The sequence below is a fragment of the Lysobacterales bacterium genome (assembly GCA_014946745.1).
Classification (GTDB): domain Bacteria; phylum Pseudomonadota; class Gammaproteobacteria; order Xanthomonadales; family Xanthomonadaceae; genus Aquimonas.
The window spans coordinates 115,343-343,697 of sequence record JADCRD010000001.1; the positions used below are offsets into that span (position 1 = coordinate 115,343).

At 68.4% G+C, this 228,355-nt stretch carries 195 protein-coding genes, 2 tRNA genes and 1 pseudogene (2 of these 198 cut by a window edge); 123 read left to right on the forward strand and 75 right to left on the reverse strand.

Going from position 1 to position 228,355, the window contains the following annotated elements; all coding sequences use genetic code 11:
* Positions 1 to 528, reverse strand: partial view of a GNAT family N-acetyltransferase gene (locus H4O13_00470; protein MBE5313858.1) — the 5' portion only. 6 nt of this gene lie to the left of the window's left edge; only the first 528 of its 534 coding nucleotides appear in the window; it begins with the start codon at positions 526 to 528; its stop codon lies off the left edge, out of view.
* 230 nt (positions 529 to 758) lie between these two features.
* On the opposite strand from H4O13_00470, the gene H4O13_00475 reads away from it, so the two are divergent.
* Entirely contained in the window at positions 759 to 2,825 is a 2,067-nt protein-coding gene (locus H4O13_00475) for a tetratricopeptide repeat protein (GenBank protein ID MBE5313859.1), read from the forward strand.
* Between the two features lie 126 nt (positions 2,826 to 2,951).
* Here H4O13_00475 and H4O13_00480 read toward each other — a convergent pair whose 3' ends face one another.
* Positions 2,952 to 3,626, reverse strand: a complete 675-nt coding sequence (locus tag H4O13_00480; protein MBE5313860.1) for a hypothetical protein — start codon at positions 3,624 to 3,626, stop codon at positions 2,952 to 2,954.
* 420 nt (positions 3,627 to 4,046) lie between these two features.
* On the opposite strand from H4O13_00480, the gene H4O13_00485 reads away from it, so the two are divergent.
* The gene (locus H4O13_00485; protein ID MBE5313861.1) at positions 4,047 to 5,564 is read left to right on the forward strand and encodes an alkaline phosphatase; all 1,518 of its coding nucleotides are present in this window, start codon (positions 4,047 to 4,049) and stop codon (positions 5,562 to 5,564) included.
* A gap of 210 nt (positions 5,565 to 5,774) precedes the next feature.
* Here H4O13_00485 and H4O13_00490 read toward each other — a convergent pair whose 3' ends face one another.
* The 7 genes from H4O13_00490 to H4O13_00520 form a co-directional block, all read right to left on the reverse strand.
* The gene (locus H4O13_00490) at positions 5,775 to 6,632 is read right to left on the reverse strand and encodes a hypothetical protein (GenBank protein ID MBE5313862.1); all 858 of its coding nucleotides are present in this window, start codon (positions 6,630 to 6,632) and stop codon (positions 5,775 to 5,777) included.
* A gap of 539 nt (positions 6,633 to 7,171) precedes the next feature.
* Complete coding sequence (locus H4O13_00495) at positions 7,172 to 8,110, reverse strand: electron transfer flavoprotein subunit alpha/FixB family protein (GenBank protein ID MBE5313863.1); 939 nt, start codon at positions 8,108 to 8,110, stop codon at positions 7,172 to 7,174.
* Positions 8,111 to 8,134: 24 nt separating this feature from the next.
* On the reverse strand, positions 8,135 to 8,881 hold the full coding sequence (locus H4O13_00500) for an electron transfer flavoprotein subunit beta/FixA family protein (GenBank protein MBE5313864.1): 747 nt from the start codon (positions 8,879 to 8,881) through the stop codon (positions 8,135 to 8,137).
* Positions 8,882 to 9,322: 441 nt separating this feature from the next.
* Entirely contained in the window at positions 9,323 to 10,192 is an 870-nt protein-coding gene (locus tag H4O13_00505) for a hypothetical protein (protein ID MBE5313865.1), read from the reverse strand.
* A 488-nt stretch (positions 10,193 to 10,680) separates the two neighbouring features.
* Positions 10,681 to 11,265 carry a GNAT family N-acetyltransferase gene (locus tag H4O13_00510; GenBank protein MBE5313866.1) on the reverse strand — a complete coding sequence of 195 codons (585 nt, stop codon included), beginning with the start codon at positions 11,263 to 11,265 and terminating at the stop codon, positions 10,681 to 10,683.
* Between the two features lie 213 nt (positions 11,266 to 11,478).
* Positions 11,479 to 12,477, reverse strand: a complete 999-nt coding sequence (locus tag H4O13_00515; protein ID MBE5313867.1) for a LacI family DNA-binding transcriptional regulator — start codon at positions 12,475 to 12,477, stop codon at positions 11,479 to 11,481.
* 280 nt (positions 12,478 to 12,757) lie between these two features.
* Positions 12,758 to 14,668, reverse strand: a complete 1,911-nt coding sequence (locus H4O13_00520; GenBank protein ID MBE5313868.1) for a DEAD/DEAH box helicase — start codon at positions 14,666 to 14,668, stop codon at positions 12,758 to 12,760.
* A gap of 372 nt (positions 14,669 to 15,040) precedes the next feature.
* Here H4O13_00520 and H4O13_00525 point away from each other — a divergent pair, with 372 nt between their 5' ends.
* The 9 genes from H4O13_00525 to H4O13_00565 all read left to right on the forward strand — a co-directional run bounded on the left by H4O13_00525 (position 15,041) and on the right by H4O13_00565 (position 27,002).
* Positions 15,041 to 15,922, forward strand: a complete 882-nt coding sequence (locus H4O13_00525; protein MBE5313869.1) for a neutral zinc metallopeptidase — start codon at positions 15,041 to 15,043, stop codon at positions 15,920 to 15,922.
* A gap of 602 nt (positions 15,923 to 16,524) precedes the next feature.
* Positions 16,525 to 18,435, forward strand: coding sequence for a PAS domain S-box protein (locus tag H4O13_00530; GenBank protein MBE5313870.1), 1,911 nt, complete (start codon positions 16,525 to 16,527; stop codon positions 18,433 to 18,435).
* A gap of 559 nt (positions 18,436 to 18,994) precedes the next feature.
* Positions 18,995 to 20,884, forward strand: a complete 1,890-nt coding sequence (locus H4O13_00535) for a PAS domain S-box protein (protein ID MBE5313871.1) — start codon at positions 18,995 to 18,997, stop codon at positions 20,882 to 20,884.
* A gap of 245 nt (positions 20,885 to 21,129) precedes the next feature.
* Entirely contained in the window at positions 21,130 to 22,311 is a 1,182-nt protein-coding gene (locus H4O13_00540) for a phosphoglycerate kinase (protein ID MBE5313872.1), read from the forward strand.
* 8 nt (positions 22,312 to 22,319) lie between these two features.
* Entirely contained in the window at positions 22,320 to 23,111 is a 792-nt protein-coding gene (locus H4O13_00545; protein MBE5313873.1) for a sulfurtransferase, read from the forward strand.
* Between the two features lie 22 nt (positions 23,112 to 23,133).
* The gene (locus H4O13_00550) at positions 23,134 to 24,255 is read left to right on the forward strand and encodes a prephenate dehydrogenase (GenBank protein ID MBE5313874.1); all 1,122 of its coding nucleotides are present in this window, start codon (positions 23,134 to 23,136) and stop codon (positions 24,253 to 24,255) included.
* Positions 24,256 to 24,563: 308 nt separating this feature from the next.
* Positions 24,564 to 24,929 carry a hypothetical protein gene (locus H4O13_00555; GenBank protein MBE5313875.1) on the forward strand — a complete coding sequence of 122 codons (366 nt, stop codon included), beginning with the start codon at positions 24,564 to 24,566 and terminating at the stop codon, positions 24,927 to 24,929.
* 640 nt (positions 24,930 to 25,569) lie between these two features.
* The gene (locus H4O13_00560; GenBank protein MBE5313876.1) at positions 25,570 to 25,899 is read left to right on the forward strand and encodes a helix-turn-helix domain-containing protein; all 330 of its coding nucleotides are present in this window, start codon (positions 25,570 to 25,572) and stop codon (positions 25,897 to 25,899) included.
* A 485-nt stretch (positions 25,900 to 26,384) separates the two neighbouring features.
* The gene (locus H4O13_00565; protein ID MBE5313877.1) at positions 26,385 to 27,002 is read left to right on the forward strand and encodes an acyl-homoserine-lactone synthase; all 618 of its coding nucleotides are present in this window, start codon (positions 26,385 to 26,387) and stop codon (positions 27,000 to 27,002) included.
* Positions 27,003 to 27,056: 54 nt separating this feature from the next.
* On the opposite strand, the gene H4O13_00570 is transcribed toward H4O13_00565, so the two are convergent.
* The 3 genes from H4O13_00570 to H4O13_00580 form a co-directional block, all read right to left on the reverse strand.
* Positions 27,057 to 27,866 carry a DUF3050 domain-containing protein gene (locus H4O13_00570; protein MBE5313878.1) on the reverse strand — a complete coding sequence of 270 codons (810 nt, stop codon included), beginning with the start codon at positions 27,864 to 27,866 and terminating at the stop codon, positions 27,057 to 27,059.
* 311 nt (positions 27,867 to 28,177) lie between these two features.
* The gene (locus tag H4O13_00575; protein MBE5313879.1) at positions 28,178 to 28,708 is read right to left on the reverse strand and encodes a hemerythrin domain-containing protein; all 531 of its coding nucleotides are present in this window, start codon (positions 28,706 to 28,708) and stop codon (positions 28,178 to 28,180) included.
* A gap of 271 nt (positions 28,709 to 28,979) precedes the next feature.
* Complete coding sequence (locus H4O13_00580; protein MBE5313880.1) at positions 28,980 to 32,288, reverse strand: PD40 domain-containing protein; 3,309 nt, start codon at positions 32,286 to 32,288, stop codon at positions 28,980 to 28,982.
* Between the two features lie 166 nt (positions 32,289 to 32,454).
* Here H4O13_00580 and queF point away from each other — a divergent pair, with 166 nt between their 5' ends.
* Together queF and H4O13_00590 are read left to right on the forward strand one after the other, a co-directional pair.
* Entirely contained in the window at positions 32,455 to 33,309 is an 855-nt protein-coding gene (gene queF, locus H4O13_00585) for an NADPH-dependent 7-cyano-7-deazaguanine reductase QueF (GenBank protein MBE5313881.1), read from the forward strand.
* A gap of 93 nt (positions 33,310 to 33,402) precedes the next feature.
* Entirely contained in the window at positions 33,403 to 34,176 is a 774-nt protein-coding gene (locus H4O13_00590) for an AMP nucleosidase (protein ID MBE5313882.1), read from the forward strand.
* Positions 34,177 to 34,338: 162 nt separating this feature from the next.
* On the opposite strand, the gene H4O13_00595 is transcribed toward H4O13_00590, so the two are convergent.
* From H4O13_00595 to H4O13_00620, 6 genes are all read right to left on the reverse strand, one after another.
* Positions 34,339 to 34,689, reverse strand: coding sequence for a hypothetical protein (locus tag H4O13_00595; protein ID MBE5313883.1), 351 nt, complete (start codon positions 34,687 to 34,689; stop codon positions 34,339 to 34,341).
* Positions 34,690 to 35,137: 448 nt separating this feature from the next.
* Positions 35,138 to 36,067, reverse strand: coding sequence for a Grx4 family monothiol glutaredoxin (grxD, locus tag H4O13_00600; protein MBE5313884.1), 930 nt, complete (start codon positions 36,065 to 36,067; stop codon positions 35,138 to 35,140).
* 117 nt (positions 36,068 to 36,184) lie between these two features.
* The gene (locus tag H4O13_00605) at positions 36,185 to 37,048 is read right to left on the reverse strand and encodes a UDP-2,3-diacylglucosamine diphosphatase (GenBank protein MBE5313885.1); all 864 of its coding nucleotides are present in this window, start codon (positions 37,046 to 37,048) and stop codon (positions 36,185 to 36,187) included.
* Between the two features lie 288 nt (positions 37,049 to 37,336).
* Entirely contained in the window at positions 37,337 to 38,089 is a 753-nt protein-coding gene (locus H4O13_00610; GenBank protein ID MBE5313886.1) for a methyltransferase domain-containing protein, read from the reverse strand.
* Positions 38,090 to 38,562: 473 nt separating this feature from the next.
* Positions 38,563 to 38,814 (reverse strand): type II secretion system protein GspG, encoded by a 252-nt coding sequence (locus tag H4O13_00615; GenBank protein ID MBE5313887.1) that lies wholly within the window; start codon positions 38,812 to 38,814, stop codon positions 38,563 to 38,565.
* A gap of 384 nt (positions 38,815 to 39,198) precedes the next feature.
* Positions 39,199 to 40,140, reverse strand: coding sequence for a hypothetical protein (locus H4O13_00620; GenBank protein MBE5313888.1), 942 nt, complete (start codon positions 40,138 to 40,140; stop codon positions 39,199 to 39,201).
* 236 nt (positions 40,141 to 40,376) lie between these two features.
* Here H4O13_00620 and dusA point away from each other — a divergent pair, with 236 nt between their 5' ends.
* The 5 genes from dusA (at position 40,377) to H4O13_00645 (ending at position 45,064) form a co-directional block, all read left to right on the forward strand.
* Complete coding sequence (gene dusA, locus H4O13_00625) at positions 40,377 to 41,330, forward strand: tRNA dihydrouridine(20/20a) synthase DusA (GenBank protein ID MBE5313889.1); 954 nt, start codon at positions 40,377 to 40,379, stop codon at positions 41,328 to 41,330.
* 134 nt (positions 41,331 to 41,464) lie between these two features.
* The gene (locus tag H4O13_00630) at positions 41,465 to 42,229 is read left to right on the forward strand and encodes an amidinotransferase (GenBank protein ID MBE5313890.1); all 765 of its coding nucleotides are present in this window, start codon (positions 41,465 to 41,467) and stop codon (positions 42,227 to 42,229) included.
* 280 nt (positions 42,230 to 42,509) lie between these two features.
* On the forward strand, positions 42,510 to 42,824 hold the full coding sequence (locus tag H4O13_00635) for a hypothetical protein (GenBank protein MBE5313891.1): 315 nt from the start codon (positions 42,510 to 42,512) through the stop codon (positions 42,822 to 42,824).
* A gap of 89 nt (positions 42,825 to 42,913) precedes the next feature.
* Positions 42,914 to 43,594 carry a response regulator transcription factor gene (locus H4O13_00640; protein ID MBE5313892.1) on the forward strand — a complete coding sequence of 227 codons (681 nt, stop codon included), beginning with the start codon at positions 42,914 to 42,916 and terminating at the stop codon, positions 43,592 to 43,594.
* Positions 43,595 to 43,681: 87 nt separating this feature from the next.
* Entirely contained in the window at positions 43,682 to 45,064 is a 1,383-nt protein-coding gene (locus H4O13_00645; protein ID MBE5313893.1) for a GHKL domain-containing protein, read from the forward strand.
* Positions 45,065 to 45,113: 49 nt separating this feature from the next.
* Here the strand turns inward: H4O13_00645 and H4O13_00650 are convergent, their stop codons facing one another.
* Both H4O13_00650 and H4O13_00655 read right to left on the reverse strand, forming a co-directional pair.
* Positions 45,114 to 45,899 carry a zinc-dependent peptidase gene (locus H4O13_00650; protein ID MBE5313894.1) on the reverse strand — a complete coding sequence of 262 codons (786 nt, stop codon included), beginning with the start codon at positions 45,897 to 45,899 and terminating at the stop codon, positions 45,114 to 45,116.
* 38 nt (positions 45,900 to 45,937) lie between these two features.
* Complete coding sequence (locus tag H4O13_00655; GenBank protein ID MBE5313895.1) at positions 45,938 to 46,264, reverse strand: hypothetical protein; 327 nt, start codon at positions 46,262 to 46,264, stop codon at positions 45,938 to 45,940.
* Positions 46,265 to 46,503: 239 nt separating this feature from the next.
* Here H4O13_00655 and H4O13_00660 point away from each other — a divergent pair, with 239 nt between their 5' ends.
* The 12 genes from H4O13_00660 to H4O13_00715 all read left to right on the forward strand — a co-directional run bounded on the left by H4O13_00660 (position 46,504) and on the right by H4O13_00715 (position 58,767).
* Positions 46,504 to 48,327, forward strand: coding sequence for a DegV family EDD domain-containing protein (locus H4O13_00660; protein MBE5313896.1), 1,824 nt, complete (start codon positions 46,504 to 46,506; stop codon positions 48,325 to 48,327).
* Between the two features lie 73 nt (positions 48,328 to 48,400).
* Complete coding sequence (gene plsY, locus H4O13_00665) at positions 48,401 to 49,024, forward strand: glycerol-3-phosphate 1-O-acyltransferase PlsY (protein ID MBE5313897.1); 624 nt, start codon at positions 48,401 to 48,403, stop codon at positions 49,022 to 49,024.
* A gap of 23 nt (positions 49,025 to 49,047) precedes the next feature.
* Positions 49,048 to 49,821: a biotin--[acetyl-CoA-carboxylase] ligase gene (locus H4O13_00670; GenBank protein ID MBE5313898.1), complete on the forward strand. Its 774-nt coding sequence runs from the start codon at positions 49,048 to 49,050 to the stop codon at positions 49,819 to 49,821.
* Positions 49,818 to 50,615: a type III pantothenate kinase gene (locus tag H4O13_00675; GenBank protein MBE5313899.1), complete on the forward strand. Its 798-nt coding sequence runs from the start codon at positions 49,818 to 49,820 to the stop codon at positions 50,613 to 50,615. Before H4O13_00670 ends, H4O13_00675 begins: the two co-directional genes overlap by 4 nt.
* 79 nt (positions 50,616 to 50,694) lie before the next feature.
* Entirely contained in the window at positions 50,695 to 51,354 is a 660-nt protein-coding gene (locus H4O13_00680) for an SPOR domain-containing protein (GenBank protein ID MBE5313900.1), read from the forward strand.
* Between the two features lie 159 nt (positions 51,355 to 51,513).
* Positions 51,514 to 51,589, forward strand: a tRNA-Thr gene (locus H4O13_00685).
* 48 nt (positions 51,590 to 51,637) lie between these two features.
* Positions 51,638 to 52,018, forward strand: a complete 381-nt coding sequence (locus tag H4O13_00690; protein MBE5313901.1) for an Hpt domain-containing protein — start codon at positions 51,638 to 51,640, stop codon at positions 52,016 to 52,018.
* On the forward strand, positions 52,015 to 52,959 hold the full coding sequence (gene rocF / locus H4O13_00695; protein MBE5313902.1) for an arginase: 945 nt from the start codon (positions 52,015 to 52,017) through the stop codon (positions 52,957 to 52,959). Before H4O13_00690 ends, rocF begins: the two co-directional genes overlap by 4 nt.
* 111 nt (positions 52,960 to 53,070) lie before the next feature.
* The gene (locus H4O13_00700) at positions 53,071 to 53,211 is read left to right on the forward strand and encodes an entericidin A/B family lipoprotein (GenBank protein MBE5313903.1); all 141 of its coding nucleotides are present in this window, start codon (positions 53,071 to 53,073) and stop codon (positions 53,209 to 53,211) included.
* Positions 53,212 to 53,245: 34 nt separating this feature from the next.
* Positions 53,246 to 54,580, forward strand: a complete 1,335-nt coding sequence (locus H4O13_00705; protein MBE5313904.1) for a tryptophan--tRNA ligase — start codon at positions 53,246 to 53,248, stop codon at positions 54,578 to 54,580.
* A gap of 222 nt (positions 54,581 to 54,802) precedes the next feature.
* Complete coding sequence (locus H4O13_00710) at positions 54,803 to 57,040, forward strand: DUF1800 family protein (protein MBE5313905.1); 2,238 nt, start codon at positions 54,803 to 54,805, stop codon at positions 57,038 to 57,040.
* Positions 57,041 to 57,051: 11 nt separating this feature from the next.
* Complete coding sequence (locus tag H4O13_00715) at positions 57,052 to 58,767, forward strand: DUF1501 domain-containing protein (protein MBE5313906.1); 1,716 nt, start codon at positions 57,052 to 57,054, stop codon at positions 58,765 to 58,767.
* Positions 58,768 to 58,908: 141 nt separating this feature from the next.
* On the opposite strand, the gene H4O13_00720 is transcribed toward H4O13_00715, so the two are convergent.
* The 4 genes from H4O13_00720 to H4O13_00735 all read right to left on the reverse strand — a co-directional run bounded on the left by H4O13_00720 (position 58,909) and on the right by H4O13_00735 (position 61,396).
* The gene (locus H4O13_00720; protein ID MBE5313907.1) at positions 58,909 to 59,199 is read right to left on the reverse strand and encodes a hypothetical protein; all 291 of its coding nucleotides are present in this window, start codon (positions 59,197 to 59,199) and stop codon (positions 58,909 to 58,911) included.
* Positions 59,200 to 59,402: 203 nt separating this feature from the next.
* The gene (locus H4O13_00725; GenBank protein ID MBE5313908.1) at positions 59,403 to 59,978 is read right to left on the reverse strand and encodes a hypothetical protein; all 576 of its coding nucleotides are present in this window, start codon (positions 59,976 to 59,978) and stop codon (positions 59,403 to 59,405) included.
* Positions 59,979 to 60,149: 171 nt separating this feature from the next.
* Positions 60,150 to 60,458 carry a transcriptional regulator gene (locus tag H4O13_00730; GenBank protein MBE5313909.1) on the reverse strand — a complete coding sequence of 103 codons (309 nt, stop codon included), beginning with the start codon at positions 60,456 to 60,458 and terminating at the stop codon, positions 60,150 to 60,152.
* Positions 60,455 to 61,396 carry a sodium-dependent bicarbonate transport family permease gene (locus H4O13_00735; protein ID MBE5313910.1) on the reverse strand — a complete coding sequence of 314 codons (942 nt, stop codon included), beginning with the start codon at positions 61,394 to 61,396 and terminating at the stop codon, positions 60,455 to 60,457. The genes H4O13_00730 and H4O13_00735 overlap by 4 nt, the downstream gene beginning before the upstream one ends.
* An 89-nt stretch (positions 61,397 to 61,485) precedes the next feature.
* Here H4O13_00735 and H4O13_00740 point away from each other — a divergent pair, with 89 nt between their 5' ends.
* Genes H4O13_00740 through hemC form a run of 4 tightly spaced genes read left to right on the forward strand, consistent with a single transcriptional unit; the run spans position 61,486 to position 64,893 of the window.
* Entirely contained in the window at positions 61,486 to 62,157 is a 672-nt protein-coding gene (locus H4O13_00740) for a carboxylesterase (protein ID MBE5313911.1), read from the forward strand.
* Positions 62,158 to 62,192: 35 nt separating this feature from the next.
* A complete protein-coding gene (locus H4O13_00745) occupies positions 62,193 to 63,257 on the forward strand; it encodes a sensor histidine kinase (protein MBE5313912.1) in 1,065 nt (354 codons plus the stop codon).
* Positions 63,215 to 63,979: a response regulator transcription factor gene (locus H4O13_00750; GenBank protein ID MBE5313913.1), complete on the forward strand. Its 765-nt coding sequence runs from the start codon at positions 63,215 to 63,217 to the stop codon at positions 63,977 to 63,979. Before H4O13_00745 ends, H4O13_00750 begins: the two co-directional genes overlap by 43 nt.
* Positions 63,976 to 64,893, forward strand: coding sequence for a hydroxymethylbilane synthase (gene hemC / locus H4O13_00755; GenBank protein ID MBE5313914.1), 918 nt, complete (start codon positions 63,976 to 63,978; stop codon positions 64,891 to 64,893). Before H4O13_00750 ends, hemC begins: the two co-directional genes overlap by 4 nt.
* A gap of 257 nt (positions 64,894 to 65,150) precedes the next feature.
* Here hemC and H4O13_00760 read toward each other — a convergent pair whose 3' ends face one another.
* Positions 65,151 to 65,897: a DUF481 domain-containing protein gene (locus tag H4O13_00760; protein MBE5313915.1), complete on the reverse strand. Its 747-nt coding sequence runs from the start codon at positions 65,895 to 65,897 to the stop codon at positions 65,151 to 65,153.
* Between the two features lie 431 nt (positions 65,898 to 66,328).
* Here H4O13_00760 and H4O13_00765 point away from each other — a divergent pair, with 431 nt between their 5' ends.
* The 6 genes from H4O13_00765 to H4O13_00790 all read left to right on the forward strand — a co-directional run bounded on the left by H4O13_00765 (position 66,329) and on the right by H4O13_00790 (position 72,185).
* Positions 66,329 to 67,198: a YbaY family lipoprotein gene (locus tag H4O13_00765; GenBank protein ID MBE5313916.1), complete on the forward strand. Its 870-nt coding sequence runs from the start codon at positions 66,329 to 66,331 to the stop codon at positions 67,196 to 67,198.
* 234 nt (positions 67,199 to 67,432) lie between these two features.
* The gene (locus H4O13_00770) at positions 67,433 to 67,936 is read left to right on the forward strand and encodes a DUF2244 domain-containing protein (GenBank protein ID MBE5313917.1); all 504 of its coding nucleotides are present in this window, start codon (positions 67,433 to 67,435) and stop codon (positions 67,934 to 67,936) included.
* A complete protein-coding gene (gene coxB, locus H4O13_00775; protein ID MBE5313918.1) occupies positions 67,936 to 68,838 on the forward strand; it encodes a cytochrome c oxidase subunit II in 903 nt (300 codons plus the stop codon). The genes H4O13_00770 and coxB overlap by 1 nt, the downstream gene beginning before the upstream one ends.
* Before the next feature lie 19 nt (positions 68,839 to 68,857).
* Complete coding sequence (ctaD, locus tag H4O13_00780; GenBank protein ID MBE5313919.1) at positions 68,858 to 70,474, forward strand: cytochrome c oxidase subunit I; 1,617 nt, start codon at positions 68,858 to 68,860, stop codon at positions 70,472 to 70,474.
* A gap of 192 nt (positions 70,475 to 70,666) precedes the next feature.
* Positions 70,667 to 71,242, forward strand: a complete 576-nt coding sequence (locus H4O13_00785) for a cytochrome c oxidase assembly protein (protein ID MBE5313920.1) — start codon at positions 70,667 to 70,669, stop codon at positions 71,240 to 71,242.
* A gap of 67 nt (positions 71,243 to 71,309) precedes the next feature.
* Positions 71,310 to 72,185 (forward strand): cytochrome c oxidase subunit 3, encoded by an 876-nt coding sequence (locus H4O13_00790; GenBank protein ID MBE5313921.1) that lies wholly within the window; start codon positions 71,310 to 71,312, stop codon positions 72,183 to 72,185.
* A 138-nt stretch (positions 72,186 to 72,323) separates the two neighbouring features.
* Here the strand turns inward: H4O13_00790 and H4O13_00795 are convergent, their stop codons facing one another.
* The gene (locus tag H4O13_00795; protein ID MBE5313922.1) at positions 72,324 to 72,530 is read right to left on the reverse strand and encodes a twin transmembrane helix small protein; all 207 of its coding nucleotides are present in this window, start codon (positions 72,528 to 72,530) and stop codon (positions 72,324 to 72,326) included.
* Between the two features lie 57 nt (positions 72,531 to 72,587).
* On the opposite strand from H4O13_00795, the gene H4O13_00800 reads away from it, so the two are divergent.
* The 8 genes from H4O13_00800 to H4O13_00835 all read left to right on the forward strand — a co-directional run bounded on the left by H4O13_00800 (position 72,588) and on the right by H4O13_00835 (position 78,418).
* Positions 72,588 to 73,313, forward strand: coding sequence for an SURF1 family protein (locus H4O13_00800; GenBank protein ID MBE5313923.1), 726 nt, complete (start codon positions 72,588 to 72,590; stop codon positions 73,311 to 73,313).
* A complete protein-coding gene (locus H4O13_00805) occupies positions 73,310 to 73,858 on the forward strand; it encodes a hypothetical protein (GenBank protein MBE5313924.1) in 549 nt (182 codons plus the stop codon). The genes H4O13_00800 and H4O13_00805 overlap by 4 nt, the downstream gene beginning before the upstream one ends.
* Positions 73,859 to 74,989, forward strand: a complete 1,131-nt coding sequence (locus H4O13_00810; GenBank protein MBE5313925.1) for a COX15/CtaA family protein — start codon at positions 73,859 to 73,861, stop codon at positions 74,987 to 74,989.
* Between the two features lie 135 nt (positions 74,990 to 75,124).
* Positions 75,125 to 76,033: a protoheme IX farnesyltransferase gene (locus tag H4O13_00815; protein ID MBE5313926.1), complete on the forward strand. Its 909-nt coding sequence runs from the start codon at positions 75,125 to 75,127 to the stop codon at positions 76,031 to 76,033.
* A 199-nt stretch (positions 76,034 to 76,232) separates the two neighbouring features.
* Positions 76,233 to 76,697: a peptide-methionine (R)-S-oxide reductase MsrB gene (gene msrB, locus H4O13_00820; GenBank protein MBE5313927.1), complete on the forward strand. Its 465-nt coding sequence runs from the start codon at positions 76,233 to 76,235 to the stop codon at positions 76,695 to 76,697.
* Positions 76,694 to 77,194, forward strand: a complete 501-nt coding sequence (msrA, locus tag H4O13_00825) for a peptide-methionine (S)-S-oxide reductase MsrA (GenBank protein MBE5313928.1) — start codon at positions 76,694 to 76,696, stop codon at positions 77,192 to 77,194. The genes msrB and msrA overlap by 4 nt, the downstream gene beginning before the upstream one ends.
* Positions 77,195 to 77,303: 109 nt before the next feature.
* Complete coding sequence (locus H4O13_00830) at positions 77,304 to 77,738, forward strand: DUF2384 domain-containing protein (GenBank protein MBE5313929.1); 435 nt, start codon at positions 77,304 to 77,306, stop codon at positions 77,736 to 77,738.
* Positions 77,735 to 78,418 (forward strand): RES family NAD+ phosphorylase, encoded by a 684-nt coding sequence (locus H4O13_00835; protein ID MBE5313930.1) that lies wholly within the window; start codon positions 77,735 to 77,737, stop codon positions 78,416 to 78,418. The genes H4O13_00830 and H4O13_00835 overlap by 4 nt, the downstream gene beginning before the upstream one ends.
* A gap of 94 nt (positions 78,419 to 78,512) precedes the next feature.
* Here the strand turns inward: H4O13_00835 and H4O13_00840 are convergent, their stop codons facing one another.
* Positions 78,513 to 79,100, reverse strand: a complete 588-nt coding sequence (locus H4O13_00840) for a TetR family transcriptional regulator (GenBank protein ID MBE5313931.1) — start codon at positions 79,098 to 79,100, stop codon at positions 78,513 to 78,515.
* Between the two features lie 83 nt (positions 79,101 to 79,183).
* Between H4O13_00840 and H4O13_00845 the strand changes: the two genes are divergently transcribed.
* A complete protein-coding gene (locus H4O13_00845) occupies positions 79,184 to 80,326 on the forward strand; it encodes a DUF418 domain-containing protein (GenBank protein MBE5313932.1) in 1,143 nt (380 codons plus the stop codon).
* 65 nt (positions 80,327 to 80,391) lie between these two features.
* Here the strand turns inward: H4O13_00845 and H4O13_00850 are convergent, their stop codons facing one another.
* The 3 genes from H4O13_00850 to H4O13_00860 all read right to left on the reverse strand — a co-directional run bounded on the left by H4O13_00850 (position 80,392) and on the right by H4O13_00860 (position 83,582).
* Positions 80,392 to 81,129 carry an FtsX-like permease family protein gene (locus H4O13_00850; protein MBE5313933.1) on the reverse strand — a complete coding sequence of 246 codons (738 nt, stop codon included), beginning with the start codon at positions 81,127 to 81,129 and terminating at the stop codon, positions 80,392 to 80,394.
* Positions 81,035 to 82,843, reverse strand: coding sequence for an ABC transporter permease (locus H4O13_00855; GenBank protein MBE5313934.1), 1,809 nt, complete (start codon positions 82,841 to 82,843; stop codon positions 81,035 to 81,037). Before H4O13_00855 ends, H4O13_00850 begins: the two co-directional genes overlap by 95 nt.
* Before the next feature lie 346 nt (positions 82,844 to 83,189).
* Positions 83,190 to 83,582 (reverse strand): DUF3224 domain-containing protein, encoded by a 393-nt coding sequence (locus H4O13_00860; GenBank protein ID MBE5313935.1) that lies wholly within the window; start codon positions 83,580 to 83,582, stop codon positions 83,190 to 83,192.
* A gap of 423 nt (positions 83,583 to 84,005) precedes the next feature.
* Here H4O13_00860 and H4O13_00865 point away from each other — a divergent pair, with 423 nt between their 5' ends.
* Positions 84,006 to 84,197, forward strand: coding sequence for an AraC family transcriptional regulator (locus H4O13_00865; GenBank protein MBE5313936.1), 192 nt, complete (start codon positions 84,006 to 84,008; stop codon positions 84,195 to 84,197).
* 113 nt (positions 84,198 to 84,310) lie between these two features.
* On the opposite strand, the gene H4O13_00870 is transcribed toward H4O13_00865, so the two are convergent.
* The gene (locus tag H4O13_00870; GenBank protein ID MBE5313937.1) at positions 84,311 to 85,072 is read right to left on the reverse strand and encodes an SDR family oxidoreductase; all 762 of its coding nucleotides are present in this window, start codon (positions 85,070 to 85,072) and stop codon (positions 84,311 to 84,313) included.
* Between the two features lie 134 nt (positions 85,073 to 85,206).
* Here H4O13_00870 and H4O13_00875 point away from each other — a divergent pair, with 134 nt between their 5' ends.
* Together H4O13_00875 and H4O13_00880 are read left to right on the forward strand one after the other, a co-directional pair.
* A complete protein-coding gene (locus H4O13_00875; GenBank protein ID MBE5313938.1) occupies positions 85,207 to 85,449 on the forward strand; it encodes an SHOCT domain-containing protein in 243 nt (80 codons plus the stop codon).
* Positions 85,450 to 85,857: 408 nt separating this feature from the next.
* Positions 85,858 to 88,164: a protein kinase gene (locus tag H4O13_00880; GenBank protein ID MBE5313939.1), complete on the forward strand. Its 2,307-nt coding sequence runs from the start codon at positions 85,858 to 85,860 to the stop codon at positions 88,162 to 88,164.
* Positions 88,165 to 88,590: 426 nt separating this feature from the next.
* Here the strand turns inward: H4O13_00880 and H4O13_00885 are convergent, their stop codons facing one another.
* Entirely contained in the window at positions 88,591 to 89,283 is a 693-nt protein-coding gene (locus H4O13_00885; protein ID MBE5313940.1) for an aspartate/glutamate racemase family protein, read from the reverse strand.
* Between the two features lie 371 nt (positions 89,284 to 89,654).
* Between H4O13_00885 and H4O13_00890 the strand changes: the two genes are divergently transcribed.
* The 3 genes from H4O13_00890 (at position 89,655) to truD (ending at position 91,947) form a co-directional block, all read left to right on the forward strand.
* Positions 89,655 to 90,332, forward strand: a complete 678-nt coding sequence (locus tag H4O13_00890) for an SOS response-associated peptidase (protein ID MBE5313941.1) — start codon at positions 89,655 to 89,657, stop codon at positions 90,330 to 90,332.
* Between the two features lie 95 nt (positions 90,333 to 90,427).
* Positions 90,428 to 90,910 (forward strand): 2-C-methyl-D-erythritol 2,4-cyclodiphosphate synthase, encoded by a 483-nt coding sequence (gene ispF / locus H4O13_00895; protein ID MBE5313942.1) that lies wholly within the window; start codon positions 90,428 to 90,430, stop codon positions 90,908 to 90,910.
* On the forward strand, positions 90,907 to 91,947 hold the full coding sequence (gene truD, locus H4O13_00900) for a tRNA pseudouridine(13) synthase TruD (protein MBE5313943.1): 1,041 nt from the start codon (positions 90,907 to 90,909) through the stop codon (positions 91,945 to 91,947). Before ispF ends, truD begins: the two co-directional genes overlap by 4 nt.
* Positions 91,948 to 92,404: 457 nt before the next feature.
* Here truD and pgaD read toward each other — a convergent pair whose 3' ends face one another.
* Genes pgaD through H4O13_00920 form a run of 4 tightly spaced genes read right to left on the reverse strand, consistent with a single transcriptional unit; the run spans position 92,405 to position 97,942 of the window.
* Positions 92,405 to 92,950: a poly-beta-1,6-N-acetyl-D-glucosamine biosynthesis protein PgaD gene (pgaD, locus tag H4O13_00905; GenBank protein MBE5313944.1), complete on the reverse strand. Its 546-nt coding sequence runs from the start codon at positions 92,948 to 92,950 to the stop codon at positions 92,405 to 92,407.
* Complete coding sequence (gene pgaC / locus H4O13_00910; GenBank protein ID MBE5313945.1) at positions 92,947 to 94,209, reverse strand: poly-beta-1,6 N-acetyl-D-glucosamine synthase; 1,263 nt, start codon at positions 94,207 to 94,209, stop codon at positions 92,947 to 92,949. Before pgaC ends, pgaD begins: the two co-directional genes overlap by 4 nt.
* Entirely contained in the window at positions 94,206 to 95,999 is a 1,794-nt protein-coding gene (gene pgaB / locus H4O13_00915; GenBank protein ID MBE5313946.1) for a poly-beta-1,6-N-acetyl-D-glucosamine N-deacetylase PgaB, read from the reverse strand. Before pgaB ends, pgaC begins: the two co-directional genes overlap by 4 nt.
* Entirely contained in the window at positions 95,996 to 97,942 is a 1,947-nt protein-coding gene (locus H4O13_00920; protein ID MBE5313947.1) for a hypothetical protein, read from the reverse strand. The genes pgaB and H4O13_00920 overlap by 4 nt, the downstream gene beginning before the upstream one ends.
* Before the next feature lie 547 nt (positions 97,943 to 98,489).
* Between H4O13_00920 and H4O13_00925 the strand changes: the two genes are divergently transcribed.
* Positions 98,490 to 98,963 (forward strand): DUF1456 family protein, encoded by a 474-nt coding sequence (locus H4O13_00925; GenBank protein ID MBE5313948.1) that lies wholly within the window; start codon positions 98,490 to 98,492, stop codon positions 98,961 to 98,963.
* A 135-nt stretch (positions 98,964 to 99,098) separates the two neighbouring features.
* On the opposite strand, the gene H4O13_00930 is transcribed toward H4O13_00925, so the two are convergent.
* The gene (locus H4O13_00930) at positions 99,099 to 99,974 is read right to left on the reverse strand and encodes an ABC transporter substrate-binding protein (GenBank protein MBE5313949.1); all 876 of its coding nucleotides are present in this window, start codon (positions 99,972 to 99,974) and stop codon (positions 99,099 to 99,101) included.
* 323 nt (positions 99,975 to 100,297) lie between these two features.
* Between H4O13_00930 and H4O13_00935 the strand changes: the two genes are divergently transcribed.
* Positions 100,298 to 101,878: a sulfotransferase gene (locus H4O13_00935; GenBank protein MBE5313950.1), complete on the forward strand. Its 1,581-nt coding sequence runs from the start codon at positions 100,298 to 100,300 to the stop codon at positions 101,876 to 101,878.
* Positions 101,879 to 102,186: 308 nt separating this feature from the next.
* Entirely contained in the window at positions 102,187 to 103,500 is a 1,314-nt protein-coding gene (locus H4O13_00940; GenBank protein MBE5313951.1) for a hypothetical protein, read from the forward strand.
* A gap of 315 nt (positions 103,501 to 103,815) precedes the next feature.
* Here H4O13_00940 and H4O13_00945 read toward each other — a convergent pair whose 3' ends face one another.
* The 4 genes from H4O13_00945 to H4O13_00960 all read right to left on the reverse strand — a co-directional run bounded on the left by H4O13_00945 (position 103,816) and on the right by H4O13_00960 (position 109,756).
* Entirely contained in the window at positions 103,816 to 104,226 is a 411-nt protein-coding gene (locus tag H4O13_00945; GenBank protein ID MBE5313952.1) for a VOC family protein, read from the reverse strand.
* Positions 104,227 to 104,420: 194 nt separating this feature from the next.
* On the reverse strand, positions 104,421 to 104,741 hold the full coding sequence (locus H4O13_00950; protein MBE5313953.1) for a hypothetical protein: 321 nt from the start codon (positions 104,739 to 104,741) through the stop codon (positions 104,421 to 104,423).
* Positions 104,742 to 104,786: 45 nt separating this feature from the next.
* Positions 104,787 to 107,369, reverse strand: coding sequence for a DNA mismatch repair protein MutS (gene mutS / locus H4O13_00955; protein ID MBE5313954.1), 2,583 nt, complete (start codon positions 107,367 to 107,369; stop codon positions 104,787 to 104,789).
* 269 nt (positions 107,370 to 107,638) lie between these two features.
* Positions 107,639 to 109,756, reverse strand: coding sequence for a tetratricopeptide repeat protein (locus H4O13_00960; protein ID MBE5313955.1), 2,118 nt, complete (start codon positions 109,754 to 109,756; stop codon positions 107,639 to 107,641).
* 631 nt (positions 109,757 to 110,387) lie between these two features.
* On the opposite strand from H4O13_00960, the gene H4O13_00965 reads away from it, so the two are divergent.
* The 4 genes from H4O13_00965 to H4O13_00980 are packed head-to-tail and all read left to right on the forward strand — an operon-like array spanning position 110,388 to position 113,063.
* Entirely contained in the window at positions 110,388 to 110,675 is a 288-nt protein-coding gene (locus tag H4O13_00965) for a hypothetical protein (GenBank protein MBE5313956.1), read from the forward strand.
* A gap of 2 nt (positions 110,676 to 110,677) precedes the next feature.
* Positions 110,678 to 111,454: a hypothetical protein gene (locus tag H4O13_00970; GenBank protein MBE5313957.1), complete on the forward strand. Its 777-nt coding sequence runs from the start codon at positions 110,678 to 110,680 to the stop codon at positions 111,452 to 111,454.
* Between the two features lie 26 nt (positions 111,455 to 111,480).
* Entirely contained in the window at positions 111,481 to 112,260 is a 780-nt protein-coding gene (locus H4O13_00975) for a hypothetical protein (GenBank protein MBE5313958.1), read from the forward strand.
* Between the two features lie 35 nt (positions 112,261 to 112,295).
* The gene (locus H4O13_00980) at positions 112,296 to 113,063 is read left to right on the forward strand and encodes a hypothetical protein (GenBank protein ID MBE5313959.1); all 768 of its coding nucleotides are present in this window, start codon (positions 112,296 to 112,298) and stop codon (positions 113,061 to 113,063) included.
* Positions 113,064 to 113,356: 293 nt separating this feature from the next.
* Here H4O13_00980 and H4O13_00985 read toward each other — a convergent pair whose 3' ends face one another.
* The gene (locus tag H4O13_00985) at positions 113,357 to 115,468 is read right to left on the reverse strand and encodes a hypothetical protein (GenBank protein MBE5313960.1); all 2,112 of its coding nucleotides are present in this window, start codon (positions 115,466 to 115,468) and stop codon (positions 113,357 to 113,359) included.
* A gap of 299 nt (positions 115,469 to 115,767) precedes the next feature.
* Between H4O13_00985 and H4O13_00990 the strand changes: the two genes are divergently transcribed.
* The 5 genes from H4O13_00990 (at position 115,768) to H4O13_01010 (ending at position 125,751) form a co-directional block, all read left to right on the forward strand.
* Positions 115,768 to 116,385 carry a sigma-70 family RNA polymerase sigma factor gene (locus H4O13_00990; protein ID MBE5313961.1) on the forward strand — a complete coding sequence of 206 codons (618 nt, stop codon included), beginning with the start codon at positions 115,768 to 115,770 and terminating at the stop codon, positions 116,383 to 116,385.
* Positions 116,382 to 118,985 (forward strand): serine/threonine protein kinase, encoded by a 2,604-nt coding sequence (locus H4O13_00995; protein ID MBE5313962.1) that lies wholly within the window; start codon positions 116,382 to 116,384, stop codon positions 118,983 to 118,985. The genes H4O13_00990 and H4O13_00995 overlap by 4 nt, the downstream gene beginning before the upstream one ends.
* Before the next feature lie 313 nt (positions 118,986 to 119,298).
* Complete coding sequence (locus H4O13_01000) at positions 119,299 to 120,882, forward strand: sulfotransferase (protein ID MBE5313963.1); 1,584 nt, start codon at positions 119,299 to 119,301, stop codon at positions 120,880 to 120,882.
* Positions 120,883 to 121,011: 129 nt separating this feature from the next.
* Positions 121,012 to 122,721, forward strand: coding sequence for a choice-of-anchor J domain-containing protein (locus H4O13_01005; protein MBE5313964.1), 1,710 nt, complete (start codon positions 121,012 to 121,014; stop codon positions 122,719 to 122,721).
* A gap of 369 nt (positions 122,722 to 123,090) precedes the next feature.
* Positions 123,091 to 125,751: a HAMP domain-containing protein gene (locus H4O13_01010; GenBank protein MBE5313965.1), complete on the forward strand. Its 2,661-nt coding sequence runs from the start codon at positions 123,091 to 123,093 to the stop codon at positions 125,749 to 125,751.
* Positions 125,752 to 126,064: 313 nt separating this feature from the next.
* Here H4O13_01010 and H4O13_01015 read toward each other — a convergent pair whose 3' ends face one another.
* The 3 genes from H4O13_01015 to H4O13_01025 all read right to left on the reverse strand — a co-directional run bounded on the left by H4O13_01015 (position 126,065) and on the right by H4O13_01025 (position 128,519).
* Complete coding sequence (locus H4O13_01015; GenBank protein ID MBE5313966.1) at positions 126,065 to 126,457, reverse strand: response regulator; 393 nt, start codon at positions 126,455 to 126,457, stop codon at positions 126,065 to 126,067.
* Positions 126,458 to 126,685: 228 nt separating this feature from the next.
* Positions 126,686 to 127,138, reverse strand: coding sequence for a SufE family protein (locus H4O13_01020; protein ID MBE5313967.1), 453 nt, complete (start codon positions 127,136 to 127,138; stop codon positions 126,686 to 126,688).
* Between the two features lie 10 nt (positions 127,139 to 127,148).
* Positions 127,149 to 128,519, reverse strand: coding sequence for a cysteine--tRNA ligase (locus H4O13_01025; protein MBE5313968.1), 1,371 nt, complete (start codon positions 128,517 to 128,519; stop codon positions 127,149 to 127,151).
* Between the two features lie 612 nt (positions 128,520 to 129,131).
* Here H4O13_01025 and H4O13_01030 point away from each other — a divergent pair.
* From H4O13_01030 to H4O13_01070, 9 genes are all read left to right on the forward strand, one after another.
* Positions 129,132 to 129,665, forward strand: coding sequence for a glycine zipper 2TM domain-containing protein (locus tag H4O13_01030; protein MBE5313969.1), 534 nt, complete (start codon positions 129,132 to 129,134; stop codon positions 129,663 to 129,665).
* Between the two features lie 548 nt (positions 129,666 to 130,213).
* Entirely contained in the window at positions 130,214 to 131,215 is a 1,002-nt protein-coding gene (locus tag H4O13_01035; protein ID MBE5313970.1) for an N-acetylornithine carbamoyltransferase, read from the forward strand.
* 129 nt (positions 131,216 to 131,344) lie between these two features.
* Positions 131,345 to 132,580, forward strand: coding sequence for an argininosuccinate synthase (locus H4O13_01040; GenBank protein ID MBE5313971.1), 1,236 nt, complete (start codon positions 131,345 to 131,347; stop codon positions 132,578 to 132,580).
* Positions 132,581 to 132,753: 173 nt separating this feature from the next.
* A complete protein-coding gene (locus H4O13_01045) occupies positions 132,754 to 133,833 on the forward strand; it encodes an acetylornithine deacetylase (GenBank protein MBE5313972.1) in 1,080 nt (359 codons plus the stop codon).
* Between the two features lie 665 nt (positions 133,834 to 134,498).
* Positions 134,499 to 135,809 carry an acetylglutamate kinase gene (locus H4O13_01050; protein MBE5313973.1) on the forward strand — a complete coding sequence of 437 codons (1,311 nt, stop codon included), beginning with the start codon at positions 134,499 to 134,501 and terminating at the stop codon, positions 135,807 to 135,809.
* Between the two features lie 2 nt (positions 135,810 to 135,811).
* Entirely contained in the window at positions 135,812 to 136,411 is a 600-nt protein-coding gene (locus tag H4O13_01055; GenBank protein MBE5313974.1) for a GNAT family N-acetyltransferase, read from the forward strand.
* Between the two features lie 220 nt (positions 136,412 to 136,631).
* Positions 136,632 to 137,597, forward strand: coding sequence for an N-acetyl-gamma-glutamyl-phosphate reductase (locus tag H4O13_01060; protein ID MBE5313975.1), 966 nt, complete (start codon positions 136,632 to 136,634; stop codon positions 137,595 to 137,597).
* Positions 137,594 to 138,883 (forward strand): argininosuccinate lyase, encoded by a 1,290-nt coding sequence (gene argH, locus H4O13_01065; GenBank protein ID MBE5313976.1) that lies wholly within the window; start codon positions 137,594 to 137,596, stop codon positions 138,881 to 138,883. Before H4O13_01060 ends, argH begins: the two co-directional genes overlap by 4 nt.
* Before the next feature lie 143 nt (positions 138,884 to 139,026).
* A complete protein-coding gene (locus tag H4O13_01070; GenBank protein ID MBE5313977.1) occupies positions 139,027 to 139,623 on the forward strand; it encodes a hypothetical protein in 597 nt (198 codons plus the stop codon).
* A gap of 289 nt (positions 139,624 to 139,912) precedes the next feature.
* Here the strand turns inward: H4O13_01070 and H4O13_01075 are convergent, their stop codons facing one another.
* The 3 genes from H4O13_01075 to H4O13_01085 form a co-directional block, all read right to left on the reverse strand.
* Positions 139,913 to 141,673 carry a hypothetical protein gene (locus tag H4O13_01075; protein ID MBE5313978.1) on the reverse strand — a complete coding sequence of 587 codons (1,761 nt, stop codon included), beginning with the start codon at positions 141,671 to 141,673 and terminating at the stop codon, positions 139,913 to 139,915.
* A 94-nt stretch (positions 141,674 to 141,767) separates the two neighbouring features.
* Entirely contained in the window at positions 141,768 to 144,116 is a 2,349-nt protein-coding gene (locus H4O13_01080; protein MBE5313979.1) for a sel1 repeat family protein, read from the reverse strand.
* A 94-nt stretch (positions 144,117 to 144,210) separates the two neighbouring features.
* Positions 144,211 to 146,253: a DUF3857 domain-containing transglutaminase family protein gene (locus tag H4O13_01085; protein ID MBE5313980.1), complete on the reverse strand. Its 2,043-nt coding sequence runs from the start codon at positions 146,251 to 146,253 to the stop codon at positions 144,211 to 144,213.
* A gap of 446 nt (positions 146,254 to 146,699) precedes the next feature.
* Between H4O13_01085 and H4O13_01090 the strand changes: the two are divergent.
* A pseudogene (locus H4O13_01090) lies at positions 146,700 to 147,001 on the forward strand (transposase).
* A gap of 74 nt (positions 147,002 to 147,075) precedes the next feature.
* On the forward strand, positions 147,076 to 147,528 hold the full coding sequence (locus H4O13_01095) for a hypothetical protein (protein MBE5313981.1): 453 nt from the start codon (positions 147,076 to 147,078) through the stop codon (positions 147,526 to 147,528).
* A gap of 163 nt (positions 147,529 to 147,691) precedes the next feature.
* Here H4O13_01095 and H4O13_01100 read toward each other — a convergent pair whose 3' ends face one another.
* From H4O13_01100 to H4O13_01130, 7 genes are all read right to left on the reverse strand, one after another.
* Entirely contained in the window at positions 147,692 to 148,969 is a 1,278-nt protein-coding gene (locus H4O13_01100; protein MBE5313982.1) for an RNA polymerase sigma factor, read from the reverse strand.
* The gene (locus H4O13_01105) at positions 148,962 to 149,330 is read right to left on the reverse strand and encodes a DUF1428 domain-containing protein (protein MBE5313983.1); all 369 of its coding nucleotides are present in this window, start codon (positions 149,328 to 149,330) and stop codon (positions 148,962 to 148,964) included. The genes H4O13_01100 and H4O13_01105 overlap by 8 nt, the downstream gene beginning before the upstream one ends.
* 22 nt (positions 149,331 to 149,352) lie before the next feature.
* Positions 149,353 to 149,805 (reverse strand): SRPBCC family protein, encoded by a 453-nt coding sequence (locus tag H4O13_01110; GenBank protein ID MBE5313984.1) that lies wholly within the window; start codon positions 149,803 to 149,805, stop codon positions 149,353 to 149,355.
* 22 nt (positions 149,806 to 149,827) lie between these two features.
* On the reverse strand, positions 149,828 to 150,160 hold the full coding sequence (locus H4O13_01115) for a YciI family protein (protein ID MBE5313985.1): 333 nt from the start codon (positions 150,158 to 150,160) through the stop codon (positions 149,828 to 149,830).
* 98 nt (positions 150,161 to 150,258) lie between these two features.
* Positions 150,259 to 150,534, reverse strand: a complete 276-nt coding sequence (locus H4O13_01120) for a hypothetical protein (GenBank protein MBE5313986.1) — start codon at positions 150,532 to 150,534, stop codon at positions 150,259 to 150,261.
* Between the two features lie 320 nt (positions 150,535 to 150,854).
* The gene (locus H4O13_01125; GenBank protein ID MBE5313987.1) at positions 150,855 to 151,475 is read right to left on the reverse strand and encodes a YdeI/OmpD-associated family protein; all 621 of its coding nucleotides are present in this window, start codon (positions 151,473 to 151,475) and stop codon (positions 150,855 to 150,857) included.
* The gene (locus H4O13_01130; GenBank protein MBE5313988.1) at positions 151,472 to 151,840 is read right to left on the reverse strand and encodes a DUF1428 domain-containing protein; all 369 of its coding nucleotides are present in this window, start codon (positions 151,838 to 151,840) and stop codon (positions 151,472 to 151,474) included. Before H4O13_01130 ends, H4O13_01125 begins: the two co-directional genes overlap by 4 nt.
* 321 nt (positions 151,841 to 152,161) lie before the next feature.
* Between H4O13_01130 and H4O13_01135 the strand changes: the two genes are divergently transcribed.
* Positions 152,162 to 152,953, forward strand: a complete 792-nt coding sequence (locus H4O13_01135; GenBank protein MBE5313989.1) for a DUF4349 domain-containing protein — start codon at positions 152,162 to 152,164, stop codon at positions 152,951 to 152,953.
* 270 nt (positions 152,954 to 153,223) lie between these two features.
* Here the strand turns inward: H4O13_01135 and H4O13_01140 are convergent, their stop codons facing one another.
* A complete protein-coding gene (locus H4O13_01140) occupies positions 153,224 to 155,437 on the reverse strand; it encodes a TonB-dependent receptor (GenBank protein ID MBE5313990.1) in 2,214 nt (737 codons plus the stop codon).
* A 461-nt stretch (positions 155,438 to 155,898) separates the two neighbouring features.
* Here H4O13_01140 and H4O13_01145 point away from each other — a divergent pair, with 461 nt between their 5' ends.
* Positions 155,899 to 156,819 (forward strand): alpha/beta fold hydrolase, encoded by a 921-nt coding sequence (locus tag H4O13_01145; GenBank protein MBE5313991.1) that lies wholly within the window; start codon positions 155,899 to 155,901, stop codon positions 156,817 to 156,819.
* Between the two features lie 248 nt (positions 156,820 to 157,067).
* Here H4O13_01145 and H4O13_01150 read toward each other — a convergent pair.
* Positions 157,068 to 157,154: transfer RNA gene (locus tag H4O13_01150), tRNA-Leu, on the reverse strand.
* 386 nt (positions 157,155 to 157,540) lie between these two features.
* Here H4O13_01150 and H4O13_01155 point away from each other — a divergent pair.
* The 7 genes from H4O13_01155 (at position 157,541) to mazG (ending at position 163,384) form a co-directional block, all read left to right on the forward strand.
* Entirely contained in the window at positions 157,541 to 158,704 is a 1,164-nt protein-coding gene (locus H4O13_01155) for a hypothetical protein (protein MBE5313992.1), read from the forward strand.
* On the forward strand, positions 158,701 to 159,186 hold the full coding sequence (locus H4O13_01160) for a type II secretion system protein M (protein ID MBE5313993.1): 486 nt from the start codon (positions 158,701 to 158,703) through the stop codon (positions 159,184 to 159,186). Before H4O13_01155 ends, H4O13_01160 begins: the two co-directional genes overlap by 4 nt.
* A gap of 220 nt (positions 159,187 to 159,406) precedes the next feature.
* Positions 159,407 to 160,177, forward strand: coding sequence for a type II secretion system protein N (locus H4O13_01165; GenBank protein ID MBE5313994.1), 771 nt, complete (start codon positions 159,407 to 159,409; stop codon positions 160,175 to 160,177).
* A gap of 8 nt (positions 160,178 to 160,185) precedes the next feature.
* Positions 160,186 to 160,992: an inositol-phosphate phosphatase gene (locus tag H4O13_01170; GenBank protein MBE5313995.1), complete on the forward strand. Its 807-nt coding sequence runs from the start codon at positions 160,186 to 160,188 to the stop codon at positions 160,990 to 160,992.
* Positions 160,993 to 160,997: 5 nt separating this feature from the next.
* Entirely contained in the window at positions 160,998 to 161,561 is a 564-nt protein-coding gene (nudE, locus tag H4O13_01175; GenBank protein MBE5313996.1) for an ADP compounds hydrolase NudE, read from the forward strand.
* Positions 161,558 to 162,379, forward strand: coding sequence for a 3'(2'),5'-bisphosphate nucleotidase CysQ (gene cysQ, locus H4O13_01180; GenBank protein ID MBE5313997.1), 822 nt, complete (start codon positions 161,558 to 161,560; stop codon positions 162,377 to 162,379). The genes nudE and cysQ overlap by 4 nt, the downstream gene beginning before the upstream one ends.
* Positions 162,380 to 162,571: 192 nt before the next feature.
* Positions 162,572 to 163,384 carry a nucleoside triphosphate pyrophosphohydrolase gene (gene mazG, locus H4O13_01185; GenBank protein MBE5313998.1) on the forward strand — a complete coding sequence of 271 codons (813 nt, stop codon included), beginning with the start codon at positions 162,572 to 162,574 and terminating at the stop codon, positions 163,382 to 163,384.
* 288 nt (positions 163,385 to 163,672) lie between these two features.
* Here mazG and H4O13_01190 read toward each other — a convergent pair whose 3' ends face one another.
* Together H4O13_01190 and H4O13_01195 are read right to left on the reverse strand one after the other, a co-directional pair.
* Entirely contained in the window at positions 163,673 to 165,190 is a 1,518-nt protein-coding gene (locus H4O13_01190) for an aminotransferase class III-fold pyridoxal phosphate-dependent enzyme (protein ID MBE5313999.1), read from the reverse strand.
* Positions 165,191 to 165,656: 466 nt separating this feature from the next.
* Positions 165,657 to 168,200 (reverse strand): Ig-like domain repeat protein, encoded by a 2,544-nt coding sequence (locus H4O13_01195; GenBank protein ID MBE5314000.1) that lies wholly within the window; start codon positions 168,198 to 168,200, stop codon positions 165,657 to 165,659.
* A gap of 177 nt (positions 168,201 to 168,377) precedes the next feature.
* Between H4O13_01195 and queA the strand changes: the two genes are divergently transcribed.
* The 5 genes from queA (at position 168,378) to secF (ending at position 174,029) form a co-directional block, all read left to right on the forward strand.
* A complete protein-coding gene (gene queA, locus H4O13_01200) occupies positions 168,378 to 169,457 on the forward strand; it encodes a tRNA preQ1(34) S-adenosylmethionine ribosyltransferase-isomerase QueA (GenBank protein ID MBE5314001.1) in 1,080 nt (359 codons plus the stop codon).
* A 141-nt stretch (positions 169,458 to 169,598) separates the two neighbouring features.
* Positions 169,599 to 170,720 (forward strand): tRNA guanosine(34) transglycosylase Tgt, encoded by a 1,122-nt coding sequence (gene tgt, locus H4O13_01205; GenBank protein ID MBE5314002.1) that lies wholly within the window; start codon positions 169,599 to 169,601, stop codon positions 170,718 to 170,720.
* A 96-nt stretch (positions 170,721 to 170,816) separates the two neighbouring features.
* On the forward strand, positions 170,817 to 171,143 hold the full coding sequence (yajC, locus tag H4O13_01210) for a preprotein translocase subunit YajC (protein ID MBE5314003.1): 327 nt from the start codon (positions 170,817 to 170,819) through the stop codon (positions 171,141 to 171,143).
* Between the two features lie 70 nt (positions 171,144 to 171,213).
* The gene (gene secD, locus H4O13_01215; GenBank protein MBE5314004.1) at positions 171,214 to 173,082 is read left to right on the forward strand and encodes a protein translocase subunit SecD; all 1,869 of its coding nucleotides are present in this window, start codon (positions 171,214 to 171,216) and stop codon (positions 173,080 to 173,082) included.
* 11 nt (positions 173,083 to 173,093) lie between these two features.
* A complete protein-coding gene (secF, locus tag H4O13_01220) occupies positions 173,094 to 174,029 on the forward strand; it encodes a protein translocase subunit SecF (protein ID MBE5314005.1) in 936 nt (311 codons plus the stop codon).
* A 231-nt stretch (positions 174,030 to 174,260) separates the two neighbouring features.
* Here the strand turns inward: secF and H4O13_01225 are convergent, their stop codons facing one another.
* Complete coding sequence (locus tag H4O13_01225; protein ID MBE5314006.1) at positions 174,261 to 175,061, reverse strand: inositol monophosphatase; 801 nt, start codon at positions 175,059 to 175,061, stop codon at positions 174,261 to 174,263.
* 150 nt (positions 175,062 to 175,211) lie between these two features.
* Between H4O13_01225 and H4O13_01230 the strand changes: the two genes are divergently transcribed.
* The 3 genes from H4O13_01230 (at position 175,212) to H4O13_01240 (ending at position 178,183) form a co-directional block, all read left to right on the forward strand.
* Complete coding sequence (locus H4O13_01230) at positions 175,212 to 176,033, forward strand: RNA methyltransferase (protein ID MBE5314007.1); 822 nt, start codon at positions 175,212 to 175,214, stop codon at positions 176,031 to 176,033.
* Between the two features lie 541 nt (positions 176,034 to 176,574).
* On the forward strand, positions 176,575 to 177,522 hold the full coding sequence (locus H4O13_01235) for a histone deacetylase (GenBank protein ID MBE5314008.1): 948 nt from the start codon (positions 176,575 to 176,577) through the stop codon (positions 177,520 to 177,522).
* Positions 177,523 to 177,538: 16 nt separating this feature from the next.
* Positions 177,539 to 178,183: a rhomboid family intramembrane serine protease gene (locus tag H4O13_01240; protein ID MBE5314009.1), complete on the forward strand. Its 645-nt coding sequence runs from the start codon at positions 177,539 to 177,541 to the stop codon at positions 178,181 to 178,183.
* Between the two features lie 200 nt (positions 178,184 to 178,383).
* Here the strand turns inward: H4O13_01240 and H4O13_01245 are convergent, their stop codons facing one another.
* A complete protein-coding gene (locus H4O13_01245; protein MBE5314010.1) occupies positions 178,384 to 181,041 on the reverse strand; it encodes a hypothetical protein in 2,658 nt (885 codons plus the stop codon).
* 394 nt (positions 181,042 to 181,435) lie between these two features.
* Here H4O13_01245 and H4O13_01250 point away from each other — a divergent pair, with 394 nt between their 5' ends.
* Positions 181,436 to 184,117, forward strand: coding sequence for a TonB-dependent receptor (locus tag H4O13_01250; protein ID MBE5314011.1), 2,682 nt, complete (start codon positions 181,436 to 181,438; stop codon positions 184,115 to 184,117).
* Positions 184,118 to 184,799: 682 nt separating this feature from the next.
* Here H4O13_01250 and H4O13_01255 read toward each other — a convergent pair.
* The gene (locus H4O13_01255) at positions 184,800 to 186,317 is read right to left on the reverse strand and encodes a tryptophan 7-halogenase (GenBank protein MBE5314012.1); all 1,518 of its coding nucleotides are present in this window, start codon (positions 186,315 to 186,317) and stop codon (positions 184,800 to 184,802) included.
* 239 nt (positions 186,318 to 186,556) lie between these two features.
* On the opposite strand from H4O13_01255, the gene H4O13_01260 reads away from it, so the two are divergent.
* Positions 186,557 to 187,159 (forward strand): glutathione S-transferase N-terminal domain-containing protein, encoded by a 603-nt coding sequence (locus tag H4O13_01260; GenBank protein MBE5314013.1) that lies wholly within the window; start codon positions 186,557 to 186,559, stop codon positions 187,157 to 187,159.
* A 290-nt stretch (positions 187,160 to 187,449) separates the two neighbouring features.
* On the opposite strand, the gene H4O13_01265 is transcribed toward H4O13_01260, so the two are convergent.
* Positions 187,450 to 189,036 (reverse strand): amidohydrolase family protein, encoded by a 1,587-nt coding sequence (locus H4O13_01265; protein MBE5314014.1) that lies wholly within the window; start codon positions 189,034 to 189,036, stop codon positions 187,450 to 187,452.
* Between the two features lie 374 nt (positions 189,037 to 189,410).
* Between H4O13_01265 and H4O13_01270 the strand changes: the two genes are divergently transcribed.
* The 5 genes from H4O13_01270 to H4O13_01290 all read left to right on the forward strand — a co-directional run bounded on the left by H4O13_01270 (position 189,411) and on the right by H4O13_01290 (position 194,807).
* On the forward strand, positions 189,411 to 191,153 hold the full coding sequence (locus H4O13_01270; GenBank protein ID MBE5314015.1) for a hydrogenase: 1,743 nt from the start codon (positions 189,411 to 189,413) through the stop codon (positions 191,151 to 191,153).
* A 158-nt stretch (positions 191,154 to 191,311) separates the two neighbouring features.
* Positions 191,312 to 192,415, forward strand: coding sequence for a class III poly(R)-hydroxyalkanoic acid synthase subunit PhaE (phaE, locus tag H4O13_01275; GenBank protein MBE5314016.1), 1,104 nt, complete (start codon positions 191,312 to 191,314; stop codon positions 192,413 to 192,415).
* Positions 192,416 to 192,442: 27 nt separating this feature from the next.
* Positions 192,443 to 193,507 carry a class III poly(R)-hydroxyalkanoic acid synthase subunit PhaC gene (locus tag H4O13_01280; protein MBE5314017.1) on the forward strand — a complete coding sequence of 355 codons (1,065 nt, stop codon included), beginning with the start codon at positions 192,443 to 192,445 and terminating at the stop codon, positions 193,505 to 193,507.
* A gap of 18 nt (positions 193,508 to 193,525) precedes the next feature.
* On the forward strand, positions 193,526 to 194,083 hold the full coding sequence (locus H4O13_01285; protein ID MBE5314018.1) for a hypothetical protein: 558 nt from the start codon (positions 193,526 to 193,528) through the stop codon (positions 194,081 to 194,083).
* A gap of 142 nt (positions 194,084 to 194,225) precedes the next feature.
* Positions 194,226 to 194,807 carry a hypothetical protein gene (locus H4O13_01290; GenBank protein MBE5314019.1) on the forward strand — a complete coding sequence of 194 codons (582 nt, stop codon included), beginning with the start codon at positions 194,226 to 194,228 and terminating at the stop codon, positions 194,805 to 194,807.
* 24 nt (positions 194,808 to 194,831) lie between these two features.
* Here the strand turns inward: H4O13_01290 and H4O13_01295 are convergent, their stop codons facing one another.
* From H4O13_01295 to gluQRS, 5 genes are all read right to left on the reverse strand, one after another.
* Positions 194,832 to 195,437, reverse strand: coding sequence for a DUF479 domain-containing protein (locus tag H4O13_01295; protein ID MBE5314020.1), 606 nt, complete (start codon positions 195,435 to 195,437; stop codon positions 194,832 to 194,834).
* A 94-nt stretch (positions 195,438 to 195,531) separates the two neighbouring features.
* Positions 195,532 to 196,272, reverse strand: a complete 741-nt coding sequence (gene phbB / locus H4O13_01300) for an acetoacetyl-CoA reductase (GenBank protein ID MBE5314021.1) — start codon at positions 196,270 to 196,272, stop codon at positions 195,532 to 195,534.
* A gap of 169 nt (positions 196,273 to 196,441) precedes the next feature.
* On the reverse strand, positions 196,442 to 196,963 hold the full coding sequence (gene phaR / locus H4O13_01305; protein MBE5314022.1) for a polyhydroxyalkanoate synthesis repressor PhaR: 522 nt from the start codon (positions 196,961 to 196,963) through the stop codon (positions 196,442 to 196,444).
* A gap of 206 nt (positions 196,964 to 197,169) precedes the next feature.
* On the reverse strand, positions 197,170 to 197,910 hold the full coding sequence (phbB, locus tag H4O13_01310) for an acetoacetyl-CoA reductase (protein MBE5314023.1): 741 nt from the start codon (positions 197,908 to 197,910) through the stop codon (positions 197,170 to 197,172).
* Between the two features lie 74 nt (positions 197,911 to 197,984).
* Entirely contained in the window at positions 197,985 to 198,917 is a 933-nt protein-coding gene (gene gluQRS / locus H4O13_01315) for a tRNA glutamyl-Q(34) synthetase GluQRS (GenBank protein ID MBE5314024.1), read from the reverse strand.
* Positions 198,918 to 198,979: 62 nt separating this feature from the next.
* On the opposite strand from gluQRS, the gene htpX reads away from it, so the two are divergent.
* Positions 198,980 to 199,861, forward strand: a complete 882-nt coding sequence (gene htpX / locus H4O13_01320; protein ID MBE5314025.1) for a protease HtpX — start codon at positions 198,980 to 198,982, stop codon at positions 199,859 to 199,861.
* 80 nt (positions 199,862 to 199,941) lie between these two features.
* On the opposite strand, the gene H4O13_01325 is transcribed toward htpX, so the two are convergent.
* Entirely contained in the window at positions 199,942 to 202,008 is a 2,067-nt protein-coding gene (locus H4O13_01325) for an EAL domain-containing protein (protein ID MBE5314026.1), read from the reverse strand.
* A 250-nt stretch (positions 202,009 to 202,258) separates the two neighbouring features.
* Positions 202,259 to 203,299 carry an EF-P beta-lysylation protein EpmB gene (epmB, locus tag H4O13_01330; GenBank protein MBE5314027.1) on the reverse strand — a complete coding sequence of 347 codons (1,041 nt, stop codon included), beginning with the start codon at positions 203,297 to 203,299 and terminating at the stop codon, positions 202,259 to 202,261.
* Between the two features lie 94 nt (positions 203,300 to 203,393).
* Here epmB and efp point away from each other — a divergent pair, with 94 nt between their 5' ends.
* The 6 genes from efp to H4O13_01360 all read left to right on the forward strand — a co-directional run bounded on the left by efp (position 203,394) and on the right by H4O13_01360 (position 208,845).
* Positions 203,394 to 203,960, forward strand: coding sequence for an elongation factor P (gene efp, locus H4O13_01335; protein ID MBE5314028.1), 567 nt, complete (start codon positions 203,394 to 203,396; stop codon positions 203,958 to 203,960).
* Positions 203,961 to 204,024: 64 nt separating this feature from the next.
* The gene (locus H4O13_01340; protein MBE5314029.1) at positions 204,025 to 205,362 is read left to right on the forward strand and encodes a TRZ/ATZ family hydrolase; all 1,338 of its coding nucleotides are present in this window, start codon (positions 204,025 to 204,027) and stop codon (positions 205,360 to 205,362) included.
* A gap of 70 nt (positions 205,363 to 205,432) precedes the next feature.
* Positions 205,433 to 206,176 (forward strand): bifunctional 2-polyprenyl-6-hydroxyphenol methylase/3-demethylubiquinol 3-O-methyltransferase UbiG, encoded by a 744-nt coding sequence (gene ubiG / locus H4O13_01345; protein ID MBE5314030.1) that lies wholly within the window; start codon positions 205,433 to 205,435, stop codon positions 206,174 to 206,176.
* A gap of 10 nt (positions 206,177 to 206,186) precedes the next feature.
* Complete coding sequence (gene gph, locus H4O13_01350; GenBank protein ID MBE5314031.1) at positions 206,187 to 206,837, forward strand: phosphoglycolate phosphatase; 651 nt, start codon at positions 206,187 to 206,189, stop codon at positions 206,835 to 206,837.
* Complete coding sequence (locus tag H4O13_01355) at positions 206,834 to 207,634, forward strand: hypothetical protein (protein ID MBE5314032.1); 801 nt, start codon at positions 206,834 to 206,836, stop codon at positions 207,632 to 207,634. The genes gph and H4O13_01355 overlap by 4 nt, the downstream gene beginning before the upstream one ends.
* A 260-nt stretch (positions 207,635 to 207,894) precedes the next feature.
* Entirely contained in the window at positions 207,895 to 208,845 is a 951-nt protein-coding gene (locus tag H4O13_01360) for a GTP cyclohydrolase I FolE2 (protein MBE5314033.1), read from the forward strand.
* Positions 208,846 to 208,914: 69 nt separating this feature from the next.
* On the opposite strand, the gene H4O13_01365 is transcribed toward H4O13_01360, so the two are convergent.
* Genes H4O13_01365 through H4O13_01380 form a run of 4 tightly spaced genes read right to left on the reverse strand, consistent with a single transcriptional unit; the run spans position 208,915 to position 213,413 of the window.
* Positions 208,915 to 209,427 (reverse strand): Slp family lipoprotein, encoded by a 513-nt coding sequence (locus H4O13_01365; protein MBE5314034.1) that lies wholly within the window; start codon positions 209,425 to 209,427, stop codon positions 208,915 to 208,917.
* Complete coding sequence (locus tag H4O13_01370; GenBank protein ID MBE5314035.1) at positions 209,424 to 211,478, reverse strand: DUF3488 domain-containing transglutaminase family protein; 2,055 nt, start codon at positions 211,476 to 211,478, stop codon at positions 209,424 to 209,426. The genes H4O13_01365 and H4O13_01370 overlap by 4 nt, the downstream gene beginning before the upstream one ends.
* Complete coding sequence (locus H4O13_01375; GenBank protein ID MBE5314036.1) at positions 211,475 to 212,446, reverse strand: DUF58 domain-containing protein; 972 nt, start codon at positions 212,444 to 212,446, stop codon at positions 211,475 to 211,477. The genes H4O13_01370 and H4O13_01375 overlap by 4 nt, the downstream gene beginning before the upstream one ends.
* Positions 212,447 to 212,456: 10 nt before the next feature.
* Positions 212,457 to 213,413, reverse strand: coding sequence for an AAA family ATPase (locus tag H4O13_01380; GenBank protein ID MBE5314037.1), 957 nt, complete (start codon positions 213,411 to 213,413; stop codon positions 212,457 to 212,459).
* Positions 213,414 to 213,485: 72 nt separating this feature from the next.
* Here H4O13_01380 and H4O13_01385 point away from each other — a divergent pair, with 72 nt between their 5' ends.
* Positions 213,486 to 215,372 carry a glycosyltransferase family 39 protein gene (locus H4O13_01385; GenBank protein ID MBE5314038.1) on the forward strand — a complete coding sequence of 629 codons (1,887 nt, stop codon included), beginning with the start codon at positions 213,486 to 213,488 and terminating at the stop codon, positions 215,370 to 215,372.
* Between the two features lie 13 nt (positions 215,373 to 215,385).
* On the opposite strand, the gene H4O13_01390 is transcribed toward H4O13_01385, so the two are convergent.
* Positions 215,386 to 215,862 (reverse strand): hypothetical protein, encoded by a 477-nt coding sequence (locus tag H4O13_01390; GenBank protein ID MBE5314039.1) that lies wholly within the window; start codon positions 215,860 to 215,862, stop codon positions 215,386 to 215,388.
* A gap of 159 nt (positions 215,863 to 216,021) precedes the next feature.
* Between H4O13_01390 and H4O13_01395 the strand changes: the two genes are divergently transcribed.
* The 13 genes from H4O13_01395 to H4O13_01455 all read left to right on the forward strand — a co-directional run.
* Complete coding sequence (locus H4O13_01395) at positions 216,022 to 216,531, forward strand: DUF177 domain-containing protein (protein MBE5314040.1); 510 nt, start codon at positions 216,022 to 216,024, stop codon at positions 216,529 to 216,531.
* Positions 216,532 to 216,630: 99 nt separating this feature from the next.
* Positions 216,631 to 216,822, forward strand: a complete 192-nt coding sequence (gene rpmF, locus H4O13_01400; protein ID MBE5314041.1) for a 50S ribosomal protein L32 — start codon at positions 216,631 to 216,633, stop codon at positions 216,820 to 216,822.
* Between the two features lie 328 nt (positions 216,823 to 217,150).
* Entirely contained in the window at positions 217,151 to 218,122 is a 972-nt protein-coding gene (locus tag H4O13_01405; protein ID MBE5314042.1) for a ketoacyl-ACP synthase III, read from the forward strand.
* Between the two features lie 109 nt (positions 218,123 to 218,231).
* Complete coding sequence (fabD, locus tag H4O13_01410; protein ID MBE5314043.1) at positions 218,232 to 219,179, forward strand: ACP S-malonyltransferase; 948 nt, start codon at positions 218,232 to 218,234, stop codon at positions 219,177 to 219,179.
* Positions 219,180 to 219,215: 36 nt separating this feature from the next.
* The gene (gene fabG / locus H4O13_01415) at positions 219,216 to 219,959 is read left to right on the forward strand and encodes a 3-oxoacyl-ACP reductase FabG (protein ID MBE5314044.1); all 744 of its coding nucleotides are present in this window, start codon (positions 219,216 to 219,218) and stop codon (positions 219,957 to 219,959) included.
* Positions 219,960 to 220,105: 146 nt separating this feature from the next.
* Positions 220,106 to 220,345: an acyl carrier protein gene (gene acpP / locus H4O13_01420; protein ID MBE5314045.1), complete on the forward strand. Its 240-nt coding sequence runs from the start codon at positions 220,106 to 220,108 to the stop codon at positions 220,343 to 220,345.
* A 175-nt stretch (positions 220,346 to 220,520) separates the two neighbouring features.
* Positions 220,521 to 221,759, forward strand: a complete 1,239-nt coding sequence (fabF, locus tag H4O13_01425) for a beta-ketoacyl-ACP synthase II (GenBank protein MBE5314046.1) — start codon at positions 220,521 to 220,523, stop codon at positions 221,757 to 221,759.
* 32 nt (positions 221,760 to 221,791) lie between these two features.
* Positions 221,792 to 223,396, forward strand: coding sequence for an aminodeoxychorismate synthase component I (locus H4O13_01430; GenBank protein ID MBE5314047.1), 1,605 nt, complete (start codon positions 221,792 to 221,794; stop codon positions 223,394 to 223,396).
* Positions 223,396 to 224,220, forward strand: a complete 825-nt coding sequence (pabC, locus tag H4O13_01435) for an aminodeoxychorismate lyase (GenBank protein ID MBE5314048.1) — start codon at positions 223,396 to 223,398, stop codon at positions 224,218 to 224,220. The genes H4O13_01430 and pabC overlap by 1 nt, the downstream gene beginning before the upstream one ends.
* Positions 224,221 to 224,266: 46 nt before the next feature.
* Positions 224,267 to 225,295: an endolytic transglycosylase MltG gene (mltG, locus tag H4O13_01440; protein MBE5314049.1), complete on the forward strand. Its 1,029-nt coding sequence runs from the start codon at positions 224,267 to 224,269 to the stop codon at positions 225,293 to 225,295.
* Positions 225,296 to 225,303: 8 nt separating this feature from the next.
* Positions 225,304 to 225,933, forward strand: coding sequence for a dTMP kinase (locus tag H4O13_01445; protein MBE5314050.1), 630 nt, complete (start codon positions 225,304 to 225,306; stop codon positions 225,931 to 225,933).
* Entirely contained in the window at positions 225,930 to 226,877 is a 948-nt protein-coding gene (holB, locus tag H4O13_01450; GenBank protein MBE5314051.1) for a DNA polymerase III subunit delta', read from the forward strand. The genes H4O13_01445 and holB overlap by 4 nt, the downstream gene beginning before the upstream one ends.
* Before the next feature lie 269 nt (positions 226,878 to 227,146).
* On the forward strand, positions 227,147 to 228,355 hold the start of the coding sequence (locus H4O13_01455; GenBank protein MBE5314052.1) for a delta-60 repeat domain-containing protein. It continues 3,501 nt past the right edge of the window; only the first 1,209 of its 4,710 coding nucleotides appear in the window; its start codon is at positions 227,147 to 227,149; its stop codon lies beyond the right edge, outside the window.

Sequence of the window (228,355 nt, forward strand, 5' to 3'; positions counted from 1 at the left end):
GCCGCGGAGTTCACGCCAGCGCGCTCGCGTCTGGCCCCAGATCTCGATCGGCAGCGGCTCGAACGGCGGCGGCAGGCGCCCCGGCCCGCGCAGCTCAGAGCCGAGCCGTTCGGCCAGTCGCTGCGAGGGCAGGTTGTTCGGATCAATGGCGTGGATGACCTCGACCCAGCCCAAGGTGTCGAAGGCCCAGTCGATGCTGGCGACTGCGGCTTCCTGCGCGTAGCCCTGCCCCTGCGCTTCGCGCAGCAGGCCCCAGCCGACTTCGGTGCCGGGCCAGCCCTCGGGCTGCCACGGCCCGATCCGTCCAAGCCACTGTCCGGTGCTGCGTTCGATCACCGAGAACATGCCGAAGCCCTGGATCTGCCAGCTGCCCACCATCGTGAGAAAGCCGCGCCATGCGGCAGCGCGAGGCTGCACCCCGCCGATGAAGCGCGCGCTCTCTGGATCCGCCATCAGCTGGGCCCAACCATCGAAGTCCTGGCCGAGCGGTGGGCGCAGCTGCAGGCGCGGGGTCAGCAGTTCGGGCATGGGGCGTGCTCGCAAAAATTGATAATGCGGGTGACCATCGGCAGCCCGCAGGGTGGGAGCGATATGCCAAAGTTCGGCGTCCGATGGGTCGGTGCAATGGGGGAAGGGTAGTGCGATCTGGGTGGCAAGGCGAGGCGACGAAGGGGCGTTGCATCGGCTGGCTGGTGGCGGGCCTGGTCTGCGCATGCGCAGTATCCGCGCAGCCGGCCGATGCGCCGCTCGCTGCGGCATTGCAGCAATGCCGCGAGTCGCGCCAGGAGCGACCGCGCGAGGCGCTGCAGCTGTGCGAGAGCGCTGCGGAGTCATTGCGCGCGCAGAACGACTTTGACAGCGCGTTTGAAGCGCTGATGCACGCCGCTCTGCTGGCCACCCAGGGCGGTGAAGTGGAGCGTGCGCAGGTCGCGCTCGATCGTGCCGCCCTGCTGCTGGGGCAAGTCGAGGATCCGCTGGCCTCGCAGCGCATCGCCCGGCGTCGCGGCCAGCTGGCCTATGCGCGCGGCGAGCCTGCCTCGGCGCTGGGCAGTTTCCTCGAAGCCTTGGCCATCGCCCGTTCGCTGCGCGACACGGGGGCGATCGCGATCAGCGAGAACGATGTCGGCGTTGCCTACTGGCAGATGGGCGACTACGGCGCGGCCCTGGGTCATTTGCAGGCCAGCCTGGCGGCGAAGCAGGAGCAGGGCGACCGTGACATCGCCAGCACTCTTGCAAACATCGGTGGCTTGTACGGCGAACTCGGCGACACCCGACGCGCCATCGACATGCTTGAGCGCGCGCTCTCCCTGCATCGCGCCTCCGGCTCGCCGCAGCTGATCGGCGGTGCGCTTGAAGAGCTGGCGCTGCTGGAGGCGCGCAGCGGCCAGATCGAGCAGGCCCGCGCGAGCTTCGACGAGGCGTGGTCGCTGTACGAAGCGGCCAACGCATCGCGACAGCGCATGCGCTTGGCCTTGCGGCGAGCGCGCATCGAGGCCGAGCATTCGCCAGCTCTGGCGCCCGCTTGGCTGACCCGCGCGCGTGAGGCCGCCGCACAGCTGGGGCGCTCCGAACTGCTCGCGGCCGAGATCATCGAGGCGCGTTTGGCCGCCACGCCTGCGCAGGCGGTCGAAGCCTATGGGGAGCTGAAGCGGGTGCTGCGCGTCGATGCGGATGTCGAGCCGACGCTGGCGCCCGAGGCCGAAGCCCTGCTGGCCGAACTCGCCGAGCGCATGGGTCGACCGGGCGAGGCGCTGCAGCATCTTCGCGAGCATCTGCGACTTCAGCGCGGCCTGGATGAGGCGCGTCACAGCCAGCGTCTCGACGCGCTGCGCGTGCGGCTCGATCTGACCCTGGCAGAGGCCGAGCGCGATCGCCTGCAGCGTGAGAACGCCCTGCAGACGTCGGAGATCGCGCGCCGTCGGGCTCAGACCCTGGTGCTTGGCGCCGGCGCTTTGCTGGTGGTGGCGGGTTTGGTGCTGTTCTTCCAGCGACGGCTCTATCTGCAGCGGCTGCAGGCGCGCGAGGAGCGCCAGCGGCTGGAGCAGCGTATTGCTGAAGCGCGCCGCGCCGCGGATGCGCTGCGCGCGGATCTGCGCTCGATGGAGTGGCTGCTGGATCGTGAGGGCAGCCCAGCCCTGGTGTTCGACGCCAGCGGACAGATCCGCGCGGTGACGCGTGCGGCCGCCGATCTGTTGGGCGCGCGCGTGGACGGCGTACGCGGCAGTGCGCTGGCGAGCGTGATCGGCGAGTCAGCGGCGGCGGCCGCGCAGTCGCGCGTTGAGCAGGCTTCGCTGGTGGATGAATCGCAGATCGAACTGGCCGAGGACAGCGTCGACGACGGCTTGCCCGCTGGCCTCAGCTTCAGCCTTCAGCGGCTGTCGCTCGAAGAGGAGCTCGGAGTGCTGCTGCTGCGCCCGCGCCCGGCGGAAGCGGAGAGCCCGGTGAGCGGGCTCGCCGCGCTGGCGGTGGAAGCGGAAGACGATGCCTCGATGACCGCCAGCGAGCCGCAGCAGCGCTTTCGTGCGCTGCTGGTCACGCTCATGCAGCTCAGCCTGGACCTGTGGGAGCGCTTGACCCGCAAGACCCGGATCGACCTCGCCGAGCGCAGCGGCGTCTGGCGGATCACCATTGATGAGGGGCGGCTGCGCGTGCGTGCGATGGATCGGTACTTGAGCCTCGACACCCTGCCCGAGAAGCCGCGCTGGCGTGAGGTGCTGCGCACGGCCTACTTCGTGCTGGCAGAGCTTGAGCTCTCGCCGGATCAGCGCCAGCAGATGGAAGCGCTGATCGAGTCGGTGCTGAACTGGACGCGCAAGCGCCCTTGAATCCGTGCGCTTGCGTCAGCCTGACCGCGCGCTTTGTCAGACTTCGATGCGAACAGCCCCCGGTCATTCGGGCCGGGGGCTGGGCGGTGAAGCGCCGGTTGGAAGCGGCCAGCGCTGCAGCCGGGTTCACTCGCAGCGCAGGCAGAGGCCGGCCGCGCCCTGCTTCAGGCTGTAGCGGCCCGCGTCCTTGGCGTCGACCAGGGACAGCGGCCACTCGGCGACCGCAATGACCTCGCCGCGGTCACTGTCGGAGCGCTTGGCCAGCGTGAACTGCTCGCAGTGCGCGCTCGCCATCGCTAGCGCCGTCCTTGCTTGCTCGACCTCCTCCTCCTCTTCTTCGCGTGGATCGGTCGGATAGTCGTCGTCGAACTCGCCGACCATCTTCGGCAGGGTGTTCTCGGGCAGGGCAGAGCGAACGCGATTCTCGCCTTCTTCCTCTTCCTCTTCCTCGCGCGGATCGGTCGGGTAGTCATCGTCGAACTCGCCGACCATCTTCGGCAGCGCTTCAGGAGGCAGGATCGAGCGGGTGCGCACCTCGTCTTCCTCCTCTTCTTCCTCTTCGCGCGGATCGGTCGGGTAGTCATCGTCGAACTCGCCCACCATCTTGAACAGCGGACCGCGAGGCGCGGGCGTCGCCTGCTCCAGCCCCTTGAATGCGTCCGGGTAGAAGTGGAACTCCGCCACTGGCACCAGGGTGCCAGTGCTGCACCATTCGGCGGACGGCAGGTCGATGCCGCGCGTGTCGGCGGAGAGCATCATGAAGCTGCCGGCGGTGATCAGGCCGAAGACGAAGACGCGCATGGGACACCTCGAGGGCTTGCGGTGGTTGGGGCCTCCACTAAGCGTCATTGCGCCCCGGTTGTCGACCGTTTCTTGGGATCATTAGGGAACATTTAGCCGCACGCTTGGCGAACATGGCTGCAATCTTGAAGAAGTTTTGCGTGTTTGAATCTGTCCTCGCCCGGCGGACTCGCGCTCCCCGGGACGCAGGCGGTCGGCGCGGGTCGCAGCCTCGCGGTCATCGCGCCGGACTACACTGCGCGGCCTTTCCCGCTCGGCTGTGCTGACATGATCGACCGCGCCCGCTCGCGTCTCACCCCTCTCCGCTGCGCGCTGTTCGGGGCGCTGGTCTGTGCAGGCGCTGCAAGCTGCGCACACAGCCCGGCGCGGCACTCGGCGGCCGTCGGCCCGGTACCCACGTCTGCCGACCCCGAGCTCCGTGTGGCAGCGCACGACGAGTCGCCGCAGGCGTGGTTCGCGTCGGGCGCGGCGGCCGCCGCGGCGCGCGGCGCCGGGCAGGCGTCGGCGCGCAATCTGATTCTGTTTGTCGGCGACGGCATGGGCCCGACGACGGTGGCGGCGGCGCGCATCCTCGACGGCCAACGTCGCGGCGCCACCGGCGAGGAGAACCAGCTGAGCTTCGAGGCGTTTCCGCACACCGGCTACAGCAAGACCTACAACACCGACCTGCAGACGCCGGACTCGGCCGGCACCATGAGCGCGATGATGAGCGGCGTGAAGACCCGTGCCGGCGTCATTGGTCTCGACGGTCGCGCGCGCCTGGGTGACTGCGGCTCGGCGCCGGGCGCGAAGTTGCCCAGCCTGCTGCAGCTGGCGGAAGCCGCGGGCCTGGCCACGGGCGTGGTCACGACCACCCGCATCACCCACGCCACGCCGGCGGCGACCTATGCGCACACGCCGCACCGCGATTGGGAAGCCGATGCCCTGGTGCCGGCCGCAGACCGCGCCGCCTGCGCGGACATCGCGCGCCAGCTGGTCGAGTTCGACCACGGCGACGGCATCGAAGTGGTGATGGGCGGCGGTCGCCAGATGTTCCTGCCGGCGACGGCGAGTGACCCCGAGTACCCCGATAGCCGTGGGCTGCGCGAGGACGGTCGCGACCTGTTGGCCGAATGGCAGGCGCGCCATCCCGAAGGGCGCTACGCGTGGAATCGTGCGGGCTTCGAAGCGATCGATTTCGGCGCGGCCGACAAGGTCTTCGCGCTGTTCCAGCCGGGCCACATGCAGTACGAGCACGATCGCCCCGCCGATGCGGCCGGAGAGCCCAGCCTGGCCGAGATGGTGTCAGCGGCGATCACCCGTCTGCAGCGCAGCGAGCAGGGCTTCCTGCTGGTGGTGGAAGCCGGTCGCATCGATCACGCCCATCACGCCAACAACGCCTACCGCGCGCTGACCGACACCATCGCGCTGTCGGACGCCGTGGCCGCCGCTCGCGCCGCGACCTCGATCGAGGACACGCTGATCCTGGTCACCGCCGACCACAGCCACGTGCTGAGCTTTGCCGGCTACAGCCATCGAGGCAATCCGATCCTCGGCAAAGTCACCGACCGCACCGGTACCGAGGATGTCGAGTTGCAGCGCGACATGACGGGCCGCGTGTTCACGACCCTGGGCTATATCAACGGCCCCGGCTATGCCGCAGCCAGCGACCGGCAGCCGGAAGGCGTCAAGCGCCAGCCGCACGAGCCTGCGCGTTTCGAGGCCCGCGACGCGCGACCCGATCTGGAGAACGTCGACACCACCGATCCCGACTTCCTGCAGCCCAGCCTGTGGGCCCTGAAGAGCGAGACCCACGGTGGCGAAGACGTGGGCGTGTATGCGATCGGCCCCGGTGCCAGCGCAGTGCGCGGCGTGATGGAGCAGAACGTGATCTTCCACCTGCTGCTGCAGGCGCAGCCGCTGCTGCGCGCGAACGCTTCGGCGGCGGGACCGCGCTGAGTCGGACCTGCGGTCGGCCCGAGGGCGCGCCAGCCTGCGTCGAGCCTGGGCCGACGCGTGCTGGCCGCAGCAGAGGTGAGCGCTGTGACGAAGGTCGGGCCCTTGGCTGCCAGCTTCAGTGTGCGGCCGACGATTCGCCTAACGCCTTGCTCAAGTTGTTCTTAAGTCCTGAGTGCGCAGCGCCGGTGCGCTGGCGCGGCTCAGAGAGGCTCACATGGCCTGCGCGTCCGCGCTGACGGAAAGCAGCTTCAGGGGCGAGGGGGCGGGGTCGATCGAAAGCCCTCCTGTCCGTCCCTGGGTTTCGCGCGCCAGCGCCTCAATCGGACGTCCCAGGGGGCTGGACAGCTCGAACAGGACCGGCTCCGCCTTGGCACGGTTGCCTTCGACCGTCTGCACCCCAGGGCCCTGAACCGTATAGACAACCGGGACCAGCAGTTCGTGTTTCCGTCCGTCCTCACGGGGCTCCACGAACTCATATGTCCAGGATTGCACCGCCGTCAGCGAAGACTCGACGAAGGGCGCGATGAGTCGACGGTGACGATCCTCGTCGCGCACCCGCTGGTTGAGTACGCGCGCCATGACCGGTTCCGCCTTGGCAACCGTGCCGGTGTCGTCCAAGGTCAGACGGATCAGCACCTCGGCGGCAACGCCATCACGCAGCGAGTTGCTTGGGTACCGCGGCGGCGTCTGCGCGTTCGCCAGTGGCTGCCCGAACTCCACATCGCCAAACACCAGCTGGAAGCCCTCGCTGGACTTCAGTTGGTCCAAACGCACGTAGACCGATGTGCGGATCCGTCTGGCCTCGCCATCGACCATGAACGGCTCGAATCTCCATGCGCGCATGGCGTCGACGATGCTCTTTTCCGCGCTGGGGGTGAGTCGGCTTTGGCGCAAAGTGATGCCCTCCACCTCTCCCCGCGCGTCCACTTCGATGACTCCGCCGAGGTGGATCGATTCGACGACCTCGGCTGGGGCCTCGCTCTCGCTCAAGGCGGCCGCGTGCGTTGGCGAGGTCGGCGACATGAGCAGGGCGAGGGCGGCAGTCAGCGCGAAGGCAATCGGTTTCATGAAGTGGATCCTTGAATCAATCGAAGGTGCGCCCGTGCCGAGAAGCGGCAAGTGGAAAGCGCGCAGAGCAGTGTGACGCCGAGTACCGACCGAAACACCCTGTCAGATCCTACAGGTTACGCAGAGCTGCAGCCGCTGCAGCTTCGAAGCGACCCGCGCGAGCCAGACGGTGTGGTCCAACGCCAAGCCCGTGAGGCCTCGCAGCACCGCGATTCGGCCGACCAGCTCAAGCGCTGCGCCGAAGCGCCTGCTGGGGAAGGCCGCAGAGCTTCGCGCGTTCGCCCTGGACCCGCCAGTCGGGCGCGAAAGGAGAACTTAGGAGCACGCGCCGATCGAAAGGCTCTGGGCCCACCCGGAAGGCCGAGGCGCGGCGGTCATTCGGAACGCGCGGCAACGCGCGCACAGGGAGCTACCGCCGCGGCATGCCAGGGCGGACACGCTTGCGTGTGGGTGCCCCTCCCACGGGCAGTGCCAACCTACGCAAACGGCGGCCCAGAAGGCCGCCGTTCGCAGGTGACCCAGTCGCGCGACAGCCTGGGCTACAGCGCTTTCTCCAGCTCCGGCACGATCTGGAACAGATCGCCGACCAGGCCGAAATCGGCAACCTCGAAGATCGGGGCCTCCGCGTCCTTGTTGATGGCGACGATGGTGCCGGCGTCCTTGATGCCGGTGAGGTGCTGGATCGCGCCGGAGATGCCGCAGGCGATGTACAGCTCGGGCGCGATGATCTTGCCGGTCTGGCCGACCTGCAGTTCGTTCGGCACGTAGCCGGCGTCGACCGCCGCGCGCGAGGCGCCCACCGCCGCGCCGATCTTGTCGGCCAGGCTGTAGATGATCGCGAAGTTCTCGGCCGAGCCCAGCGCGCGGCCGCCGGAAACCACCTTCGAGGCGGCCTGCAGGTCGGGGCGATCGCTGCTGCCCTGTTTCAGCTCGACGAAGCTCGTGTGGCTCGGCAGCGCGACATCGATGCCGACCGCTTCAACCGCGGCGCTGCCGCCTGCGCCCGTGGCCGGCCACGAGGCCGCGCGCACGGTGGCGACGACAGGCTTATCGGCCGGCGCCTCGACGGTGATGATCGCGTTGCCGGCGTAGATCGGGCGGGTGAAGCGGTGGCTGCCTTCGACCGTCATCAGGTCGGAGACCTGCGGCGCATCCAGCAGCGCGGCAATCGCCGGCATCACGTCCTTGCCGAAGCTGCTGCTGGGGCCGAACACGTGGCTGTAGCCGGCGGCCAGCTTGGCAACCACCGGTGCGGCCTGCTGCGCGATCAGGTGCGCGAAGGCGGGGTTCGCGACGGTGAGCACCTTTGCCACGCCCTCGATGGCGGCGGCCTGCGCGGCCAGTGCCGCAGGCTCGGCGGCCAGCACGGCGATGTGGATCTCGGCGCCGGCAATCGCGCGCGCGGCGGTGACGCAGCGTGCCACCGCACCGTTCAACTGGCCGTTCAGATGATCGGCCACGATCAGGATCTTGCTCATTCGAATCTCTCCCGTGCGGCCGGCTTACGCCAGGCCCTTGGCCTTGAGGGCGGCGACCAGTTCGCCGACATCCTTCACCATCACGCCCTTGCTGCGCTTGGCGGGCGGCGCGTAGCTCAGCGTCTTCAGCCCGCCGCCCAGCGCCACGCCGAGGTCGGCGATCTGCAGGGTCTCCAACGGCTTGCTTTTCGCCTTCATGATGTCGGGCAGCTTGATGAAGCGTGGCTCGTTCAGGCGCAGGTCGACGGTGATCACCGCCGGCAGCTGCACCTTCAGCACCTCAAGGCCGGCGTCGACTTCGCGGGTGACCGTGGCGGCACCGTCGGCGACTTCGACCGCACTGGCGAAGGTCGCCTGCGGACGGCCCCACAGCGTGGCCAGCATCTGCCCTGTCTGGTTGGCGTCATCGTCGATCGCCTGCTTGCCGAGCAGCACGATGTCGGGCTGCTCCTTCTCGATCAGCTTGACGAACACCTTGGCGGCTTCCAGCGGCGACACCGGCTGGTCGCTGACCACGTGCAGGGCTCGGTTGGCGCCCATGGCCAGGCCGTTGCGCAGATGCGCCTGGGCATCGGCCGGGGCGATCGTGGCGACCACCACCTCGGTGGCCACGCCCTTCTCGCGCAGGCGCAGCGCTTCTTCCAGCGCGATCTCGTCGAAGGGGTTGGGCGAAAGCTTGACGCCATCGGTGACCACACCGGTGCCATCGGGCTTCACCTGGATGCGCACGTTGTAATCGACGACGCGCTTGTAGCCGACCAGGATCTTCATCGGGCTGCAGTTCCTATACGGGGGTGGAGGGGGCGGCCGCGCGAGTGCCGGCCGAAACCCCGCGATTCTAACCGCGCGGGTTTCGAATACCTACTCGATACCAATCGCGGAACCGGACTATGGCGGTTGGGGCGTGCGGCGGGCGTGTAGCGAGCGCGTGGTGCTGCCGGAGCCGGAACGCGAGGCAGGGGGTGAGGCCAGGGTGGGTCGAGACCCACCCTATGCATTCCGGTTCGTGGGATGCGTCTTGCCCCTCCCCAACGGCTCCGGACTCCCATAGGGTGGGTCTTAACCCACCGGAGCGCCAACTCGCTGCAGCAGCGTGCCGGCGTGAACGCACTCTTGGGCTTCGCACGTTGCAGGTCGAGAGCAGACCGCTCGTGTGTCTATGGTCGGCGCTGCGATCGACGTCGCGGCGGGCTCGAACCCCATCAGCCGACCTCAGCCGCGCTCGCGCAGTTTCTCCCGCAGCGTGGCGACGAAGCGGTCGGCGGCCTCGGCCGAGGTGTGGAAGAACAGCGAGGGCTCGGTGAGTTCGAGCTCCAGCAGCTGCGGGCCCTTGGCCGAGGGCAGCAGGTCGACTCGGGCGTAGGCGAGGCCCTGCACCGGCAGCGCGGCCAGCACCTGGCGGGCGGTGGCCATCTCCTGCGCCGAGGGTTCGCGGGCGGTGATGTGCTCGGCGGCGAACAGGGCGCGGGTCGGGCCTTCGCCGCGCTTCAGCAGGGGGCCCTTGCGGATCGCATGCGAGAACTTGCCGCCAAAGAACAGCAGGGCCGTTTCACCTGCACTGTCGACCTGGGCCAGATAGGGCTGCACCAGCACATGACGACCGGCATCGAGCAAGCGCTGCGCGTGCTGCACGGCCTGGGCGCGCTCTTCGGCGACATAGCGCTGGGTATCGCGCGAGCCCGCGCCCACGGTCGGCTTGACCACGAACTCCGGCCAGGCCGGGAAGCCGTCCGCGCGTTCGCACGGCGCGACGAAGAAACTCTCGATCACCGGCAGGCCCTTCTTGGCCAGCTGACCGAGATAGCGCTTGTCGGTGTTCCAGCGAACGATCTCCAGCGGATTGATCAGCCGGGTCTGCGCGCTGACCTTGGCGCACCAGGCGAGGAACTCCGGCAGACGCTGGGTGTAGTCCCAGGTCGAGCGGATCAGCACCGCATCGAAGCGTGACCAAGACACGCTGACATCGTCCCAGACCAGGGTCTCGTGGCCGATGCCGGCGCGGTCGAGCGCTTCGCGCAGCGGCGGCAGATCGTCGTCGAGTTCGAGGGCGGGCAGGGTGGAGGCGAGTGCGATGCGGGTCATGGGCTTGGGTGTGTGTGCGAGGAGGGAGGGGAGAAGAGTGAGGAGTGAGACTGGAACTGCAAGCGCCGAAGGGCCGGTGCAAGGCGGGCATGGGCCTGACGCGTCTTGCTACTCTCTCACTTCTCACTCCTGTCTCTCACTTCTCGCCCTTCTTTGCTCGACGTGACACGCCAGCGCCTCATGGGTTTGGGTGTGCGCGCGGGTAGGGAGTGGAGAAGAGTGAGTAGTGAGACTGGAACTGCAAGCGCCGAGGGGGGCGTTGCAAGGCGGGCATGGGCCTGGCGCGTCTCGCTACTCTCTCACTTCTCACTCCTGTCTCTCACTTCTCGCCCTTCTTCGCTCGACGTGACACGCCAGCGCCCCATGGGTTTGGGTGTCTGCGCGAGTAGGGAGTGGAGAAGAGTGAGGGGTGAGATTGGAACTGCATGCGCCGAAGGGGCGGTGCAAGGCGGGCATGGGCCTGACGCGTCTCGCTACTCTCTCACTTCTCACTTCTGTCTCTCACTTCTCGCCCTTCTTTGCTCGACGTGACACGCCAGCTCCCTCGCCAGCAGCCCCAGCAACACGCTGTCCTGTGCGCCTCCGCCGAGCCGGTAGCGCTCGCGCGCGTAGCCTTCGCGCTGGAAGCCCAGCGCTTCCAGCAGGCGCAGGCTGGCGGCGTTGTTCGGGTCCGCATCGGCTTCGACGCGCTCGATGCGGAGACCGTGGATCGCGTGATGCAGCGCCGTGCTCACCGCATCGTGCGCAAGGCCCTGACCCCAGTGCCCGGGATGCAGGGCGAAGCCGATCTCGCAGCGGGCGTGCTCGCGGGCGAAGGCGAACAGGGTGACGGTGCCGATCAAGCGGTCTTCGCCCTTCAGAGTGATGGCCCACTGCAGCAGCTGGCCGCTGGCTGCACCCGCGTGGATGTCGCGCAGATAGCTCTCGGCCTGATGGCGCGCATGCCAGGGCCCGTGGCTCCAGTAGCGGGTGACTTCGGCGCTGGAGAACAGCGCGTACAGGTCGGCGAGGTCGGTGCCGCGCGGGTGCCGTAGCACGATGCGTGTCCCTTCGAGTGTCGGCAGTGTGGCCATGGCGGGCTCCAAGCGTGAGCGCCGCAGGCTGCCGTGGGGCCCTGTCGCGGTCAATCGTCGCTAGCGTGATGGCGCCGGTGCCGCGTCCCTGTCGCCCGACGCGCCCGAGAACGAACCGCGCGTCGGCGACGACGGCTGCGGTATCGCCAGCGGCAGCGTCCATGCGCTGCCGCGGCGATCGAACGGGAGGGCCCGCCTTCGCCCGTTCGCAGCTCAGGTGGCGCCGGCACCGCCGCAGCTGCGCCGTACCACCAGGCGCGTATCGAGCTCGCGGCTGTGGCCGGGGCGGCCCTGGATCAGATCGATCAGGGTGGACACCAGCACTGCGCCAGCGCCGCGCGTGTCCTGCTGCACGGTCGTCAAGGCCGGCTGGGCCAGTCGCGCCATCGGGATGTCGTCGAAGCCGGCGACGGCAACGTCCTCAGGCACGCGCAGGCCGCGCTCGATCAGGGCCTGCATGGCGCCCAATGCGATCAGATCCGAGGCGGCGAAGATCGCGTCGAAGGGCTCGCCGCGCCGCAGCAGTTCGTGGGCGGCAGCGACGCCGTCGGCTTCGCTGGACAGGGCATCCACGCGCAGACGCTTGGGGCAGGGCAGCTTCGCGGCCTTGAGCGCGCGCTGGTAGCCGCGATGGCGGGCCTCGAACTCGGGGTAATGCGGCGAGGCATCACCCAGGAAGGCGATGCGCTGCCGACCCTGGGCGATCAGATGGCGGGTGGCCTGCTCGCCGCCGCTGGCGTTGTCACTGCCGATGGAGACGCCGGGCTGATCGGCCTGCACCGCGCCCCAGCGCACGAAATGGGTGCCCTGGGCGACCAGCTGATCAAGCTTCTGCCGGTAGGCCTCGTAGTCGCCGTAGCCCAGCAGGATCAGGCCGTCGGCCTTCTTGGCATCCTCGTAGTCGGCGTGCCAATCGCGCGACATCTGCTGGAAGCTCACCAGCAGATCGAAGCCGCGCGCGCCGCAGGCGCGAGTAATCGAGGCCAGCATGGCGTGGAAGAAGGGGTTGATCTGCGACTCGTCGCAGTTGGCGTCCTCGAACAGCAGCAGGGCCAGCGTGCCGGCGTGCTGAGTGCGCAGGTTCGAGGCGTTCTTGTCGACCTTGTAGTTCAGCTGCTGCGCGATCGCCTTGATGCGCCTGCGCGTCTCGGTGTTGACCAGCGGGCTGTCGCGCAGCGCGCGCGACACCGTGGGCTGGCTGACGCCCGCCATGTGGGCGATGTCGAACGAGGTGACCTTGCCTTTCACGTCAACCGGGACTGCTGCAGCGCGGGGGCGCTGAGTGTGGCGGCGCGGGCGGGGGATGGCATTGTGCTCTGCAGCATCGCCGGCTTCTGCCGGCGATGCTGCAGAGCAGGGATTGGGGATTGGGGATTGGCCGACGGTTGAATCGCATGGCAAGGCCTTGGACTCAGCTACGAAGCGCCGCATAGGTCTCGCGGGCGCACGTCGGCATGCGAATCCCGAATCCCCAATCCCGAATCCCAGCTTCTCAGCCCTTCGGCTTGAAGCTCTTCTTGAAGCCGCCGTCGCCGCGTGGGCCGCCTGGCTTGCGCTCGAAGCCAGCGCCGGCCGGGCGCGGCTTGCGCGGGCCGTCGAAGCCGCTGCGCTCGCGCGGGCCGCCGCGCTCGAACTTGGGCTTCACGAAGGCCTTGTCCTGCTCGGACGCGCGGCGGATGCGCAGACGCTGGCCCGACACCCAGACCTGCTGCAGGTGCTGCATCAGGTCTTCGGGCATGCCCTCGGGCAGGTCGATCAGGGCGTGGTCGCCGCGGATGTCGATGCGGCCGATGTGCTTGGACTCGATGCCCGCTTCGTTGGCGATGGCGCCGACCAGGTTGCCGGGCTTGACGCCGTGCATGTGGCCGACTTCGACGCGGAAGGTTTCGAAGGCGTAGTCGGCGGCGATCTCGCGCTGCGGGCGCGGCTCGCGCGGCGCGCGGTCATCCCGCTCCGTGCGTTCGCGCGGGGCGCGTTCCTCGCGCTCGAAGCGATCGCGCGGCGTGCGCTCCGGACGGTCGCCGCGTTCGCGGAACTCGCGCGCGGCGGGCATCGGCTTGTCCGGCGGCAGCAGCAGCGGGGTGTCGCCGCGATGCAGGCGGGCCAGCGCCGCGGCGATCTCGATCGCCGGGATGTTCTGCTCGCTCTCGATGCGCTCGATCACGCTGCGGTACTGCTCCAGCTGCGGATCGGCGAGTGCTTCCTGGATCTGCTGGCGGAAGCGGTTCAGGCGCTGCTCGTTGACGGTGTCGACCGAGGGCAGGTTCATCGCTTCGATCGGCTGACGCGTGGCCTTCTCGATGGTGCGCAGCAGATGACGCTCGCGCGGGGCGACGAACAGGATGGCTTCGCCGCTGCGGCCGGCACGACCGGTGCGGCCGATGCGGTGCACATAGCTTTCGGTGTCATAGGGGATGTCGTAGTTCAGCACGTGGCTGATGCGTTCGACGTCCAGCCCACGCGCAGCGACATCGGTGGCGACGATGATGTCGAGCTCGCCGTCCTTGAGTTTCTGCACGGTACGCTCGCGCACCGCTTGCGGCACGTCGCCGTTCAGCGCAGCGGCGGAGAAGCCGCGCGCAGCCAGCTTCTCGGCCAGCTCTTCGGTGGCCTGCTTGGTGCGGGCGAACACGATCATCGCCTCGAAGGTCTCGGCCTCCAGGATGCGGGTAAGCGCATCCAGCTTGTGCATGCCGGAGACCAACCAGAACCGCTGCCTGATGTTTTTTGCGGTAGTGGTCTTGGCCGCGATCGTCACCTCACGCGGATTGCGCAGGTGGGTCTGGGCGATGGCGCGGATGCGCGGCGGCATGGTCGCCGAGAACAGCGCGACCTGACGGCTGGCCGGGGTCTTCTGCAGGATGGCCTCGACGTCGTCGATGAAGCCCATGCGCAGCATTTCGTCGGCCTCGTCCAGCACCACCCACTTCAGCTGCGAGAGGTCCAGCGAGCCGCGCTCGAGATGATCGATGATGCGGCCGGGCGTGCCGACCACGACGTGGGCGCCGCGCTTCAGGCCGGTGAGCTGCGGCGCATAGCCCTGGCCGCCGTAGATCGGAAGCACGTGGAAACCCGGCATGTGCGAGGCGTAGCGCTGGAAGGCCTCGGCCACCTGGATGGCCAGCTCGCGGGTCGGCGCCAGCACGATCGCCTGCGGCGCTTTCTGGCTGATCTGCAGCTTGGACAGGATCGGCAGGGCGAAGGCGGCGGTCTTGCCGGTGCCCGTCTGCGCCTGACCCAGAACGTCCTGGCCGGACAGCAGGGTCGGGATGGTGGCGGCCTGGATCGGCGAGGGCGTCTCGTAGCCGACCGAGGTGATGGCTTCGAGCAGGGCGGGGGATAGGCCGAGATCGGCAAAACGCACAGCGGCCGCCGCAGGGGCGGCAGTGTTTTCAGAGGACATGTTTTCTTTGCTCCACAAGGGGCTTGGAATCACGCACCTTGCAGGCCGGAGAACAGCGCTCGATACGAGCCGCGCAGAGCACTGCGGGGCAGCTCCCATCCACCCGTCGCTTCATGCGATCGAGCCTGCGCGCGGCAGGAAAGGGATGGGGCGAGAGCGGAAACGACGGGGCCGAAAGGCGCACACGGGGTACAGCGGCGCGCAGTCTAGCAGGCGATCCGCGCGATCCGCCGCGCCTGCGGCTGCAAGGCCGGGCCTGCGGTTCAGGCTTGGGCGCCCGCACAGGCTGTTCGAGCCGGGTTCGCGCCCTGTTAGGCTGCCGCCACATCGCGCCGCTGCGATGCCTCGCATCCATCACCTGGGGAGTGCGCCATGCGCTGGGAACGCCTTCGCCGAAGCAGCCACGTCACCGACAGCCGCGGCCAGGGGCGCGGTGGCGGGCGCCTTCCCGGGGGCGGCAAGGGCTTGGGCCTGACCGGTATCGTGATCGTCGTGCTGCTGGCTTGGGCGATGGGCAAGAACCCGCTGGAGCTGCTGTCGCTGCTCGACGGCGGCCTCCCACAGACCTCCTCTGGCGAGAGCGCCGAGCAGCGCCTGCCTGATCCGCAGGACCCGGCCGTCGAATTCGTGCGCGCCGTGCTGGGCGATACCGAAGACGCGTGGGCCGAGCTGTTCGCCGCCGCAGGTTCGCGCTACGAGCCCGCGCGGCTGGAAGTCTTCGAGGGCGGCGTCACCACCGCCTGCGGCTTCGCCTCGTCCGCGGTGGGGCCCTTCTACTGTCCGGGCGACCGCAAGGTCTACATCGACCTGCAGTTCTTCCGCGAGCTGGAAACGCGCTTCCGCGCCGCGGGCGACTTCGCCCAGGCGTACGTGATTGCGCACGAGGTGGGTCATCACATCCAGACCCTGACCGGCGTGTCGGCGCGGGTGAACGCGGCGCGCCAGCGCGGTGAAGAGGTCAAGGGCGACGGCGGCCTGTTGGTGCGCCAGGAGCTGCAGGCCGATTGCTACGCCGGCATCTGGGCGCATTCGGCGCAGCGCCGCTTCGACATTCTGGAGCCCGGCGATCTGGAGGAGGCCCTGAATGCCGCCACGGCGATTGGCGATGACCGCCTGCAGCAGCAGGCGCAAGGGCGCGTGGTGCCCGATGCCTTCAGCCACGGCACCTCCGAGCAGCGCGTGCGCTGGTTCCGTCGCGGCTTCGAGCAGGGCAGCGTTGCCGCTTGCGACACCTTTGCCGTGGCGCGGCTGTAGCCGCGCATCGAACGTCCACCCACGGATCGCCATGACGCTGCGCTGTGGCGCAGGGCCGGTCCCGCGTCCGCTGGATCAAGCACTCACGCGCTCGATCCGCGGGCGCGCCCTCCATCGCGCTTGGCAACGCTGAAGTCTTCAGCCTTGCCTCGGCCCATGCCCCGGATGTCGCGCTTGTGCCCCAGGGTCGGCGGGCTGACTACGGTGGGTTCGGTCAAGTGGGTGGCGGCGGCCCTGCTCGTAGCCCGGTCGCTGCCGCGACCCGCGCCATGGACCCTGCGGGCGCATCAGGCTCCGGCCCTTCCCTGAGTCTGGCCCTGCTCCCGGGCTGTCACCGCGTCGGAATACCGGCGTTGTCATGGCGCTGACACGAACCAACGGCGGCCCGACCGTGTGTATCGCCGAGGCCGAGGGCGCGCCTTGAGCGCCTGAGCCCAAGGCTTCCCGCGGTGCACCGGGCGGCGGCCTCCGGAAAGCGATCTCTGGCACGGCCTATGCATTTCCTTCACGGAATGACACCGGGGGCAGCAGCTTCAGGTGTGCCCCGCAGGGGTTGACTGCAATTGATTTGGTGCGCACCGAATGTGCCCCGGGAGGTCCCCGTGTTGAACCTGAGCCTGTTGAGTCTGATCGGTGGCGGCGCGCGCGAGCGCGAGCGCGCCGAAGCTTTGGAGTCCCGCGTGTCCGCGCTGTCGAAGTCGCAGGCGGTGATCGAGTTCGATCCCGCCGGGCGTGTGCTGGACGCCAACGAGAACTTCCTCGCGGTGGTCGGGTACAGCCGGAACGCGGTCGTCGGCCAGCACCACCGGATGTTCATGGCGCAGGGCGAGGCGGGACGGCCCGAATACGCCGATTTCTGGGCGCGTCTGGGGCGCGGCGAGTTTGTCTCGGGGCGGTTCAGGCGCATCGGCAAGAACGGGCGCGAGGTCTGGCTGCAGGCCAGCTACAACCCGATTCTGGGTCCCGGCGGCAAGGTTGTCGGGGTGATGAAGTTCGCCTCCGATGTGACCGCTGAAGTTTTGGCTGCACGCGAAAGCGCAGAGCAGCTCGGAGCGCTCGATCGCGTGATGGCCGTGATCGAGTTCGACCTGGAGGGACGCATCCTTCGCGCCAACCCGAACTTCTGCAGCACCGTGGGCTACAGCGAGGCCGAGATCCTCGGCAAGCATCATTCGATGTTCGCTGAACCCGACTATGTGCGCAGCGAGGCCTATTGGCAGTTCTGGGCACGCCTGCGGCGCGGAGAGTTCGACCGGGGTCAGTACCGTCGGCTTGGCAAGGGAGCACGCGAGATCTGGATCGACGCGAGCTACAACCCGATCCTCGATACCGAGGGCAAGCCGTGGAAGGTGGTCAAATACGCCATCGACATTACCGCCCAGCGTCAGCGCGATGCCGACATCGACTGCCAGCTCAAGGCCATCAGCCGCGCACAGGCGACTATCGAGTTCGATCTCGAAGGCAACATCCAGAACGCCAACGACAACTTCTGCTCGGCCACCGGCTATCGGATCGACGAGATCCGCGGCTGCCATCACCGCATGTTCCTGCGCCCTGAGGACGCCGCAGCGCCCGAGTACCGGGCGCTGTGGGAAGCCCTGGCCCGAGGCGAAGCCCGCACCGGCCGCTTTCGTCGGATGCGCAAGGACGGCAGCGACCTGTGGATCCAGGCCAGCTACACGCCGATCCTGGACGCCAGCGGCCGCCCCTACAAGGTCATCAAGTTCGCTACCGACATCACGCACACGGTGCAGGCGCAGGGCAAGCTGAAGGTGCTTGCCGGCGAGATCTCCCAGGCGGCGGGCGAAATCTCGGCCGGCAATGCCGAGCTCTCGACCCGCACCGAGCAGCAGGCCGCTTCACTGGAGGAAACTGCGGCCTCCATGGAAGAGCTTTCGGTCACGGTGCGTCAGAACGCCGAGAGTGCCCAGCAGGCCAGCGCGCTGGCAGCAGATGCGGCCCGCGTCGCCGAGGGTGGCGGCACCGTGGTGGATCAGGTGGTCGGCAGCATGGGAGCGATCAACGCGCAGTCGCGCAAGGTCGCCGAGATCATCGGCGTGATCGACGGCATCGCCTTCCAGACCAACATCCTCGCCCTGAATGCCGCGGTGGAGGCGGCGCGCGCAGGCGAGCAGGGGCGTGGCTTCGCGGTGGTGGCGGGCGAGGTGCGTGCATTGGCGCAGCGCTCGGCACAGGCCGCCAAGGAGATCAAGCAGCTTATCTCGGAGACGGTCGGCGAGGTCAGCCGCGGCAGTGACCTGGTGGACAGCGCCGGTCGCACCATGCACGAGATCGTGGCTTCGGTACGTCAGGTGACGGCCCTGATGGCCGAGATCAGCGCCGCGACGCAGGAGCAGACGGCGGGCATCCAGCAGTCTGCGGCCGTGCTCACCCAGCTCGACCACGGCACCCAGCAGAACGCAGCGCTGGTGGAGGAGCTGGCCGCCAGCGCACGTTCGCTGGACGACCAGTCGCGCGAGCTGCTGCAGGTGATGGGCGGCTTGCTCGACTGAAGCCTCTTCAAGAATTGAAGGAGCGCGGGCCCATCCAAGCCCGAGCCCAACCCGGCGCGGTCACGCGCTGCCAGCATGTGGGCGCTGGCGCCTGAGTTCGTGCCGGCCCTTGATCCGCGAACCCTGGCCTGCAGTCCGGCGCCCCTCCCCCGCAAGCCTCGTGGCCGCCGTCTCGTTGCGCGATGGGGCGTGTCGAGGAGCGTCGAGCCCTTGACGAGACAGCGCTCCAAACACGGTGCCCGGCACGCGTGCGGCGACTTTCCAGCGCAGGCTCGACGCGCGGGGATCCTTACGCGTTGCTTTACTCTGCAAGCATCCAGCTGCCGTGAAGCCTGCTCGGCCGGATCCGTGATGCAGCCCTGAGTTCAAGTGCGGATCACACGCGCTGTTGCTATTGCGTGGGGCCGTCAGTCATTGGCACGGTCGATGCAGCAGTACCCGGCAACAGGCGCCCATGCGCAACGACGTCTGCCCGAGGCGGTGGGTCCGCACCGTTCGTCCCCGAAAGCGCGATGTGAGGTGGCTCGTGTTGGGATTGCAGACGTTCTCATTTGGAGCGGTGCAGAGCGTTCGGTCGCGTGCCGCCGAGCTGCAGGCGGAGGTCGAGGCCATACGGCGCTCGCAGGCGGTGATCGAGTTCTCGCCCGACGGGCGCGTGATCGATGCGAACGGGCTGTTCCTCAAGGCCACCGGCTACGCACTGGATGAAATCCGCGGGCAGCACCACCGGCTTTTCGTTTCTCCCGAGGACGCGGCTTCACCTTCCTATGCCGCGTTCTGGGGGCAGCTCGGCCGCGGTGAGTTTTCGGCGGGGCGCTATCGTCGGGTCGGCAAGGGTGGACGGCCCGTCTGGATCCAGGCGAGCTACAACCCGGTGCTCGACGAACGCGGCAAACCCTGCAAGGTCATCAAGTTCGCCGCCGACATCACCGAGCAGGTCCAGCGAGACAACTACCTGCGCGGTCAGAGCGAGGCCTTGAGCCGCGTCATGGCGGTGATCGAGTTCGATCTTGATGGCACGATTCTGTCGGCGAACCCGAACTTTCTCTCGACCATGGGCTACAGCCTGCAGGAGATTCAGGGACGCCACCATTCGATGTTCGCGGAAGCCGGCTATGCGCGCAGCGACGAGTACCGGGAATTCTGGGCCCGGCTGCGGCGCGGCGAGTTCGAGCAGGGCCAGTACCTTCGCCTCGCCAAGGGCGGCCGCGAAGTCTGGATCGAGGCGAGCTACAACCCGATTCTCGATGCCGACGGCAAGGCCTGCCGGGTCGTGAAGTACGCCACCGACATCACCGATCGCAAGCGCATCGACCTTGACTTCGGCAACCAGCTGCGCGCCATCGATCGCGCGCTCGCGGTGATCGAGTTCGATCTCGATGGCACGATCCGCGATGCCAACGCCAACTTTCTCGGTGCCACCGGTTACGCGCTGGACGAGGTCCGCGGAAAACACCATCGGATCTTTGTTCATCCCGACGAACAGCGCAGCCCCGAATACGGCGCGTTCTGGGAGAGGTTGGCCCGCGGCGAGCCGGACCAGGGGCGCTATCGCCGGGTCGACAGGAGCGGTCGGGATCTTTGGCTGCAGGCCAGCTACAGCCCGATCCTTGGCGCCGATGGCAAACCGTACAAGGTGGTGAAGTACGCCATGGACATCACCGCCTTCCTGCAGGCGGTGATGGGCGAGGTCCACGAGCTCGCCGGGCAGATCGCCGAAGCCACGCGTGAGATCGCCACGGGGAACGGAGATCTGGCCGCTCGCACGGAGCAGCAGGCGGCGGCGCTTGAGGAAACCGCCGCGACCATGGAGGAGATGGCCGCCACCGTGAAGCAGAACGCGGAGGCCGCCGCGCAGGCGGCAGACCTGGTGCACGAATCCTCGCGCGTGGCGGTGGCGGGCGGCGTCGCGGTGGATCGCGTGGTCGGCACCATGCACGCGATTCGCAGCCAATCCAAGAAAGTCGAAGACATCATTGGCGTGATCGACGGCATCGCCTTCCAGACCAACATCCTTGCGCTCAATGCGGCCGTCGAAGCGGCCCGCGCGGGCGAGCAGGGCCGTGGCTTCGCAGTGGTGGCGGGCGAGGTGCGCGCCTTGGCGCAGCGCTCCGCCACCGCCGCCAAGGAGATCAAGCAGCTGATCTCCGAAACCGTGTCCGAAGTCGTCAAGGGGGACGGGCTGGTCGAAGAGGCCGGGCGAACGATCCGCGGCACGGTCGACTCGGTGGCGCGCGTCGCGACGCTCATGTCGGAGATCAGCACCGCAACCGCAGAGCAGGCGACCGGTGTCCAGCAGGTGGCGGCCGTGGTGGCGCAGCTGGACCAGGCGACTCAGCACAACGCTGCCCTGGTCGAGGAAGTCGCGACGGAAGCCAAGGCGCTGGATCAGGATTGCGATGCGCTGTATGCGCTGGTCTCACGCTACGTGGCGAAGCGGCGCGCCTAGGAGCCTATCGGGCTTGGGTGGTCGAGGCGAAAGTGCGGCTGCGTGAGGACAGGTGTTCGGCGATTCGCAGGCCCACAGCAGCGCTATGGGTCAAGAATCGGCGGAAAGTGGACCGCGCAGACGGATGTGCAGCCCGGCCATCCAAAGTCCGACAGGCTCCTGGGATCGGGCCGCGCGGGACTGCGGATCGGGGGGCGTGCTCCGGCATAATCCCGAGCTGACCCAATGCAGGCCCGGGAGCCGCCATGTCCATCCTCCGTCTCGCTGACCTCGATCTCGCCGGCAAGCGTGTGCTGATCCGCGAGGACCTGAACGTGCCGATCAAGGACGGCCGCATCACCGCCGAGCAGCGCATCGTCGCCGCGCTGCCGACGCTGAAGCTGGCGCTGCAGAAGGGCGCAGCTGTGATGGTGACCTCGCACCTGGGGCGTCCGGTGGAAGGCGAGTGGAGCGAGGCCGATTCGCTGGCGCCGGTGGCTGCGCGCCTGGCCGAGCACCTGGGCCGCCCGGTTCCGCTCGTACGCGACTGGGTCGACGGCGGCTTCAGCGTGGCGCCGGGCGAGATCGTGCTGCTCGAGAACTGCCGCATGAACCGCGGCGAGGGCAAGGACGACGAGGCCCTGTCGAGAAAGTACGCGGCGCTGTGCGACATCTATTGCATGGATGCCTTCGGCACCGCGCACCGCGCGCAGGCGTCGACGCATGGCGCCATCCGCTTCGCCAAGATCGCCTGCGGCGGCCCGCTGCTGATGGCCGAGCTGGATGCACTGGCCAAGGCCCTGGAACACCCGGCGCGGCCGCTGCTGGCCATCGTTGCCGGCTCCAAGGTCAGCACCAAGCTGGAGCTGCTGGGTAGCTTGGTCGGCAAGGTCGATCAGCTGATTGTCGGCGGTGGCATCGCCAACACCTTTCTGGCGGCCCAGGGCCTGGCCGTGGGCAAGAGCCTGTGCGAGGCCGAACTGCTGGACACGGCGCGCCAGATCATGGCGGATGCCAAGGCCCGCGGTGCGCAGATCCCTCTGCCGGTGGATGTGGTGGTGGCTCCGGCCTTTGCCGCCGATGCGCCGGCCACCATCAAGGACGTCGACCGCGTGGGCCCGGAGGACATGATCCTCGACATCGGCCCCGCCACGGCGAAGCAGTACGCCGAGATCATCGCCAAGGCGGGCAGCGTGATCTGGAACGGCCCGGTCGGCGTGTTCGAGTTCGACGCTTTCGGTGCGGGCACGCGCGCCGTCGCCGAGGCGATCCGCGATTCATCCGCGTTCTCGATCGCCGGCGGTGGCGACACCCTGGCCGCGGTGGAGAAGTACGGCGTTGAATCGGGCATCAGCTACATCTCGACCGGCGGCGGCGCCTTTCTGGAGTTCTGCGAGGGCAAGGAGCTGCCGGCCGTGGCTGCGCTCAAGGCCCGCGCTTCGGCGTGAGCGCGCTGATGTCCCGCGACGTGCTGAACATCGCCGCCTACCACTTCGCCGACATCGCGGAGCCGGCCGGTCTGCGTGACGCTCTACGCGCCTGCTGCGAGGCGGCGCAGGTCAAGGGCAGCGTGCTGGTGGCGCCCGAAGGCTTGAACCTGTTCCTGGCCGGGGCCGAAAACGCTGTCGATACGGTGCTCGCTTTCGTTCGCACCCAGCCCGGCTTCGCTGCGCTCAAGGTCAAGCGCAGCTGGAGTGCGCACGTGCCCTTCGCGCGGCTCAAGGTGAAGCTCAAGAAGGAGATCATCGCCTTCGGCCACGATGCGTGCGTGCCGCGGGCGCGGCGCGCGCCGACGGTGTCGCCGGCGACGCTGTGTGAGTGGATCGCCCGCGGCTCCGACGATCAGGGCCGTCGCCTCGTGCTGGTCGACACCCGCAACCGGGAGGAGCTGGCCTACGGCCACTTCGAGAACGCCGTACAGCTGCCGATCGACAACTTCACCGACCTCACCGCGGCGCTTGGACCCCTGAAGCCCGAGCTGGCCGATGCCACGGTGGTGAGCTACTGCACCGGCGGCATCCGCTGCGAGAAAGCCGCGCTGTGGATGCAGGACGCCGGCTTCGACAACGTCTTTCAGCTTGAGGGCGGCATTCTCGAGTACTTCGAGCGGGTGGGCGGCGAGGGCTGGCGTGGCGAATGCTTCGTCTTCGATGCGCGCGTGGCCCTGAAGCCCGACCTGTCTCCGCGGATCGATGCAGCGGTGCCCGAGCCCGTCGATCCCCTGGCCGCGCGGCAGCGTGCAGCGTGAGCCTGGCTGCGGCCGCAGACGCATGAAGGCGACCGCCACCGTCGGCATCATCGGCAGCGCCGGGGCCTACGGCCGCTGGCTCGCGCAGTTTTTCGAGACCCGCATGGGCTGCCCAGTGCTGGGCTGCGATCCGGCCGATCCCGTGTCCTGCGCCCTGGCCGAGCTGGTGGCGCGCAGCGAAGTCATCGTGTTCTCAGCGCCGATTGCGGAAACGCCGCGTCTGATCGCAGAAGCCGTGAGCTTGGCGGGCGAGCGGGCCGCAGAGCAGCTGTGGATCGACGTCACCTCGATCAAGGCTGTGCCGGTGGCCGCCATGCTGGTCTCATCTGCCGAGGTGCTGGGCCTGCACCCGATGACCGCGCCGCCGAAAGCGCCCAGCTTGCGCGGCCGCGTGCTGGTCAGCTGCGAGGCGCGGATCGAGAGTTGGCGCGGCTTTGTCGATGCGCTGTATGCCGCGCTGGAAGCCGAGCGCGTTGAGTGCGACCCGCAGCGGCACGACCGCGCGATGGCGGTGGTGCAGGCGCTGGTGCATGCCGGGCATCTGGCGCAGGCGGGGGTGTTGGCAAAGCTCGCGGCGGAACTCGGTGGCCCGGCTGCGCTGTTCCCTCTGCGCTCCGCCTCGTTCGAGCTTGATCTTGCGATGGCCGACCGCATCCTCGCCGGCAATCCGGCGATCTATGCGGGTATCCAGTTCGACAACCCTGCCGTGCTGCCGGTGCTCGACAGTCTGGCCGCCCGCGTGATTCGCCTTCGAGACCTTGTCCGCGTCGGCGACCGCGAGGCTTTCGAGCGCGAGTTCATTGAGGCCCCGCGCGCCGCTTTCGGTGCCGATGAGATCGCGCGCGGCAATCATGGCTTCGAGCAGGTCGGCTACCTGCTGGCCGACCTCGCCCACGCCGGCGCGCTCAGCGTGCACCTGCCGGAAGACCGTCCCGGCTCGCTGCGCGCGCTGCTGGAGGTGTTCGAGCGGAGCGCTGTGAACCTTGCCTCGATCCACTCCTCGCGCACGCCGACCGGGCAGGTTCACTTTCGTTTCTCGTTCTCTGAGCCGCCGGCCGGCTCGGCGCTGCGCGGCCTGATCGAGGCCATCGAGGCCGGCGGCATCGGACGCGTGCTGGATCACGCGTCCTTGGATCACCCGTGATTCGGCCGTGCCGGCGGCGCCGATGTGTGCGACCTTCGCGCGCGTCAAGGCCATCGCGACTGCGCTTCGATTCGCCGGGCTTGTGACTCAGCCTGGCCAAGACATGCGTAGGCCGCTGGCTAGGGCTGCGGACCGGTCCGATGCCGCCGCGAGCTCGCTATGGCCGAGACCCGCCGGTAGCCCGTCGTCGTTGTTTGATTCGCCAAGTGCTCCACACCAACGCCCCCTTTCGGAGCTCCGATGCCCCCTACGACCTCGCCCCTACGGCCCCGCGCCTGCTGCCCCTGTCGATTGAGGCTCCGAAGCTGATGGCCGTGCGATTGATGACCCTGCGCGATGTGCCCGATGATGAATTGGACGGCATTCTCGCCCTGCTCGACAAGGCGGAGATCGCCCACTACCAGACGCCCCCGGGTCTGTTCGGTCTGTCGCCCGCGGCCCTGTGGATCCAGGATCCTGCCCAGGCGCCGGAGGCGCGTCGCCTGCTGGCGGAGTTCCAGGAGCGCCGCGCGAGCGAGGCGCGTGCGGCTTGGGAGTCCGCGCGTGCAGCGGGGGAAGTGCCGAGCGCGTGGGCGGCTCTGTGGCAGCGCCCCTGGCACGCCTTGGGTCTCTTCATCCTGGTGCTGGGCGTGCTTTTCGCGCTCAGCTTGCCGATGTGGGGGCTGGGCCGATAGGGCGCGGGAGCGGGATCAAGTGGGAAGCTTTCCGGAGCTTTTGAACGATGTTGGCGGCGGCGGAGGTTTTCCAAGCCCATGATTTACTGAGGCTTTGGCTGTTCCTCTGCCCGCCCGACAGCGGGCGAATCTCGAGACAGAGGCGGTCATCGTCCTTTGCTATGGTCGGTTTGCACTCCGCATCGACGCGCCGCGTTGATCGCTTGGAACGCGAATCTCCGGGTACCAGACTATGGCCATCTCCCTGCGCGCCCTGCGGGCACTGTCGAACGTGAGCAGCCCCGAGCAGCTCAGTCGCGAAGTCACCCGCGTCGTTGAGCGACTCGGGGTTGAGCACTGGGTGTACGCGATCAACCTGCCGCTGGTGAACGACCGCCAGAACCAGTACACGCTGGGCGATTACCCGATGGCCTGGGTCGAGCGCTACCTCGCCTGTGACTACCTCAAGATTGACCCCGTGGTCGCCCACTGCCACGACAACAGCACGCCGTTTCTGTGGAGTGAAGCGCAGCTGCGCGCACGCTGCGCCGTGGATCCGCATCACCAGTTGGTCAAACGCATGTTCGAAGAGGCCGACGGCTTCGGGCTCGGCGCGGGCGTCAGCGTTCCGCTGCATGGCCCGGGCGCCTGCTGGGGCTTGATGTCCTTCGCTGGACCGCGCCATCGGACCGCCGAGATCGAACGCCGACTGCCCGAGCTTCTGACCATCGCGCACTACGCCCATGAGGCCGCCCGGCCGTTTGCCCGCAGCCGGACCTGCACGAGCACGCCGGAACTCACGCGTCGCGAGCGCGAGTGCCTGCATTGGGCTGCCGAAGGTAAGACCAGTTGGGAAGTGGGGCGCCTTATCGGGGTCAGCGAGCGCACGGCGATCTATCACCTGCAGAACGCGGCCAAGAAACTGGAAGTGAGCGGTCGTCAGGCGGCGGTGGCGCGGGCCATCTCCCTGGGGTTGATCAGCCCCGCCTGACGCGACTTCGCTCGTCTTCACGCAAGTCTCCGGACGCCGGGGGAGGGCTGTTCGGAGGGATCCCCGGTCGCTGACCTCGGCGACCGGGGATTTTTTTGCGTCCTTACTGACGTGGATGCGCGCGCTCGACCCGACCGACGGCATCGTCGCGTAGCGCCACATGCGTCGCCGGGCGGAGGCTGCGTTTGCCGGAAGCCGCAGATGCCGCCGCCGCCCAGGCGCGCGAGCCCGAATGGCGGTCCGCCCGATGGCCACACCAGGGCTGCCCGATGGCAGGGGCACGCCCCCTGCGACCTGCGACGCATCCCAGGCGAAAGGCCGCCCTCTTTGCAGCGCGTTCGCTGCGCCTTTTGCGCGCAGCGTGGCTATTCATGCGGCTTCGCGCGCGCGCCGTGACGCTCGCCATCCTGTCAGGTCTTACAGCTGTCGGATCCGACAGGGTGGCGCTCTGCTGGCCCTCCGCACTGTCGCGGAGGAGAGCAACCATGATCGAAATAAGCATCGCGCGCGCCGGTGAAGGCGCGCTGTCGGCCGGCCTGTTGGACAGCATGTTCCGTCTGCGCGCCGAGGTGTTCCACCAGCGCCTGGGCTGGGATGTGCGAGTGGAGCAAGGGCGCGAACACGATTGGTTTGACCTGCTTGGGCCGCGCTATGTGGTGGCGCACGCCGCAACACTGCAGCCGCGCGCCTTGGGCTGCTGCCGTCTGCTGCCGTCGCTGGGGCCGAACATGCTGCGCGATGTGTTTCCCGAACTGCTGGACGGCGCTGCCGCTCCTGCCGCCGAGGATGTACTGGAGGTCAGCCGCTTCGCGGTCTCGGACAGCTGTACCGAAGGCGGCGTGGGCTTCAGCGAGGTGCCGGCAGCCTTGGTGGCGACCGTGCTCCATGCTGCCGCTGCGCGCGGTGCGAGCGCCCTGGTAGGCGTCACCAGCGCGGCCTTCGAGCGCATGCTGTTGGGGCTCGGGCTTGAACTGCGTCGGCTCGGGCGCGCCCGACGCATCGGCCGCGTGCTGAGTCTCGCGTTCGAACTGCCGCTGGATGCAGCCAACCTGCAGAGGGTCTCGTCGTGCCTGCTGCCTGACCCGCTCGGACGCGCTGCCTGAGCCTTCCGCGAGCCCTCACCGGGCAGCGGGCCGCGAGCCCGCTGCCCGGTGATCTCAGAAGGCGGTGGCAAGCGCCGGCCTGCGCACGTGGTCAGCGACGCTCAGCGATTGAAGCGTCTCGTAGGCGCCATCCCAGAGCTGATGGCGCGCGTGCAGGGCTTCGCTCGCGGCCAGTCGGGCCGACTCCAGTCCGTGGGGATTGCGGGCAAGCTCCGCGCCGATCAAGCGCGCCGCGGCCGGGCCGTGGCTGTCGCCATCGAGCTCAATGTGGCGTTCGAGGTAGTAGACGAAGCGCGGCGCCTCCGCCGGCTTCAGCGACCAGCTGTCGAGCAGGCCTTGGAACATCGTCGGGATGACGTTCTCACGGCCGTAGAGGAAGCTCGCCATCACCTGCAGGCGGCTGCCGTTGAGCGCCGTATCGAGGGTGCGGCTGACGAACTCGCGGACGAACCAGGGGATGTCGTCGTCGGCCAGCGCTTGACTGACCATCTCGCCGTCGCGCAGGGCGTCCATGAAGCGTTCGAACACGCGCGTGTCGGCGCCCACTTCACGCATGGCGCCGAGATAGAGGTCGAGATGACTGGCGGGGCGGCCGTCGGCGCCGATGTCGCTTTCCTCGCCCAGGACGATGTCGTTGATGAGCCGCGCGGCTTCCGGGTTGCTGGGCGGCATCCACGGCACCTGGGTGCAGGTCAGCTCGTTCTGCAGGCGCTTCACCAGCGACATGAAGTCCCAGACCGCGAACACGTGGATCTGCATGAAGGCCTGCAGGTGAGCGCGCTCCTTGAGTGCGGCGAACACGGGGTGCGTCTCCAGCCCCGCCCGCAGCTTGCGGAGCTCGGGCGTCAGGACCGGATCAGGCATGGCATTGCTGTGGGCGGCGCTCATCGGGGACTCCTTGCACAGTGCACGGTGGAGAAGACCCTCCGCGGCGCGGAGGGCGCTGGAAACAGCTAACCTATCGGCAACAGCCGCCCCCGCAGGCGAACGCCGGCGGCCCCTGTGGGCGTCTTCAATCAGCAATGGCAACTCTGCGACTCACGGCCCTGTGCAAGCGGCAAACCCGCACCGTCTGCTCCAGCCTGAAGTCGAAGGCAACAAGACACGGTGCGTTTCGGGCGCACTCCTCGCTTCAGCGCTGGTTCGCAGCGCCGACTGACACCTGCAAGGGCGCCTCAAGCGGGCTGGTACAGCGGGTAGAGGCTGGCTTCTTCGCGCTGGATGCGCTGGCTGAGCAAGCCGCCCACGATGGCGTAGTCGCGCAGGAACGCTTCGCGCGTCGCCTCGGTGAAGGGGGCGCGCTGGTACTTCTTGACGAAATCAACGACGCCGCGCGCGATGGCGTTCATCTCGCGGCGGAAGCTGCGGATCAGCGCGAGGTTCTCCTCGTCGCCCGTCAGCGAGTTCTCGACGTAGTTGTAGAAACGCACGTTCTCGGCGATGACGTGGCTTTCGAGTCCGGTCTTGAAGGCCACCAGCAGCGCGGGCAGTTCGTGGAAACGACCCCGCTCCGCCACTTGGCCGATCTGCTGGAACAACTCGACCAGATCATGGTGGTCGTGCTTCAGGCTCTCGATCAGCCGGGAATCGTAGGCAGGCACCCGTGCTGCCAGCGAGCCTGTCGCGGAGGCCGTGCGGGTCGGCGGAGCGGGCGGGGCCACGGTGGCGGTGTCTTGGCCCATCCAGCGCTTCACGAACTCGAACATGGCGACTCTCCCCTGGGCATTCCGCAAACGGATACGGGAGGAAACAGTAGCCCGAGCATTGTGCGCCGGGCACCTGCCAGATCTTGCAGGTTGGTAGGCCTCACACTTTCACCTGCCCGACACGGGAGCGGCCCGCATCGGGCAGGGAAATGACACCGGAATCAATGGACGCGCGGGCCGCCGCCCGCCAAGCCTTGGCGGGGCATGGGCGGCCCATTTCACCCGTCCGAAAATCGAATCCCACTCATCCGGTAGGCGAATGACACCGGAATCAATGCGGGTGTGGCACGCCGGATTTCGGACAGTGGCAGGGCATTGTTGGGCCGTATTCAAGGCCGAAATTGCGACCTTCACGATGCCGCTGCCAGTAGAACTGGGGCGCCGGCGCACCACGGCCACCGACCTCGGCCATGTCGGCGCCGAGATCGAACAGACGGCCGCCGACCATCACCATGGCGGTGTCGGCGCTGCTGCGGATCTCCTCCAGCGGGTTCGAGTTCAGCACCACGAGATCCGCCTTCTTGCCGACTTCGAGCGAGCCGAAGTAGCGGCCCAGGCCGATCGACTCGGCGCCATCGATCGTGGCCGCGCGCAGAGCCTCGAACGGGCTGAAGCCGCCCTGCGTCAGCATCCAGATCTCCCAGTGGTTGGCGAGCCCCTGCAGCTGGCCGTGGCTGCTGGTCTGGATGCGCACGCCGGCATTGCGCAGCTGCTTGAGCGCCTTGGCCACTTCGATGTGGTAGTAGTCCCAATCGGGTGCGGTTTCGCGGCGGATCGAGCGCGCGTCCAGCGTCTCGCGCGGGAAATAGCGGTTGAGCCGCGGCTCTTCCCAGACGTTGTCGCGGGCATACCACCAGTACTCACCCGACAGGCCGCCGTAGCTCACGTTCAGCGTGGGCGTGTTGCGCACCCGGGTGCCGGCCCACAGCTGCACCACATCGCGGTAGAGCGGTGCGATCGGCAGGTTGTGCTCCACGGTGCTGGCGCCGTCGATGATCATGGTCAGGTTGTGGAAGAAGGTCGAACCGCCTTCCTCGACCACGCGCATACCGAGCTCACGCGCGGCCTGGTTGACCTGCTGGCGCTGATCGCGACGCGGCTGGTTGTAGCTCTTCACGCTGAAGGCGCCGTGCGCCTGCATGCGGCGCAGGTGCGAGCGTGCGTCATCCAGGGTGTTGATGACGGCCTTGAAGTCGCCGTCGGCGCCGTACAGGATCGTTCCCGTCGAGAACACGCGCGGGCCGACCATCGCGCCTGCCTGCACCAGCTCCTTCTGGCTGAACACGAACTCTGTGGTGGCGGACGGATCGTGCAGGGCGGTGACGCCGAACGCGAGGTTGGCGTAGTAGGCCCAGTTCTGCTGCGGCACCACGCCCTGACCGAAATGCGCGGCATGCGCATGCGCATCGACGATGCCCGGCAGGATCGTCTTGCCGCGCGCGTCGATCACGTTCGCACCCGCCGGCACCTCGACGCTGGCGCTGGGGCCCACGGCGAGGATCTCGTCACCACGCACCACGAGCGTGCCGTCCTCGATCACTTCCTCGGTGTTTTCCGCATCCCGCATGGTGATGATCCGCGCGCCGGTGAAGGCGATGAGGTGCTCGGGCGCGTAGACCGGCAGCTCCAGGCCGACCTCGACGCCGCGCGCGTCCTCGGGCTTGGGCAGTTCCTTGGGCGCACCGGGCAGGAAGGCGAAGGCGTCCTTCAGCTCGCGGGTGAAGTAGCGCTTGCCGACCATCCAGTGCAGGGCCTGCTCGCTGCCGCTGCCCGACCAGTGGAAGTAGCTGCCGACATCCTGGCTGACCTTGGCCACCGGGATCGCCTTGGTGTCCTTGCTCAGTTCGATGCTGCCGCCGGTCTGCGGCATCGGCGCGATGTAGGCGTTGAACAGTTCAGTGAAGGCAACGAAGCGGCCGTCCGGTGAGAGCGCGATGTCGTTGACGTACTTGAGGTTGAACACCTCGCGCGGCTCTTCGCCGTTCAAGCCCACCGACATCAGCTTCTTCGAGATCCCACCGCCGGTCATGTAGTAGATGCGGCTGCCGTCGGCCGAGAACTGCGGGTTGTAGCCCTCGCGCGCCACGCGCACCGGCTCGCCGCCGGCGGCCGGCACCCAGAAGATTCCGCGCTCCTGCGCCCACAGGCTGCCGGTCAGGCCCGAGCCCGCGCTTCGCGCATAGACGACCTTGCTGGCATCCGGCGAGAAGCGCGGGTGATAGTAGAAGCCCGGCCGCATCGTCAGGCTGCGGCGCTCGCCGCTGTCGAGATCACGCACCAGCAGTTCGCCGAGGTTGGCGTCGGTCCAGGTGGTGTAGAGCAGCTGGCGGCCGTCCGCGCTGTAGCTCGGGTCGTATTCGTAGACTTCGTCTTCGCTGCCCAGGCGCTGCGGCGCGCCGCCCGGCAGCGCTTTGCGATACAGCTTTCCCACCGCGTGGAAGACCATCTCGCCGCGGTCCGGGCGCGTCGCGACATCGCGGATCATGTCCGGCGCGAAGCGGCCTTCCGGCAGAGTGATCTGCGGGTCCAGCGCCTCGATCACGGTCTGCTGCACCTCGGCGCGGAAGGGGATGCGCTCGGCCGAGCCGTCGGCGGCGCTGACCTTCCACAGCCCGCCCTGGGCCCAGATCACAATGGCGTTGCCGTCAGGCGTCCAGTCGAAGCCGGGGTAGGGGCCGAACACCGACCAGGCTTCCTGCTGGTCGCGCGACAGGCCGTCCCACAGCGGGCGCTCCTCGCCGCTCAGCGAGTCGAAGACGTGCAGCACCGACTTGTCGCGGATGCGCTTGACGTAGGCGATGCCGCGGCCGTCGGGTGCAGGTTCCGGCCGCACTGCGCCGCCGGGGCCGCGGATCAGGTCGCGAATCTCGCCCGTCTCGCGATCCAGCCGGCGGATCGCATAGATGCCCTCGTGCGGATTCTTGTTGTATTGGAAGAACGGCCCTTGGGTGACGTCTTCGCTGAAGTAGACGTAGCGGCCGTCCGGGCTGATCGCCGGCTCGCCCTGATCCTGCTGGTCGTTCTTCTGCTTGGTCAGCTGCAGGCCGCTGCCGCCGGTCTTGTGCCACATCCACAGCTCGCCCGCGCCCAGCGAACGCTGGCCGGTGAAGTGCTTGCGCGCGATCAGATAATCGCCGTCCGGCGTCCACACCGCGTTGTTGGTGAGGCGGAAGTCTTCCTTGCTGACTTGGATCGGCTCGCCGCCCGCCAGCGGCAAGCGCCAGATGTTGTTGCCGCCGCCGCGGTCGGAGGTGAAGCTCACCTCGCGGCCGTCGGGCGAGAAGCGCGGCTGCACGTCAAAGGCCGGTCCCGAGGTGAGGCGCTTGGCTTCACCGCCCTCGATCGGCAGCAGGTAGAGATCGCCCAGCAGATCGAACACCAGCTGGCGGCCGTCGGGGCTGACGTCCACGCTCATCCAGGTGCCTTCCTCGGTGGTGAAGCGGATCTCCTGGGTCGGCCCGCGCAGCTGGCTGACGTCCCACTTGGACTCATCCGGCTTCGCTTTCGCGTACAGGCTCGGGCTGGCGGAGGCGGCGGCCAGGCTCAGGGCCAGGCTGCCGAACAGGGTCAGGCTGCGCATCGGGTGTCCTCTGCTGCGTTGAGTGCGGGGGTGCTGCGACCGTCCCCCGGTCGCCGCGGATGCCGCATCGCGTCGACGATGGGCGGGTCGTGAAGGATGCTCTTCACGCGCGGCCCGAGCATGGGCCGGAAGTCGCCGCGCGGGGTGGCCGCTAGAATCCGCCCCCATGACTACCCACAGCCCCGGCGACTTCCACAGCGCCGCCCAGGCCTCGACCCTGGGCAAGACGGTCGACTACGCCGACCACTACGACGCCTCGCGTCTGTTCCCGATTCCCCGCGCCGCCAAGCGCAGCGAACTCGGCATCGCGGCACCGCTGCCGTTCAATGGCGTGGACATCTGGAACGCCTGGGAACTGTCCTGGCTGGACCCGCGCGGCAAACCGAAAGTCGCGATCGCCGAGATCCGCGTGCCGGCGGATTCGCCCTGCATCATCGAGTCGAAGAGCTTCAAGCTGTACTTGAACGGCTTCAACCAGGAGCGCCTGGACAGCCGCGAGGCCCTGCGCGAACGCATCGAGGCCGACCTCTCGCAGGCGGCCGGCGCGCCGGTGTCCGTGCACTTGAAGTCGCTGGGCGAAGCCGCTGCCGAACCCATGGCCGAGCCGCCGGGCTTCTGCATCGACGACATTGCGCTTGATGCGGGCATCGACTGCTACGGCCCACCGCAGCCGCAGTTCCTGATCGCTGGCGACGAGGTGGTCGACGAAGTGCTGGTCTCGCACCTGCTGAAATCCAACTGCCCGGTCACAGGCCAACCCGACTGGGCCAGCGTGCAGATCCGCTACCGCGGCCCGCGCGTTGACCGCGAAGGCCTGTTGCGCTACCTGATCTCGTTCCGCCGCCACGACGACTTCCACGAGCAGTGCGTCGAGCGCATCTTCGTGGACCTGATGCGCCGTTGCGCCCCCGAGCACCTCACCGTCCACGCCCGCTACACCCGCCGCGGCGGTCTGGACATCAACCCCTGGCGCAGCACCTTGCCGGGGGAGCCTGGGAATGTTCGGGGGGCGCGGCAGTAGGGCGTTTGCCCTCGCGTACACTTCCTGCCGTGCCTGTTGCCTGACGTGATCTGCCGGCGTGGCGTCGCCGGAGCCTGCGATACCGGAATCCCCATGAAGAACAAGAGCGAGATCGTTTCGAACTGGCTGCCGCGCTACACCGGCGTGGCGCTTGAGAACTTCGGCCAGCACGTGCTGCTGACCAATTTCGGCGGCTATCTGGACGTGTTTGCCAGGTTGACCGGCGCCGAGATCGTCGGTCGCGACCGTCCGATGCCGAGCGCAACGCACGACGGCATCACCATGATCAATTTCGGCATGGGCAGCGCCAATGCGGCGACGGTGATGGATCTGCTCTCCGCCTACGGGCCCAAGGCGGTGCTGTTCCTTGGCAAGTGCGGTGGGCTCAAGAAGAAGAACCAGCTGGGTGATCTGGTGCTGCCGATCGCGGCGATTCGCGGCGAAGGGACGTCCAACGACTATCTGCCGCCGGAAGTGCCGGCGCTGCCGGCGTTTGCCCTGCAGCGCGCGGTGTCGACCATGATCCGCGACCTTGAGCACGACTACTGGACGGGGACGGTCTACACCACCAACCGCCGCGTCTGGGAGCACGACGAAGACTTCAAGGCCTATCTGCGCAAGCTGCGCTGCATGGCGATCGACATGGAAACCGCAACGGTGTTCGCCGCGGGCTTTGCCAACTCCATTCCGTCAGGTGCGCTGCTGCTGGTGTCGGATCAGCCGATGATTCCGGAAGGGGTCAAGACCGAGGCTTCCGACAAGGTGGTCAGCGCCAACTTCGTCGAGCGCCATATCGAGATCGGTATCGAAGCGCTCAAGCTGGTGCGTCGCCACGGCAAGTCGGTCAAGCATCTGCGCTTCGACTAGCGACGCTTGGGCCTCAGAGAGGCTCGCGGGCTCAGCAGGTCGGTCGTGCTTTCCCCCGCGCGATCCGGCCGCGGCGAGTTCTGGTCGCAAGGCCCTGCCGCCGCGAGCGGAAAGCGTCCTCCGCTTCTCGATGCGTCGAGGCGAGCGGTGCAAGGCGCCCGGTTACTGGCCTTCCAGCAGGAAACTGAAGGCGATCACGTCGGGCAGTTCCTTGCCCTCGGTGAATCGCGTTCGGCAGAGGAAATCCTGATGCGTTGGCGTGCCCTGCTCGCTGTTGATCGTGGCGACGATCCTCAACTCGAACACCCCTGGCTCAACGCTCTTGGTCGAGGCCCGGCTTGCCGTGCTGTCGATCTTGAAGCTGGTCTTCTGTGACTCGCTGTAGGTGCGGCTGCGCTGGGTGGCGTCCTTGGCGGACGCGGCGCAGGCCTCGAAGCTGAGGTCTTCGCGGCTTGCGCTGCAGGCGCCAAGCAGCAGAACGAGCAAGGGGGCGACGAGCGGCAGGGGTCGCATGGGCTCTCCGGAACTGGGTTGTTTGCTCTAGATCGGGTCCGGGAGAACCATAGCGCGCTGAACTGTGAGCTGCTTCAGGTTTGGTCTGCGGCGACAGACGTTTTCAAGCGTGAAGATTGCGCGACTCCGGGCTGCCTTCTGCGTCCTGCGAAGGTGACCCAGGCCAGACGTCGTGGCGAGGGAAGACCGCAGCGCTTGCTGTCGGCCTGGCAGGCTGTAGCAAAGTCAGCCTGTCAGGCCGACGAGGGCCGGGTCGACAACGCAAACGCGCAAGCGGTGGGTCTGTCGGGAGGCGGTACGGACCTGTGCCGGAATGCCGACTCGAAACGCTCCCAGGAAGGGACTTTTCGACAAGCCCCTTTAGTTCCCGCTTGGTGTTTGCGGCGACTCGGCCTGCATCGCGCGAGACGGCTCCGCTGGGGTGAGGCCGCGGAGCCGTCGCTTGGATTCAGTAGCGCGGCACGCTCGGGTCGATCTGCTGCGACCAGGCCTCGATTCCGCCCTCCACGTTGAACAGTTTGCGGAAGCCCTGACCGCGGAAGTGTTCGGCCGCGCGTGCGCTCGAAACGCCGTGATGGCAGAGGAAGGCGAGCTCGGATTCCTTCGGCAGGGCCTCGAGTTTGGCTACGGTGCTCTCGTCGAGCACTTCGTGCGGGTGCGGGAATGGTGCGTAGCTGCGATCCGCCACCGGGCGGACATCAACGACGGTAATACTGCCCGCGGCGATGCGTGCAGCCAGCTCCTGCACGCTCATCGGCTGCACCTGGGCGGGGGCATTGGGATTGCGAATGGCCAGCCCGGCGCCGCGCATGTCTTCGACCCAGTCGATCTCCAGGCCCGTGGCGCGCTGCGCCGAGGCCAGGTCGAAATGCACGCGGATGCCTGCAGACTCGGAAACGATCTCGGTGCCGGCGGCGGGCTTCAGCTGGAACTGGGCGTTGAAGCGCGGGTCGATCGCCATGTGCAGCTCCAGGCCAGCGCCGCTGTCGCTCATCGCCGAGCGGATGGCCTCGGCAGCCTTCAGCGTGATCGTGATCGGCGGCGGCGTGCGGTCCGGCGGGGTCGCGCCGAACAGGCCGTGCAGCTCGCCGGAGTTCAGCATGCCCTCAATGATGTCGCTGCCGCCGACCAGCTCGCCATCCACGTACAGCTGTGGAATCGTCGGCCAGCTTCCGAAAATCTTGATGCCTTCGCGGATCTCGCCGTCTTCGAGCACATCGACCGTGTGGAAGCGCTCAACCACCGACTGCAGGGCCCCTACCGCTTTCGCCGAGAATCCGCAGCGCGGGGCCTGTGGGTTGCCCTTCATGAACAGCACGACACGGTGCTCGGACAGCAGGGCTTCGATGCGGGTGCGCAGGGCGGGGTCGAGCGACATGGCGATGATCCTGGAGAGGCGAGTAGCTGCGCAGTTTAGCCGCTCGCTGGTGCAGGCGGCCCGAAGGCGCGAGCGAAGCGTCTCTTCGGCGGATCGGTACACGCCTTCGCCGGCGCGTCAGGCGGCGCGCTTCAGCGCTCTCAGCACGACGTCCGAGGCCTCGGACGAGAGCGACGCGAAGGCCAATCCGGCGGCCGGCGAGGACAGCACCCGATCGTGTTCAACGCGGCCGATGCGGCTGCGGTGTTCGCTCCAGTGCAGCAGTTCCATATGGCCCTCGAAGTCTTCGGTCAGCGCGGTGCAGTGCTCCACCCAGTCGCCGTCGTTGAGATACACCACGCCGTCGATTTCGCGCACGCCACCGAAGTGGATGTGCCCGCAGATGTGGCCGTCGACACCGTGCTCTCGCGCTGCTGCGGCGACCCGATGCTCGTACTGGCGGATGTAGAGCAGCGCTTGGGCGACGCGCGACTTGGTGATGATCGACAGCGGCAGGTAGGCGAGGCGCAGCTGTCGGCGCAAGCGGTTGAAGTTGCGGTTGGCCCAGAGCATCAGCCGATGGGCGGAGTCGCCGACCCGGGTCAGCCAGCTGCGACCGATGTGCTCGGGATCGAACTCGTCGCCGTGCGCGACCCGGTAGCGACGGCCGTCGGCTGCGACGTGGATTGCGCTCCACTCGACCTCGATGCCACCAATGCGCTGCCCGCACAGGGCGCGCAAGGGGGCGTCGTGATTCCCCGGCAGGTAGACCACCCGGGTGCCGCGACGCGCGATCTCTATCAGCTCGACCAGGATCGCGCTGTGGCTGGCCGGCCAGTACAGGCGCTGTGCGAGCGCCTCAAGATCGATGATGTCGCCGACCAGATAGAGCGTCTCGCAGCGCACGCTGCGCAGGAAATCCAGCAGGTACGCGGCCTGACAATCCGGCGTTCCCAAGTGCACATCGGAAACGAAGATGCTGCGGAAGCGAAGCGTCGACATGCGCGAGCCCGGGCGGCGGCGTTGCAACAGTCTGCGTAGGCGATCGGGTCAGTAGCGTTGCCGGGGTGTGACGCTTGGGTTGCTTGAGAGTCCCGGAGCGGGGGTGGGATTCGGGCAGTGACCTGAAGGCGGGGATTCGGGAGTCGGGATTCGTTAGGAGCGGGATCGACAAGGATCTGGCCTGTCGCGCTGCCGCGCTGCTCGCTGGTTGTCCTTACGTGGCTCGTAGCGCCGACGCGACGCTCGCCGCAGTCCGCTCTTTCGAATCCCGAATCCCCAATCCCAGCTCTAAACCCAGGCCGCAACCATCACCCGCTTGCGGTGCACCAGCTGCTCGTAGCCGTTCACAGGCACCGGCAGCACCTCAACGCGCGAGAAGCCGATGCGCTGCAGGATCCACACCAGCGCCTCGGTGCTGGGCACAAGACAGATGCCGGTGGTGCTGGCCTCGGGGCCGTGGGTCTCTTCGGTCTCGTCGATGATGCCGAAGCTGCCCTTCAGCGGCCGAACGAAGCGGTAGCTGCCGTAGTCGACCCAGCCAGTCAATCCGGGCACGACCTGGGTCTCGATCACGCAGACCTTCTTGGTCAGCGCGCGCGCGACACGCAGAGCGCCGACCGGGTTCTCGAGGTGGTAGATCAGGCCGAAGCAGAGCACCAGGTCGTGCACACCGAGCGCGGCGGTGTCGAGCGCGTGCACGTCGCTCTGGATCACGTTGATCTGCGGCAGGCCCAGCGCATCGCGGATCAGGCGCGAGTCGGCGACGTGCTCATCGCGGGCGTCCACGCTCAACACCTTGCCGAAGCCGGCCTGCGCCAGCTGCACCGAGAACCAGCCCTGGTGGCAAGCAAGATCCACCGAACTCAAGTGCGAGCGGTCGCCAGCGAACTCCCGCGCGATCAGCGCGTCGAGCATGTGCGAGCGGGTGTGGTGGATCGCATCCAGCACGCCGCCGTCATAGGTCGGCGTCATCGCGCCAGAGGGCAGCTTGAAAGGGTAGAACCAGGTCTTGGCCAGCGCGCGCGATTCGAGTTCGGACATGGAAGGGGAATCCAGAGCAGGGCGCGTAGTTTAGTGGACTGAAGCCAGACGCGAGAGGCGCGCATGGGGTGGGTCTCGACCCACCGGAGCTTGACGCCCGCCCCGGTCACACGCGCTTGGATTGCATAGGGTGGGTCTTGACCCACCGGAGCTTGACGCCCGCCCCGGTCACACCTGATTGGATCGGATCCGGGGTCCTGACCCAGCGGAACTCACCGCTTGCCCCGCTCACTTCGAAGCGCCTCACCCAGGGAGGCCAAGGCGATGCACCGCCGACCGCGGAGCCGGTGGGTCAAGACCCACCCTATGGCCGCGTCGTCAGCGGCCCCACCAGGCGCCGGGTAAGGCTTCATGGCAGTCCATACGTAAACGCCGGTGCATGTGGCTGACGGAAGCTCGCGCTCCGTGAATATGTCGCATGCCGACCTGAGACGCCCTGCGAAGTCAGGGGTGCCCTCATGTTTGGGTTGGGCTCATTCAGGGGTCAGCACCAGATGTGCATCCGAATCCGCCTCTTGCCCACCCGGAACTCCGTCGCGGCCGAGCGAAAACAAAAGGACCGTCGAGGTGGACTCTTCCACGCGGTAGTAGAAGGGCACCTTCCAAGGGTCTACCAAGTCTCTCTCGCGCGCATACGTGGGCCGGGTTCCATCCGCCAGCAGGTCGTCCAGCACGGCTGGCCATCGCTGGTGGTCGAGTCGATAACTCTCCAGTTTGCCGCCCACTGCGTGCAGCTGGGCTCTCGTCAGACTGGTGTGGCAAGGGCGACAGTACACGGAGCCCCAGACAATCCAGGCTGCCACTCCACACGCGGAGATCGCGATGATCGCGGGCATATGCCACCAGCGGAGACCCATGGCGGATCCTCAAGGTTCGAACACGCTGCAACAGAGCAGGCTCAGCAACCAGAGTTCCGGCGGAGGCTATCGGCGCTGTCGGGCCTGTGGCCGATTCGCCTCTGCGTTGGCTGACTGTGGGCGGGGGCTTCACTTTTCTGCAGCCAAAGGCGGGCCTCGCCTTCGTGCAACCGGTTGGGCGCAATAGAGCCCAGCGAAAACATCGCCAGCGTTGAGGCCCGGTGGGTCAAGACCCACCCTATGGCCGCGTCGTCAGCGGCCCCACCAGGCGCCGGGGAAGTACACGCCGGGTGCCGGGCGCTCGCGGAACACCTCGTGGCGGAATCGGAACAGCTCGGCCGGACGGCCGCCGGTGCCGTGATCGAGCCGGCCGGTGCCTTCGACGAGCCCTGCGGCTTCGATCAGCCTCCGGAAGTTCTGCTTGTGTACGCGCGCGCCCGCCAGGGCCTCGACGACGCGCTGCAGGTGGCCAAGGGTGAACTCTGGCGGCAGCAGCTCGAACACGACAGGGCGGTACTTCAGCTTGCCGCGCAGGCGACCCAGCGCGGTGGCGAGAATGCGGCGGTGGTCGGCGGCCATGTCGCGGCCGGAGCCCGGTGCGGGCTCGCCTTCGCCGCGATCGCGCAGCGCTTCGCCCACTGCGCCTGCTTCCCACAGCAGCTCGTAGCGCTCGAGCGTGCGCTCCGGGTCCCAGGGCGCATCGTCAAAGCCGAACACCAGATCCGCGCGCTCGCGGCGGCGCTTCTCGCGCCCAGCCCATGCATAGAGATGCGGCTTCAGGTCGCGATCGATCAGCGCCGGGCGGCCATCGCGCCAGTCTTCCCAGGGCAGATAGGCGTACCAGTTCGACCACTGTGCGGTGAGTTCACGCGGCAGCGGCTGCTCGCGCACAAGGGCCAGATAGGCGGTTGAAACGACGCGCGCGCCAAGCTCGCGTTCGCGCGGATCACGCTCGCGGTCGCCGTAGGTGTAGAGCTGCTCGACATAGCCCAGCGGAAAGCCGGTCTGCTGTTCGACCCAGTCGCGCAGGCCGCGCTCGATCGTCAGGTGCCTGGCCACATCAAGCGGACCGGAGGGCAGGGCCTCCTCGCCACCGGCCTCGCGCACGGTCAGCACGCGCGGCGTCTCGTCGGTGACCGCGATGATCACGGCCTCCAGGCTGAGCAGCAGCAGGGTCGGGGCAGAGGCCGGCATGGGCGCGGAGTATAGCGGCGGGCCGCCTGCGTCCAGCGCGAGCCCGTCGATGGGGGTGCTGCGCCGGCCGCGCCCGGGCGCTTGCCCGCGGGCGGTGTCGACGCGGCACCCCGTCGCGAGGTCCGCCCGCGCGGCGAAGCCTTCAGCACCATCGCGTTACCCTATGCGCCCGTCCTTCGAGCGCTGCCCGCGTGCCCGCCGATTTCGCCGCCAGCTTCCGCCTGTCCGTCGCCCCGATGATGGACTGGACCGATCGTCACTGCCGCGTGTTTCACCGCGCGCTGGCCCCGCATGCGCGGCTGTACACCGAGATGGTGCACGCGCAGGCGGTGTTGCACGGCGATCGCGAGCGGCTGCTGGGCTTCGATGCGGTCGAGCATCCGCTGGCCCTGCAGCTGGGCGGCAGCGAGCCCGAACTGCTGGCGCAGGCCGCGCGTATTGGCGCCGACTGGGGCTATGCCGAGATCAACCTCAACGTCGGCTGCCCCTCGGATCGCGTGCAGGCTGGACGCTTCGGCGCCTGCCTGATGCTGGAGCCGCAGCGCGTGGCCGAGTGCTTCGCCGCCATGCAGGCAGCGGTGACCGTGCCGGTCACGATCAAGTGCCGCCTCGGGGTCGACGACCAGGACGAGACCGAGAGCCTGTTCGGCTTTGTCGACTCACTCGCCGCCGCCGGCTGCCGGACCTTCATCGTGCATGCCCGCAAAGCCTGGCTGCAGGGGCTCTCGCCGAAAGAGAATCGCGAGGTGCCGCCGTTGATCTACCCGCTGGTGCATCGGTTGAAGCGCGAGCGACCGGCCCTGCAGATCGCGATCAACGGCGGCATCGCCAGCGAGGCCGCGGTGCAGGAACAGCTCGCCGAAGTCGATGGCGTGATGATCGGCCGCGCGGCCTACCACGACCCCTACCTGCTGCATCGCTTGGATCGCGCGCTGTTCGCGCCCGAGGCGCCGCTGCACACGCGCGAGGATCTGCTGCGCTCACTGCAGCCGCACGTGCGCGAGCTGCAGTCGCGTGGAGTGATGCTCAAGCATTTCAGCCGGCACATCCTTGGCCTGTTCGCCGGCCAGCCCGGAGGTCGTCAGTTCAGGCAGATCCTCAGCACCGAGGCGCATCGGCCCGAGGCGGGTTGGGAACTGATCGAGCGTGCGCTGGCTGCCGTCGAACAGCAGAAGGCGCGCGCGGCGTGAGCACCTGGGCTGGTTTCGATCCACTCGCTGCGCGCGTGCTTCCTGCGGATCGCCCGGCGATCGCGCGCGCAGCATTTCTGGTGTCTCCCGCGGGCGCCGGATTGGCCGTGCAGTCGGCCAGCGACAACGCCTACATGGATCTGCGGCTGGCCTTCAGCAGCGACCGCGCGCGTGCCCAGCACCAGGCCCTGCAGCGCGCGCTGTCGAGCGAGCTGCCGGTGATCTGCTTCGCCGGCGATCCCGAAGCGCCCGACGGCATGTTTCCGAACAACGTGTTCGCCACCGCGCCGGGGCGCTTGATCGTGGGTCGCATGCGTCACCCCGTGCGCCAGCGCGAAGCCGAGCGGCGGGACATCCGCGGCTTCTTCACTGACGTGCTGGGGTATGCCGAGCTGGATCTGCGCGAGGGCGAGGTCGGCGAGCTGACCGGCTCGCTGGTGATCGATCGGGCTCGCGGCGTTGGTTATGCAGGCCTCGGCGAGCGCTGCTCGCGTGCGGCTGCGCAGTCGATGGTGCAGGCCTTCGGGCTGCGCGCTCTGCTGTGCGCGGAGCTGGCTGCGGGCGAGTACCACACCAATGTGGTGGCCTCGGTACTCGCTGGACGCATGGCGGTGGTCTGCGCCGAGGGCTTCGCCGACCCGGCCGCGGCCGAAGCGATTGCCGCGGTCTACGCGCCGCAGGTGCTGTGGTTGGAACCCGCGCAGAAGAACGCGTTCGCGGCGAACTGCATCAGCCTCGCCACCGACTCGGTGTGGATGAGTACGCGCGCCGCCGACAGCCTGCGGCCGGACCAGCGCCTGCAGCTGGAGCGCGCCGGCTTCGCCCTGCGCTGCGTTGATCTCGACGAGATCGAGAAGGCCGGGGGCAGCTTGCGCTGCTGCGTGGCCGAGATTTTCTGAGGGCTTGGGGAGCGATCCGGTCGCCGCAGCTCAATGCGCGTGCTTGCGCAGGCGGCGTCTGGTGCCCGCGTCGCGCGGATGCCCGCGGCCTGGGGTTGGAGGCACCGTGGGCGGCCCCTCCGGGCAGTGCAGGGCGCCCAGGGCGCGTGCCGCAAGCGTGCGGCCGCGGAAGAAGGGAAGCCCAGTGCAGCGGTTGACTTCAGTACGGATTCACCCCCCGCTGGTGAGACTGCCGCCCACGCTCCCGCCCACGGCCTCACTGGTCTAAGATCGCGCCTCCATGATGGTCGTCCGCCTTCCCCTGCTGCTGATCGCTGTGCTGCTGCCCTGCGGCAGCCTGCCTGCGTCGGCAGATGATGGTGAAGTCAGGCGTGAGCTGCCCTCGGCGGAGCTCCGTGAATCCGTGCGGCGCGTCGAGCAGGAGACCGGGGGACGCGTGCTGCGCGTCGAGCCCGTGCGTCGCGCCGGTCGCGACACCTACCGTATGAAGGTGCTGACGCCTGAAGGGCGCGTGCGCGTCATGCAGGACAATCGTCGTGACGACCGTCGAGGCGGCGGTCGAGTCGAACTGCCCAGGGCGTACCGCGACGAGTGACTACCCCGACCGTCCCGCGGTGCATCGCCGGTGGCGCTTGCGGCGTCCGCCTTCCGACATTCCAGATCCCTGCATGAGGAGCCGATCCGATGCGCATCCTGCTGGTTGAAGATGAAGCCCCGCTGCGCGAAACCCTGGGCGCTCGCCTGAAGCGCGAGGGCTACGCGGTGGACCTCGCCCAGGATGGCGAGGAAGGCCTTTACCTGGGCCGCGAAGTGCCGTTCGATGTGGCCGTCATCGATCTCGGGCTGCCCAAGATGTCGGGCATGGACCTGGTCCGCGCGCTGCGCACCGAGGGCAAGAAGTTTCCGATTCTGATCCTGACCGCGCGTTCGTCCTGGCAGGACAAGGTCGAGGGCCTGAAATCCGGCGCGGACGACTACCTGGTCAAACCCTTCCACGTCGAGGAGCTGCTGGCCCGCCTGAATGCCCTGCTGCGCCGCGCTGCCGGCTGGAGCAAACCCTCGCTCGACTGCGGACCGATCAAGCTCGATCTCGCAGCACAGACCGTCAGCGTCAACGGCCAGGGCGTCGACCTCACCAGCTACGAGTACAAGGTGCTCGAGTACCTGATGCTGCATGCGGGTGAACTGGTGTCAAAGGCCGATCTGACCGAGCACATCTACCAGCAGGATTTTGACCGCGATTCCAACGTGCTCGAGGTCTTTATCGGCCGCTTGCGCAAGAAGCTCGATCCTGACGGCGAGCTGAAGCCGATCGAGACCGTCCGCGGGCGCGGTTACCGTTTCGCAATCGCGCGCGACGAGTAAGCCGATGCGTGTGGATCCCTGCAAAGCCCGGCGCCCAGCGCCGGGTTTCGCATTTGCAGCCTCGGGTGTGTGCGGCAGGTCGCAGGCATGAGCGCGCGTCGCATGCTGTCCCTGCAGGGGCGTCAGCTGCTCGCAGCAGCCCTGGGGCTGGTGGCTTTTCTGAGCCTCACTGGCTTCGCGCTCGATCGCGCCTTTACCGAGGCCGCAGTCTCCAACCTGCGCGAGCGCCTTCAGACCTATGCGCATGCCTATCTCGCCGGGGCGGATCTCGCCCGCGGCGGCGAGCTGATCATTCCCGAAGTGCCGCCCGAGCCGCGCTTCCTTACTGGCGGCTCTGGCCTCTACGCCGCGGTGCGCTCGGACAGCTTCAGCTGGGAGTCGCCTTCGATGGTGTCGCGCAGCGTGCCCACGGCGATGGAGCTGGCAATGGGCGAAGTGCGATTCGAGGGGCCGCTCGACAGCGACGAAGGGCCGGTCTATCGGCTTGGCCTGGGCGTGGCCTGGACCAGCGAGGCCGATGAGGATGTCGACTTCTCGATCGTCATCGTCGAGACCGCAGAGGCCGTCGACGCCCAAGTCGCGGTGTTTCGCCGCACTCTCTGGGCCTATCTGGGCGCCGCCGCCGGCCTTCTGCTGGCGGTGCAGATTCTGATTTCGCGCTGGAGCCTGCAGCCGCTGCGCGCGGTCGTGGGTGAACTGGCGGAAGTCGAGCGCGGCGAAGTCGAACGCCTGCGCGGCGGCTATCCGCGCGAGCTGGCGCTGCTGACCAACAACATCAACGAGCTGATCGACAGCGAGCGCGAGCACCTGATGCGCTATCGCAACACGCTCGGCGATCTTGCGCACAGCCTGAAGACGCCGTTGGCGGTGTTGCGCACGCGCATTGAGGACGGGCGCGACGACGAAATCGAGGGCTTGCGAGCCGATGTGCGCGAGCAGGTGGCGCGCATGGATGGCATCGTGGCCTACCAGCTCGCGCGGGCGGCGACCACCGGCCATCAGGTCTTCGCCGCACCCATCGCCATCGAGCCCCAGGTCGAGTCGCTGGTGCAGAGTCTGGAAAAGGTCTATGCCCGCAAGAACGTGCTCTGCGAGTTCGATCTGGACCCCACGGCGCGCTTCTATGGCGAACTGGGCGACCTGCTGGAGCTGCTCGGCAATCTGCTGGAGAACGCCTTCAAGTGGGCCAACCACCGCGTGCTTCTGACCACGCAGACCCTGACCGTGGCGCCGCAGCGTCGCGCGGGGCTGCTGATCTCGGTCGAGGACGACGGCCCGGGCATTCCGCCCGACAAGGTTGAACTGCTGCTGCAGCGCGGCGTGCGCGGCGACGAGCGCGTGCAGGGCCATGGCATCGGCCTCTCGATCGTGCAGGACATCGTGCGCGCTTACCGAGGCGAGCTTTCGGTGGAGCGCTCCGAAGAGCTGGGCGGCGCACGCTTCGTGCTGCGCTTCTCGCCAGCGGGCTGAGCGGGTGAGCTCGCTGCAGAGCGAGCTTGCGGGATGCACGCCCGCCCGATCAGGCTCCGGCCGGCAGCGATTCAGCCGCCGGAAACTCCGCCGGTGAAGGCCCGTAGAACGCAGCCAGGTGTTCGGCCACCGCCGGCAGGGCCTCGCGCAGCACTTCCGGCGCGGAGAAGTGGTACTCGGTAACTACGGCGAAGAACTCTTCGGGCGCTGTCGCCGCGTAGGGATCGATGCGCGTCTCGCGTTCGCCCTCGACCTCAGCGCACAGGGCATCGAACGCAGCCTGGAAATCGCGGGCCCATGCGCGCTGGCGTACGGAGGGCAGGGGGGGCGTTCCGTCCAGCACGCCGTCGCGCAGGTCGAGCTTGTGGGCAATCTCGTGGGCAACGACGTTGCAGCCCTCGGCGGGCTCGTCGAGGTCAAGCAGCAGGTCTTCCCACGACAGGATCAGCGGGCCCTCACTCCAGGCTTCGCCGGCCAGATCTTCATCCCATTCGTGAAGCACGCCGGTGGGTTCGTCGAGTTCGCTGCGACGCACGCGGAAGGCACCCGGGTACACGATCACCTCGTGCCAGCCGCCGAGCCAGTGGCCGCCGAGATGCAGCACCGGCAAGCAGCAGAGGCAGGCGATCAACGCGCGATCACCTTCGCTGAGCTCAAGCCCTTGGACTGGGGTGATCGCCTTGCGCTGCAGGAACACCGCCGCGAGTGCGCGCAGGCGCTGCTGCGAGTCGGACGCGAGGGCGGAAATCAGTGGGCTGCGTTCCGCGACCTGAGCAAATGTCGCCTCGGCAAGCGCCGGCGCCGATAGACGGCGGCTCCACAGTCGGCACACCACAGCGGTGAAGTCGCAAAAACAGCGGTCTGTCGCTGCCCTCAGCGCACCATGCCTGGCAGGAAAGCGTTCCAGCGCGAGCTGGGCTTGGCGGGCGCGGTCGTGGTCGAGTCGCCGCCGCCGTTGGCTGCCGCGCGCGCCGGAACCGCCGCGCCCCCGACCGCCTGCAGGCCGGCCGGCAGTTCCGCGTCTTCGATCAGCGCCGCGGCGGATTCCGGACTTGCGGCTTCGACCTCAGAGGAAGCACCGACCTCGTTGCCGCAGTCTTCGGCTTCGGCGTCCATCGGGAGCACTTCGACGGCCATCGCCGGAAGCGCAAGTGACAGCCACAGCAGCAAAACGCTCAGGATCGTGCGGATCTGGGACATGACCTTTCCTTGGGGCAGAGGCTGCCGAGGCGGCTTCCGTCGGGGGGCTTGGCAGCCATTCCGGGCTTCGGAATCTGGAGGCTCAAGTGCGGAGCACGGGCGAAGCGACGCCGGAGTGTAGCGCGTGGGTGTCCAGACAAAGTGAGGAAATGTCAACGGTTCGGGCCGTAGCGCCAGACTGACGCAGCGCAGCGTGACCTCAACGGACGCTCTGGCATGCTCGGCCGATGGTTGCCGTCTTGAGTCCTCGCGCCCTGGAAGCGCCTGTCACCGCCGCGCAGATGCGGCGTGCCCTGATTGCGGGCATGCGTCGCGTGATCGAACGCCGTGAATTGCTCGATCGCATCAACGTTTTTCCCGTGCCGGATGGCGATACCGGCAGCAACCTCGCCTTTACCCTGAACAGCGTCTTGGCCGGTAGCCTGAGCCGCCGCTGCGCGGCGATGGGGCCTCTTCTACGGCAGGTCGCCGAGGATGCCGTGGATGGCGCACGCGGCAATTCCGGGGCGATCCTCGCGCAGTTCCTGTCTGGCGTTTCGGAGCGCGTGGCCGATGCCAAGGTTTTGCCTCCCGACGAGCTCGCGGCCGCTGCTGCTGCGGGGGCCGACGCTGCGCGCAAGGCGCTGTCCGAGCCGCGCGAGGGCACCATCTTGAGCGTGATTCGCGCGTTCTCGGATGGGTTGTCGCGTGCCGGTACAGAAGGCGCGCGCGACCTTCGGGAGCGCTTCGAGCGTGCGCTCGAGGCGGCGCGCGCGGCGCTCGCCGACACGCCGCGACAGCTGGCGGTGCTCCGTCAGGCTGGGGTGGTCGACGCGGGTGCCCAAGGTTTCGTGGATCTGCTTGAAGGGATCGCCGACTACCTGCGCACGGGTCGCCTAAAGGTGGCCGCCCGGAGCGAACACCTGGAAGACATTCCTTTCGTGGGGGCGGATCTGCACGACGCTGTCGACCCCGCACATCGCTGGTGCACCGAGTGCCTGCTGAGCGCCGAGGCGGTCGATGCCGATGCGCTGCGTACGGCCCTGACCGCTGCGGGCGCGGATTCCGTGGTGATTGCCGGCGGCCGTCAGCGTGTTCGCGTTCATGCCCACGTGGGCGCGCCCGCCCAGCTGTTCGAGTTGGCTGCCCGCTTCGGCAAGGTGAGCGCGCACAAGGCCGAGGACATGCTGGCCCAGCAGCACGAGGCCAGCCTGGTGCAGGCCGTGGCCGTGGTCACCGACTCAGGCGCGGACTATCCGGCCGAGCTGGCGCAGCGCCTTGGGCTGTCCGCCGTGCCGGTGCGGGTGTCGTTTGGCGAGGAGGAGTTCCTCGACAAGGTCTCGATCAGCACCGCCGAGTTCCACCGGCGACTGAAGTCCAGCGCGATTCCTCCGAAGACGTCGCAGCCGCCGCCCGGCGACTTCCGGCGCCAGTTCGAAACGCGCCTGTCCCACCACCGCGAGCTGGTCTATGTCGGCATATCCCGCGCACTTTCGGGCACGCTGCAGGCCGGCGAGTCGGCGGCGACCCGCGTGGGCGCTGAGCGCATCCGCGTGGTTGACTCCGGCCACGCCAGCTGCGGTCAGGCCCTGCTGGCGATCGCGGCTGCCGAAGCCGCGGCGCGCGGCTGCATGGCCGACGAGATCGTCGCCGAGATCGAAGCCCTGCGCCCTCGCGTGCAGACCTGGGCCATCACCCGCGATGTCAGCTTCGCGGTGCGCGGCGGCCGCCTTCCGGCCTGGGCCGGTTGGCTGGTGGCTGCGCTAGGGCTCACGCCGGTGGCGCGGGCCAAGCCGAATGGGCGCTTGGCGGTGGCGGGGGCTCTGGCGGGAGGACCCGACGCAGCGCCAGAGCGCTTCGCCCGACATCTGCTGAAGCGTCTCGATGCGCGTCGGCGCTGGCGGCTGCTGGTCGGTCACGTCGACTGCGAGGGCGATGCGCGTCACCTCGAGCGCCGCCTTCGCGAGGCCCTGCCGATCGACAGTCTGGGTGTGGTCGAAGTCGGGCCGGCAATTGGCGCACATGCGGGCACGGGGGCACTGGTGGTGGGCCTGCTGGACATGGGGCCGTTGGACCCCGCCTGAGTTCGTCTGGTCGCTACCCGCGCACTGCTTCCAGCGCTTTCGCCCCCTCCCGCCCAACCCGCACACTAGCGCCATGCTCCAGACACTGACCGCTCTTCTGATGGCCTATCTGCTCGGCTCGCTGTCCGGCAGCCTGCTGATCGGTCGTGCCATCGGCGTCGATATCCGTCAGAGCGGCAGCGGCAACGCCGGCGGAACCAATGCCTTTCGAACGCGCGGCTGGCGTTTCGCGCTCGGCGTGGTGCTGATCGATATCGGCAAAGGCGCCCTGGCGGCCGCGTTGGCGCTGTGGCTCTGGACCGACGCAGCGCCGCTGTCCGCGACTTCGCTGGCGGGGGCCTGCACTCTGGCGGCGGCGATCGGCCATACCTGGCCGGTGTTCTTCGGCTTTCGCGGCGGCAAGGGCGCGGGCACCCTGGTGGGCGGGCTGTGCGTGGCTTGGCCGCTGAGCGTGGGGCCGGTGTTCCTGGTCTGGGTGATGTGCCTGGTTCTGACCGGCTATGTCGGGCTCTCGACCCTGCTCGCCGCGCTTGCGCTGGTGCCGCTGGCGCTGTGGGCCGCGCCGGATCAACTCGTGTTTGCGCTGGCGGCGGCGGGCTTCATCGTGTTCACCCACCGCAGCAACGTGCTGCGGCTGCTGCGTGGCACCGAGCACCGCTTCGAGCGCGTGCGTGTGTTTCGTCGGCGTGTCGGCTGATGCCGGAGGACTCGACCCCATCGATGCATGCGCTCGCGGAGCGCGCGGGGCAGGCGCTGAAGGCCGCTGATCGCTCGCCGCCGCAGCTGCAGTGGGTAGCTGAAACCGAATCCACCAACTCGGATCTGCTCGCCGCTGGCTGTCCGCCTGACGAGGGTCTCGCGCGGGTCGCCGAGCGGCAGACGGCCGGCCGCGGTCGTCTGGGTCGGGTCTGGCAGTCGCGCGCCGGCGGCAGCCTTTGCCTGTCGATCGCGCTGCCTTGGCCGGGCGGCGTGGCCCGTGCGGCAGGCGCGAGTCTGGTGGCCGGGCTTGCGGTCGCGGAAACGCTGCGCGCGCACGGCGCTGACGAGGTCGGCCTCAAATGGCCCAACGACCTGTGGGCGCGTGGCCGCAAGCTCGGCGGGCTGCTGGTCGAGGTGGGTGGGCGCGGCGATGCCGTGTTCCTGGTGGTCGGCGTGGGCCTCAACCTGGACCTGCCGCGTGACTTCGAGGCCGGGCTCGATTGGATCGATCTTGCCGCGCTGGGTCTCGCGCCCGACCGCGCCGGGCTGGTGGCGGCTCTGCTTCTGCAGCTGCGTGCACGACTCAGGCAGATGCAGGATCAAGGGCTGGCCGAGCTGCTGCCGGCCTGGCAGCACTTCGACGCGCTGCGCGGCTGCGCGGTGCAGATGCTGAGCGGCGATCAGCGCTGGCCGGGCCGTGCGCTGGGTCTTGCCGACGATGGCGGGCTGCGCGTCGAACATGCCGACGGCGAGCGCGTCTGGCACAGCGGCGAAGCCAGCCTGAGGCCGGCATGAAGCCGCGCCTTCTGCTTGACCTCGGCAACACCCGGCTGAAGTGGGCTCTGGCCCTGCCGCCCACGGCTGAGTGTCCGGACTGGCGGCTCGGCGACGTGGCGGCGCTGGCGCATGCGGGCCCCGACTTTCTGCCTGCACTGGAGCAGAAGCTGCGCGTGCTGCCTGAAGTGCAGAGCGTGCATCTGGTGGCTGTCACCGCCGAGTCGAGCGTCGAAGCCATCACGCGCTGCATCGCCGCATCCGTGCGGACCGAGCGCCCCGGCCTGCTGCGCGCGCGTACTCAAGCCGAGGCGGCCGTGTCGCAGGGGCGGAGGCTGCGCTGCGCCTATCCGCAGCCCGAGCACCTTGGGACCGACCGCTGGCTGAGCCTGCGCGGCGCGCTCGCGATCGTCTCTCCACCCGCCCTGGTCGTCGGTGCGGGTACTGCTCTGACGGTCGATGCCATTGACGGCGAGAGCCGGCATCTTGGCGGTCTGATCCTCTGTGGGATTGCCACCATGCACGAGGCCCTGCTGGCGCGCGCGCCGCATTTGCGGATGCCCGGTGGATCGCCCGGGCTCGACGCCTTCTGGGCGGATGACACGGCGCCAGCCGTGGCAATGGCGCCGTGGCAGGCCGCAGCGGGCCTGATCGAGCGCGCGAGGCGACGGCTTGAGCTGCAGTGCGGCAAGCCGCCCGCGGTGCTGCTGGCGGGCGGCGATGCAGCAGACATCGCCCCCCTGCTGGAGTGCCCGGCGCGGGTTGAGCCTTTCCTCGTGCTGCACGGACTGCTGCAGGCGGCCGTCCGCGACTGAGCCCGCGCTGTCGGGGCGGGTTCGAAGCGCCCTGTTATCCTGCACGCCCGCCTCTCCCCTTACCGATTGCTCACTGCCGATGCTGCCCCGCCTGCTCGTCCTGCTGTTGCTGCTCATGAATATCGGCGTCGGCGTCTGGTGGTTTCTGCGTCCTGAGCACGAGCCGCGCCGCTTCGCGCCCACCGAACCCGCCGTGCCGGGGCTGGAATTGCTGACGGAGATCGAGGCGCGCGAGGCGGTGGGCGAGCTGGCGGAGGCGCCGCAGCCCATCGCGCCCAGTGCGGACGCGGTCTGCGAGCGCATCGGACCTTTCCTCACCCAAGCCGACCTGCGCCGTGCCGTGGGTGCGCTCACGCCGGTCGTACAGCGCATCCAGTTCCGCGAAACCCGCGCGCTGGCGCGGCGCGGCTACTGGGTCTACATGCCCGCGCAGCCGACCCGCGACGCCGCGCTCGCCACCGCGCGCGAACTCGCCGCTCAAGGTCTGCGCGACTACTACGTGGTGACCGCCGGCGATCGCCAGAACACCATCTCGTTGGGACTGTTCCGCGAGCTTGCGAACGCCCGCCAGCGACAGGCCGATGTGCGCGCCATGGGCTTTGGCGCCGAGCTGGGCGAGCGCACCGAGGAGATTCCACAGTACTGGGTCGATATCGCCGCGGACCCTCGCTTCAACTGGCGCGCCCAGCTCGGCGGCTACGCCGGGGTCGATTCCAGCCGTATCGACTGCGAGGCTTGAGGGCTGGATTCGTGAGTGCCTGATCGGACCGACGCTTGAGCGCGGCATGAGGGAGCACACCTTCGCTTCGGTGTACCGATCAGGGATGAGGAGAAACGAAGAGCGACACGAGCCCGAACTCCGAATTCCGTCTGCAAGACGCTACAATCCCCCTCCCGTGCCGGCATAGCTCAGTTGGTAGAGCAACCGCCTTGTAAGCGGTAGGTCGTCCGTTCGATTCGGACTGCCGGCACCACTCTCGCAGCACTGCTGCCCGATCGACCCCCACCGTGGCCCAAGACACGTGAGCATCGACGGTTTCGATTCCCTGCTGGCCCTGTACCGCCTGGCGCTCAAGGACAAGCGCCAGAAGCTGCGTCGCTACATGGCCGCGATTCGCGAAGCGCCCAGCAACGATGCGGCTGAGGCGGATGTGACCGAGCTGCGCGGCATGCTGCACAAGATGGCGGGCTCGGCCGGCGCCTACGGCTTTCCCGATGTGAGCGACAAGTCCCGCGCCATCGAGCGCCAGTGGATCGCCTGGATCAAGTCGCCGCCTGAAGCGCGTCGCCCTGTGCAGGCCCTGTGCGCCGAGCTGCTGACGCCAACGCTGGAGCTGCTGGTGCTGATCGACAAGGCCATTGCCGCCGCCGCCCGGGCCGCCGAAGAACAGGAAGAACCATGAGTTCGAACCGCTTTCTCCCGGTCAGCCTGATCGGCGTGCCCACCGATATCGGCGCCGGCCATCGCGGCGCCTCGATGGGGCCGGAAGCTCTGCGTGTGGCCGGGCTGGGCGAGGCGCTCGCCGCACGCGGCCTGCAGGTCCACGATCGCGGCAACCTGCGCGGGCCATTCAACCCCTGGCAGCCGCCGCATGAGGGCTATCGGCATCTGGAGCAGGTGGTCGAATGGAACACCGCGGTGATGCACGCCGTCGAAGCCGAACTCAAGGCCGGGCGCATGCCGATCATGCTGGGTGGCGATCACTGCCTGGCGGTCGGTTCGATCACCGCCGTCGCCAAGCATGTGCGCGCCCAGGGCAAAAAGCTGCGCATCCTCTGGCTGGACGCGCACGCTGATTTCAACACCTCCGAACTCACGCCCAGCGGCAACGTGCACGGTATGCCCGTGGCCTGCCTCTGCGGCATGGGCCCGCGCGCGCTCACCCATCTCGGCGGCAGCATTCCTGCGATCACCCCGGACCAGGTCAAGCAGATCGGCATCCGCTCGGTCGACGAGGGCGAGCGCCGCTTGGTGCATGAGGCGGGGCTCGACATCTACGACATGCGCTATATCGACGAAGTCGGCATGAAGCGGGCGCTGGAGGAAGCGCTGGAGGGCGTCGACGCCGACACCCATCTGCACGTCAGCTTCGACGTCGATTTTCTTGATCCCGGCATCGCGCCTGGCGTCGGCACGACGGTCGAGGGCGGGCCGAACTACCGCGAGGCGCAGCTGGTGATGGAGATGATCGCCGACACCGGCCGCATGGCCTCGCTGGACATCGTCGAGCTGAACCCCGCGTTCGATGAGCGCAACCGCACGGCCCGGCTGGCGGTGGACCTCGTCGAGAGCCTGTTCGGCAAGTCCACACTGATGCGTGACCCGCTGCGCGAGCCGCGTTGAGCGGCGCCTGACTGGGCTGAATCGTCGCGAGGCCTCACGCTGACGGCGGGCGATGGCGCTGCTAGGCTGCGCTCCCCGCCGAACGTCGGTGCTCAAGCCCTCGGAGTTCCCATGCGCATTCCCACGACCGTCTGGCGCCTCGCGGCGCTCGCGCTCGGCCTGCTCGTGCTGGCCGGCTGCAACACCATCCAGGGCGCCGGCAAGGACTTGCAGCGCGCCGGCGAGAAGATCGAAGAGGCCGCGCGCCGTTGACCGCGCGCTGCGCCCCCATACCCCACGAGGCTCCATGTCCCGCACCCGCGTCCTCACCGGCATCACCACCACCGGCACCCCGCACCTTGGCAACTACGTCGGCGCGATCCGCCCGGCGATCGCCGCCAGCGCCGACCCGAACGTCGACGCCTTCTTCTTTCTCGCCGACTACCACGCCCTGATCAAGTGCGACGAGCCGGCGCGCATCCAGAGCTCGCGCATGCAGATCGCCGCGACCTGGCTGGCGGCCGGGCTGGACCCGCAGCGCGTGCACTTTTATCGGCAGTCGGACATCCCCGAGATTCCCGAGCTGACTTGGCTGCTGACCTGCGTCACCGCCAAGGGGATGATGAACCGGGCGCATGCCTACAAGGCCGCGACGGACGCCAATGAGGCGGCTGGCGAGGACGCCGATGCTGGCGTCACCATGGGCCTGTTCAGTTACCCGGTGTTGATGGCGGCGGACATCCTGATGTTCAACGCGCACAGGGTCCCGGTGGGCCGCGATCAGGTGCAGCACATCGAGATGGCGCGCGACATCGGCGCGCGCTTCAACCATCTGTTCGGGCAGGGGCGCAGCTTCTTCACCCTGCCGGAGGCGGTGATCGAGGAATCGGTGGCGACCTTGCCCGGACTCGACGGCCGCAAGATGTCGAAGAGCTACGACAACACCATCCCGCTGTTCGAGGGCGGCGCCAAGGCGCTGAGAGAGGCGGTGGCCCGCGTGGTCACCGACTCGCGCCTGCCCGGCGAGCCCAAAGACCCGGAAGGCAACGCTCTGGCCCTGATCTTCGACGCCTTCGCCAGCGCTGAAGAGGCCTCGACCTTCCGTGCCGATCTGCGCGGCGGCCTGGGCTGGGGCGAAGCCAAGCAGCGTCTGGTCGAGCGCGTCGAGCGCGATATCGCCCCCATGCGCGAGCGCTACCTGGCGTACATGGCCGACCCGCAGCGTCTGGAGGACATCCTGCAGGCCGGCGCGGCCCGGGCCCGGGCCATCGCCGCCCCGCTGCTGGCGGAGCTGCGCGAAGCGGTGGGCCTGCGTCGCTTCGTTACTGCGGTGGGCAAGACGGCCGAGACCAGGGCGGAACGGGAAGCGCTGCCCCAGCTCAAGCAGTACCGCGATGCCGACGGGCAGTTCTACTTCAAGCTGCTGTCGGCCGAGGGTGAGCTGCTGCTGCAGAGCTCGGGATACGCGTCGCCCAAGAAGGCCGGCCAGGCGTTGCAGCAGCTGCGCCAGTGCAATCCCGCCGAGCTGCGTGAGGGTCTGAGCGGACGCGTGAGCGATGAGGCGCTGCAGGAGATCGCGCGCGCCTTCGCGGTGCTGCAGGCCGCCGAAGCGGAGCGCAAGGCGCGCGCGGCGGGCGGCTGAGGAAAGCGCGTCACGTTTCGCCGGTTTCGCGGGCGTCGAAAGCCGACACAGCGTTCACGCTGGATCTCGCGTTTTGCCCTGCTGGCGCAGAATGTGACGTCATGTGTCAGCGGTATTCCGCTACCGTTTATCGGGGCTGCGGCGGGGGCCTAGTTTTCAATTGTTTTTCTCGGGTTAGAGTTAAAAAACGTTTCACCGCCCTTCATGCCCGGGGGAATCCGCATGACTTCCGCACGCTTCACCAGCTTGGTGCTGGCACTCGCCAGTCTCGCCGCCGTTCTGTTCTCCCCGAGCAGTCGGGCCGACGATCCGATCTTCTCGAACTCGTTCGAGGTGCCCTTCAACAGCCCCGCCAACGATGGCGAGGCGGCCCGGTTCCTGAACCAGGCCACTTTCGGCGCCACCGCTGCGGACATCACAGCGGTTCGCAACCAGAGCATCAGCGGCTGGCTGTCGGCGCAGCTGAATCTCGGCACCGTGACGCTGTCGCGGCCCTGGCTTGAGGCTTACACCGCGTCGCTGGCCACGGGCGGCGTTAACCAAGACATGCGCGTCCAGCGCTGGTACGACGTCGCGGTGAACGCGCCGGACCAGGTGCGCCAGCGGGTGGCGTGGGCTTTGTCGCAGTTCGTGGTGGCTTCCGACCGCGATGCGTTCCTGATCGATCAGGAAATCATGATGGCGGAGTGGAACGACATCCTCGTCCGCAACGCTTTGGGCAACTACCGAGATCTGCTGCGTGAGGTGAGCTACAGCCCGATGATGGGCCGCTACCTGACCTCGCTGCGCAACCAGCGATTCCTGCTGCTGAACTCGAACGGCACCTACACCGCGGGCAACAACGGCGTGCAGCCGGACGAGAACTACGCACGCGAGATCATGCAGCTGTTCTCGATCGGGCTGCTGGTGCGCGGCAAGGATTTCTACACCACGTTCCCTGACGAGCAGAACCCCGACCTTCGCAAGACCACCTACAACGAAGACGACATCGCCAACCTCGCGCGCGTCTTCACCGGCCTGTCCCACACCTGCACCCAGGGCGCTTCCACCGCTGGAGGAGTGCCGTTCAACCGCAACTGCGGCGCCAACGACGCGACGGCCTGTACGGGCGTGGGCTGTCGTTTCGGTCAGGGCGGCTCACGGCTGTTCAACACCTCGAACATCATCGCCGACCCGATCGCCGATCGTGGCCTGATCCATCCGGACTTCTACCGGCCGATGGTCTGCTACCCGGCCTTCCACGACACCGGACGCGACAACCAGGGTGGCCAGCTGCCGGATCCCGAGTCGACCTTGGTCAACCTGCCGCCGGGCTCGCCGGGCCCGAACAAGCGCCTGGTGCTGGGCGCCGTCGGTGGTGACCGCACCCTCGAACTCATTCCCAGCTTTGACGGCCTCGCCACGCTGAACTGCGCCGCTGCGAACCTGACGCCCCAGCAGCAGCAGGCCTGCGTCAGCTACTGCGAAGGCGGCATCGATCAGGCCATCGATTTCCTGTTCAACCACCCGAACACGCCGCCGATGGTGGCGCGCCAGCTGATCCAGCGTCTGGTCACTTCGAATCCGACCCCGGGCTACGTGGAGCGCGTGGCCGATGCCTTCATCAACAACGGCTCGGGCGTGCGCGGCGACATGAAGACCGTGGTGTCGGCGATCCTGCTCGACGTCGAAGCCCGTCGCCCTGCCAGCCACCCCGAGCAGCCGGTGAACTTCGGCAAGGTCCGCGAGCCCATGCTGAAGATGGTGGCGCTGTGGCGGCACTTCGGAGCGCGTTCTGGCGACACGGCGAACATTCCGGCGACCAATCCGCGCGGTGGTCAGGCCAACCCGCTGGCGGGTCAGCCGAGCCTGCGCCGCTGGGGCCCGAACAACCCGCAGGACATCTTCCAGCAGCGCCCGCACGGCGCGCCCTCGGTGTTCAACTTCTACGAGCCGGACTACAAGCAGCCGGGAGCCGTGGCAACCTTGGGCCTGTTCTCGCCGGAGCTGCAGATCGTCCACGAAGTGAGCGCGGTGTCGGTCGCCAATGAGCTGTTCACCCGCATCTGCTCGGGCTACGGCGGCAACGATTGCGGCAACACCTTCACCCTGCCGACCGACCGCTCCTACTTCCCGACCGCGCAGATCGATGCGATGCCAGCCGTGGTGCCCGCCAACGCCAACCTGGCCTCTGCGACCCTGGCCCAGGACATGGAGCTGATCAACTTCTTCAACGTCCGCATGATGGGCGGCACCATGAGCGGCGCCGACATCACCAGCAGCTTCAACTGCCTGAACTCCGAGCCGGGCATGAAGTGGCGGCTGATGAACGCGCTGCGCTGCGGCGGCGGCCTCAACGAGAACCTGAACGGCGGTACCAACGGCACCACCAACGGCACGCAGGCAGAGCGCAAGCGGCGCAAGGCGCTCTTCCTGATGCACCTGGTCGCCATTTCCCCCGAGTACAGCACCCAGCGCTGAGGAGCCACGCCATGTCCCGCATCCATTTCGACAAGCGCCGTGACTTCCTGAAGGGCGCCGCCTGCATGGCGGCCTCCGGCGCCGCCGCAACCTTCGTGCCCCAGCTGTCCATGATGGGCACCGCTCTCGCGCAGTCCGCGCCCACCGGCTACAAGGCCCTGGTCTGCATTTATCTGTCCGGCGGCAACGACTCCTGGAACCTGTTGATCCCGTCCGATACGAGCACCCAGATTCCGGTCGCCGGCCGCACGGCGCTTGCGCCCTATGGCCCCACGCCCTACGGCTGGTACGTGACTTCGCGAGGCGGGCTGTTTCAGGGTTCGGGCTCGCAGTTGGGTATTCCGCTGGTCGGCGGAGGCGCGGCGGGTCAGCTGCCCAACGCCCTGGCCCTGCAAGGCGTGCCCTATGCCCTCAACCCGGCGGCGGCGAACAACGCAGGGCTGGGCACGGAGACCGGTCTGCGCCGCATGTTCAATCAGGGGCGGTTGGCTTTCATCGCCAACGTCGGTCCGCTGGTCGAGCCGGTGCGCCGTCAGAACTTCAACACCTGGAAGCGCCCGCCGCAGCTGTATTCGCACAACGACCAGACCAACCTCTGGCAGATCGGCGGCGGCGACAACTCGTCGCAGCCGAGCGGCTGGGGCGGTCGCATGGCCGGCCGGCTTCTCGGGTCTTCACCCGCCAGCGGTCTGTCGCCCTGCATCTCGATCAGCGGCCAGACGCGCTTTCTGGTCGGTGAGTACGGCGGTGGGCAGCCGGTGATCCCCTATCGCTTGTCCACCAGCGGCACCAATCCCGCGACTTCACTGAACAACTACGGCGGTGGCAACCTGGCGGGTACCAAGCGCCGCGAAGTGCTGGAGAGCCTGCTGAACACCACCTACCCGCAGGCTTTCAGCAACGAGTACGGCCAGATCGTCGATCGCTCGATGAACCTGTCGACCGGCATCAATCAGGCGATCGGCCTGCTCGGCACCGACACCCGCTTCACCCAGGCCCAAGGCGGCAACGCGATCTCGTTCAACGCGGCGGTCAACAACATTCCCGGTTCCGGTCTGGGCAATCAGCTGCGTCAGGTGGCGCGCATGATTGCGGTCTCCCGGCCGGGGGTCAGCGGCTTCAGCATCGCCGCCAATCGCCAGGTGTTCTATGTCAGCACCGGCGGCTACGACACCCACGATGCGCAGATCCCGGCGGCCGCTCCTGTCAATGGCACCTGGGGAGGCCACCAGGGTTTGCTGCAGCAGGTCGCGCAGGCGGTGCATTTCTTCTACGAAGCGATCGCTGTGCTCAACAACGTCCCGGGCTACAGCGGCGTCCTGAACGAGGTGATGGGGTTCACCCAGAGCGAGTTCGCGCGCACGATCAACTCCAACGGCAGCGGCACCGATCACGCCTGGGGCGCCGTGCAGATGGTGTTCGGTCGTCCCGCCAGCGAGGGCGGCCCACTCAATGGCGGCCAGATCTACGGACGCTACCCTCTGCAGCTGCTCAACCGGAGCTTCTCCGGAAGCCCCGATCTCCTCGGCGAGAGCTTCAATCGCGGCGAGTTCCTGCCCACCACGTCGGTGGACCAGATGTCAGCCACGTTCGCGCGCTGGATGGGCGTCAGCGCTGTGGATGTTCCGGTGCTGTTCCCGAACATCGGAGCTTTCACCAATGGCTCGCATCCCAACGCGGCGGTGATGGCCTACAACACCCAGACGGTGCCGTTCATCACCGTCTGATCGCACAGGCTGTTGGGATGCAAGAAGGGCTGCCCGGTCGGGCAGCCCTTCTCGTTGGACGAGCTCGCAACTCCGTCGCGTCGACCACTCGACGCAGCCCCAGCGTTCGCAGCGACAACGGGCGGACCGCAGACGCCGCGCTCAGGGACGCTGGATGCTTTCGAAGCGGCCGATAAACAGGCGCTGCCCGCCAACGGAGTCTGGCATGAGCGCGCCGCTCGCGATCCAGTCGTAAATGGCTGCCTGCAGCGCGGAATCGCCGGGCATCTGCGCGCCGAAGGGCGGCACATCACAATTGATTTTGAGGAACAGCGCGCTGGCGAGCGGCTCGAACGGGCGCACCCGCAGAATGCTGGCATCGCCGTTGGCTGCGCGACCGCGCTCATCCGTGCCCAGCAGATTGGTCACTGCATTGTTGAGATTGAGGTTCAAGCCGCCGTTGCTGCCGTTGATGTGGCAGCTGCTGCATTGAGCCTCAAGTAGCGGGCGGATATCGCCCTCGAAGCTGATGTCGTAGCGGATTGGAAAGCTGTTCGGCGGGAGCGGAGCGCACCCGCTCGGGCCGCCAGCAGCTTGGGCTGTACCGCCTGCGAACAGAGCGCAGGCAGCGATGAGGGACAGAAGAATTCGTGGGTTCACGGCGTGATGGTTCCAGGTGGCGTCAGCAGGTTGAACTGGTGTCGGGAGGACTCCATCGAGTCGCGAAACACGACATCGCTGTAGGGCCCGCCGAACGCGTCGAACCCGCGCGCGCCTTGGGCGATCCAGTCATACACGAGGGCGCGCAAACGTGGCGAGAGACGTACCGGCATCTGATCGGTGGCCGGCGGCATGTACGGATAGTCGCCCGGCGGGGTGCAGTTGATCATCGCGTAGAGCAGGCTCGACTCAGGCTTGCCCGGCACCACCCGGAAAATGTCGCCGTTGCGGAAGCTGTTGGCCAGCACCAGCTCGTAGCCAGCGAAGTCCGGTGTGTCCAACCTCAGGCCGCCCATCGCCGTCTGGTTGTGACAGCCCACGCAGCCGCCGGCCAGCCACACGTCGTGGATGTCGCGAATCTCGTCGGGTAGGCCGCTGCCCGCGAGGTCGTACTGCATTCCGTAGGTGATCGGCTCGGCGTCGAGGCTTTCGCACTGGCTGGCCAGGGGCGGAAAGCCGATCAAAGCCGCACGGTTCTCCGGCCAAGCCTCGGCGGTGGAAGCGGCAAGCACGTGCAGGCCAGCAAGGACAAGAGCGACGCTGCACGTGCGAGCGAGCGCGGATGAGCGGCGGGGCTGAAGGCGCGAGTTCATGTGACGGAGTGTGACATGGCCGCGGCATGCTGACGTAGTCCGCGAAACCGCACTGTGAAGCGGACCACCTTCAACGGAAATCGCGTTGACTCAGTACTTGCCGGGCCGCAGCACTTCGACGTCGGCAAAGAACAGGGTCAAGCCGAAATTGGCGCCGTACTCGGCCAGCACGTGGGCGGCGATGCGATCGGCGACTTCGGCCTCGCAGATCACCTTCATCTCGATGCTGCGGTCGGCCTCCCAGCTGCCTTCGCGGATGCCGCTGTGGCCCGCACCGCGCACGTCGTACACGGTGTAGCCCTGCGCGCCCAGCCGGCGCACATCGCGCGCCAGCGACTTCTCAAGCGCGGCCTCGGCAATGATCACGAGCAGGGTGCGAGGATGTTTGGGCAAGGTCATGCGGGCGTGCCTCCCAGCCAGTGGGCGAGCTTGAGGTAGAGCGGAATGCCGATGATGACGTTGAAAGGGAAGCTGATGCCCAGCGCCGCCGTGATCGACAGTGCCGCGTTGGCCTCAGGCACGGCCATGCGCATCGCGGTGGGCGCTGCGATGTAGCTGGCGCTTGCCGCCAGCGTGGCGAGAATGGCGATGCCGCCCACCGACAGCTCCAGCGCCACGCCCGTCAGCGCGCCCAGTACGGCCAGCAGCGGCGGAAAGCCGATGCCGATCAACAGCAGGCGCGGGCCGAAGGGGCCGATCTCGCGCAGTCGCCCGCCCGCGACCAGGCCGAGCTCAAGCAGAAACAGCGCAAGAATGCCGCGGAAGGGATCGATGAAGACCGGCGCGATGGCCTTGCTGCCTTCGACGCCGGCTATTGCCCCGATCGCGAGGCCGCCCGCCAGCAGCAGCACGGACTTGCCGAATAGCACTTCATGACCCAGCGCGCCCCAGCGCACGTCCTTGAGGCGCGACATCCGCGCGAGCAGGATGCCGGCGACCAGCGCGGGAGCCTCCATCACCGCGACCCACAGCGCGGCGTGCGATTCGTAGGCCACGCCGGCGCGGTCAAGGGCGGCCGTGGCCACCGCGAAGGTGACCACGCTGACCGAGCCGTAGTGCGCCGCCAGCGAGGCGCTGTCCGCGCTCGCGAAGCGCAGCAGACGCAGCGCGGGAAACAGCAGCAGCGGAATCGCGAAGCCGAGCGCCATCGTGGCGAAGACTTGCGGCAGCAGGTCGCTGAGCGAATGCTTCGACAGCTCGATGCCGCCCTTTAGACCGATCGCCAAGAGCAGATAGATCGACAGCACCTCGTACACCGCTTCCGGCAGGCGCAGATCGGATTTAGCCAGGCGCGCGACCAGGCCCAGCAGGAAGAAAAGCACGACGACATCGAACATGGGCGCGGATGCTGTCACGCACGCCCCTCCAGACGCCAGCGTTTGTGCGCCAGCGCCTACACTGCGCGCCACCTAAAGCGGAGAAACCCATGCTGGAATGCATCGAGATCGAAACCGGACCGCAGCCGCGCCACAGCGTGATCTGGCTGCATGGCCTGGGTGCCGATGGCCACGACTTCGAACCCATCGTGCCTGAGCTGGTAAAGCCCGGCTGGCCGTCGCTGCGCTTCGTGTTCCCCCATGCGCCGGTGCGCCCGATCACCATGAACGGCGGCATGCGCATGCGCGGCTGGTACGACATCTACGGCCTGGAACTCATGGCGATCGAGGATGAGGCCGGCATTCTCGCCTCGGTGGCTGAGGTCGAGCGTCTGCTGGCGCGTGAGCGCCAGCGCGGCGTCGACAGTCACCGCATCTTGCTTGCCGGCTTTTCGCAGGGCGGTGCCGTGGCACTGGCGGCGGGTCTCACCCAGCCCGAGCGACTCGCCGGCATCGTCGCGCTCTCGACCTATCTGCCGATTGCAGCGCAGGTCGCAGCGCGGCGCGCGCCGATCCAGGCCGGCCTGCCGCTGTTTGTCGGACACGGTGCAGTGGACCCGATCGTGCCGCAGGCGCTGGGCCTTGCAGCGCGCCAGCGGCTGCAGGACTGGGGGCATACGGTCGACTGGCACAGCTACGGCATGCCGCACAGCGTCTGCGCCGAGGAGATCCGCGACCTGTCCGGATGGATGGAGCGGCATCTGCTGGGCGAGCAGCGGTAAGGGCTCGGGCGCGGGCGGCAGGCATACTTCCGGAGATGCACAGCGCCCCGCTCGATGACTGGCTGCCCGACTTCTGCCGCGTGCCCACCCTGTTCGTGGTGATGGTCGCCGCGCAGATCATCGTGCTGGCCGCCGTGCTCATGCCCGGTGCGGCCGGCGACCCCGCTGAAGCCGGTTCGCGCCTGTTCGTCGCCAGTGTGTTCGCGCAGTGGCTGGCGCTGTTGGCCAGCGTGCTGCTGTGCAAGCTGCGGCCGCTGGTGCTGCGGCTCAAGCCGCGTGCGCTGTCGATCGCGGCGGGCTGGTTGGTGCCGACCTTGGCGACCCTGGTGGGCGCCGGGGTCGTGCATCAGCTCGACGTGACCCTGAAAGTCGGGCTCACCGTGCCGACAGGCCACGGACTGCAGTTCGCGCTGTCCTGCGCGGCCGTAGCGGGTCTGCTGTCGGCGGCGCTGCTGCGCTACTTCTACGTGCAGCAGCTGTGGCAGGCGCAGGTACAGGCCAGCGCCCAGGCCGAAGTGCGCGCCCTGCAGGCGCGCATCCGCCCGCACTTCCTGTTCAACAGCTTGAACAGCATCATCAGCCTCGTGCGCCGCGACCCGGCGACCGCCGAACGCGCCATCGAGGATCTCTCGGAAGTCTTTCGTGCCGCCTTGGGCGCAGGCCAGGGTGACTGGTCGCTGGGCGAGGAGTTCGAGCTGATCGATCGCTATCTCGGCATCGAGCGCCTGCGTCTTGGCGAACGCCTGCGCCTGCGCATCGACCTCGAACCCGGCTGGCCGCAGACACTGCGCCTGCCGCGGCTGTTGCTGCAGCCGCTGGTCGAGAACGCCATCCTGCACGGCGTGGCCCGTCTGCCGCAGGGAGGCGAGGTTCACATCGAGCTGCGCGCCATCGATGGCGGCGTGCGCATCGAGATCGGCAACCCCTGCCCGCCGCAGGCGGGCAACGGCGGCAATCGCCATGCCTTGACCAGTATCGAGCAGCGCCTGCAGCACTTTTTTGGCCCGAGCGCGTGGATGACCGTGGTCCCGGCTCCCGACTACTATGCGGTGACTTTATGGATGCCCCGGAACCCCGCGCTGCCGTCCTCGACGTCCTGATCGTCGACGACGAGCCCCTTGCCCGCCAGCGTCTGCAGGATCTGCTCGCGGACCTTCCCAACGTGCGCGTAGTCGGCGAAGTCGGCGACGGTCGTCAGGCAGTCGATGCCTGCGCCCAGCTGTGTCCCGACGTGGTGCTGCTGGATATCGCGATGCCAGTGATGGACGGCCTGGAGGCGGCCCGTCACCTGGCGTCGGATCCCACCGCACCCGCGGTGGTGTTCTGCACCGCCTACGACGAGCACGCGCTGGCTGCCTTCGAAGCCCGCGCCATCGACTACCTGCTGAAGCCAGTGCGCGCCGAGCGCCTCGCGGCGGCGCTGGAGCGGGCTCGCTCCCTGGGCCGCGCCCGTGCAAACGAGCGACTGCAGGCGCTGCCCAAGACCCAGGCACGTACGCATCTTTGCGCGCGGCTGCGCGGCAGCCTGCGGCTGATTCCTGTCGCCGATGTCGTCTATCTGCAAGCCGAAGAGAAGTACGTGGTGGTCCATCACCTCGGCGGTCAGGACCTGATCGAGGATTCGCTGAAGGCGCTGGAGCAGGAGTTCCCCGAGCGCTTCCTGCGCATCCATCGCAACTGCCTTGTCGCCCGCAGCGAGCTGCGCGAGCTGCGTCGCGGCAACGATGGGCAGGTGCACGCGCTGCTGAAGCGCAGCGCCGATGCGCTCGAGATCAGCCGCCGCTGCCTTCCCCAGATTCGTCAACTGCTGAAGCATCTATGACCCGAACTCTGCGGATCGCCACCCGCAAGAGCGCGCTCGCGCTGTGGCAAACGGAACACGTCGCGGCCCGCCTGCGTGACTTGCATCCTGGCATCGCCATCGAACTGGTGCCGCTGTCCACACGCGGCGACGAGGTGCTCGATCGTTCGCTGTCGGCGATCGGCGGCAAGGGCCTGTTCCTCAAGGAGCTCGAAGAAGCCATGCTGCGCGATGAGGCCGACCTCGCCGTGCATTCGCTGAAGGACGTGCCGATGGCGCTTGAGGGGCCCTTCGTGCTGCCGGCTGTGCTGGAGCGTGCGAATCCTTTCGATGCGTTCGTCAGCAATGCCTACGCCGATATCGCGGCGCTGCCCGAGGGCGCGCGCGTGGGCACGTCCTCGCTGCGTCGACGCGCGCAGATCAAGGCGCAGCGCCCTGACCTTGACATCGTCGACCTGCGCGGCAACGTCAACACGCGCCTGGCCAAGCTCGATGCGGGCGAATACGCGGCCATCGTGCTGGCCTGCGCGGGTCTCGAGCGATTGGGCTTCGATGCGCGCATCCGCGCGACGCTGAGTCCGCCTCGGGTGCTTCCGGCGGCCTCGCAAGGCGCCATCGCGATCGAGTGTCGCGAAGATGCAGCGGATGTTCGCACCCTGCTGGCCACCCTCGACCACGCCCCCACGCGCCGCTGCGTGGACGCAGAGCGGGCCATGAACCTCGCTTTGGGCGGCAGCTGTCACGCTGCGATTGCGGCGTACTGCATCGAGCAGGGCGAGCGTCTGCGTCTGCGCGGCTGGGTGGGCGATGCGGGCAGCGGCGCAGGCATTGGTGTCGATCTGGAAGGTAAGTCGTCCGCGCCAGAAGCCCTTGGGCTGCGTGCAGCCGAAGCCTTGCGCGCCCAGGGCGCCGAGCGATTGCTCGCCAGTGCTTGAATACGGCGCACGCGCAGGCCATCGCACTGAGCTGAGCCAGTGGGCTGCTGTGTTGCTGCGGGGCTTGCCCAATGCCCAGCGCCGAAACGCGCCCGGCCCGCACAGCCATGGCCTACGGTAACGCCGAAGAATTCAGCGTTGCCGTAGGCCATGTCGAGGGCGCTCGCGGCCACAGATCAAGTGCAGGATCGACTTGATCCGGGTTGCCTCAGCGCTCCGCAGACGGGCCCGCCCAGGGCGGCAAGACTCGGTGCTGATCAGCGGAACGCGTAGACCAGGTTGATCGTGGTCAGCAGATCGGTGCTCTTGCTGCCGGCGGGCGTTTCGCTGTTGTAGCGCGCCTGCAGACCGGCCTTCAGCGCCAGCTTCTCGGTCATCGACACCGCGACACCAAAGTCGTTCTGCGCAAAGGTGTTGTCCTCGCCGCTTTCGACCAGCAGCACATTGGTCAGCTCGGTGGTTTCCGTCAGCACGCGGCGGAAGTCGAGCGCTCCGCGCAGGATGGCGTTGTTCTCGGTCTCGCCAGTCTCAGCCACTTTGGCACGGCGATAGCCGGGACCGACCTCGGCGCTCAGGTGGCCGCTGTCGTTGCTGTAGAGCGTGTAGCCGAAGCCAATCGAGAACGTGCTCTGGCTCTCGTAGGCGCTGAAGTCATCGCGTTCATGGCGCAGCGCGCTGATCCACGATGCGCGCTCGTTCATCTTGAAGGCGCTGGAGGCGTGCGCCGCCCAGCGGTTTGCAGTGGTTTCGAACAGGGTCTCGGCTTGGCCGTCGCCGTCGAAGTCGCCGGTGATCTCGCCTTTGGCGCGCAGCACGCTGACCCCGAACATGTGCTTCCAGCGGTCATCCTCATTGATGAAATCGAGCTTGGCGTTGAGGTTCTCCGAGCGCGCGTTGCCGCGGGCCGCCGCCAGGCCGAACTCGCCGGTGCCCGTCCAGCTCTGAGCGTGAGAGGCAGCGGGCAGGGCGGCAAGCAGGGAGAACAGGAGCAGAGTCGAGCGCATGGGAACCTCGTGGCTGTGGGTGTGAAGGCCTCATCGGCGGCGCGCAGACTGGTGGCCGGCGCTTGAATTGCCGGTGAATCCAACGGTCTGCCTCAAGATCGGAGCGCCCGGCACATCCGCGCGAGGAGGCTGCGGGTCAGGCGTGTCCAGTCAGCGGCGCACAGGTCAGGCGATACCTTAAGCGCTCGGTGCTCCTCGCGTGTGCTCGCGCGAAAGGCCTCGCAGTGTGGGTGTGATGGGTTGTGCAGTCTCTCAACCATCCGCCGGCGTATCCCATCCTTTGACCCCTTTGACCCCGGTTTCAAACGGTTTACCCTGCGGGGCTGTCCCGCGGTGGCATTGAAGCCGTTGAAGCGTCTCCGCGGTCGCTTCCTCCCCAGATTTCATCTTGACTCCGGTGACGACGGAGCTTGATTCCCCAGGAGCCGTACATGCATCGCAAGCTGATCCCCGTGGCCATCGCCGCCGTTCTGCTGTCTGGCTGTGGCGCACCCGAAACGCCGTCTGCCCAGCAGGGAGCGCAGGCCTCCGCTGCTCCCGCAGCCACCGCCACCGCCGCGCCCGTCGCTACGCCGCAGTTCAGCACGGCAATCAGCGGCGAGCTGATGGTCGAGGGGCTCACCGAACTGCCCGCTGGTTTCGAGCTGTCGCTGCGCCTGCTGGATCTCAGCGACCCCTCGCAGGTGCCGCCCGTGGTCGCCGAGCTGAGCGGCCCGGCCCCGTCGATCCTGCCGCACCGGTTCTCGCTGCCCTATGACGCATCCAAGATCGTCGAAACGGGTCGCTACGGGGTGCTTGCGGCCCTTGTCGTGCAGGGCGTGCCGCTGTACTCCAGTCCCGCGCCTGCGCCCGTACTGACCGAAGGCAACGGCACCAGCGTGTCACTGTCGCTCGTCCGCGGCGGCGCGCAGGCGGATACCCAGATCGCTCCCACGGAGAAGATGAAGCAGGATTTCGGCGCGCTGGAGCGTTCGATCGGCGCCTTGAGGCGCGTCACCGGTGAGCGCATCACCGATGACGTCACGGTGGGTTGGGACGCCTTCCTGTCCGACGCGGGCGTGCGCTTCGCGCGTGAGCAGGTGGACTTCGGCGACGCTGGCACCGCTTCCCTCAAGTACGCGTTCAAGGACGGGCGGCCGTGGGTCGTCGTGCGCGAGCAGCGCGATCGCACCACCTGGCTGGGTTGGAACGAAGCGGGTGAGCTGATGCTCAACGAAGGCCCGGACGGTCCGATCGACGCTGCCGAGGCCGAACGCCTGCGTGCCGGTGCCGCCGAGGTCGCGGCACTCGCGAAGCCCTGAGCACGACGGCTTCTCTGCTCTCACGGTTCGACGAAACCCCGTGCCCGGCGCGGGGTTTCGCGTTTGTCTGCAGGCGCTTTCACGTCCGGTTTGCGCTGCGTCCACGCGCATCCATCCAAGCTTCCGGTCGGGGGCAATGGCCTGCATCGTATTGCCGGTTCTAGGCGCGGGGCCTATCATCTGCGACGTTTTGTCGCACCCTGTGCTCCGTTCGCACGAGGGTCAAGACCTTCAATGATCGAGTTCAGCTCTTGCAGCAGCGATGACGAGGGTCTTTGGGAGCGGTGGGTGCTCAAGCCCAATCGCTCGCTTGGCCGCAGGCAGGCGAGGCTGTTCTTCGCCGCTGTGGTGAGTATGTCAACGCTGGTGAGCGGCTACAGCTGGTTTCAGGGGAACGTCTTTGCTCCCATCTTTGCCGTCGCGGAGGTTTCGCTTCTGGCGCTGGTGTTCTGGGTCGTTTGGCGGCGCGCAGAGCGTGCCGAGGTGATTTCGATCAACTCAGATCGCGTACGCGTCAATCGTGTGCCGGAGCTCGTGGAGGCGCTCAGCGAACCGCCTCAGTGGGTGCGACTTGAAGCCGAGGATGGTCAGCTGTTTCTTGCGAGCCGAGGACGGCGCGTGGATGTGGGGCGCTTCCTCGGCGAAATCGAGCGGGAGCAACTCGCGAAGGATCTGGAGCACGGCCTCAACAAGGCGCGTGCAGAAGCGGTTTACAGGTTTACTGAAGACTCAAGGTGATGCTGATGAAGCGTGTCCACTGGAGCCAACTGGGAACGGGTTTGATGGCCCTGCTGTTCTCGGCCATGGCCTTCGCCAATCCCGAGCGCTGGCAGCTCAACATGACGACTGGCGTCACCGATACCGCCGGTGAGGTCTACAAGCTGCACATGATCACGCTGTGGATCTGCGTGGCGATCGGCATCGTGGTGTTCGGTGCCATGGCGATCGCCATGTTCAAGTTCCGCAAGTCCAAGGGCGCCAAGGCCGCAGGCTGGAGCCACAACACCACCGCCGAAATCATCTGGACGGTCGTGCCCGTGCTGATTCTTGTGGCCGTGGCGTGGCCCGCCACCAAGACCATGTTCCGTATGGAAGACACCACCGGCTCCGAGATGACGGTGAAGATCACGGGCTACCAGTGGATGTGGCGCTACGAGATCGTCAACTACAAGGGCCAGCCCGGCAACGTCAACTTCGTGAGCCGTATCGACCGCGGCAGCGACAGTGTGCGTCAGCTCGGCTCTGGCAAGACCCCGCAGACGGTCACCGACGCTGAGGGCAACAACATCTATCTGCTGGATGTCGACAAGCCGCTGGTGCTGCCGACCGACACCAAGATCCGCTTCGTCATCACCGCGGATGACGTCATCCACAGCTGGTGGGTGCCGGTGTTTGGCTGGAAGCAGGACGCCATCCCCGGCGTCATCAACGAGAACTGGACCCGCATCAACGAACCGGGCATCTATCGGGGCCAATGCGCCGAACTCTGCGGCAAAGACCATGGCTTCATGCCGATCGTGGTCAAGGCGGTGACGCCGGCCGAGTTCGAGAGCTGGCTGGCGGCCGAACAGGCCAACGGCGACGCGGCCCGCGTGGCCCAGGCCAATGCTTCGACGGCGGGCGCCGTCGCGCAGAACTGAGTGGGAGGCAGGACACATCATGGCGACTTCAAGCGCAGCACATCACGACGAGCACCACGACCATAAGCCGACGGGCTTCATGGATCGCTGGGTCCTGACGACCAACCACAAGGACATCGGTACCCTGTACCTGGTGTTCTCACTGGTGATGTTCCTGATCGGTGGTGCGATGGCCCTGGTCATCCGCGCCGAGCTGTTCCAGCCGGGTCTGCAGCTGGTGCATCCGGAATTCTTCAACCAGATGACCACCATGCATGCGCTGGTGATGATTTTCGGCGCGGTCATGCCGGCTTTCGTCGGCCTGGCGAACTGGATGGTGCCGCTGATGATCGGCGCGCCCGACATGGCGCTGCCGCGCATGAACAACCTGTCCTTCTGGATCATGCCGTTCGCGTTCACGCTGCTGCTGATCCCGCTGTTCCTGCCCGGCGGTGGCCCGGCCGGTGGCTGGACGCTGTACCCGCCGCTCTCGCTGCAGGGCGGCACCAACGTCGCATTCACCATTTTCGCCATCCACCTGATGGGCATCAGTTCGATCATGGGTGCGATCAACATCATCGCGACCATCCTCAACATGCGCGCCCCCGGCATGGACCTGCTGAAGATGCCGGTGTTCGTGTGGACCTGGCTGATCACTGCATTCCTGCTGATCGCTGTGATGCCGGTGCTGGCCGGTGCGGTCACGATGCTGCTGACCGACAAGTTCTTCGGCACCGCCTTCTTCAATGCCGCGGGCGGCGGCGATCCGGTGATGTACCAGCACATCTTCTGGTTCTTCGGTCACCCGGAGGTCTACATCATGATCCTCCCGGCCTTCGGCATCGTTTCCGAGATCATCCCGACCTTTGCCCGCAAGCCGCTGTTCGGCTACCAGGCGATGGTCTACGCGACGGCCTCGATCGCCTTCCTGAGCTTCATCGTGTGGGCCCACCACATGTTCACAGTCGGCATGCCCCTCGGCGGCCAGCTGTTCTTCATGTACGCCACGATGCTGATCGCCGTGCCGACCGGCGTTAAGGTCTTCAACTGGGTCTCGACGATGTGGAAGGGCTCAATGACCTTCGAGACGCCGATGCTGTTCGCGATCGGCTTCGTCATCATGTTCACCATCGGCGGCTTCTCTGGCCTGATGCTGGCGATCGTCCCTGCCGACTTCCAGTACCACGACACCTACTTCGTGGTCGCGCACTTCCACTATGTGCTGGTCACCGGGGCGGTCTATTCGATCATGGCTGCGGCGTACTACTGGCTGCCGAAGTGGACCGGCCACATGTACAACGAGACGCTGGGCAAGTGGCATTTCTGGCTGTCGACCATTTTCGTCAATGTGCTGTTCTTCCCGCAGCACTTCCTGGGACTCGCCGGTATGCCGCGTCGAATCCCGGATTACAACGTCGCCTTCGCCGATTTCAACATGATCAGCTCGATTGGCGGCTTCGGCTTCGGCCTGTCGCAGCTGCTGTTCGTCTATATCGTGTGGAGCTGCGCGCGCGGCGGTGCCAAGGCCACCGCCGAAGTGTGGGAAGGCGCGAGGGGTTTGGAGTGGACGGTGCCCAGCCCGGCCCCGCACCACACCTTCACCACCCCGCCGGTCATCGACGACAGCAAGCTGGCGCACGGTAACGTCGCCCACTAAGCGGTCCCCGCGCAGCGCGGCGGCTCGGCCGCCGCGCTGCGCGCATCGCATCAGGTTCTGAATGAAGCGTCCCGTCGCCCCTGCCGAAGCCTCACCCCATCAGCGCCGCGCCGCGCGCCGAACGGCGTTCTTCGTGGCGGTGGTGGCAGCGCTGATCTACATCGCCTTTGTCCTCTCGGGAGTGATTGGCCGATGAGCACCGAAGCCCCAGCCCGCTCGGAAACCCGCAAGGTCCTTGGTCGCGCCGTCCTGGCCTGTGCCTGCACCTTCCTGTTTGCGTTCTCGCTGGTGCCGCTGTATCGCATCGCCTGCGAGAAGATCTTCGGTATCACCCTGGAGCGCACGCCGACCGGCGAGACGGTCGTCGCCAGCTACGAGGTGGACACCAGTCGGACCATCACGGTCGAGTTCGATGCTGGCGTCAATTCGCGCCTCAACTGGGCCTTCCGCTCGGACCAGTTCCAGATGCAGGTGCATCCCGGGCAGATGTACGAGGCGATGTTCCACGCCCGCAACATCGACAGCAGGCCCATCGTTGGCCAGGCGGTGCCCAGCGTGGCGCCCTCGCGGGCGTCGATCTTCTTCAACAAGACCGAGTGTTTCTGCTTCACCGAGCAGCTGCTGCACCCCGGCGAGGAGCGTCCGATGCCGGTGCGTTTCGTGATCGACCCCGCGCTGCCGCGCGAAATCACCACGCTCACGCTGTCCTATACCTTCTTCAACAACGAGCACGCCACCGCGCGCGTCGCCGCAGCCGGCATGCACTGAGCCTGGCGCGCGAACGCGTTGCGCCCGTCTTGTTAGACTTTCAACTTTCGTTCACCGGGGAAGCTCCATGGCACACACCCACGACGACGCCAACGTCTATTACGTCCCACACAGCAGCCCCTGGCCCATCGTTGGTGCAGTCGGTCTCTTCATCACCATGCTTGGCGTCGCCAGCTGGATCGACGGCGCCGCCTGGGGAATGTGGGTCTTCTACGCCGGTCTCGCCATCACGCTGTTCATGCTGAGCGGCTGGTTTGCCGACCAGATCAACGAGTCGGTGGGCGGCAAGTACAACTCGCAGGTCGATCGCAGCTTCCGCATGGGCATGCTGTGGTTCATCTTTTCCGAAGTGATGTTCTTTGCGGCCTTCTTCGGCGCTCTGTTCTATGCCCGCATCTTCTCGGTGCCGTGGCTGGGCGGCGAGGGTGCGGGCGTGGCGACGCATGAGTTCCTGTGGAGCGGTTTCGACGCCGCCTGGCCTACCAATGGCCCGGCCGATCTCAATGGCAGCTTCCAGACCATTCCGGCCTGGGGCATCCCGCTGTTGAACACCCTGTTGCTGCTGGCGTCCGGCGTGACGCTGACCATCGCCCACCACGCGCTCAAGGCTGGCGAGCGCGGCAAGATCCTGTTCTGGCTGGGTGCCACCGTGGTTCTCGGTGCGATCTTCATGTACTTCCAGGTCTACGAGTACATGCACGCCTATGGCGATCTGAACCTCAAGCTGAGCTCGGGCATCTACGGTTCGACCTTCTTCATGCTCACCGGCTTCCACGGCATGCACGTCACCCTGGGCGCGATCATGCTGGCGGTCATGTGGTTCCGCGTCGCCAAGGGCCATTTCACCAAGGACAACCACTTCGCTTTCGAAGCGGTTGCGTGGTACTGGCACTTCGTCGACGTGGTTTGGCTGATCCTCTTCATGTTCGTCTACGTGCTCTGAGCGCGCCGACGTCCGAATACACGCGAGGCCGGCATGCGCCGGCCTCGCTGTTTTCTGGCCTGATGGAAGAGGCTGACCAAGCCGGGTCAAAGGTTCGGATCCGGTCCTCGCATGCTGCGTCCGAAGCCCCGGATTCGATCAGCCGCCGATGCCGTGCGGCTGGATCACGCCGGTGGCGATACCGATTAGCACCAGCACAATCAGTCCAACCGAAAGACCGATGCGTCGCGTCAGCGCATTCACCGTGCGGTGCGTGGCGCCCTTGTCCGCGATCATGTAGTAGAGGCCCGCGCCGAGGTTGTAGAGGATGAGCGCGAGGAAGGCGACGATCAGCAGCTTCTCCATGTCTGGCACCTGTGCAATGACTGCTTCAAGTATCGCACTGCCCCGCGGGTGCCCGACGTGAGCGCCCCTGCACGCCCGCTGCGTCACTACCTGCTGGCCGCTTTCGGTCTCGGCATGGTCCTGGTGTTCGCTGGCCTCGCGAACTGGCAATGGTCGCGTTCGATCGAGAAGCAGGCACTTTTGGACCGCGTCGAGGCGGCCAGGTCAGCGCCCGCTCGCGCGCTTGCAGATGCGCTGTCCGATCCCGCAGCGCGCGATCTGCCCGTGCGCGTCGAAGCGAAGCTTGCGCTGCGCACCGAACCGCGTCTGTTGCTGGACAACCAGCAGCGCGAGGGCCGGGTGGGCCTGCGCGAGTACGCGCTGGCGCGCGTGCCGGGTGAGGGCGAGCGCTGGCTGCTGGTCGATCTCGGCTGGCTTGTGATGGCCGCGGACCGCCGCCTACCTCAGCTCGAAGCGCTGCCGGACAGCATCGAGGCACGCGGCTTGCTCACCGGTCTGCCCGGGCAGGGTATTCGACTGGCTCAGAATCCGCCTCCAGCCGAGTCTCCGAGCCTGATCAACTACCTCGACGCGCAAGAGCTGTCCAGCCAGTTGAACATCGCCATCGTCCCGCGCCTTCTGCGCCTCGATCCTGATCTGCCGATCGGGCATGCGCGCGATCTGGACGTCCTGCCGAATACACTGCCGCCCGCCAAGCATCAGGGCTACGCCCTGCAGTGGGCAGGCCTCTCGCTCGCCGCGCTGGTCATCACCTTCCTGCTTTTCTTCCGGAGTCGCGCATGACACCGCAGCAACGCTCGCGGCTGGTCCTCGTTCTGATCGTGGTGCTGTTCGGAGCGCCCTTCACCACCGCCGTGGTGCTGCGTTTCGGCGGTTGGCAGCCGGGGCAGACCCGCAACTACGGCACCCTCGTGCAGCCCCCGCAGGACTGGTCGGCGATGCCGCTGAAGACCGTCGACGGCGCCGCCTACCCCTGGGACCCGGAAGCACGGCGCTGGCACCTGCTGCTGCTGCCGCCCGCGCCCTGCGACAGCCAGTGCCTTGAGCAGGCGGAAGTCATCCACAAGGTGTGGATCTCGGAAGGCCGGCGTGCGGACAAGCTCGATGTGCTGTGGCCCGGTCGCTGGCCCGAGGGGCTGGAGCGCTTCGGAGGCCTGCGCGAAATCGAGCTGCCGCCCGCCCTGCGCGGCCAGATCCCGGTCGACGCGGTGTCCGGAACCGGCATGGCCGCGGCGCTGATCGACCACAACGGTTTCCTTGTCGTGACCTACGCCGCGGGCTTCGAGGCCAACCGCATGCGTCGCGACCTTGATCGACTGGTGAAGTAAATGATCGACCCCCGCTTCAACAAGCTCGCCTGGATCACGCTAGCCCTGGCCATCTGCGTCATCGGCTTCGGTGCCTATGTGCGTCTCTCGCACGCGGGCCTTGGCTGCCCCGATTGGCCGGTGTGCTACGGCAAGCTCACCTGGCCCAAGCACGAGGTGCATATCGCGGCTGCGAACGAGGCCTTCCCTGAGCGCCCGGTCGAAGTGCCGAAGGCCTGGAAGGAGCAGGTGCACCGTCACCTCGCGGCGATTCTCGGCCTGCTCGTGCTGGGCTTGGCCATGATCGCCACGCGCACGCGCCCGCACGCCTGGAAGATCCTGCTGTCCTCGTGCGCGCTGATCCTGGGCGCGATCTTTCTCTACGTACGCGAGTACTACGTCGCATCCTCCGTCGTCGTCGTGATCGCCGAAGCGGCGCTGATGGCCAGCGCATGGCGGTGGTCGAACAGCGACATGGCGCGGGTTGCCACCTTCACCCTGGGCTTCATCATCTTCCAGGCCATGCTCGGCCTGTGGACGGTGACCTGGCTGCTCAAGCCCATCGTGGTGATGGCACATCTGCTGGGCGGCATGACGATGTTCTGTCTGCTGACCTGGATGGCGCTGCGCTCCTCGACCAACGCCGCGATTCCGCAGCCACCGACCCTGCGCATACGCCCGCTGCTGTGGCTGGGCGTAGGCGTGGTGGCCGTGCAGATCGCGCTCGGCGGTTGGGTCTCGGCCAACTACGCCGCGCTGGCCTGCGGCACCGACTTCCCGACCTGCATGGGCCAGTGGTGGCCGCCGATGGACTTCGCCGAGGCCGCCGTGCTCTGGCGCGGCATCGGAGTCGACTACGAAGGCGGCGTGCTTGACCCGGAGGCGCGCACCGCCATCCAGATGGTGCATCGCATGTTCGCCATCGTGGTCGTCGGCTATCTCGTCTGGCTGGCTCGACGTCTCAACGCGGAAGGCTTGCCGAACTACGGCTGGGGCCTGCTCGCCGTGCTGGGGCTGCAGGTGCTGCTGGGCATCACCAATGTCGTGGCCGGCCTGCCGCTGCCGGTGGCCACGGCTCATAACGTGGTGGCCGCCTTCCTGCTGTTCATTCTTGTGGGCCTGCTGGCGCGGCTGCGACCGCAGGCGGCCTGAGACCACAGGCTGCCAGGCCCGCGCGCCGTGAAGCGGCCCCGGGCTACAGCGTCCACTCCACGCTCCGCTCTCCCACCCGGCCCGGACTCGCCTTGGCTTGCAGCCAGGGCGCCCGGGCCTCAGGCTTTGCACCGAATGACTTCCGCTTTCCGCCAGTACTGGCCGCTGACCAAGCCCAAGGTCGTGGCCCTGATCGTGTTCACCGCCTTCGTTGGCATGCTGTTGGCCGTGCCCGGCCTGCCGCCGTGGAATGCGCTGATCTTCGGCAACCTCGGCATCTGGCTGGCGGCGGCCTCGGCCGCTGCGATCAATCATCTGATCGACCAGCGCATCGACGCGGTCATGGCGCGCACCCAGCATCGTCCACTGCCCGCGGGTGAACTGGTCGGCTGGCAGGTGCTCGTCTTCGCGCTGGCCCTGGGCGCGGCCTCAATGCTGGTGCTGGTGCTGTTCGTCAACGTCCTGACCGCTCTCCTGACCTTCGCCTCGCTGATCGGCTATGCGGTGGTCTATACGGCCTACCTCAAGCGTGCAACTCCGCAGAACATCGTGATCGGCGGTGCTGCGGGCGCGGCACCGCCCGTGCTCGGCTGGGCCGCGGCGACGGGCGAAGTCCATCCCTACGCGCTGCTGCTGTTCCTCATCATCTTCATCTGGACGCCGCCGCACTTCTGGGCGCTCGCGATCTTCCGCCGCGACGACTATGCGCGCGCCGGCGTGCCGATGCTGCCGGTCACCCATGGTGTCGAGTACACGCGCGTGCAGGTGCTGCTGTACACCCTGCTGCTGATCGCCGCGACCCTGCTGCCCTGGGTCACCGGCATGAGCGGCAGCTTCTACCTGGGCGGCGCGATGGTGCTCAACGGGGTGTTCCTCTACTACGCCCTGCGCCTGTTGAACCCCCCGTCGGAGCGCTTCGCGATGGAGGTGTTCAACTACTCGGTCATCTACCTGATGGCCTTGTTCGCCTTCCTGCTGGTGGACCACTACCTCGATGCCGGCCCCACCATCGCCAACGCGCTCTACTTCGAGCCAGTGGCTTAGAGGCCGGGATTGGTGATTCGGGATTCGGGATTCGGGAGCAAAGAGGCGCGCTTGCGGAGCACCGGTCCATGCGCTGATGAGCGCCCGAGCGCTGCGCGGGAGGGCCGGGATTCGCGGGACAGCCTGAGGGGTAATCACGTCGTCTCGCGGCGCACTCCTTAGTCTTGCCCGTCAATGCAGGGAGATCAGGAGTCGATCCATGTCCGATGCCGGTACAAAACCCACCTGGAACCAGGTGCTGACCTGGGCCCGCCGCGGCAACCCGCCGCCGCCGCGACGGCTTGATCTTGGCGAAGATGATTGGCGCCTGCGGCTGACATCCGAGCAGTTCCGCGTGCTGCGTCAGCACGGCACCGAGCGCGCCTTTTCCTCGGGCTTGTGCAGCCTGTTCGAGCCCGGCCGCTACGCGTGTGCGGGCTGCGGCACCCTGCTGTTCGACGCCAGCACCAAGTTCGAAAGCCACTCGGGCTGGCCCAGCTTCACGGCGCCCGTGATCGAGGGCGTGGTCGCCTACGTCGAAGACCTGAGCCACGGCATGCATCGGATCGAAACCCTGTGCGCGGTCTGCGATGGTCACCTTGGGCATGTCTTTCCTGACGGCCCACCACCCACCGGCCTGCGCTACTGCATCAACGCGGTAGCCCTGCAGAAGGAGCACGCATGAGCACCACCACGACCGAGACCGCGATTCTTGCCGGCGGCTGCTTCTGGGGCATGCAGGAGCTGATCCGCGCCCTGCCGGGGGTGATCCGCACCCGTGTCGGCTACACCGGCGGCGATGTGCCGAACGCCACCTACCGCAACCACGGCACGCACGCCGAGGGCATCGAGATCGTGTTCGACCCGTCGGTCTTCAGCTACCGCCAGCTGCTGGAGTTCTTCTTCCAGATCCACGACCCGACCACGCTCAACCGCCAGGGCAACGACCGCGGCCTGTCCTACCGCTCCGGCATCTACCCGCTGGACCAGCGCCAGCACGGCATCGCGCTTGAGACGATCGCTGCGGTCGATGCTTCCGGCCGCTGGCCGGGCAAGGTGGTCACCGAAGTCAAACCCGCCGGCCCCTTCTGGGAGGCCGAGCCCGAGCACCAGGACTACCTGCAGAGATACCCCAGCGGCTACACCTGCCACTGGGTGCGACCGGAGTGGGTGCTGCCCTGATCCCGCGGCCCCGAGCGGGCGAGATCGCGAGGGTGTTCGCGGCTCGGGGCTTGTGGTGGGTGTGGATCAGGATCAGACTGGCGATCAAGTCCAAATCGAGACTCACGCCATGGCGCCTGCCGATGCAACACGCCCAAGCCGAATCGCCGAAGCGCGACCTGCGCCTGCACCGGCGCACTCGACGGACGATCTCGCCGGCCCCGGCCTGCGCACCTTCTTCAACATCGCCCAGCGCTGGGGCCTGGACACGCGGCAGGAACAGGTGCTGCTCGGCTCGCCGGCGCGCTCGACCTTCTTCCGCTGGAAACGCGGCGACATCGGCATCGTCCCGCACGACCTGATCGAACGCCTGAGCTATCTGCTCGGCATCTACAAGGCCCTGCAGGTGCTGCTGCCGGTGCCGGAGCGCGCCGACGCTTGGATCAAGCGAGCGAACACCGCCTCGCCCTTCGGCGGGCAGACGCCGCTGGAGCACATGCTGGGCGGCCAAGTGGTCGACCTGTATCGGGTGCGCCAGTACCTAGACGCCGAGCGCGGCGGATGAAGCGACGCGACCCCAGCACGCCGCCCTTGATCGCCGTGGTCTGGCGGCCGAGCTACCGGATCGTGCCCTCGATCTTTCCCCCGCGCGGGCTGTTCGATTCAGTCGCCGATCCGGCCGACCTCGACGCCGTGTTCGCGCTCGAAGCCCTGACCAATGACCGCCTGCGCGAGCAGCTCGGCCATCTGCGCCGCATTCCGCCCGAGCGTCGGGTCAGCGGGCCGGGCACCACGCCGGTCATGAGTGCGTTCACCCATGTCCATCCCGACGGTGGACGCTTCTCGACGGCCAAGTTCGGCGCCTACTACGCGGCGCGCGAGCTGCCCACCGCCATCGCTGAAACGGTCTATCACCGCGAGCGCTTCCTGCGCGCATCGAACGAGCCGCCGATCGACCTGCAGATGCGCAGCTACCTCGGCAACGTCCGCGCCGACCTGCACGATGTGCGCGGAGGTGAATGGCCGCGCCTGCACGACCCCGACAGCTACGCCATCAGCCAGGCCTTCGCCACCCGGCTTCACGGCAAAGGCAGCGAGGGCATTGTGTTCGACAGCGTGCGCAAGCCCGGCGGCCAGTGCGTGGCGCTGTTCTACCCGGACCTGATCGGTCCGGTGAAGCAGGGACCGCATCTGCTGTATCGCTGGGACGGCAGGCGGATCGAGGCGTTCGTGCAGGCGGCTTGAATTCGCACCTGCGTCTCCGCGGCGGGACTGCAGGGCGGGCGGGTCCAGTGCTTGGTCGAGGATCCCTCAGCGCCTGCTAAGGGTTGAGAGGCCCTCAAGCCACCACGTTTCGCCCGCACTCCTGATTGACCTGCGCCTTCAGGTGCGCGGTGGCCTCGGCGCGGCTGATCGGCGGGATGCCGGTCAGCACGAAGCCCGCCAGGCCGTCATGCAGCGCGAGGATGCGCATCGCCGAGGCGCGCGGGTTCGGGCAGCTCCAGAGCTCCAGCCGTGAGCCGGCGTCCAGCGTGGAGGCCACGCGCTCCAGCAGGCCGACCGCACAGCTGGCCAGCGCCTTCGACATCTCCTCGTCGGTCAGCGCCGCATCGGTGGTTTCGATCCACAGACGCCACAGTGGCGCGGAGCGCTCGGTAAAGGCCTGCTTGACGAAACCGGTCAGCACGGCGCCCGGAGCGGCCGCTATCGGGAATACCCGCTGGATCTCCTCCTCAAGTGCCGCGACGGCGGCTTCGGCGCGCAGCGCCTGCCAGCGGAAGTAGTGATTCAGCAGGCCGATACCCACACCCGCGCGCTCGGTGACGTCGCGGGTGCGGACTTCGGACAGCCCGCGCTCGCGGATCAGTGCCTTGGCCGCGGCGAAGATGGCCGCGCGGCGGCCGGTGTCGGAGGAGGGGATGCCCATGGCTGAAGCATACGCCGAGGCCTATTGAGCAGTCGCTCAATCCGGGCTAGATTGAGCGATCGCTCAACGCCTGGGGTAGAGTCATGCAGCGCCGAACCGATGTGGATGTCCTTCGCGGCTTCGCCCTGCTGGGCATCGGAGTCGTCAACCTTCCCTACCTTGCGCTGCCGATCGCCGCGCAGCTCGGCCCGCCGCCGGGCGCGCTCGACGCCGCCGCCTACTTCCTCGGCAGGCTGCTGTTCGAGGGCAAGTTCTTCGTGCTGTTCTCGTTCCTGTTCGGCTGGGGCTTCGGCGCGCAGCTGGCCTCGGCCGAGCGCTCGGGCGAGAGCCCGCGGCGGCGCTATCTCGCGCGCCTGATCGCGCTGGCACTGTTCGGCGTGCTGCCTGCAGTGTTGGTGTTCCAGGGCGACATCCTGCTGGCCTACGCCTGCCTCGGGCTGCTGCTGTGGCCGCTGCGGGCGGCTTCACCGCTGCGGCTGCTGCGAATCGCCGCGGCGATGCTGCCGGTCTCGGCGCTGGCGTTTGCGCTGCTGTATACGGAATCCGCCGGCGTCGAAGACCTCGTGGCAATCGGGCTCGATCCGGACAGTCGCGGCTATCTCGGCAGCTACGGACAGGCGGTGGCGCAGCGGCTGGCCGATTGGCCCTTCGCCCTGTCGGTCGTGGTGCTGTTCAACGGCCCGCTCGCGTTCGCCGCGTTCTGCCTTGGGCTGGCCGCCTTCAAGACCGGATTTCTGGACGCGGACAGTGCGGCGTTCCAGCAGCTGACGCGGCGCGTGCCCCTGCTGCTGTGGGTGGCGATTCCCGCGAACCTGCTGTTCGCGCTGGCCCAGAGCGGCTGGCTGCCGGAGTCGCTGCCGCTCCGCGCTCTCGCTTCCAGCGCGCTGGCGCTCGGCGCTCCCAGCCTCGGCGCGCTGTATCTGTGGTGCGTGATCCGCCATGCGCCGCGTCTGCGTGCCCTTGGCGCGGCCGGCTCGATGCCCTTGACCTGCTACGTGCTGCAGGGGCTGCTCGCAGGCGCGCTGTTCCACGGCTGGGGGTTGGGTCTGTTCGGCGCGCTCGGTCAGGCCGGGCTGCTGGCGGCGGCAGTCCTGATCTGGGCGACCGTGGCGATGCTCGCGGCCGCGTGGCGTCGATACCGCGACCAGGGGCCTTTGGACGCCGCCCTGCGCGCTCTGGTGCGGCTGCTCAGCGGCACCGCATCGCGCGCATCGTCTGGCCGCTGACGGCGACTGGATCAGGCGCAGGAGCCGTCCCTTGAGTTCAGGTGGAACCTCGCGTTGGAGCCTGATCAATCCGCGCTCAGCGCACTCAAGGGCGAAGTCCGCGCGGCGCGCCAGGCGGGCAGGGCGCAGGCCAGCAGGGTGACCGCGCCGAGCACGCTCGCGCTCAGCAGCAGGGCCGAAACGCCGACAGCGGGCAGGTCGGCCAGCAAGTGTTCCACCGCACTGGCGAACAGCCAGCTGGCCAGCCCGCCGAGCGCTGCGCCTGCGATCAGAAGCACCATCCCGAGCGCGAGGAAGCTGCGCAGGATCTGCAGCGGCTGAGCACCCAGCGCCATCCGCATGCCGATCTCGCGGCGGCGCAGAGCGACGCTGAAGCTGAGTACGCCGAAGGTGCCGATGCCGGCCAGCAGCAGTGCGGCACCGGCGAACCCTGCGGCCAGCACCGCTGGCGTGCGGCGCGCGACCAGGGTGTCATCGATCCGCGCCTGCATCGGACGGATCTGGTCAAGCGCCAGCTGTGGATCGAGTTCGGCCAGCGCCGCACGCACGCTGGGCAGGGCCGCGGCGGTGTCCTGAGCGGTGGCCACGGTCAGGAACACCTCGGCGTGCGGCAGGTGCGAATACGGCAGGTAGATCGCGCCGTTGCCGCTGCGCTGACCGAGCTCGGTCTGCTTGACCGGCGCCACCACGCCGACCACGGTGAAGGCTTCATCCGCAGCGCGTGGATCCGGGCCATCGAACACGCGCTGGCCCAGCGCATTGCCCTCCGGCCAGTAGAAGCGCGCGAAGTCGGCATCGACCACCGACCACCGTCACCCGCGCGCCGTCGCGTACTTCGGAACGGCTGAGCGTGCGTCCTTGCTGCAGCGGAATCTGCAGGCTCTCGAAGTAGTCGCCCGCGATGCCGTAGCGGTAGTGCAGCAGGGGCGAGACGCCCGGCTGCGGGGTGTAGCCGGGAACGTGCATGGCCTGAACATCGTTGTCGCTGCCGCGTCCGCGCACCGGCACATTGGTGCTGAAGCCGGCCGCCGTCACGCCGGGCACCGCGGCCAGCCGCTCAAGCGCGCGCTCGGCGAAATTCAGTCGCGCCTGGGCATCCGCATAGCGCGCCGCCGGCAGGTCGAGTTGGGCTGCCAACGCAGAGTCGGCGCGAAAGCCCGGGTCCGCTTTCAGCGCCGCCTGCAGGCCCAGGCCGAGCGCAGAGGCGCCCGCCAGCAGCACGAAGGCGAGCGCGATCTGCGCGACGGTGAAGCCTTGCCGCAGGCGTTGCGTCAGCCGATCCGCGCTAGCGCCGCGGCTCTGGGACTGCAGCGCGCCGCCGACACTGCGACGCTGATTCAACCAGGCCACCGGCAGCGCCAGCGCAAGGCTGAGCACGATGGCCAGGCCGAGACTGCCGAGTACGATCTCCGGGCCCAGGCCCAGCGGTGCCGACAGCGGCAGCGCGGCCGCTTCCATTGAGCCCAGCCACTGCAAGCCAAGGCCGGCGAGCAGCAGCCCGAGCGCCGTGCCGCCGAAGCACAGCAGAGTGGTTTCCAGCATCACCAGACGCAGCAGGTCGCCACCGCGTGCGCCCAGCGCACGCCGCACGCCCAGCGCCTTGCTGTCGGCGCTGGCGCGTACCAGCAGCAGGTTGAGCAGGTTCACGCCGCCGATCAGCAGCAGGCCCAGCGCACCGGCCTGCAGCAGGAACAGCACCGGCCGCAGGCTGGCGACGTGGTCGGCCTGCAGCGGCGCGACGGTCATGAAGAACCCGGCTTCGCTGACCTCGCGTGCCCACGGATAGCCGACGGCGTCGGCGGCCTGATGCGCCTCCAGCTGGGCCAGCGCCTGCTCAAGGCTGACGCCGGGCTGCAGCCGCGCCAGCATGTCGGCGTGAATGCCATGCAGCGCATTCAGCGCGCGGTGCTCGGCGGTCGATACCAGCGGCAGGTACAGGTCGGCGGTCGACGACAGAAAGCGGGACGTCGGCGGTAGCACGCCCACGACCGTGGCGCGCTCGCCGCTGATCTCGATGCTGCGGCCCAGTGCGCTGGAGTCGCCGCCCAGGTGTTCACGCCAATAGCGGTCGGAGACGATCACCGTGGGTTCGGCGCCGGGATTCATCTCCGTCTCGCTGAAGCCCCGGCCCAGCGCCAGCCCGATGCCGAGCACGTCGAAGAACTCGGGCGTGATGCGCAGAGTTGGGCGCCGCGCCATGCGGCCGGGTTCGCCAAGGGCCTCGGAGCTGTAGCAGAACGCCGCCACCGACTCGAACGCCGCCAGCCCGCCCTTGCGTCGGCTGAAATAGTCGCGCACCGAGGCCGCGTTGCGCTCCAGCCCGGCCTTGGGATAGCTGTTGAACACGGTGACCAGACGCTCCGCGTCGGGGAACGGCAGCGGCCGCAGCAGCACCGCGTGCAGCACCGCAAAGATCAGCAGATTGGCGCCGACGCACACCGCCAGGATCAGCAGTGCGGTAGCCACGAAACCGGGCTGGCGGGCGAGTCGGCGCAGGGTCTGGGGCAGAGCATGCATGGGGCGTTGGGCCTGTGGTGGCTGCGGCCACGCGCGCTCCGCGGCTGTCCATGCTGAAGGCGATAGCAAGCAGCGTGCCGATCATGGGCGGGCCTCTCAGCCCATTGATGCATCGACAGTTTCCATGGGCTTTGCGGTGAGCAGACCGGGCCCGATGCGGCTCCAGTGTCCACGGCCGGACATCCTGCACGCGGGCCCGGACACACAGAGGTGCGACTTCGCCGCCGATGGATTCCGCGACGGCGCCACCTCGCGCCACGCGCGATCGCAACAGGCTCGCGCAGCCTGCCTACGCCCGGTTCTGGAGACACCTGGAGGCCACTTCGCGGCGAGCCTGTCGGCGCGCTCAAACTCCGGGCAGGCTGTACTCGAAATCGTAGTAGTGCACGCCGTCCTCGATGCGGATGCCCATGCGTCCGCGCAGGCCGGCGAGTTCGCCGTCCGCCGAATCCGGAATCACCTCGATCGAAAGCTGGCGCGTCTCTCCGCTCATCAGCCCGTTGTGCTGCAGCACGAAGCTGCCGCTGCGGCCTGCCAGCGTGCCGCGCACGCGCTCGATCGCGACATAGCCGGCCGAGCCGGCGACGGTGGTGCGGTGCGCGGTCATCATGCCCTTCGCTTCGGCGGCGAGCGCGCCCTCGTAGCGTTTGTCCAGCCGGAAGCGGCCAATGCCCTCGGCATCGAGCTCCGCGGGTTCAGGTGTCATCTTGACTTCGAAACGGCCGCTGATCGTATGCATCTCGGAGTCCTTCAGGGAGTGGGCGGCAGCGCGGACCGGCGCCGCTGCGGCGCAGAGCATCAGGGCCAAGGCTGAGGCACACGCAGCGAAGCGGAACCCATCGTCACCGGCGCTGGTGCGGGAGCCATCGGGCTGTCGCATGATGATCCTCGGGTGCAGGGCGCGCAGCGCGCGGGGGCAGGGCAGGGGTGCAGCGAGGCCATCCAAACAGAGCCGAGCGTGACGCGCTTGAACAAACGCGACAGCTCGTGGAGGGCTCGCGCCTGCGACCCGTGCGCGGCGTCGCCACGCCGCTTCCGCCGGGCGCGTTCGCCCATGTGCAGCGCGCCCCTTCGCCGGCCCTGCAGCCGTTTGTCGAGCATCTGTGGTGCGTGCAGTGGCGACTGCCTGCGGGCGCCGCCCGGCGCGTTGCCACGATTCGGCGTGAGCCCCAAGTGGATTCTCGCCCGCTACCGCCTGCACGAGGCCCTGCACCGACTCCACCAGCAGCCCGCACCGCGTCTAACCGACCTGGCCGCGGACACCGGATTCGCCGACGCCGCGCACTTCAGCCGCAGCTTCCGCAGTGTGCTGGGCGTGAGTCCACAGCAGTACGCGCATCTTTGGCAGAGCTGAGCCTTGCGCAGATCTCGCGCCGAGCGCGCTTCCCCCAAACGCTTCGGATGCAGCCCTGCTTGAAGCCCCTCTCCCCTCGCGGGAGAGGGGTTGGGGAGAGGGGCGCCGATGACTCACTTCGGCGCCAGACGAATCGCACCATCGACCCGGATCACCGAGCCATTCATGTAGCTGTTCTGCAGAACAAAGGCGACCGCATCCGCGAACTCGTCCGGCCGTCCCAGGCGCGAGGGGAAGGGCACCTGCGCGCACAGCGAGGCATAGACCTGCTCCGGCATGCCGTCGACCATCGGCGTGTGGAACACACCCGGCGCCACCGTCATCACGCGGATGCCGACGCGCGCGAACTCGCGCGCCATCGGCAGGGTCATGCCGACCACGCCGCCCTTGCTGGCCGAGTACGCGGCCTGGCCGATCTGGCCCTCGTAGGCGGCGATCGACGCGGTGTTGATGATCACCCCTCGCTCGCCCTCAGCGTTCGGCTCATTGCCCTGCATCAGCGCGGCGGCGGCCTTGGCCACGTTGAAGCTGCCGATCAGGTTGACCCGCACCGTGGTCTCGAACTGCGACAGCGGCATCGGGCCGTCCTTGCCCAGCACGCGGCCGGCGCCCAGGATGCCGGCGCAGTTGATCGCCGCATTCAGGCCGCCCAGCGCCTCGCGCGCCGCCGCCACCTGCGCGCTGATCTCGGCTTCATTGCTGACATCCGCACGGAAGAAGTGGGCGCCGAGTTCGGCGGCCGCGACCTGGCCGCGCTCCTCGCTGAGATCGAACAGCGCCAGCTTGGCGCCCTTGGCAGCGAGATGCCGCGCGGCGGCCAGGCCGAGACCACTGGCGCCACCGGTAACGATGGCGCGGACTTCGTTGAGCTGCATGGGGAATCCTCAGGGGGTCGAAAGGGCGGCAGATTGTAGGCGGGCAGGCCCGCAGGTGTTCGCTGCGCTGTAACCTGTGGCGGCCCGGCAGCAGCCGGCCTTGGTGTCTTGAGCGCATTTTTTGGAGGTGTTCTATGAGCGGATTCGGCGTGTGGACCTGGGTTGTCGTTTTCGTCGCGGTTCTGGTGCCTGCCGCCATCGTGGCGGCCATCGTGTGGGCTAGCGTGCGGCTGTCGCGCAACGCGAAGGCTGCGCCAGCGCTGCCTGGCGGCAGCGTTGAAGGTCGGCTTTCGGCGCTGGACGATTTGCGCACGAGGGGGCAGATCAGCGAGGACGAGTACCGCACCCAGCGCGCGGCGATCATCGCCAGCATCTAGACGCCTGCGCGTCCGGCCGGGCCGACGCGCGCGCATTGCCCCGGCGCGGCTCTACTGGGCCTCGGCCCCGCGCCGCCGGCGTCCCGCCAAGCCCCAGCGGTCTGCCAACGCCGGCCATCCTGCCGGCGTAGGGCGGTTCCGCGAGATCATGCTGTGGGCGTTAGGGCAGCGCTGAAGAATTCAGCGTTGTCGCGCGCCAGGGAGGGCGCGACCGCGGATCGAGCACGCAAGTGCTTGATCCGTGTTGCCTTGGAGCCGGCCTCAGTCAGCCCTGGGAGGGCTGTCTGCTGCGGTCTCGGGCATGGCGAACCTGGCGTTTGGATTGCAAATCGGCCCGACAGCGCTGTCGGGTAAACATTTGCAACGCCGCCCGGCGTATCCTGCGCGTCGGTCCTCCGCACGCCCTCTATGGCCACGCCTACGCCCACGCCTGAACTGTCTCCTGATGAATTGTCGGAGCTGCTGTCGGCCTACATGCCCGACATTCCGGGGTATCGCGTGCTGCGACGCCTGGGCCAGGGCGGCATGTCCTATGTCTATCTCGGCGTGCAGGAATCGCTGGACCGGCAGGTGGCAGTTAAGGTGATCGCGCCCACTGCGCTCAAGGACGAGATCAGCAAGCTGCGCTTCGAGCGCGAGGCCCGCACCATCGCCAAGCTGCAGCATCCGGCGATTGTCAGCATCCACGATGTGGGCCGCACTGAGTTCGGCCTGCTGTACTACGTCATGCCATTTCTGCCGCGCGGGCATCTGGGCCAGCGCGATCTGGCGAACGATGAGCCGCGCCTGATCGCGATCCTGCGCGCCCTGCTGTGGGGCCTCGACTACGCGCACGAGCGCGGCGTGGTGCATCGGGATATCAAGTCCGAGAACGTGCTGTTCGACAACGTGGATCGGCCGCTGCTGACCGACTTCGGCATCGCCATGCACCGCTCGGATCGCCATCGCGTCACCGACGGCGGCTTCGCGCTGGGTAGCGCCACCCACATGGCGCCGGAGCAGGCACGCGGCGAGAAGGTGGACGGTCGCGCCGACCTCTACAGCATCGGCGTGCTGGCCTACGACAAGCTGATGGGCGAGCTGCCCTTCCAGGCCGATGGCCCGCTGCAGATGGCAGTGCGCCACTCGGTGGATCCGATCCCGCGTCTTCCCGCCCCCAAAGCGCACTGGCAGGCCTTCATCGACCGCGCGCTGGCGAAGACGCCGGATGCCCGCTTCGCCAGTGCGCAGGAAATGATGGCCGCGCTCGATCGCATCGAGCAGGCCCGCGCCGGCGCCGCCGATGCGGCGCTGGCGGTGCCCGCAGACGAGGCCATCACCGCCCCGCGGGCAGCGCTGCGGACGGCGCCGAAGCGTTCGATCAACCCGCTGTTTCTTGCCAGCGCGGCCTCGGTGGTGTTGGTGCTTGCCGTGGTCGTGGCCTGGCAGGCCTGGAACCAGCGCGGCAGCGCAGCCGCGGTCGCCGACGCCATTGGCGCGATCGCTGAGCCCGCCCCGCCACCCGCAGCGCAGCCGCCGCCAGACTTGACGCCGGTGGCCGGCTCGGCGGTAGTCGCGAGCCTGACCCCGTCGGCAGCGCCCGCGTTCGACGCCGCTGCCGAGCTGCCGCCCCCGTCGTCCGACGCGCAGGGCGCGGCTGACGAGCAGGCGCCTGTCGATGCGATCGACCCCGAGATCGCAGCGCTGCCACCGCTGCAGCAGGCCCTGCACTTCGCTGAGCTGCAGATCCGCCAGCGTCGCCTGACCCAGCCGCCCGGCGCCAACGCCCAGGAGTCGCTGCGGCGTGCGCAGGCACTGGGCGCCGATACAGCTGAGCTTTCGCGCTTGGGTGAGGCCTGGCTGGCCGCAGCGCAGCCCTACGTGGAAAGCAGTTTCAGCGCCGAAGCGACTCCGCCGGATCTTCGGCTGTACGACACGGCCCTCGCCCTGACGCAGGCGCTGTCACTGCGCGGCAGCGAGGCCTGGCAGAGCTTGCAGCAGGCGCCCCGCGCCTGGCTGCGCAGGCGTCTGCGCGCAGCGCTGGCTGCCGGCGACATCGAAGCGCTGCGCGCGGCGCGCAGTGAGGCACAGGCGCTCTCGATCGCGCCGGCGTCACTCGAACCCGAGTGGTCGCAGGGCATCGTGCAGGCGCGCGTCGGGCAGCGCTTGGCGGGCACGCCCGCGCAGCAGCTGCTGCGCTTGCCGCAGGACGAGCGACCCGGCTTGGCCGCGCTGATCGCGCCGATCAGCCGCGCCGATTTCGCGCGCTTCGTGGCCGCCACGGGGCGCAGTGCCGGCAGCTGCAAGGTTCGCAGTGCCGCCTTCAACCTGCGTAAACGGCGCTGGGATGCGCCGGGTTTCGAGCAGTCGGCGACCGAGCCGGTGGTCTGCGTCAGCTTGGCGGATGCCGCGGCCTATGCGCAGTGGCTGAGCGAGCAGCAAGGGCGTCGCTATCGCTTGCCGGAGGCAGCCGAGTGGCGCGATCTGTCGACGGCCGCCGCCGCCGAAGCCTGTCGCGCCCAGCCCGCGACCTGCGCCCGGGCGGATCAGGTGCGTGAGTGGAGTGCGCCTTGCGCAGGGGGCTGCGCGCGTCAGCCGGTGCTCGGTTTCGGGCGTCGCGAGGCCGAGCAGCCCGGGCGCGAGCGCGAAGCGTCCGTCGACCCTGCGCATGGCTACGACGATGTCGGTTTCCGGCTGGTCCGCGAGGTCGCGCGGGCGGAGCTGGAGCAGCGCTGAGGACGGGCGCAGCTGTGCAGGTTGGCGCAGAACCGAGCCGAGGCCAGCATCGAGCCCGCGCCGCCTACCCACTACGGGTTTTGGTGGCGGATTTCCATCGGGTGGGCCCTGGCCAACCATGAGCCCCACACCGTCCATGGTCATCGTTTCGGCGGTTCCTCGGCGCGCTTGCGTCGATCGAGACGCTGCGAACCAAGGCGAACTTCCAGAAGAATCGAAAAGCCGCGGACCGGGGCGAGCCTCCACGCCACGGCGGGCCAGGGCCCACCCTATGGATCTCGGCGGATTCCGATCGGGTGGGCCCCCGCCTACCTGAGCCCCGCGCCGGCCTCAGTTGCTGTCTTCGGTGGTCCATCGCGGAAGTCCGCGTCGATCTGGAGGCGAAGCGCTATCGCGCGGGGCCCGCGGGTCATGGATCCGGGGCAGCTACACCAGGGCCCAATCGAGCGCTGCCTCAACGTGCAGCGCTGCCGTGTCGAACAGCGGTGCGGTCGCGTCTTCGGGCTTGAGCAGCAGGCCGATCTCGGTGCAGCCGAGGATCACGCCTTCGCAGCCACGATCCAGCAGGTGGGCGCAGACGGCGCGGTAGTGGGCGCGCGATGCGTCCTTGATCTGGCCCAGGCAGAGTTCTTCGAAGATCACCCGGTCGATCTCGGCCTGCGCCTCGTCGTCCGGCACCTCGACCGCGAGCCCGAAGCGCTCCTGCAGGCGCTTGCGGTAGAAGGCTTCGCGCATGGTGAAGCGGGTGCCGAGCAGGGCCACGCGCTTGAGGCCCGCAGCAAGAATCGCGGCGCCGGTGGCGTCGGCGATGTGCAGCAGCGGAATCGTGCAGCGCGCTTCGATGGCTGGCGCGATCTTGTGCATGGTGTTGGTACAGAGCAGCAAGCCTTCGGCGCCCGCGCGTTCGAGACCGTACGCGGCCTCGGCAAGCCGTTGTCCCGCTTGCGCCCAGTCGCCCGCGCGCTGCAGGGCTTCGATGTCGGCGAAGTCGACGCTGTGCAGCAGCAGCTCCGCTGAATGCAGGCCGCCCAGACGCGCGCGCACGCCTTCGTTGAACGCTCGGTAGTAGAGCGCGGTGGACTCCCAGCTCATGCCGCCGATCAGGCCGAGTCTGCGCATGCGGTGTTCTCTTCGTGGTGCGGGTGAGGCAGTGTGCCGCAGGCCCGGGTCGCCGGAGCGCTGCGCACCGCACGGCCCCTCATCCCGGCGCTGCGCGCCACCTTCTCCCGTGGGGAGAAGGGCAGCGTGTCTGCGCGCTGCGGCTGGCTCGAAAGCATCGTTCACCACCCTCCACTCACCACCCTCCACGCTCTACGCACCTCACACTTCTTTCTTCTCACTTCTCACTTCTCACTTCTCAACACTCACTACTCACTTCCAGCTGCCCACTCCCACTCCCAAGGAAGCAGGAAGCCCAAGCGCCATGATCTGCGCTCGGCTCCTTAAGCGCTGCGCGTTAGCCTAGAGACCCGCCTCACGCCGAGCTTTCCATGTGCGGTCGCTACACCAATGCCACCACCTGGGCCGAGGTCCATGCGGCTTCGACGCCGCTGCCGGTGCTCGCGCCCGCGGAGCCGCCGGGCATCGAGCTCAACATCGCGCCGACCGCGCTGGCCTGGGTGCTGCGGCCCGACGCCGAGGGCGTGCTGCGTGCGGCACGCCTGCGCTGGGGCTTGGTGCCGGCCTGGTCGGAAGCTCCCTCGACGAAGTTCTCGGCCTTCAATGCGCGCGTCGAAAGCGTCGCCGAGAAGCCGGTGTTCCGCGGCGCCTTCCGCGCGCGCCGCTGCCTGGTGCCGGCCTCGGGCTGGTACGAGTGGCGCGAGGAGGCCGGACGCAAGATCCCGCATCTGTTCGAGCCCGCCGCCGGCGGGGCCCTGCTGTTCGCCGGCCTGTGGGAGCGCTGGCAGCGCGGCGACGAGGCGGTCGAGAGCTTCACGATTCTGACCACCGAAGCGCGTGGCCAGGTCGCCGAGGTGCATGACCGCATGCCGGTGCTGGTCGCGCGCGAAGACGCGCGGCAGTGGCTGGATCTGTCCTTGCTCGAAGCCGAAGCCTTCGCGCTGTCGTTGCAGACGCCTGCCCTCAAGGTCGAGCGTGGGCGCGCGCCGCCGGCTTCGCCGCGCAGGCCGCGTCTGGCGCCCGCGCCCGAGCAGCCCGGTCTGTTCTGAGTTCAGCCGCGTCGACCCAGCGCTTGCAGCCGGCCACCGCCTGCACCACCATCCGCGCCCCGCTTCACAGCGCCCCGCGTCCCAAGGAAACCGCCATGTTCCGCATCGGCACCGGCTACGACGTCCACGCCTTCGGCCCCGGCGATTTCGTCACTCTCGGCGGCGTGCGTATCCCGCATGGCCGCGGCATCGTCGCCCACTCCGATGGCGACGTGCTGATCCATGCCCTGTGCGACGCATTGCTGGGCGCGCTGGCGCTGGGCGATATCGGCAAGCATTTCCCGCCCTCGGACGACCGCTGGAAAGGCGCGGACAGCCGCGACCTGCTGCGCGCCGTGCTGGCGATGCTGAAAGCGCGCGGCTGGGCGGTGGTGAACGTCGACAGCGTCGTGGTCTGCGAGCGGCCCAGGCTGCTGCCGCACATCGAGGCCATGCGCGTGAATCTTGCGGTGGATCTCGAGATCGACGGCGACGCCGTCAGCGTCAAGGCCACCACCAGCGAGAAGCTGGGCTTCACCGGCCGCGAGGAAGGCATCGCCGCCCAGGCCGTGGCCCTGCTTCAGAAGGTGGGCGCATGAGCGCGGTGCCGGAGCGGCCGCGCGCGCTGGGTGAGGCGGTGCTGAGGGCACGCATCCGCGAGCAGCCCGAGGATTTCCGCGTCGATGAGGTGCTGGGCTTCGCCCCGGGCGGCGGCGGTGAGCACCTGTTCGTTTGCATCGAGAAGCGTCAGGCCAACACCGGCTGGATCGCCAAGCAGCTGGCCAAGTGGGCGGGCATTGCGCCGATGGGCGTGGGCTATGCGGGGCTGAAGGATCGCCACGCGGTGACCCGCCAGTGGTTCAGCCTGCACCTGCCCAAGCGCATCGCCCCGGCCACCGCGTTTGAAGACGCCGAGGCCGTGCTGATCGAACAGGCCTGGCACAACCGCAAGCTGCCGCGCGGGGCGCTGAAGGGCAACCGCTTCCACCTGCGCCTGCGCGGGGTCGACGGCGCCCGCGAGGCCATCGAACAGCGCCTCGCCGACATCGCCGCGCGCGGCGTGCCCAACTACTTCGGCGCCCAGCGCTTCGGTCGCGACGGCCGCAACCTCCAGGCTGCCGAGGCGATGTTCGCGGGGCGTCGCGTCGATCGCGAGGAGCGCTCGATCCTGCTGTCGTCCGCGCGCTCGGCGATCTTCAACACCGTGCTGGGCGCGCGCGTGCAGCGCGGCGACTGGGACGCGCTGGCCGAGGGCGAGGTCTGCATGCTCGACGGCAGCCACAGCGTGTTCGGGCCCGAGCCGATCACGCCGGAGCTCGCCGAGCGTGCGCAGCGCATGGACATCCACCCGACCGGGCCGCTCTGGGGCACTGGCGCCTTGCGCTGCGCGGGTGCGCTTGCCGAACTGGAGACGCAGTGCGCGGCGCAGTTCGAGGCGCTGCGAGCCGGATTGGAGTCGATCGACCTCAAGCAGGAGCGTCGCGCGCTGCGGCTGCCAGTGCGCGAGCTGGTGTGGCGCTTCGAAGATGACGTGACCCTGCAGATCGAGTTCTTCCTGCCGGCGGGCGCGTTCGCGACCAGCGTGCTGGAAGCGCTTGGCGAGATCACCGATGCCGCAGGGCGAGGCGGGGAGTAGTCGCGAGCGCCGGATTCCGTCGCGACGCGCGAACACGGATCGCGCAAGGCTGGGCGCGCCGTTGGTCGCGGATTGTCGCCGTTTCCGAGACAGAGGCGAGCGTTTGGCTCCGGTGGGTCAAGACCCACCCTATGGCTCGGGGGCAAGACCCTTGTCGAGGCGAGCGTTGGGCTGGGCCCTTCGTCGCGAATTGTCGCCCTCTTCGAGACAGAGGCGAGCGTTGGGCTTCGGTGGGTCAAGACCCACCCTATGTTCCTGGTGGGTCAAGACCTACCCTATGGCTGTCCGGCTGTTCGAAACCCCGGTACCCCGCGCGACGCATAGGGTGGGTCTTGACCCACCGGTGCTCGACGCTTGCGGCAGCGCAGGTTCGACCGCGGGCGGTGCCTCGACGACGTCGGCCTGCGACGCGCCTCGCGCTTGGCCGCGCGGCGGGGCGCGGCCTCGGGGCCGAGGTCTACTTCATGATCCTGCGCAGCGGCTTCGGCGGCTCCAGCGTGGCGATGAAGCCCTCGGGCTCGGCCTGCTCGTTCATCTGCAGCACCACCACCGGCAGCTTCTCGAAGCTCGCGCGCAGCTCGTGGGGCAGGGACAGCGGGGCGCCGAGGGCGGTGGCGACCACGTCGTCGCTGACCGGTGGGGTGGTTCTGCGGCGCTCCACGCCGGTGAAGCGCCAGCGGTTGAACTCGGCCCAGAGCAGCAGCACCACCACGCCGCTGCCGGCGAGGATCGGCAGCAGCAGGCCCGGCATGCCCTCGCCGGTGAGCAGCGGCGCGGTCAGTTCGACCCAGGCGTAGCGCAGGCCGAGCACCCAGGCCAGGGTCGTCAGGGCCGGCGCAATCAGCCAGAAGTAGGCCGCCCAGGCGGCGCCGGTGAGCAGGTGCGAGAGCGTGCGGTCGCGCCAATGGACTTTCTCGGGCGCCACGATCAGCGGGCCCTGCGGCTTCAGCTGATGCGCCGTGGCGGCGACCTGGTCGGCCGGGTTCAGAGTCTTCTGGCTCACTGCACGCCCCGATCCGGGCTGACCCAGGTGGCGCGCTTGGGCTTGCCGCGGAAGAGCGTCTTCGGCACAGCGACGACGGTGGTGAACAGGCTGAGCAGCCAGTAGGCGATCGGGTACCAGACCATCCAGAAGTAGTTGCGGCCCACGCCCGCTTCGTAGCGGCGGTCGATGATCATCGACACCCCGAACTGGGTCATGCAGATCAGCGCCAGCACCATGCCGTGCCAGCGCGGCAGGATGGTGTCGACGTACAGCGCTGGCGGCATGTCGAAGACCAGGCCGATCGCCCACAGCACCAGGATGCCCAGCATCACGTAGGCCCAGATCACGCTGAAGAAGTACTCTGCCAGCACGCCCCACATCCGCCGCTTCTTCCAGTTGAGCAGGTTGCCGGCGTGCTTCATCAGCACCTCGACGCCGCCCTGGGCCCAGCGCAGGCGCTGCTTCCACAGGCCCTTGTAGGTTTCCGGCATCAGGATCCAGCACAGCGCATTGGGCTCGTAGCGGATGTCCCAGTGGTCGAGCTGCAGGCGCCAGCTGATGTCGATGTCCTCGGTGATCATGGTTTCGTTCCAGAAACCGATGCGCTCCAAGGCGGTCTTGCGGAAGCCGGCGATCACCCCGGACAGGGTGAAGATGCGGCCGTACACGCGCTGGGCGCGCTTGATCATGCCGATGATCGAACTGAACTCGCCGACCTGCAGGCGCCCCAGCAGGGTGCTGCGGTTGCGGATGCGCGGGTTGCCGGTGACCGCGCCCACGCGCGGGCCGGAGGCCAGGTGCCAGACCATCCAGCGCGTCGCCCACGGGTCGAGCATGGCGTCGCCGTCGATGCAGATCAGGTACTCGCCGCGCGCGGCGAGCGTCCCCATGCGCAGGGCGTTGGCCTTGCCGAGGTTGCGGCTCAGATGGATCACGCGCAGCCGCGGAAAACGCTCGGTCAGGCGGTTCAGATGCTCGGCGGTGTCGTCGGTCGAGCCATCGTTGATGGCGATGATCTCGAAGTCGGGATAGATCTGCGCGGCCAGCGCGGAGATCGTGTCCTCGCAGTTCGGGCCCTCGTTGTGGCAGGGCACCAGCAGGCTGGCGAAGGGGTACTCCTTCATCTCCGGCGGCTGGTGCCGCGGCGGCTCGTGACGCTCGCGGCGCAGGAAGTAGTAGAGGCCGCCGCTCATCCACACGATCGACATGGTCGCCGGGTAGTAGAACGCGAAGCCGAAGAAGACACTCAGGAACTCGGGATTCTGCAGCCAGCTCATTGGCGCGTCCCGTCGTCCTGCCGCAGGTAAGGGAAGCGACGCGCGCTGGCCGCCGCGCGCGCAGCCTGCAGCCCGGGCTGAGCGCGGAGGAAATCGTCCGGGTAGTAGGCGAGATGGCGCACGCCGCGCGCGCGCAGCTGGCGCGCCCAGTCGATGAGTTCCGCATCTTCGATGGCGCGGCCACCGGCCCAGTCGCGGGTCTGCAGCACGAAGACGGTGCGCTCGAAGCCGGGGTCCAGGGCTTCGACCCGCCCGGCCAGCGTCAGCAGCCACTCGCGTTCCTTGCGGGCGCCCTCCATGCGCGGCATCGCCATCAGGGCAACGCGGTCGTAGGCGGCCAGCATCGAAGCATGGTCCTGGGCGAACCAGGCGACGCTCACGGGCTCCAGCAGGGGGCGCGCATACAGGTTGCGGGCGGTGCGCAGGCGCGGGCGCTCGTTCTCGGCGGCCGCTTCGAGCGTCCGGGTCAGCTCCACCAGCGCCTGCACGCGCTCGGCGTCATCCGGCAGGGCCTCACGCAGTTCGTCTTCGCGCAGGAAGGCATCGTCGTGGAACAGCAGGCCCTGGATCGGCGCGCGCGCGGCGAGATCGGCATAGATCTCGGCGACGCGCTCGACCGTGCGCGGGTCGGTGGGGTCGAGCCGCGGGATCTCGCCAGCGTTCGAGGTCGCCAGCGCGCGCGGCGCGTCTTCCGACGCCGGCCAGTGCCAGCCCAGCACCGGCAGCCAGGCATGGACTTCGACTCCGGTCTTGCGGCGCAGAAGTTCGGCCACGCGCCCGAACAGCTCGGCCTGCACCGGCAGGTGGCGGTTGCCGAAGTACAGGGCGTCGGCCGCGCCGTCGCCGTCGGGGTCGGCGAAGGCCTGCAGCCAGACGTGGCTCGGTGCGATTGCATCGATGCGCTCGATCAGCGCATCGAGATTGCGCTCAAGCTGGACCGGGTCGGGATCGAAGACGTAGTCGAGGTCGACCTGCACCGCGCGGAAGGCCGGCGCGCGGCGCGGCGCCAGCTCTGCGGCGAAGTCGGCGAGGCTGGCCTCGCTGGCTACATCGAGGCGCGCGAGCACGGGCCAGGCGTCATCGTGCTGGGCGCGACCGGAGAGATCGAAACCGAGCGCCATGCCGCGCATGTCGGCTTCGCGCATGCCTAGCGGCGTCCATGCGCCCAGCGGCCAGGCGATCGCGCGCGGCGTGCGGCCGACGCCGTCCTCGACCGCTTCGCGGCTGAGCTGCAGATCGGCCGCCACGCGCGCGGCGAAGTCACGGGACGTTTCCAGCGCTGAACCTTCGAAGCGGCGCAGGCTTGGCGAGGGCAGGGGGGCGGCGTCCTCGGCGCGCGGCCAGGGCTGGTCCAGCGCATGGCCTGCGCTGACCAGTTCGATCGAGCCCTCGTCGGCGATGCGCTTCAGCGCGGGCCAGTCGAGGCGCCCGGCGTCGCTGCCGATGCGGGCCGTGGGCAGGGCGGCCACCGCCGGCCATTCGAAGGCCCGCAGCAGGGGCAGCACTTCGGATTCCAGTGAATCGAAGCCGCCGTCGAAGCTGAGCAGCACCGCGCGAGCGGGCAGCTCGACACGACCGGCGCGGGCGTCCAGCACCTGCTGCAGGCTGACCGGTCGATAGCCCTGCGCGGCCAGCCAGTCGAAGCGGGCGGTGAGCTGGTCGCGACTCAAGCGCTCGAAGCCCGCCTCGCGCGCTTGCCCCACCACGTCGGCGAAGCGCAGCACCAGCAGTTCGGCGCGGCTGTCGAATGCCAGCAGCGCGAGCAGCAGGCCCAGCAGCATGCGGCTCATTCGCCACCTCCAATGCGCAGCACCAAAGCCCAGCGCTCTTCGCGCCGGCCGTCGTACACGGGTCGGCTCCAGCGCAGGCCGAGGCTCACTTCATGGCCGGCGCACCACTGCCAGCGCGGCATGATCTCGATGGCCGGCGTCCAGTGGCTGCCGTAGCCGTCCTGCCAGCCGCGGCTGATGTCGAAGTCGAGGCGCAGCCGCCAGGCGGCGTCGTATTCGCGGTGCAGCAGGCGGTCCAGGGTCAGGCCGGCGTCGGCGCTGGCGTCACGACTCGGGTTGAAGTAGGGCGCGTCCTCGCGGGTCGCACGGCCGCCGCCCACACCCAGGCGGGTGTACCACTCGCCGTGCGGCTGCGCGTGGATCTGCTGCCGATGCGCGAGATAGGCGCTGGTGCGGACGTTGCCGTCCTCGTAGCGCAGCTGTTCCAGGCTGAGGCTGCTGCGGCTGCGCTCATCCGGGCTGCGGCTCAGCCCGAACTGCGCGCCGTCGGCGCGGATGCCGGCGGCGCGCGCCTGCAGCGAGGCGAAGGGCGCGTGCTGCCACAGCGCGTAGGAGCTGCGCCAGACGTCGGTATGGCGGTAGCTCAGCCATCCGCCCACCGCGGTTTCGGTGATGAAGTCATCGAGCGTTCGGCCGGCTTCGGCGCCCCAGGCGAGTTGATCCTGGCGCCAGCTCACGGTGAGCGCGGCGCGGCTGCGCTCCACCCGCTCGCCCTGGAAGTCGGCCCAGTGCACGCCTGCCAGCGCGCCTAGGCGCCAGGCGTCGTCCAGCAGCGGGCCGTCCCAGCGTGCGATCGCGCGGAACTCGCCGTTGCCGCTGGGGCCCAAGGGGCCGCCGCTTTCTTCTTCGACCAGGCTGGACTGCGCGCGCAGGGCTTCGGCCGCCCAGCGGGCGCCTTGGCGCCGCTCCCAGCGCTGCTGCACGCTCTGCGCCTGACGGTGCTCGCCGTGGCGCTGGATGAAGGTGTCGAGCTTCTGGCGCGCCTCGCGCACGCGATCGAGATCCAGCAGCGCTTCGATCTCGGCGGCGCGCGGCAGCACCCAGTCGGGGGCTTCGGTGGCGGCGATGCGGGCGCTGACCAGGGCGCGCTCGGGCCAGCCGCGGCGGCGTTCGATGCCGGCGCGGGCTTCCTGCAGGCCGGCATCGAGCGGCGCCAGATCGCTGAGTTCGACGATGCGGGCGTAGGCGCTGTCGATCTGCTCGCTGAAGTTCTCGATCAGGATGTCGTTGAGTTCCACGCCCGGGCGCGCCCAGTTGGCGCTGCCACTGGCGTCGAACGGCGGGTTGGCATCGAGCCAGTCCTTCAGCAGCGCATGGGCCTTGGCGGGCTGCTCCTGCTCCAGAAGGGCATAGCTCTGCAGCACGCTGGCCCTGGCATTGCCGGGTTCAGCGTCAAGAATCGATTGCAACTCGGACTGCGCGCGCTCAGGCTCGCGCAGCGCCATCAGCGAGTCTGCCGCCGGCACCTTGAGCCATTCCGGCAGCGTTTCGCCGCGCCCCAAGCGCGCTGTGACTTCGGCTTCCACCTCGACGTGCCGGCCCAGCAGCTGCAGGGTCAGCAGGCGATCGTTCTCCAGCCTGGCCAGGGCACCGGCATCCTCGCTCGCCGCACCCAGGCGCATGGCTTCGTATTCATCGAGCAGGACCCGCAGCGCGGCCTCCTGCGCCTTCGGGTCTGCTTCGAGCTGCGCCCAGTTCAGCCGCCGCGCCAGCGCGTCCAGCTCGAAGCCCAGCGCTTCGCTGGCGCGGAACAGGGTGGGCCGCTCGCGGTACTGGCGCCAGGCCTCGATGACCGCGCCCTGCTGCTGAAGGGTCAGCGCGCGCTCGCGGAGGGCCGTGGCATAGCCGGGGCGCAGATCCAGCGCCTGCGCGTAAAGATCGAGGGCCAACGGCCAGTCCGACTCGCGTCGCGCGTCCGCCGCCGCGGCCATCAGCGTGCCCACGTCCTGCCCCGCTGCGTCACTTGTGGACTGGGCTGCGGCTGCCAGGGGAAACCAGAGAGAGAGTCCTGCCAGGCTCAGTGCGAGAACGCGCGGGGCGGGTTTCGGCAGGGTGTAGGGCGCGGCTTTCAGAGGGGGGCTCCGGTCATCGGCATGCAGCTGGACTCCGCCGGGGACGGCGAGTGCGGATTACACAGCAAAATGTGTGCCACGCAACACATTTTTGCGTCGATGATCAGAGGTTTTGCGGAAACACAAGCTGTCAGATCCGGCAGGTGAGTGCCGGCACAGGCGGCCGCCTGCACGCTGCTTGCGGGACTCATCGACCGCCCGGGCTCACCTGCCGCCACGCTGGAGCCCGTCGGTTTTCCACAGCGCCTGTGGAAAAGCCTGTGCGAAGGCCTGTGAGGCGAGCGCGCAGCGCCTTTGCCGACAGTGACTTGCTGCATGCTGGTGAGCGTTTGACCAGTACGCGTACAAACACCCGCTGCCCGTGACCACTCCGAGCCGCGTAGCATCGCGCCCCCGAAGGCCTGAACCGAGCCACGCCGTGATCAATAACGACATCCTGCGCGCCGTGCGCTACATGCTGGACCTGAGCGACCCCAAGGTGGTCGAGATCATCCAGCTCGCCCGCGTCGACTTTCCGATCGACAAGGCCGAAGTGCAGGCGCTCACCAAGAAGGAGGCCGAGGCGGGCTTCCGCGAATGCGGCGACAGCACGCTGGCGCATTTTCTGGACGGCCTGATCGTGCATCTGCGCGGCCGCGACGACAGCAAGCCGCCGCGCCCGGTCGAGAAGCACATGAACAACAATGTGGTGCTGAAGAAGCTGCGCGTGGCCTTCGAGCTGAAGGACGTGGACATGCACGCGATTTTCGGCGCGGTCGGCATCGAGCTGGGCAAGCCCGAGCTCAATGCCCTGTTCCGCGAGCGCAGCCACAAGAACTTCCGCGCCTGCGGCGACCAGCTGCTGCGCAATTTCCTGCGTGGGCTGACCCTGCGGCTGCGGCCGGAGGCCTAGCCAGCTGCGCGGCAGGTTTGTCCACAGCGCCTGTGGAAAACCCTGTGCGCAGCCCTGTGAGGCCCCTGCGCAGCGCCTTTGCGGACAGTGACTTGCTGCGCGCTGGCGAGAATTTGGCCAGCGCGTGCAGCCTGATCAGGAATACAGCGCCGCATAGCCTTCAGCATCCACCGCCGACAGACCGCGCGACTCGAACGCCGACCACATCCGCCGCCAGCGCGCGCTGTCGCGCACCAGCGGAGCGACGAGGCGCGGGCAGGTGTCGAGGAGGATCGCGTCCATCAGCGGCTCTGGCGTGCTGCCGCTGTAGGCGTACCAGCTGCGCGCAGCGAATGCCGGGGCGTCGATGCAGGCCTGGGCGCCGCGGCTGATGATGCTGCGCAAGCGCTGCACCACGTCGGCATGCTCGCGCAGGAAGCCGGCGTGGGTGAACAGCTCGAGCGCGCTGAAGTTGGGGAAGTCACCCATCGCCGCGGTCACGAACACATGGTCGAGCGCGGCGGCGCGCGCCTCCACGCCCTCGAAGTTGGCGAAGCACAGCCAGGCGCCGTCGAAGCCGGCCTGCATGTTTTCGAGGTGCATGAAGCCTGCGCTTTCGATGGCGATGTTCGCGGGTTCAAGGCGCACGCCCTGTTTTGCGGCCCAGCCCTTGAGGATCTCGCGGGCGAGCGTGTCGGTGACGCCGCCCGCCACCGGCGAGGCGAGGCGGATCGGCTCGCCGGCCAGCAGTTTCCGCGCGCTCGCTGCATGCAGCAGGATGCCGCCTTCGGTCTCGAAGAAGCAGCCCAGCGCGCGCAGGCCGGGCCGATGTGCATCGACCATGTGCAGGGGCTCGTTGCAGGCGAAGGCGATCTCGCCGTTGGCGACCGCGGCGAGGCCGTCATAGTGATCGTCCGGCGGCACCAGCTCGACCTCCAGCCCAGCCTCGCGATACCAGCCCTCGGTAATGCCGACGATCAGCGGAAGGTGGTCGGGATTCAAGAACCATTCGAGGGCGATCTGCAGCTTCATGCGGGGGTCCGGTGGAGAGCGGGGGCGTCATCATCGCCCATTGCGCCGGCTACCAGAGATTCGGCGCAGTCGGCGCCTGGCATCGGTTCGCGAATCGGCGATCGATCCTGTGCCTTCGACTTCTGGCGGGGTTGGGAACCCGCTGGCTCCGCCGCCGGCGCAACTTTCCGCAGGCCGTGTAGCTCCCATCCCCGCAAGCGTGCACGACAGAAGCTGCGGGGCGAACGCCCTCCGCGGCCACTGCGGGAGAGGACGCCGCTGCCGGCGAACGCCATACTTGGACGATGCCTCGACCCACAGCCAAACCCCAGCCCGGCCCCGCGATGAATATCGAGACGCGACAGCGCCTGCGCGGCCTTGCGCCTGCCCACGCCGTGAGCTTGCGTGAAGTGATGCGCCTGCACGCGGCCGGGGACCGGCGCGGATTCGAGATCGAGCTGCTGCAGCTGGCCCCGCTCGCCGCCGAGCATCCCGAGGTGCAGTACTGGCTGGGTCAGATGCATGCGGACAGTGGCGACTGGAGTGCGGCCGCCGAGCTTCTGAGCCGGTCGGCAGCCGCTCGCGAGGACGACTTCCGGGTGTGGCGCTTGCTGGGCACCGCGCGCGGCATGCTCGGCGATCCCGAGGGGGCTCGCCAGAGTTTCCAGCGCGCCGTGTCCTGCACCCGCGTGGCCAGCGATCTGCTCAGCCTCAGCATCGAGTGCGATCGACAGGGTCTGTACGAGGAGGCCTTGGCCGCCGTCGACCAGGCGCTGCGGCTGGATCGTCAGTCGCCAGTGGCTCTGCTGCAGCGCGTGCGCTGCCACAAGGCTCTGGGCAACGCGGGGGAGGCCGCGGCCGATTGCCGCAGCCTGATCGCCACGGGCCGCGAAACCGCGCGTGCGTGGTTCTCCCTGGTTGACCTGAAGACCGTCGCGCTGACGGAGTCCGAGCGGCAGACACTGACCGCTGCGGCCAGTCGCCCGGGCTGGAGCGCTGATGACCGGCAGCTGCTCGACTTCGCGCTTGGCAATGCGCTGGAGGCGGCCGGCGAGTACGCACAGGCGCTGGCGGCCTTTCAGCGTGCGAATGCAGCGGTGCGTGCGCAAGCGCCGTGGAATGCGAGCGCGTTCCTGCGGCACACGCAGCAGATCCGTTCGGCCTTCATCGAACCGCCGGCGTCACGGGCCGAGCCGCAGGGCGGCGAAGTGATCTTCCTCGTCGGCCTGCCGCGCTCGGGCAGCACCTTGATCGAGCAGGTGCTGGCGGCGCATCCGCAGGTCGAGGGTGCCAGTGAGCTGCCCTATCTGGGCCAAGTGCTGGAGGCGGAATCCCGGCGTCGCGGTCGGCCGTTTCCCGCGTGGGTGGGCGAGGCCAGTACTCAGGACTGGACGCGGCTCGGACAGCAGTATCTGCGCTTGAGCGCGCGTTGGCGGACGCAGACGCCGATCGCGACCGACAAGCTGCCGGACAACTGGCTGTACGTCGGCGCGATCCGCGCGATGCTGCCCGGCGCGCGGGTCATCGACTGTCGCCGCGAGGCGCTGGAAACCTGCTGGTCCTGCTTCAAGCAGCGGTTCGGCCCGGGCCTTGCCGGTTTCAGCTACGACTTCGACAGCCTGGCGACCTACCTGCACGCCTGCGAAGCACTCGGCGACGCCTGGGCGCAGCTGCACCCGGCCCATGTTCGGGTGCAGCGCTACGAGGCGCTGGTTGCCGATCCCGAGCCGCAGATTCGTGCACTGCTGGGGTTCTGTGGCTTGCCCTTCGACGCGGCCTGTCTGGACTTCCAAAGCGCTCGTCGCGCCATTCGTACGCCCAGCGCGCTGCAGGTGCGGCAGCCGCTCAGCCAGACATCGGCGCCGGCGGCGCGCTACGGCGCTCTGCTTGATCCGCTGCGGCGGGCGCTGGCGTCCGTGAGCTGATCGGTCTGCAGGGCTTCTTCCGCCCGGTGGATCGCGCCGCGCGCCGCCTGCTGCAGCGCAGGGCTGGTGCGCAGCGCCAGCAGAGCATCGCGGGATCCCAAAGTGCGGTCGGGTGCCCTGGTATTTCGACGTTCCTCCCGGTTCGCCGTCGGCGGTGGTAGGCTGGCTTTCACGTCGGGGGGAATTCGACGTGACTGCAGGTCCGCGCAGGGCGAGGAACGCCAACGCCGGGCCTGACCATCTCTTGTGCTTTGGGGGCTCAACCAATGTTTTCGACACCTCTCGCAGGGCGGCGGGTCAGCCGCCGTGTGCTTCTTGTTCATGCTGCGGCCCTGTGCCTTGGCGCCGCGCCGGCGATGTCGGCGGTGGTGGACGGTCCAGTCACCAATATCTCGGTGCCGGCCAACATCGACGGCGTCTACATCAATCTGGTCACCGGGGCGACCGGTACCGCGGGCAGTGCCGTGGCCGGTTGGGACATCGACCCCTTCCAGGGCGGCGGCGTTCTTCGTTTCTTCTGGCCCGATACGCCGGCAAACGCCTCGGGCGCTGCCTCCAGCACCGCCAGCGGGCCCTATCTGGTCCTCGCGCCGGGGGCGACCGTATCGTCCACATCGATCTTCAGCGCGGTGACCACAGCGGGAACTGCCGGCACGGCCTTTGTCGCTGCGGGCGACAACTACATCGGCTTCCGCTTCTTCAACGAAACCACCAGCGCCATCAACTACGGCTACGCGCGCGTTCAAACCGGGGCCACGGGTGGCTTTCCGGCGACGATCGTCTGCTGGCGCTACGAGAACACCGGGGCGCCGATCACGGTGGCGGCCTGCGGTCCGCCTGTGGCGACCGCGCCCACCCTGACCTATAGCCCCACCACTGCGGCCGGCGTGACTTTCCCGAGCGGTGCGGCGGGCGCGGCCAGCGCGACGATCGACATCACCGCAGCCGGTGCCGCCGCCACCGGCCAGTCAGCTGTAACCGGATGCGCCATCTCCGGGCCAGGTGCGGCCTCGTTCGGCGCGGTGACCACGACACCCGCCAATGGCATCTTCAACACGGCCACCACGTCGGGCTCGATCAATCTGTCGTGCACGCGCGGTGCCGCCGCCGCCACGGCAACGCTGAGCTGCACCGAGACGGCGACGCCGACCGTCGCGGGTTCGCCCTTCACCCGCAGCTGGGCGCTGACCTGCCCCGCAGCGGTCGCCACGGTGTCCAGCGGCACGGTGTCCGGAACCGCTGTGACCTTGCCGCAGATCAACCTGCCCGCCAGTACCAGCTCGACTTCGCTGAGCTTCACTGCGACCGGGGGCCCGGCGGCCGTGACCTGCACCGCCACGGGAGCCGGTTTCAGCGCCTCGCCCAGCCCGCTGAACCTCACCGCTGGCGTGCCTGGCACCGTCACCGTCTCGTACAGCGGTTCGACGGCCGGCACGTTCACCGGCAGCTTGAGCTGCACGACCACGGGCGCCGGTGGCCCGTTCACCTATCCGCTCAGCGTCACCCTGGGCCAGCCGTCGGCTGCCATCGTGGTGCCGACCCTGAGCACCTTGGGCACCCTGCTTCTGGTGCTCAGCGTGCTCGGTTTCGGCATGTTCTTCGGCGCTCGCGTCCGCGACTGATTCACTGAGCGCTCGCGGGAAACCCCGGGGCCGGCTGGCATTCCAGCCGGCCCTTTTCCGTTGCGCCGGCGGCATTCGGGGAACGCGCAGGAATCCTGTGTTGCTCGGGGCAAAAGCCCATCCGCGCCCGGGCCGCGCCCCTCGCCGGCTCGACGTGCGCTGGCGACGATGACTCGCTCGACACTTCGGCATCTGCGGCGAAACGCTGTCGGCGCGGCGCAGCCTGCTCGATCCGAGCGGGGTCCGCTGGAGATGAAGCGCGCCCCGTGGCGGGAGACGCTGACGGCCGCCGCAGACGGAGGTTCTCACAGGGTTTCAGGGCTGCCGCCGCGCGTAGGCCGCCAGCCGCTCCTGCAGGCTGCTGCTGTGCAGCTCAAGCAGGTTGTCGTCGTAGTCGTGGAAGTACAGCGATACGCCCTCGCCCTCGATGCGTGGTCGCGGCGTCTGCACTTCGGCGCCCAGCGCGCGCAGCCGCAGCTCGAAGGCCGGCAGTTCATCGGCGGCGACCTCGAAGGCGGCGTGGCGGTAGCTGCGCGAGCCGGGCTCGCCCTGCATCAGCGCGATCCAAACGCCGCCCAGCAGAAAGAACCTCTCCGGCGAGCGCGAGTGGAACTGATCGCCGCTGTCGTAGACCTGCTCGGCGCCCAGGCCCTCGACCCACAGCCGCGCGCTGCGTTCGAGGTCGCGGACAACAAAGGTGAGGTGGCTCAAGCCGGTGACTGACATGGCAATCCTTGCGTCTGCGTTGGGCCGCGCTCCGCTCGGCCCAACCTACGGTTTGCGCTCGATGTGGGCGTCTACGGCTCCGGTAGGTTGGGCCAAGCGAAGCGCCGCCCAACATCGCACGCCCGAGCCTCAACGCCCGCTGCAACTCCGCGACCTTGGGCCGCGCCTTCGGCTTGGCCCGACCTGCAAGCTCGTTACGCTTGCCGGCTGGGGTGTTTTGACCAAGGCTTGAGTCGAACTTCGCTCGATCGCATCTGCTCCAGATTTCCATGTCCTTCGATCAGGTCGCGCTTCTGCAGCTCCAGTAGGCGACGTGCGAAGAACCAATCGGGGATCTCATCGAACTCTTCGGGGGCACGAATCAATGCGCGGCCGACCACCATGGCGCATTTCTGCCAGTAGTCCCTCAACTCGCTGAGCAGGAGCTGGTCGACGCGTGCGATGTCTTCATTCTCCAAGCGGCTGATCGCAGCAGCGCCGTCCTCATCGTCATCGGCTGGGTTGTACGGAGTCATGAGGTTCACCGGTTTGGTCAGGAACGGTGGGCGAAGTTCGTGCGATCACTTCATCAGCTCGCGCAGCCGATACAGCGCCGCATGCGCCTCGCGCGGGCTCAGGCTGTCGGGATCGATCTCGCCCAGCGCCGACTTGAGCGCTTCCGCGGCCTCGTCGACGGCAGGCCCGGCGGACGACACCGGCGGCGCATCGAACAGCGAGAGCTGCGGCTGCGGGCTGGTGCTGCCGCTGCGTTCGAGTTCAGCCAGGAACTTGCGCGCCTGCGCCACGACTGCCTTCGGCAGGCCTGCGAGCGCGGCCACCTGCAGGCCGAAGCTGCGGTTGGCCGGGCCGTCCTTGACCGTGTGCATGAAGTACAGGCGCTCGCCGTGCTCGACGGCATCCAGGTGCACGTTGGCAATACCGGGCACTTCGCTGGGCAGGCTGGTCAGCTCGAAGTAGTGGGTCGCGAACAGGGTGTAGGCGCGGTTGTTCTTCGCCAGCGCGATGGCGCAGGCGCGGGCGAGTGCCAGGCCGTCGAAGGTCGAGGTGCCGCGGCCGATCTCGTCCATCAGCACCAGGCTCTGTGATGTCGCGCTGTGCAGGATGCTGGCGGTCTCGGTCATCTCGACCATGAAGGTCGACTGGCCCTTGGCCAGGTCGTCGCCCGCGCCGATGCGGGTGAGGATGCGGTCGATCGGCCCCAGCCGCGCGGCCTCCGCCGGCACGAAGCTGCCGATGTGGGCGAGCAGCACGATCAGCGCGGCCTGGCGCATGTAGGTCGACTTGCCGCCCATGTTGGGGCCGGTGATCACCAGCATGCGGCGATCCGGGTGCAGGGCCAGGTCGTTGGGCTCGAAAGGTGATTCCAGCACCGATTCAACCACCGGATGGCGGCCGCGGCGGATGTCGATGCCGGGCTCGTCGACCAACGCAGGCCGGTTCCAGTCCAGCGCGCGGGCGCGCTCGGCAAACCCGCAGAGCACATCGATTTCGCAGACCGCTTCGGCGAAGCGCTTCAGCGGCGGCCGTTCGGTGTTGAGCCTGTCGAGAAGCTCCTCCCACAGCGCGCGCTCGCGCTGCAGGGCGCGTTCGCGCGCGCTCAGCACCTGGTCTTCGAAGGTCTTGAGCTCTTCGGTGATGTAGCGCTCGGCGTTGGAGAGGGTCTGCCGGCGCGTGTAGTGCGTCGGCGCGCGCTCGGCCTGGGCCTTGCTGATCTCGATGTAGTAGCCGTGCACGCGGTTGTAGCCGACCTTCAGCGTGGCGATGCCGCTGGCCTCGCGCTCGCGGGCTTCGAGATCGAGCAGGAACTGGTCGGCGTTGGTGCTGAGCTGGCGCAGGCGATCCAGTTCAGCGTCGAAACCATCGCAGAGCACGCCGCCGTCGCGCATCAGCACCGGCGGCTGCGGCAGGATCGCGCGCACCAGCAGGTCAGTGACCGCACCGTGCTCGCCCAGCTCGGCGGCCAAGGCATTGAGCCGCGGCGCATCCAGCGGCGCCAAGAGCGCGCGCAGGGCAGGGGCCGCATGCAGGGCGTCGCGCAGGGTCGAGAGATCGCGCGGCCGCGCCGACCTGAGCGCGATGCGGGTGAGGATGCGCTCGACGTCGCCGAAGCCGCGCAGGGCCTCGCGCAGGGGCTCGTAGGCACCGGTGTCGATCAAGAGACCGACGGCGTCGTGCCGCGCGCGCAATAGGCGCTGATCGCGCAGCGGTCGATGCAGCCAGCGCCGCAAGAGGCGCCCACCCATCGGTGTGCAGGTCGAATCGAGCACGCCCAGCAGGGTGTGCTGCAGGCGGCCTTCGGCATGCTGGTCCAGCTCCAGATGGCGGCGCGTGGCCGCGTTCATGGCGATGGTCTCGTCCGAGGATTCCGCCGACAGGCTCTGCAGATGCGGCAGGCTCTGCTTCTGGGTTTCCTCGACATAGCCGAGCAGGGCGCCCGCGGCGGCGACGGCCGCGTGCATCGTCTGCACGCCGAAGCCTTCGAGATCCTGGGTGCCGAAGAATCTGCACAGCGAGCGCTGTGCGGACTCGCCGTCGAACAGCCAAGGCGCGCGGCGGCGTGCGCCGCTGCGCGCATTCAAGGACTCTGGCCAGCCGTCCTCGTCGGGGATCAACAGTTCGGCCGGTTCCAGCCGAGCGATCTCGCTGAGCAGGGCGTCCTCATCGACAACTTCAGTCACCTTGAATCGGCCGCCGGCGAGATCGGCCCAGGCCAAGCCAATCGCCTTCTTGCCGCGCGCCACCGCCATCAGCAGGGTGTCGCGGCGCTCCTGCAGCAGTGCCTCGTCGGTGACGGTGCCGGGCGTGACGATGCGCACCACCTTGCGCTCGACCAGGCCCTTCGCGAGTGCGGGATCGCCGATCTGCTCGCAGATCGCCACCGATTCGCCCAGCGCCACCAGCCGCGCCAGATAGCCCTCGTAGGCGTGCACCGGCACGCCCGCCATCGGGATCGGTGCGCCGCCCGAGCTGCCGCGCTGGGTCAGCGTGATGTCGAGCAGGCGCGCCGCCTTGCGGGCGTCGTCGTAGAACAGCTCGTAGAAATCGCCCATACGGAAGAACAGCAGCACGTCCGGGTGCTCCGCCTTGGCGGCGAAGAACTGGCGCATCAGCGGCGTGTGCTGGGAGAGATCGACGTTCGACATCCGTGGCGTGCTTCGCGGGGCAGCAGGGGCCGCGAAGTCTAGCAAGGCACGAAGACCCGCCCTGCCGCTTTCGGGATGGACGGCTCATGGCCTCAGTCTCTGGCGCAGCGCCCCGCGCCGACGCGAAGTGGGGGGCAGTGACCGCTGTTCCAGCGGGTGCGCTGTGCGCTCGCAGTGGGGGTGTGCTTCGACGCCAGGGCAGCGCGTACTGGGCGGTGCTGGATGCGCGTCTCATGTCGACCGACACGCGCCTTCTCCCGCGCCGGCGCCTACTGCAGCGCGTACAGCCGTTCCAGCGTCTCGACCAGGGCCGTCAGGGGTTGCGGGTCATCGAACAGCGGTGCCGCGGGATCGAGCAGTCGCTGTCGCAGTTCGGCCGCGTAGGCGTCCTCGTTCGCCACGCGCAGCGCACGCTCGACATAGTCCTCCGCCGACTCCGCGATCAGCTCGGCGCACCCGCAGGCGCGCAGCATCGCCGCCGACTGGCGACTGCGCATCGTCGCGCCGGGCAGAGTGACCAAGGGCAATCCCTGGGCGATCGCGTCCAGGCTGGTGTTGCCGCCAGAGAACCCGGGGCTGTCGAGCAGCACGTCGCAGGCCCGGGCCACCGCGCGGAAATGTTCGGAGGTCGCCCGCGGCAACCAGCGCACATGGCGCTCGGGATCGACGCCGGCCTGTGCCATGCGCTGACGCAGGCGTTGGGTCAGCGCGGGCACGTTGTCCTCGAACATCACCACCATCGCGCGAGGATCGGCGGCGATGATGCGCGTTATCAGATCATCGAACGCCGGGTGCAGCTTCACCGGCGAATGCGGTGCCAGGTAGAGCGGCCCGGACTCGGGCAATCCGAGCTCGACGCGCGGGCGGGTCGCCGCCGCGGGTGGACGTGCGTAGGCGGTGCCAAGGCCCGGCAGCAGATGCAGCGGCTCGCGATAGTGGTCCGCGCCGTCGACGGGCTCCATCTCGGCGCAGCTCAACCAGGCGTCGATGGTCGCGAGTCCGCTGCTGACCGGGTGGCCCCAGGCGGCCAGCTGCGTGGGTGCCAGTCGCAGCGCCGCCAGCGGATAGATGTTCGGGCTGAGCCCGATCTCGGGATACAGGAGCATCGCCGGTGCGCTTTCGCGCAGGTGGTTCACGACCCTGTCCAGGGGTCCGGGCAGGTGCAGGAAACGGCTGGCGCTGGCGGCGATGCTCTGGGTGACGGCATCGATCATGGTGCCGGTGTGGTAGACATCGACGTGCCAGCCAGCGGCCCGCAGCGCACCGATCCAGGACGCGAAGTACGCGCTGATGGTGCCCAGATTCCAGCGCGCCGATACCAGCGCGATATGCCGCGAGCGCGGCTTCGGCGCTGTTGGCGCTGTCGCATCGGCGCCCTGGGCGATGGCCGCCGCCGCCGCGCCGTACCAATCGCCGAAAGCCCGCCCCAAGCCGCTGTCGTCCATTCCGTAGTAGGCCAGCGCGAAGTGACTGTGGGCGAGGTCATCCAGGGTCGCGTTGCTGCCGCGCAGTCTTTCGGCGGGCCATTCGGCGGCGAGTTGCTGGATGCCCGAGGCAAAGCGCTGTCGCGCCTCATCGATCTCGGCGACATTGGCCACCACGGTCGGCAGGCCGAGTGCAGCTACCAGCCCGGCGCGCAGACGCGTGCCGTCGTTACTCGCAGTCGCCGCGGCGCGGCGCGCGTTGGCGCGACCCGCCGCGTCATCGCCACTACCAACCTGTGCCTGGGCGACGCGCAGCACCAGGCTGGCATCGCCGTGGGCAAGTGCATGTGCGTAAGCGCGCACGGCCGCTTGCGGTTCGCCGAGCAGATCCCATTCGGCGCCCGCCCGAGCGGCGATGTCGGGCGTCAACGCAGTGGGGTTGAGGGGCGCAAGCGCCGCGCGTGCGGCTTCCGTCCTGCCGCGCAAGCGCTCGCACTGCGTCCACTGCAGACGCGCGTCGACGCGCGCGGGATCGAGACCGGCCGCACGCGCGTAGGCGCTTGCGGCAGCTCCAAAGTCATTGCGGGCCTGGGCGCAGGCACCCAGGTTGTACCAGGCCAGCGCATTGCGTTCTTCGGCAGCCAAAGCCTCGCCGTAAAGAGCTTCCGCCGACGCCGCATCGCCGCGCTGCAGCGCGCTCGATCCCAGGTTGTTCAGCGCCATGGACAGCGCAGCGCGAATGCCGGCATGGCCGGGCAGCGCGTCGCGCAGCTTGCGAAACTGCGCGGCGGCTTCGCTGTAGTCGCCGGACTGCATTGCGGCGTTGGCGATCACGGCGCGCGCACGTACGGCGACCTCGGCGCGCTCGATCAATGGCCGCGCTGCCTCGCTCGCCGCGGCCCACTCGCGGGCCTGCAGAAGGCGTTCGGCGATCGCAATCGCCGCAGTGTCCGATGGGTTCACGCAAGCAGGTCCGGCAGCCGGCGGCACAGGATAGCGCGCTGTCCGATTCCTGCGGATCGTGCGCCCTGTCCACCCGGATCGAGTCCGCCAGGCCTTGCCGCGCTTGATCGCGCACGGCCGGAGCTGCGCAGGGGGCAGCCTTGGCGCGCGTCGCCGAGGGCGCGCCCGCGAATCGAGCACGCGCGTGATCGATCCAACGTGACCGAGCGAAGCGAAGGCGTCGCCGCGTAGCGGCCGAACGGGTCCGGACCCGCGCCGGACTCGCCACCACGGATCAAGGCCTGGAGGGACTTGATCCGTGGTGCCTGAACAGGCTGTTGAAAAACAGCCTGCTCGCCCGGCCAGGGATGGCCGGGACGACGAAGAAAGTGCGTAAGCGCTGGATGTGTCGTGAGGCGGTGCGGACCTGCGCCGGACTCACGACGTCTGAAGAACTGCAGGATGGAGTTCTTCAGACCTTCCTTAAGGGATCGGCCTTCGTTTTCCGCTTCCCCGTGCATCGACGTCCGCACCGTGCGGACTTGGCTGTTTCCACTGAGGAGCGTGTGTCGTGAAGCCCGATGCCCCCGCGGCAGGCGCATGCGCGCCGTCGCCCACGTGCGTGTCCGCCCACGCCGCCAGGCGCGCTGGGGTGCGCCGATTCCGCGCGGTCGTGATCAGCGCCGCATGGCTTGCCACGATCACGCCTGCGACCGCGTCTGCGCCCGAGACCGGCGGCTACGTGATCGAGCGCCATGCCATCCACGCTGGCGGCACCTCGCGCGCCAGCGGCGGCGAGTACGAGCTTTCCGGCACTGCCGGGCAGCCGGCCCCGGGGCCGTCCAGCGGGCGCGGCTACACGCTGGAAGCCGGCTTCATCTGGCCGCTGCAGGCCACGCCCGGCGACGAGGTGTTTCGCGACGGATTCGAGGGCTCCTGAACATGCGCACCCTGCTCTGCTTGCTTGTGCTGGCGCTGGCTTCAGTCAATGCGCGCGCGCAGACCCCAGCGTCGCCGCGCTTTACCTATCAGGGCCAACTCAGCCAGAACGGTCTGCCTGTCAACGGCAGCCGCGATCTCGCCTTCGTGCTTTTCAGCGAGCCGAGCGGCGGCGTTCAGCTCGGGACGGGCATCAATGCCCCGGCCTGGCCGATCGTGGAGGGCCTGTTCACCATCCAGCTCCAGTTTCCTGACATCGGCGCTGTCGCCCAGCCATGGCTGGAAGTGCGCGTCGAGGGCAGGCCGATCCTGCCGCGGCAGCGGATCCCGGTCGCGCCCATCGCCCAGTTCGCGCTCTCTGGCATCACCGGCTCGCAGGGACCGGAAGGGCCGCAGGGGCCTGGGGGTCTGCCGGGCGAGCCGCGTCTGCTGCCCAACCGGAACTGTCTGGAGGATCAGTTCATCGGTGTGATCTCGTCCTTTGGGACCGTCTGCCGCCCCCGGGGCATCAGCGGTTGGCGACGCATCAGCGCGGATTTCACGGTTTCGAACCTGGCCGTGGAGCAGCGCCGGGTGTCCTGCGGTCCGGGCGAAGTGGTGCTGAGCGGTGGCGTCGAGCACCTGCAGCGCGACGCCTCCGGCAACGCCGCCGGCACCGGGGTGCGCGCCATCGAGTCATTCCCGACCTTCGTGGACGGGCTATGGGCTTGGCAGGTGGCGGTCTACAACACTGGCCTCGCTGTGCCGCTGCGCGCCTTCGTCACCTGCGCCAAGTCATGAAACCCTTACGTCGAGGATGTTTGCGCATGCGAACGCTGTGGATCTGCTTGGCGGCTTACGGTGTGCTGGGCACGGCGACGGCCCAGGTCGCAGACGCGCCTTCCTTCCGGTACCAGGGGCAGCTTCGCCAGCACGGTGTGCCAGTGGATGGAACCCGCGATCTGAGCTTTGCGTTATTTGATCGCGCCAGCGGCGGGGCGCAGACCAGCACCACGATCGAGGCGCCGGCCTGGCCGATCCGTGAGGGGCTGTTGGCAATTGATCTCAGCTTTGCGGGTGACCTGCGGGGCGAGCAGCGCTGGTTGGAAGTCCGCGTCGACGGCGTGGCCTTGCAGCCGCGGCAGGCGCTCATGGCCGTCCCCGTGGCGCGCTTCGCGCTGGCAGGAAACCGAGGGCCCGCCGGGCCACAGGGACCTCAAGGACCCCAGGGTCCGCAAGGGCCGACCGCAGCCGTGCGGACCACCGACTGCCAGTCCGGCAATGCGGTGCAGGCCGTGCTGAACTCCGGTGAAGTCCGCTGCATCACCGATCTGCTGCATGGCTGGAGTCGGGTCAACTCGGACGTTTCGTTGCCCAACTTCTTCAACTCGACGCTAAGACCCGCCTGCCGACCCGACGAAGTGGTGCTGGGCGGTGGCGTGGAGCAATTGCAGCGCGACCCGCAAGGGCGACCCGCCAATCGCGAACTGCAGATCCTGGAATCGATGCCGACCTTCGTCGATGGGCGCTGGGCCTGGCAGGTTTCGGTCTTCAATCTCGGTCCCGAGATCCAGCTCCGGGCCTTCGCGACCTGCGCGCGAATCTGACAATCCAAGCTTCGAGGACGTTCGTCGTGCGCCCAGTGTCCATCGCCCTTGTCCTGCTCTTCGTGTGCGTCCCCGCGTCGGCGCAGGTGGCCCAGTCAACGGCCTTCACCTACCAGGGCCAGCTGCGGCAGGCCGGCGTTGCGGTCAACGGCGCGCGCGATCTCGCCTTCGCGCTGTTCGACGCTGCCAGCGGCGGCAGTCAGGTGGGCACGACCGTCGAGGCCGCGGCCTGGCCGATCGTCGACGGCCTGTTCACCGTGGACCTGAGCTTTCCCGGCGAGCTCACCGGCCAACAGCGCTGGCTGGAGGTGCGAGTGGAGGGGCAGCCCATGCTGCCGCGTCAGCCGATCACTCCCGCGCCCGTCGCGCAGTTCGCGCTGGTCGGGGCGGCAGGCCCGCCGGGGCCCCAAGGTCCGGAAGGCATCGCAGGATTTCCCGGATCCGTGCCGTCCGTGGAGTGCGGCCCGGGCGAAGCCCTTCGCGAGATCAACAGCGGTGGCTTCGGCTTCGCATGCGACACCGCGGGCCTGCACGGTTGGACGCGTCCCAGCGCCGACCTGTCGATGCCGGGAGGAACGCGTTGGACCCAGATCGTTCGCTGCCCCGCGGACGCCGTGGTGATGGGCGGCGGCGTCGAGGCCCTGGATCGACGCGAAAGCGGCTTTCCCCGATACACCACGCTACGCATCCTCGAGTCGTTTCCCACCTTCGATGGCGGGCGCTGGGCCTGGCAGGTCGGGCTCTACAACACCGACGGCGTGTCCATCCGGCTGCGCGCCTTCGCCGTCTGCGCGCGGACCTGAGGGCGAGGGCCGAGGCGCGTGCAGTCGCGCGCGGAGATCTGCCTCAGCCCTCGGCCAAGGCCTGCGTCGGTCGCTGCCGGATCACGCCGGGGAGCGCCGCCGGCCCATGGCTGCGGGTTGGCGAGAGGTGGTTGGCCAAGCCGATCTCGGCGACAAAGGCGCGGCTGGAGGTGCCCGTGGAGCGTCGTCGGCGGAGGTGTGGAACGCGCGCGGATTGGCAGCCCAGCCCGCCAGAGTCCGACAGGCTGCCGGCAAGGCGGAGCGCCAGCCCCGCCTTGCCGGGCACGGATCGCTTACCAGACAGCGGCCTCGAAGCCGTTGCGGAAGATCCGCTCCTCGCGCGGTGTCCGACACCGCTCCGCCTGGGCGCCGTCAACGATCAGGTTGAAGGCGACATTGGGCGGAAACACGGGTGAACCGCTGCCCTCGGCGACGATGAACCAGCGGCCCGGCGCCCCGGCACCGCTGGCCGCGCGGTACTCCAGGCTGTAGCGCTGCGGGTTGTTGACGGTGAGGCCGTCGAGTGGATCGTCGACACGCCCCACGACCGGTGCCGCGCAGGGGTTGTCGTCCAGCAGCGGATGCTCGATGCGCAGCTCGCGCACGCTTTGGCCGCCGGGGCTCAGCTGCACCGCGTTCGGCGACAGCAACGGCGCCACCAGCAGATTGAAGGTGAGGTTGGCCGGCATGGCGCTGCCGTCCTCGTTGCGCACCTGCCAGCGGCCGCCGGCGGCGCCGGTCCAGGCCAGCCCGATCGGCACGTCGTGGTAAGCGCCCTCCCAGCGCTGCAGGGCGATCGCAATGGCGAAGCTGAGGCTGTTGAGCGAAGCGTGGTCGATCCGCGAGAGCGCGCCGCTGCTGTTGGCAGCGCTTGTGAGGTGGGCGAAGCCGGTCTTGCTGGCGACCGGGGCAATCACGTGGAAGCGCTGGCCCACGCCCATGGTGACGCTGCTGTCCTGGTGGAAGATCGACCAGCCGGTGCCGCTTTGTGGGTTGCGATAGACGCCGAGGTGCTGGCCGCTGGCGGGCGTGGCCGGAAGCACGCGCTGCGCGCTGACGGCCAAACGGTCCGCTTCGAGGAGCTGGGTGGGAAAGGGCTGCACGTAGGCCTCGTTGAAGAAACTGGTCTCCGCCGTCGTCGTGATCACGGCGGCGCCCTCGCCATTGGCCTCGAAGGCGCCGATGTCGATGGCGCCGAGCGCCACGCGACGCTCGCCGTCGGCATCGAAGCTGAGTCCAGAGGCATCCGCAGCGCTGCCGGCATTGATCGCTGGCGAGCTTGAGCGCAGGCGCGGATACTCCATCGACTCGACCTGCGGGTCGACGTTGAGCGTGCCCGGGCCGGGCGTCCAGCTGTCGCCGGTCGTGGCAAACACAAGATTGTTGGCGTTGCTGGTGTTGCTGGCTTCCAGCCGCACGCCGCTCGCGCTCTGCCAGGCGATCAGGTTGTTGGCCACGCGCAGGCTGGTCGGTGGTGTGCCGCCCAGCCCGGCGGCGGCGAGGCCAAGCTGTCCCTGCAGCAGGCTGTTGTTGACGATCACGCCCGTGCCGCCGGGAACGTTCATGACCAGCGCGTACTGCTCCCCACTGGTGCCGACGATCAGGTTGCTTTCCGCGCGCAGGGTGCTGCCCGCGCCGCGGGTGTGCAGGTACAGCGCGGTGTCCTCGCGCGGGCCGAAGACGCGGTTGGCGCTGGCGCGTGCGCTGCTGCCTCCGACCAGGTTGTAGGCCGTGATGCCGAAGCCGCTGCGCCCCGGGCCAGGCAGCACGCGGTTGCGGAACAGATTCACGTTCAGCGCGCCGCTACCGCCCTGGTTCACGCAGATGCCGTTGAAGGCCTCGCTGGCGCGCGCCTGACCGCGTGCGACCACGCTGTCGCCGATCGTGATCTGACGGGCGGAGGAGCCGCCGACGCTGATCTGCAGGCCACAGAAGTCGCTCTGCTGATCGGCAGCCCCCAGTTCCAGCACGCGCAGGCGCTGCAGGTCGATCAGGCCGCCGTCCACGGTGCTCAGGTCGTTCACCTCCACGCCACCACGGCGGAAGCTGAGATCGGAAATCCGCACCGTGTGGCTGCCAGCGCCCAGGTTCACGCGCAGGCTGCGCTCGGGCGCGAACACCGCGTCGATGCCGGGAGCGGCGCGCAGGTTGATCGAACGCGTGATCTCGATGCTCTCGTCGATCGGCGTGTAGCGGTCGGGGTTGTTCAGCTCGTCACCGACAATGCGGATGGTGTCGCCCGCGGCGGCGTTGTTGATGCAGGCCTGCAGGCTGCCGGCGCAGGGGCCGCCGAACACGGTGTCGGGCCAGAGCCAGTCGGCGGCCCGACTGGCGGTGGGCAGGGCGCAGAACAGGGCGAGCAGCGGGGCGATCGCGCAGGGCGGGGCGGGGCGGTTGGGCAGCATGACGGGCTCCGGGGTGTCCTGAGTCCCTATGCGTAGCGCGGGCGCGAATCCGTGCACGCCCCCTGCCGGGCGCCGGCTGCTGGCCCTATAGTTTCGCCCCGGACACAGCCGAAGCCGGATTCCATGCCCTTTCTGCCTGCATTCCTGCTGATCGACGGGCTGACCTCCGCGCGCCGCTCCGGATTGCCCTCAGAGCGTCCGAAAGCTCCAGACGCCGCAGCGGGCGGATGCTTGTCTCACCTGCTCTCAGCCCAGTCGCGCCTGGGGCTTACCTTCGCAAGCCCGTCGAGTGCGTGCGCGTGAGCGAGGGCCTGGACGCAGCCGAGGCGCTCTCGCGCGAGCTGGGCGAAAGCCTGAGCGCGGGCCTGACCGGCCTGCTGGCGCGACTCGATCCGGCCCGGCCGGGCGCGCTGGATCAGCTGATTGCCGCTGCCCAGCACGACCTGCGCCGAATCGCGCGGCGCGAACGGCTGTCGATGGGCGCGGGCGAAACCCTGTCCACCACCGCACTGGTCAACGAGGCCTACCTCAAGCTGGCTGGCGCGCGCCTGCCCGAGCAGGTGGATCGCAGGCTGTTCTTCGGCATTGCCGCGCGCTGCATGCGCCAGGTGCTGGTCGATCACTTCCGCGCGGCGCGCGCGGACAAGCGAGGCGGCGGCGCCCTGGCCCTGTCGCTGTCGGCGGCCGAGGATCTGCCGGCTGAGGCCGGCGTCGATCTGGTCGAACTCGATGCCGCGCTGGTCGCGCTGGAGAAAGTCAGCGCGCGTGCGGCCGAGGTGGTTCAGCTGCGCTACTTCGCCGGGCTCACCGATCGCGAGATCGCCGAGCTGCTGCAGGTCAACGAGGTCACCGTGCGCCGCGACTGGCTGAAGGCCCGCGGCTGGCTGTTCGGCTTCCTCGGCGGCGCGCCGGCGTGAACCCGGCCAGCGGCGGCCAGGGCGGCATGGACGCTGAGCGCTGGGCGGCGCTGTCCGAGCGGCTTGACGCGTTGCTCGATCTTCCGGTCGACGCCCGCGAGTCGCTGCTGGTCGATCTCGCCACCGACGAGGCCGAGGCACTGCGCGGCTGGCTGCGCGCGATTGAGCAGTCGGCGGGCCTGCTGGAGCGCGAGCCCGAAGCCGTCGCACCGGATCGCATCGGCCCGTGGCGCCTGATCGCCGTGGTCGGGCGCGGCGGCATGGGCGAGGTCTGGCGCGGCGAGCGCGCCGATGGTGCGTTCGAGCGCGCGGTCGCGATCAAATTCCTGCGTCTGGATCGTCCGCAGGCGGCGCGCAGCATCGCGCGCGAGCGCGCCCTGCTGGCGCGCCTGCGGCATCCCGGCATCGCCCAGCTGCTGGACGGCGGCGTCAGCGCCGACGGTCGGCCCTGGCTGGTTACCGAATGGGTCGAGGGCCGCGGCTTCGACGCCTGGCTGCGCGAGGCAATCCCGAGCCTGCGCGAGCGCGTGGCGCTGGTGCTGGCGCTGGCGCGGGCGGTGGCCTACGCGCACGGCCAGCGCGTGCTGCATCGGGATCTGAAGCCCGCCAACGTGCGCGTCGAGCCCGACGGCAGCCCGCGCCTGCTCGACTTCGGCATCGGCGAGCTGCTCGAAGCCGAGCCCGGCATCACCCGCGAGGCCGCGCTGACGCCTGAGTTCGCCGCGCCGGAGCAGCTGCGCGGCGAGCCCGCGGACGTGCGCAGCGATGTGCATGCGCTGGGCGCGCTGCTGTGGTTCGCGCTGTGCGAGCGGCCGCCGCACGGCAGCGATGCACGCGCCTTGGCCGAGCTGGTCGAGCGTGTCTGCCAGCGCGATGCGGAGCCGCCGAGCCGGCACGCCCGCGTCGATGGCGTCGATGCCGATCTCGATGCGATCACGCTGAAAGCGCTGGCCCGCGCGCCGCAGCAGCGCTACGCCAGCGCCGATGCGCTGGCGCTGGATATCGAGCGCTGGCTGGCCGGCGACAGCGTCGCCGCGCGCCTGCCCGGCCGCGCCGAGCGCCTGTATCGGGCCCTGCGGCGACATCCGCTGGAATCCGCTCTGGGCCTGGCCCTGCTGCTGGCTCTGGCGGGCGGCGTTCTGGTCGCACGCCAGGAAACGCGCCGTGCCGATGCCGCGCGCCTGCAGGCCGAGCAGGCGCGCGACGCCGCGCTGGCCGAAGCCGACCGCGGCGAGCGCCTGGTCGACACCTTTGCCGGCCTGTTCGCCCAGGCCGGCGCCGAGCAGGCGCTGACCGCCAACGCCTGGCTGGACCGCGCTCGCGATGCCGCGCTGCGGCTGGTCGAGAGCGATGCCGCTGCGGGCCAGGCGCTGCTCGTGCGCCTCGCTGCCGTCGAGCAGGACCGCGGCGAGCATGCGCGCGCGCTGGCCCTGCTGGAGCGGGTTGCCGGTCAGTCCGAGGATCTCGACCCCGAACTGCGCACGCGCGCCGCCTGTCGCCGCGGCAGCGCGCTGGCCATGCTGGGCCGCGAGGCCGAGGCCATCGCGGTCTACGCCGCCGCGATCGTCGACGCCGATGCCCTGCAGGGCAGCGCGCGGCTGGCGCGCATCGACTGCCTGCAGGGGCGCGCCAACCTCGCCCTGTACCGCGGCGAGGCGCAGGTGGACGAGCTGGACTTGGCCGCGCAGGCGCTCGCCGAACTCGATGCCTTGAGCGCCAGCGGCGATCTGCGCTGGCGCCGCGCCAGCCTGCTGTACACGCTGGCGGCCCTGCTGGATCTGTCGGGCCGCGACGCCGAGGCCGCGCAGCGTTACGGCGAAGTCATGACGCTCGACGAAGCGCTGGGCACTACCGACAGCACCGACCACGCCACCCTGATCGCCTCGCGCGCCGGCGCCCTGCAGCGTGCCGGCGACTGGGCCGCGGCCGACGCCGACTACACCCGCGCCGTCGCCCTGCACGCGCGATTGGCGCCCGAGCACCCCAACCTCGGCTCGCACCGCGCCAACCTCGCCGGGCTCAAGGCGCTGCGTGGCGACGCCGAAGGCGCGGTCGCGCAGGCCGAAGCGGCCCTGGCGATGCCGAACCTGCACGCGGTGGCGCGCGCCAATGCGCTGTACGCGCTGGGTCAGGCGCAGGCGACCCTGGGTGAGCACGCCCAGGCCCTCGCAAGCCTGGACGCCGCTGCTCAGGCCTACATCGAGTCGGGCCAGCCGGCGCGGGCGCTGCGTCCACGCATCAAGCAGGTCCACGTGCATGTGCTGGCAAAGCAGTGGGACGCCGCGCAGGCGCTGTACGCCACCCTGGACGCCGAAGCGCACAACGCCCAGCCCGCCCAGCGCGCCGAGCTGCTGCGCGAGGGCGTCGCGCTGCAGCATGCGCGCGGCGATCTCGACGCCGCCCGCGCGCTGGCCGAGGTCCTGAACGTTCTCGCGCTGAGCACGCCGGCCGAGCACCCGCTGCGCCAGCTCGTCGCACTGGAGCAGCTGCAGCTGCGCGCCGACGCCGGCGAGCCGGTGGCGGCGGAGATCGAACGCCTGCAGGCCGCGCTGGCGAAGCAGCTCGCGTCGACGCATCCGGCGCTGAAGCCTCGGCGCTGATCCGCGGCCTGGTTTTCCGATGGCGGCGTCGGCGAAAGCACTGCGCCCGCCGGCTATGCACTGTCGCTGAGCGTGGCCGATGCCGGGGCGGTGGATTACGCCATCGCCGCGCGCGCCGGGAGCCGCGAGGTCGTCCAGCCTGCCGCCGCGACTTTGCGGGTCGTCGCGTTTCGGCACGCTGCGCGAGCGCTTGGGCGTCCCGTGGAGGGTTGGCGTCGACGGCTGGGCAACCGCGCCCGCGGCGGCCCGCGTCGCCCGCGCGCGGCGACGCTGTGTATCGTAGCCAGACCCTCGACTTGGCCATGGCGAGACCATGCACCCACGCGCCGACCGCCTGCAGCGCAGAGCGCGAAGCTATCTCGCCAACGGCCAGTGGGCGGCCGCGCGTGAGAGTCTCAGCGCAGCGCTGGAAATCGCGCCGGATGACGACGAGTGTCGGCTGGAGCTGGCGCTCGTGGAGTCCCGTCTCGGTCACTACGCCTCGGCGCGCGCCCACACGTTCGCCGCCTGCGCTTCGACGCCTGCTTCTGCCGCGCTCGCGCTGCCGCGACTGCAGGCGCTGCGCGCCTTCCACGCGCACGGTGAGATGCGGCGGCTGGCGATGTCCATCGACCTCCGCACGGTCGAATCCGCGCAGCAGTCCGCGGACATCGCCCTGTGCCTGCAGTCTGCGGGACACGTTCTGCTGGCTCAGCAGTTCATGCGCCGCGCGCTCAATGCGGCACCCGCCGGCCCGGTCCTGCAGACCCAGGCGGCCTTGATCGATCTCGCAGCGGGTGATGTCGCCGCCGCGCACCACGCCGCAGCCGCCGTGTGTGCGGGGGATACCGTGGTGCCGATGGCGCACTGGCTGCTGGCGCGCCTGCATGCGGATGACGCGGATCGCCGCGCGCATGCGCGGCAGCTGGATCGCCTGCTCAAGCGCTGCGGCCAGGATGCGGAGGCCGAAGCCTTCCTCGCTTACGCCCTGCACAACCTGCTGGATCGGCTGGGCGATGTGGAGCCGGCCTGGACCGCACTGGAGCGTGGCTGTGTCGCCAAGCGCAGCCTTCTCCACTACGACGAGGCCGCCGAAATCGCGCTGAACCAGGCGCTGATGTCCGAGCCGCATTCGGTCTCGGCAAGCATCGATGGCACCGCAGAAGCGCCGACGCCGATCTTCATCGTCGGCATGCATCGTTCCGGAACCTCACTTCTCGAACGCGTGCTGGAGGGCCATCCATCGGTCGCGGCTGGCGGCGAGTCCTACCGCTTGAGTGCCGCGCTGTTCGCCGCCACCGATCACGCCTGCCGCGGCGTGGCGGATCTCGAACTGCTGCGGCGCGCCCGGACGATCGATGCGGAGAGGGTCGGCCGCGCCTATCTCGACGCGCATGCCTGGCTGCTCGACGGGCGCAGCCACTTCACCGAAAAGCTGCCCGGCAACTACCGACTGGTCGGACTGATCCGCCGGCTGCTGCCGCAGGCGCGTGTGCTGCATCTGGTCCGCGACCCCCTCGACACCTGCTGGTCCAACCTGCGCGAGCTGTTCGCTCTCGACAATGCGGCCTACAGCTATCGCCAGGATGAGCTCGGTCGCGCCTACCGTCGCTGCCAGCAGCTGATGTCGCATTGGCAGGCGCAAGCGCCCGAGCGGCTGCTGGAGGTCCACTATGCCGATCTGGTCCAGCGCGCCGAAGCGACGGCGCGCATGGTGCTGGATTTCTGCGGGCTCAGCTGGCATGCGGAGTGCATGCGGGTGGAGTCGCGCGAGGAACCGGTGCGCAGTGCCAGTGCGCTGCAGGTACGCGAGCCGATCCATGCGCGCAGCCTCGGTCGGGCTGCGCCCTACAGGCACCGTCTCGGGGGCTTGCGCGCGGCGCTGGCGGGCGATCCGTCCCTGCTCGCAGCGGATTGATCTCGTTCGCCTTGGCAGGCGCGCGTTCCCTCGCGCCGCCCTGGCGGAACCGGCAGCTCGCGGCCACTTCGGACGGGTTTTTCAACGCTGCGCTACATCAATCACGATGCCGCACCCAGGGGAGCGAACATGCAAGTCAAGATCGAACAGGTGATGTTGTCGGGCGCTTTGCTCGGTCTGTTCTGCCCGCAGCTGGCGAACGCGCAGGTGCTGTTCCGCGAGAACTTCAACGTTCTCGCCGATGGCACCACGATTCGCTGCGCAGGGCCGGGCGGCGCAGGCACCTACGCCTTTCCGGCGAATTTCCTGCTGCGCAACGTCGACAACGGCACCCCGGCAACCAACGTGTCCTACGTCAACGATGCATGGGAGGTGCGCGAGGACTTCAGACTCAGCGCCGGTAACCCGGGCGCCTGTGCGGCCTTCAGCACCTCCTGGTACCAGCCGGCGGGTGTGGCGAACGACTGGATGTGGACGCCACCGGTGGCGCTGCCAGCCGGCGGCAGCGCCTCGCTGCGCTGGCGCGCCGTGGCCTATGACCCCGCCTACCCCGACGGCTACGAGGTGCGGGTCATGGCCGCCCCGACCGAGCCCACCGGCGGAGCAGGAGACATCGGCAACCAGATCACCAACAGCAGCACCGTGTTCGCGATTGCCGCGGAGAACACCGCCTGGATTGCCCGCAGCGCGTCCTTGTCCGCCTTTGCGGGTCAGACGGTGCGCGTGGGCTTTCGCAACAACTCGAACAACAAGTTCCTGCTGCTGATCGATGACATCGAGGTGATCAACCGCGTCACCGATCTGGAGGCCGTCGCGGTCAACCGCTTCGCCTCGCCGTACAGCCTGACGCCGTCGGGCCTGGTCTATCCGGCCCTGCTTGGGGTGACTGCGAACAACCCAGGTACAGAGGTGCTTACCCAGGTCTCGGCCAGCGCGCAGCTGCTGGTGGGCGCGACTCCCGCGGGTGCCCCGCTTGTCTCCAACACGCTCGCGAGCCTGGCGCCGATCGCCAGCGTGCCGTTGCAGTTCCCCGGCAGTGCGGTCTACGAGGGCCTTGGCGCCTGGAGCATCGAGTACCGGTTGAGCGCTGCTGAAGCGGCGAACGAACTGAACACCCAGAACAACATCGTGCGTGCCATTGGCCCGGTGACCGGCGGCTTGGAGCTGGCGCGCTACGAGGCCGAAAGCGCATTGACGAGTCTCGGGATTGGCGCCGGCAACGGCGGCGAGCTTGGCGTCCGCATCGATCTGCCTCAGGCCTACACCTTCAGGGCGCTGCGCTTTCTGATGAGCCCTCCTCCCGCCGGGAGCAACTGGCTGCAGCTCACTCTGACGGCCCATCTGCGCAGCTTCGACACCGCCACCGGCAGGCCCGGCGCGATCATCGCGAGTGCGACGCAGATTCCGACGCCGGCTGCGCCGAGCGTCATCGACGCCGCCTTCGACCAAGGTCAGGTTGCTCTGCCCGCGGGCAGCTATTTCATCAGCGTGACGGAGCCGGCCGGGCTGGTTGCCGACGACGGAATGGGTTCGGCGATGCAGCTCGGCATGCGCGTCGACCGTTTCCAGAGCAGCAATGTCTTCGTCAACTGGCCGACCAGTCCGACTGGAGACTGGGCGCCCGTCGAAACCTTCGGCGGAAGCTTCACACGGATGCCGCAGATCGGCCTGCTCAGCGCAGTGGGCTTGTTCGCCCATGGCTTCGAGGGGGCCGCGGCTGCGCCGACGGGCCGGCACGTGCTGCGTCCGTATGCATCGGGCGGCCAGGCAACACAGGCGGGCGTACTGAGCGCGATCTCCGAGCTGGAGCGCCCGGCCGCACGTCGACGCGGAGATTGAAGCCAGGCGCTCAAGCTTCAAGCCGCGCGTTGAAAAACTGCCATCCCGGGAGTTGTTCGAGTGGGCGGTACGGCGCAGGTCCGTACCGCCTGCCGACGAAGCAATCGCCTACGCGCTGACGGTTTCGGCAGAAAAGTTCGTCGCCCTACACACAAGGAAGGTCAGGAACACGACATTTCAGGAGCCAGGACAACGCGGAAGCCTTCGGCGTTTCCGCGCGCCATGGGCGGCTTTCACGGATCGATAACCTAGGCGCTTGATCCTGCGCACGCCCCAGCCGTGTGGGGACTCCGATGCCAGCCCGTCAATGCAAGACCCGGCGCGGCCCAGGTCTTGCAGCCTCGCGCGGGATTGCAGAGGAGGCGTGTCTTGGCTCGATTCAAACTCAATACCGTTCCGACGATCCGCTTGATCCTGGTCGGATTTTTCCTTGCCCTCAGCGGGTTCGCGCTGCTGGAGCTGCTCGATAACTACCGCGCGATGAAGAGCGCAGAGCGTCTGGGTACCGTCGGCCGCGTGCTCGTCGCCTTGGACAAGGGCACCATCGAAATGTCCTTCGAGCGCAGCCTGACCCAGGTCGGGTTGAGCCTGCCCGACCCGTTCGGCCCGCCGTTCTCGGACCTGCTGCTGCAGCAGCGGCAACGCTCGGACGCTCAGCTCGATGGCATTGCGCCCCTGTTGGCCACCCTGCCGCCCGCGAAGGTCGCGGCCGCGCAGACGGCGCTGGTCGCCCACCGCACCAAGATCGCCGACTTGCGCCGCGCTGCCGATGCCGCGCTGGCCCTGCCGGTCGACCAGCGCGTGCCGAACGTCGCCAGCACGGTGCCCGAGGGGCTGAAAGCCGAGATCCTGCTGCTGCGCGAAGTAGGGCAGAAGCTCGCCTCCCCGGATGGCTCGATGCCAGTCATGGCCCTGTCGCTCGCGTCGATCGCCGACGCGGGCTGGCGGATCCGCGAATTCGGCGGGCGCGAGCGCACCTATCTCGCCATCGCGGCCTTGACCGGCGCGCCGATCCCCGCGGCCTCCTTGATCGAGGCGCGGCGTGACGACGCCCAAGCCGAGCAGGCCCGGCGGCAGCTTGAACGCGTTCTCGACATCGACGGCAAAGCCTTGCCCGAGGGGGTGCGCGAGGCGGCCGACACCATGATCGCCACGTATTTCGGTTCCTACGCCGCGCTCAAGGCTGCCTTTCTGGGCCAAGCCGAGCAGCCCACCCCAGCCTACCCCTTGGGCTTCGAGGACTACTTCGCGCAGAGCAGCGCTGCCCTGGATACGGCCGTGAGCCTCACCTACGCGGCTGGCGATGCGTCCAGCGCGTTCTGGGACGCCGAGCAGCGCTCGGCCCGCTTTGGCTTCGGGGCCAGTATCGGCGGCATCGTGCTGCTGTTCGCGGTGGTGGGGTTCGCCTGGCGGCTCGTCGAGCGCCGTCTGGTGAAGCCTGTCATCCACGCGCAGCATTCGGCCGAGCGGATCGCACAGCTGGATCTCGACTCGCCCATCCAAGCGAGCGGCACCGACGAACTGGGGCGCCTGTTGGCCTCTCTCGACAAGATGCGTCGCGAGCTCAAGTCCCGGATCGAGCGCGAGCGTGAGGTCGCCACCGAGAACGCCCGCGTGCGCAACGCGCTCGATGCAGCGGCGTCCGGCATGCTGATCGCCGACGCCGATCGCCGCGTGGTGTACATGAACCCGGCCGTGGAGCGCATGCTGCGCGGAGCGGAGTCCGAGCTTCGCGCCAAGCTGCCGGGTTTCGACGTGGCGCGAGTGTTGGGCGGCAGCATCGATCTGTTCGGGCATGTGCAGTCCGCCGGCACTTCGAGCGCGGCAGCGCAAGGCCCTGTTCCAAGCCGTCTGCGTGTGGGTGACTTCGACTTCGAGCTAATCGAAAGCCCCATCATCGAGGACGGACGGCGCGTGGGCGTGGCGCTCGAATGGCTTGACCGCAGCTCCGAGACCAACTTCCGGCATGGGTTGCGCAATGTCGCCCAAAAGGCGGCCGCTGGAATCCTGACCGCACGCATGAGCGTCGAAAGCAGGAACGAGCGCTTCGTCGAAACCGCTCAGATCTTCAATTCCCTCATGGAGATCACCACCCAGGCCATCGATGAGGTGCGGCGCACCCTGAGCGCCCTGGCCGAACGCGATCTGACGGTGCGTTCGCAAGCCCGCATGATGGGCAGCTTCGGAGAGTTGAATGCCAACGCCAACGCCGCGGCCGACGCCTTGGCGCTGGCCCTGGGCGAGGTGCAGCAGGCCGTTGGCGCGATCCATGAGGCTGCCACCGAGATCGCCTCCGGCAACATCGACCTCTCGAAGCGCACCGAGCAGGCCGCGGCGAGTATCCAGCAGACCGCGGCAGCCATGGAGCAGATGACGAAGACGATGGCGCGCAGCGTTGAGCATGCGCAGCAGGCCAAGCAGATCGCCACCTACGCGGCGGGTGTGGCCAGCGAAGGCGGACAGACCGTCGATGCAGTCGTTCGCATGATGCGCGACATCGAGGAGCGCTCGCGCCGTATGGCCGACATCACCACGACCATCGACGGCATCGCCTTCCAGACCAACATCCTCGCCTTGAATGCCGCGGTCGAGGCCGCGCGCGCGGGCGAGCAGGGTCGGGGCTTCGCGGTGGTGGCCGCCGAGGTTCGGGCGCTGGCCCAGCGCTCGGCGACCGCAGCGAAGGAGATCGCGCAGCTGATCGGCGAGTCGGTGACGAAGATCGCCGATGGGGCGTCGGTCGCCGAACGTGCGGGGCGGACGATGCAGGACATCCTGGGTTCGTCGCGTCGAGTCTCGGACATCATTGGCGAAATCTCGGCAGCCAGCGCCGAGCAGGCCAAGGGCATCGGCGAGGTCAACCAAGCGGTGACGCAGATGGACCAGTCGACGCAGGCGAACTCGGCCTTGGTCGAGCAGATGGCCGCTTCGGCGCAGTCGATGAGTGACCAGGCCAGCCAGTTGGCGGAGATTGCGTCGCGCTTCGTACTTGTACCCAGTGAGCCCCTCGCACTCACGACGACCCGGACATGAGCCCGATCCCAGGGTTCGCGACGCTTCCGGCGCGCTGGCCGGTTCTGCGCGCGCGTGGGCTGGCGACGCTGCTTGCCTGAGCCCGCAGTGCGCGCGGACTCGCCGGCGCGGCCGGCTTTCCTGCCGATACCTGGACTGTAGAGCCCCTGCAGGCCGGCGCATCGTCGAGACCGCTCTTGCGCAGGCAGGCTTTCCCTCCGATGCCTTCTGTCGGGCAGGCTGTCGGCAGCGACTGCGTCAAAAACTCGCCACCCGGGCGAGAGAGCACGGAGCCTGCAGTTCCGAGGCGATCTGCGCGCGATCCCGGCCTTGACTAGCGCGACAGGCTTGCCCAGGCCGCGCGCACCCGCTCGGCCAGGCTGATCGGATCGAAAGGCTTGGCGATGACATCGATCGCGCCGAGCGCGCGGAAGGCCGCAACTTGATGCGGCGAAGCGTGGCCGGTCACGAACACCACCGGCACATCGGCCAGCGCCGGGTCGGCTCGCAGGCGTGCGAGAGCGCCGGGCCCATCGACGCCGGCCATCGAGGCGTCGAGCAGGATCAGGTCGGGGCGATCGGCACGCGCCACGGCCAGGGCCTGTTCGCCGTCGGCGGCGAGGCTGACCCGCCATCCGCCGATCGTTTCCAAGGCGACCCCAAGGATCATCCGCATGTCGGCGTCGTCGTCAGCGCAGAGAATGTGGGCGAGCGGCGGGCGGGTCATCGGCGATCCCACAGCTGCGGGGGTAGGGCTGGCCGCAGGTGCAGGCCCGCCCGCAGCGGCGTCGCGTGTGCGTTGCCGATGGGCGACACACGCGGCGGCGGCGCGGCGGCCAAAGCCGTCTCCAGCGTGATCGGGGTGGTTTCGCTTCGATGATCTTGGCTGAACACGTCGTCGCCCTCGTCCGCGCCGCTCGGGTTGGGGTGGCTTCTCACCTCATCTCACCGCCGTTCAGCGCTGGGCCTCGGCCGCCCGCTGACGGATCACCCCCAGCAGTGCCGCCAGGCCGTTGCTGCGCGTCGGGGAGAGGTGTTTGGCAAGCCCGATGTCGGCGACGTAGCTCGGCTCGGTGGCGGTGATCTCTGCGGCGCTGCGGCCGGAGTAGACGCGCAGGGCCAGATAGATCAGGCCGGAAACAATCGTCGAGTCGCTGGTCGCGTGGAAGACCAGCTTCTGCGCATTGCCCTCGGGTACCACCCAGACCATCGACTGGCAGGCGGTCAGCCGGTTGGCCTCGGTTTTCCATTCCTCGGGAAAGGTCGGCAGCTTCTTGCCGAGGTCGATCAGGTACTGGTAGCGCTCGGACCAGTCGCCGAAGAAGCCGAACTCCTCGGCGATGGTGGCCTGGGCCTCTGCGGCGCTGGGTTCGAGCGGGAACGGGCTGTCGCGGGTGATGGCTGTCATCGGATCGCCCTCATCCGGCCCGCTTCCAGCGGCAGCCCTGCGGCGTGTCCTCCAGCGCGATGCCCTCGTCCGCGAGCTGCTTGCGGATGGCGTCGGCGCGGGCGAAGTCGCGGGCGGCCTTGGCGGCCACGCGCTCTTCGACCAGCGCCTGGATGCGCGCATCGTCATCGGCGCTGACGCCGCGCGCGAACCAAGCCTCGGGCGCCTGCTGCAGCAGGCCCAGTGCGCGGCCGGCGGCCAGCAGCTGGGATTTCAGTTCGGCACGTGCTGCACCTTCGGCCTTGCGCGCTTCGCCCGCGATCTGCTGCAGGGCAGCGAGTGCCAGCGGCGTGTTCAGATCATCGGCCAGCGCCTGCTCGACGGCGTCGGGGATGGCGACATCGCTGGCGTCCACCTCGCCAAGGTCACGCAGGGTGCCGTAGAGGCGATCCAGCGTGCGCACGCTCTGCTCGATCAGGCTCTCCGACCAGTCCAGCGGCTGCCGGTAGTGGGCCGACATCAGTGCGAGGCGCAGAGCTTCGGGCGGGTGTTCGTTGATCAGGTCCCGCACGCGGCGGATGTTGCCCACCGACTTCGACATCTTGCTGCCGTCGAATGTCAGCATGCCGTTGTGCAGCCAATAGCGGGCGAAGGTCTTGCCACCGTGCGCGCAGGCGCTCTGAGCGATTTCGTTCTCGTGGTGCGGGAACTGCAGATCGACGCCGCCGGCGTGGATATCGATGGTCTCGCCCAGATGCGCTTCGCACATGGCCGAGCACTCGATGTGCCAGCCCGGACGACCGCGACCCCAGGGGCTGTCCCAGCCGGGCAGCTCGGGCGTCGACGGCTTCCACAGCACGAAGTCACCCGGCGCGCGCTTGTAGGGCGCGACCTCGACGCGGGCGCCGGCCAGCATCTCGTCGGTGCTGCGCCGCGACAGCTCGCCATACTTCGCGTAGCTGTCGACCGCGAACAGCGCATGGCCCTCGGCCGCGTAGGCGTGGCCCTGGGCGATCAGCGCCTCGATCATGCGGATCATCTGCGGGATGTGTGCGGTGGCGGCCGGCTCGATGTCCGGCGGAGCCACGCCGAGTGCAGCCATGTCCTCGCGGTAGGCCGCAGCGAAGCGGTCGGTGATCGCGGTGATCGGCACGCCCTGTTCAGCAGCGGCGGCGTTGATCTTGTCGTCGACGTCGGTGATGTTGCGGGCGTAGACGACCTGACCGTAGTGCCGGCGCAGCAGGTCGGCCAGGAGCCCGAACACCACGGGCCCGCGCGCGTTGCCGATGTGCACGAAGTTGTAGACGGTCGGCCCGCAGACGTAGAAGGTCACCCGATTCGGGTCCTGCGGGCGGAAAGGCTCGAGCGCGCGGCTCAGGCTGTTGTAAAGGCGGATATCCATAGGGAGCGCAGTTTAGCCGCTTGGGCGGCGGGCTCCGCGTGGGCTGCGAAGCTTCTTCCAGGCGTCCTAAGGCAAGGCTGAGGAATCCAGCGTGGTCGCGCGCCATGGAGGGCGCGACCGCGGAATCAAGGCAAGGATGGACTTGATCAGATCGCCCTGAGCCCCTTTCGCGCCGTGTGGGATGCGGCGCGCACCGGCGGCAGCGCGCCGGGGGAGAGGCCTCAAGACAGCGCGGATCCAGCCCAGCCTGAACGCGATCGGTGATCCGTGATCGGTGGTCACGAGCCCGATGCCGATCCGGACTCGCGACCGCGGATCAAGGACTTGCGTGCTCGATCCGCAGACCCGCGCTCGATGGCGCGCGGCCAGGCTGAGGTCTTCAGCCTGGCCTTAACGGATTTCTACAGCCCGGATTCAGCGCCGGACTGCTTGAATCCGGGTCATGCTGCGCGATGGACCGCGCGGATCTGGCGCCGACCCGGCAGTGAAGACCGAAGGCGACGCCGACCGATACCGAATTCGTCCAGGCCTGCGCCTTGCGCAGGCCGCGCTGTCAATGGTCCCAGCCTCGCCGCTGGCGATCCGCCAGGCAGCACCGTCCAGGAGTCCGCAATGACGCAGCCCCGTCGCCTTGCTCTCGTTCCGTTCGCCCTGCTGGCCAGCGGCCTCGCCGCAGCCCAGCCCGGCCCGAATGCTGAGAACGTGCGCTACACCTATGCCACCGTGCTGAGCGCGGCGCCGGTCTACGAAACCATCCGCTTCTCCGAGCCGCGCGAGGAGTGCGAGGACGAGCGTGTGGTCTACCGCGAGCGCGATCCCGGCACCGCCGGCACCGTCATCGGCGCCATTGTCGGTGCGGCGGTCGGCAACCAGGTCGGCGATGGCGACGGCCGTCGTGCCGCTACCGTGGCTGGCGCCATCGCCGGTGGTGCGATCGGCCGTAACGTCGATCGCAACAACAGCCCAGAGCGCCAGTACGAGGGCACCGAAACCCGCTGCCGCGTGGTCGAGGTGAGCCGCGAGGAGCGTCGCCTGTCCGGCTACGACGTCGAGTACCGCCTGAAGGACGAAGTCTTCTTCGCGCGTCTGCCCTACGACCCCGGCAACAACCTGCGCGTGCGCGTCAGCGTGACGCCCGTCGAATAAGCGTCGTTTCAGTCGAAAGTCTCATGGGGGCCGGCTTGCTGGCCCCCGCACCCTGTGCCATCCTCCGCCCCCATGTTCACCAAGCCCGCCGACGCCGATGTTCTGACCAGCGCCTATATGGCGGCTGGCATGACCTCGCGCGCGCGCCGACTGGAAGCCCACATCGCGGGGTGATCCGGGCGTTTGCGACGCAGCTGTGACGGAAAGCCCGGCCTGTGTGCCGGGCTTTTGCGTTTCTGGCCCGGCGCGCGGCTGAGGTTCTGCTGTTCTTCCCTCTCCCCGTGTGGGAGAGGGGGTGGGGCAGAGGGGAGGCTTACCCAGATGGGAGCGCCCCCCTCTCTCCAACGCCTCTCTCACAGGGCGAGAGAGGGTTGAGCGGTCCGCCCTGTTGACGCGCTTGAGCCGCGCTGCGGCCCAGGTCTTGTTGCACAGGTTCAACGGCTTCATTCCACCAGGTTTCCCCTGCGCCAACGATTCCGCCCCACTCCGATTACCCAGCTCCATCGAATCCACACCACGACGAGACCCGACGGATGAATGCACCGCTGATGAGTCACTTCCTGAACACCCAGGACTGGACCCGCGAGGGCCTGGACGCGCTGCTGCAGCAGGCGGCCGCGTTCAAGCGCAGCAAGCTCGGCGAGCAGATGCGCGGGCGCTCGATCGCGCTGGTGTTCTTCAACCCGTCGATGCGCACCCGCACCAGCTTCGAGCTGGGTGCTTTCCACATGGGCGGTCATGCGGTGGTGCTGCAGCCCGGCAAGGATGCGTGGCCGATCGAGTTCGAACTCGGCACCGTGATGGACGGCGACACCGAGGAGCACATCGCCGAAGTGGCCCGCGTGCTGGCCCGCTACGTCGACCTGATCGGCGTGCGCGCGTTCCCGAAGTTCCAGGACTGGTCGGTGGACCGCGAGGACAAAGTGCTGCGCGCCTTCGCCAAGTACTCGACGGTGCCGGTGATCAACATGGAGACGATCACCCATCCCTGCCAGGAGCTGGCGCACGCGCTGGCCCTGCGCGAGCACTTCGGCACCGACGACCTGCGCGGCAAGAAGTACGTGCTGACCTGGACCTATCACCCCAAGCCGCTGAACACCGCGGTTGCCAACTCGGCGCTGACCATCGCCACGCGCCTCGGCATGGACGTGACTCTGCTGTGCCCGACGCCGGAATACGTGCTCGACGAGCGCTACATGCGCTGGGCGGCCGACAACGTCGAAGAGGCCAAGGGCAGCTTCCGCGTCAGCCATGACCCCGATGAGGCCTATGCCGGTGCGCACGTGGTCTACGCCAAGAGCTGGGGCGCGATTCCCTACTTCGGCCGCTGGCACGAAGAAAAGCCCATCCGCGACGCGCACAAGCACTTCATCGTCGACGAACGCAAGATGGCGCTGACCGACAACGGCGTGTTCAGCCACTGCCTGCCGCTGCGCCGCAACGTCAAGGCCACCGACGCCGTGATGGACAGCCCCGCCTGCATCGCCATCCACGAAGCCGAGAACCGGCTGCATGTGCAGAAGGCGGTCATGGCGGCTCTGCTGCGCTGAGCCGCCGGGATTGGGGATTGGGGATTGGGGATTGAAGAGCGCTCTGCGCTTCGATCCCGGGCCTCGCTTCCGAGTCCACGCGCTGCGCATCGATTCCTGTTTCAGACCTCCCCTAGTCCGGTAACCGCCATGTCATCGAACGCCGCATCGCCCAATCCCCAATCCCCAATCCCCAATCCCGGCCCCATCGTGCTTGCCTTCTCCGGCGGCCTCGACACCAGCTTCTGCATTCCCTGGCTCAAGGAGCGCGGCTACGAGGTGCATACCGTGTTCGCCGATACCGGCGGCGTGGATGCCGAAGAGCGCGCCTACATCGAGGCCCGCGCGGTCGAGCTGGGCGCCGCCAGCCATGTCACCGTCGACGGTGGTCCGGCGATCTGGGAGGGCTTCGTCAAGCCTTTCGTCTGGGCGGGCGAGGCCTACCAGGGTCAGTACCCGCTGCTGGTGTCGGATCGCTACCTGATCGTCGATGCCGCGCTGAAGCGCTGTGCGGAGCTGGGTACCAAGCACATCGCGCACGGCTGCACCGGCATGGGCAACGACCAGGTGCGCTTCGATCTCGCGGTGAAGGCGCAGGGCGACTACGTCATCGTCGCGCCGATCCGCGAGATCCAGAAGGAGCACACCCAGACCCGCGCCTACGAGCAGGCCTATCTGGAAGCACGCGGTTTCGAAGTCCGCGCCAAGCAGAAGAGCTACACCATCAACGAGAACCTGCTGGGCGTAACCATGTCCGGCGGCGAGATCGACAAGTGGGAGGCCCCGGGCGAGGGCGCGCGCGGGCTGTGCGCCAAGCGCGCCGACTGGCCCGCCGCGCCGCTGCAGCTGCGGATCGGCTTCGAGCACGGCGAGGCGGTCTCGATCAACGGCGAGCGCATGGCTGGTGCGGCGCTGCTCGCGCGGCTCAACGCCGAGTTCGCGAAGTACGGCGTCGGCCGCGGCCTGTATACCGGCGATACCACGATCGGTCTGAAGGGCCGGATCATCTTCGAAGCCCCGGGCCTGATCGCCCTGCTCGCGGCGCACCGCGCGCTGGAAGAAACCGTGCTGACCAAGCAGCAGAACCGCTTCAAGCCCGAGGTGGCGCGCAAGTGGGTGGAGCTGGTCTACGAGGGCTTCTACCACGACCCGCTGAAGTACGACCTCGAGGCCTTCCTCGCCAGCTCGCAGGCCAAGGTCAATGGCGAGGTCACGCTCGAAACCCACGGCGCCCGCGTCGATGCGGTGGCAGTGACTTCGCCGCACATCCTCAACGCCAAGGGCGCGGTCTACGCGCAGTCGGCCGATTGGGGCGTGGAAGAGGCCGAGGGCTTCATCAAGCTGTTCGGCATGAGCAGCACGCTGTGGGCGGAAGTGAACAAGTAGTTGCTTGTTGAGCCCCTCTCCCGGTGGAGCGAGCCGAGTCGCTCATGGACCTCCGGTGGGGGTCCATGACTCGGTGAGCCCGAGCGCAGCGAAGGCGCAGGGAGTTGGGGAGAGGGTCCGGCAGAGCCGAGCCTTCAGACCATGACTCCGTATGCCCAAGGCAGACCCAACCCATGCTCGACCGCATCCTTCACCACCTCGAAAAACTGGTCGCCTTCGACACCCGCAATCCACCGCGTGAGATCGGGCGCTCGATGTTCGACTACCTGCAGCGGGCCCTGCCGGGCTTCCGTTTCCAGCTGACCGACTTCGGCGCCGGCGCGATTGCCCTGCTGGCCGTGCGTGGCGCTCCGAAGCGCGTGTTCAACGTGCACATGGACACCGTGCCGGACTCGCCGCACTGGAGCGCCGACCCGCACGCGCTGCGAGTGACATCCGACCGTGCGATCGGCTTGGGCGCCTGCGACATCAAGGGCGCCGCGGCCTGCCTGATCACGGCCGCCGAGCAGACGCAGGGCGATGCAGCCTTCCTGTTCACCACCGACGAAGAAGCCAACGACGCGCGCTGCATCGCCGGCTTCCTCGCCCAGGGTCATGACTTCGTTGAAGCCATCGTCGCAGAGCCCACCCAGGCCCGCGCGGTGCTGGCCCATCGCGGCATCAGCTCGGTGCTGATGAAGTTCAAGGGCACCGCCGGCCACGCCTCGGGCGCGCAGGCGATGGAGCAGAGCGCCCTGCACCAGGCGATCCGCTTCGGCGGGCGCGCGCTGGATTTCGTGCAGACACAGGCCGGAGAGAGCTTCGGCGGCTTGCAGGGATTGCGCTACAACATCGGCCGCGTCGAGGGCGGCATCAAGGCCAACATGATCGCGCCCGCGGCCGAGCTGCGCTTCGGCTTCCGCCCGCTGCCCTCGCACTCGATCGACGGCCTGCACGACACCTTCCGCGGCTTCGCCTCGGTGGACGCATTGGCCCACTACGAGGAAACCTTCCGCGGCCCTTCGCTGCCCTCGGGCGGCGACACGGCCGAGAAGTTCGCCCGCGCCGAGGCGCTTGTCGCCGAGCTCGGCCTGCCGGTCGGCCCGGACGTGGATTTCTGGACCGAAGCCTCGCTGTTCTCCGCCGCCGGGCTGACCGCGATCGTGTACGGCCCAGGCGACATCGCCCAGGCGCATACGGCCGATGAGTGGGTGGCGCTGGAGCAGCTGGAGGCGGTGGCGAAGACCTATTTGCGGCTGTTTGGTGGCGCATGAAGATTGCCGACGGCCAGGGGGCCCCCGAGGCCTTGGCGGCATTTTGCTATGAGGCAGCTCAACTGCTTTGCTCGGGCGATTTCTCTGCCTTGGCCCAGCGGTTCGGCTACGCGCTGGCCTTCGAGCGGGACCCTGCTACAGCCATCCGCGATGACCTATCAGCCATCCTCTCAGAGCTGGGAGCATCTTCCCTCGGGCCACCACTCTCCCTTCCTTGTGTAAGCCGCTTGAAGCCGAATGACACCGCTTTGGTCGCGTCAGTCGAACAGCGCATTCCTACGAACAATGGGCGCCACGTTCTGCTTGAACTCGTTGTCTCCGCACACGCGGCCGATAGGCACCTTGTACTGGAGCAGATCAGCGCGGCGGACTAAGTGCTCCTGCGAATGCTGCCGGGCGGCGACGCTCGGCTGAGTTGTTCGCGGCTTTTTCTGAATCCGAAAGCAATCCTCCTTGCGATGGCCTCAATCGAAGCGAACAAGCCCCTCTCCCCCTGAGGGAGAGGGGTTGGGGAGAGGGGGCGAATCTCGCGGCAAGCGTCATCCCCCTCTCCCCCGACCCCTCTCCCTCCAGGGGAGAGGGGAGACAAGCAGCTCCGTGCGAGCGCATCCGCGCTCTGTTCGGCCCCGCACCCATCTCCACTCTGCAGAACCCATCCCAGCCCCATGGCCAAAGAACTCCGCCCCACCATCGTCCGTCTGCTCTCCAACATGGCCTCGGCCAAGGAGATCCAGCAGTACCTGAAACGTTTCTCGCAGGTCGATGCCGAGCGCTTCGCCCTGGTCAAGGTTGGCGGCGCGATCCTGCGCGACGAGATGGACGCGTTGGTCAGCTCGCTCGCCTTTCTGCAGCAGGTGGGCCTGACGCCGATCGTGCTACACGGCGCCGGCCCCCAGCTCGACGATGAGATGAAGGCCGCCGGCATCTCCAAGCAGACGCTCGACGGCCTGCGCGTGACCACGCCCGAGGTGCTGCGCATCGTCCGCCGCGTGTTCATGAGCGAGAACCTGCGCCTGGTCGAGGCTCTGCAGGTGGCCGGCGTGCGCGCGACCTCGATCCCCGGCGGCGTGTTCGAAGCCGACTTCCTCAACAAGCGCAAGTACGGCCTGGTCGGCAAGGTCACCACGGTGCACACGGAAGGCATCGAGGCGGCGATCAAGGCCGGTTCGATTCCGGTCATCACCAGCCTGGGCGAAACCGCCGGCGGGCAGATGGTGAACTTGAATGCGGACTGGGCGGCCAACGATCTGGTCAAGCAGCTGCAGCCTTACAAGATCGTGTTCCTGACCGGCACCGGCGGCTTGCTCGACGGCGAGGGCAGGGTGATCGATTCGATCAACTTGTCGACTGAGTACGCCCACCTGATGCAGCAGGACTGGCTGCACTCGGGCATGAAGGTCAAAATCGAGCAGATCCACGACCTGCTGATGCAGCTGCCGCCATCTTCGTCGGTGTCCATCACCAAGCCGGACGAACTCGCGAAAGAGCTGTTCACCCACCGCGGCTCGGGCACCCTGGTGCGCCGCGGCGAGAAGATCCATTCGAAGAAGAGCTTCAAGGGCCTGGATCTCAAGCGCCTGCAGGCGCTGATCGAGTCGAGTTTCGGCCGCAAGCTGGTCAAGAGCTACTTCGACACGGTCAAGCCCTACCGCATCTACGTCAGCGAGCACTATCGCGCGGCGCTGATCCTCACGCTTGAGAACGGCATCCCGCACCTCGACAAGTTCGCAGTCAGCGACGACGCCCAGGGCGAAGGCCTGGGCCGCGCCGCCTGGCAGGTGATGCGCGCCGAGAACCCCAAGCTGTTCTGGCGCTCGCGGCGCGAGAACGCCATCAACGATTTCTATTTCGGCGAGAGCGACGGCTGCATGAAAGGCGAGCGCTGGAACGTGTTCTGGTACGGGCTGGAGGCTTTCGAGGACATCCGCTTCGCGGTCGAGCACTGCCGCGCGCGGCCGGTCACGCTGAAGGGCTGAGCATGGAGCCGATCACCACCCCGCCGACGCTGATCGGCGAGCACGTGCAGCTGCTGCCGCTGACGCGCGCGCATGCGCCGGCGCTTGTGCGCGCGGCCAGCGACGGTGAGCTGTGGAATCTGCGCGTGACCTCGGTGCCGAATGCCGACACGGTCGAGGCCTACATCGCGCGCGCGCTTGATGAGCAGGCGCAGGGCCGGGCGCTGGCGTACGCCGTGCTCGATGCGCGGGGCGATGTCGCCGGCAGCACGCGCTGCTGCCATATCGACTGGAGCCTGCCGCGGCTGGAGATCGGCTACACCTGGTACGCCCAGCGCGTGCAGCGCACGGCGCTCAACACCGAGGCCAAGCTGATGCTGCTGCGGCAGGCCTTCGAGCGCTTCGGTTGCGTCGCCGTCGAGCTGCGCACGCATGCGCAGAACCTGCGCTCGCGGGCGGCCATCGAGCGTCTGGGCGCGAAGCAGGACGGCCTCCTGCGCCGACACATGCGGATGCCCGACGGGCATCTGCGCGACACCGTGGTGTATTCGATCCTCGATGCCGAGTGGCCGGAGGTGCGGGCGAATCTGCTGCGGCGGCTGGGGCGGGAGGTGCAGTCATGATCGACCGCTCCCTCCGGGCAGAAGCCCGCGGTGCCCAAGCTTTGCGAGTAGGTTGGGGTAAGCCGAAGGCGCATCCCAAGGTCGCAGCAGCGGATCTTGCGACGCGCGATGTTGGGCCGCGCTGCGCTTGGCCCAACCTACGTGAGGCGGCGCTTGGCATGCGGCTCGCCGTGAACAATCCTTGTCCTGCAGGTGCCGCAAGGCCCGGAGTTTCCGCCCCATGAGTTCCAAGATCCGCATCGGCCTGATCGGCGCCCGCGGCTACGTCGGCAGCGAGCTGATCCGCTTGCTGAAGAACCATCCCGCGTTCCAGCTCGCCTTCGTCAGCTCGCGCGAGCGTGAGGGTCAGCGTGTGGCGGACTTCGAGGACGGCGTCGATCCCCTGCTGCTCTACGTCAACCACGGCCCGGAAGCCGCCGCCAAGGCCAAGGCCGATGCGCTGGTGTTGGCCCTGCCGAACGGCAAGGCGGCGGAGTTCGTGGCTGCCGTCGATGCGGCGGGCGTCGATCCGGTCATCCTCGATCTCTCGGCCGACTACCGCTTCGATGCACGCTGGTACTACGGCTTGCCCGAGCTGACCCGCGTGCGCGCGCCGGGCGAGCGCCGCATCAGCAACCCGGGCTGCTATGCCACGGCCATGCAGCTGGCGATCGCGCCGCTCGCCGGGCGCATCCACGGCCCGGCGCAGTGCTTCGGCGTCAGCGGCTACAGCGGTGCCGGCACCAGCCCCTCGGACAAGAACAACGTCGAGCTGCTGCGCGACAACCTGATGCCCTACAGCCTCGCCGGCCACATCCACGAGCGCGAGGTCAGCGTGCAGCTGGCCGAGGACATCGAGTTCATGCCGCACGTGGCGCCGCACTTCCGCGGCATCACGATGACGGTGAACCTGCATCTGGAAGCGCCTACCACGGTTGCTGAGCTGCTCGATCTCTATCGCGCGCGCTACGCGAACGAGCCGCTGGTTCGTGTCACGGAAGCTGCGCCCTGGGTCAGCCGCATCGCCGGCAAGTCGGGCGTCGAGATCGGAGGATTCACCGTGTCGGCGGATGGACGCCGCGTGGTGATTGTTTCCACCTTGGACAATCTGCTGAAGGGTGCCGCCAGCCAGGCGCTGCAGAACCTCAATCTCGCCTTCGGCCTCGATGAGTTCGCCGGCCTCACCGCACAGGAGCGTCTGCCGTGAGTGGACTGCTGTGGCAGAAGCCGGGCGTCAAGGTCGACGCCCGCATCCAGGAGTTCCTGGCCGGCGAAGACGTGATCCTCGACCGCGAGTTCATTCGCTTCGACATCATCGCCAGCCGCGCGCACGCGCAGGGCCTGCAGCGCATCGGCATTCTGAGTGCCGATGAACTCGCCGGCATCGAGCGCGAACTGAGCGCGCTGGACGCGGCGATCGTATCGGGCGCTTTCGTGCTCGATGCACGCTTCGAGGACATGCACAGCGCCATCGAGGCCTGGCTGACCGAGAAGCTGGGCGACGCCGGCAAGCGCATCCACACCGGTCGCAGCCGCAACGATCAGGTGCTGGTCGCCACCCGCCTGTGGCTGAAGGATCGGCTGGGCCGCCTGCAGGCGCTCTGCGTCGAGACCGCGCAGGTGGCACTTGAGCGCGCCGAGGCCGAATCGATGCTGCCGCTGCCCGGCTATACCCATCTGCAGCGCGCGATGGTGTCGAGCTGTGGGATGTGGTGGGCGGCCTGGGCCGAAGGCTTCATCGACAATGCCCAGCGCGCCCGCGATACCCTGGCCTTGATCGACGCCAACCCGCTGGGCAGCGCCGCCGGCTACGGCATCAATCTGCCGCTGGACCGCGACCACACCACGGCCGCACTGGGCTTCGGCCGCATGCAGCTGGCGGCCACCTATGCCCAGCTCTCGCGCGGCAAGTTCGAGCTGGCCGCGGTCGAGGCGCTGGGCTCGGCCACGCTGGACTTGCGTCGTCTGGCCTGGGATCTGTCGCTGTTCACCGCCGCCGAGTTCGGCTTCGTCAAGCTGCCCGCCGAATACACCACCGGCAGCTCGATCATGCCCAACAAGCGCAACCCCGACGTGGTCGAACTGATGCGCGCCGTGCACGCCTCGATCTCGGCGGCGCGCACCGAATTGGACCAGCTGCTCAGCCTGCCGTCCGGCTACCACCGCGATCTGCAGTTCAGCAAGGGCGCGATCGTGCACGCCTTCGGCCGCGGTCTGTCCGCCTTGGCCCTGCTGCCCGACCTGCTGCGCAACCTCGAATGGGTGCCCGAACGCATGCGGGCCGCGCTGGAGCCTTCGATGTACGCCACCGACCTCGCCGTCGAACTCGCCCGCGACGGCCTGCCCTTCCGCGAGGCCTACGTGCAGGCCGCCGACCCCGCGCGCTGGGCGCAGCGCGATCCGCTGGCGAGCATTGAAGCGCGCGTCTCGCCGGGGGCGTCGGGGCAGCTGCGCTTGGAGGTGTTGCAAGCGAGGCTGGCAGGTTTCGAATAAAGCGCGGCGAGTGAAGATCAGCCTGCTTCCGGGGGGATGCGCCGAGCCTGGCATGCCGTTCGGGGCCCGGTCGAATCTGTCGCGCGAACTTCGAGCCTGATCCACGCTCTCAGCAGCACTCTGATTCCAATCCGGTGGATGACATGAGACCTCTGCTTGGCTTGTTTCTGTCGGCAGGCCTGCTTGCCTCGCTCGGGGGATACACGAGGGTAGATACCTTTCATGTCCGCCGCGCTGCGCTTGACGATCCACGCTACCTGCAGGAATTCGAGGCGCGGCGACAGGTGCTGGGTCGCGACGCTCTGGGCCTGTATGCGCACCGCATCGCTCCCGGGGATGGCTGGGTCATGGCCTATCGCCGCTTCAGTCCTGGCGGCGTATTCACGATAGATGACGAGAGTTTCGAGAAGCTGACTCTGTGGCTGGCTGAGCCACGGATGTATGGGGAGCGTACGGTCGAGCTGCCGAGCTCCGAAGCGCTGGTCGTCTATTCGCGCGGTGGTTCCGCGTGGCCGGTCGCCGCCTGCTCCGGCTGGCTCTCCACCGGCCAGGTGAGCATCCAGCCGAAAGGTCAGCGCATTCTTGTCGAAGTGTCAGGAACGCTCGCCGAGACGACAGGGAGCTGCCCTCCAAGCATCGCTCTGTCGTTCGAGGCGAATCACCTGAAGGACGTGAGCCTGCTGACGCCGTGGCTGGGTGCAAAAGGAGATTCGCCGTACAGCGAGAGCTACCGGAGATGAGCGGATCGAGCGGACTCCCGCGCAATCAAGACGCGCCAGCCGCCGCCCCAGGCAGCGCCGCACCGGCTCCCGCTTGGACAGATCGAAGGCACGCCGGACATGGCCACTGCTTTCGCGCTGCGCCCCAATCTCCGGAGTAGCTCGGTCGGCGCCGCATGCGCGAGGAAGCCGTACCCCGGTGCGTTCGACTGAACCGTGTGCTCAACGACCGACGGGAGTTGCTCGATGCCGATGATCTGCCGACCTTGCGTGTGGTCGGCAGATCCTTCATGAGCTTGTTCGGCGGCGATCATGCGCTGCGCAGGGTCTGCGCCGATGCCTCGGCCTCGCCGTCCCGATTTGCGCGCAGCACGCCGATCGGGCGCCGTGCATAGGCGTGCAGGTCGATACCGCTCATCAGCAGCAGGTTGGCCAGCATGCTCCGCGCGCTGACATGTTCCTGGCGGATCAGCGTCGCCTCCAGCAGCTGTTTGATCGTGTTCGGCTTGAAGCCGAGCGTGTGCTTCGAGTGCATCGTCAGCTCTCCTCCCCAGCCGCCGGAAGCAGCTTCGCGCTGAACGAGGGCGCTGGAGAACCATTCCTGTGCGGAGAGGAATCTGCCCTGTTGCAGCAGATGCCAACCCATCGCGGAGCTTGAGGCTGCCGAGCCATGCAGTCCGGCGAGTCTGTGCCATGCGACCCGCGCCTTCGCTTTCCGGCCTGCTGCGCCGGCCCCGTGGATGCGAAGCAGATGAGCGGCTGCTTCCGGCTCGCCTGCCGCAGCCAGCGCCCGCAGGCGCCGCTCTCCTTCCGGTTCGCCTATTTGGTGCAGCAGAGCCGCATGACGTGCGCGGATGCGCGGGTCGCGGGCGTTGGCTGCAGCTGCTACCCGCTGACGTTGGTCCGCGGATAGGCCTTCCCGGGCAGACCTGTCCAAGTCGTGCAGTAGCGCCAGTTCGGCGGACTCGAGATCACCGCGCCCAGCCTGCGCGCGCAGGCGCTCGATCAACGCATCGGGCAATCGTGGGTGGTGGTACCGCAGCAGCCATTCACGAGCCGCTGCCTGGGTTGCGCTGGCGCCACCGAGTCGGCGGTCTGCGCGGTCCAGCAACCGATTGGCGGCTTCGGCGTCCTGCGGGATGCCCCGGCCGACCGCGTGGGCGAGAGCCAGCAACCACAGGGCTTCCGAAGAACCGGCCTCAGCGTAGTCCAACAGGCTGTCGATCGCACGCTCGCTGCAGTCGGCGGCGGCACTGGCGATGCATAGTCCGAACAGGGCTCTCGCAGCGCCGAAGTCCTCCGCTGCCAGCGCTGAGAGGCGCTCGGCAAGGCCGACCCGGTCGCCATGCTCGAAGGCGCGCACCACGCGCGCGAGGTGCGCGCTAGCGCCGCCGTCCCAGTATTCATCGCCGCTATCGATCACTGCCTGGCGCAGTTCGGCGGTGAAGGCAGGGCTGACCTCCGCGGGATCGCGCACGACCAGCTGACGCCAGCTTTCCGCAAGATCGAAGATCCAGATCTGCTCACGCTCGGTGACTGGATCGTAGACCGACATCTGCAGCAGGAAATGCGGCCCCTGCAGAGGCATTGGATAGTAGGCATGCAGGACCTGCAATTCCAGCGCTGCCGCCATCAGCCAGGCATCCGACTCGTTCAGCGCCGGCATCGGCGGAGCGGAGCTTGCCGGCGCGGGATTTCCCGACAGTGCGTGGCGGGAAAGTGCTGCAAACGCTGACAGGGCGGCCTCGCTACGCGTCTCGTCGGCAACCGCGTCGGCGCAATCCATTTCCGTGTACCAGAGCGCCAGACTCACCGGTGCCTGTCGGAGCGCGTTCGCGAACGCCTCAGCGTGTACCGCACAGGCACCGGCATCAGTATTGCCCTCCGCGTCGTACATGCTGTCGGCCAACCTGATTGCGCCAGCCACCTGAGCGGAGTCGGCGTGCGCGAGAAACTGCGTCCAAGCCTGTTCGGCCGGCACGTCGCCGGGTCGCGGCAGTGCGGGGGGCTCGGCGCGCGCGCTTGTGAACGCGCTGAACAGCATCAGCAGGCACGCAAGCACACGGGTCATGAGCGGCGCCGACTGTGGGCCGTAACGAAACGGCAGTGGACTGCCGATGGGAGGCCGCCGCGAGGGGGCTGTGCCGTGGGCGGACGCACTGCGGTCAATCTCTGTGCTCCTCCGGGACCTCGACAGCGTCGGCGGGCTTGATCTCGGCGGGCTGAGCGGCTTCCGGGCGGATTCTCGGCTTGACCAGCGGGCCCTCAGTGCGCGCGTCTTCGACAAACGCCTCGCGTCGCTCGAAGCGCGCGAGCTTGTCCTCGAAGTACGCGACGGCGTTGCGGTGGATGCCCTCTCTGCGAAGCGTTCCGACCATCGTCCGCAGCCGTTCGGAGGCGCCCTCGAAGTCTCCCGCGGCGGCCTCGCAGCTGGCCACCGTGTCCTGGGCGAAGTAGTCGTCGTCCTGAATGCGCTTGAGCAGCTCCTTTGCTTCGGTCAGGCCGGCCTCGACGTCGCGGTACTGATCGTCAGCGGCAGTGCACAGGCTCCAGGCCAGATTGTTCAGCGCGACCAGGTCGCCCTGCTGCGCGGCTGCGCGCCAAAGCGACAGGGCGTCCTGGGCGCTGCCCTCGATCAGCCCGGCCGCCAGGTGCAGCGCCAAGCTGTCCATGGCCACGGTGCGGCCGGCCTCGGCCTGGGATCGCAGCAGGGTTTCGCCATCCTCGCCGGGCCGCGCAGCGATCAAGCCTTGCAGCAGGGCGCTGGCCAGCACCAGCTGTGCGTCGGGATCCGAGCTTGCCAGGCGCGAGCGCAGCAATCGCCCCGCCTTCTCCGAATCCGGTGGCCGGTCCGTGGCCTTCTGCAGCAACACCGTTGCAAGCAGACGGCGTGCGAGCGCGCTGTCTTCAAATTCGATGACGACATCGAGAATGCGCGCCCACGACTCTGGCGACCCCCCGTAGAGACCGCCGGCCTGCAATGCGAGATCAACCGCGCGCGCGCCAGAGGCGAGGTGCCCTTGGATGAACGCGGAATAGAACCAGGCCTGGGCAGTCCGGCGCTGCCCTCGATCCAGCATGTGGCGAGCCATGCGGGCGCTGGACGCCGCCCGGCCGTGCATGCCGGCAAGCCTGTGCAACTGCGCGCTCAGCTCGGGGTTCGCGGTGAGCATCGCTCTGCCCCGTCGCGAATCGAGAAAGGCCGCTGCTGCGCTCGGCTCACCCTGTCTCGCGAGCGTGAGAAGCGAATGCAGGCTCTCGTCTTGGCCGCCGCGCTGCAGAAGGGCGGCGTAGAGGGCGCGGATCCGCAGGTCATGCGCCTCGGCAGCGGCGGCGTAGCGTCGCAACTGAAGGGGCGAGACGCGCTTGTGCACCAGTCCGTTGAGTTCGTTCGCAAGCAGCAGTTCGGAAGCCTCGGTGAGCCCATCGTCGGCGAGGCGCTCGATGCGCTTTTCGAGGATCGGCGGCAAGGACGGCAGCCGATACAGCAGCAGCCACTCGCGTGCTGCCGCCAGCGTCGCTCTCGACTGTCCGAGGCGAGCGTCGGCGCGGTCGAGCAGGATGCCGGCGGCCTCGGAATCGCGCGGCACTCCGCGTCCTTCAGCATAGGCGGTGCCGACCAGCCACAGGGCTTCGGCCGAGCCCTCTTCGGCGAAGCGCAGCAGGCTGTCGATCGCGGCGTGCGAGCACACGCCCGGATTGCGCACCACGCACAGTTCGAAGAACGCGCGCGCTGCGCCGAAGTCGGTCTGCGCCATGACCTGCAGCTGTCGCGGAACATCACTGGTGTCGCGCACCGCCAAGGCATCGACCACGCGCTGCAGCCGCAGACCTGCGCTGCTTTCCGCTTCGCCCTCCGACGGTGTCATGTAGGCGTTGCGGAAGCGCCAGGCGAAGGCAGGACTCAGAGCATCGGGATCGCGTACGAAAAGTGGACGCCAACTCTCGACGGCATCGAAGATCCAGATGCGCTGGGTCTGCTCGGCAGGATCCGCCACGGTCATCTGCAGACGCACGTGGGGGCCGCTCAGTGGCATCCGGTAATAGGCATGCACGACCTCGAGCTCAAGTGCCTCGGCGAGCAACCAGGCGTCCGCCTCGCTGACGATGGGCATCGGTGGCTCCTCGCTGGCGATCAGCGGAGCACGGGCCAGTGCGTAGCGGGAAAGGCTGGCGAAGTGTGCCTCGGCGCGCGCGAGTCGCTGTCCGTCCTGCAGAGCTTCCGCGCAGTCCATCTCCGCCTTCCAGAGCGCAAGGCTTACTGGGACCCGCTGAAGGGCATCGACAAGCCTGCTCTCTTGCTCGGAACAGGCGCTTTCTTCGATGCCGCCTCCGTAGTCGAACAGATCGTCAAGGACTGACATGGAATCCGCAGCGCCGACCGGATCCGTGACGGCGTGGAACCTTGACCACAGGGCCTCTGCCGACGGCAAGTCGGCCGTGGCGGGGTCGAGGGCGTTGGCGGGCAGCGCAAGCGCAAGCCCCATCAAGCCCGAGGCAAGCAGGGATTTCATGGAGTGCTCCGTACACACTTGAATCGATGTCGGACGGGATGACTTGAACGTGGCTGCCGGACTCAGATTCCGGGAGACCGCAGTCGGGCCTCGCCTACTGGGTCGGCTGCTCGATCAGAGCGCGCAGGCGTCTACTGCGCTCGCGCGCGCTTGATTCCCGCGGAGGGTTGAGATTCATGCGAACACTCAGCGCGTCGACAGCGGTGCGGCGCTGGTCGAAGTGCTTCGCCTGTGCCTCGACCGGAACGTGGTCGCCCTCCGATCGATAGGTCTGGACGATCCTCAGCCCGCCGTCGATGCGGGAGATCTCGCGACGGTACGCGAAGGCATGATCCGAGATCTCCACGTCACCCGGAGCTTCGCCGCTGCTCCAGTCTTTGGGCAGCACCAGTTCGACCGTCTGCTCCAGTGTGAGCGGATGCGGGCGCCACAGCGGATGCGCGCGCTCGAGGGCCCCCTCCAGCCGAAGCAGGGGAGCGATCATGTCCGCGTAGAAGTCGATGGTCCGGTGGGATGGCGACTCGTGGTTCCAAGGCTTCTGAAGCGTGTAGGTTTCGTGCATGCGCAGCACTCCCGCCGCTTCATCGTCTTCAATGCGCAGCGGCTCGGCGACCTGGAGTTCACCGTGCAGGCGACGGTAGTAGTCAGCGAAGTCACGCGAAAGGCGGTCCGCTGAACTGGCGGCGATCTCGCGTCGGCGCTGGTTTGCGGCACCGCCGCGCAACTCGGTGGTGATTTCGAAGCGCACGCTGCGGCCGTCTTCCTGAACCACGTATCGCTCATGCACGCTGCGCTCCGAGCGGAGCTCGCGCAGCTCGCTCATGTCCCGAAGTGCGGCAGTGGACGCGGAAATCGGCAGGGCGAGGCCGAAGTCGCTGGCCTGTCGCATGGCCAGAGGGCCGCGCTGGTGGGTGAGCGTGGGGTCTAGCCAATAGCGTCGCCCATTGACCTCGGCCTCGACGATGACGTGATCGAACTGGGAGGCTGCGGGCAGACCCTCTCCGATTGCCCGTTCCCGTTGCGACGATACCAGTGCCGGATTCGCCTGCACGCCCATGCGCTCCAGCAGGTGCACCAGCAGCAGGGCCTTGTCCTTGCAGTCACCGAAGCGTCGATCCCAGCTGGTCATCGGTTCCGCCGGCCGATGCGTGCTGTCGCCGAGCAGCACGCTGAAGTAGCGGACCTCGTCCTGCACCGCTTGCAGTGCCGCGGCGACGCGCTCTTCGGGCGAGGACAGTGTCTGCCACTGCGCCAACCGCGCCTCCAGTTCGGCAGGCAGGGGCTGCTGACGCGGGTACAGGTCGGTGGCCCAGGCAACCACGTCCCTCCAGGCCTTCCGCGGCGCCACCTCGATCATCGGTACCGTCGAGTACCACGGCGGCGTGTTGTCCTCTTGCGCCACGGCCGCAAGATTCTCGCCAACCCATTGCAGACGCTGACCGTCCTCCAGTTCGAGCAGCGCAGGCGCCTGGTCGCTGTTGATCAATCGGTAGCTGGGCTCGATGCCAGGGGCGAAATCAACGCGAACCCGACGCAGCAGGATGGGGTCGGTCCAAGCCAGACTGAAGGCGTCATGGGTGTGACCGCCCATGACTGGATTCTCGCCCTCCACGCTGTAGGCATAGCGCACCACGTCGCCGGGGCGCACATCGGCGATCACCATCAGGGCGCTGACCGTACCGGTCGACATGTCGGATTCGAAGTCCCCCTCGCGCTGGGCGAGGGTGATCCGCGCGTCCGCCATGCGATCCTGCCATTGGCCGTCGCGGCGCAGCTCGATTCGGTGCAGATGCAGTGTCTGATAGTCGGGGCTGAAGTCGATGGTGAAGCGTCCCGCATACGCCAACATCGCCTCGGTGGTGGCTTCGAAGGCAGTATCGAAGTAGCGTCGGCGTCGCTCGGTTCTCCGATCGACCTGTGCGTCGATCAGCCAGTTTCGCCAGCTGGTGTCGCTGGCGCCGGGAGCGTCTGCAGGCCAGCTGGAGGCAACGGTGGCCACTTCGACCCAGTCAGGCACGGGGCTTCGGTAGTAGTAAAATCCACCGCTTTCGTGGCGCGTATCGGCGGCACCTGCCAGCCCTGCGAGAGCGCTCAGCGAAAGTGCCAGGCAAACGCCGGCAAGGGCACGTAACGACATCGATCAACCTCATCAAATTGCGCGAACGGCGCTCGGGCGAGTCTAGCAGCGGCCATGCCGTGCGGCACGGCTCGTGGCGCGGGGGGGCGTGATCTGGCAACCGAGCGATAGCGGAGCCGGATGAGCCGCTCGCCTTGTGCTTGATGCGCCTGCGCGAGCTCGTCGCTCCCGGGGATCGCTACTCCTCCAGGACAGCTCGGCACTACGCCCCGCACCGGGGCTATGGGAGTCGATGAGCTTTGCGCTCAGACAGCATCAACAGCATCGGCAGCTCCGAATCCCACTCGATATTCCGTCGCTCCGGTCCCTGCTCCTTCAGCTCGATCGCTTCGGACCGGGTCCACCAGCGCCAGATCCCCAGATGGTGCAACCGAGTTTTCCGACCTGCCCCCACCCAGCCGTACCCACCGACGCTAGCAATAGTCGGTCATCCTGAGAGGACGGACCTGCGCAAAAGTCGATTCACCCCCGAGTAGATCATCGGATTCATCAAGCAGGCGGAGGCGGGGTTGGCCGTAGCTGAGTTGGGTCGCCAGCATGGCTTCGGTCCTGCCAGCTTTTATGCTTGGCGGACGAAGTGCGGCGGGTTCGAAGCGAGGGACGCCAAGCGGCGCAATGAGCTTGAGTCGGAGAACAGCCGACTGGAGTGCTTGCTCGCCGAAGCTCATCCGGACATCGCGGCACTAACGATCTGCTTCGGTGTGTGGCGCTAGCCCCACTGGGCAAGCGCGAGGCGGTCCGTCGCATGCTGCTGCCGGTTTGGTGAGCGAGCGATGACCCGCCGGGAATTGCTCGGACGCGTCCACAGGAAACCCTCGACTCATGAACACGCAGGCCTGCCGTTTGCTACTCGTGTTGGTCGCCTCGGCTACGGCGTCGCCCTGCCACGCCGAGGGCAGCGCATTGCTGACGGAGCGCAGCACTTGGGGCGAGCTCGCGCGGCTTTCGGAGCCCACGAAGGACTGCCCGGGAGGACGCTTGGAACAACTTCGCCAGCGTGTCGGTGTGGCAGGCCCTTCCTCGATCGAGGAGCTCGATCGGCAACAGTCGGAGGCTGAGGTGGCAGACCGGAAGGCCGATGCAGCGACCTCGATCGTCTGGCTCTACCCGGTGTCGGACTTCATCCGGCAGAACCTGCGGGCACCCTCCGAGCTGTATACCTTCGAGTACTCCACCGATCCCGACCGATCTCCCTGGTGGGGCTTTCGGGGCCTGCTGGTAGCGCGAGAGGGGTGCGTGATCCACGCCGAGATCACCGGATTCGATCACGGTTGATCTGACAGATCGGGCGCAGTGCGTCGGCTCGCGCGATACCGGATCAGGGCGAGGTCGAGCTTGCTGCAACCGACGATGGCGAGCATCGCGATCCTGCGAGAGCGTTCGCGCACCACGCGGGGCCTACGGTTGGCAGAAGCATTCCGCTGCTACCGAGCCTGGTCTATTGGTGCTCGCGGCTGCTGTGCTCGCGCGTCTGCAGCAGCTCCAACTGCCGCTCGAAGTGCCGCCGCTCCGGCCCCTGCTTCGACAGCTCGAAAGCCCGACGGAAATGCGCTGCAGCATCCTCGCTGCGACCCAGCCTCCGCAGCAGTTCCGCCCGCGCCGCATGCGCCGGGCAGTAGTCCTTCAGTGCGCCGGAGTCGATCAGCTGTTCGATGAGCGGCAGGCCGTGTTCCGGGCCGGCCGCCATGGCGATGGCGACGGCGCGGTTCAGTGCCACGACCGGCGTGTGTTCGATGCGCAGCAGGACTTCGTAGAGGCCGACGATCTGGCGCCAATCGGTATCGGCGGCGGATGGCGCTTCGGCGTGGACGGCGGCGATCGCGGCCTGCAGCTGGTAGGGGCCGATGCGGCGGGCACGCAGCGCCTGCTGCACGCGGGCGCAGCCCTCTTCGATGAATGTGCGGTTCCAACGCGTGCGGTCCTGGTGCTCCAGCAGCACCAGCTCGCCGGCCTCGTCGCTGCGTGCGGGGCGGCGCGCTTCGGTCAGCAGCATCAGCGCCAGCAGGCCCTGCACCTCGGCTTCGGGCAGCAGCTCGACCAGAAGGCGGCCCAGGCGAATGGCCTCGCCGGAGAGATCGCCGCGGGTGAGCTGTTCGCCGAGCGTGGGCGCATAGCCCTCGGTGAAGACCAGATAGACCACCTTGAGCACGGCGTCCAGGCGCTGCGCCAGTTCGTTCGGCGCCGGCACGATGTAGGGGATCTTGGCGTCGCGGATCTTGGCCTTGGCGCGGACGATGCGCTGGGCCAGCGTGGCCGGCGAGGTCAGAAAGCTGCGCGCGATTTCTTCGGTTGTGAGCCCGCAGACTTCGCGCAGGGTCAGCGCGACCTGCGCCTCGAAGGCGAGTGCGGGGTGGCAGCAGGTAAAGACCAGGCGCAGGCGGTCGTCTTCGACCGGTTCGAACTCATCGAGCTGGGCTTCGTCGCGCAGCAGCTCATCCTCGATGGCGATGCCGCGCGCGATCTCGTCGAAGCGCGCGCGCCGGCGTACGCGGTCGATGGCCTTGAAGCGGCCGGCCGAGACCAGCCAGGCGAGCGGATTGGCCGGCACGCCCTCTTTTGGCCACTGCTCGACGGCGGCCGCGAAGGCGTCGGAGACCGCATCCTCGGCGAGCTCGAAGTCGCCGAGCAGGCGGATCAGGGTGGCGAGCACGCGCCGCGAGTCGCTGCGGTACAGCGCATCGATCTGCGCGGCGAGTGTGGGCGCAGCCTCAGCCATCGGCGCGTGCGCCGACCAGTACCTCGAAGCCGCCATAGCCCATGCGCTTGCAGTCGAAAGGCATGGACTCGGGCGAAATGCCGGCGATGCGCGGGTCTGCCATGACCTTGGCGCCGACCTCGTCGCGGTGCGCACGCGAGCGGTAGCGGATCCAGGCGAAGACCACGGTCTCGCCTTCGCCCGCACCGATCACCTCGGGGAAAGGGCGCGAGAAGTCGTTGTTCATGTCTTCGGCCACGCACTCCCAGTATTCGAGCGCGCCGTGCTCCAGCCAGACCTCGCAGGCGGTCGCGGCGATCTTGCGGTACTCCTCGATGCGGTCGGCGGGGCAGGGCAGCAGGAAGCCGTCGATGTAGGACATGGGTGTCTCCTTGCGTGGGCGTTCAGGGGCCGTGATCGGGAAGGGTGGGCTCGACCAGCTGGGCCAGCAGCTGCATCGACTCCTGCCAGCCGAGGTAGCAGGCCTCGACGGGTATCGCATCGGGAATGCCGCTCTGCTCGATGCGCAGCTCGGTGCCCATCGGCAGCTCGCGAAGTTCGACCGTGGTGAGCATCGTGCCGGGCAGCGCCTCCGAGTCGAAGCGGTCGCTGTAGCGCAGGCGCTGGTTCGGCACCAGCTCCAGGTACTCGCCGCCGAAGCTGTGGGTGGTGCCGGTGGTGAAGTTGGTGAACGACATCCTGTAGAAGCCGCCGACGCGCGGGTCGGAGTGGGTGACCTTACCAGTGAAGCCGTGCGGTGGGCTCCACTTGCACATGGCGTCGGGGTCGAGAAAGGCGCGATAGATGCGCTCGGCGGGTGCGCGGATCACGCGGTGCAGGGTGACGGTGCCGGGCATGTCGGGTCTCCTTGGCAGTGGCTCAGGGCTTGAGTTCGCGAATCGGACGGATCTCGATGCTGCCGACCCGCGCGGGCGGGATGCCGGCCGCGATGTCGATGGCCTCGTCCAGATCCTTTGCATCGATCAGGTAGAAGCCTGCGAGCTGCTCGCGGGTTTCGGCGAAAGGCCCATCGGTGACCTGCACCTGGCCGTCGCGCACGCGCACCGTGGTGGCGGTGGCAACGGGCTGCAGAGCGTTGCCCGCAAGCATGACCCCGCGCTCGACCAGGCCGCTGGCGTAGTGCATGCAGTGGGCGTCCGGCAGCTCGGCCTGATGGGTTTCGTTGTAGTAGACGAGGCAGAGGTATTTCATTTGAGGGCCGGGATTGGGGATTCGTTGGGCTGCTGTGGGGGTGGGCTTGACGGGGGCTTGATTGCCCCGGGTCGACCGTCAGTGCGCTTCCCAGTCTGCTACGGGGCCGAGCGTTCGAGCGAGTGCAGTTCGAGCAGGTAGCCGGGCGGCAGCGGTTCGCGGGTGGCCAGACGCAGGGCTTCGTTGAGATCGCGCGCCTCGATCCACTGCACGGCAGCCACAGCGGCGGCGCGACATTCGGCGAGCGCACAGGGGCGGGCCGGCGTCGGTCCGGGGCCCAGGCGCAGGGCCTCGCCGGCCAGTCGCCAGCGTACGCCGCGCGCTTCGAAAACAGGCGTGTCAGCGGGTTCGTAAAGCAGGGCGAGATAGGGCATGACGCGGGTCTCCAGCCGGTTTCGTCGCGGAATTCGATAACTGGTCGAAGCAGCGGGCGCGCTTTCGACAGCGTCGACTCGCCTTGGGACGCGCTGACGATCCCACCGCCTGCCCTTGAGTCGGCGCGATCGCCGCTGGTGCAGTGGCTCGCAGCGAAGGCGTGGGCGCCACGCGTTCTGCGGGCGGCTGAGGTCGCCGTATCGCATCGCCCGAAGCGCCCGGGTTTCGCGACGCAACGGGCAGTCTGAGGCTGCGAGTCGCGCGGTTGCGGACTGGCTGTGGCCAAGCTCGGCGTGGGCGAAGCGGAACTCTCCCTTGCTCAGCGCTCAGTCGCGCCCTTGCCGGACAGGATCCGGTCGCGAAATTTCGCGATTCGAGCCATTCGGGTGGATGCGGCTTTGGCGCCCCTCAAGTGGATGACGTAGCTGTTGCGCCGCCCTGGCGTCAGTCGGTGAAAGGCCTCCGCAAGTTCTGGATCGACGGCCATCGCGGCGACGAGTTCTTCCGGAAGTTCGAGTTCATGCGTCGCCGTCGGCGGGCGCAGGCCGGCGGCCGCATAGCCCATCGCTTCGGCCAGGTAGGCGCGGATGACCGGCTCCAGCCGAACCACGTCCGCGGGGTCCCTGAAGCGGATCATGTCGGGATGACGCGTGTTCGGCCCCTGCGCTTCGAGGATGCGTTCCGGGTCCGTCATCAGGGCGGCATCGAAAAACGACAGGCGGAAGTCCGCCCGCAGGGCGCCGATGATCGCGACGTTGCGGCCGCCATGCATGTAGCACGGGTGGCCCCATTTCACGGTTTCCTGCAGCCCGGCCTCCCTGCAGATCTGGCGCAGGGTAGCGAGTCCCTCCCGCCAGATGCGGGTCGAGCAGTCCGGGGTCGCGAAGCGCTCACAGCGCCCGCAGCCCAGCGAGAAGTAGTCCTCGATCGCAGTGATCACCCGGGGCCCTCCGCCTCGAAGATGACATCGAAGCTCCCGTAGAGCATGCGCTTGCCGTCGAAGGGCATGTTCTCGTTGAACAACTCCGACCAGCGCGGGTCGGTGTCCATGGAGGCGGCCCATGCGTCGCGGGTCGCCCTGTCGGGCCATTCGATCCAGGAAAAGACGACCGTCTCCTCGTCCCGCTTCTGCACGGCCATCGGAAATGAGGTGAGCTCGCCGTCCGGAACCTGATCGCCCCAGCACTCGCGAAAACTGATCGCCCCGTAGTCACGGAACAGTGGCCATGTCGCGCGGGCGAAGGCGATGTACTCGTCCTTGCGGGCGCTTGGCACGGGGGTCACGAAACCATCGATGTAGCGCATGCGCGTCGTCCTCTTTTGGTGTCGAACGCTGCTGGTACGGCCGCGCCGTCGATTGCAGCTCTGCCGGCAGGGTGAGGTCGCTGGCGCTTCCGACGAGGTGCGTCCGACGTGGTGTGCCAACGCGTGCGTCTTCAGCCCTGCCTCAAGATTGGGTCGAAGCAGCGGGTAGGGTTTCGACAGCGTGCTCGCATCTGGTGGCGGACAGGGCATTCAGTGCCAGGTGTTCCGTCTGCCCAACGCAGGCACCTGCGCAGACAAAGGCCGTTCATCGCCCAGTCGATAGGCTGCGCCGACCGGACACCGGCCATCGAAGGATCGACCATGCTGCGAACGCTCTTGAGCTGTCTGCTGCTGATCGCCCTCGCAGGGTGCGCGAAGAAGGAGGCCGTCGAGCCAGGTCCGGCGGCGGTGCAGGGCACGGTCAATGCCGAGGGGCTGCTGGCCTACGAACACAGCGTGTCGATCGAGCTGCCAGCGGACGCGCTGTCGGCGCGCATGGCGGCGCTGCGCACCGCCTGTACGCAGGGCGTGCACGGCCGCTGCAGCCTGTTGGAGTACACCGAGAATGCCGGTGCGTACGCCAGCGGGCGGATGCAGATGAGACTGGTGCCGGAAGCGGTCGAGCCGATGCTGGCCGGTGCCGCGGATGGCGGTCAGTCCACGCGGCGCAGCACGCGCGCAGAGGATCTATCGGTGGCGGTGGCCGACAACGCCCGCGAGCGCGATCGCTTGAGCCTGCAGCAGCAGCGGCTGGACGCGCTGGCGTCGCGCACGGATCTGTCGGTGGCCGAACATCTGCAGCTGGCGCGCGAGCTGTCGGCGCTGGAGGCCGAACGGCTGTCGGCTGAGCGCATCGCCGCGCAGCAGACGCTGCGTCTGGAAACCAATCTGCTCACGCTGGAGTTTCAGGCCGCCACGCCAAGCGCTTCGCGTTGGTCAGCGCTGGGCGAAGCGCTGTCGGAATCGCTGGACAACTTCGTCGATGGCCTGATCGAAGCGATCGAGGTGATCGCATACGCCCTGCCCTTTGTGCTGCTGGCTTTCCCGCTGGCCCTGCTGTGGTGGGCGCTGTGGCGGCTGGCGACGCGGGGGCTGCGGCGTGACAGGGGGTGAGCGCGCAGGCAGGCCGAAGGCAGAGAAAGGCGCCTGCCGTCGCTTCGAGGCCATGGTGGGCCAGGGCCCACCCTACAGCCGCAGACCTTGTGGTGTGGCCGCAGGTGTCGCTGCATAGGGTGGGCCCTGGCCCCCATGAGCGCGATGCTGGCCTCGTCCCTCCTGCGCCGGAGGGCTCGGCCCCGAAAATGAGGCTCCGGGAACACGTCCCGGAAGCGAGACGCGCGGCGCGTCGCGCAGGCCAGCGCCCGCGCGACGCGCTGCTGCCGATCAGAACGTGGTGGTGAACTCGATGCCCCACACCCGCGGCTCGTTGACGAAGCCGGTCAGGTTGTTGAAGTCGATGCCGCCCACAGCGACCAGCTTGTCGGTGATGTTGCGGCCGAACAGAGCGAGCTCGTGCTTGCCGAAATCCCAGCTGTAGCCCGCGCGCAGGCCGCCTTCCAGCAGGGCCTTGCCGCGGAACTCGGCGGCCTCGTAGAGAAAGAAGTTGATCTCGCTGCGGTAGGCCCAGTCGGTGTAGACGAAGATCTCGTCGTCGCCCACCGGGATGCTGTAGCGCGCGGTCACGTTGGCCACGTTCTTCGGCGCCTGCGGCAGCGGGTTGCCGTAGATCGAGACCGTGCCTGTGGCGGCACCCGCCGGGTCGAGCACGGTGCAGCCGCCGCCGCAGGGCGCGATGGCCAGCCCGCGGTCGCGGATCTCGGTCTTGTTGTGGCTGTAGCCGAAGGTCAGCAGCAGGTCGTCGGTGACGTAGGCATCGAGATCGACTTCGATGCCGCGGCCGATCGACTTGTCGGCGTTGATCAGGGTGTTGAAGTTGGTGGTGCCACCGACAGCGGTGAGCTGCTGGTCCTTCACTTCGTACGCGAAGGCGGCGATGTTGAAGCGGGCGCGGCCGTCCCACAGGCTCGACTTGAAGCCCAGCTCGACCGAGTCGACGGTCTCCGAATCGGCCACCGAGACCGAGTCGCCGAACAGCAGGCGACCCTGGATGCTGGGCGCGCGGAAGCCGCGGGCGTAGCGGGCATAGACCGTGCGGTCGGCATCGACGAACCAGCTTGCCGACAGATCGCCGGAGACATTGCTGTCGCTCGGATTGGCGGTCAGCACGCCGGTGGCGCCGCCGCCGATCGGGCTGACCCGGCGCTGCGCGCTGAAGTCCTTCTCGTCGCGGGTGAAGCGCAGGCCGCCGGCCAGGCGGAAGCTCTCGTTCAAGTCGTACTCGCCCGAGGTGAACAGGGCATAGGCCTTGTTGCGCTGCTCCTGCACGGCGTAGCCGTTCTGCTGGCCGCTGAAGGTGTTGAAGTTGAAGCTCTCGATGGTGATGTCTTCATCGAACAGGAACAGACCCGCCTGCCAGTCGAAGGCGCCCCATTCGTTCGAGGCCAGTCGGAATTCCTGGGTGATCTGGCGGTGCTCGGGCAGGCCGTCGGCGCTCTGCGCGTCAAAGGGAATGAAGCCGGGGCCGAAGGGCGGTGCGAAGCTGGCGCCGAAACCGCCGTCGATGTCGCCGCGCGAGTAGCTGTCGACGGTCTCGTAGCCGGTCACCGAGAACAACGTCACGCGCCCAAGGTCGAAGGACAGGCGCGCACTGCCGCCCAGGTTGCGCAGGGTGCTGCGGTTGTCGCCGTCGATGGCGATGAAGCCGCGGCGGAAGTTGTCGACCAGATCGTTGGTGCCGGGCTTGAAGATGTTGGCGCGGAACAGGCGCGCGGTGCCGTCCAGATCGCGCAGGTGCACGTTGAACAGGGCGCGGCTGCTGTCGCTGGGCTCGTACAGGAACTGGGCGCGGCCGGCGAACTCGCGGTAGCCCTCGTACTGGTCGCTGCGCCCCGTGGCCAGGTTGTCGACCCAGTCGCCGCGGCGCTGGTACAGGCCGGAGACGCGCGTCGACCAGTCCTCGCCAAGGCCACCGCCGATCGCCCCTTCCGCATTCAGCGTGTCGAAGCGGCCGTAGGCGAACTGGCCGTAGCCGCTGCGCTCTTGCGAGGGCTGCACGGATTCGAACTTGAGCACGCCGGCCGGCGTGTTGCGGCCAAACAGGCTGCCCTGCGGGCCGCGCAGCAGCTCGACGCGATCGAGGTCGAACACCGGGAAGCCTTTCAGCAGCGGGTTCTCGAGCACGACTTCGTCATAGATCAGCGACACCGGCTGCGAGGCATTGAGATCGAAGTCGCCGTTGCCCAGTCCGCGGATGTAGAAGCGCGGAAAGGCGCGGCCGAAGCTCGATTCGATGTTGAGGCTGGGCAGGCGCCCGGCGAGGAAGCGGATGTCTTCGCCGCCCGAGCCCAGGATGTCGAGCTTCTCGGCGCTGACCGTGGTGATCGCCAGCGGGATCTTCTGCGGGTCTTCGGCGCGACGCTGGGCGGTGACGGTAATCGCATCGAGCTGCGAAGGCGTGGCGGTTTCGTCCTGCGCGAGAGCGGGCAGGGCGGCGACCAGCGCCAGGGCCAGGGTGGCCGGACGGTAGCAACGCGGCATGTCGGTGTCCTCGGGGAAGCGAGTCGGGGTCGGGGGCCCTCTGCGGGGCCCGCGCATGCTGCAGCCGCACATGGGCGGCGCGCAAGCGACGCGAGGGCGCCAGACGCGGCTGCACGGTCGCAAGCGGCGCGCGCGCAGGCCTTAAGGCAACGCCGAAGAATTCAACGTTGCCGCGCGCCATGGAGGGCGCGCCCGCGGATCCAGCACGCCCGTGCTTGATCCAGCGCAAGCCAGTCCGGACATGTGCCGGACTCGCGACCACGGATCAAGGCCAGGAGGGACTTGATCCGTGTTGCCTCAACTCGTGCGCGCGCTCTCGCTCGCGATAGCGAGGGCCTCCTGGGACAGCGTCGCGGAGATGTCTGGGGTTTCTCGCGCGCTCGGGGCACAGACCGCGCGACGGCCATGCGGCATCATGCGGGTTCTGCCGCACGCCTGTGCGGCCTCTCGGTCGAACTCTCATGACTGTGTCGACCTCGATGACGGCACGCCTCGCGCCGCCTCCTTTGCACTGTCGGAGCTTCGGTGATCCCGCCGCTGAGCCGGTGCTGCTGGTGCACGGCATGGGCTCGACGGGCGCGGACTGGGCGTTCCAGATCGAGCCCTTAGCCGCCCGGTTTCGCGTGCTGGTGCCGGATCTACCGGGGGCCGGCGCGAGCCCGATGCCCGCGCGCCACGCGATCGCGGACTACGCCGCGCAGCTGATCGCCCTGCTGGATGCCCTCGCGATTGAACGCACCCACTGCGTGGGCTTTTCGATGGGCGGTGCGGTGGGGCTGGAGCTGGCTCTGCAGGCGCCGGCGCGTGTCCTCCGTCTGGCGACGATCAACAGCCTGCCGAGCTATCGTCCAGACACACTGCGCAAACGCCTTGAGCTGCACGGACAGCTCAATCTCGTGCGCCTGCTGGGTCTGCGTCGAAGCGCCGTGCTGGTGGCGCGTCGGCTGTTTCCGCACCCGCACCAGCAGGCGATGCGCGAGCGCGTGCAGGTGGTGCTGGCGGCGTATCCCAAGCCGGTGTACCTCGGCCAGGCGCATGCGCTCGCGGGCTGGTGCGCGCGCGCGCGACTGTCGGGTTTCGCGACGCCGATGCTGATGCTGGCCGCCGAGCATGACTACACGCCGCTGGCCGAGAAACAGGCTTGGGCCCAGCGGCTCGGTGCCGAGCTGCGGGTGGTGCGCGGCTCACGCCACGGCACGCCCTTCGATGCGATCACCGCCACCAACAGCGCATTGCTGCACTTTCTGTTGGGCGATGCAGTACCCGAACAGTTGGCGCTGGATGCCCCCGAGCATGCGCCGACCGCGCCGCCCGAGGTGCTGGCCGCGCTCGAGAGCGTCTCAGCTCCGCGCTGCGGGCCGGGTGTTCTGCAAGACACCTGAGGTCGGGCGCCTGCGTGCTCTGCAGGCAGGCGACCGCGAGCAGCGCGTCGAGTCAAGGCCCGTGTGGCGCACACGCTCGCGCCTGCATACAGCCGGACATCGCGCGGCTGGAGTCGAGGGCATCGGCGATGGGCGCCGCTTGCGAGGCAGGCTTTGGCTGCGCTCTGGTCCGCAGGGAATACCGCGAACCCCATGCGGGCGGGGCTTGAGTTCACGCCACCGCGTCACCGCGCGTCGAGGTACTGCCGTGGTGCCGAAGGGGGGACTCGAACCCCCACTCTGTCGCCAGAAACGGATTTTGAGTCCGCCGCGTCTACCGATTCCGCCACTTCGGCCCGAAGTGCACTGGGCAGGCGACCAAATGTTCAGCGCCTGCCAAGCGGCCGCGAAGTATAGCAGCGCCGCCGGCGAGCTTGGCGAGGTTCGTCTGCCTGTCTTGGCCGCGAGGCAGCCGACGCGCACCCGGGGACCCAGGTCGCTGGAGGTGTCGGCCCGCCCGTGCCGTCAGGCTGCTGGCCCAGCCGTTTTCGTTCGCGCTCTCGGTGATGTGGCCGGCGGCTGAGCCTGCAGGGCTTGCCGCGCCGCGGGGTTCGCAGCGCGGCCAGTGTCAAGCCCACTCCCGCAACGCCGGGCGCCGGCTTCGCGGGTTGCTAGAATTCGCGGGGCTCCGGCGGCCGCCGGCTGCTACAGTCCGCGGCTGCCTTCTTTGACGTCCTGGTCCATGCCCGAGCGCGTGCTGCTTCAACTTGATTCGCAGGGCGAGCCGCGCTGGCTGGATCTGGCGCGGCCCGACGCTGTTGAGCGCTCGGGATGGCCGCCGGCGGGCCGCGAAGTCGTGCTGCTGCTGCCCGTGGACTCGGTGCTGCTGACCCGCGCGCCGCGGGTGGCTCGCAGCGAGGGCCTGCTGCGTCAGGCGCTTCCCTTCGCGGTGGAGGATCGACTGGCCGCGCCGGTCGAGCAGCTGCATATCGCGTTCAGCGGCGCGGGCGATCCCATCGATCTCGCGGTGATCGATGCCGAGCGTCTGCGCGCCGCCGTGGCCGCGCTCGAATCCCAAGGCTTGAGCGCGGTGGCTGCCTACAGCGAGGGCAGTCTGCTGCCCGCGGTCGAGCCCGGCCAGGGTCTGGTGGTGCTGGCCGGCGAGCGCGCCCTGCTGCGCGACGCCGAAGCAGGCGTGCTCAGCGAACGCTTGGCGCTGCTGCCGCAGCTGCTGCCGCTCTTCGATCAAGCCAACCGGCCGGCTTCATGGGCCGTGCTCCGCTGCGGCGAAGCGCCGCTGGACGGATTGCCCCCTGCGCTGGCGCTGCGGGCGCAGTCGGTGCCTTCCCTGCTGGCGCTGCTGGCGGCGCAGCTGGCGAGCTGCACGGGTCCGAATCTGCTGCAGGGCGCGTTCGCGCCGCGCCTGCGCGGCGACGCGCTGCCCTGGCTGAAGCGCGCCGCGGCGGTGGCGGGGCTGGCCGTGCTGCTGGCCTTCGCGCAGGCCGCGCTTGAGCGTCAGCAGCTCAGCGCCCGCCTTGAATCGCAGCGCGTCGAGATGGCGGATCTTCTGCGGCAGGCGCTGCCCGGCACCACCACGGTGGTCGATCCGCGCGCCCAGCTGGAGATCGAGTACACCCGGTTGACGCGCGGCGCCGGCGGCGACGATGGGCTGGCGCTGCTGGCGCGGGTCGCACCCAGCATTGCGGGCAGCAGCCGCTACACGCTGGAGTCGATCGACTACCGCAACGGCGCACTGGACCTCACCCTGCGTGCGCCCGATGTGGCCACGCTCGACGGGCTGCGCGAGTCGCTCGGCGCCCTCGGCCTGTCTGCCGAGCTGACCTCGGCAACGCCCGGTCAGGGCGGTGTCGAAGGCCGTATCAGCCTGCGCGGAGGCCGCGCATGAAGGCCTGGTGGCTGGGCCTTTCGGATCGCGACCGTCGCGTGCTCAGCATCGGCGGCGTGCTGGCCGCGCTGCTGCTGCTCTACGCGCTGGTCTGGCTGCCCCTGCAGCGTTCGCGCGAGGCTTTGCGCGTGCAGGCCGCGGCGCAGGACGCCAGCTACCGCTGGATGCAGGCGGCGGCGCCCGAGGTGCAGCGTCTGCGCGCGGCTGGCGTCGGCGCAACGGCGCAGGATGGGCGTTCGCTGCTGGCGCGAGCCGACGCCGGCGCGCGCGAGTCCGGCCTCGGCACCAGCCTGCTGCGCGTGGAACCGGTGGCCGAAGGACAGATCCGCATGGTGTTCCAGCAGGTCGGCTTCGATGCGCTGATGGCTTGGCTGGAGCCCTTCGCCCGCAGCCAGGGCCTGCGGGTGTCCGAGTTCAACGTGCAGACCACCGGTGCCTCCGGCCAGGTCGACGCGCGGATCGGGCTGGAGGAGCGGCGGTGAGACCGGACTCGCCCGGGCATCGAGTACGGATCGCAAACTTCAAGTTCGCGACGTTCAAGCCTGCGGGCCGGAGCCTTCGGCGAGCGCCGAGCGGTGGCGGGCCAGCGCCCACCCTAGGCAGGACCGCGGATTCGCATTGCGAGCGCGTCGGGCGAATCATCATGAGCGGTGGCGGCGTCACTGGGCTCCCGCAATCCACATGCATCTCTGAGGGCTGTCGATGAAGCTGCTGTTCCGTCTGTTTGTGTTCGGCCTGGTGCTGGTTCTGATCCTCGGCCTGGTCGCCGCCTTCCTGCCGGCGTCGACCGCGCTGGGCCTGGTGCAGGACCGCATGCGCGACGTGCGCATGGAGGGCGTCTCGGGCAGCGTCTGGAACGGCCGCGCCGACGCGCTGACGGTGCGTGAGCGTGCGCTCGGCGCCTTCAGCTGGAAGCTTTCGCCTTGGGCGCTGTTTTCCAGGCGCATCGATGCCGACATCACGCTCGACGGCCCCGAGCTGAAGGCCGCGGGCTTCGTCAGCCTGAGCGGGCCGGGCAGCCTGCAGCTGCGCGGCATGCGCGCCAGCGTCGATGCCCAGCGCCTGCAGGGCGTGCTCGATGTGCCGGCGCTGGTGTTCAAGGGCCGGGTCGAGTTCGATCTGCGCGAGCTGGTGGTCGATCAGTACTTCCCCGCCAAGGTCGAAGGCAGCGCGCTGTGGCGCGAGGCCGCGGTGGCCGGCAGCGCCGACGCGGTGCTTGGCGACATCCGCGCCGACTTCGCCACCGAAGGCGTAGGCACGATTGCCGGTACCGTCAGCGATTCCGGCGGCCCGTTGAGCATCGAGGGCGGCACGTTCTCGGCCGGCCTGCAGGGCTTGAGCGCCGAAGCCACGCTGCGCGCCCGCGACGGCGATGCCGCCGTGCAGCGCGCCCTGCAGTACATCGGCCAGCCGCAGGCAGACGGCAGCTCGCGGCTGGAGATCCGCGGGCAGATGAATCGCGTGGGCGGGTGAGCGCAGGCATGACATCGAGCCAGCCCACCCCCGAGTTCCTCGACCACGCTCTTGCGGTCGCCAAGCGCGCGGCGGCCGATGCCGCCGAGGTGATCCGTCACTACTACCGCGGCCAGTTCGAGGTCATCACCAAAGCGGACGAGTCGCCGGTGACCCGCGCCGACGTCGAGAGCGAGCAGGCGATCCGCCGCGTGCTGACCGCGGCGTTTCCCGACCACGCCATTTACGGCGAGGAGGAAGGCACCACCGGCAGCGGCGACTGGCTCTGGCTGGTCGATCCCATCGACGGCACTAAGAGCTTCGTGCGCGGCTATCCGATGTTCAGCACCCAGATCGCCCTAATGTTCCGCGGCGAACTGGTGCTGGGTGTGTCTTCGGCGCCGGCCTTCAACGAGCTGGCCTGGGCGCGCCGCGGTGGCGGTGCCTTTCTGGACGGTGCGCCCATGCGCATCGCCCCCGCGCAGCCGCTGGAGCGCAGCGCGCTGTCGACCGGCAACTTGAAGACGTTGGCTGCCGCACCGGGCTGGAACGCCTTGGCCGGGCTGGTGCGCCGCGCCGGCCGCACGCGCGGCTACGGCGATTTCTACCACTACCACCTGCTGGCCCGCGGCGGCATCGATCTCGTGATCGAGTCCGACGTGAACATTCTCGACATCGCCGCGCTCGCGGTGATCGTGCGTGAGGCCGGCGGCGTATTCAGCGACCTCGACGGCCGCGAGCTGTCCTTGGGCACAACGACCGTGCTCGCTGGCAACGCGGATCTGCACGCCGAGGCGCTGGCCGCGTTCCGAGGCTGGCGAGGGCTGGGCGCGTGAGCACGATCAAGCCGCCGTCGCAGCTGCCGACGATCCACTCCGTGCACGAGCTCGACTACGGCGGTCGTTTCCAGGTCGAACAGCTCGAACTCGAATTCAGCAACGGCGCGCGGCGGCGCTTCGAGCGCACCAAGCCGCGCGGCCGCGGCGCTGTCATTGTCGCTGCGATGCAGGACGCCGAGACCCTGCTGCTGGTGCGCGAGTACGCCGCCGGCCCGCACCGCTACGAGCTGGGCCTGGTCAAGGGCCGCATCGACCCGGGCGAGGATGCGGAGACCGCCGCCAACCGCGAGCTCAAGGAGGAAGCCGGCTTCGGCGCGCGCAAACTGACCGTGCTGCGCGAGCTGACCTTGGCGCCGACCTACTTCACCCACGCCACCACCCTGGTGCTGGCCGAGGATCTCTACCCCGAGCAGCTGGAAGGCGATGAGCCCGAGCCGCTGGAGGTGATTCCCTGGCCGCTGGCGCGCCTGCATGAGCTGATGCTGCGTGAGGACTGCTCGGAAGGGCGCTCGCTGGCCTCCATGTTCATCGTCCGCGAGTATCTGCAGCGGCGGGGTGCGCCATGAGTGCAGCCGAGTTCGCGCTCGATGCCGAGGCACGCGCGGCGGTGCTGGACATCGCCCGTCGTGCCGGCGCGGCCATCCTTGAGGTCTATGCCCGCGACTTCGAAGTCGAGGCCAAGGCCGACCGCAGCCCGCTGACCGAAGCGGATCTGGCGGCACACGCGCTGATCCGCGATGGCCTCAAGGCGCTCGCGCCCGCGGTGCCGCTGCTCAGCGAGGAGTCGGCGCCGGAGGAACTGTCCGAGCGTCGCAGCTGGCAGCGCTACTGGCTGGTCGATCCGCTCGACGGCACGCGCGAGTTTGTGAAGCGCAACGGCGAGTTCACCGTCAACATCGCCCTCATCGAGCAGGGCCGAACCGTGTTCGGCGTGGTCTACGCGCCGGTGCTGGATGCGCTGTACTGGGCGCAGGCGGGGCAGGGCAGCTGGCTGTGCGCGGCGGATGCTGAGCCGGTGCAGCTCGGCGTGCAGCAGCCCGCGCCGCGACCGCTGCGCGTGGCGGTGTCGCGCTCGCACCTCGATCCGAAGAGTGCGGCCATGATCCAGCACCTGCAGCAGCCCCTGCAGGTGCCGCTGGGCAGCTCGCTGAAGTTCTGCCGGCTGGCCGAGGGACAGGTCGACCTCTATCCGCGCTTCGGGCCCACCGGCGAATGGGACACCGCGGCGGGCCAGTGTGTGCTGGAAGAAGCGGGCGGCGCGGTGCTCGATCTGGATGGGCGGGCGCTGCGCTACAACCAGCGCGAAGGTCTGATCAATCCGGACTTCCTCGCGCTCGGCGACGTCGCGCTGCCGTGGCGGGAATGGCTGCAGCCGGCGGTCTGACGTGCGGCTGCCCGGCGTCAAGCGTCGTCTTCGGGCCGGCGCTTGATGCTCGGACTGCGCACGTCGCTAGACCCGGGCCGGCAGCCGTCCCGACACACCCGCTCGCGGGCAGTGCGTTTCCCGTTGGCGCCGCAGGGCCGCGTGGCGGCGACGCCCGTTCGCGATTCCATCCATCCATCGAGGCTTGAACGCATGCCCGCGCCCATCCCTAACCATACCGATCCGGTCGAGCGCCTGCGCGCGATCATGGCCCAGCTGCGCAACCCCGACGACGGCTGCCCCTGGGACTTGAAACAGAGCTTCCGCACGATCGCACCCTGCACGATCGAAGAGGCCTACGAAGTCGCCGACGCCATCGATCGCGGCGACTTCGACGAACTGCGCGATGAGCTGGGCGACCTGCTGCTGCAGGTGGTGTTCCACGCGCGCATGGCGGAAGAAGAGGGGCGCTTCGCCTTCGCCGATGTCGCCGAGGCCATCTGCGACAAGCTGATCCGCCGCCATCCGCACGTCTTCGGCGAGGCCAGCGCCGACGAGGCCGACGCCGCGCTCGCGCAGTGGGAAGCGCAGAAGCGCGCCGAGCGCGCGGCCCGCGGCGAGACCGACACCAGCGCCCTGGCCGGCGTGACCCGCGGACTGCCGGAATGGGCGCGCGCGCTCAAACTGCAGAAGAAGGGTGCGTCAGTCGGCTTCGACTGGCCCGATGCCGAGCCGGTGATCGCCAAGCTGCACGAAGAGCTGGAAGAGGTGCGCGCCGAACTCGCCCAGGGGCGCGGTCACGAGGCGCTGGAAGACGAGATTGGCGACGTGCTGTTCGTCGCCCTGAATCTTGCGCGCAAGGCCAAGGTCGATGCCGGCAGCGCGCTCCGCCGCGCCAACATCAAGTACGAGCGTCGCTTCCGGCGGATGGAGACACTGGCGGCCGAGCGTGGCACCACGTTGGAGGCGCTGGGCTTGGCCGAGCAGGAAGCGCTGTGGGATGCCGCGAAGGCGGAGGGCTTGTAGCTGGAGGCCGGGATTGGGGATTGGGGATTCGGGATTGGAGAAAGCGTCGCGCGACCGCGCTGGCCCCATGTCGCATCGATAGGGTGGGCCCTGGCCCACCATGAGCTCCGCCCTGCATGTCACCCGGAGCCTCCTCCTCCTGGCTGGCAATTGAAGCTCACGATGCGGTAGCTCCTCGCAAGCATGCGTCGTGAGCCGGCGGCGCTTCCTCCGCCAGAAAAGCAGAAGCCCACTTTGCGGTGGGCTTCTGCATTTTCCGCGTGTCGACTAGCAAGCGTCGCGGACGTCTCAGGCCGCGGCCGCGGAGGCCTTGCGCGGGCCTTCCAGCAGGGCGCGACGCACGCCGGCGACGACCAGGTCAACTTCGGCACTGGTGATGCTGAAGTGCGGGGTGAAGCGCAGCGAGTTGACGCCGCCGTGGATCACGCCGAGGCCCTGTTCGCGCATGTACTCCTCGGTGCTGCCCGCGCCGTAGCACTTGAAGTCGCTGGACAGTTCGCAGGAGAACAGTAGACCCGTGCCCTGCACCTTGGTGATCAGTCCGCCCAGCTCGGAACGCAGCTTCTCCAGCTTCTCCACGAACTCGCGGCCCTTGGCGACGATGTTGGCCCGCACTTCGGGCGTGAGCATTTCAAGCGTCGCGCAGGCCACATCCATCGCCCGCGGGTTGGTGGTCATGGTGTTGCCGTACACGCCCTTGCGGTACAAACCGGCGGCGCGCGCGTTCACTGCCAGCACGCTCAAGGGATACTGACCCGCGTTGAGCGCCTTGGAATACGTCTCCATGTCCGGCGCTTCGAAGCCCTCGAAGCCCGGGTAGTCGACGATTGAGAGCACGCCGTGCGCGCGCAGGCCCGCCTGGATCGAGTCGACCAGCAGCAGGGTGCCGTGCGCCTTGGTGAGTTCACGCGCGGCGGCGTAGAACTCCGGCGTGACCTGACGCCCCGGATCACCTTCGCCCATCACGGGCTCAAGGAACATCGCCTCGATGTACCAGCCGTTGGCGTCCGCATCCGCGAAGGCCTGGCGCAGCTCATCGACCGAGTAGGGGGTGATGGTGATCAGCTGCGGCTCGTGGTGCTTCCAGCTCGCCAGGTGCTTGGCATAGGTCGGTCGACTGCTGTCCGAGTAGAGCATCGGCAGCTCGGTGCGACCGTGGAAAGCGCCTTTCACCGCAATGCGCTTGACCCGCTTGCCGGCGTGGCGGCCGCCCGGATCGGTGTGCAGCTTGGTGTTGACGTCGGCGATGCGGCCGGCCAGCGAGACCGACTCCGAGCCGGAGTTCAGGCACAGGAACTTGTCGTAGGGACAGCCGCCGCGGCGATGCCCGACCTCGCGCTTCAGCGCCTGCGCAAGCTTCAGCTGCGACAGGCTGGCGGTCATGATGTTGGCCATCACCTGCGGTTGCGCCATCGCATCAATCACAGGCGTGGGCGTGTGGCCGAAGCCGAGCATGCCGTAGCCGCCGGAGTCGTGCAGAACGGCGCCCTTCAGCGTGATGACCCAAGGCCCGCGGGCTGTCAGAGCGACGTAGGGATTCACTGCGTCGTCGGTGTAGAAGTTGACGTAGTCCGCGTGGATCGCTGCCAGCTGCTCGGCCTCGTCAGCGCGCAGCAGGGCGTCGAACTCGCCGCCGCGCAGGCCTTCGAAGGCGATCACGGCGGCATCGACGGCTTCGACCAGTTCGGGGAACTGTGCGCCCAAGCGTTCGATCGTGGCCTCGTCGAGCCCGCGGCAGCGCGGCGCGCCGCCGTAGCTGCGCAGGGGTTTCAGGCGCTCGATCAGGCTCGGCGTGGCGGTGTTCATCTGTCTGGCTCTCCCCGTTGGCTGGGCGGATGCGCTCGATCGGTGCAATCAAGGCCCAATAAAAACATAAACTTAGGCTGATAGTATCACCCGGCATAAGGGCGGCGTAAGCCGCTGAGGTGCACACGCTTGGGTTGGCCTCTGTGTCGCTGAGCAGAATCCTGAGCCGAATCAGGGGCTTCCGCAGCGACGCAGAGAGAACCCGGTCGCCGGACTTGCGGATCCTTGCGTCCGTCGCAGGCGTTGGCTGCGCGGGCCCCCGCCGATTGGCGGCCGCGGCCCGCCATCGAAGAGCGCAGCGCTGCATCGCTCCAATTGCAAACCCAGGTGGGTGGGCGGACCAGGCAACGCGTGTCCGTATTGCAGAGCGGGCGCTCGCCGAAGAGGGCGCTCACCGCGTAGCGGCGGACTGGATTCCCTCGCGTAAGGTCTTGAAGACTCCGACCCGCAGTTGTTCAGGCCGTTCTCAATCCTCCGGGGTTTCGAAACCGTTCGCGAACACGCGCAGCGGCAGGCTGCGGGCGCTGGCGCTGTTGTTGCCGGCGCCCAGATCGCGACTGAAGCCGGCGGGGTCCAGCGACAGGCTGGCGCTGGCGTCGACCTGCGCCGGAGCCAGTGCCCCCACGTTCCCGCTGAGTTCGATCTGCAGGCTGCCACCCGCCGCAAGCGCTGCGATCTGCAGATCCGGCGCCCCGCTGCCGCTGGCTGCGGGGCAGCCTGTGCCGGTGCATGTCCAGGCGATGTTCTGCAGGCCCGCCGGAGCCGGTGCTTGCACTCTCAGCGCGTAGGCGACATCCGGCCCTGCGTTCTGCACCGAGACGCGGAAGCGCAGGCTGTCCCCTGGCACATACAGAGGATCGAGCGCGCTCACGCTGATCGAAGGATCGGAGGGCGACAGCAGGCGCAGGGCCTCGCTGTCGCTGCTGTTGCCGAAGTCGGCGTTGGTCGAGGTAAAGCTGGCGGTAATGAGGTAATCGCCCACGGCCGCGGCGCCGCCGAACTGGATGCTGCAGGACTGCGTGCCCTCGGCGCTGACCGGCGCCGAGCAGGTCAGGCTGCTGGTGCCGTTCACTGCGCTCACGGCATAGGTGCCGGCCGGCGCGCCTGCGCCCGCTTCGACCACGTCGAGCGCGGCACCGAAACTGACGCTGGTGCCGCGGTCGCGCGGGCTGGCCACAGGGGTCAGGCTGAGCGTGGTGCGGAAGGGCGGCTGGATGCGCAGGCTATAGGCGCGGGTGTCGCTGAAGGGTCCGCCCAGGCCGGCACTGCTGCTGTCGCTCACGCGCACCGTGAAGTTGAAGCTGCCGAAACTGCTGGGCGTGCCCGAAAGCAGGCCGTTGCCGCCGAGGTTCAGCCCTGGCGGTAGGCTGCCGCTTGCAAGGCTGTAGACAAGGGGCAGGGTGGCACCGGTCGCAGGCGTGTCGAAGAGCTGGCTGTAGGCGGCGCCGATCTGGCCGTCAGGCAGGCTGGCCGGCTGCAGCCGCAGATCGGGCCGCACCAGCACGATGGCGCTGCCGAAACTCTCGGCGAAGCCCGGCGCTCCGTTGTAGCGCGCACGCAGGGTGCGGGCGCCGACGGCGGTGGCAGTGAGACTGCAGCTGCCGGCGCCTGCGTTGAGCACGGCCGTGCAGCTGTTGCCCCGGTCGTCGCGGATCAGCACGTCGCCGCCCGCCGATCCCGCGCTGGCGACCACGTTGGCCGAGACGCTGTAGCTGTCGCCGATACGCACCGGTTGCGGCAGCAGATTCACTAGCGTGAGCGAGGTTTGTCTGTTCTGGAAGGCATAGACGGTGCCGGCAAAGGTCGCGGATCCGCTGCTGGCGCCTGGAGCGCCCGCGATGGCGAAGTCTGGCCCCTGGGTCACCGCATAGCCCAACTGTGCTTCCTGCTCGCCGTCAGCAGCCAACAGCCGCTGATTGAGGCTCCAAACGCCGTCCTCAAGCAGGTAGCTTTCAAGGCTGCCCTGCAGAATGTTCCCGCTGATTTCGTCGCCCGCCAAACCCGCCAGCAAGCGCGATCCGCGAAGCGACAGGCTGAATCCGAACTGGGCTGATGCGGAGCCACTCGCGCTGCGCAGGCTGCCAGCCGATGACCACGCGCTGCCCGCGCGCGCATAGGTTTCGACCACGCCGCCGCCGCTTCCCGAGATCGCGCTCGCATAGGGCGCAGAGGCGGCAGCCAGATTGCCGCTGACGGCCACCGCCGTCCCAAAGCTTTCTCCCGCCTGAGCGCCCGCGCGCGTCCAGCGTGCCTGTTGCGACCAGGTTCCGTTGCTGCGCGCGAACACGTAGACCGCGCCCTGCGCGTTGGCCGTGAGCGCTTTGCCCGGAGCCCCGATGACGAGGGTGTCCGCGTCGATGCCAATGCTCAGTCCGAAGCGATCGTTGGCCGCCGCGTCTGACGCCTGCAGGCGGGCGCTCTGGGTCCAGCTGCCGCCGGCCGAGGTGAAAAGATAGACCGCACCACGACCGCCGCTATTGCCCGGCGCGGCAGCCGCGAGGGTGCTGCCATCGAAGCTGAGCGCTGCGCCGAAGCGCGCGCTCTGTTGTGGGTCCGAGGCGACGAGCTTGGCGAGTGGCGCCCAAGCGCTGCCGTTCCGTTGGAAGAGGTAGACCGCTCCGCGCGCGGACTGGTGATCCGGCGCGCCGATCGCCGCGATATCGCCGGAAAGTGCGACGGCCTCGCCAAAGTAGTCGAAGTTGACCCCATCGGCGGGGGTGAGCTTGGACTCCTGCTGCCATTGCGAACCATCAAAGCGCTGGATGTAGGCTGCGCCAGTCGTCAGAGTCACCCCGTTGAACTCATAGGGCATGCCGACCAGCACGCGTTCGCCAGACGCAGACACACTCCACCCGTAGTAGCTTTCACGCTTGGGATCCGTGGGCGGCACCCGAATGCTCGCAAGATAGCTTTTCGCCGCCGTCTGCGGATCCGCATTCGCAGGCTCTCCCGGTAGACCGGAGCCAAACACGATCAAGGCCGCACTCCAGCACAGGCTGAGGGCTCGCATGGACGTCTCCGGGCGGTGAGGGCGCATCCGTGCTGCAACGCGCATGCCGTGTGTTTCCGCGCACAGGTTCTGTTGGCGAACGTGAACCACAGCGCAGACTCGGCTGCGACCGTCCGGTTTCTGGCGCTAGTGGCACTGGCCGCCGCCGATTTGTCGCCCCCGCTGCACACCCCGATAATGCGCGGCTGCGCTGTGCCCAACGAGACGCCTGTGAAAAAGACCGACTTCGACTTTGACCTGCCGCCCGAGCTGATCGCCCAGGCACCGCTGCCCGAGCGTTCGGCCAGTCGCCTGCTGCATCTGCAGGCCGATGGTGGATACACGGATCGGCACGTCCGCGATCTGCAGGAGCTGCTGCAGCCGGGCGATCTGCTGGTGTTCAACGACACCCGCGTGATCCCGGCCCGGCTGTTCGGCCACAAGGACAGCGGTGGCCGGGTCGAGATCCTGATCGAGCGCATCACCGGCACCCACGAGGCGCGCGCGCAGCTGGGCGTCAGCAAGTCGCCGAAGGCGGGCGTGCGCATCACCCTGGATGCCGGCGGCGAGTTCGAGGTGCTGGGCCGCGAGGGCGAGTTCTATCTGCTGCGCCTGCTCGGCGACGAGGCGCTGGAGAAGCTGCTGCTGCGCGCCGGGCGCCTGCCGCTGCCGCCCTACATCCAGCGCGAGCCCGGGCAGGACGACGCCGAGCGCTACCAGACCGTGTTCGCCAGGCACGTCGGTGCGGTGGCAGCACCCACCGCGGGATTGCACTTCGACGAGCCCCTGCTGGCGCAGCTTCGCGCACGCGGCATCGAGATGGGGCATATCACCCTGCACGTGGGCGCGGGCACCTTTCAGCCGATGCGCGCCGACAGCGTGCACGAGCACACCATGCACAGCGAGTGGCTCAACGTCGGCGCCGAGCTGGTCGAGCAGATCCGCCGCACCCGCGCCGCCGGCAGGCGGGTGATCGCAGTCGGCACCACCGTCGTGCGTGCGCTGGAGACCGCGATGCGCGAGGGCGAAGTGCAGCCCTTCGCCGGCGATACCCAGATCTTCATCTTCCCCGGCTACCGCATCCGCTCGGTCGATGCGCTGATCACCAACTTCCACCTGCCGCAGTCGACCCTGATGATGCTGGTCTCGGCCTTCTGCGGCCGCGAGCGCATCCTCGACGCCTATCGCCATGCGGTGGAGCAGCGCTATCGCTTCTTTTCGTATGGCGATGCGATGCTGCTTGAGCCGGAGGCTCAAGCAGCGGGGATTGGGGATTAGGGATTCGGGATTGGCCGACGGTCGAAACTCACCGGCAGGTCCGTACTCGTCAAACCCTTACCGCGAAGCGCGAAATCCCAGGCTTGCCGCAAGAGCCGGTCACTCAATCCCCAATCCCCAATCCCCAATCCCGGCTTTCCAATGTCCCGTCTCCAGTTCGACCTTCTCACCACCGACGGCGCCGCGCGCCGGGGGCGGCTTGCGTTTCCGCGCGGCACGGTGGAGACGCCCGCCTTCATGCCGGTCGGCACCTACGGGACGGTCAAGGCCATGTTCCCCGAGGATCTGCGCGCGCTCGGCGCCGAGATCATTCTGGGCAACACCTTCCACCTCTACCTACGGCCCGGCCTTGAGGTCATCCGTGCGCATGAAGGCCTGCATGGCTTCGCCCGCTGGGATGGGCCGATCCTGACCGACTCCGGCGGTTTCCAGGTGTTCTCGCTGGCGCACCGCCGCAAGATCACCGAAGAGGGCGTGACCTTTGCCTCGCCGGTCGACGGCAGCAAGGTGTTCTTGAGCCCTGAAGTGTCGATGGAGATCCAGCGCGTGCTGGACTCGGACGTCGTGATGATCTTCGACGAGTGCACGCCCTATCCCGCCACGGAGAAGCAGGCTGCGACCTCGATGCAGCTCTCGCTGCGCTGGGCCGAGCGTTCGAAGCGCGCGCACGAAGGCAATGACGCCGCGCTGTTCGGCATCGTCCAGGGCGGCGTCTACCACGATCTGCGCACCCAGTCCGCGCGCGGGCTGATCGACATCGGCTTCGACGGCTACGCGGTGGGAGGCTTGGCCGTTGGCGAGCCCGAGGCCGAGCGCAACGCGATGCTGGAGCACACCTGTCCGCAGCTGCCGGTGGATCGGCCGCGCTACCTGATGGGCGTGGGTCGGCCGGAGGACATCGTCGAGGCGGTGGCCCGCGGCATCGACATGTTCGACTGCGTCATGCCGACCCGCAATGCACGCAATGGCCATTACTTCACCAAGCACGGCGCGATCCGCATCCGCAATGCGAAGTACGAAAAGGACACCCGCCCCATCGAGGAGGGCTGCGGCTGCTACGCCTGCTCGCGCGGCTTCTCGCGGGCCTACCTGCGGCACCTGGAGCGCTGCAACGAGATCCTCGGCGCCATGCTGGCCACCCAGCACAACCTTTTCCACTACCAGGCCTTGATGCGCGACATCCGCGCCGCCATAGACGCGGGGCGGTTCGAGGACTTCCGGGCCGAGTTCTATCGCCTGCGCCAGACCCCAGCCGCCGAGTGAATCCGGGGTCACGGGGTGCGCATGGCATAATCCGCGGCTTTGCGGCGGCCAGGACGGCCGCTGAAGCCCTCAACTGTCACCGGAGCGCCTTGCCCCATGGACTTCCTGATCTCCCCTGCTTTCGCCCAGGCCGCAGCCCCGCAGCCCTCGCCGTGGTCGCCGCTGATCATGCTCGGCATTTTCTTCGTGGTGTTCTTCTTCCTGGTGATCCGCCCGCAGATGAAGCGCGCCAAGGAGCACCGCAACATGGTGTCCGCCTTGGGCAAGGGCGACGAGGTGATCACCTCCGGCGGCCTCGCCGGCCGGATCGATGACGTCAGCGACAGCTTCATCACCGTCGAAGTCGCCGACGGCGTCCGCGTCAAGGTGCAGAAGCAGGCCGTCACCGCGGTGCTGCCCAAGGGCACGCTGAAATCCGCATGAGCCGGCGGGGCCTGCGCCCCACCACTCCTCCACAGCGATCGCAGTCGCGATCCCGCAGGGTCCCACACCCATGCTTGAGTATTCCCGTTGGAAGTACGCCGTTCTGGCGTTGATCATGTTGTTCGCCGCCGTGTATTCCAGCGGCAATCTGTTTCCGCAGGACCCCTCCGTGCAGATCAGCGCGGGCCGCGGCGCCACCGTCGATGCGGCGCTGCAGAGCCGGGTCGAGGCCGCACTCAGTGGCGGCCCGATCACGCCGAAATCGATCGAGATCGTGGACGGCTCGCTGCTGGTCCGACTCGATGATGTGGTCGAACAGCAGAAGGCGGCCGAGGCGCTGCGCCCGGTGCTGGGCCAGGACTACATAGCCGCGCTCAGCCTGGCCTCGACCGTGCCGGATTGGCTGGCTGATCTCGGCGCAAAGCCGATGTCGCTGGGCCTGGACCTGCAGGGCGGCGTGCACTTCCTGATGGAGGTGGACGTAGCGGCCGCGACCAACAAGCGCTTCGAGGGCATCCTCAACGAGATCCGCACGCGCATGCGCGACCAGCGCCTGGTGTTCTCGGCGGTGCGTCGCACCGCGACCGGCGTCGAGGTGGTGCTGCGCGATCCCGCCGACCGCGCGGCGGCCATGACCTTGGTCCGCGAGGCCGTGCCTGGCCTGCAGCTCACCGAGGGCGCCGAGCCCAATCTGTTCAGTGGCGCGCTGACCGAAGAAGAGATGGCGCGCGTGCTCGACGAGACCATGGAGCAGAACACCGTCACCCTGCGCAATCGCATCAACGAGCTGGGCGTGTCCGAGTCGATCGTGCAGCGTCAGGGCGCCAGCCGCGTGGTGGTGCAGCTGCCGGGCGTGCAGGACACCGCGCGCGCCAAGGCCGTGATCGGCGCCACCGCAACGCTTGAGTACCGCGCAGCCGTGGAAGGCGATGCGATCGCCGCGCGCGATACCGGACGGGTGCCGCCGGGCGCCAAGCTCTACGAGAGCCGCACGCTGGGGCCGGATGGGCGTCCGCAGCCGGTGCTGCTCTCGCGCGAGGTGATCGCGTCGGGCGACCAGCTCACCGGCGCCAGCTCGGGCATGGACCCGCAGTCGGGCACGCCGAAGGTCGATGTGCAGCTGAACGCGTCCGGTGGCCAGCGCATGCTGGAGTTCACCCGCAACAACGTCGGCAAGCCGATGGCAGTGGTGTTCATCGAGCGCATCCCCGAGACCCGCATCGTCGACGGCAAAGAGGTGCAGGCCTCGCGCGTCAGAGAGCAGGTGATCTCGCTGGCGACCATCCAGGGCGTGTTCGGTCCCACCTTTCAGACCACCGGCCTCGACAGCCCCGAAGAGGCCAATCAGCTCGCCCTGCTGCTGCGCGCCGGCTCGCTGGCCGCACCGATGGACATCATCGAGGAGCGCGTGATCGGCCCGAGCCTGGGTGCCGAGAACATCAAGGCCGGCGTCTCCGCCGTGACCTTCTCCTTCCTGCTGGTGATGGTCTTCTTCATCGTCTACTACAAGACCTTCGGCCTCATCACCAACGTGGCGCTGCTGATCAACCTGCTGATGGTGGTGGCGCTGATGTCGCTGATCGGCGCCACCCTCACCCTGCCGGGCCTCGCCGGCATCGCGCTCACGGTGGGCATGTCGGTCGACGCCAACGTGCTGATCAACGAGCGTATCCGCGAAGAGCTGCGCGAGGGCAATACGCCGCTGGCCAGCATCGCCAACGGCTATGACAAGGCTGCAGGCACGATCGCCGACGCCAACATCACCGCCATGCTGGCGGGTATCGCCCTGTTCGCGTTCGGCACCGGCCCGGTGAAGGGCTTCGCCATCACCCTGATCCTCGGCATCCTGACCTCGATGTACAGCGCGGTGTCGGCGTCCCGTGGCATCGCCACCTTCATCTACGGCCGCCGTCGCAAGCTGGCCGGTCTGTCGATCTAAAGGCCACGCCCATGAACCTGTTTCCGTACAACAGCCAGTTCAATTTCATGCGGCTGCGCAAGGTCTCGCTGCTGCTTGCGCTGGCGCTGATGGTGGTGGCCGTGGCCGCGATTCCGATCCGCGGCTTCAACTTCGCCCTCGACTTCACCGGCGGCACCGTGGCCGAGCTGCACTTCGAGAAATCGGTGGATCTGGAAGCCGCGCGCGAAACCCTGGACCAGGCCGGTTTCGAGGGGGTGCAGGTGCAGACCTTCGGCGCCACCAACGAGATCCTGATCCGCCTGCAGCCGGACGAGGCCGATACCACCGCGGCCCGCACCGGCGACGCGCTGCTCAAGGCGCTCAACACCGCAGACAACCCGGGCACCCTGGTGCGCAGCGATTTCGTCGGCCCGCAGATCGGCAAGGAGCTGGCCCAGAACGGCGTGTACGCGCTGCTGATGGTGGTCGCCGGATTCCTGATCTACATCTCGCTGCGCTTCGAGTGGAAGTTCGCGGTGGCGGCCATCATCACCACCCTGCACGACGTGGTCATCGCGATCGGCTGGTTCGCCCTCAGCGGGCACGAGTTCGATCTCAACGTGCTGGCCGGCATCCTCTCGGTGATGGGCTACTCGATCAACGACACCATCGTCGTCTTCGACCGCGTCCGCGAGAACTTCCGCACGCTGCGGCTGACGCCGGTGGAGATCATGAACCGCTCGGTCAACCAGACCATGTCGCGCACGATCATCACCTCGTTCGTGGCCCTGCTCACCGTGCTCGCCCTGTACTTCTACGGCGGCCCCTCGCTGAAGGGCATGGCCGAGTCGCAGATCATCGGCATCGTGATCGGCACCCTGTCCTCGATCTTCATCGCCTGCCCGCTGCTGCTGTGGCTTGGCGCCAACAAGGAAGACCTGATGCCGAAGGCCCGCGACGAGGCCGAGCTGGCGCGTCGTCCCTGAGTTCTCGCCTTGCGGCGGGGCAAACAACAAGGGCGCCCTGCGGGGCGCCCTTGTTGTTTGTGGGATTGGGGATTAGGGATTAGGGATTGGGGATTGAACTCGACAGGTCGATGAAGCGTTCCAGCCCGCTCGACAAAGCGGTCGCATCGCACCGCGTCGGTAGCTCGACCGGCGGCAAATCCCGAATCCCGAATCCCCAATCCCGCCGCGGCAAAGCCGCGACCGCCGCGATCAATCAAACGCCGCCGCATACCCCGAGTTGACCAGCGACTTCTGCACCAGCTCGCTGACCTTCAGGTTGCCGGCCACGATCTGGCCGTACTTGAAGTAATCCCCGCCGCCGCGGAAGTCGCAGACGCGGCCGCCGGCTTCGCGCACCAGCAGCACGCCGGCGGCAATGTCCCAGGGCATCACGCCGGCTTCGAAGTAGGCATCGGCGCGGCCTGCGGCGACGTAGGCCAGGTCAAGCGCGGCCGAGCCGGTGCGGCGCACGTCCTCGGCGTCGCGCATCAGCTCGCGCACGGCTTCAAGCTGGGCGCCGATCTTCGAACGCTGGCGCGGGGCGAAGCCGGTGATCAGCATCGCGCCCGAGAGGTCATTGCGCTGCGCGACGCGGATGCGCTTGTCGTTGAGCACCGCGCCCGAGCCTTTCACCGCGCTGTAGATCTCGTTGCGCAGCGGGTCGTAGATCACGCCGAGCACCGGTTCCTGGTTGTCCAGCAGCGCGATCGACACGCAGAAGTGGGGAATGCCGTGCAGAAAGTTGCTGGTGCCGTCCAGCGGATCGATCACCCAGGTGTAGCGGGACTTGCCGGTCTGGCCCGATTCCTCGGCCAGAAAGGCGTGGTCGGGAAAAGCGCGCTTGAGTTCGCGGATGATCTCGGCTTCGGCCTGGGCATCGACCTCGCTGGCATAATCCTGCTTCGATTTCTCGAAGACGCTCAGGGTCTCGACGCGGCCGACATGGCGAAGGATCAGGTCGCCGGCACGACGTGCCGCCTTGACCACGACGTTGATCGCGGACTTCTGCATACGCACTCTCGCTGGGAAAAGAACGGGCCCGGCCACGCTGGCCGTCCCTGAAGGGCGGGGGAGTGTACTGCAAAGCCCCTGCGCCGTCCCGCCCGCCGGCTGAATCGCCCTCGTCGCCGCTCCACGCACGCCCCCGAACAGGATTTCCCCATGCTCGACGCCATCGCCATCGTGCTGGTTCGCCCCCAGCACCCCGGCAACATCGGCTCCGCGGCCCGCGCGATGAAAACCATGGGCCTGTCCGATCTGCGTCTGGTGCAGCCGGACCGCTACCCGGACATCCAGGCCAATGCCTTGGCCGCTGGCGCCGACGATGTGCTTGAACGTGCGCAGGTGTTCGAGCGCCTGGAAGACGCCATCGCCGACTGCCGGATGGTGATGGGCTCGACCGCGCGCCGCCGCGGCGTGCCCCTGCCCGAGCACGCCCCGCGCGAGGCGGCCCAGGTGGTGCTGGAGAGCGCCCGCAGCGGCCGCGTGGCCCTGCTGTTCGGCTGCGAGCGCGCGTGTCTCACCAACGAGGAGCTGCAGCACTGCCATGCCGCGGTGCGCATTCCGGCCAACCCCGAGTACAGCTCGCTCAATCTGGCGCAGGCGGTGCAGGTGCTCTGCTACGAGCTGCGCATGAGCCATCTGTTTCCGGCACTGGCGAGCGCGGCCACGCTGGCCCAGGCCGCGGCGCCTTCGGCTCTGGCGGCCACGCTTGAGCGCGGCGACGCGCTGGCGACGCAGGCCCAGGTTGAGCGCTTCTTCGTCCACCTCGACCAGACCCTGCACGACATCGACTTCCACAAGGGTCGCTCGCCCGATGTGGTGATGCAGCGCCTGCGCCGCGTGTTCCTGCGCGCCGCGCTGGACGAGCGCGAACTGCGCATCCTCCACGGCATCCTCGCCGATGCCCAGCGCATGGCCGAGCTGGCGCTGAAGTCGGGGCTGCATGTGCCGACCGAGGCGCGGCGAGAGCCGGGTCCATAGGGTGGGTCTTGACCCACCGAAGCTCGAATCTCGCCGCAATGCTGCGTGTCGAGCAGGCATAGGGTGGGTCTTGACCCACCGAAGCGTGAATTTCGTACGAACACTCCCGGTGAAGCGATCGCCACATCCCAGGGATTCCCAATAACGGCGTGCACCGACCTCATCAGCTCACGCGTCGCGCACGCTTGGCGCATTTCAATGCGGGGGGCGTTTGGTCAGGCTGGACCGGGGCGTGTTTTGGGCTCCGGTGGGTCAAGATCCACCCTATGTTGGACCGTGGCGGATGTTGGGCTCCGGTGGGTCAAGATCTACCCTATGTTGGACCGTGGCGGATGTTGGGCTTTGGTGGGTCAAGACCCACCCTATGGTGGACCGGGGCGGGTGTTGAGCTTCGGTGGGTCGAGACCCACCCTGTGTTGAACCGGGGCTGGCGTTTAGCTCCGGTGGGTCAAGACCCACCCTATGACTCGTTGGGCCCCAACGCTTTCCTCGTTCCTCTCCACTCGTTCCTCGCTCCTCTCCCCCGCCTGATCCATCGCACGTGCGCGCCTACTACTGCCACCACTTCGTGCTGCCGCTGCCGCCCGAGCACCGCTTTCCGATGGACAAGTACCGGCGGCTGTACGAGCGCGTGCGCGGCGTCGAGGGCATCGAGCTGGTGGAACCCGAACCGGCCTCGATCGAAGACCTGCAGCGCGTGCACTGCCACGACTACATCGCCCGCATGCACGAAGGCCGTGCCAGCGACGCCGAGCTGCGGCGCATCGGCTTTCCGTGGTCGCCGGCGATGGTCGAGCGCTCGCGGCGCTCCTCGGGCGGCACCATCGGCGCACTCACTTCGGCCCTGCGCGGCGACGGTGTCGCGGTGAACCTCGCGGGCGGCACCCACCATGCGGCCTTCGATCGCGGCGGCGGCTACTGCGTGTTCAACGACTCGGTGGTCGCTGCACGTCATGTGCAGGCCGCAGGGCTGGCGGACCGGCTGCTGGTCGTCGACCTCGATGTGCATCAGGGCGACGGCACCGCCGCCCTGTGCGCCAACGACCCGACGATCTATACCTTCTCGATGCACGCCGCGCGCAACTACCCGGCGGTCAAACCGCCCTCGGACCTCGATGTGGCCCTGCCGGATGGCACCGACGACGCGGCCTACCTCGATCTGCTCGACCACCACCTGCCGCGCGCCATCGCCGCCGCGCGTCCGGATGCGGTGATCTACCTCGCCGGTGCCGACCCCTTCGAGGGCGATCGCCTCGGCTACCTCAAGCTCAGCAAGCCCGGCCTGCGCGAACGCGACCAGCGCGTGCTCGACACCTGCCGCCGGCTCGGCCTGCCGCTGTCGATCAGCATGGCCGGTGGCTATGCGAACGATGTCGAGGACATCGTCGACATCCACTACGCGACGGTGCTGGCGGCACTCGCGCAGTCGCGCTGCCTTGCCGGCGAGGTCGAGCCCCGCGCAGCGACCGCTACACTGCCGGCCTGTTGATCCGCCCGCCGGAGTGGTGATGCCGCCTGTTCCTCCCGTCACCAAGGCGCTGCTGCTGGCCTGCGGCCTGGTCTATGTGCTGCAGCTGCTGCTGGGCGAAGTCGCGATGCTGCCCTTCATGCTCTGGCCTGCAGGTGACTACGCGCTCGGCATGCATCAGGGGCAGATGATTACGGTCGGTTTCTTTCCCTGGCAGCTGTTCACCTATGGATTCATGCATGGCGGCGAGGCCCACCTGCTGTTCAACCTGCTGGCGCTGTGGATGTTCGGCGGCGACGTCGAGCGGGTGCTGGGGCCGCGGCGCTATCTGCTGTACGTGCTGACCTGCATCGTCGGCGCAGGCCTGATCCAACTCGTGGTGGCGACCCTGTCCGCGCAGGGCGGTGAGCCCTATCCCACGGTGGGGGCCTCCGGCGGCGTGTTCGGCATACTGCTGGCCTTCGGTATGGCCTTTCCGAACCGGCAGGTGATGCTGCTGATCCCGCCGATACCGATGAAGGCGCGCACCCTGGTGGTCGTGTACGGCGCGGTCGAGCTGGTGCTTGGTGTTTCAGGCACCCGCACCGGCATCGCCCACTTCGCGCATCTGGGCGGCATGCTGTTCGGCTTCCTGCTGCTGCAGTATTGGCGCGGCCGCTGGCCTTTCGGGCGGCGGCCATAGGGTGGGTCTCGACCCACCGGCGCTCAGCACTGGACTCGGTCCGCATCGAATTGCCCGCGGTGCGTTTCGCATTCGGTGGGTCAAGACCCACCCGATGGGCGAGGCGGGGCGGTTCGCATAGGGTGGGTCTCGACCCACCGGCGCTGAACCTTTGCCCCGCTTGCACATACCCACCGCGGCCTTCACTTCGATCGAAGCCTCTACTCCAGCCGCAGCAGCATCGCATCCATCCACAGCGGCTCGCCGGTGCCATCACCGCCGCCGAAGCGCATGCTGCCGCCCTCAGGCGTGAGCGCGCGATAGGCGCCGTCGTAGTCCCAGGTGCTCAGGTGCAGCACCGCGCCGTGCAGGGAATCCGGCTCGCCCAGCAGGCGGGCGGGCAGGGTGAGGCTCAGCGTGGCGTTGGCGTGGTCGACCGCCAGTGCTGCCGCGCCGATCGCGGTGCCTTCCCGCGTGCCATCGGCGCTCTCGTGCGAGAACAGCGCATTCGACCAGCCGTGCAGCCGCAGACGCCGCTGCCAGCGCAGGCCCTCGGGCATCTCGGCATTGAGCAGGGGCAGGGCGCGCGCGCCGTCGCTCGCCTCGGGCAGGGCGATGTGCAGCGTCAGCGCCATTCGGTCGAAGCCATTGGCCGGGTTCCAGTCGCGGCTCAGCGCGCGCAGGCGCACCTGCAGACGCAGGCTGCCGCCGCTGGCCTCGGCGCGCACATGGGTGAGATCGAGCAGGCCGCGCTCGCCCCAGCCGGGGTCGGTGGGGTAGCGATAGCGTCCTTCGGGGCCATGGTCATCGCCGATCGGGTCAGCGCGCTCGGCCAGCACGCTCCAGCGCGGCTGTACGCGGAAGTGCGCGCTGTCCGAGGCGAGCCCGCTCGACGTCTCCACCAGCTGCACGCGATGCCTCAGCGAAGGATCCGCGAGGCCGCGCACATCGAGGTCGACCGCGAAGCGCCCGTCGGCGTCCGACTGCACGCGCGTGGCACGCGCGACCTCACCATCCAGCACGAGTTGCACTTTGCTGCCGGCGCGAGCGCGACCGGCGATCGACAGCGGGCCGGACACCGGCGCATCGGTCAGCGCATCGAACTGCGGCCGCAGCCGGTCGCGACGCTCGGTGGATTCCGCAGCGGGCGCAGGCAACGCGCGCCACACCTGACCTGCGCGTGCGGGCAGGGCGAGATCGATGCGGCCCTGCGCATCCACCTCCAGCAGCTTCGCCTCGCCCTCGATCGCGAACAGCGGCTGCAGGCGGGTGCCGCGGGGCAGCCCGGTATCGACTGCGCCAAACAGGCTTGCTGCTTCCGCCGTGTTCAGCGCGACCAGCGCAGCGCCCTGATCGGACTCCATCACCCAGGCGATGAGGCCCGGCCCGGCGGCTTCGGCGGCCAGCACGCGGGGCCGTCCGCGGCGCAGGGCGTACTCGCCGTGGCGCAGGGCGGTGGCGCGCTGCAGGTAGCGGTAGAGCGGGTGCGCGGTGTCGAAATGATCGCGCCCCTCGCTGCCCCAGCCCTGCGCGAACATCGCGCTGCGCATGCGGGTGAAGCCCTGCTCGGTGCCGTAGTAGATGACCGGAATGCCGGGCAATGTCATCAGCGCGAGCAGGGCCTGCTTGAGTCCGGCCTCGCTGCCGCCGGCGAGGAAGCGGTCGACATCGTGGTTGTCGACGAAGCTCGGCATGCGGTGCGGATCGGCATGCACGGCCAGCACGCTTTCGATGCGGTGCTTGAGCTCGGCCGGCGGACGCCCGCGCGCGAACACGTCGAGGCTGGTGCCGTAGAGCGGGAAGTTGATCATCGCCGGCAGTAGCGGGCCGGCCGCGTCGCGCACGTAGCTTTCGATGCGCCGCGCCTGGGTGTCTTCAAAGGCGCGGTCGATGCCGAAGCCCTCGCCGAACAGCAGAAACTCGGGCTTGCCAGCGCGCCGCGCAACCTCGATCACGCCGGGGGCGGCGGGGTCTTCGGCGAACAGGAAATCGCGGAAGTAGGCCGGCGGCACGTAGAAGGCGGTGTCAACGCGGAAGCCGTCGACGCCGACCTCGCGGATCCAGTGGCCGTAGGACTGGCGAAGCGCACGCCGCACCAGCGGGTTTTCGGTGTTGAGGTCATCGAGGTCCGCCATTTGCCCACTGAGCAGCTGCACCGGGTCGCTGTAGTCCTGAATCGGCGGCGTCCAGTGGTAGATGTCGAGGCCGCGCTGCTGCACGTCGCGCGCATCGTTCTGGTCGAAGGGCCACTGTGTCGGCCGCGCGGTCGGCGCAGCCCCTGCGTTCGCGCTCCAGTCGGCGGCAAGGTCGGGCTTGGCCTCACCCGGCGGGTAGCGGAAGTAGTTGCCGACGTGGTTGACCACGATGTCCTGCACCAGGCGCATGTCGCGCCCATGCAGGCCTTTGGCGAGCGCGCGATAGTCGTCGAGCGTGCCGAAGTGCGGGTCGACCTCCATGAAGTGCTGCGCCCAGTAGCCGTGATAGCCGCCATAGCCGACCGCCGCGTCCCACCACTGATGCCGCACCGGCGGGGTGATCCACAGCGCGGTGGCGCCGAGGCCGCGGATGTAGTCGAGACGACGCGTGAGGCCGGCCAGATCGCCGCCGCTGTAGCGGCGCGAATCGGTCGGAGCGTACTCGCCCGCGCCCTGGTCGTTGTTGGTGGGGTCGCCGTCGTCGAAGCGATCGATCAGGGCGAAGTAGAGGATCTCGTCGCGCCAGTCGCGCGACGACGCGGCCTGCGCAATCGAGCTCGAATCGAGGCCACACAGGAGAGCGAACGCGACCGCGCACCGCCCTGCGAGCAGTGATGTGCGCGCGTGCATCGTCCCTGCAGGGCAGCGGCTGACGAAGGCGTTGCGGCGGCGAGAAGCGTGCATCGATGGACTCCCAGATCGAATGTGCGAGCGCAGCGAGAAGCCGCAGCTTGCGGCTGCAAACCCTGCGAGATCTGACAGGGTGGAGTGTTGCGTTGCAGCACATCCGGCGACTCCAGGGCGGCGCGCGCGAATCCGCTGCGGGCCTCATGTTCAGGCCCTTGGCGAGGCGCGAAACGCACTCAGAACGCAGCGGCTGCATGAATACGTATGCAGCTTGGGGCCTGTGCCAAAGGGCCGGGGCTACCATCGCCCCGCGCTGAAAGGGACGGGGGAACGTTCCTCGGCGAAGGCGATGCAGAGCATCGCCAGCAGGCAGAAAACAGACCCGGCGCGCGGCCGCACAGACCGCGTAGCCAGGCTCTCAATCGAAGACCCAGATCGAGTGGAGGGGACAATGTTGAACTTGAAGCGCAACGTGCTAAGCATGGCGCTGGCGTCGGCTGTCGCGATGATGGCGCAGGCCGCCTGGGCCGATGCCGGCATGGCCGCCCAGCAGCAGGCAGAAGACGAGGACGCTGCCGAGAAGGAAGACGCCGAGGAGCTCGATGCCATCGAGGTGGTGGGTATCCGCGCGGGTATCGAGAGCGCGATCGAAACCAAGCAGATCGCTGATTCCATCGTTGAAGCCATCTCTGCCGAAGACATCGGCAAGCTGCCCGACGTCTCGATCGCCGACGCCCTCGCGCGCCTGCCCGGCGTCACCTCGCAGCGCGAGCGCGGACGCTCAACCGAGATCAACGTGCGCGGTCTGTCCGGCGACTTCGCCACGGCCACCTTGAACGGCCGCGAGCAGGCCAGCATGGGCACCAACCGCGGCGTCGAGTTCGACCAGTACGCCTCCGAAAGCATGCGCCAGGTCGTCGTCTACAAGACGCCGACGGCGAGCCTGATCGGTCAGGGTCTGTCCGCCACCATCGACCTGCAGACCGTGCGTCCGCTCGACTTCGATGAGCGCGTGATCGCCGGCAACTACCGCCGCGACCAGTACAAGTTGGAGGACTCCAAGCTCTACGGTGAGCGCGCGAGCTTCGCTTACATCGACCAGAACCAGGCCAAGACGCTGGGCTTCGCGCTGGGCTACGCATATCTCAACTCGCCGCAGCAGTCGAACAGCTGGCGCGCCTGGGGCTATGAGCCGAACGGCCAGCTGGGCGGCGTGACCATCCAGGGTCGCACGAGCGATCTCGTCCGCAAGGGCATCACCGCGGCGATGGAGTACCAGCCGAACGACAGCCACCGCGGTGCGCTCGATGTGTACTACTCGACCTTCGATTCCGACACCATCCAGCGTGGTCTTGAGATCGGACTCGGAAACTGCACAAGCAACTGCTATCTCGCCGAGCTGGTGAGCCGCAACGGCACCACCTCGACCTATCGCAACGCGCGGCCGGTGCTTCGCACCGACCAGTACGCCAGCGAAGACAAGCTGCTGTCGGTGGGCTGGAATCACGAGTATCGCGTCAACGACGACTGGCGTCTGACTACCGACCTCAGCACCTCGCGCGCCGATCGTGACGGCCGCAACTTTGAGAGCAACGCCGGTTTTGCGCCCGGACTCAACGGCACCACGCTGGGCGTCGCCCTGAATCCAGGCGGCTGGTACGACATGGACTTCGGCTACGACTTCGCCGACACCTCGCAGCTGCGCCTCTGGGACCCGGGCGGCTGGGGTGGTGACGGCTTCGACAAGCCCTACGCCGTCGAGGACACGATCAACCAGGCGCGCGTCGAGCTGGAGCAGCTGTTCGGCGAGGGCGCGATCAGCAGCATCAAGTACGGCCTGAACTTCACCAGCCGCGACAAGGACCGTTTCGCTTCGGAAGACGCGCTCTGCATCCAGGCCTGCGGTGATCGAGCGGCCCTGCCGTACCCCACCGGTGCTTCGGCGGGTTTCGGGTTCTTCGGCCTGCCGAACTTGCCGACCTTCGATCCGAATGGAGTCCCGTACAACCGCCGAGATCGCTTTGCGCAGGGTTTCGCGCGCAAGAACTTTGGCGTCGAGGAAGACATCACGACGCTGTATGCGCAGGCCAACCTCGACAGCGCCTGGGGCAGCGTGCCGGTGCGAGGCAACTTCGGTCTGCAGGTTCAGCGTGTGGACCAGGAAGGTTTCGGGCTGCGCACCTTCGGTGGGACGGGCAATGGCGAGGCGGTAACGCGTGGGGCGACCTATACCGAGGTGCTCCCGAGCAGCAACTTGATCTTCGATATCACCGAGAGCCAGAAACTCCGCCTGGGTCTGGCGCGGCAACTCGCGCGTCCGCGCATCGACGACATGTCGGCAGGCTTCTCCTTCGGCATCAACCGAGAGGGCGGCGAGAACAACCCCAATCCGAACGCTCCCTTCATCTGGTCGGGTGGCGGCGGTAATCCCGAACTGCGGCCGTGGATCGCCAATGCGATCGATCTTTCCTACGAGAAGTACTTCGCCAGCAAGGGCTACGTGTCGGCGGCCTGGTTCTTCAAGGATCTGAAGTCCTACATCTACAACCAGTCGATCGAGTTCGATTTCTCTGGAATCCCGATCCCAGCCGGTCAACAGCGGCCAGCCTCCAATATCGGCACCCTGACCGCGCCGGCGAACGGCGAAGGTGGCTTGATCGCAGGTATCGAGTTGGCCGTGTCGGTGCCCTTCGACCTGTTCTGGGAGCCGTTGGAGGGCTTCGGTCTGCAGGGGCATTACACCGATACGCGCACCAGCATCTCTCCCAACGGACCTGGCACCAACGAGCCGCTGCCGGGCTTCTCCAAGTACACCTCGAACGTGACCCTGTACTGGGAGCGCTTCGGCTGGGGTATCCGTGCATCGAGACGTCATCGCTCCGAGTTCGTTGGCGAAATCCAGAACGTGTTCCTCGACCGCGAGAAAGTGCTGATCAATCGCGAGGCGATCGTCGACCTGCAGGTCAACTACACGTTCATGGAGGGCCCGCTCAAGGATCTCGCTTTCTTCTTCCAGATCAACAATCTGCGAGACGAGCCCTTCAGCACCACCTTCGACAGCGATCCCCTGCGCCCGCGCGAGTACGTCGAGTACGGCCGCAATGCACTGCTGGGTGTGAGCTACCGCTTCTGATGGCCTGAGTCATCGCAATAGCCCCCGTGGCACCCGAAGCCCACGTCGACTCCCCGCGACGTGGGCTTCGGCTTTGTGGGGGGACGATCCGCGCGTGCCACCCTGCGGCATCCGCCTCAATCGCACCCATCGCCGCAGGTCGGCGCCAAGCGCAGCGCGGCCCAACGTCGCGCGCTTAACAGTTTGGCAAGCCTCACAGTCCGCGACCTTGGGCATCGCCTTCGGCTCCGCCCATGCTACGACCCCGCGTACTGCCCCGCGCCCCGCGAGATTCCATAGGGTGGGTCTTGACCCACCGGATCCCTCGCATGGGGTACGTCTTGACCCACCTCCTATCTGCACAGGGTGGGTCTTGACCCACCGCCCCGCGGCATCCGCCTCACTCGCACCCATCGCCGCAGGTCGGCGCCAAGCGCAGCGCGGCCCAACGTCGCGCGCTTAACATTTTGGCAAGCCTCACAGTCCGCGACCTTGGGCATCGCCTTCGGCTCCGCCAAACACACGCAGCTCGCATTCAGCAACGCGCCGCGCGGGAACCGCCTGGCGCGTATGGTGGGTCAAGACCCACCCTATGCATGTAGCAGGTGGGGCAGGGCCCACCCGATGCAGGTAGGTGGTGGGGCAGGGCCCACCCCATGCAGGTAGGCGGTGGGGCAGCGCCCGCAGTGGGTCAAGACCCAGCCTAGGCGGCCTTCGGCGTCGCCGCGCAGTGCCGCTCGATGAACTGCTCATGCAACGGCATGGCGTCGACGCAGTGGGCGATCACCCCGCGCACGGTTTCGACGTGCTTCTGCACGGCAGCCTCATCCTGCGCATCGACCAGGGCGTGGTAGCCGCGCGGCTGCATGCGCTGGCCGTGCATCACCTGCACCCAGCTGGGTTCGGCGAACAGCTCGTGGCCCTCGCGGAAGACGCGGCCATTGCTGCGGAACAGCTCCATCTTGCTGCGCAGTTCGGACGGGATGTCCATGGTCCGCACGTAGTTCCAGAACGGCGTGTCGCTGCGCTCGGTGGCGTGGTAGTGCAGGATCAGGAAGTCGCGGATCTTGTCGAACTCCCAGTGCGAGTGGGTGTTGAACTCGTCGATGTCGATCTGATCGAAGCCGGCGTGCGGGAAGAACGCGGTCAGCCGCGCGATCGCCGACTGGATCAGGTGGATGCTGGTCGACTCCAGCGGCTCCATGAAGCCGCTGGCCAGGCCCACCGCGACCACGTTCTTGTTCCAGAACTTGCGGCGCTTGCCGGTGACGAACTTCAACACGCGCGGCTCCGCCAGCGGCTTGCCTTCGAGGTTCGCCATCAGCATCGAAGTGGCTTCGTCCTCGCTGATGAAATCCGCTGAGAACACGTGGCCGTTGCCGACGCGGTGCTGCAGCGGGATGCGCCACTGCCAGCCGGCGGTGCGCGCGGTCGAACGCGTGTACGGCGTGATCGCGTGGCGCGTCTCGCAGGGCACGGCGACCGCGCGGTTGCAGGGCAGCCAGTGGCTCCAGTCGATGTAGCCGGTCTTCAGCGCCTGCTGGATGAGGATGCCGCGGAAACCCGAGCAGTCGACAAACAGCTGGCCGGGGATGAGCTCGCCGCTGTCCATCGTGATCGATTCGATGAAGCCGCTTTCCGGATGCTGCTGCACCGAAGCCACCTTGCCTTCGGTGCGGCGCACGCCGCGGGCTTCCGCGTACTCGCGCAGGTAGCGCGCATACAGGCCGGCGTCGAAGTGGTAGGCGTAGGCGATGTCGGCCAGCGGCGAGTTCGGGCGATCGCTGCGCGCCGGCATGAACTTGTTGGCGCGTGCGGCCGCGGTGTTGATCGAGTACTCATCGAGATGCCCGGCGCGGCCCTGCTGATGCAGCTTCAGCCAGTAATGGTAGAAGGGCACCGTGCCCAAGTCCTGGCCGATCTTGCCGAAGCCGTGGATGTAGCTGTCGCCGAGCTGGCCCCAGTTGACGAACTCGATGCCGAGCTTGAACGAGCCCTGCGTGCGGCGGATGAAGTCGGCTTCGTCGAGTTCGAGCGCGGCGTTGAACAGCTTGATCATCGGGATCGTGGCTTCACCGACGCCGACCGTGCCGATGTCGTCGGATTCGACCAGGCGGATGCTGTAGCTGCGGCCCAGCACCTTGGCCAATGCCGCCGCCGCCATCCAGCCGGCCGTGCCGCCGCCGACGATCACCACTTCACGGATTCGCTGGTCCTGCATGTCCCGCCCCTTTGCTGCTCGTTGATGCGTCTGGCGCGCACGTTCGGGCGAGTGTGCCCTCGGCGGGACTGGCGGGGAAGTCAAGGTGGCGCCGCATACGTATGCATGCCGCGCTGCAGCAGGCTTTGGCGATTTGCTAGCGTGCACGGCGCGAGGCCTCGGCGGCAGTCGACATGCCTCCAGATGTCGCAGACGCCGTTCCATCGAACCCGCCTTCATGCCATCGACACGGAGCTCCCATGCAGCTGATCTACTCCGCCACCTCGCCCTACGCCCGAAAGGTGCGCATGCTGGTCATCGAGAAAGGCCTCACCGATCGCGTCGAGGTGGTCGTCGCCAACCCGCTGCAGGATCCGCCCGAGCTGCTGGCGGCCAACCCGCTGGCCAAGGTGCCGGCGCTCATCGTCGAGCCGGGCTTTACCCTGTTCGACAGCCCGCTGCTGTGTGCTTACGTCGACAGCCTCGCTGAGCCGCGCTTGATCCCCGCGGCCTGCCCCGAGCGCTGGTGGGTGCTGCGTCGTGAAGCGCTGGCGGATGGAATCACCGATGCGGCGGTCTCCAGCGTGATGGAAGGCCGCCGCATCGAGTCGCAGCGCTCGCCCGAGTGGTTGGCGCGCTGGCGCAGCGCGATCCTGCGCGGGGTGCTGGAGCTGGAAAAGGAATCCGACGCGCTCGGCGAGCGCTTCGATCTCGGCGCGATCGCGTCCGCTGCGGCCTTGGCCTACCTCGATTTTCGTCTTCCGCAGATCGACTGGCGTGCACAGGCGCCGGGGCTGTCGACCTGGCTTGAGGGTGTGCGCGGCCGCGAGAGCTTCGCAACGACCGTCCCACCCGCGAACTGAATAGGGTGGGTCTTGACCCACCGCATCACACCTTCGAAATCCCCTCGCAAGGCGGTGTGTGCTGAGCCGGCCCAGGGGCCGCACCAGCCGGATTGAAAGCTCGGCGGGCCTCGGCTCTGCGTCGGTGGGTCAAGACCCACCCTATGGACTGAATGGGGTGGGTCAAGACCCACCCCATGGACTGAATTGGGTGGGTCAAGACCCACCCTATGCACCGAACGGGGTGGGTCAAGACCCACCCTATGCACCGAACGGGGCGGGTCAAGACCCACCCGATGGACATCGCTGACCTACAGCCCCGGCTGCTTGAGACGCTCGATGCCCTTGGCCTGTTTGTCTGCGGCCACCAGCGCGCGCACTTCGCCCAGCATTTCGACGGCATCGAACACGATGCCGTCCTTGATGGTGTAGCGCACGCCGCCGACGCGCTCGGGTTCGCCCTCGGCGTCGATGCGGATGTGGCCGGTGCCGTAGAGCACCTTGAGGTTGGCCAGCGGGTTCTCGCGCAGCACCACGAGGTCGGCGAGCTTGCCGGGCTCGATGCTGCCGATGCGGTCGTCGGCCTTCAGCGCCTCGGCGCCGTTGAGCGTGGCCGCGGTGAGCACTTCCAGCGGATGGAAGCCGGCTTCGCGCAGCAGCTCCAGCTCCTCGATGGTGCCGAAGCCGTAGAGCTTGTAGATGTAGCCCGAGTCGCTGCCGACGGTGACGCGGCCGCCGCGGTTCTTGAAGTCGTTGATGAAGGCCATCCAGCGCACGTAGTTGTCGCGCCAGGCGATCTCCTGCTCGCTGCCCCAGTCGAAGAAGAAGCTGCCGTGGCTGGTGCGACTCGGGCGGAAGAAGTCCCACAGCGCGGGCAGGGTGTAGTCCTCGTGCCACTCGGCCATGCGCGCGCGCATCAGGTCGCGGGTGGCCTGGTAGATGGTGAAGGTCGGGTCGATGGTGAAGTCGAGTTCGAGCAGCTCCGTCATCACCGCTTCGTACTTCTCGCTGCCCTTTTCGGCCGCCTGCGCCCACAGCCGGCCGGCCTGCTCGAACCGGTGCTGCTCGTTCATGTAGTTGTAGCCAGGCGGGTAGTCCTGCACGGTCTGGCCGTCGAACAGGGCCTCGGGCAGGCCGTACCAGTGCTCCATCGTGGTCAGCCCCCAGCGCGCGGTGGTCAGCACGTTGACCCGCTTCACGTCGAGCTGGGCGTGATGGCAGGCCGAGCCCATGCCCTGCTTCTTCAGCTCATCGAAGGCGGCTTCGAGAATGTCCGGGCGGTAGCCGAAGCACTTCATGCCCAGCGCACCGCGGCGCTTCATGTCGCGCACCCATTCGCGGGCATGCTCGGGCGTCAGCATCGGGCCGATGCGGCCCTGGCCGAAGAACACATAGGGGAAGATCCGCGGCGCGGTGATGGTGTTGGACTCGGAGCGCTTCTGTTCCGACACGCACCAGTCGATACCGTTGCCGCAGCCAGGGTCGCGCACGCTGGTGATGCCGTGCGCCAGCCACAGCTTGTAGACGTACTCGGCGGTCACGCCCTGCTCGTCGCCGCCGATGTGGCCGTGCATGTCGACGATGCCGGGCATGACGTAGTGGCCGGCAAGATCCATCTCGCGGCCGCCGGGTTTCAGAGCAGGGCGGCGCTCGGCGTTGATCGGCGCATCGGCGCTGCCGACGATGCGCACCTCGGTGATGCGGTTGTTCTCGATCACCACATCGGCCGGGCCGAAGGCCGGGCTGCCGGTGCCGTTGATGACCGTGACTCCGCGCAGGATCAGCTGGTCGTACGGGCCTTCGCCTTCATCGCGCTCGGGCGCCGGAGGGATCGCAGCCTGCGCGCAGGTGGCGGTGAACAGCAGGGCGAGGGCGGCGCGGAGCAGGCGAGGGCGCATGGCGTGGCCTTGAGTGTGTGCAGCACCAAAGTGTGGCCCCTGCTGCGCGCGGGCGGGGAGGGGCGCAAGTCATGACTTCGTGGGAATCGGGGGGCGGGAGTTGAGAGTTGAGAGTCGGGATTGGGGATTGGGGATTGGGATGCGCAGCGGCGGCCGGGTGTGTGCGCTTTGGATGAGCCCACGCTGGCCGCTCGGCCCGCGTCGAACCGCAGCGGGCGGTCCGGGAGCTGCTTGGGCTGTACCAAAGTACGATGGTTCGCTGCGCGGGTCGCGCCGAGCATCCGGACATGCCATCAATCCGCCTACCTGCACTCTTGAGCTGCCTCGCGCTCGCGGCCTGCGCTACCGTTCCCGCACCGAACGAGGCCGTGCCCATGCGACTGTCCGACGTCCGCGAGACCGCGCACCGCGCGCCCGATGATCTGCTCAGCGCTGGGCTGGGGCTGACTGGCCTGCAGCAGGCCACACCGCCTGTCGTGGCGGATGCGGATTCGCCCACTGCGCCGGAGCTGCGTCGCCGCGCGGTCTGGGCCAACTGGCGTGGCATTGCCGATCTGACCCCGGGCGGCGGATTCGCTGAGGTGTACGGCGCGCTGCCGGCCGTGCCCGGGCGCGAGTTCCATGCGCTCGCCTGGTTGCCCGACGCGCGCCAGCCGCATCGGGTGATGCTGCAGCTGCCCGATGCCTTCGATGCGCGCGCGCGCTGTCTGATCGTGACTGCGTCTTCCGGTTCGCGCGGCATCTACGGGGCGATCTCGCTGGCCGGCGGCTGGGGCCTGCCACGCGGCTGCGCAGTCGCCTACACCGACAAGGGCGCGGGCACGGGCTTTGTCGACATGGCCAGCGGAGAGGGTGCGGGGCTCTCGGGCCTCGTCGACGGCGGTCCTGAATTCTTGATCGAAGCGAGCGGCGCGCCGCTGCTTGCATTGAAACACGCGCACAGCGGCGACCATCCGGAGGCCGACTGGGGCCGCCATCTGCGTCAGGCCGCGGAGTTCGGCCTGCAGCAGCTCGGCCGCGCGCTGCCGGCGCAGGCGCCGTTTACCTTCGAGAACACCCGAATCATCGCGGTAGGTGTGTCCAACGGCGGCGCAGCGGTGCTGCGGGCTGCAGAGCAGGCGGAGGACTGGCTGGATGCGGCGGTGGCGATCGCGCCCAATGTGCATGTCGCGAACCGCGGTCGCCCCGCCTTCGATTACGGCACCGAAGCCGGTGTGCTCATGCCCTGCGCGCTGCTGGATGCGCGCTTCGACGCCACGCCTTTCGCACGGGCTGCGCAAGCGGCACCCGCGCACTGGCAGCAGGCCTGTGCGCTGGCGCATGCGGCCGGCCTGCTGGCTGCGGATTCCATCGACGCGCAGATCCGCGAAGCCGGTCAGCGTCTGTACGAGGGCGGCTGGACGGACGAGGCCATCGCTGCCGGCGCGCTGAGCGTCAGCTTCGAGATGTGGCGTGCGGTCGGTGCGACCTATGCTTCGGCCTATCTGCGCCGCGGGCCAGCCGACATGCCCTGCGGATACCGCGTCGCCGCGGTGGATGCGCAGGGTCAGCCACGCGCCACCACGGTCGCCGAGCGCGCGCTGATCTGGAGCGATGGCTCGGGCATTCCGCCGACCGCCGGCGCGCAGCTGCTGTCGCCGAGCGAAGGCGAGCTGCCGCCCCCGCTGGCCGGCCTGCGCTGTCTCGCCGAGCTGTGGGATGGCGGCAGCGAGGATGCGCGCAGTCTCCGCGCCGCGGTCGCGAAGACCCAGGCGGGGCCACCGCGCGCCGGCCTGCCGCTGACCGTTTTGCACGGGCTCGACGACGGTCTGATTCCCGAGGCCTTCAGCAGCGCGGCCTACGTCGCCCAGGCCGAGCAGGCGGGGCGTGCGCTGCGCTACTGGCAGCTGCCGCATGTGCAGCACTTCGACGGTTTTCTCGGCGCGCCGCCGCTGGCCGCGCGCTACCTGCCGCTGATGCCGTATGCGTATCGCGCGCTGGATCAGGTCTGGGCCGATCTCGAAGCCGGTCGCGGGCCGCGTAGCGAGCGTCTGCGCGTGGCGGCCGAGCCGCGCGGCATCGCAGGCGCGGGCGTGGCGCCGCTGCGGGCGGAGCACCTCGCGTTGCCGGCTGACTGAGCCCGCCTCGGGTCGGCATCGAAGGCTGGCGGATGCGCCGATGCCCAGCCTGAACCGCAATACCCCTGTGCTAGCATCCGGTCGCATTGACGTAGGGCTCACCGCGTTTTTCGCGAGGCCGCTGCGAACCGCAATTTCCCTTGCGCCACGAGGCTCCGATGAGCGCCGCCACGCCTGATTTTTCCGCCTTCGATCCTGCGCGCATGGCCGAGCAGGTGATGGGGTTCTGGAGTTCCTTCGCGCGGCCGCAGCCGGCGCCGCCACCGTCGCCGTTCGCGGCCGTCCAGCAAATGTTCGGCGCGCCGGCTCCGCCGATGCCGGGGGGCGACCTCTTCGGTCAGGCCCAGCACATGTACGCCCAGCTGCAGCAGGCCCTGCTGCCGGCGCTGCAGGCGCAGAGTTTCGATGTCGACAGCGTGGTTCAGCTGTGGCGCAAGACCTTCGGCGATGCGCCAGCCATCCCGCCTGCGCTGATGGTGCCGAGCTTTCTCGCGCCGATGGCCGCCGGCGGCTCGCCGGGCTTTGCCGCCGAGCTGCGCGGTGCGCTGGGTGCCGCACCGCTGGGCCTGATGCGCGAGCACCAGCAGCGCTGGCAGGCCTTCGCCCAGGCGCAGATCGATCTGCAGGCGGTGATGGAGCGCTACAGCACGCTGATGCAGAAGGTGCAGCGCGAGGGTATGGGCCGCTTCGAGACCAAACTGCGCGCCCACAGCGAGCCCGGCAAGCAGCTGGCGTCGGCGCGAGCGCTGTTCGACCTGTGGGTCGATGCCAGCGAGGAAGCCTTCGCCCAGATCGCACTCGGCCCCGAGTACCGCCACGTCTATGGTGAGCTGGTCAATGCGCAGATGCGACTGCGCCAGTGCGGCATGGCCATCGTCGAGGAGCAGCTGAAGGCCGTGGGCCTGCCCTCGCGCACCGAGCTCGACTCCAACCACAAGCGCACGCACGAGCTGAGCCGCGAAGTCCGCGCCTTGAAGCAGCGTCTGGCCGAGCTGGAGCTGGCCGCGCAGGGCAGCGCGAGCGCGTCGCGCCCCGCGCCCGCGCCGTCGCCGGCATCGCGCACGGTCGAGCCGCAGGCCCAGGCCGAACCCGCACGCGCCAGCCAAGCGCCGTTACCCAAGCCCCGCGCCAAGGCCACCAAGCCGGCCGCGAAGGCCGCGGCGAAGCGGGCGGTCAAGGCCAGCGCCAGCCGCAAGAAAGCACTGCCGCCGCTGGCGGCGGTCACGCCCAAGGCGCCCGCCCGCGCACGCAAGGGACGCTGATCCATGCAGCCGATGAACCTTCCCTCGATGATCGGCCCGCTGGGCTTCACTCCCGCCAAGCTGATGCAGGACCTGCTCGACGCCCAGCGCAAGCTGCGCGAGGGCATTGACAGCCTGCAGCGCGCTGGCGATGTCGATTACGGCGCCACCCGCAAGGAGCTGATCTGGCAGGACGGCCGCGTCTGCCTGTACCGCTACCGCGGCGAGCGCGAACCCACGGCTGCGGTGCCGATCCTGATCTGCTACGCCCTGGTCAACCGGCCCTACATGGTCGACCTGCAGCACGACCGCTCGCTGGTGCGGCAGCTGCTGGCCCGCGGCGAGGACGTCTACATCATCGACTGGGGCTACCCGGACCGCAGCCACCGCTACGAGACGCTCGACGACTACATCAACGGTTACCTGCACGCCTGCGTGCTCGAGGTCTGCCGTCGCCATAAGCTGGCCGCGATCAACCTGCTCGGCGTCTGCCAGGGCGGCGCGTTCTCGCTGTGCTACACCAGCCTGCACCCCGAGCGCGTGCGCAACCTGATCACCATGGTCACACCGGTGGACTTCCATACCCCGGACAACATGCTGAGCAGCTGGACGCGCGGGTTGGACGTCGACCTCTTCGTCGACACGCTGGGTAATGTGCCCGCCGACCTGATGAACCTCTGCTACCTCACGCTCAAGCCCTACCGCCTGTTCCTTCAGAAGTACATCGGCTTCGTCGAGCAGATGGACGACCCGGTGGAAGTGGAAAACTTCGTGCGCATGGAGCGCTGGATCTTCGACTCGCCGGATCAGGTGGGCGAGGCCTTCCGGCAGTTCATCAAGGACTTCTACCAGGGCAACAAGCTGCTGCGCGGCGACGTCTTCATCGGCGAGCAGCGCGTCGACCTCGGCAATGTGCGCTGCCCGGTGCTCAACATCTACGCCGAGCAGGACCATCTGGTGCCGCCGGACGCCTCGCGCGCGCTCAAGGCCGCCGCCGGCACCCGCGACTACACCGAGATCAGCTTCCGCGGCGGCCACATCGGCATCTACGTCTCCGGCCGCGCCCAGCGCGAGGTGCCGGGGGCGATCGAGGAGTGGTTGCGCAAGCGCTGAGCGCATGGGGAGTGCCGCATGACAGAGCACGACAAGGTCGTCGCGCGCGATGACCTCAAGGGTTGGGTGTGGCTGCTGCTGGGACTGCTCGCCGGGGCTGTGGGGAGTGCGATCGTGATGCAGGTCGTCGTGTTCCCCCTGCGGCTCGCGGCGCAACGAGAAGCACCGATATGGACCGAGCCCGCCCCGTTCATGGAGCGCGGGCTGCAGACGCGCGCCTACCGGGATCAAAGCCCCTGCGTGAAATCGACACTGCAGATGCACATCGGGACCTGGGAGGGTTCAAGCCGGTTGGCCAATGGCGAGACCTCCCGCTGGCGCAATGTGCGTCGCGCCGATGGTCGCTTCGAGATCCGTTTTCTTCTTGAGGATGGCACGGTGCAATCCCGGGAACGCGGTTACTGGGCCATCACCGGCTGCATCTACGCGAGCCTGATCACCGAGGTCGATAGCGAGCCGGCACTGTTCCAGGAGGTCTATCGCGTGCACGAGATCAGCGGCGAACACCTCGTGTATTCCAACTACCGCACCGGCAACGTATTCGAACAGAGGCGCGTGTCCTCGATCGACGAGTGAGCGTGCTGCCGCGGCTGGCGGACACGCGGGATGCGGAACACGCGACTTGACGCATCCGGTATTGGCAGCCTCGCTCCCTGCCTCAACACTGCGCGGCACGCCCGACGTTCGCGGGCTTCCCTGGGGTCTTCGCATGCGCTGCGTGTCGCGCTTGTCCGCTTTGCTGCTGCTCTTTCTGATCGCCGGCTGTGCCACCCGCGCCCCGCTGGAAATTGACGGCCGGCACTGGGCCTTCGGCTATCACGGGCCCTCGGCCGAAGTGCTGCGCGAGGCCGTGCCGGTGGTGTTCCAAACAGCCAAGGACGACAACATTGGGTTGATCCAGGACCTTGAGCGCGCCCACGGCATAGATCGTGAGCGGATCCTTCGTGCGGCCTTCGACGCCAGCTTCGGTGCGGCCAGGATTCGCGCGCCGCGCGGCAGCCGCTGGCTGCTGCAGCCGGGGCGTGTCGGGCTCGCCGAGCGCAACTTTTCCAGTCTGATGAAGCCGCAGCTCGGCGCCAGCCTGAGCCTGGTCTCAGGCACCGGCGAGTACCTGTGGCACGGCCGCGAGTTCGTCGACATCGACAGCCCCGATCTGCCCTTCTTCAGCCTGGAACAGCTGCGGGATTCGCCGGTGCTGCTGGACGAGGCCTGGCGGGCCGCCGCCCATGTACTGATGCGCCGCCTGCTCGCCAAGCATCGCGCCGGCTTGCGCGATCGCCGCGAGGGCTATGCCGATTGATCGCGACGCGAGTGCGGCGGCGCTTCATGGCCAGCCGCGGCCCTGCAAGCGTCGCCTTGCATGCGTGGCTTCGCGTTGCAGATCGGGAAAGAAGGCCCTGAACCCGACCTCGATACGTGTCGCATGCGCGGTCAGGCCCGGCAGGAGTGCGACAAGACCCGCGCCGCCGCCGGACAGGCGTGCAGCCATGCGGCTCAACGCCCGATCCACGCTCGCGCGCTGCCGATAGCTGCTCAACCAGTCGCCCGAGGCCATGAGGGGGGCGATGCGCTGCAGGCGCGGCGGCAGCTCAGGCAGCCGTCGCAGCAGCAGGGCGTAGACGCGCTGGCTGAATGCCTCCAGCGGCTGGCTCGAATAGTCAGCCCAGTCGCGCGCCAGCAGATGGTCGAAGTAGACATCCATAGCGATGCCTGCGAATCGCCGCTGGCCCTGCGGAAACAGCGCTTTCAGTGCGAGCACCTGCGGATGCGCGTCGGTGTAGCTGTCGATGTGGCGATGCAGGCGAATCTCGCGCTGCACCTCGGGAGCCCAGGACGAGAGATCGGCGCCAACCACGAAGTCGCCCAGCAGCGCGCCGAGCAGGGCATCCTCGCTGTGATCCGCGAGGTGGAGATGGGCGAGGTAGTTCATGGCCGCAGTGTGCCTCGGCGCCTTCGCCTCGGGACGGCCCGAGATCGCAGGGGCTGCGCGCAGGAACGCGCGAGCTGGCGTGGCAGGGCCAGCCTCAGAAGCTGATGAACAGCCCGCCGTTGACCGGCAGCAGGGCGCCGGTGATATAGCCCGAACCTTCGGCGGCCAGGAAGTCGACCACGCGGGCGATCTCGGCTGGCTGGGCGATGCGGCCGACCGGGATCTGCTGCAGGATCTTCTCGCGGACCGGCTGCGGGATCGTCTGCACCATCGGCGTGTCGCAGTAGCCCGGGGCCACCGAGTTGACCGTGATGCCCTTGGCCGCCACTTCGCGCGCCAGCGCCATGGTGAAGCCGTGCACGCCGGCTTTCGCGGCCGCGTAGTTGGTCTGGCCGAACTGCCCGGTCTGACCGTTGATCGAACTGATGTTGATGATGCGGCCATAGCCTTGGGCGATCATCGGCTCGATCGCCGGTCGACACAGGTGGTAGAGCGCGTTGAGGTTGACCCCAAGCACGGCGTCCCAGTGGTGCTTCTCCAGCTTGCGCAGGGTCGCGTCGCGAGTGATGCCCGCGCTGTTGACCAGCACATCGAGTCGGCCGTGGCGGGCGATGATCTCGGCGATCGCGCGGGCGCAGGCCTCGTGGTCGCTGACGTCGAGCGCGAGGGTCTCGAGATCGGCCAGGCCGGGCAGGGCGCGCAGCTCGGCGAGTCGCGCTTCCGGCAGGCTGATATCCGCGGCGATCACACGGTGACCGCTGGCGACCAGGGCCTGGCAGGTGGCGGCGCCGATTCCGCCGGTGCCGCCGGTGACGAGGGCGATACGTGGGGTCATTGAGCGTATCCCGAATGCAATGTGCAGCTAGCGCTGGATGATGCTGCGCAGGCCCGCGCCGAAGCTACCGCTGCGCGCACAGCGATGGCTCCCAGAGCGATCGTCTGCGCCGCCTCAGCGGCTTCAAGTGCGGGTGCTGTCCGCAGCACTCAGCTGGAATCGACAACGCTCAGCGAGGACGCGGTTTGCTGCCGCTGGTCGGAGGCTCAGGCTTGTCTTTCGCCTCGCTGGCGGGCGCTTCCGGGCGCGTAGCGCCGGGGCGCAGCATGCCCTCCTGGAAGCTTTTCCACAGATCGAGATTGCGCTCGGTCAGCTGATTGAGCATCGAGAAGGGCGTCTTGCCCAGCAGGCTGTTGAGCTGATTGCGGAACTGATGCTGCTGGTCGAGGAACAGCTGCATGCTTCGCTCGAGGTAGCTGCCCATGAAGCCCTGCAGGCTGTCGCCGTAAAAGCGGATCACCTGGCTCAGCAGCTGGGTGCTGAACATGGGCGAGCCCTTTTCCTCGTGCTCGGAGATGATCTGCAGCAGCACCGAGCGGGACAGGTCTTCGCCGGTCTTGGCGTCGCGCACCTCGACCTCTTCGCCGTCGACGATCAGCTGACGCACGTCTTCCAGCGTGATGTAGCTGGAGATCTCGGTGTCATACAGACGGCGATTCGGATACTTCTTGATGACCCGGGGCTTGGGCATGGGCGTCGAGGCTCTCTGGGCTGGCAGGGGCCGCGCGCTCGGCTCTTCGACGGGCGCCGCGGCTTCGCTTGAGGAAGATGGCACGGCCCATCCTGGGCAGCCCGGGGCGATGGTCACGGTATGCAGCAACGCCGCAAGGGCCAGCGTCTTCGGGGGGTTGGCTCCACTGGCGCGGCGGCGCTGCGCCGCGCCAATGGTTTCACATGTTACCAGCCCATGTGGTGGCCGCCGTTGATGTCCAGATTGGAGCCGGTGATCCAGGCGGCTTCCTCGGAGACAAGAAACGCCACGGCATACGCGATTTCCTCGGGCTTGCCCAAGCGGCCGGTGGGGATGTCGGCGACGATCTTCGCGCGCACTTCTTCCGGAACGGCCATGACCATGTCGGTGGCCACGTAGCCGGGCGAGACCGTGTTGACGGTGATGCCGAGCTTGGCGTTTTCGCGTGCGAGCGAAATGGTGAAGCCGTGCATGCCGGCCTTGGCCGCGGCGTAGTTGGCCTGGCCGTACTGGCCCTTCAGGCCGTTGATCGAGCTGATCTGCACGATGCGGCCCCACTTGCGATCGCGCATGCCGTCGATCACCGGGCGGGTCATGTTGAAGCACGAGTTCAGGTTGGTGTTGATCACCTCGTGCCACTGCTCGGCGCTCATGCGGTGGAAGGTGCCGTCGCGCGTGATGCCTGCATTGTTGATCAGCACTTCGACCGGGCCGAGCGTGTCAGCCACGGCCTTGGCGATCGCCGCGCCGCCCTCCGGGCTGCTGATGTCGCCGGGCACGATCGCGATGTCGAAACCCTCAGCCTTGAGCGCCGCCTGCCACTCGCGCGCCTTGGCCTCGTTGCGGTAATTGGTCGCCACCTTGTGGCCCATCTGCGCGAGCCGCTTGCAGATCGACGTGCCGATTCCGCCCGTACCGCCCGTCACCAGCGCAACGCGTGCTGTCATGCTCCCTCTCCCATTGTCGACCGGCTCGTTGGTGGCGTGTCGCGCGGGCCGGATCCGCGCGGCAGCCCCCGAGTTTATACAGGGCTTGCGACCGTGTTTTGACCGGGGGCAAGGCTGCGTCCGAGTGGAATACGGCTGAATTCGAATTCAGACGCGGCACGGCGCAGCAGCGCCTGCGGCGAGCCTGCATCGCGCACGATCGCGGTGGGCTGGCCCAGTGACGCCCAGCACCAGCGCAGCGCTGGCAGCGGGTCGCTGGGGTCAAGGGGCAGCGCCGACAGCGACTTCGAGAGCTTGCGTCCTTCGCTATCCACGACCAGCGGCAAGTGGGCGTACGCGGGCGTTGGCAGGTTCAAGGCGCGCTGTAGCAGGATCTGCCGTGGCGTGGAGTCCAGCAGATCGGCGCCGCGCACAACCTCGGTGACGCCCTGCGCGGCGTCGTCGACGACTACGGCGAGCTGGTAGGCCCAGCAGCGGTCGGCACGCAGAAGAACGAAATCGCCCACAGCCTCGTCAACCGCTTGCTCGATCCGACCGTGCAGGCGATCCACGAAAGCGATCCGGCTGGCCGGGCCGGCCGGTACGCGCAGGCGAATCGCCTCGGCATGCCCCGATGGCTCGGCCACGCAGCGATGATGAAGCCCGCCCGCCGCTGTCAGGTCACTTCTGCTGCATCGGCAGGAAAACGCGAGTCGGTTGCGCAAAAGGCGATCGAGCGCGCTGCGATAGAGTTCGCCTCGCGTGCTCTGCACTACCACCTCGCCGTCGGGCTCCAGGCCGAAGGCGCGCAGGGTGGCGAGCTGGTCGGCGGCTGCGCCCGGCACTTCGCGCGTGCGGTCGACATCTTCGATGCGCACGCGCCAGAGGCCGCCGACGCTGCGCGCGGCGAGCCAGCTGCCCAGGCCGGCGAGCAGGGAGCCCAGATGCAGCGGCCCGGTGGGCGAGGGCGCGAAACGGCCGATGTAGGCTGAATCTGACGCGGCCGATGGTCTTGAATTAGGCTCCACGCTCCCTAATCCATTCTGGCGTCCGTCCGCGGACCTGGTCCACGCATCCGAGGTTTTGAACCATGAAGCGCATTCTCCTGTTCGTCGCCACCAACATCGCCGTGCTGCTGGTGGCGAGCATCGTACTCAAGCTGCTGGGGCTCGATATGGCAATGGCCGCGCGCGGCCAGAGCTTCATCGGCCTGCTGGTCTTCGGCCTGGTGCTGGGATTCACCGGCTCCTTCATCTCGCTGGCGATGTCGAAGTGGGTGGCTAAGCGCAGCACCGGCGCCCAGGTGATCGAGCAGCCGCGCAACGAAATGGAAGCCTGGCTGCTGCAGACCGTGCAGCGGCAGGCGCAGACCGCCGGCATCAAGTGCCCGGAGGTGGCGATCTACGACGCCCCCGAGATCAATGCCTTCGCCACCGGCCCCAGCCGCAACAACTCGCTGGTGGCCGTGTCCACCGGCCTGCTGCGCGGCATGAGCCGGGACGAGGCCGAGGCCGTGCTGGCCCACGAAGTGGCCCACGTCGCCAATGGCGACATGGTCACCATGGCCCTGCTGCAGGGTGTGCTGAACACCTTCGTGATCGTGCTCTCTCGCCTGATCGGCAATTTTGTCGATCGCGTGATCTTCCGCAATGAGGGCGAGGGCGGCGGCATCGGCTTCTTCATCGTCACCCTCGTCGCGCAGGTGGTGTTGGGCATCCTGGCGTCGATGATCACCATGGCGTTCTCCCGTCAACGCGAGTTCCGCGCGGACGAGGGCGGCGCCAAGCTGGCCGGAAAGCAGAAGATGATCGCCGCGCTCGAGCGCCTGCAGGCCCAGCACGGCGAGAACAGCCTGCCCAAGGAAGTGGCCGCCTTCGGCATCAGCGGCCACATGGCGTCCGGCCTGCAGCGCCTGTTCATGAGCCACCCGCCGCTGCCGGAGCGTATTGAGGCCCTGCGCCGCGCCGCCTGAGCCCGCGCAGTTCCAGCCGCAGAACGCAGAAGGCCCGGAGTGATCCGGGCCTTCTGCGTTCTGCGCTTTCGGTGCTCGCCTCAGATGTTGAAGTCGTAGTTCATCTCGGGCGAAGCCGCAGCCAGGAAGTTGCCCTGCACGAAGTGCACCGAGCTGGTGAACAGCACGGTCATGCTGGCGGCGTCCTGCACGAACTCGGCAATCGTCGACTTGCCGAGGTCGCCGGCACGCGCGGCCAGCTCGCGCACCTTGGCCTGGTGCTCGCTGTTGCGGCCCAGATCCTCGGTGAAGCTGCGATCCAGCTTGAGCATGGTGGGCTCAAGATGCTTCAGCACGTCCAGCGAGTGGGTGCTGGCGCCGTACTGCTCCAGGCACATACCGCAGCCGAGCTTGGCCACGGCGCGCTGGAAGTCCTTGGCGCCCTTGAGATAGGTCATCACGCGCGTCTCGGGCACGCCGAACACCAGCTGGTCACCGCGGACGCCGGTCTGCTTGAGCAGGTTGGCGATCCAGCCGGGCAGGCTGGGGTCCTGCATGCTCTGCGGGGTCAGCTTCACCAGCAGGCGGCGCGCGTGTTCGGTCTTGACCTTGGCCAGCACGGCGATCGCGTGCGAGAGCACCCAGCGATCGACCTTTTCGATCAGGCCGTGCTCCTCCGCGATCGGCAGGAAGGCGAGCGGCGGCGCGATCTCGCCGTCGCCCACCCGCATACGCAGCAGCGTTTCGTAGAACTCGACCGGCTCACCCTGCAGGCTGATGATCGGCTGGTAGTGCAGGACGAAGTCGCCCGACTTCAACGCCTGCTGGATACGCGCCACCCAGGTGCGAACACGCTCTTCCTCGGCGCGGTCGCGGGCGGCCGGGTCGAACAGCGACAGGCGATTGCCGCCCTCTGAAATCGCCGCCTGCAGGCACTGGCCGGCCTTGCCCAGCACCTGCTGCGCGGGGCCGGACTTGTCGCTCATCTGCACGCCACCGATGCTGACCGTGAGGGTCGCCGAGCGGCTGCCGATCTCAAGAATGTGGCCCTCGAAAGCCGTGCGCACGCGCTCGGCCAGCTCACGCGTCTGTGCGTGGTTGCTGCCGCGGCACACCAGTCCGAAGGTGTGGTCGGCAAAGCGCGCCAGCAGGACGTCGTCGCCCAAGGTGTGCCGCAGCAGGGTGGCCGCATCGGCCAGCAGGGTGTCGGCGTGGCCCAGGCCGATGTCGTTCAGCAGATTGCCGAAGTTGTCGACCTCGATCAGCAGCGCAGCCTGATCCTTGGCGCCGCTCTCGGCGCGGGCCGCGGCCGCTTCCAGCTCGGCCAGGAAGACCTGGCGATTCAGCAGGCCCGTCACCTGGTCACGTTCGCGCAGGGTCTGCAGCTCTTCGCTGTCGACAAACTGCTTGCGGAACACGATCTGCAGGCACGGCTCACCTTCGTAGCTGGCGCGGGCGAACTCCATGACCGCGTCGAAATCGATGCCGTCGGCGCGCATGGCCTTCAGTTCCAGCTTGTCTGGCGGCGGCTCGCCCTTGCTCAGGCGCTTCAGCAGGGCCTTGAACTCGCCGGCGTGGCTGGGCGCGATCAGGTCGAGCAAGGGCATGCCTTCGACCTCCTCGAAGTCGGTATAGCCGAACATTTCGAGGTAGGCGTGGTTGGCGCGGATGTGCATGCCTTCGTGAGCGTAGGCGATGGGGTCGCGCGATGAGTCGATCAGCGCGTCGCAGCGGCGCGCGGTTTCGCGCAGGGCTTCCTCCAGCCGCTGCTGGCTGCGCCGCGCCTCGGTGGCAAGCCAGGCGTGCTTGAGCGTTGGCAGGATCTGCTCCGGTCGCTGGCGCAGCACGATGTGGAAGGCACCCTGTGCACACGCTTCAAGCACGGTCGCTTCATCAATGCCTGAGTGGCTGGCAACCAGGGCCGCATGGCGGCCGGCCTTGCGCACCGCTTGCGCAACTTCGGCGAAAGGCAGGCGCTTGCCGCCCCAGGCCGCGATCACGAGGTCGGGCTGCTGTTTGCCGAGCTGATCGACAAGCTCATCAATGGTTTCGGGGCGAGCGCTGCGAACGGCGATGCCGCCATTGCGCAATGCGCTGACGATCGACTCTGCGTCTTCGAGGTTGTCCTCGATCTGCAGCAGTCGGATCACGGTTTCCTGTTTGGCCATCGAACTCCCTTGAAACTGCGATTGCGACGGGCACGCAGCCGAAGCTGCCTGCCTGCCGGACCCGCCCCCCAACGGACCTTTGGCTGGTGATGCTGCCGGCGCCGGGCGATGCCATCCATCGCGCCCTGCGCGCCGCAGGTCGGCCCAACGCTAACGCTGGCCGCCTGTTCTGCAAGACATCGGAGTGTGTCCAAATCGCGAGGAGTGCGCAAACGCCCATCGCGCTCCGTCGTTCACCTTGTTAGGAGCTTCACGTTTCGGCCGTGAGCACCAGCGGCAGTTTGCTGTTGGCTCCCGCACGCTCGCGTACCAGCTTGGGCACGAGGTAGCCGGGCAGCCGCCCGCGCAGCGCGGCCTCCAGCGCCAGCGCTTCGGTGTCGGGCACCTCGAAGTGCGCGGCACCGGCAACGCGGTCTAGCTGGTGCAGGTAGTAGGGCAGAGCGCCGGCAGCAAAGCTCGCCTCAGCGAGGTCGACCTGAGCCTCGACCGTGTCATTGATGCCGCGCAGCAGCACCGCCTGGTTCAGCACGGTCAGGCCCGCCGCTCGCAGCGCGGACAGCGCGCGGGCGACCGAGGCATCGAACTCGCGGCCGTGGTTGGCGTGAATCACCATCACCTTCTGCAGGGGCAGGGCGGCCAGCCAGTCGATGAGATCGGTATCGACGCGCTCGGGCAGCACCACCGGCAGCCGGCTGTGAAGACGCAGGCGGCGCACCTGCGGCAGGGCGAGCAGCTGCGCGCTGAGTTCGCGCAGCTTGGCGGTCGACAGCGACAGCGGATCGCCGCCGCTCAGGATCACCTCGTCAACGCTCGGATCGGCCTCCAGCGTGTCGAGCGCAGCCTGCCAGGCGTTCGCGGCCGCACTGTCTTCCGCGTAGGGGTAGTGGCGGCGGAAGCAGTACCGACAGTGCACGGCGCAGCTGCCCGTGGCCACCAGCAGGGCGCGGCCCTGGTACTTCTGCAGCACGCCGCGACCGCTGCGGGCCGCCGTGTCGCCCACGGCATCAAGCCCGAAACCTTCGACCTCAAGGGTCTCCAGATCGAGCGGCAGCACCTGGCGCAGCAGCGGGTCGTGGGGGTCGCCGTGGCGCATGCGCGCGACAAAGCCGCGCGGCACCCGCAGCGGAAAGCCGGCCGCATCCGCGGGCAGGCGTTCGGCCAGCGCTTCCAGCCCCAGTACATGCAGCAGCTCCAGGGGATCCGTGATGGCGTCCCGCCACAGTCGACGCCAGTCGCCGGACGAGCCCTCGGTCGCGGCGGGCTGCGCGCTCCGCGGGTTTGCGCTTATCATTTCGCCTCTTTGGCCGGCGATTCGCCGGCGATCACCGAAAACCCGATAGTTTAGCCGCAGCCTGCGGCTCGAACTTCATTACTCCGGAGCACGCATGGCCACCTACGGTCTGAACGACGTCAAGAACGGACTCAAGATCATCCTGGACAGCGACCCCTACGTCATTGTCGAGGCCGAGTTCATCAAGCCGGGCAAGGGCCAGGCCTTCACCCGCATCCGCGTGCGCAACCTGAAGAACGGCCGCACCACGGAGAAGACGCTGAAGGCCAACGAAACGGTAGAAGGCGCCGACGTCGTCGATACCGACATGCAATACCTGTACAGCGACGGCGAGTTCTGGAACTTCATGCAGCCCGACAGCTTCGAGCAGTTCAGCGCCGACGCCACCGCCATGGGCGATGCGGCCAAGTGGCTGAAGGGCGAGGAGATGTGCGTGATGACGCTTTGGAACGGCGCACCACTGTCGGTGGCCCCGCCGAACTTCGTCGAGCTGCAGATCGTCGAGACCGACCCCGGCGTGCGTGGCGACACGGCCTCGGGCGGCGGCAAACCGGCCAAGCTCGAAACCGGTGCCGTGGTGCGCGTACCGCTGTTCATCGAGAACGGCGAATTCATCCGCTGCGACACCCGAAGCGGCGAATACGTGAGCCGAGTCAAGTAAGCCCCTCCGACCCGGCCCTGCGCCGGGTCGGTGCTATAGGGCGACTGGAAACCGTACAGGAGGCATGGAGCGCATGCGTGAGATCGACCTGCTGATCGAGGCCGGCTGGGTGGTGCCCGTCGAGCCGCATGCCGTGGTGCTGGAGCAGCACGCCGTGGCGGTGGACGCCGGCCGCATCGTCGAGCTGCTGCCGATCCCGGCGGCGCGCGCGCGCTACGCCGCCCGCGAGACCGTGAGCCGTCCCAGGTCCGTGTTGATTCCGGGCCTCGTCAACGTCCACGTGCACAACCCCATGACCCTGATGCGCGGCTTGGCCGATGACCTGCCGCTGATGACCTGGCTGAACGATCACATCTGGCCGGTCGAGGGCGCGGTGATCGGCCGCGAGTTCGTCGGCTGCGGCGTCGAACTGGCGGTGGTTGAGATGCTGCGCGGCGGCACCACCACCTGCAACGAGAACTACTTCTTCCCTGATGCCGCCGCCGCCACCTACCGGCGGATGGGCTTCCGCGCCTGCGTCGGCCTGCCGGTGATCGATTTCCCCACCGCCTGGGCCGCCTCGGACGACGAGTACTTCGACAAGGCCCTGGAGCTGCACGACGCCCTGCGCGGCGACGCCCTGGTCAACACCGCCTTCGTGCCGCATGCGCCCTACACGGTGAAGGACGCGAGCTTCGAACGCATCCGCCTGCTCGCCGACCAGATGGGCCTCGTCGTGCACTGCCACGTGCATGAAACTGCGCAGGAGATCGAGGACTCGCTCAAGCAGTACGGGCAGCGCCCGCTGGCACGCCTGCAGCGGCTGGGCCTGGTGAACTCGCAGCTGCTGGCCATCCACATGACCCAGCTCACGCCCGCCGAAATCGAGCTGTGCGCGGCCCAGGGCGTGTCGATCGGCCATTGTCCGGAATCCAACCTCAAGCTGGCTTCGGGCTTCTGCCCGATCGAGGCCCTGCGCCGCGCCGGCGCCAACATCGCACTCGGCACCGACGGCTGCGCCAGCAACAACGATCTCGACATGTTCGGCGAGATGCGCACCGCCGCGTTGCTGGCCAAGGGCGTGGCGATGGATGCCGCGGCACTTGATGCCCCCAGCGCGCTGCGCATGGCCACCCTCGGCAGCGCCCGGGCGATGGGGATGGAAGACACCATCGGCTCGATCGAGCCCGGAAAAGCGGCTGACCTCGTGCTTGTCGATCTCGATCAGCCCGAATCGCAGCCGTTCTACAACGTGATCTCGCAGCTGGTGTACGCCGGCGCGCGCCAGCAGGTCAGCGATGTCTGGATCAACGGTCGCGCGCGCCTGCGCGATCGCCAGCTGGTCGATGTCGATCTCGAAGCCTTGATGGCGCGCGTGGCTGAATGGCGCACGCGGATCGCCGGCATTCCGCGCCGCCACTGAGCGCGCGCGGCCGCAGCCGAATCTTCAATGCCTATTGCGCAGTGGCGTCCCCTGCGCACTGGAGTCACCGATGAACCCCCCCGCTGTGAACCAAAGCTCGCGCCGCGAGAACGTCGACCCCGCCGAGCTTGCGCGCTTCGGCCAGCTGGCCGCGCGCTGGTGGGACCCGAACGGGGAAGCCCGGCCCCTGCACGACCTGAATCCCGCGCGTCTCGGCTACGTCGCCGAGCGCGTGGGACTGGATGGTGCCGAGGTGCTCGACGTCGGCTGCGGAGGCGGTCTGCTGTCCGAGGCGCTGGCCTCGCGTGGCGCCAGCGTCACCGCCCTGGATCTGTCTCCCGAAGTGCTGGAGGCGGCGCGACTGCACCTGTACGAATCCGGGCTGAAGGTCGACTACCGCGAGCAGTCGGTCGAGTCGCTGGCCGAGCATTGCCCTGCGCGCTTCGACGCCATCACCTGCATGGAGATGCTCGAACACGTCCCCGACCCGGCTTCGATCGTCGAGGCCTGTGCCCGATTGCTCAAGCCCGGCGGTCGTCTGTTCCTGTCGACCTTGAACCGCACGCCTGCAGCCTTTGGGCTCGCTATTGTCGGCGCCGAGTACGTGATGCGCCTGCTGCCGCGCGGCACCCACCGCTACGCCCAGTTCATCCGTCCGTCCGAGCTCGCCGGCGCACTCCGTCGCGCGAGCCTGGAGCTGGAGGACGTCAGCGGCCTGCACTACAACCCGCTGACGCGTTCGGCGACGGTGGGGGGGCACACCCAGGTCAACTACCTCGCCTGTGCAGTCAAGCCGGAGGCGGGCCGTGGCTGAGCGTGGGGCGGTGCTGTTCGATCTCGACGGCACCCTGGTCGACAGCGCCGCCGATTTGCTGCATGCAGCGAACGTGCTGCGCGCGCGGCGCGGGCTTGAGGCCCTCGCGATGGGGCGCTTTCGGCCCTTCGTTTCGCGTGGCGCGCGCGCCATGCTGGGCGCCTCGTTGCCGGGATTCGCGCCCGAGGACGAATCGACCTTGGCCGAGTTCCTGAACGTCTATGCCGCGGCGGTGGCCGCGCATTCGTGTCTCTTCCCCGGCGTCGCCGCGCTGCTTGATGCGATCGAAACCCGGGGCCTGCGCTGGGGCATCGTCACCAACAAGGCCGAAGGCCTGGCCCGCCCGCTCTGCGAGGCGCTGGGCCTGTTGCCGCGCTGCGCGGTGCTGATTGGCGGCGACAGCCTGCCGCAGCGCAAGCCGCACCCCATGCCCCTGCTGGAAGCCTGCCGGCGCATCGACGCCGCGCCGGCCGCCAGCCTGTACCTGGGCGACGACCCGCGCGACATCGAGGCCGCGCACGCGGCCGGCCTGCGTGGCATCGCCGTGGACTGGGGCTACTTCGACCCGGCGCATCCGCCGGCGGCCTGGGGCGCACAGCGGGTGATCAGCGCCCCGCTGCATGTGCTGGACGAGCCCCTGCTGCGCGAGCGTGCGGTATGAGCGAGGCCAGCCTGCAGGCGCAGATCCAGAAGCTGGAGGCGCGTCGTCCCGAACTGGCCCAGCAGACGATCTTCCTGCCGGCCGCGCAGCGCGATCGCATCGCGCTCTGGTATGCCTTGCAGGACGAGATCGAGGAGGCCTGCTTCGAGCTTTCCGAACCCTTCATTGCCCACACCAAGCTGGGCTGGTGGGCGGAGGAGCTGGAGCGCGGAGCGCGCGGCGAGGGGCGTCATCCGCTGGTGCAGGCCTTTTTTGATTTGCCAGCCGCACGCGCGGCGGACGCCGCACTGTGGCGCGGTTTGCCGCATGCGGCCCTCGGTCTGATCGAGCGTGAGTTGGCGCCGGGCTCGGTCGAACAGTCGCTGTCGGCGCTGCGCCCCTTGGCGTTCGCTTTGGATCAGCTGGAGCGCGCGCTGTTCGGCGGTGACAGCGCGGAATCGGACATTGCCATCGAGCTGCTGCTGCGTCGCCAGCAGCGCGCCGCGCTGGGGCACCACGCGCAGGCCCGGCTGCCGCGCAACCTGCTGGCCCGGCATGGGCTGGCGCCCTCGCACCTGGCCGAGCCCGACAAGCGCACCGAACGCGCTGCGTTTGCGCGGGATTTCGCGGCGGCACTGCGTGAGCAGCGCGCCTCCACAGGCAGCCGCAGCGCGCGGCCACGAGCGCTGCAGACGGCTGTGTTGACGTGGCAGTTGAGTCGGCTGTCGCGCCACGGCGAGCTTGCGCCGCCGCGCGGCTTCGGCCTGATGCTTGCGCTGTGGCGGGCCGCCCGCGGCAGCGCGCCGCTGCCCGGCTGAGGTGCTTCGCGGGACACAGTGTTGTCGCCTGTGTGCGAGAGCGCTCAGCTCGCAGCCGGTATAGTCGCGCGCAGCCCCTGGAACGCCGACTCTGCCCGGCGCCGTGGTGCCTTCGGGTCCGCAGCAAATGTGCATGCACGATCGTGAAGGCTTGACGTGAAGGCGACAGCCCCCCACCTAAGGTGCAGCCGGCCAATCCCATGACCGATTACGAGGAGACACCTGTGTCCCCACCCATTGCCGACAACGCCGTGCGCGCAATGCCCGACATCGCCTCCGAAGCCAAGCCCGCCGTTGCTGGCGTGCTCGATTGGGTGGGCATGGGGCAGATCGAAGTGCCGGTGAGCGTGGCCAACGCCGAAGGGCAGACGGTCACTTCGGGAGCGCGCGTTACCGCCTTCGTCAACCTGAAGCGTCCAGACGTGCGCGGCATCCATATGTCGCGGCTGTACCTGCACGTCGACAAGACCCTCTCGAACGAGGCGCTGTCGCCGACCAGCCTGCGCCGTCTGCTGAAGGACTTCCTCGAGTCGCATGCGGAGCTGTCTGACCGTGCCTTCGTGCGCGTCGAGTTCGAGCATCTGGTGCGCCGCCGCGCGCTGAAGAGCGACAACTCCGGCTGGAAGAGCTACCCCTGCGTGATCACGGGCCTGATGGAGCACGGCCAGTTCCAGGTCGAGCTGTCGGTGCAGATTCCGTACTCCAGCACCTGCCCCTGTTCGGCGGCGCTGGCGCGGCAGCTCATCCAGGAGCAGTTCCAGACGGACTTCCCTTCGGGCGCGGGCATCGACCGGGACTCCGTCCTGGCGTGGCTGGGCACCGAGCGAGGTATTCGCGCCACGCCGCACAGCCAGCGGTCCACGGCCGAGGTTCGCGTGCGCCTGCTGCCCTCGTTTGCCAACTTCCCGATCATCGACGTGATCGACCGCGTCGAGGGCGCGCTGAAGACACCAGTGCAGTCTGCGGTGAAGCGCGAGGACGAGCAGGCCTTCGCGTTGCTGAACGGCGAGAACCTGATGTTCTGCGAGGACGCCGCGCGTCGCATGCAGGCCGCTTTGAACGCTGACGAGCGCATCGCCGACTTCTGGGTGCGCGCCTCGCACTACGAAAGCCTGCATCCGCACAACGCGGTGGCGGTGGCGGTGAAGGGCGTGCCCGGTGGCTATGCAAGCGGCCTGGACTGGATCGCCCGGCTCTCCGAGCACCATTGAGCCGAAAGCACCCCGCAACGAGAACCCCGGCCTTGTGCCGGGGTTTTCGTTTTCAGCGCGGGCCCGCGCTTACCAGAACGGCCGCCACCACGGACCCCAGTAGGGCGAGCGGAAGGGATAGGCATAGCGGTGGTCGATGCGTTCCTCGCGCTCTTCCCACAGGTAGACGACTTCGGCATCGAGTCGCGGATAGTTGAAGCTGTAGCCGCCAATGGCGCGCGGCTCGAAGCCGCTGATCCGGCCGGTGAAGGTGACATCGCGGCCTTCCGCGAACAGTGCCGGGTCGTAGAAGCCACTGCGGCAGGCGATGAAGCGGCCGTCGGTGACCTCGCGCTTCAACTGCGGCTTGCCGTCCGACCGCAGCGGGCGCGACAGCACGGTGAAGCAGGTGCGGCTTGCCTCAGGCTCGACCGAGATGAGGCTGCCGCCCCAGCGCACGCTGGCCCCCGGCGTGCCCTGTTGGCTGGCCTGCTCCGGGCTGAGGGTGCTGAATTCGCCGCGGATGGGTTTGGGCCCCGAGGCGCAGGCGCTGAGCGCGAGCACCGCGCATGCGATGGGCAGCGAGCGAAGACGTGGACTCATGGCTTGACTCCTGTCGGTGCAGAGGAAGGAACAGTCGCTCGATGCCGTCGCGGGCGGAAGGCTCGCAGCGCGCGGATCAGGCGGGCGCGCTCGGCGTCATCGGCATCGGCAGCGTAACGTTGGGCACTGTAAGCCCGAGTGAGTTCAAGCAGATCCGCGGCCAGCCGGGGCAGCGCCGCCGCCGCCCGGCGACCAAAGCTGAGTGGCGCTTCATCGGCGCGGCGCTCGATGCCGAGTTTGCCAAGCCTTCGACAGAACAGCAGCCAGGCCGCGACCAGCGGGTCGGCGCTGCGCGGGCCGCCGCGCAGCACCAGCCAAAGCGTGAGCGCGAGCGCGAGGCCGAACGCCCCGGCCAGCGCCAGCCCGAGCTCGCGCCAGTCGCTGGCATCGATGCCGAAGCTGAGCAGCAGGCTGCGCTGGCGCGCCGCATTGAAGCCGAGCACCAGCGTATTCCAGCCGTGGCGCAGCCAGTCGGCGGCGTCGAGCAGGGGGCCAAGACCCGACTTCCACCCCGACTGGGATTCCGCGTCGATCGAGTTCCCGCCTTCAATCCGCTGCGGGGACACCGCGGCGGTTGGATCGATACGGACCCAGCCGCGCTCGTCCATCCAGATTTCGCTCCAGGCATGCGCATCGGACTGACGCACGAGCACATAGTCGCCGATGGGGTTGTAGAAGCCACCCTGATAGCCGGTGACGACGCGAGCCGGAATGCCCGCCATCCGCATCATCACCGTGAAAGCTGAGGCGAAGTGTTCGCAGAACCCCTCGCGGGTCTGGAACATGAATTCGTCAACGCTGTGCCGACCCAGTGGAGCGGGGCTGAGCGAGTAGCTGAACTCCCGGTTGAACAGCTCCAGCGCTTTTGACACCAGCGCATCGTCGTCGAGCCCCTCAGCTTGCCAGCCTTGAACCAGGGCGAGCGTTTGCGGATTGAACTCCTCCGGCAGCCTCAGCATTTGCCTGCGCATGTGCGCAGACAGCGACGTCGCGACGACGCCTTCGATCGTGGACTCGAGTTCGAAGCGCATGACATCGGTGAGCCGCCTCGCCGAAACCACGCTGTCGTCCTGCAGAAGCTGGAGGCCTTCAGTCGCCGCCAGCGTCCGAGGATCCACCGCGTCAAGACCGACAACCCAGTGACGCTCATTGGGTTCCTGGGTCATCCGATATCGGAATCGCTCGCCTTCGCGAAGGGCTGAAGGCAAGGGCTGCGGCTGCGACAACCATGGCGAGAATGCCCAGGTTCGACCATCGAACTGGGTCAGGACCGGACCTCGCCAATAGAGCCGCTGCTCCTCTGGCCGAGCTCCGATGAACTCGACGCGCAGAACCGGAGTGTCGTCGCCGATCAGATTCAATATGTCGCCGGGACTCATTCGATCGCTCAGGCCGGTCTTCGCCTGATCCGAGTTCTCCGGCAGCCCCCACAGCGGCTGCGGCAGCCGCGGGAAGAGCAGAAAGCCCACCGCCGCCAGCGGCAGCGACAGCAGCATGAGCAGGCCCGTGGCGCGCAGCCGGCGTGCGAGCCCGGGAGCTTCCGTGGGGCTGCCGCTTTCGATTTCGCTGACCCTTGCCAGCGCGGTGAGGATCAGCACCGCCGACAGCAGCGCCAGCAGCAGGGTCAGCGGGCCCTGGTCCTGCAGGAACGCGGCCATGATCGCGAACAGGCTGAAGCTCAGCAGGGCGCGTGCGTCGCGCAGCGTGTTCGTCTCCAGCAGCTTCAGCGCCAGCATGGTGGCCAGCAGGCCGGCGCCCGTGTCGCGGCCGAACTTGAAGCCGTAGATGTAGAGCACCACGCCAGCCACGCCCAGCGTCAACAGCAAACGCAGCCAGGCCGGGATGTGGGCGCCCCGCAGGCCTGCACCGGCGCCGGCCAGGCCCAGCAGCAACAGCAGCGGACCCAGCCAGCCGCTGAGCTGCAAGCCCAGCGGCAGCAGGGCTGCGAGGCCGGCGGCGACGCACCAGCCGAACACCGGCAGCGACAGGCGCGGCAGGGGCGCGGGTTCACGGCCAAGCAGAGCGCCGAAGCGGGCGATCAGCGCGCTCATGGCAGCAGCGCCAGGGCACGCAGGCCCGCGTGCAGGTGCCCGTCGCCGCGCCCGGGGCCGAGGTGCTCGCCGGGCAGGATCAGCTCGGAGACCAGGCCCCGGCGCTCAGCCTCGACCAGCCAGCGGGCCAGGCGCTCGATGCGCTGTTCAGGCGGCAGGTGCAGCAGCTGGGCGTAGTCGAGCCGGACTTCCAGACCGGCCGGGCTTTCGAACTCGCGGACGATGGGCTTGCCGAGCTGGGCGCTGCGCTTCCAGGCCATCAGGCGCAGCGGATCGCCCTGCCGATGCTCGCGCAGGCCGTGGACCTCCTCGCTGGGGCTGCGCTGCCGGCGTACGCCGCTGCTGGCGCCGTCGCCGGGCAAGGGCGGGGCCTGGTCTTCCAGTCGGGGGTACACCAGCACCTGCGCCTGCGGGTTCAGCCAGCTCCAGACCACAAAGAGGCCGAGCGGCCACCGCGTCGAAAGCTTGATGCGACCGATCGGGTGCAGCCCGCGGCGCGCGGTGGCATAGGGCAGATTCACGCTCACATGGCGCTCCGGCAGCGCTTCGAACACCCGCGCGCGGCCTTCGCGCTCGACGCACAGGCCGCGACGCGCGCGTCGCCCTTCGCCCTCGAAGCGAAGCCGCAGCTCGGCGGTCTCGCCGGCGTGCACGGGCGCGGCAGCGATCTCCACAAGACGCAGGCCCGACAGCCCAAGCCAGCCGCGCAGCAGAGCGGTGTGCACGCTGGAGGCCATCAGGAACACCAGCATCAGCGCCGGGTTGTTGTTGTAGTTGAGGGCGCCGGCGGCCATCACTGCCAGCAGGAGGCAGAAGAACAGGCCGAAGCGGCTGGGCAGCACATAGATGCGCCGGCGGTGGATCTCGATCGGCAGCGCTTCGGTCTCGCGCAGACGGGTCAGCGCCGGCAGCCGGCGCTCGGCCTGGGCCAGCGCGAAACGCCAGGTGCGGGCGGCCAGCGCGCGCATGCTCAGCGACTCAGGCTTCGACCGGCACCGAGGCCAGCAAACGCCGGGCGATCTCCTCGGCGCTCCCGCGGCCGGACTCGACCACCAGGCGATGTGCAGTGGCTTCGACGAAAAGCGCCTGCACGTCCTCGGGCAGCACGTGCGCGCGCCCGCCGAGCAGCGCATGGGCGCGAGCCGCACGCAGCAGGGCGAGGCCTGCGCGCGGCGACAGGCCCACGCGAAGGCCAACGAAGCTGCGGCTGGCCGCCAGCAGGCGCTGCACGTAATCGACCAGGGCCTCGGAGGCATGCACGGCGGCGACCGCGTCACGCAGAGCGAGCACGTCCTGCGCCGAGAGCTGGGGTGTGCAGCGCTGGATCAGCTCGCGGCGGTCGGCCCCGGCCAGCATGGCGCGCTCGTGTGCGGCTTCGGGGTAGCCCATCGACAGGCGCAGCAGGAAGCGGTCCAGCTGGGAGTCGGGCAGCGGAAAGGTGCCCGAGAGATCCACCGGGTTCTGCGTGGCGATCACGAAGAAGGGATGCGGCAGCGCATGGCAGGTGCCGTCGATGGTGACCTGCTGCTCGGCCATGGCCTCCAGCAGGGCGCTCTGCGTGCGCGGCGGCGCGCGGTTGATCTCGTCGGCCAGCAGAAGCTGGGTGAACACCGGCCCCGGATGGAAGCGGAAGCCGCGCTGCTCGGCCTCGTAGACCGAGACGCCGAGGATGTCCGAGGGCAGCAGGTCGGCGGTGAACTGCAGGCGCTGGAATTCGAGGCCCAGGGTGGCTGCCAGCGAGCGCGCGAGCGTGGTCTTGCCCAGCCCGGGCAGATCCTCCACGAGCAGATGGCCGCCAGCGAGCAGGCAGGCGAAGGCGAGTTCGATCTCACGCGGCTTGCCCAGCACCAGCCCGTTGACCTGGGCGAGCGCTGCGCCGAGGGCGCTGCGGCTTGCCTCGGGTAGGATCGCGGCCGTTCGGGCAGTGGCGGGCATGGGCAGGTCCTTGGAGCAGACGATCGAAATCGCGGAAGCGCGGGAGTGTAGACCCGCAGCAGTGAGCGCGGCATGCCTGTGAACGGCGTCACGTCGGCGTCCTCCGCGTGGCTGCCTCGCCTGTTCTGGGGCGCTTGGGTATTCCTTCTGGTCGGGCGGGCGCTGCTCGCGGCGCAGCTGCCGCTGTTCGGCGACGAGGCCTTCTATGCGTGGGAATCGCGGCACCCCGCCTGGGCCTACTCCGACCTGCCGGGCTTCACCGCCTGGGGCATCCTGGTGGGACGCGCCGCGCTTGAGTCCGAGCTCGGCATCCGCCTCACGAGCCTGCTGCTGGGCGCGCTGCTGCCGCTGCAGTTGATGCGTATCGCCGACGCTTCGGGGCTTGGCGCCTGGCGCTGGCAGGCGGGGCTGCTGGCTCTTCTGCTGCCCCTGCTGTCGATCAACGGACTCATGGCCCTGCCCGAGCCATCCCTGCTGATGGCGGCGATGCTGTGCCTGCATGCGCTGCTCCGGCTGCTGGACTTGGGCCCTGCAGCAAGCTGGTCGCGCGCGGTGCTGCCGCTCTGCGAGCTGCTGATCGGGCTGAGCCTGGGGGCCTTCACCCACTACCGCTTTCTGGCCGTCCTGGCGGCGGGTGGGCTGGCCTTGCTTTGCGTTCCGGCGGCGCGCCAGCTGCTGCGCCATCCGCGGCTGTGGGCGGTCGGCCTGCTCGGGCTGTGCGCCTGGCTGCCGCTGCTGCTGTTCGACGCCAGCGGCCAGCAGGCGGGATGGCGCTTCCAGTTTGTCGAGCGCCACCCCTGGAGCTTCCAGCCGATCGCGCTGGCGGTGCCGCTGGAGCAGGCCCTGCTCGCCACGCCGCTCGCCTGGGCGCTCATGCTGCTGGCCCTGCCGCGGGCCTGGCGCGAGCGCGTGCACTCGCCCGGGCCGGCCCTGCTGGCGCTTGCAGGTGGCGGATTGCTGATGGCCTTGTTTCTGATCGGCCTGTTCGCCGATCGCGAGCGGGTGTCCTTCCACTGGCCCTTGGTCGGCCAACTGGCGCTGCTGCCGCTGCTGGCCCGTCGACTCGGTGAGGCCGGTTCTGCGCTGCGGCGCTGGACCTGGGTGCTGCTCAGCCTGGGTGCTGCGGCCACCTGGGCGCTCTGCCTGCTGCTCGCCCTGCCTTCGGGGCGCGCCGTCTTGGCGAAGCAGATCGATCTGGCCGACAACTTTACTGACATCAGCGCAGTCATGGCCGCCGTTGATGCCCGGCTGGCCGGCCTGCCGCCGGACACGCGGGTGGTCGCCGACAACTTCCTGCTGGCGGCGCGACTGGTGCAGGCGCGCGATGGTGATGCCGGCTTCGGCGTGCTGGACCACGCGCGCAACGCCAAGCATGGACGCGCGCGGCAGCTTGCGCTGTGGGCGCAGGACGAATCCGCGTGGCTGCCCGCCGCGGATCCTGCGCGTCTGGTGATTGTCGAGGAGACCGCACTCGGCCTGCGTGCGCGTCAGCCCTGGCAGCAGCAGCTCTGCGCGCGCCTGCCCGGCCTTCGCTGGGTCGATGAGATCCAACTGCACGGCGGCGCTCAGCGCTACCTCGTGTTCGAGCAGCGCGCCGACGCGGGACCGCGCTGCCGCTTCGCGCCGCTGGCCTATCTCGATACCCCGCTCGACGGCCAGCGTGTGGACGCGCGTTTCCGCGTGTCGGGTTGGGCGATTCGCGATGCCGACGGGCTCGCGCGGGTCGACGTGCTGCTCGACCAGGTGGTGGTGGCGCAAGCGCTCAGCGATCTGGACTTCCCTGGCGTGCTTGAGCAGTGGCCGGGTTCCACGGATCCGCGGCATCCGCGGGTCGGTATCGAGGCGAGCGTAGAGGCGCCATACGAACTGCGCGGCGAGCGCGTGCTCTCTCTGCGCCTCGTCGGGCCCGATGGCGTGGCGCGCGTGCTGCCGATGGCGAGGCTGAAGATCGGCGACTGAGCGGCGCGCCGCCTCAGTCCGCCGAGCGGCGCAGCGCTGCCGGCTCGCGCGCGGCCTGTTCGATCACCGCCTGGGTGGCGTCGTCGAGTTCGGCGCCGGCGCTTTCCAAGCGTTCAAGCTGTCCGGCGATGGTGGCGCGGGCCCGCTGCAGGGCGGCTTCGGCCTGCTTCAGCGCCTGCAGGCTGGCGGTGGCGCCATGGCGCGAGATCCACAGGCGATGCTCCAGCAGATCGCGCAAGGCCTGCTGCACGCGCTGGTCTGCGTCCAGCGAAGCGCGCGCCACCGCACCGATGTCCGCAGGTACGCGTCCGACCACGTCCTGCATGGCGCTCATTCGATCGCGCGTGCGATGCAGAAGCCGCTCCATCTCGTCGGCACCTTCCAACAGGCGGATGAGGGCACGCTGGCGGCTGGCCGCGCGCTGGAAGGGAATCCAGGCAATCAGTCCGATCAGGGCGAAGACTGCGAGAAGGACAAGGATCAGTTCCACGCCGTAGGCATCCAGGGCGGCAGGGCAGGCGGCCGAGTCTGAACCAAGCGCTTCCCTCGCGGCAACGCAACTGGGCTCAGTGCAGCGCGCCATCTCCGTGAACTGTGCGCGCTGCCCGGGTTTGACGCGTTCCCACGCGCCGCCTATCATGCCGCGCTTATGTCCACGAACCTGCCCGAGACGGTCGATGCCGCGCGCATGCTGTCGGGTCGGCGCTGCTTCGAGGGCAGCCTGCCGATATCGCTGCTGCCGCGCTTCGCCGAAGCGCTGGAGCGCGCCGATGGCGAGGTCGCGTATGCGCTTGAGTTCGGGCGTGACGCGGTCGGCGTCGAGTTTCTTGAGATCCGCGTCCGCTGCGCGCCCTGGCTGACCTGCCAGCGCACGCTGGAGCCCTACCAGCATCCGCTGGACGTGCTGCAGCGATTGGGCCTGATCCGCAAGGAAGCTGACGAAGCCGGTCTGCCCGAGGGTTACGAGCCGCTGCTGCTGCCGGAAGATCGGCAGCTGCATCCTCGCGACCTGATCGAGGACGAGTTGATCCTTGCGCTGCCGCTGGTGCCCGCGCGGTCCGACGCCGAGCTTCCCCTTCCGCACGTGGGGGTCGCGGAGCCCGAGCCCGAAGCGAAGCCCAACCCTTTCGCCGCGCTGGCGGCGCTCAAGAAGAACTGACGGAGCCGCGTGCTCCACAGCCCACGCGGGGCTTGGTCTGAGAAGGCCGAACCCCAGACACGCAAACGCAACACCGAAGATTGAAGCCGGAGAACCCCCATGGCAGTGCAGAAGAGCCGCGTCACCCCCTCCAAGCGCGGCATGCGCCGTTCGCATGACGCCCTGACCGCGAAGCAGCTGGCGACCGACCCGACCACGGGTGAGATCCATCTGCGCCATCACATCACCAAGGATGGTTTCTACCGCGGCAAGAAGGTCATCAACGTCAAGTCGGCGGTCGACGCCGAGTAAGGCGTTCGGCGTCCGCATCAGCGGACGCGGCCCTGAGTGTGACCCGAGGCGGCAGGTCGCAAGACCTGCCGCCTTTGTCGTGGCCAGCGTTTGCGGAAGACTTCGCCCGGACGCCGCGGAGGCTCGCCACGCGCACCCGCATCCAGCGCACCGAGCTGGGCGGATTGAGGACCGCAGGCGTGGCTGCGCTGGCCGTGCTGACACATTGGCGTCATCATTCGCAGCCCGCCGATGGCCTCTGTGTCGCCGCCCTGCGCCCGGTGCGCGGAAGCGCGCGCGGCGGCGCCGTCCTCACCCACGCTCACCTCGCCATCCCCAGGAGATCCCGATGCCCTTCGCTCGCATTCTCGGAACGGGCAGCTATCTGCCCGAGCGCATCGTCACCAACGACGAGCTGGCCCAGCGCATCGAGACCTCGGACGAGTGGATACGCGAGCGCACCGGCATCGGCCAACGCCACGTCGCGGCCGACGGCCAGACCACGGTGGACCTTGCCGAGCAGGCGGCGCTGCGTGCGCTGGAAGCGGCCGGTGTGAAGGCCAGCGAGATTGATCTGATCGTCCTCGGCACCACCACGCCGGATCTGGTGTTTCCGTCCTCGGCCTGCCTGCTCCAGCACCGCCTGGGCGCCAACGGCTGCGCCGCCTTCGACGTCAACGCCGCCTGCTCGGGCTTCATGTACGCGCTGGGCACGGCCAACGCCATGATCCGCAGCGGCATGTCGAAGAAGGCGCTCGTGATCGGCGCCGAGACGCTGACCCGCATGCTCGATTGGGACGATCGCACCACCGCCGTGCTGTTCGGAGATGGCGCTGGCGCGGTGGTGCTCGAAGCCAGCGAAGAAGCCGGCATCCTGTCCACGCATCTGCACGCCGACGGCGGCTATGGCCATCTGCTGGCGACCCGGGTCGGCGTGTCCAAGGGCTTCAAGCCCGGCGAACCGAACGCCGGTCTGCGCATCCACATGACCGGCAACGAGGTCTTCAAGGTCGCGGTCAAGACACTCGATGCGGTGGTCGAAGAGACCCTGCAGGCGAACGGCCTCGACAAGAGTGACCTCGACTGGTTGATTCCGCACCAGGCCAATCTGCGGATCATCAGCGCGACCGCCAAGCGCCTCAACATGTCGATGGATCGGGTCATCGTCACCGTCGATCGCCATGGCAACACCTCGGCCGCATCGGTGCCGCTCGCGCTCGATGAGGCCATCCGCTCGGGCAAGGTGCAGCGCGGCGAGCTGCTGCTGCTGGAAGCCTTCGGCGGGGGCTTTACCTGGGGCTCGGCCTTGATCCGCTACTGATCGCCGAGCGGCTTCGGCGGGGTCGAGACCCTACGCCCCGGTACAGACGGCTCGCGACACCCTTCCCGTATGATGCGCGGCTTCCCACGGCCAGCCGAGCCAAACGCACGTGAGTTCCAGCGCCATCGCCTTTGTGTTTCCGGGCCAGGGTTCGCAAGCGCCCGGCATGCTCGTCGATCTCGCCGAGCGCTACCCGTTCGTCATCGAAAGCTTTGCCGAGGCCTCGGCCGGCGCTGGCGTTGACCTGTGGGCCATCGCCGCATCGGCCGATGACGCGCGACTCAATCAGACTGAATACACCCAGCCGGTGCTGCTGGCTGCCAGCGTCGCTCTGTTCCGGCTGTGGCGAGCGCAGGGCGGTTGCCTGCCGGCGCGTCTCGCCGGCCATAGCCTTGGCGAGTACAGCGCCCTGGTCGCCGCGGATGCGCTTGAGCTGTCCGACGCCGCGGCGCTGGTACGCGAGCGCGGCCGCCTGATGCAGGCCTCGGTGCCGGCCGGCACGGGCGCGATGGCGGCCTTCCTCGGTGCTGACGATGCCGTCGTCGAAGAGGTCTGCGCCGCGGTTTCGGCCGAGCGCGTGGTGGTTCCGGCCAATTACAACTCGCCTGGCCAGATCGTGATCGGCGGCCACGCGCAAGCGGTGGACGCAGCGATCGCGGCACTGGCCGAGCGCGGCGTACGCAAGGCGGTGAAGCTCGCGGTGAGCGTGCCCTCGCACACGCCGCTGATGCGCGATGCGGCCGATGCCCTTGCTGCACGCATTGCCGCCACCCCGCTGCGCCTGCCCAGCCTGCCGCTGGTGCATAACGTCGACGCCGGCATCGCTACGGATCTTGAAGCGCTGAAGTCGGCGCTGGTGCGCCAGCTCTATCTGCCGGTGCGTTGGACCGACTGCGTGCAGCAGATGATCGCCGCCGGCGCCAACCGTTTCGTCGAATGCGGCCCGGGCAAGGTGCTCGCTGGCCTGATCAAGCGCATCGATCGCGGCGTCGAATCGAAAACCCTCGGCAGCCTCGTCGACTTCGAGGACGCACTGAGCTTCTGGGGCGAGCGTTAAGCCGCACAGCCCGGCCCCTATCGAATGGAGAACTGCATGAACCCGCTCCTCGCAGGCGAAATCGCGCTTGTCACCGGCGCCAGTCGCGGCATCGGTGCCGCCATCGCCGACACCCTGGCCGCCCAGGGCGCCAAGGTGATCGGCACGGCGACCTCGGAATCGGGCGCAGCCGCCATCGGCGAGCGCCTTGCCCCGCACGGCGGCACGGGCCGCGTGCTCGACGTGGCCGATGGCGCGCAGGTCGAGGCGTTGATCGAGTCGATCGGCAAGGAGTTCGGCGCCATCGGCATCCTGGTGAACAATGCCGGCATCACCCGCGACAACCTGCTGATGCGCATGAAGGACGAGGACTGGCAGGCCATCCTCGACACCAACCTGAGCTCGGTCTTCCGCACCAGCAAGGCCGTGCTGCGCGGCATGATGAAGGCACGCAAGGGCCGCATCATCAGCATCGCCTCGGTCGTCGGTGTCACCGGCAACGCGGGTCAGGCGAACTACGCCGCCGCCAAGGCCGGCATCATCGGCTTTTCGAAATCGCTGGCGAAAGAGATCGGCAGCCGCGGCGTCACCGTCAACGTGGTGGCGCCGGGCTTCATCGACACCGACATGACCCGTGCGCTGCCTGAAGACGCCCGCAGCGCGCTGCTGGGTCAGATCGCGCTGGGACGCTTGGGCGAAGCGCAGGACATCGCCAATGCGGTGGCCTTCCTTGCCGGCCCGCATGCCGGCTACATCTCCGGCGAGACCCTGCATGTGAACGGTGGTATGTATATGCCCTGACGCGCCGAGCGCGTCCGGGCTGGAGCGGCAACACCCTGAATCGAAAGCCCGTCGGGCGCAGACGGGTTGGCTGGAATCGTGCCTTGGTGCGGTCTGGCGGTTCCCACTACAATGCGCCGAGTTTTCCCGGAGAGGAATTGAACCCCATGAGCAGCATCGAAGAACGCGTCAAGAAGATCGTCGTGGAACAGCTGGGCGTCAAGGAAGATGAAGTCACCCCCAACGCCTCCTTCGTGGACGATCTGGGCGCGGACTCGCTCGACACGGTTGAGCTGGTGATGGCGCTTGAGGAAGAGTTCGAGTGCGAGATCCCGGACGAAGACGCCGAGAAGATCACCAGCGTGCAGCAGGCGATCGACTACGTGAAGGCTCACGTCAAGTCGTAATCCCGCTGCGGCGCGAGGCCCGCAGGGCGGGCCTCGCCAGCGTTTGAAGAGGCCGCCCCCGTCGTCCGACGGGGCGGCTTTCTTTTGCGGCACACCCGCATCCGTTTCCCGTCGACGCTAACGCGTCGGCCACTGAACATCAGCCGGGCGCGACGAGCGCCGGCACGGAGCCAGCATGAGCAAGCGTCGCGTCGTCATCACCGGCATGGGCATCGTCTCGCCGGTCGGCAATGATCTCGCCACTGCCTGGGACAACATTTCCCACGGCCGCTCGGGCATCGGCCCGATCACCAGCTTCGACCCTGGCGCGTACGCCACGCGCATCGCCGGCGAAGTGAGGGATTTCGATCCTGCCGCCTACATTCCGGCCAAAGAGGCCAAGCGGATGGACCCGTTCATCCACTACGGCGTCGCTGCCGGGCTGATGGCGCTGAAGGACTCCGGCCTCGAAATCAGCGAAGCCAACGCCGAGCGCATGGGCACCATCATCGGCTCGGGCATCGGCGGCATCCTCGGCATCGAGGACACCACCGCGCGCCTGCTCGAAGGCGGCCCGCGCAAGGTCTCGCCCTTCTACGTGCCGAGCACGATCATCAACATGGTCTCGGGTCATCTGTCGATCCTCACCGGCATCAAGGGCCCGAACTTCTCGGCCGTCTCGGCCTGCGCCACCGCCAACCATTCGGTCGGCATGGCGATGCGCCTGATCCAGTACGGCGATGCCGACGTGATGGTCGCCGGTGGCGCCGAGCGCGGCAGCAGCCCGACCTCGGTCGCCGGCTTCTGCTCGATGAAGGCGATGTCCACCCGCAATGACGACCCGACCCGCGCCTCGCGCCCCTGGGACAAGGACCGCGATGGCTTCGTCATGGGCGACGGCGCCGGCGTGCTGGTGCTGGAGGAGTACGAACACGCCAAGGCGCGCGGCGCGCGCATCTACTGCGAGCTGGCCGGCTTCGGCGCGAGCTCAGACGCCTACCACATGACCGCACCCGCCGAGGACGGCGAGGGCGCGGCGCGCTGCATGATGGCCGCCCTGCGCGATGCCGGCCTCAATGCCGATCAGGTCGGCTACCTGAACGCCCACGGCACATCGACGCCGTTGGGCGACCTCGCTGAAACGCTGGCGATGAAGCGCGCGTTTGGCGACCACGCCTACCGCACCCTGGTCAGTTCGACCAAGTCGATGACCGGCCATCTGCTGGGCGCAGCCGGCGGCGTCGAGGCGATCTTCAGCATCCTCGCGCTGTACCACGGGCTGGTACCGCCGACGATCAATCTCGACGAGCCCGGCGAGGGCTGCGATCTCGACTACGTGCCCAATGTGGCGCGCGAGGCGAGAATCGAGGTCGCGATGTCCAACGGCTTCGGCTTCGGCGGCACCAATGGCACCCTGGTGTTCCGCCGCGTCTGACGCGTCGGCACACGTCGGCTCGGCTTGCCCGCATGCACAGCGTCCTGCCGCCCGCCGCGGTTGATCTGCCCGCTGTCGATCTGCTCGACCTGCATCGGGCCGAGCCGGAGTTTTTCCCCTGCCTGCTGGAGAGCGCAGCCCAGGGCGGTCGCGCTCGCTACGACCTGCTGCTGGCCGCGCCCGAAGGCGGCTTCGCGCTGGGTGACGACGGCGTGCTGCGCGATCTCGAGGGTCGAACGCTGCCCGGTGGCTTTCTCGATCACCTGGACCGCGCCTGCGCTGAAGCCCGCACGCCGGTGCGCAGCGATGGCCTGGCCTTCGGCGGCGGCTGGGCCCTGCTGCTGGGCTATGAGCTCGCGGCCGAGATCGAACCCAGCGTGCCGCGACTCGCCGCCCCCGGCGGCCTGCCGATTGCACTCGCCCTGCGCTGTCGCGCGGCGATCCTGCGCGATCGCGAAACCGGGCAGGCGCGGGCCGTGGTCGAGGACGATCATCCGCAGGCGCAAGCCCTGATCGAGCGACTGCAGCGCGCTTGGGCCAAGGCCGCCGAAGCCCAGCGCGCGACCGCGGACGCGACGCCCGCAGCGCGCGCACTGCCCGCACTGCCCGCGCACCGCATCGACGAAGCCGCAGGCGCGCAGTTCGAAGCCGGCGTGCGCCGCATCCTCGATTACCTCTGCGCCGGCGATGTGTTCCAGGTGAACCTGTCGCGGCCCTGGCGCGTGGCTTTTGCCTCCGCCCCGGCGCCAGCGGATCTGTACGCCCGGCTGCGCGCGGCCAATCCCGCGCCGTTTGCGGGGCTGCTGGCTTGGCAGGACTGGGCGGTGTTGAGCTCCTCGCCCGAGCGCCTGCTGTCGCTGCGATCGGGTGTAGCCGAGACGCGGCCGATCGCGGGTACGCGTCCGCGCCAGCCCGGCGATGCACTGGACGACGCGCGTCGACGCGCCGAGCTGATCGGGCATCCCAAGGAGCGCGCCGAGCACATCATGCTGATCGATCTCGAGCGCAATGACCTGGGCCGCGTCTGCGTGCCGGGCACGGTCGAAGTCGACGAGCTGATGGGCCTCGAAAGCTATGCCCACGTCCACCACATCGTCAGCAATGTGCGCGGCCGGCTGCGGCCCGAGGTCGGGCCGGGGCAGGCGATTGCCGCCGTGTTTCCGGGCGGCACCATCACCGGCTGCCCCAAGGTGCGCTGCATGCAGATCATCGCCGAGCTGGAGGGCGAGGGCCGCGGCCCCTACACCGGTGCGCTGGGCTATCTCGACCGCAGCGGTGATCTCGACCTCAACATCCTGATCCGCAGCCTGTGGCTGCGCGGCGCGCAGGCGGGGTTCCGCGCCGGCGCTGGCATCGTGGTCGATTCCGAGCCCGCGGCCGAGCTGGCCGAGACCCGGGCCAAAGCGCGCGGCGTGCTGCGCGCTTTCGATGAACACGCTCCCCGCGACGTGCTGCCAGCGTCCGAGGGGAAGGCTTCGACAGGCTCGAGGGATGCAAGTGCCGGGTCCGTCGTCCATCCTGTGGTCGAGTCCGCGGACGCCCCGCCTGCGGCACTGTCTACTGCTGGGACCATGGACATCGCCTCCCACCGACCGCAGCCCGAGTCTGCGCCCCTCAATGCCGGACGCCGCGCCTGATGCGCTTCGGCGTGCTGATCGACGGCGCGCCCGCCGATGCGATCTGTGTCGACAGCCGTGCGCTCAACTATGGCGATGGCGTGTTCGAAACCCTGCTGGTGCAGGACGGTCGGCCGGTCTGGTGGGGTGAGCACCTGGCGCGCCTCGGTCGAGGCTGCGAGGCCTTGGGTCTGCGGCTGCCCGATCCCGACCTGCTCGCATTCGAGGCGGGCGAGCTGTGCGCGGGCCAGCAGCGTGCGGTGCTGAAGATCCTGCTGGCGCGCGAGGGGGCCGGCCGCGGCTATGCGCCGGAGCCCGGCGCGCGCAGCCAGCGCATCCTGAGCCTGCATGCGGCGCCGCCGCTGGTCGCGACCGATTACGTCGAGGGCGTCAGGCTGCGCTGGTGCGCAACGCGGCTCGCACTTCAGCCCCGCCTCGCTGGCTTCAAGCATCTCAATCGCCTCGAGAACGTGCTGGCGCGCGCCGAACTGGCCAACACCGGCGCAGCCGAGGGGCTGATGCTCGACACTGCCGGGCGCGTCACCTGTGCGACTGCGGCCAACGTATTCGCCCTGCGCGGCGGCCGCCTGCGCACGCCCTCCCTGCGCGCCGCTGGCATCGCCGGCATCTGTCGCGACTGGGTCATGACCCGCGCCGAGGTCGAGATCGGCGAACTGCTGCCGCAGGACATCGAGCGCGCGGACGGCGTATTCGTCTGCAGCAGCCTGCGCGGTATCCTGCCGGCTGCCCGGCTGGGCGCGCGGACCTATCGCCCCCAGCCCCTGATTGCCGGCCTGCAGGCCCAGCTCTGGAGCGAAGTTCCGGCGCTGGCCCCGCAGGCCTGAAGGAGCTTCCGTTTTGAGCGATTCCACACCGCGGCCGCGGCGCTGGCTGCGTGCATTTCTCGGCCTCTTTCTGGTCGGCCTGCTCGCCGTCGGCGGTGCCGCATTCTGGCTGTGGCAGCGGTACCAGGGCTTCGTCGATGCGCCGGTGGCGGGCCTGACCGCCGAGACCGACGTGATCCTGCAGCGCGGCGACGGCCTGCGTCGTGTGCTGCAGCGCCTTGAGGGCGTCGGCGTCGAGACCGGCCGCGAGGAGTTCTGGCGTCTCCTGGCCCGCGAGATGCAGGTGGGCGGGCGCATCCAGGCCGGCGAGTACCGTCTGCCTGTGAATGCCACCCCGCGCCAGCTGCTGCAGCAGTTTGCGGACGGCCGCGTGCTGCAGCGTGCCTTCACCCTGGTCGAGGGCAGCACCTTCCGCGAGCTGCGCTTGGCGCTCGCCCAAGCCGAGGCGCTGCAGCAGACCCTGCCGGGCCTCGACGAGGCCGAGATCATGCGCCGGCTCGACGCCGAGGGCGTGCCGGCGGAAGGCCGCTTCCTGCCCGAGACCTACTACTACACCCGCGGCATGAGCGATCTCGATGTCCTGCGCCGCGCCAAGCGCGCGATGGACCGCGTGCTCGAACGTGCCTGGGCCAATCGCCAGGCCGATCTGCCGCTGAAGTCGGCCGACGAGGCCCTGATCCTCGCCTCGATCATCGAGAAGGAAACCGGCATCGGCGGTGAGCGCCGCGAAGTCTCGGGCGTATTCATCCGCCGCCTGCGCATCGGCATGCGCCTGCAGACCGATCCGACCGTGATCTACGGCGCCGGCGACAGCTACCGCGGCGTCATCACTCGCGCCCATCTCGATACCGACACGCCCTGGAACACCTACACCCGCGACGGCCTGCCGCCGACCCCGATCGCGATGCCGGGTCGCGCCGCCATCGAGGCCGCGGTCGATCCGGCGCCCGGCGACAGCCTGTACTTCGTGGCCAGCGGCGACGGCGGCCACGTGTTCTCGCGCACCCTGCAGGAGCACAACCGCGCGGTCGCGCGCTGGCGTCAGATCGAGCGCAGCCGGAGGGCAGGGCAGTGAGCCAGTGGATCAGCCACGCGCGTTTCGTCAGCTTCGAAGGCGGCGAGGGCGCCGGCAAGAGCACGGTGATCACCGCTGCCGCCGAGTCCCTGCGCGCGGCGGGCGAGACCGTGCTGCTGCTGCGCGAGCCGGGCGGCACCGCGGTCGGCGAGGCGGTGCGTGCGGTGCTGCTCAACCCCGAGCTGCGTGGCCTGTGCGCCGAGAGCGAGCTGCTGCTGATGATGGCCTCGCGCGCCCAGCTGGTGCGCGAGCGCATCCTGCCTGCGCTGGCGCGCGGCGAGTGGGTGCTGTGCGACCGTTTCACCGACGCGAGTTTCGCCTACCAGGGCGGCGGCCGCGGCATCGACAGCGGGCGCATCGCCGAACTCGAACGCTGGGTCGCGGGCTTGAAGCCGGGGCTGAGCTTTCTGCTCGATCTGCCGGTCGAAACCGGGCTCGCCCGCGCCGGCAGCCGTGCGGCGCCGGATCGCATCGAGTCCGAGTCCATCGCTTTCTTCGAGCGCGTGCGCGCGAGCTATCGGACGCGCGCCGCCGCCGAGCCGCAGCGCTGGTGCGTGCTCGATGCCGGCCAGCCGGCGGAGACGGTCGCTGCCGCCGTGGTTTCGCGCCTGAACGTCCAGCGCGAGGCGGCGCGATGAGTGCGCCCGCCTTCGCGCCCTGGCAGCAGCGCGCCTTCGAGCGGGTGCTGGCCAGCCACGCAGCACAGCGGCTGGGTCACGGCCTGCTGGTCTGCGGGCCGGCGCGGCTGGGCAAGCGCGTGCTGGTCGAAGCCATCGCCGCGCGTTTGCTGTGCACCGGGGCCTCACCGGGCGAGCCGGCCTGCGGTCAGTGCCGCAGCTGCCGGCTGCTGGCGGCCGGCACGCATCCGGACCTGCATCGGATCAGCTTCGCGCTCAACGACAAGGGCGAGCCGCGCAGCGTGATCGTCGTCGAGCAGATGCGCGAGCTGAGCGACAGGATCAGCCTCACCGCCCAGCTGGGCGGCGCCATCGTCAGCCTGATCGATCCCGCGGACGCGCTCAACCACAACGCCGCCAACGCGTTGCTGAAGACCCTCGAAGAGCCGCAGGACGGGCGCTATCTGATCCTCGTCAGCGACGCGCCGTATCGCCTTTCGGCGACGATCCGCAGCCGCTGTCAGCGCATCGAGCTGCGCCCGCCGCCGCAGGACGAAGCCCGCACCTGGCTGCTCGCCCAAGGCCTGCCTGCCGCGCGCGTCGAGCAGGCGCTGTCACTCTGCGATGGCCACCCCGGCGAGGCCCAGGCCTTGCTGAGCGAGGGCGGCCTCGAACTGCGCGAGGCCGTGCAGCGCGACCTCGATGCGCTCGCCGCGCGCCGCGCCGCGCTGAGCGAGACGGTCAAGGCCTGGCTGGACGATCGCCCTCAAGAGCGCCTCGCCCATGCGGCCGCACTGGCGCGCGGGCGCAGTCGCGAGCGTCTGCTCTGCGGCGAAGCCGATGCCGTTCCCGAACTCGCCGACTGGTACGACCGCGCCAACCGCGTGCGCGCCCAGCTCGACACCCCGCTCAAGGCCGACCTGCTGCTGGGCGAACTGCTGGCGGGGTGGCGTGCGGTGGCGTGAGGCCGGCCTGAGGCGCACCGTTCGGGGCCATGCGTCGACGCGCCGAGGACGCTGCAGGGGTGCACGCCCTCTCGGAAGGGTTCATTCCAGGTGACTGATCCGTAAGGGGATTCAGGGAATTTCAGACTTGACGTGCCGGGCTGCGAGGCCCCGCGTCCTGCGTCTGCCCAAGTTTCAGAACATTTCACAGCTTCGCCTGATCGCGCCGGAGAGTTCCCCGCGTAGGCTCCGCCGCCGGGCCCGATCCGAGGCCGTGGGGGACTGCGAGCATGAAGTGTCTGAAGCGCGTTCTGATGGTCCTGGGGTTGGCGCTCTGCGCGCCCGTCATGGCGCAGCTGCCGGCGCCGCTGGCGCAGCCGAGCCTTGATCTGCGCGCCGCGGCGCAGGGTCGCACCGCCGTGCTGTTGCCTGACGGCAGTGCCATCGTCAGCCACGACGGACGATGGCTGGGTGGCGAGGTCGAGCGTCCACTTCTCGCCAAGATCCGGCCAGATGGAACGGTCGACACGGCCTGGCAGGTCGAGCCTAACGGCACCGTGTTCGGGCTCGCTGCCGTCGGCGATGAACTGCTGATGGCCGGCACCTTCAGTGCGGTCAACGGCAGCAGTCGAAGGGGGCTCGCCAAGGTCTCGATCACCACGGGCGCCCTGTCCGCATGGGATCCGAATGCCGGTTCCAACTCCAACTACCGGTTCGACTCCTTCGCCGTCCTCGGGAACTGGGTGTTTGTCGGCGGAACCTTCACCCAACTCGGGACCGTCAATCGGAACCTGGTCGCGAAGGTCGATCTCGTTTCGGGTGCTGTGGATCCCGGATTCTCGGTGACGGCGGTGGTCTCGTCTCCGTCGGACATCATCGTGCGAACGGACGGGGCATCGCTGTTCGTCGCGGGTCTGTTCTCCTCAGTCAGCGGAGTCACGCGAAGCAACGCCGCCAAGCTTTCCCTGGTCGACGGCTCGGTGGATCCCGCATGGGCGCCCACCTTCAACTCGAACATCTTCCGAATGGAGATCGACGAGGGCTTCGTCTACCTGGCGGGCTGCTTCAGCCAGGCCTCCGGGCTTGCCCGGAACGGTGCTGCGCGGGTGTCTGCGTCCGGGTCGGGCGCCGTAGACGCGACATGGAATCCCGCGCCCCAGAGCAGTGCATGTCTCTACGGCCTGAACATCACGCCCAATCATGTCTATCTCGGGGGATCTCTCTCGCAGCTGGGTGCGGTGACTGTCCACAGGGTGGGGCGCGTCGCCAAGACGGGAACCGGCGCCGCCGACCCCAACTGGCGCCCAGCGACGGACGGCCTCTTCACCTTCGGCGTCTGGGCCAAGGCGGATGGCACGGCGCTCCTGTTGGGCGACTTCATCCAGGTGGGCGCGACCTACACTCCCGGCGTGGCTCGACTCGACGCCTCGGGCAACGCACTGGCCAGCAGCCCCTACAGCGAGGATCGCGGCTGGGTTGAGGCCTTGGCGAGCGCGCCC

What these genes read in the sequence shown, in the direction of transcription:
- fabG (MBE5314044.1), top strand. Translation starts at nt 219,216, where the DNA reads ATGAACCCGCTCCTCGCAGGCGAAATCGCGCTTGTCACCGGCGCCAGT.
- H4O13_01130 (MBE5313988.1), bottom strand. Translation starts at nt 151,840, where the DNA reads ATGCGCTACATCGATGGTTTCGTGACCCCCGTGCCAAGCGCCCGCAAG.
- H4O13_01040 (MBE5313971.1), top strand. Translation starts at nt 131,345, where the DNA reads ATGTCATCGAACGCCGCATCGCCCAATCCCCAATCCCCAATCCCCAAT.
- coxB (MBE5313918.1), top strand. Translation starts at nt 67,936, where the DNA reads ATGCTGATGAAGCGTGTCCACTGGAGCCAACTGGGAACGGGTTTGATG.
- ispF (MBE5313942.1), top strand. Translation starts at nt 90,428, where the DNA reads ATGTTCCGCATCGGCACCGGCTACGACGTCCACGCCTTCGGCCCCGGC.
- H4O13_00975 (MBE5313958.1), top strand. Translation starts at nt 111,481, where the DNA reads ATGCGAACGCTGTGGATCTGCTTGGCGGCTTACGGTGTGCTGGGCACG.
- H4O13_00675 (MBE5313899.1), top strand. Translation starts at nt 49,818, where the DNA reads ATGAAGCCGCGCCTTCTGCTTGACCTCGGCAACACCCGGCTGAAGTGG.
- H4O13_00560 (MBE5313876.1), top strand. Translation starts at nt 25,570, where the DNA reads ATGTCCTTCGCTGGACCGCGCCATCGGACCGCCGAGATCGAACGCCGA.
- H4O13_00505 (MBE5313865.1), bottom strand. Translation starts at nt 10,192, where the DNA reads ATGACCCGCATCGCACTCGCCTCCACCCTGCCCGCCCTCGAACTCGAC.
- H4O13_00795 (MBE5313922.1), bottom strand. Translation starts at nt 72,530, where the DNA reads ATGGAGAAGCTGCTGATCGTCGCCTTCCTCGCGCTCATCCTCTACAAC.
- H4O13_01280 (MBE5314017.1), top strand. Translation starts at nt 192,443, where the DNA reads ATGATCGGCCCGCTGGGCTTCACTCCCGCCAAGCTGATGCAGGACCTG.
- H4O13_00635 (MBE5313891.1), top strand. Translation starts at nt 42,510, where the DNA reads ATGATGGTCGTCCGCCTTCCCCTGCTGCTGATCGCTGTGCTGCTGCCC.
- H4O13_00870 (MBE5313937.1), bottom strand. Translation starts at nt 85,072, where the DNA reads ATGCAGCTCAACGAAGTCCGCGCCATCGTTACCGGTGGCGCCAGTGGT.
- H4O13_00540 (MBE5313872.1), top strand. Translation starts at nt 21,130, where the DNA reads ATGTCCATCCTCCGTCTCGCTGACCTCGATCTCGCCGGCAAGCGTGTG.
- efp (MBE5314028.1), top strand. Translation starts at nt 203,394, where the DNA reads ATGGCCACCTACGGTCTGAACGACGTCAAGAACGGACTCAAGATCATC.
- H4O13_01325 (MBE5314026.1), bottom strand. Translation starts at nt 202,008, where the DNA reads ATGGCCAAACAGGAAACCGTGATCCGACTGCTGCAGATCGAGGACAAC.
- H4O13_01155 (MBE5313992.1), top strand. Translation starts at nt 157,541, where the DNA reads ATGCCCGAGCGCGTGCTGCTTCAACTTGATTCGCAGGGCGAGCCGCGC.
- H4O13_00575 (MBE5313879.1), bottom strand. Translation starts at nt 28,708, where the DNA reads ATGTTCGAGTTCGTGAAGCGCTGGATGGGCCAAGACACCGCCACCGTG.
- H4O13_00595 (MBE5313883.1), bottom strand. Translation starts at nt 34,689, where the DNA reads ATGCGACCCCTGCCGCTCGTCGCCCCCTTGCTCGTTCTGCTGCTTGGC.
- H4O13_00515 (MBE5313867.1), bottom strand. Translation starts at nt 12,477, where the DNA reads ATGGCGGGCGTCAGCCAGCCCACGGTGTCGCGCGCGCTGCGCGACAGC.
- dusA (MBE5313889.1), top strand. Translation starts at nt 40,377, where the DNA reads ATGATGGACTGGACCGATCGTCACTGCCGCGTGTTTCACCGCGCGCTG.
- ctaD (MBE5313919.1), top strand. Translation starts at nt 68,858, where the DNA reads ATGGCGACTTCAAGCGCAGCACATCACGACGAGCACCACGACCATAAG.
- pgaC (MBE5313945.1), bottom strand. Translation starts at nt 94,209, where the DNA reads ATGAGCTGGCTGCAGAATCCCGAGTTCCTGAGTGTCTTCTTCGGCTTC.
- H4O13_00510 (MBE5313866.1), bottom strand. Translation starts at nt 11,265, where the DNA reads ATGGCCACACTGCCGACACTCGAAGGGACACGCATCGTGCTACGGCAC.
- H4O13_01100 (MBE5313982.1), bottom strand. Translation starts at nt 148,969, where the DNA reads ATGGCTGAGGCTGCGCCCACACTCGCCGCGCAGATCGATGCGCTGTAC.
- H4O13_00545 (MBE5313873.1), top strand. Translation starts at nt 22,320, where the DNA reads ATGTCCCGCGACGTGCTGAACATCGCCGCCTACCACTTCGCCGACATC.
- H4O13_00590 (MBE5313882.1), top strand. Translation starts at nt 33,403, where the DNA reads ATGAAGAACAAGAGCGAGATCGTTTCGAACTGGCTGCCGCGCTACACC.
- H4O13_01225 (MBE5314006.1), bottom strand. Translation starts at nt 175,061, where the DNA reads ATGCAGAAGTCCGCGATCAACGTCGTGGTCAAGGCGGCACGTCGTGCC.
- H4O13_01095 (MBE5313981.1), top strand. Translation starts at nt 147,076, where the DNA reads ATGAACACGCAGGCCTGCCGTTTGCTACTCGTGTTGGTCGCCTCGGCT.
- hemC (MBE5313914.1), top strand. Translation starts at nt 63,976, where the DNA reads ATGACCCGAACTCTGCGGATCGCCACCCGCAAGAGCGCGCTCGCGCTG.
- H4O13_00890 (MBE5313941.1), top strand. Translation starts at nt 89,655, where the DNA reads ATGTGCGGTCGCTACACCAATGCCACCACCTGGGCCGAGGTCCATGCG.
- H4O13_00835 (MBE5313930.1), top strand. Translation starts at nt 77,735, where the DNA reads ATGAAGCGACGCGACCCCAGCACGCCGCCCTTGATCGCCGTGGTCTGG.
- H4O13_01015 (MBE5313966.1), bottom strand. Translation starts at nt 126,457, where the DNA reads ATGACCCGCCCGCCGCTCGCCCACATTCTCTGCGCTGACGACGACGCC.
- ubiG (MBE5314030.1), top strand. Translation starts at nt 205,433, where the DNA reads ATGAACCCCCCCGCTGTGAACCAAAGCTCGCGCCGCGAGAACGTCGAC.
- H4O13_01355 (MBE5314032.1), top strand. Translation starts at nt 206,834, where the DNA reads ATGAGCGAGGCCAGCCTGCAGGCGCAGATCCAGAAGCTGGAGGCGCGT.
- H4O13_01120 (MBE5313986.1), bottom strand. Translation starts at nt 150,534, where the DNA reads ATGCCCTATCTCGCCCTGCTTTACGAACCCGCTGACACGCCTGTTTTC.
- H4O13_00985 (MBE5313960.1), bottom strand. Translation starts at nt 115,468, where the DNA reads ATGCTGCCCAACCGCCCCGCCCCGCCCTGCGCGATCGCCCCGCTGCTC.
- H4O13_00855 (MBE5313934.1), bottom strand. Translation starts at nt 82,843, where the DNA reads ATGCATGCTCTGCCCCAGACCCTGCGCCGACTCGCCCGCCAGCCCGGT.
- fabF (MBE5314046.1), top strand. Translation starts at nt 220,521, where the DNA reads ATGAGCAAGCGTCGCGTCGTCATCACCGGCATGGGCATCGTCTCGCCG.
- H4O13_00745 (MBE5313912.1), top strand. Translation starts at nt 62,193, where the DNA reads ATGCACAGCGCCCCGCTCGATGACTGGCTGCCCGACTTCTGCCGCGTG.
- H4O13_01245 (MBE5314010.1), bottom strand. Translation starts at nt 181,041, where the DNA reads ATGCACGCTTCTCGCCGCCGCAACGCCTTCGTCAGCCGCTGCCCTGCA.
- H4O13_01230 (MBE5314007.1), top strand. Translation starts at nt 175,212, where the DNA reads ATGCTCGACGCCATCGCCATCGTGCTGGTTCGCCCCCAGCACCCCGGC.
- H4O13_00830 (MBE5313929.1), top strand. Translation starts at nt 77,304, where the DNA reads ATGGCGCCTGCCGATGCAACACGCCCAAGCCGAATCGCCGAAGCGCGA.
- H4O13_00740 (MBE5313911.1), top strand. Translation starts at nt 61,486, where the DNA reads ATGCTGGAATGCATCGAGATCGAAACCGGACCGCAGCCGCGCCACAGC.
- phaE (MBE5314016.1), top strand. Translation starts at nt 191,312, where the DNA reads ATGAGCGCCGCCACGCCTGATTTTTCCGCCTTCGATCCTGCGCGCATG.
- H4O13_00945 (MBE5313952.1), bottom strand. Translation starts at nt 104,226, where the DNA reads ATGTCAGTCACCGGCTTGAGCCACCTCACCTTTGTTGTCCGCGACCTC.
- H4O13_00750 (MBE5313913.1), top strand. Translation starts at nt 63,215, where the DNA reads ATGGATGCCCCGGAACCCCGCGCTGCCGTCCTCGACGTCCTGATCGTC.
- H4O13_01115 (MBE5313985.1), bottom strand. Translation starts at nt 150,160, where the DNA reads ATGAAATACCTCTGCCTCGTCTACTACAACGAAACCCATCAGGCCGAG.
- H4O13_00670 (MBE5313898.1), top strand. Translation starts at nt 49,048, where the DNA reads ATGCATGCGCTCGCGGAGCGCGCGGGGCAGGCGCTGAAGGCCGCTGAT.
- H4O13_01255 (MBE5314012.1), bottom strand. Translation starts at nt 186,317, where the DNA reads ATGCAGGACCAGCGAATCCGTGAAGTGGTGATCGTCGGCGGCGGCACG.
- H4O13_00490 (MBE5313862.1), bottom strand. Translation starts at nt 6,632, where the DNA reads ATGAAACCGATTGCCTTCGCGCTGACTGCCGCCCTCGCCCTGCTCATG.
- H4O13_00875 (MBE5313938.1), top strand. Translation starts at nt 85,207, where the DNA reads ATGAGCGGATTCGGCGTGTGGACCTGGGTTGTCGTTTTCGTCGCGGTT.
- H4O13_00655 (MBE5313895.1), bottom strand. Translation starts at nt 46,264, where the DNA reads ATGTCCCAGATCCGCACGATCCTGAGCGTTTTGCTGCTGTGGCTGTCA.
- H4O13_00810 (MBE5313925.1), top strand. Translation starts at nt 73,859, where the DNA reads ATGATCGACCCCCGCTTCAACAAGCTCGCCTGGATCACGCTAGCCCTG.
- H4O13_00790 (MBE5313921.1), top strand. Translation starts at nt 71,310, where the DNA reads ATGGCACACACCCACGACGACGCCAACGTCTATTACGTCCCACACAGC.
- H4O13_00565 (MBE5313877.1), top strand. Translation starts at nt 26,385, where the DNA reads ATGATCGAAATAAGCATCGCGCGCGCCGGTGAAGGCGCGCTGTCGGCC.
- H4O13_01055 (MBE5313974.1), top strand. Translation starts at nt 135,812, where the DNA reads ATGGAGCCGATCACCACCCCGCCGACGCTGATCGGCGAGCACGTGCAG.
- H4O13_00735 (MBE5313910.1), bottom strand. Translation starts at nt 61,396, where the DNA reads ATGTTCGATGTCGTCGTGCTTTTCTTCCTGCTGGGCCTGGTCGCGCGC.
- H4O13_01195 (MBE5314000.1), bottom strand. Translation starts at nt 168,200, where the DNA reads ATGCGAGCCCTCAGCCTGTGCTGGAGTGCGGCCTTGATCGTGTTTGGC.
- H4O13_00770 (MBE5313917.1), top strand. Translation starts at nt 67,433, where the DNA reads ATGATCGAGTTCAGCTCTTGCAGCAGCGATGACGAGGGTCTTTGGGAG.
- H4O13_00710 (MBE5313905.1), top strand. Translation starts at nt 54,803, where the DNA reads ATGACTTCCGCACGCTTCACCAGCTTGGTGCTGGCACTCGCCAGTCTC.
- H4O13_00480 (MBE5313860.1), bottom strand. Translation starts at nt 3,626, where the DNA reads ATGCGCGTCTTCGTCTTCGGCCTGATCACCGCCGGCAGCTTCATGATG.
- cysQ (MBE5313997.1), top strand. Translation starts at nt 161,558, where the DNA reads ATGAGTGCAGCCGAGTTCGCGCTCGATGCCGAGGCACGCGCGGCGGTG.
- H4O13_00935 (MBE5313950.1), top strand. Translation starts at nt 100,298, where the DNA reads ATGAATATCGAGACGCGACAGCGCCTGCGCGGCCTTGCGCCTGCCCAC.
- H4O13_01165 (MBE5313994.1), top strand. Translation starts at nt 159,407, where the DNA reads ATGAAGCTGCTGTTCCGTCTGTTTGTGTTCGGCCTGGTGCTGGTTCTG.
- H4O13_01035 (MBE5313970.1), top strand. Translation starts at nt 130,214, where the DNA reads ATGAGTCACTTCCTGAACACCCAGGACTGGACCCGCGAGGGCCTGGAC.
- yajC (MBE5314003.1), top strand. Translation starts at nt 170,817, where the DNA reads ATGGACTTCCTGATCTCCCCTGCTTTCGCCCAGGCCGCAGCCCCGCAG.
- H4O13_01265 (MBE5314014.1), bottom strand. Translation starts at nt 189,036, where the DNA reads ATGCGCCCTCGCCTGCTCCGCGCCGCCCTCGCCCTGCTGTTCACCGCC.
- H4O13_00970 (MBE5313957.1), top strand. Translation starts at nt 110,678, where the DNA reads ATGCGCACCCTGCTCTGCTTGCTTGTGCTGGCGCTGGCTTCAGTCAAT.
- H4O13_00620 (MBE5313888.1), bottom strand. Translation starts at nt 40,140, where the DNA reads ATGCCGGCCTCTGCCCCGACCCTGCTGCTGCTCAGCCTGGAGGCCGTG.
- msrB (MBE5313927.1), top strand. Translation starts at nt 76,233, where the DNA reads ATGTCCGATGCCGGTACAAAACCCACCTGGAACCAGGTGCTGACCTGG.
- H4O13_01025 (MBE5313968.1), bottom strand. Translation starts at nt 128,519, where the DNA reads ATGGATATCCGCCTTTACAACAGCCTGAGCCGCGCGCTCGAGCCTTTC.
- H4O13_00580 (MBE5313880.1), bottom strand. Translation starts at nt 32,288, where the DNA reads ATGCGCAGCCTGACCCTGTTCGGCAGCCTGGCCCTGAGCCTGGCCGCC.
- H4O13_01370 (MBE5314035.1), bottom strand. Translation starts at nt 211,478, where the DNA reads ATGAGCGCGCTGATCGCCCGCTTCGGCGCTCTGCTTGGCCGTGAACCC.
- H4O13_01020 (MBE5313967.1), bottom strand. Translation starts at nt 127,138, where the DNA reads ATGACAGCCATCACCCGCGACAGCCCGTTCCCGCTCGAACCCAGCGCC.
- H4O13_01295 (MBE5314020.1), bottom strand. Translation starts at nt 195,437, where the DNA reads ATGAACTACCTCGCCCATCTCCACCTCGCGGATCACAGCGAGGATGCC.
- H4O13_00760 (MBE5313915.1), bottom strand. Translation starts at nt 65,897, where the DNA reads ATGCGCTCGACTCTGCTCCTGTTCTCCCTGCTTGCCGCCCTGCCCGCT.
- H4O13_01270 (MBE5314015.1), top strand. Translation starts at nt 189,411, where the DNA reads ATGCGACTGTCCGACGTCCGCGAGACCGCGCACCGCGCGCCCGATGAT.
- H4O13_00950 (MBE5313953.1), bottom strand. Translation starts at nt 104,741, where the DNA reads ATGACTCCGTACAACCCAGCCGATGACGATGAGGACGGCGCTGCTGCG.
- H4O13_00570 (MBE5313878.1), bottom strand. Translation starts at nt 27,866, where the DNA reads ATGCCTGATCCGGTCCTGACGCCCGAGCTCCGCAAGCTGCGGGCGGGG.
- epmB (MBE5314027.1), bottom strand. Translation starts at nt 203,299, where the DNA reads ATGATAAGCGCAAACCCGCGGAGCGCGCAGCCCGCCGCGACCGAGGGC.
- rocF (MBE5313902.1), top strand. Translation starts at nt 52,015, where the DNA reads ATGAGTTCGAACCGCTTTCTCCCGGTCAGCCTGATCGGCGTGCCCACC.
- H4O13_00840 (MBE5313931.1), bottom strand. Translation starts at nt 79,100, where the DNA reads ATGGGCATCCCCTCCTCCGACACCGGCCGCCGCGCGGCCATCTTCGCC.
- H4O13_00610 (MBE5313886.1), bottom strand. Translation starts at nt 38,089, where the DNA reads ATGTCCGAACTCGAATCGCGCGCGCTGGCCAAGACCTGGTTCTACCCT.
- H4O13_01085 (MBE5313980.1), bottom strand. Translation starts at nt 146,253, where the DNA reads ATGTCGTTACGTGCCCTTGCCGGCGTTTGCCTGGCACTTTCGCTGAGC.
- H4O13_00640 (MBE5313892.1), top strand. Translation starts at nt 42,914, where the DNA reads ATGCGCATCCTGCTGGTTGAAGATGAAGCCCCGCTGCGCGAAACCCTG.
- H4O13_00730 (MBE5313909.1), bottom strand. Translation starts at nt 60,458, where the DNA reads ATGACCTTGCCCAAACATCCTCGCACCCTGCTCGTGATCATTGCCGAG.
- mazG (MBE5313998.1), top strand. Translation starts at nt 162,572, where the DNA reads ATGCCCGCGCCCATCCCTAACCATACCGATCCGGTCGAGCGCCTGCGC.
- H4O13_00520 (MBE5313868.1), bottom strand. Translation starts at nt 14,668, where the DNA reads ATGTCCTCTGAAAACACTGCCGCCCCTGCGGCGGCCGCTGTGCGTTTT.
- H4O13_01430 (MBE5314047.1), top strand. Translation starts at nt 221,792, where the DNA reads ATGCACAGCGTCCTGCCGCCCGCCGCGGTTGATCTGCCCGCTGTCGAT.
- H4O13_01075 (MBE5313978.1), bottom strand. Translation starts at nt 141,673, where the DNA reads ATGACCCGTGTGCTTGCGTGCCTGCTGATGCTGTTCAGCGCGTTCACA.
- H4O13_01405 (MBE5314042.1), top strand. Translation starts at nt 217,151, where the DNA reads ATGCCCTTCGCTCGCATTCTCGGAACGGGCAGCTATCTGCCCGAGCGC.
- phbB (MBE5314021.1), bottom strand. Translation starts at nt 196,272, where the DNA reads ATGACCCCACGTATCGCCCTCGTCACCGGCGGCACCGGCGGAATCGGC.
- H4O13_01395 (MBE5314040.1), top strand. Translation starts at nt 216,022, where the DNA reads ATGTCCACGAACCTGCCCGAGACGGTCGATGCCGCGCGCATGCTGTCG.
- H4O13_01360 (MBE5314033.1), top strand. Translation starts at nt 207,895, where the DNA reads ATGCCCGACATCGCCTCCGAAGCCAAGCCCGCCGTTGCTGGCGTGCTC.
- H4O13_00645 (MBE5313893.1), top strand. Translation starts at nt 43,682, where the DNA reads ATGAGCGCGCGTCGCATGCTGTCCCTGCAGGGGCGTCAGCTGCTCGCA.
- H4O13_01145 (MBE5313991.1), top strand. Translation starts at nt 155,899, where the DNA reads ATGACTGTGTCGACCTCGATGACGGCACGCCTCGCGCCGCCTCCTTTG.
- htpX (MBE5314025.1), top strand. Translation starts at nt 198,980, where the DNA reads ATGAAGCGCATTCTCCTGTTCGTCGCCACCAACATCGCCGTGCTGCTG.
- H4O13_00555 (MBE5313875.1), top strand. Translation starts at nt 24,564, where the DNA reads ATGGCCGTGCGATTGATGACCCTGCGCGATGTGCCCGATGATGAATTG.
- H4O13_01080 (MBE5313979.1), bottom strand. Translation starts at nt 144,116, where the DNA reads ATGAAATCCCTGCTTGCCTCGGGCTTGATGGGGCTTGCGCTTGCGCTG.
- H4O13_01140 (MBE5313990.1), bottom strand. Translation starts at nt 155,437, where the DNA reads ATGCCGCGTTGCTACCGTCCGGCCACCCTGGCCCTGGCGCTGGTCGCC.
- H4O13_01060 (MBE5313975.1), top strand. Translation starts at nt 136,632, where the DNA reads ATGAGTTCCAAGATCCGCATCGGCCTGATCGGCGCCCGCGGCTACGTC.
- H4O13_00715 (MBE5313906.1), top strand. Translation starts at nt 57,052, where the DNA reads ATGTCCCGCATCCATTTCGACAAGCGCCGTGACTTCCTGAAGGGCGCC.
- grxD (MBE5313884.1), bottom strand. Translation starts at nt 36,067, where the DNA reads ATGTCGCTCGACCCCGCCCTGCGCACCCGCATCGAAGCCCTGCTGTCC.
- H4O13_01105 (MBE5313983.1), bottom strand. Translation starts at nt 149,330, where the DNA reads ATGTCCTACATCGACGGCTTCCTGCTGCCCTGCCCCGCCGACCGCATC.
- secF (MBE5314005.1), top strand. Translation starts at nt 173,094, where the DNA reads ATGAACCTGTTTCCGTACAACAGCCAGTTCAATTTCATGCGGCTGCGC.
- H4O13_01160 (MBE5313993.1), top strand. Translation starts at nt 158,701, where the DNA reads ATGAAGGCCTGGTGGCTGGGCCTTTCGGATCGCGACCGTCGCGTGCTC.
- H4O13_00680 (MBE5313900.1), top strand. Translation starts at nt 50,695, where the DNA reads ATGCTGCCCCGCCTGCTCGTCCTGCTGTTGCTGCTCATGAATATCGGC.
- H4O13_01250 (MBE5314011.1), top strand. Translation starts at nt 181,436, where the DNA reads ATGTTGAACTTGAAGCGCAACGTGCTAAGCATGGCGCTGGCGTCGGCT.
- H4O13_00700 (MBE5313903.1), top strand. Translation starts at nt 53,071, where the DNA reads ATGCGCATTCCCACGACCGTCTGGCGCCTCGCGGCGCTCGCGCTCGGC.
- H4O13_01190 (MBE5313999.1), bottom strand. Translation starts at nt 165,190, where the DNA reads ATGAACACCGCCACGCCGAGCCTGATCGAGCGCCTGAAACCCCTGCGC.
- H4O13_01070 (MBE5313977.1), top strand. Translation starts at nt 139,027, where the DNA reads ATGAGACCTCTGCTTGGCTTGTTTCTGTCGGCAGGCCTGCTTGCCTCG.
- H4O13_00785 (MBE5313920.1), top strand. Translation starts at nt 70,667, where the DNA reads ATGAGCACCGAAGCCCCAGCCCGCTCGGAAACCCGCAAGGTCCTTGGT.
- H4O13_00630 (MBE5313890.1), top strand. Translation starts at nt 41,465, where the DNA reads ATGGATCTGCGGCTGGCCTTCAGCAGCGACCGCGCGCGTGCCCAGCAC.
- H4O13_01260 (MBE5314013.1), top strand. Translation starts at nt 186,557, where the DNA reads ATGCAGCTGATCTACTCCGCCACCTCGCCCTACGCCCGAAAGGTGCGC.
- H4O13_00495 (MBE5313863.1), bottom strand. Translation starts at nt 8,110, where the DNA reads ATGAGCAAGATCCTGATCGTGGCCGATCATCTGAACGGCCAGTTGAAC.
- H4O13_01170 (MBE5313995.1), top strand. Translation starts at nt 160,186, where the DNA reads ATGACATCGAGCCAGCCCACCCCCGAGTTCCTCGACCACGCTCTTGCG.
- H4O13_01385 (MBE5314038.1), top strand. Translation starts at nt 213,486, where the DNA reads ATGCCTGTGAACGGCGTCACGTCGGCGTCCTCCGCGTGGCTGCCTCGC.
- H4O13_00930 (MBE5313949.1), bottom strand. Translation starts at nt 99,974, where the DNA reads ATGAAGCTGCAGATCGCCCTCGAATGGTTCTTGAATCCCGACCACCTT.
- H4O13_00860 (MBE5313935.1), bottom strand. Translation starts at nt 83,582, where the DNA reads ATGCATACGATCAGCGGCCGTTTCGAAGTCAAGATGACACCTGAACCC.
- H4O13_00845 (MBE5313932.1), top strand. Translation starts at nt 79,184, where the DNA reads ATGCAGCGCCGAACCGATGTGGATGTCCTTCGCGGCTTCGCCCTGCTG.
- H4O13_01005 (MBE5313964.1), top strand. Translation starts at nt 121,012, where the DNA reads ATGCAAGTCAAGATCGAACAGGTGATGTTGTCGGGCGCTTTGCTCGGT.
- rpmF (MBE5314041.1), top strand. Translation starts at nt 216,631, where the DNA reads ATGGCAGTGCAGAAGAGCCGCGTCACCCCCTCCAAGCGCGGCATGCGC.
- H4O13_00705 (MBE5313904.1), top strand. Translation starts at nt 53,246, where the DNA reads ATGTCCCGCACCCGCGTCCTCACCGGCATCACCACCACCGGCACCCCG.
- queF (MBE5313881.1), top strand. Translation starts at nt 32,455, where the DNA reads ATGACTACCCACAGCCCCGGCGACTTCCACAGCGCCGCCCAGGCCTCG.
- H4O13_00525 (MBE5313869.1), top strand. Translation starts at nt 15,041, where the DNA reads ATGCGCTGGGAACGCCTTCGCCGAAGCAGCCACGTCACCGACAGCCGC.
- acpP (MBE5314045.1), top strand. Translation starts at nt 220,106, where the DNA reads ATGAGCAGCATCGAAGAACGCGTCAAGAAGATCGTCGTGGAACAGCTG.
- phbB (MBE5314023.1), bottom strand. Translation starts at nt 197,910, where the DNA reads ATGACAGCACGCGTTGCGCTGGTGACGGGCGGTACGGGCGGAATCGGC.
- H4O13_00815 (MBE5313926.1), top strand. Translation starts at nt 75,125, where the DNA reads ATGACTTCCGCTTTCCGCCAGTACTGGCCGCTGACCAAGCCCAAGGTC.
- mutS (MBE5313954.1), bottom strand. Translation starts at nt 107,369, where the DNA reads ATGTCGAACGTCGATCTCTCCCAGCACACGCCGCTGATGCGCCAGTTC.
- pabC (MBE5314048.1), top strand. Translation starts at nt 223,396, where the DNA reads ATGCGCTTCGGCGTGCTGATCGACGGCGCGCCCGCCGATGCGATCTGT.
- H4O13_00500 (MBE5313864.1), bottom strand. Translation starts at nt 8,881, where the DNA reads ATGAAGATCCTGGTCGGCTACAAGCGCGTCGTCGATTACAACGTGCGC.
- holB (MBE5314051.1), top strand. Translation starts at nt 225,930, where the DNA reads ATGAGTGCGCCCGCCTTCGCGCCCTGGCAGCAGCGCGCCTTCGAGCGG.
- H4O13_00885 (MBE5313940.1), bottom strand. Translation starts at nt 89,283, where the DNA reads ATGCGCAGACTCGGCCTGATCGGCGGCATGAGCTGGGAGTCCACCGCG.
- truD (MBE5313943.1), top strand. Translation starts at nt 90,907, where the DNA reads ATGAGCGCGGTGCCGGAGCGGCCGCGCGCGCTGGGTGAGGCGGTGCTG.
- H4O13_00805 (MBE5313924.1), top strand. Translation starts at nt 73,310, where the DNA reads ATGACACCGCAGCAACGCTCGCGGCTGGTCCTCGTTCTGATCGTGGTG.
- H4O13_01365 (MBE5314034.1), bottom strand. Translation starts at nt 209,427, where the DNA reads ATGAGTCCACGTCTTCGCTCGCTGCCCATCGCATGCGCGGTGCTCGCG.
- H4O13_01000 (MBE5313963.1), top strand. Translation starts at nt 119,299, where the DNA reads ATGCACCCACGCGCCGACCGCCTGCAGCGCAGAGCGCGAAGCTATCTC.
- H4O13_00550 (MBE5313874.1), top strand. Translation starts at nt 23,134, where the DNA reads ATGAAGGCGACCGCCACCGTCGGCATCATCGGCAGCGCCGGGGCCTAC.
- plsY (MBE5313897.1), top strand. Translation starts at nt 48,401, where the DNA reads ATGCTCCAGACACTGACCGCTCTTCTGATGGCCTATCTGCTCGGCTCG.
- H4O13_01110 (MBE5313984.1), bottom strand. Translation starts at nt 149,805, where the DNA reads ATGCCCGGCACCGTCACCCTGCACCGCGTGATCCGCGCACCCGCCGAG.
- H4O13_01045 (MBE5313972.1), top strand. Translation starts at nt 132,754, where the DNA reads ATGCTCGACCGCATCCTTCACCACCTCGAAAAACTGGTCGCCTTCGAC.
- tgt (MBE5314002.1), top strand. Translation starts at nt 169,599, where the DNA reads ATGTCCCGTCTCCAGTTCGACCTTCTCACCACCGACGGCGCCGCGCGC.
- H4O13_00880 (MBE5313939.1), top strand. Translation starts at nt 85,858, where the DNA reads ATGGCCACGCCTACGCCCACGCCTGAACTGTCTCCTGATGAATTGTCG.
- pgaB (MBE5313946.1), bottom strand. Translation starts at nt 95,999, where the DNA reads ATGAGCCGCATGCTGCTGGGCCTGCTGCTCGCGCTGCTGGCATTCGAC.
- H4O13_00605 (MBE5313885.1), bottom strand. Translation starts at nt 37,048, where the DNA reads ATGTCGACGCTTCGCTTCCGCAGCATCTTCGTTTCCGATGTGCACTTG.
- queA (MBE5314001.1), top strand. Translation starts at nt 168,378, where the DNA reads ATGCGCGGCTGCGCTGTGCCCAACGAGACGCCTGTGAAAAAGACCGAC.
- H4O13_01285 (MBE5314018.1), top strand. Translation starts at nt 193,526, where the DNA reads ATGACAGAGCACGACAAGGTCGTCGCGCGCGATGACCTCAAGGGTTGG.
- secD (MBE5314004.1), top strand. Translation starts at nt 171,214, where the DNA reads ATGCTTGAGTATTCCCGTTGGAAGTACGCCGTTCTGGCGTTGATCATG.
- msrA (MBE5313928.1), top strand. Translation starts at nt 76,694, where the DNA reads ATGAGCACCACCACGACCGAGACCGCGATTCTTGCCGGCGGCTGCTTC.
- phaR (MBE5314022.1), bottom strand. Translation starts at nt 196,963, where the DNA reads ATGCCCAAGCCCCGGGTCATCAAGAAGTATCCGAATCGCCGTCTGTAT.
- H4O13_00765 (MBE5313916.1), top strand. Translation starts at nt 66,329, where the DNA reads ATGCATCGCAAGCTGATCCCCGTGGCCATCGCCGCCGTTCTGCTGTCT.
- H4O13_01340 (MBE5314029.1), top strand. Translation starts at nt 204,025, where the DNA reads ATGGAGCGCATGCGTGAGATCGACCTGCTGATCGAGGCCGGCTGGGTG.
- H4O13_01050 (MBE5313973.1), top strand. Translation starts at nt 134,499, where the DNA reads ATGGCCAAAGAACTCCGCCCCACCATCGTCCGTCTGCTCTCCAACATG.
- H4O13_01375 (MBE5314036.1), bottom strand. Translation starts at nt 212,446, where the DNA reads ATGCGCGCGCTGGCCGCCCGCACCTGGCGTTTCGCGCTGGCCCAGGCC.
- H4O13_01135 (MBE5313989.1), top strand. Translation starts at nt 152,162, where the DNA reads ATGCTGCGAACGCTCTTGAGCTGTCTGCTGCTGATCGCCCTCGCAGGG.
- H4O13_01380 (MBE5314037.1), bottom strand. Translation starts at nt 213,413, where the DNA reads ATGCCCGCCACTGCCCGAACGGCCGCGATCCTACCCGAGGCAAGCCGC.
- H4O13_01030 (MBE5313969.1), top strand. Translation starts at nt 129,132, where the DNA reads ATGACGCAGCCCCGTCGCCTTGCTCTCGTTCCGTTCGCCCTGCTGGCC.